Origin of the sequence: Bradyrhizobium sp. WYCCWR 12699 (assembly GCF_032144035.1) — a bacterium.
Lineage (GTDB): Bacteria > Pseudomonadota > Alphaproteobacteria > Rhizobiales > Xanthobacteraceae > Bradyrhizobium.
On sequence record NZ_JAVTJN010000032.1, the window covers coordinates 604,949 to 766,621 of the forward strand.

The window sequence follows — 161,673 nt, forward strand, 5'->3', positions numbered from 1 at the left end:
CGCGCTCCGGAGCGGAACACTCGACGTTCTCATCGTTACGAGCGACACGCCATCATCGGACAACAAGACGCTCAGGGTCTGGAGCGAACGCGTCCTCGTTGCATTGCCTGAGGATCACCCTTTGGCGGCGCGCGACGCGGTTTATTGGACCGATCTTCGCGACGAAACCGTACTACTAAGCCATCACGATTCCAGCCGCGAGTTTGAAGATCTCATCATATCGAAATTTGTATCTACGGACGATCGGCCCAAGATCGACCGACACGACGTCAGCCGAAGCATGATCAAGGGTCTCGTCAGTATGAAACTAGGCATTAGCCTCGTCATGGAGTCCGATATGGGCGCGAGTTTCGCCGGACTGAAATATCGCGAACTACGGGACGGGACAGGATCAAGCCATATCGGCTTTTCTGCACACTGGTGCGCTGACAACGAGAATCCAGCCCTCAACCGCTTTCTCGAAATGCTGGCGGAGCGCTATTCCTCCCCATCTCTCGGCGATTGACACGCGCGTCGTAGACGGGCGAATCCTCGGTCAGCCGCCATGAACCGCGCCAGCATCGGCGCGATCAATTTTGTTGGATCGGCGCGCTGACCCGTTTCACGCGCGATTGCCTCCGCGTACGCAGCAAGGTCCCGGTGGACGGATGCAGGCAACTCCGCGGTCACCTTCACCGGCTTGTCGTCTGGGACGGCGGCGATCTTCAGCTTCGTCATTGAGGTTGTCATCCTGTGTAAGGCTCGAGGCGGAGATCCCGGTTGACGATGACACGAACCGGAAAACCCGGGCGGATCGTCAGGGTCGGCTGGATGTTGAGACTGCGCCGAACCACCTGTTGTCCGGTTTGATTCAGTGAGTCCGAGGCGCCGTGTCGCAAGGCCTGGATAATTGCGCTGTCGTTGCTGTTGGTGTCCGAGCCGGCACCCAGTTCGGTCCCGACCGCCAGAAACGTCGATAGGGCCGCAGCCTTGAACAGCTCACCCCAGTGATTGTCGACCTGGTCTTCGAGGCCTGCATACCCGGCAGCGTCAACGCCAGGCTGCCGCTCGAGAACGATAGAACGTCCGTTCGGCATGATCAGCCGGGTCCAGACGAGCAGGACGCGGGACTGGCCGAAAGTGACCTGGCTATCGTAGATGCCGATCAGACGCGCTCCCTGAGGCACAAGCAGAAAGCGGCCGGTCGGGGTATCAAAAACATTTTCGGTTACCTGCGCTGTAACCTGGCCCGGAAGGTCTGATCGGATCCCGGTGATCAGGGCACCCGGAATGACCGTCCCAGCCTGCACGACATACGGTGAGGCCGGCCTGGTGATGCGGTCAGGGCTTACCGTGCGACGGTCCACAGAGGCGTTGACGAAGGCAAGCTTCCGGTCCTGACCGTTTTGCACAGATCCATCGTCGCCGGTGCTCGTTGCGTTCGGTGGCACGACCCGCTCGCTTCCAACAGCCGCAGTCGCGGACGGACGCACTTCTCGTCCATTGGTCGAAGCGAACAGATGACTGATGCGGGCTGCTTCGGTCTCCTGATCCCGGCGCTGCTGGTCCGGATCAGCGCCGCTCGTCGGCGACTGGCCTTGAGCGGCAAGGATCGGTCGACCGAGGTCACCGGGGAGCGGCGGACCAAGCTGCGGGATTGGCTGGCGCGGAACGCCAGCATAGTCCTTCGGCAGGGTCGTAATGCCGTCGGCAACATTGTGATGGTCGGTGCTGTAAAGCTCATCGGCCGCCTGATTTCGAGCACGATTGCTCTGAAGTGACCACAACACTGCTCCGCCGATAACAAGCAGGGCAACCGCGCTCCCGCCAGCCAAGACCTTCCGCGACAACCGCGTCACGCGCGGATGCTCCGCTCTCAAGCGGAAACTTTCGGACTGCTCCGCTTGTGTCTCCGGCGGAACTGCTTGCTCGTGATCGTTTTCATTCCGGGTGTTCATGACGACGGTCTCCCGTCGGTCCTGACAATCCTGACCTTCTGCTGGTGCTCACCGCCGAGCCGGAGTTCGGCGGCCGCAAACAGCCGATCGACGATCAACACATTGCCGTAGGCGCGATAGTTGACGAGTTCTGTCTTGCCGTCTGGGCCGATGACAAAGAGCGGAGGCATTTCGCCCTGCACGATGCCGAGCGGGAATTCGACGTAGACCTTGCGGCCATCGTCATATGCGGCTAGCGGCCGCCAGGGAGGACTGTCGCCTTCGATGGAATAGCGGGAGATACGCTGCGCTGGGTCCGGAAGAACGGGCTTCAGAGCAGCTGAACGCGACCGTTCGCGTACCGTCTCAGGATAGTACCAAGCAACGGATGGCATGTACGGCCGCTCGCGAGAGCGGAGCTCAATCAGGTAGGTGCGCCGGTCAGTATTGACCACCAGGTTGGTCTCGATCGAGGCTCGGGTCGGCTTGACCAGGATATGGACGCGCCGTGTGTCGCCGCTCCCGCTCTCGGTATCGCCCACGACCCAGCGTACGGTATCTCCGGCCGCGATCGGCCCTGATCCCGTCAAAAGTTCTCCTTCCTCGAGCGCGATATCCGTGATCTGCCCCGGCGCGGCGTAAATCTGATAGAGCGCCCCAGGACTGTAGGCGTAGATTTGCGCTGCGTTGAAATACCCTCGCTTGCGCGGTTCGACCCGGGCCGCGCTATTTGCTGTCTCAACCCGGCTCACAGGTTCAGCGTCTTCCTTCCCTCCCGACTTGCCGCCGAGAGCCGGCTTCCAGAGGGGTGGAATGTGAAGCGGTCGCGATCTGTCGTCGAGAGCCACCGGCGTAGCCGGTAACGGAGGCACTTCGGCGTCATAGCTGATCTCCGGAGGAATGTAGGTCGCGCACCCACCGAGCGCCGAGGAACCAAGCAGGAGAGCAAACAAAACTGCTCGCTTCGCGGTCAAGAACGCGGGCCAAGTGGGACCGATCCCGCAGTCCGGGGCGGGGCGCTTCGAATAAACGTCAAACGGCGTCTTGGTCACTGACTCAACTCCTTTGACCAGTTGATGGCGCGGACGTAAACGCCAAGGGGATTCTTGCGCAGGCGTTCGGCATCGCGGGGCATCTCGATCACGATGGTGAGAATTGCGGTCCAGCGTTCGGTCGAGCTCAGCGAACCGTTGTCATAGGTGCGCTGGGTCCATGCGACCCGAAAGCTTTCCGACGACGCGCGAATGACGCTCGAGACGTCGACGGAGATTTGCGCCTTACCGAGCTTGGCAAAGGGGTCATTGTTCCGCGCGTAGTCGTTGAGCGCAGCGGCGCCGCGATCGGTCGTAAAATCATAGGCCCGGAGCCAGTTTTGGCGTAGAACGATGCCGTCGGCCGGCAGACCTCTGACATCCTCGATAAAGCGCGCCAGATGGTAGGCGATCTGCGCATCAGTCGGTTGATAGTCGAAGTTGGCCGGCGCAACCCTCTGGGCTTGGCCAAGATGGTCGACTTCGACCACCCAGGGCGTGATCGACCCATGGCTTGATTGCCAGACCAACCCACCAGCGAGACCGGCTGACAGTATGAGACAACCGAACGCCATCAGCCGCCAGTTTTTGGCTTGCACGCGGGCGGATCCAATGCGTTCGTCCCAAACTTGGGCTGCTTTTTGATAAGGCGTGATCGGTTCGGGCATGCGCCCGTAGTGAACTAATGGTCGTTTGATCATTGATGATTGCCCCTGAGATCAAGTGATCGGCTTTGAGCCGTGTAGTGTCTGGGTTTGAGGCGCTGCCGCGTGGCGGGTGGCGAAAGTGCGGTGATGCGTCTCAGCGCTCTCCTTCGGACAAATCGACGGAGGAGCCGCTGCCACCATGATCGCCCGAGCGGACGTGACCAGCAGCCGAGGCACCATGCCGAATAGTCTCGGCGCGCTTCATGCGGCGCGCCCAATCGGGCAGCCCTTCGGCCGAAGCGCTTGCGGCCTGCTCGCCAGCTTGCTCGCCCCCGAAGGCAGCCGCTGCACGACGCAATGGACTCATGGCAGCCGAGCTGCCCGCCTCAGCGACGCCAGCAAGGCCGCCGCTTCGATAGGCGGCTGACGCTCCCCTTATGACAGCGCCACCACCGCGCGCGGCGCCCGCAATCGCGCCGCCAGCGAGACCAACACCGCCGGCGGCAAGACCCGCGCCCGCCGCAACAATGCCACCGGCAGCAAGGCCTGTTCCAACCGCGGCACCGGCACCGAGCTGAGGCCCACCCGACACCAGGCCGTTGGCGATTCCAGGACCGAAGATGCCCAGGCCAAGCAAGGAGAGCGCCGCAAGGACCAGGGTCATCGCGTCTTCTATGGTCGGCTGATTGCCACCAAAGCCAGCGGTGAACTGCGAGAACAAAGTCGAGCCGATGCCGACGATGGCGGCCAGGACCAAGACCTTGATCCCTGAAGAGATGACGTTGCCCAAGACCCGCTCTGCCGCGAAGGCTGTCTTGCCAAACAACCCAAAGGGAATGAGCACGAAGCCGGCCAGCGTCGTGAGTTTGAACTCGATCAGGGTGACGAAGAGTTGGATCGCCAGAATGAAGAAGGCGAGCAGCACCACGATCCAGGCAAACAGGAGAACGACGATCTGGACGAAATTCTCGAAGAAACTGATGTAGCCCATCAGATTGGAGATCGAATCGAGCAGCGGTCGGCCAGCGTCAAGTCCGACTTGAGCGATCTTTCCCGGCCGAAGGAAGTCCGACGCGGAGAGACTTGCGCCTGATGCTTTTAGCCCAAGGCCGGCAAAGCTCTCGAAAACGATGCGTGCCAGACTGTTCCAATTACCGATTAGATAGGCAAAGACGCCTACAAAGAGCGTCTTCTTGACGAGGCGCGCGACGATGTCTTCGTCCGGCCCCCAACTCCAGAACAACGCAGCAAGCGTGATGTCGATCGCGGCAAGGGTCGTTGCGAGATAGCCGACGTCGCTACCGAGCAGGCCGAAGCCGTTGTCGATATATCGCGTGAACGTTTCCAGGAATTGGTCGATAATCCCCGTACCCGTCATGGCTTGCTCGCCTCAGGTGTCGCCGGTAGCAGATATCCCTGCGGGATCCGGCTCTGATCCTTTGGGGCCGGCGCCAACGCAGCGGCGGGTTCTTCTTGGCCACGAACCGCGGCACCAGATTTCTTGGCCAAGAAGCGTCGCCGGTTTTCGGCCCAGACCTGCCTGCAATGCTGATAACCTGCCGTTTCCTCCGCAGTGACGCTGCGGCAGCGTGCGAGGTCAGAGCTGGTTGCATCTGTCGTCTGCGCGGCCTTCGGCAGCGCGGGCTGCTCGTCACCACCGCGAAGCTGAATCGTGCAGGCAGTGACGACCAACACGCCGATTGTCGTAAGCAGCGACAACGCCTTGAATGCCCTTATGTCCGTCATCAGTGGAACATCTGTACGTTGGATGACTGATAGCCCTGTCCCGGAGTCAGGAACCGACGAAGCTGTTCTCGTCCCTGATCCTGGGCCGAGGCGCGCTGAGCCGCTTCAAGGCTCTGCGCCCGACCTTGCGCCGTCACGACGGCGGTGAGGTCGGCGAGCTGCTGCGCGTTCAGCGCGAGAATCTGATTGCCAGCCTGCGTTGCCTGCAGCGCGCCGCTGGCACCCTGGCTTGACGTTACGAGCGCGGATGTCTGGATGCGATTGGTGTCGAGGTTGCCAACAATGCCCGCCTGGACGCGAAGCGCGTCTTGCGTTGCGGCATAGGAATTCTGCCAACGTGACTGAGCGTTGGAGATCAGCAACTGGTTCGATTGGCTGCTGGTCGCTGGCGCGTAACTTGTCGAGAAGGCATGATCAATCTGCTGAACGTCGTAGGCGATCCGCTGGGCCTGGGCCAGCAATTGCTGGGTCCGCTGGATCGATGATTGCAGTTGCTGCAGCGATGAATACGGCAGGCTTGCCAAATTCCTTGCCTGATTGATCAGCATCTGTGCCTCGTTCTGCAACGAGGTGATCTGATTATTAACCTGCTGGAGCTCCCGCGCGGCCGTCAGGACATTCTGGACGTAGTTGGTGGGGTCAAAGACGATCAGCGCCCGTGCAGGCACCGTGACGCCAAGCAGCAGCGCGAAGGCGGCCGTGGTCGCCAATAGGCCAAGAGGTCTCATTGCGATTTCTCCAGATTGACGAGGTTGGGGATCAGGTCGAGGGCCCAGGCGACGCCGCGGTGCTGGAGCCAGGCGGGCACGAAGCCGTCAGGTCCATGTTCGGCAAGGAGCTGCGCGATGGCTGCCTGGTCTGTCTTGGAAGAGGCTGCGGTGAAGGCGAGCGCAACCTCACCAAGGCCAAGTTCGAACATCCGGTTGCCGCGACGAGACTGGCAATAGTAGTCGCGCTTTGGCGTTGCCCGGCTCAGAAGTTCGATCTGGCGATCGTTGAGTCCGAAGCGGCGGTAGATGGCGGTGATCTGCGGTTCGATCGCCCGTTCGTTCGGCAGCAACAGGCGCGTCGGGCAGCTTTCGATGATCGCCGGTGCTATCGCGGAGCCATCAATGTCAGAAAGCGACTGTGTGGCGAAGATGACGGACGCGTTCTTCTTCCGAAGCGTCTTCAGCCATTCCCGGAGTTGCCCCGCAAAATCCTCGTCATCGAGGGCAAGCCAACCTTCATCGACAATAAGGAGTGTAGGCCGGCCGTCGAGACGGCCCCCGATGCGATGGAAGAGGTACGACAGCACGGCCGGCGCAGCACCCGTTCCAATCAAACCTTCGGTCTCAAACGCCTGGACCGAGGCTTCGCCAAGGCGCTCGAATTCGGCGTCGAGCAAGCGCCCGGAAGGTCCGCCGAGGCAATAAGGTTGCAAGGCGCGTTTCAGAGAGTTCGATTGGAGCAGGACTGACAAGCCCGTCAGGGTCCGCTCCTCCCTCGGCGCCGAAGCGAGAGATGTCAGTGCCGACCACAGATGATCCTTGACCTCCGGGGTGATCTCGACCTTTTCCCGTGCCAGGATCGCGCCGATCCATTCCGTCGCCCATCCGCGCTCGGAAGGATCCTCAATCCAGGCCAGCGGCTGCAGGGCGACGGGGTTTTCGTCCCCGTCTGACAATGCACCGCCGAGATCATGCCAGTCGCCACCCATGGCGAGCGCAGCCGCCCGAATTGAACCGCCGAAGTCGAACGCAAAGACCTGAGAGTTCGGATAACGGCGGAATTGCAACGCCATCAGAGCCAGCAAAACGGATTTTCCGGCGCCGGTCGGGCCCACCACGAGGGTGTGGCCGACGTCGCCGACGTGGAGAGAGAATCGGAAGGGCGTCGATCCCTCAGTCTTGCCAAACAGGAGTGCCGGCGCCTTGAAGTGCAGATCCCTCGCCTCACCGGCCCACACGGCTGACATCGGAATCATATGGGCGAGGTTGAGCGTCGAGACCGGTGGCTGCCGCACATTCGCATAGACATGTCCCGGCAGGCTACCGAGCCAGGCTTCGACAGCGTTCACCGTCTCGATCATGCAGGTGAAATCGCGGCCCTGAATGACCTTCTCGACCAGCCTCAGCTTTTCATCGGCAGCGTTGGGATCTCGGTCCCACACAGTGAGGGTGGCCGTAACAAAGGCTTGTCCGATCTGATCCGACCCCAGTTCCTGCAACGCCGCGTCGGCGTCGATCGCCTTGTTGTGGGCGTCGGTATCGAGCAGCGTCGACGCCTCGTTGGTCATGACCTCCTTGAGAATGGCGCCAATGGATTTTCGCTTGGCGAACCACTGCCGCCGAATCTTGGTCAGCAGCTTGGTGGCATCGGTCTTGTCGAGCATGATTGCGCGCGTCGACCAACGATACGAGAATGCCAGGCGATTCAGGTCGTCCAGGACCCCCGGGGTCGTCGCGCCCGGAAAGCCGACAATCGTCAAGACCCGCACGTTCGCTGAACCCAGCATCGGCTCAAGCCCGCCGGTCAGTGGCTGGTCGGCCAAAAGCGCATCGATGTACATGGGAATTTCGGGCACGCGAACGCGGTGACGCTTAGTCGAGATCGTCGAGTGCAGATAGGTCAGCGTGGCCTGATCATCGAGCCAGGCGCAATCCGGCATGAACCCTTCGACGAGTTGCAGCACGCGGTTGGTTTGATCGATAAAGCCGCGCAACACCTCCCGGGCATCTGCTCCAACGGTGCGGTCGCGACCTTCATAGAGCAATCGCTCCGCCTTAGCCGCTCCCTCCTCCGGCGGCAGATAGAGGAAGGTCAGGAAATAACTGGACTCGTAGTGGGCACCTGCCTCCTCGAATTGCGCTCTGCGTTCGGCATCGACCAGCGCAGACGCGACATCCGGAAAGGTGTTTGGAGGATAAGCGCCCGCAGAATGACGCTGCGCCTCAACGAACACGGCCCAGCCGGATCCGAGGCGGCGCAAGGCGTTGTTCAGACGACCGGCGACGGCAACGAGTTCGGCCGGCACCGCGCTGTCGAGGTCAGGTCCCCGGAACTTTGCTGTCCGTTGGAAAGAACCATCCTTGTTCAGGATGATTCCCTCGTCGACGAGAGCTGCCCAGGGCAGGAAGTCGGCGAGACGCGCGTTGGAATGACGATATTCGGCAAGGTTCATCATGGCGGAGCGCTCAGGTGTTGAGGTGGCTGGGAATGCGCAGATGTCGGCGCACGACATCGACAAATGCGGGATCGCGCTTGGCGGCCCAGACGGCGGCCATGTGGCCGATGAACCAGAGGATGAGACCCGCGATCCAGAGCCGCAATCCAAGTCCAAGGGCCGCAGCAAGCGTGCCGTTCACGATCGCGACGGACCGCGGCGCGCCGCCCATCAGAATCGGCTCAGTGAGTGCGCGGTGAACGGGCACGACAAAACCTGTGACCGGTTCATCCATCAAACCACCACGCCGCCGCCGAAGGAGAAGAACGATAGGAAGAAGCTCGAGGCGGCAAATGCGATCGACAGGCCGAACACGATCTGGATCAGCCGGCGGAAACCACCCGACGAATCCCCGAACGCGAGCGTGAGCCCGGTCACGACGATGATGATGACCGCGATGATCTTGGCAACCGGACCTTCAACCGATTGCAGGATCTGATTGAGCGGCTGCTCCCATGGCATATTCGAACCAGCGGCCCATGCCGGCGCCGCCGCCAAAAGCACCGTGCCGAAGGCGGCCACCGATGCACCTCGAAGAAAACGAATTTGCTGACGCATGTCAGTCTCCTGCTGTTGAAAGGCTGTAGTCGCCGGCAGCTCCAAGCCCCCGGACGAGCGCGAGCTCAACGAGGCGACGATCAGCGCCACGCCCCGCCAGCACGGCGATAACGTTGATGGTCTCGGCGATCAGGGCACGCGGAACCGTGATGACGGCTTCCTGAATGAGTTGCTCAAGCCGCCGCAGGGCACCGAGCGCGGTACCAGCATGAATGGTCCCGATGCCACCGGGATGCCCGGTACCCCAGGCCTTGAGCAGATCGAGGGCTTCGGCACCGCGGACCTCGCCGACCGGAATACGGTCAGGACGCAGTCGCAGCGAGGAGCGAACGAGGTCCGATAGCGTCGCCACGCCATCGTTGGTACGCAAAGCGACAAGGTTGGGCGCTGTGCACTGCAGTTCGCGCGTATCTTCGATCAGCACGACCCGATCGGCAGTCTTTGCCACTTCGGCCAGGAGCGCATTTGTCAGAGTCGTCTTGCCGGTCGACGTTCCCCCGGCGACGAGGATGTTCTTCCGTGCGGCGACCGCGCTCTTCAGGATCTCGGCCTGCTCCGAGGTCATGATTTCCTTGGCGACGTAATCGTCGAGGGTAAACACCGCGACCGCTGGCTTGCGGATAGCAAAGGCCGGGGCGGCAACGACCGGAGGCAAAAGGCCTTCGAAGCGCTCACCAGTTCCAGGCAGTTCTGCCGAAACCCGTGGCGCCCCGGCATGCACCTCCGCACCTACGTGGTGCGCTACCAGGCGAACAATGCGCTCGCCATCCGCTGCGGAGAGAGTTTTGCCTGTGTCGATCAAGCCACTCGACAGCCTGTCGATCCACAACCGCCCATCCGGATTGAGCATCACCTCGATGATCGCTTCATCTTCGAGGTAGCCGGCAATCGCTGTGCCAAGCGCACTACGAAGCATGCGCGCGCCGCGCGAATTCGCTTCCGATTGAATGGAATGGCTTGGCACCGTCGTCCCCACCCAGTGAGAGCGTCCGCAAAGGGCCCTCAGATGGGATGATTAGAAAAAGCACCTATGGAGTTGGCGCAACAAGCGCTTTCGGTGATCGTAGACTGGCGTAGAAAAAGGAAGACTGAGAACTGATATTGGACTCCTGCTCAATCGTACCAGTCCGCTAAGAGCTATCGCTCACCACTCCGCGCCGTCGTCCGCGGGTATCAGGATGGGCGAATTCTCGTACAAGCCGACCGACTTGACACCATTGGAAACAGAGGCTGGCGTGGAGCGGGAAGTTAAACTCATCCATGAAGCGCAGACTCTACGCCAAGGCAGCGCGAACCAGACCAAGGCTGCGATCTGCAGCGCTACGTTGAGGCCGAACGCGACCTGATAGGCCTGGACGGACCTATGGCCATCGATCGTGTGCCATTGCTCCAGGATCAGGCCTGTCGCGTATTGTGCCAGAAATGCCCAACCAAAGTGCAGGACGTTCAAGACGCCGTTGGCACGACCAGCAAGCTCCGGCGGAAAGTAATCCGCTATTACCGCGAAGCTGACCACGGTTGCCGTTCCGGCAATTGCGACAACCGACCAGGGCAGGATGGACGGCAGGGGCGCTCGCAAGATCAAGGCTGAATCGGCTGCGATGAACAGCACTGCAACCACCACTAATATAGCCTCCGCTCCGATTCCTTTGCGTTTGATGTAATGGACGGCCATACCGAACAACCAGGCACCGCCGCTTAGTACGACGGACATTGTAAACAGCTGTCTGACGAGACTTGTGCGATCAAGCCTCTCCACGTCGATCAGCCACGGTGATGCCCACAGCCCCTGCAGAGACCAGGCTGATCCGACGCAAGTCGCCGACAACGGGGCCATTCGCCAGAAGCGCCGATCGCTGAAAACGGAGCTAAGAGTGGCGCAGGCTGCTGATGGGACAATGCCCCGCTCGGGAACCACGACATAGATGAAAATGGCCGTCGCGCCGGTCGCCGCCGCTAGGATCTCAAAGAGCTGCCGCCAGCTCATCCAAGCGAGTAGGTATTCTACGGGAACCGTAGCGGTCACCGCTCCTAGCGATCCCAGCATGATCATGTAGCCGTTAAGCAAGGCAACTCGTTCTCTGGGGAACCAAAGGACGATCGACTTCAGTCCTGCGGTCAACGCCGCCGCCACGCCAAGCCCGATCATTGCACGCGCGATCAAAAGCGACAGGAAACCGGTCGATATCGCGAAGAGTCCGGCGCCCGCTGCGGCTAGCAAGAGCAGAACACTCTGGACGCGACGCGGACCAAAGCGATCCAACAATATACCGACAGGGATCTGAGCCGCCGCGAATATCAGGAAATAGACTGACGTAAGCAACCCGAGGTCGGCAGTCCCGAGCGCGGTATCCGAGCTGAGATGACTGGCGATCAAAGCGTTGATCGTTCGATACAGATACGAAAGATAGTATCCAGCAGCAAACGGGAGAAAAACGCGCGAGATGAGACGCCATGTCCCGGAAATTTGCATGCTGGCCCTCTTGCTGTCAGCTCGTGCGAGCCGATAGCGCGACCAGCTTTTCGTCAGTTCGGGTAAATCCCTGCGGTCGTAGGGTGGCGTAGAATAAGAAGGATCCGCGAAATGGTCTGTCTACGTGGCTCTCTCAAGTTTCTTCGGCCGGTTCCTGACGACCGATGTCTTCTGGAATCTCCCGGAGAAAGCTTTGCCCCTTTTGCAAACGGCGCCCGAGTGCTTCGACAAATCCTTCAAAACGATCCCTGCCCTTTGCCTGCGCGGCAGCCTGTGCGTCGTTGGGTAGCGGCGGCGTGATCGTCAGCCAAAAGCGGATGAAGAGCGCCAAGCTTTCGGCCGTCAAGCCCACGTCGCGTTCCAGCCGCTGCATCTGGCGCGACAGCCGATCGAGGCGCCGGGTAAACGCCGCTTCTCGCCTGTCCGCTCCATCCGGGGACAGAAACGAAACAACTGCCGCTTCCACGATCGCCGACCGAGAAAGTCTTTTGCGATCGGCGAGCTCTGAGATCTGTTTCAGCAGTTCTGGCGGGAAGTAGACGTTCATCCGGTCGCGCATAATGCCTCAGAGCTCCATACCGTCATTCGGGTCCATGGCGACCTGACGCGCAACGCCGCGCATCTGCTGGCGTATGAGCCGGGACTGGCGGACCCCATCCTCGTCATCGTCAAGAACGGCGGCAAATTCTTCTGCCGGCGTCGGTTCGGTCGTCTCCTTGGCGATCGCGACGTGATCGGGGAGTTCGGGCTCGCGACGGAGTCCGCTGTTCGCCGTGTCTTCCTCGACCTCCGCGGCTTTGTCAGTTGGACCCGCCGTCGGCTTCAATGGTCCTAGCGCTGACCAACCGTCCGTTCTCGATGATCGGCCGGCGCTCGCCGGATTTGGCGGCGGCAGAACCCGCTCGGTGAACCGCCTATCCTCGTAGTAGCGAACTTTCTTCGCCCGGATCGGCGGCGTACCCGCCACCATGACGATCTCGTCCATCGGTGGAAGCTGCATGACCTCGCCCGGGGTCAAGAGAGGTCTGGCCGTCTCCTGCCGCGAGACCATCAAGTGCCCCAACCACGGGTTCAATCTATGGCCGGCATAGTTTTTCATGGCCCGCATCTCGGTCGCGGTCCCGAGCGCGTCCGATACCCGCTTGGCGGTCCGCTCGTCGTTGGTCGCGAAGCTGACGCGGACGTGACAGTTGTCGAGGATGGCGTTGTTAGGCCCGTAGGCCTTCTCGATCTGGTTGAGCGACTGCGCGATCAAGAAGCTCTTGATGCCGTACCCCGCCATGAAGGCGAGCGCAGACTCGAAGAAATCCAGCCGCCCCAGCGCCGGGAACTCGTCGAGCATCATTAGCACTCGATGCCGACGGTCGCGGGCGTGTAGATCCTCGGTCAGGCGCCGGCCGATCTGGTTCAGCACCAGACGGATCAGCGGCTTGGTCCGAGAAATATCCGACGGCGGCACCACGAGGTAAAGCGTCGTCGGGCGACCATCTGCGATCAGATCGGCAATCCGCCAGTCGCAGCGACAGGTCACCTGGGCCACGACGGGATCGCGGTAGAGCCCGAGGAACGACATCGCGGTGGATAGGACGCCGGAGCGTTCGTTTTCGGATTTGTTGAGGAGTTCGCGCGCGGTCGAGGCGACGACGGGATGGGCGCCCTGCTCGCCAAGGTGCGGTGTAGTCATCATCGCCCTCAGCGTGGTCTCGATCGGCTGCTTCGGATCGGACAGGAAGGCGGCGACGCCGGCCAAGGTCTTGTCCGCCTCGGCATAGAGAACGTGGAGTATGGCGCCGACCAGGAGCGAATGACTGGTCTTCTCCCAGTGGTTCCGCTTGTCGAGGGAGCCTTCGGGGTCGACCAGGACGTCGGCCACGTTCTGGACGTCGCGAACCTCCCATTCCCCGCGCCGGACCTCGAGCAGCGGATTGTAGGCTGAGGACTTTGGGTTGGTGGGATCGAACAACAGGACGCGGCCGTGTCGCGAGCGGAAGCCCGCGGTCAGTTGCCAATTCTCGCCCTTGATGTCGTGAACGATGGCCGAGCCGGGCCAAGCCAGGAGCGAGGGGACGACAAGACCGACACCCTTGCCGGATCGGGTGGGTGCAAAACACAACACGTGCTCCGGCCCGTCGTGGCGAAGGTAGTCGCGGTCGAGCTTGCCGAGCACCACACCATCCGGACCGAGAAGTCCCGCCGCTCGAACCTCGTCCGCACCAGCCCAGCGCGCCGACCCATAGGTCGCGACATTCTTGGCTTCGCGCGCCCGCCAAACCGACATGCCGATCGCCACCGCGATCGAAACGAAGGTCCCCGACGCCGCAATGAAGGCTCCTTCGACAAAGACCCGTGGCGCATAGGCGTCGTAGACGAACCACCACCAGAAGAAGACGGGCGGGTAATAGACCTTGAAGCCCAACAGTTCGAACCAGGGCCGCCCAAGCTCCGGTTGCCAGGCGAGCCGCCAGGCCGTCCACTCGGTTGCTCCCCAGATGGCCAGCAAAACGATCAGGCCGACCACGATCACCTGCCCCCAAAGGATTTTGGTTCCGGACATCCCGAACGCCCTTCCGCAGCTGGATTGGTGCGATTGTTAGAGACCGAGGTCGCGCTTGCGACCAAAGCCCCATTCGATTCCACCGCCGTCCTTCACGACGCCGGTGACGTGTTGGCCGAGCCTCCTTTCGAGTTCGCGCGACCAGGGCACGAGTTGGAAGCCGAGCCCATTGTCGATCATGGCGAAGCGTCCCGAGGCGAGCGTCAGACGCTGGCGATATGTCCCCGCCACATGCTCCCCGGATTCGGACTTCACGTAAGGGAGGCTGGTGTCGGCCGAGACTTTTGCGGCCACCTGGTCCAGTTCAAGCTGGCGCAACGTGTTCAGGAGGTTGCGCTGCAAGATGATGCGTTGGCCCTGCCGCCGCGCTAGGCCCTCCCGGATCAGATGCTCGGTACGGGCTTCCATGGCTTGGCGCGTCTCTCGGCCGAATCCGCCCATGGCAAGCGGCATGGAGTCGCGTTCGACCAGCCTGTGGTCAAGCCAGGTCGCGCCTTTTGCGGTGACCTGCTCGGCAAGATCGAGATCGGAGCGGATGGCGAGCACCACGGTCGGCCGTGGATCGCCGGCTTGACCGAAGCGTCGGACTTCGACGATTCCCCCAACGGGCGGAGCATGTTCGAAGGCCTCGATACCTCGAAAGCGCACGTGGTGCGCGCGTCCGTCGGTCCCGTCGATCAGGGCGTAGGCCTCGCCAGTCAGTTCGTCATGCAATCCACGCTCGACCAGTCGTCCCATAAGCTGAGACGTCGGCTGTCCACCCTCGATGACGAAGTCGGCGACGCCGCGCGCTTCCCCGCGCTCGGTAAAGGCGCGGTGCATGGTCTTGATGATGTCGCCGCGCATGCCGAGGTCGCGCAAGCTGCGCTCGGCCTCGAGTCCGACCATCCACTCCCCTGGTGCGGCGGATGCGGCAAGGCCCATCTTCTCGAGGTGCTGAAGACGGCCAACCATCAGGCGGCGGATCTCAGGATCCGCGCTGCCGGGATTCTTGGGTCGAAGATCGATATACCCGGTCTCTTCCGCCGCCAGTCGGACCTCCCGGTCGAGCCGCGTCCATCGTTCCGCCGAGACTTCCCTCTCCAGCGAATTGCGGATCTCGTGCTCCGGTTTTGGACCCAGTTCGATCGCGACCAATTCCTCGGCGCGTGAACGCAGGCCCCGGCTGATGTAGTCGCGGGAGATCACGAGATCAGCGCCCTCTTCGTCGACCCCCCGAACGAGAAGATGGACGTGAGGATTGTCGGTATTCCAATGATCGACAGCCACCCAATCCAGTCGCGTGCCAAAGTCGGCTTCCATCTGCTTGGCGAGGTCGCGGGTGAAGGCCTTCAGGTCGGTCATATCGCCGGCGTCCTCCGGCGAGACAATGAACCTGAAATGGTGACGGTCGTCCTTGCAGCGTTCGGCAAACGCCGCGCTATCGGCGCCGTCGCCGCGGGCATCAAACATCTCGGCCCGCTCACCACTCCGGGTCACGCCATCGCGCTTCAGATACGAGAGATGGGCCGTCAGCGGCGCTGAGCGGAAGGCTCGTCCTTTGTGGCGAACCACGCGCGCCTTCACCACAACGCGCCGCGTCGGGCTGAACAATCTCGCCCGGCTAAAGGCGAGGCGCCCGCGGCCAAACGTCGAACGCCCATGGGCCGCGGAACGCCTGCCGGCCGGGGTCTGACCCGAGGTGTGTCCGGTTTTCTTCGCCGCGCGTAGCACCTGATTGATGAAGCTTTTCGGCTTCGGCGCGCGGGTACTGCGGATGCGCCCGGGCCGGATACGCAGATCGCTGTCGCCCGTGGTCATGACTGCGCCTCGAAGGACGCCAAAACGCGTAGAGTGCCGAAAATGTAGTTGATCTCATTCTTAAAAATCCAAGGCGCGGCACGCGCCCCGACCGACCGGCACGCCGGAACCCAAGCCATGTCAATGGCTTGCGGTTCGAGCGGCGAGCCCCTTTTATCTCGCCGTCCTGCCGTCGTGGTCTCCGGGTCGCCGGTTCCCGAAAGAGCCACCGCGACCTGGCCGCCAACTCGCGAAGCCCCCACTGCTTCCGAGCGCTTGCGATAGCGATCGTTACCCGAAGGGCCGAGACACCCGAAGGGTGGCTCGGTGAGGAGCGAAGCGACGAGTAGAGCGCGGGCCGAAGGCATCGCCCATACACCATCAGCTTGCGAACCCGCACACCTGGTCATCGCGATACTCCCGAATCCGATCGAGGGACGAACATGCCAATTGGCCGGGGGACCATGGGCGAAACATCGGGCGCCGAGAACGCGGTCGTGACACCGCTAGACGGCATGAGCGCCAACAACCGATCACGCGTCTTCATGAGATCGGATCGCGTGACGAATAGCGTCGCAGCTGCTGATGACTGTCCGCCGGACGTCCACCTCGGCGGCAGTTCGACGGCAAGCAGATTTGCAAGCTTTGCGACGTATGCTCGCGTCTCGTCTGGCAGAGAGCCGCCCGCAAGATGCTCTTCATAGCGAGATGGTCCCGCATTGTACGCCGCAAACACGCCAGGCGAGCCATACCGATCGAGCAGTTCGCGCAAGTACGCCGTACCGGCCAGAATGTTGTCGTGCGGGTCGTAGGGGTCGTTCCCGAGATTGTAGCGCACACGAAGTTCCGCCCAAGTCGCTGGCATGATTTGCATCAGGCCCATTGCGCCTTTTGGCGATCTGGCGTGCACGTCACCAGCACTCTCGATGCGTTGGACTGATCGGATCCAGTTCGGCGCAATCGCAAAGCGTTGTGCGGCTTCATTGATGAAGCCGGCAAATGAGTGAGCGGTCTGACTGATCGCCGGCTGGGCGGTTGATCCGCTCTGGGCCAAAGCAGCACCGTCGAACGCGGTCAGAAGAAGCATCACGGGCACGACTGCACAAACGCGCGTGCCCAACCGACCCAAGCACGCGGTCGGGCTCGCGCCAGCCTTGCAGACATCGATCGAGACGGAGGAATGATCCCGCAATCGATCGAACAAGGGCATGGCGAGGAGAACACGTCGAATACGCACGATCACCCCTCCCACGTCCACACCGGCATCGCACGGCCGATCACGCTGGATGCCGGAAGAAATCCAAAATACCGGCCATCAAGAGAGTCGTCCGACTGCCAGTTCATCAGAAACAGATCGCCGTCGCCGACGACGCGGCAGCCCTGCCATTTCGGCAGCGGCCGGCCGCGTCCGTCGCGGTCCTTCGCCTCGCCCACCGCGACCTCGTCGACCGAAATCGTGAGGCCGGTTCTGCAAACACTCTGCCCCGGAAGGGCGAGCACGCGCTTCAGCATGGGCACGCCAATGGGCAAATAGCCGTTCAAATCGAGGAAGGTCGCGAGCGGCTCCGGCGGCTGCACGGCGACCAATTCAGTAACTTGGAATTGGTCCGCCGGTCGGAGGCGGTAGAGACCGATCGGCACGCTCGCGGATGCGTTCCAGATGTATAGCGGAATCGGCTCCAGGACGATCGTCGCGATGAGCGCAGCAGCGACCCCAATCGTCACGGCCAGCATCGGTAGGCGGCCCGTCATCGCATCACCCTTTGGCGATGGAGCCAGGCCTGATGGCGCGCTTTCGTATACGGGCGCGGGTTTTCATTAACGGACAGACGGTTGTGAACGTGATGCCAATGGTCGGGAGCGACATCAGCCGGATCGACGCCGAGCGCCTCAACGGCATCGATCATCTGCAGCACGCGCTCGACCTTCGGCCAGCCGGACAGGCGCAGCAGAATCTCACCGCCGGGCGTCACATAAGGAACGGTCGAGCAGCGCTGTCCCAGTGCGACCGCGCGCAAGATGTCGATGCGCGAAATGATCGTGCCAAAGTCGTTGGAGGTCCACCGGACGAAGGCAAAGATGCTGCCTGGCGCGAATGACAGGACACGCCGATGGCGATCAAGCTTCCGTTCCCCGACAATGCGACCGAACCGAATGCGGTTTTCGATGCGCTTCTCGAGCCACAACACTTCCACTTCCGTGAGATCGCTCATGCGGCGGCTCCCGGACGCTGGGGCTGGCAGCCGTGAGCTTGGGGCTCGGTCGAGAGTGTGTATCGCCTGCAAAGGCAGGCTGGCCTGTCGGACTGCCGTTGCCGAGCGCCATCGACGCCGCTTTCGGCCTGCTCCGTTAGAAGAAATCCGAAGGATTTCCGGTTAGTAAAGTTAGAGCGGCTGGAAAGCGCGGAGAAACAAGCTCTTAAGCTCGATTCCGGTCCCCGATAGCACGAGGATCGGGTCCCCGATAGCACGAGGGTTGCGGTCCCCGATAGCACGAGCTGATTCACAGGTTGTCCTCCGAATTTGGAATGAGACCGCGCCGGCGCAAGCGGGCCGTTAAGGGATCAACAGGCGTGGGTGCAAAGTTCAGTCGCTCGGTGCCATCAGGGTCGCGCGTGAGCACGAGCTGATAACCGGGCAATGTCTGGCGCTGGACGATCTGGCGCACGTCGTAAGCAAAGTGCTTGAGGGGCGAGAGGATGCCGGACTTGGCATGGAGGTGCACCAGATCAAAACTCCAGCCGCCGTCCTGGCGTCCGCCGTGCTTGCGCACAAGACGATAAAGCCACCTCTCAAGTCCGCCCGTCAGCTCGAAATAGGCGCGATCAATCGTCAGCACGAGCGCGTCATCGATGACGCCAGCGTAGAACCAATCCGGCAGGATCAGCTCGATCCCAAATGGGCGGCCATTTGCATCGGCCGTCTCTTTCCACTCGTTGATCCAGGAGAAGCGATGCCGTCGCCGCTCTGCCGGCTGACGGATCGACGTCAGCACGGTCGTTGACTGAAGTCTGTCGAGACCCGCCTTCAGCCGATCATAGTCGCGTGCGCCGGTGCCGCGGCCGACGAACGTCAGAATTTCATACGGCGTTGCAGCCATCAGGCGCGACGTCTTCAGGCCGGCATCACGGGCTTCGACAATCTGGGACGCGGCCCAGATCAGAACGTCTGCATCCCAGATCGTCGCCATGCCGTGTTCCGGCACGGCTTCGACACGAATTGCGATCGCACCGGCACGGAAGTCGATCGGCACGATCCGCTTAGTCTTTGCGAGGGAGAAGAACGGATACGCCATCAGATCCTGCGCGTCGCGCGGCGCAAGATCGCCGGGCAACGCCCGAAAGAGCTCAAGCTGGTCGCGCTCCGAATGGTGTTTGCGCCGCATGGTCACTACTCTCACGCGGCAATCAGCGACGTTCCTGGCCCGCATACGGGCGCAGCGCGGGCTGCTTCTTGGCCGGCAGTACCGTCCCCTTCCCGGGATCGGACGTCGACGTCTTGGCGCCGCGGTCAGCCCACGCTTTCAGGTCATCGACGGCGTAGACAACACGTCCGCCGATCTTCCGATACGTCGGTCCAGTACCGTACGTGCGGTGCTTCTCGAGCGTGCGACCGGACAGGCCAAGATAGCGCGCGGCCTCAGGTGTACGCAGGAATCGCGGTGGTAGACCGGCCATCGGATCGGGCATTTGAGGACTCCAGGAGGACATCGCACTACGCCTGGCTAGGCCGGCGTGTGTGCGGTCATCATGGAGAAGCAAGATCTCGGAGGGGGATGCCGAATATGGAGGGGGCCGCTTTCGATACCCCCCAACCGGAAGGGCTATTCGTCCCTGCGCCCGGACCGCAGAAGTTTGCGGTAACCACCGCGCATCAACGCAAGGCCGCCTTGCACCAAGCGGATTGTTCGATTGCGCAGATCATGGGTCTTCCAGGCACGGTCGGGGATTCGCTTTTTGCCGAAGAGCGCTTCGGCGATAACGCGATAGCTTCCGCCGGCGCTGCGAGCATCAAGCGCACGGATCGCGGCGCTCAAGCGTTCGCGCCGCTGTTTAGATAGTTGGTGAAAGGCAGGACCTGGTGCGCGTCCATTCATCGCGCGCCACAGCCGGCGGGCTGCATACGCACGCGCGCCGAAATCGCCGTCAAATGGCAGTTCGGCTGCATATGACGCGCCAAGCACCGGTGGATCCTTGGACCAGACACGGTGATCCACTGCACCGATGCGCAGCACGGCGTGCCAGCCGTCGGCGGCGCGGCGCATCTGGCCTGCTGCAAGGTCAAGCAGCGGTTGAGGCGCTGAACTGCGATCGGCGGCCGAGGCAACCTTGACCGGAACGACCGCCGCTAGAACCTCAGGCGCCCAAAAGATCGTCTGCTCATCGAACGACCGCCGCGGGTCATGGGCGAAAGCAGAGGCCCCACCTCCTCCTGAATTCGTCAGTCACTTCGCCGTTCGGGCTGTTGGCAATCATCACCTCGTACTCACGCCGGTAACCGGCGTTGCGGCGGAGACATTCCCAGGCGATGTCGGTGATTTCGGCGTCTTGTAGGCTCTTGTAGGATTCCGGCGACCGCCAGTCGAATTCAGGCATTGCTTCCGCCCCATTGCACGCTGCTAACAACGATTGCGCCGCAATAGGTATGAACGAGGCGGTTGTAGGAAGCCCCTAGTTTGGCACCACGTGGTGCACCGGAATGACCACCGATCAGCAAAAGAAAATAGTTCTGCCTGCAAGTCGCCGGCCGGCGGTTTTCTTCTATTTTGAGCCGGTGCCGCGCAAGAGGCGTCCCTGCTCGGTCACCCATTTGGCGCGCGCGAGATGACTCTGATATGCGCTTCGCGCACGGTCCGGCTCCCGCACCGGATCGATATGCAGCACCACTCGAGCGACTTCCATCCAGTCAGCCCCTTGGCTTTCGGCCTGCAGAAGGCGCATGTAGGTCACGACATGCTGCTCATCGTAGGCAGTGAGAATTTGATCTGCAGGCGCAGCGTCGGCGACGCCTGGGTCGAGCGGCGGCTTCCTCATAAGACTCCACGCCTTAGTTTAGACAATTTCTAACACGCGGGCAGGAAGGAGCAGAAGCGCCAAAATTGTCGCGGAAGCCGTCCGGATCGCGTTTTGTCGAAAATACTCCGTGGTGAAATACTCTTCAAGGACATGCCCTCTCGCGTATGGATATACGCGAGATACTTGCAATCAATTTGCGGAAGCTCCGGCAGGCCCGTGGTTTGTCACAGGAGGAATTGGCTCATCGTGCTGAAATTGACCGCACTTATATCAGCGCACTCGAGCGAAGCGTTTATGCGGCGGGTATCGACGTTGTCGATCGGCTCGCTCGCAGCCTGGGTGTCGAGGCCGCCGACCTGCTCACTCGCCCGCCCACAAGCACCAAGAAAAGGACTCGGGGGCAGGCCGAGTGATTGAGCCGACCCGCTCGATCCGGCGGCCGGTTCGCGCTCACTGACGCCTGGAAGGATGGGAAGCCCCGCCCGGCAGACCGGACGGGGCTTGATGAAGTGGCCTACTCGCCGGTCTTGCGCGGCCGCGACCAGAGCAGGGTGTAGCCTTCACCGCCTTCGTCGTCGAACAGGTTCGCGTAGATCGGCGCGTTGAAGGAAGGATCGTCGAGCTTGAGCGAGAGGTAGTCGCGGCCTTCCTCGGAACGCTTCGACCAGGCTGCGCCGATCTCCGCCCGGCCCACATAGATGCGGTGGCTGGGGGCGTTGTCATTGGAGCGGTTGGTCTCGGCGACGATGCGGACGCCCTTGGCCTTCAGGCTCAGGGTGACGATCTCGCCCTGGAATTCGTTACCGACCTTCTTGAAAGAACCGATGTTAGCCATGTCACTTCTCCTGTTGTGTTTCGAGCCCGCGACCACCGCGGCCTCGATGGCGATCTAGGGCCGAGGACGATCGGCGACGCACCCGCTCGGGCCGGAGCGCAGCGGAGGACGTCGTTGTGGCGACTTTCTTGCCTCGCGAGGAATGGGCGAAGCCCAGGGGAAGAAAGTCGCATCAACGGCGTTGCGGCTCAGACGATCGAGGCGAAGCCGGTCTTCGGCCAGATCAAGCCATCAACGAGGCCACGTGCGTCCGCGTGCTGAACCACGATATCTGGAGAAGCGTGGCTATCTCGGTTTTGATGAACAAGAGGCGTGAACGATTCAGCGGGGAAAGAGAAACAATCTCCTGCAAAAGGCGGTATCGTCTCCCAAGAACGGATCGAGATAAGATCGTTCTGCCGCGGCTGCGTGGGCCAGACCGAATGTCGGCAGCTTGATCGATGAATTCCGAGCAGGACGAGATCTCCGCGCTCAAGTTCGATCATCCCGTTCACCGCGCCGATCTACGCGAAACGAAGCTATTCGACATGGCAGCGGTAAGCGATCGCCCCTGGGGCCATGCGGCCGTAAGAATTGGCTAGGACGGTTTCTCCACCACCACATCGGGCTCGAACGGGCGGGTCTTCGCCAAAACCACCAAGCGCGTCATCGCCGTGCCGCCAACGCAAACCGCGCCCAAGGAAGCGAAGACTTCACGCCAAGCCAGCGAGGGCACCCCGATATTGGACACGGCGAACACCACATGATAGCCGGCGACGGCGGCGGGAACAGCGAATGCTGTTGCGATCGCGATGCGCAAGGCCGAGGACCGAGTAACAGCAAAGGCGACCTGGCCGAGGACCAGCGTCAGCGCACCGCCGGCCGTCGCGATAAGCATGGCGCCAATGAGGCCGGCGTCGCTGTGAAACGTCATCATCCCGATAATGAGTGCGACAAAAAACGGCAGGGCATACACGGCAAGCGCAATGATCGCCCAGCAGAACAGACCGATGCCGAGTGTGTTGAGAACAAGCCCAATAGCGAGCATGGTGGTGGCTCCATGTGCATAGATCTACCAGTCGCGCCTTCCACCACCACCACGGCGCAACTCTGGATATGAGACTGAAACGAGGCGGAGTTGCGGCGGGAGCAATTTCGCCTCAAAGACTTCAGTTGAGCAGACGGCGCTCATGCGCCGCCGAACATCCAGACCGGGATGCCGAGCCGTTTCGCCTTGTCGGCGAGGTTGTCCTGGATGCCCGTGCCCGGGAAGTGCATGACGCCGATCGGCAGGAGTTCGAGCATGGCATCGTTGCGCTTGAACGGTGCTGCCTTGGCGTGCCTCGTCCAGTCGGGCTTGAAGGCGATCTGGGCCACTTTGCGGTTGCTCGCCCATTTCGAGGCGATCAGTTCGGCCCCCCTCGGGGAGCCGCCATGCAGCAGGACCATGTCGGGATGCTTGGCATGAACCTTGTCGAGACGATCCCAGATGAGGTGGTGGTCGTTGAAGTCGAGCCCTCCGGTGAGCGCGATCTTTGGCCCTGAGGGCAGCAGGATCTCGGTCTCGGCGCGGCGCTTGGCTGCGATGAAGTCGCGGGAGTCGATCATCGCCGCGGTCAGGGTGCGGTGGTTCACCAGCGATCCCGATCGGGGGCGCCATAATGTGCCGGTGTGAGTCTCGAAGCGTTCGATGGCTTGGTCACGGAAGAGCTCCAGGCAGTTGCGTCGCTCGATCAACGTGGTGCCTTCCGCCGTGATGCGTTCGAGTTCGACGGATCGAACTTCGGAACCGTCCTGCTCGCGCTGACTCTTCCGTTGCGCCTGTTCGTTGTCGTCGAGTTGGCGACCGATGCGGTCGACGGCTCGGTGGAACAGGTTGACGGTCGACCAGAGCAGATCGTCGAGGTCCGGCTCGAGCCGCGTGTCGCTCAACGTCGCGACCAGGGCATCGAAGATATCGACGACGGCACCGGTAATGATCCTGCCGTCGGGAAGCGGCCGTGGATCGGGCTGGTCGTCGAAGGGGCGGTAACCGAAGAGCTGCAATTCGGCAAGAACGTGTTCGGTCGGAGATGCGTCGTGCGGTGGTTCGATGTCATCGTGGTCGGTCATGGAGGCGATCCTTTGCCGGATCGGCCGCGACCATCGCGGCCTTCGTGGCGATCACTCAGACGGCAGGCGGAACGGGCCAGAACCCGGAGCAGAGCGGAGGGCCGAAGCGCAGCGGAGGATGGCGGAGGCCGGGCTATTTTGCTTCGCGATGCAAAGCGCGCTCGCCAGATGGCTAATGTGTCTTCTCGTCGCCGGCGCGCGGCGGAAAATAGCCGGACGCAGCCATTGCCGGTCCGAGCCGCTTGCCGTCCGATCGCCCTCTAGAAGGCCGTGGTCGCGTGCTCTCCCGGCAGTGGCCGCACCGCGACCGACCTGTCGATGCCCATCGAATTGCCGGGGCTATTCCGCGGTTGCCAACGACGAATGCAGCAAACGGACGACGTCCTCTGGTACGAGCTGAAGCCGCAACGATGCGCGGAGGGCTTCGAGGCCAAAGATGTGCAGATCTTCGTTGAAATCGCCCACCCGAGGCGACAGCGGAATCGCTTCAACGCCGGCCTCTACCGCGCGCTGCGTGAGAATCGCCTGTACGGTATCTCCGGCAGCATCGTCATCGCGGGCGATATAGAGCCGACGCAGGCCAGATGGCAGCATCATCGCTGCGAGATGATTAGCCGAAAGCGCGGCCGCCATGGGCAGGGCCGGCAGTGCGTAACGCAGTGACAGCATGGTCTCGATTCCCTCGCCGGCAGCGAGCACATCATCGACCACGCCGAAGCGAACGGCGTTGCCGAGCAGGTCACCCATGGCGCGTCGTGGTGTGTCGATCGGAGCCTTGCCGAGCCGCACGCGATCAAAACCGTGTGGATCTAGCCAGGTGCGGTGCACGCCGGTGATCCGTCCATCGAGGTCGGTGACACAGGCTATCATCGCCGGCCAGGTTTCGGTCGACGAATGCTCATCCGGTCGATAGTAGCAACGAGGATGGAAGCGCAAGCTGCCACCATGGTTGATGCAACTAATTCCGCGACGCTGCAAGTACGCCTCGGCTAATGTCCCTTCAATCGGGTTGGATATCGCAAAGAGCCGACGAGCGGCTTCCTGCGATCCGGCCGGCGCGACTGGACGAACGGGCCTCGGGAGTGATTGCTCCTCGGAACGAGGCAGCTTCAGAAAGCGCCTCGCCTCCTCGGCGACCTCGCGAAAGTCTCGCAAGGCCAGACTTTCGCGGATGATGTCGAGGAGATCACCATGTTCTCCGGTCGCGGCGTCGGTCCATTTCCCAGCGGGTCCCTTCGGTGATTCGTGCAGCCGCACGAACAACGAGCGGCCCGGCGTATTGTAGACGTCGCCGACCAGCCAGTACCGCCCCGCCCGCCTGCCATTAGAGAGATAGTGTCGGCACACCGCCTCAGCCTCGCACGAGAGGCGGCGTGCCAGTTCGGAAGCATCGCCGGCCATCACGCGGCCTCCCGCTCACTGACGCCCGTAACCGGATAGGTGTCGAGCACCCTGGACAGGACCTCGATGCCGCTCGCGTCCGTGGGTACGAACATGCGCAGCTTCCAGGAGATGATCTCCCCAAAGAGGCCGTAAGCACGGAGGCGATCGCGTATCGTGTCGTTGAATCCGGACAGCTCGATGCGATAGGCGCCCATCACCCGGACGCGGCGAAGTTGGAGTTCCTCCGCGAGGTCGAGGACGGTGCGTCCCTCCATCAGCGCGGCAAAGGCAGCGTCCGGCGTCAGCGCGGGCGCGTCCCTCGAAAGGACGTTTGCGACCCATGTGGCCGAAAACTTGCGTCCGATGATGCGTTCGCCCGCATCGGTCTGGAGCCGATAGACGCGGGTTGATTCGTTCGGCAGCCGCTTCCAGATAGGGAGCAGCAAGCCCGCCACAACGTGGATCGTGCTTTCCGTGAACTGGGGCACCTCGGCAAGCTCCGCCACCCAGGCCGCAGCGAAGCGCCCACGGTCCGCTTCGATCCAGTGGCTCTCCGCCATCATGCTCAAGGGGACCGTGTGCTGATCCATCGGCCGGATCAGACGGACGCGCCGCTCGATCTCGCCGTCATCGAGCATGACGCTCGCCGCGGGGACCTGCACGGCGGCTCGTCCCGAGCGCTCATTGACCAGCAGGACGGCCTGACGATCGGAAAGACGAGCAAGAGCGTCATCCAGACTCACCGGATGATTGCGCTGGCGCTGTGTGACAGTGAGCAGCCGGGTCTCGGCGCCGGTCCCCCGCTGGTCATAGATCGTCCGCCGGTCGGTGACGACAAGGCTCTCGGCACGGAGTGTTTCCAACCCGACGTCGTAGGTGCCGGATGCAACCGCGCCTTCGATCCGAGCGGTCAAGAGCTGCTCGAAGGCGGTGAACAGCACATTCTGGAGGTCGATGGTGAGCGCCAATAACCTGTTCAGAAAGGTCGTGATCGGCGGCAGGTCATTCCTGAGCCCATTGGCATCCATGAGCTTCAGACCGGTTGCATCCTCGAACCTCCCAAGCGAGCAACCGTCGACCTTGCCTCGCGCGAGCAGCGTGTAGAGCTGACGCAACGCATCACGTCCATACTGGCTTTCGAGATTGTCCTCGGGCCGGAACAGGCCCTGTCCTCCGGTCTGACGTTGGCCGCGCGTAATGGCTCCCAACGTATCGAGCCGGCGGGCAATGGTGCTGAGAAAGCGCTTCTCGGCCTTCACGTCTGTCGCAATCGGACGAAACAGCGGCGGCTGCGCCTGGTTGGTCCGGTTGGTGCGGCCAAGGCCTTGGATCGCGGCGTCGGCCTTCCAGCCGGGCTCGAGCAGGTAATGGACGCGCAACCGGCGATTCCGCGCCGACAGTTCGGCATGGTAACTCCGCCCCGTGCCGCCGGCGTCGGAGAACACGAGGATGCGCTTGACGTCATCCATGAAGGCCGAGGTCTCGGCGAGATTGGCCGAGCCTGCGCGGTTTTCGACCACCAGCCGGTCGCCCTTGCGGATGACGCGGCGCGAGCGGCCCGTCACCTCGGCGACCAGTTCGGTGCCGAAGCGCTGGATGACCTGATCCAGTGCCCCAGGTACCGGCGGCAGCGAGGCAAGCTTCTCGATGAGGCGGTCACGGCGTGCGACGGCTTCCCGGCTCTCGACCGGCTGGCCGTCGCGATAGACAGGCCGGGAGCAGAGGTTACCTTCCGAGTCGGTGAAGGGTTCGTAGAGCTGGACCGGGAAGGAGTGGGCGAGGTAGTCGAGGACATACTCGCGCGGGGTGATGTCGACCTGGACGTCGCCCCATTCTTCAGTTGGAATCTCCGCGAGCCGGCGCTCCATCAGCGCTTCGCCCGTCGACACGATCTGGATGACCGCGGCGTGCCCAGCCTCAAGATCGTTCTCGATCGCACGGATCAGTGACGGGGTCTTCATCGAGGTCAGGAGGTGACCGAAGAAGCGCTGCTTCGCGCTTTCGAAGGCGGAGCGTGCCGCAGATTTGGCCTGCCCGTTCAGCGTTCCCGTTGCGCCGGTGATGTTGGCGGCCCGCATCGCCGCGTCCAGGTTATTATGGATGACGCTGAACGCACCGGCATAGGCGTCGTAAATGCGGACCTGCTCCGGCGTCAGTTGGTGCTCAACAAGCTCGTACTCGACGCCCTCGTAAGAGAGCGAGCGGGCTGCGTAGAGGCCGAGCGCCTTGAGGTCGCGCGCCAGCACCTCCATGGCCGCGACCCCACCCTCCTCGATCGCTTCGACGAACTCGGCACGGGTGGCGAACGGAAAGTCGGCGCCGCCCCAAAGGCCGAGGCGTTGGGCATAAGCGAGATTGTGGACCGTGGTTGCGCCCGTCGCCGACACATAGACCACGCGGGCATTCGGCAGCGCGTGCTGGAGCCTCAAGCCCGCGCGCCCCTGCTGAGAGGCCGCTTGGTCACCACGCTCGCCCTTGCCCCCGATCGCATTCTGCATGGCGTGGCTCTCGTCGAAGACGATCACTCCGTCGAAGTCCGAGCCCAACCATTCGACGATCTGCCTGACGCGCGAAAGCTTCTCGCCACGCTCGTCGGTCCGTAGCGTGGCGTAGGTGGTAAATAGGACGCCTTCCGCAAGCCGGATCCGGGTGCCCTGGCGAAACCGGGACAAGGGCGTAACGAGCAGGCGCTCCATCCCGAGCGCGGACCAATCGCGCTGCGCGTCCTCGATCAGCTTGTCGGATTTGCTGACCCAGACGGCACGTCGGCGGCCCTTGAGCCAGTTGTCGAGCAGAATCCCGGCGACCTGCCGGCCCTTGCCCGCGCCGGTGCCATCGCCCAAGAACCAGCCGCGGCGAAAGCGGACGGCATTCTCTGCGTCATCGCGCGCGGCGGCGATAACATCAAAGGTCGCATCGACCGTCCAGGAGCCCACGAGAAACTCAGAATGCGCCTCGCCGGCATAGATGACGCTCTCAAGTTGGGCGTCCGACAGAACTCCATCTGCCACCAGACTCGAAGGCAGGTGCGGACGATAGGATGGTTTCGGTGACGCAACGGACGCCATCGCCGCGGACTGCACGAGCTTGGTCGGGTGTGCGCACGATCCGGGAATACGGATCGATTGCAATCCGTATTCCTCGTAAAGGGCATCGGTGAGCCGGGTGCCTTCCGGCGGCGACCATTCGACCGTTTCGTATGTAAGTTCGACGCCTTCTGGCGCGGCGTCTCTCGAAGAAGACGATGAGCGTGGTGCAACGGCGCCCAGCGATCGCGACATAGCCGGCCGCTCGATAGCGACGATCTCCGGTGATATGGCGACGGGCAGCCTTGGAGGCACATGCTGGTTCACCCAGTCGAGCAAGGTAGCGACGTCGGCCGCCATGCCTGGCGAAGCCGGAAAAGCCGTCGGATCGGCAGCGGGCAGCTTGTCGATCACAAGCAGCCGTGTGTCGATTTGTGTTCCGTGCTTCGCGTAGATGGCGCCGTCGATCGCCGCAGAAAACGCTACCTGCCCGCGTTCCTGGAGCCGCACAAAGGCTTCTCGCCATGCCGGGTTATCCGGTGCGAAGCTGGCGCCAGTGATGGCGACAAGGCGTCCACCGTCGCCAAGACGCGCGAGCGCTGAAGCGATGTGACGGAGAGCCGCATCCGTCATCCGTCGGTCTACGTTCGTCAATGCCGAGAACGGCGGGTTCATCAGAACGACGCTCGGCACGACACTCGCGTCGAGGTGGTCGTCGATCTGTGCAGCATCGAACCGCGAGACCTTAACGCCTGCGAAGAGATGATCGAGCAGCGCCGCGCGGGCCTCGGCCAACTCGTTCAAGACCAGAACGCCGCCGGCGAGCTCGGCAAAGACGGCGAGCAAACCGGTCCCAGCAGAAGGCTCAAGAACGCGATCGGCCGGCGTAATGCCAGCCGCGGCGCATGCGGCCAGCCCAAGCGGGATCGGCGTCGAGAATTGCTGAAGCGCCTGGCTGTCCTCGGAACGCCGCGTGTGGGTCGGCAGACAGCTAGCGATCTTCGTGAGCATCGGCAGCATTGCTGCCGTCGACCCAGCCTTGGCACGCATCGCGGGGCCGAACTTGCGAAGGAACAGAACGGCTGCCGCCTCGCAGACGTCATAGGCGGTCTTCCAATTCCAAACGCCGGCCGTGTCCGAGGCGCCAAAGGCAGACTCCATGGCGCTACGCAGAACAGCGGCATCGATGCGACGGCCGCGTTCGAGCTCGGTCAGGACCTGTCGCGCGGCCCTGACAGCGGCAGAGGTGAGATTTGCAGCGGCACGCATGGAGAGCGGCGTGGCGATGCCGCCGGCAAGAGATTCGGTCATGGCAGGAATTCTTTCGGAGAGCAGGAATGGGTCGAACCATCAGGCGCTCTCCTTTGCCCCCGACGGCTCAAACCCTTCCCGGCCCGACTCTCACTCTCCGCCGTTCCCAATAAGAATGGGGACCAGCGCTACACACCGGTCCCCAAGCAACCGCGGGACGGCCAAAGCCGCCCCGCTCTGTGATGATCACTCAGCCGCGTCGAGATGTTGCGGATCTTCGTCGGCGGCGGTCTCCTGATCCTCCTCGTCGGCGAGGAATTCGGGCAGCCGGCCCGCCTCGCTCTCCTGCTCTGACGCCGCATCGGGATCGAGGAGACGCAACGGCTCCGGCAACCAACCCGAGCCATCCAGAAGTCGTTCAGCCTCCTTGGCCATGTCGGCCTTCTTCAGATGGTCGATCAGTTGCGCCGACGACTCGCCCTTGGCCTGCCGCACGGCATCCAGAATACGCGGCTTGGTAACCCGGCCGAGATAGTTGTCGACGGTCGGTCGCCAGCCGGCCTGCACCATGTCGAGCCCGACCGCGCGCGCCAGCACATCGGCCTGGTCGAGACGCGTGCGAACGCCATGGGCGGAGACGCGACCCTGATTGTAGCGATTGGCTGGCTCATGGACGGCGTTGACCGCAAACGACGCACAGTGGGCGAACAGCGACGCCTGTGCACCACCATCGAGAGCCGTCAGCGCATCCCAGAGATCGTTCTCGCTCTTTGGCAACCGTGCCTTCCAGACCTCATGTCGCGCCTCGACTGCTTTGGCCGAGACGCTTTCCCTCAGCCCCGGAGCTTGGGCGGGAAAGTTCGGCGTGCGAAGGCTGATCTCAAGACAGCTCCCGGACGATGCGAACCGGTAAAAGGCCGTCAGCACGAAGTTATGCAGAACTGCCTGGAACGCGACCGCTGGATTTCCCGCCAACGCATCACGCAATGTCAGTGTACGATGCGCCGTCAACTCGATGATGAGACGATCCGGCAAAGGTTTGGTCGCGTCCTCATCATCCTCCTCGGCATCAGCAGCGCCGCCTGCGACCGCGATGACCGTGCGCTGGACGGAAGGGCCCACTTCAAGACCTTCGGTCGACGACGCATCGGCGCCCTGCCCGACATCAGGATCAGTTGCCGGCACCTCGTCCTCCGGCCGGACGTAACCCCGGTCCACGGCGAGGCGTCCTTCGGAGTCGATGCTGATGAAGACACCAGCTCGGGCGATCTCCGCCGGTTCGTAAAGCATCGGCCGGTCTTCGAATGCAGCCAGGGCCGACTCGATTTCGCCGAGACGCTGATCGACCTCGTCGGGCAACTCGTCGGCATCCCGGTAGTCGACTTCCAGCTTGGCTTGCTCGGCGTTCAGCGCATCGATGGTGGCCTGCTCCTCAGGCGAGAGATCGACGGGCTTGCCTTCGATTTGTCGTAGGCCTTGAGTGTGACCGTAGGGGAAATCTACGGCGACCGAGATCCACTTCCAGCCTTCGGCAGCAATCGTCTCAGCTTCGGCCTTGAGCTTCTCGGTTACGAGGCGGTCGAGCAAGACGACGTCCTGAAGCCAGCCGCCGTCGTCGTGCTCGAACAGATCCCGCAGAACGCCGCCACCCGCGCTCTGATAGGCATCGAGGCCCACAAATTGGGCCCGGGGATCGGAACCGCGCACGGTGTTCTCCGTGAGCAGCCGGCGGATCTGGTATGGCTCGTCATAACCGGAGCGGCTGACATTCTCCCAGACTTGCTCCTGGCGGGCGTGATCGGCCGTGACCGAGAACGCCATGAGCTGCTCGAGGGTCATGCCGTCTTCGGCATAGACCTCATGCAGCTTTGGCGAGACCGACGCCAGGCGCAGGCGCTGCTTGACGATTGCAGGGTTCACGAAATGACGCGCGGCAATGTCTTCCTCGCTCATGCCGAGATCGCGGAGTGTCTGGAAGGCCCTAAACTGATCAAGCGGATGCAGGCCGACCCGCTCATCGTTCTCCGCCACCGAATCGTCCTCGGCGATGCCCCCTTCACGCACAACGCACGGCACCGCCTGCGTCTTTGACATCCGCTTCTGTTTTACCAGGAGCTCGAGAGCGCGATAGCGCCTGCCGCCCGCTGGCACCTCGAACATGCCGGTCTCGTTGCCATCTGCATCGACGACGGCCCGGACACTCAGACCTTGCAGAAGCGTACGCTGCGCGATGCTCTCGGCTAGCTGCTCGATCGAGACACCGGCCTTGACGCGGCGAACGTTCGACTGGCCGAGCACGAGCTTGTTGAAGGGAATGTCCCGAGAAGGGGACAGCGTGATCTTTTGTACGGCTTTCGTCATTTTGGCTCTCCACGACGGGTGGCCGTGAGACTCTCTCTCGGCTTCCAACCCGTCGCGAACAGCCTCCCCTCCTCTCACTCTCGCGCGAGGCCAGGCATCACGCCGTCTCGTGATCGGCGACAGCCGAATCCAGCGATGCGGGCTCAATGGACCCGGGAACGAAACCGAGCAAATAGTCCGCGGCCTTGCTCGCCTGCGAGGCGGCCCGCACGATGGCGCGATTGTCTTCACGCAGGACTTCGAGCCAGGAGCCGATATAGTCGGCATGGCGCACGGTGGGGACGATCCCTAGCGACGCGCAGCTGAACGCGGAACTCAATTCGGCGACCAGCTCTTCGAAGGCATATTTCTTGGTACCGTAGGATCCGCTCTGGTCGCGATTGAGACGCGACGGGTGCCCAGTCGCATGACCGAGTTCATGCAAGGCCGTACGGTGCCAGTTGATGGGTTCGAAATAGGCCTGCGGCGGCGGGACCTGAACATAGTCTTCGGCTGTTGCATAGAATGCGCGATCTCCACCGATCCGAAATGGAATTCCGCTGGCCGTGATCAGGGCATCGACCGTCGGTTCGATGAGGCCGGCCGGCGGCGGCGGCGCAGCGGTGGCAATGTCGTCGGGCAGTTGCTCGCACTGATCGGTGTTGAAAACGGTAAATCGCTTGAGGAACGGGATCGCCTGCGCGTCTTCGCCGGTCTCGGCGGCGCGGCGCTTTTCATCATTCGGCACGAAACGATCCGCGTAGACGACGGTAGTCCCGCGCTCTCCCTTGCGAACGTGGCCGCCAAGAGAGAGTGCCTGGCGGAAAGTGAGCCAACTTTGACCGGTAAATCCGCGTTCGATCACGACTCCCCAGAGGATGAGGATGTTCACACCACTGTATTGCCGGTTGGTCGACGCATTTTTCGGCATGGCCAGCGGCGCTTTCGCCGCGGCAGTACCCCAGGGCTGAACCCAGGGGACGCGTCCGGCCTCAAGCTCGGCGATGATCTTGTCGGTGATTTCGTTGTAGAGGTTCGCCCGGTCCTGGCCGGCGCGCGCGCAAGCATTAGGGTTTGACATCGCGGGTCTCCGCGACGGGCACCGCGAGCCTCTCTCGCAGATTGTAACCCGTCACGGAAAACCAGCCTGCACTCTTACTCTCAGCTTCTTGCCTTAGGCCGCAGGCCTGATCCGGCGTGCGCCAGGGGCGCATCGCCCCAAGAGAAATGGCACCCGCAGGAGCGTGAGCATAGCGACGCCGAAGGCGGCACGCGGGACCGAGTGCAGCGACGAGACCGGTTAAAAGGGCACCCGGGAACGGGGCAGTGATAACGATCGCCGCAGGCGAGCCCCTTTTCCGAGTGCCCCCGGCGAGGAGCACCAAAGCTCTGGCGCGAGGGATCGAAGCCGCAGGCCGAGACGCGGCGCGGCTCGGTTCACGAGAGCCCGGTGCGGCCCTGGCCGCACGCGCACAACCACTAAAAGACTTGAGCGAAAGTGATGCTGGCAATCCTGCGAGAACAGCCTGGCAATTTCACAGTGGTCTCAGAACGGGCGAAAACCTTGTCCTCTGCTGACTGAGAATCCCAGCCTTGTGTTAGCAGCCGGAACAAACGGCGGACCACTAGATTCGTGTATTCGGAGTTATTCAATGCTGATGACCAGTGAGCGAAGGCCGGCGATACGGACACTGCAGGGTTGGGCGATCCACGTGCTCCAGGAAGCGGGCGCCATCCGCGAATGCGAAGAGCATGGTTGGATGCAGGACCGCGCCGATCCGCATGCACGAGAGCGAGCCTTCGATATTGCCCGTCGAGACCCGCCAGCAGACGTCTCCCGTCAAGCCGCGGAGGCCGCGCTTCACGACGTGCTCGACTCGATTGGCGATACCTGCCCAGAATGCCCCCCTGACGAGGAGGACCCGCGCTAAGCACCGACGCCGACCCGTCTGCTACTCAGCGGCCTAGCCGTTTCTCCACCCGCTTGCGCGCGTTGCCGACCTTTTTGACGGCCTTTTTCACCGCCGGCGCCGACTTTCCGGTCTTCTTCGCCTCGTACTGCACTTCGTAGTCCTGCCCGCCTGCCACCCGCGCCCGGTCCTGCTTTCGTCCGCGCGCCGTTTTGCTCTTCTTCGCTGCCGCCATCGGTGCCTCCTGTTGGGACATCGAAGCAACGCGACAGGGATTCGCAGGTTCCGGAACGATTCGAACTGTGCCAATTTGAATCGGCTGTAGCGTGGAGTTCTTCAGTGGCGTTTCAGCGTAACAAGCCGGCGGCTATCGGCGTCAAGGCGCCTTTCCCCGCCTTCATCGAACCGGCCCTGGCATCCTCGACAGAGAAAGTGCCGTCGGGAGAGCGCTGGATCCACGAAATCAAGTTCGACGGCTACCGTGTTCAGGTCCATCTGGCCAACGAGACGGCGAAGATCTCCACCCGGCGCGGCCACGATTGGACGCACCGCTTCAAGAAGGTCGCTCATGACGCCTGGCGGATCAAGGCGAACTCTGCGGTGGTGGACGGCGAGATCGTGGTGCCAGCTGCCGATGGCACGACCGACTTCTCGGTCCTGCAGAACGAGCTCAAGGGTAAGTCGAGGAGCATCGTGCTCGTGGCGTTCGATCTGCTCTATCTGAACGGCCGAGATATCCGGAAGCTACCGCTTTTTCAGCGCAAGGCCGAACTCAAGAAGATCCTGACCGGCACCGACATCCAGTTCAGCGAAAGCTTCGCGATAGACGGCCGCGAGATGTTTGCGCACGCCTGCAAGCTTGGCCTCGAAGGTGTCGTCTCGAAGGTCCGGGACGGCGCCTATCCGGCCGGACGCACGAATGACTGGGTCAAGAAGACCTGCGTGCAGCGTGAGACCCTGACTATTGCGGGTTTCGCGCTCGATGGAACGAAGTGGGACGGCATCTACGTCGGCCGGCGTAAGGGCGACGATCTAATATACGCCGGGAAGGTGGACCATGGATTCGACAAGGCATCAGCCGCCGACCTTCAGAAGCGTCTGAAGCCGCTGATCCGCAAGACGCAGCCTTATGCAAAGCGGATTGCGCACAAAGGAATCTGGGTCGAGCCCAAGCTGCTGGCCGAGATAGAGTACCGTGCAAAATCAGCGGAGGGAAAAGTCCGTCATCCCTTCTTCAGGGGGCTTCGGGAGGATCTGTAATGGATGCCTTTGACCGCTTCTGGGAGTGGGCGGAAAAGCCGCTCGATAGTCCGCTGACGATCCCTGCGGAGCTCCATCGAGCGGTTATGGAGCTGTCTCCGGAGGACAGGCGGGACCGCGCAAAGGTCAATGAGGCCGCAGGGCGGGCGGTTTCCGACCGATAGTTACCAGCGAGCGCCCAGTCTGAGCGCGCCCGCTCGAGACCCACCATTCAAGATTGACCTGCTTGAATTGGACAGTGTCCGAATTCGCGAAACGGAGTATGATCTGGTCATCACCGGCAAAGGCACTCTGCCCGCGGGCACCGGTGACTGAGAGACCAATCGCGCTCCCGCCTGCAGCAGGAGCCACCAATGTCTCATTATTCCGAACGTGTCATCCTTGCCCGTCACCATGTTGCCAAAGGACGTCAGATCGTCGAAAGGCAGCAACGGATGGTCCGCAAGGGTGGCGCAAACATCGCAGAAGCTCTGAAGCTCCTGGCTCTCTTTGAAGCAACGCAAAATATCTTCGAGGATGATCTGGAGCGCATCTTGCGGGAAGAGCGCAACTGCTAAGGCTCGCGACTTGGCAGTTTAGAGTCTGGCAATTTCCGGTCTCGGCGGCAAATCAGGCGTCAACGCTAAGACACGAGATGGTCGCACTTTGAGACCTAGCCTCGCGCGCGTCGTAACGCGACTTCCAACCGGGCCTTCTCCTTTTCCCAACGCGCTTCCTCGTCCCGCGCGCTTTCCTCAAGAACTTCGAGCTGTTGTTGAATGTCAGCGGCCTTTTCTTCGTGCTTGCGACGGGCCGCGTCCAAGGCACTTTGCGCCTTGTCGACGGCGTGCTGCCGTCGCTCACGCTCCTTCTGCCGGACGGCCTCCTCCTTGGCACGTTCGCGCTCCCGTTGCATCTGCTCCTTCTCTAAAGCAAGTGCAGCCTTCCGGTCGGCCGCATCGTCGTGGGCCCGCTTAGAAGGCTTCCGCGGTTGACGGCGGCCTGTCTTCTTTGAGCTGCCGCTGGCAAGGTCGGTAGGTAGCTCGGCATGCTCCCTGAATGGCCCGTTGGAGCCGACGGGTCTCTTCAGAACGATGCCCGGCGCAGCCATAGTCGCCTCGATGACGTCCGGATCGTCGCTTTCCTTCGCCGCGCCCTGGTGGAAGAGATTGCTGTCAGCGCCCCAGGCTTCGAGGGCCGCTTTCATGGAGGGAGCGGCGATCGCCAGATCGAAGAAGCCCAGCGAGGTCTGATAGGTCTTCAGTTTTCTGGCCATCGGTCTGATCCGCCCTCGTCGATCGTCAACGTCTCGCACGCCACCATGCCTGCGGAACACGACGCGGCCCCGAAGCGTTCCCCAATCCTTGAAGGACGTCCATGCATTTCGCAACGCGCTCTTAAGGATTGGCCTTGAATGAGCCGGATGTCGACCCTGCCCAAGCGCCTGCAGCCGATGCTTGCTACGCTTACCGAGGCGCCGTTCGACGACCCCAGCTGGGTTTTCGAGGACAAGTACGACGGCTTCCGGATGATCGCGGAAATCCGGCGGGGCAAAGTTGCGCTCTACAGCCGCAACGGCAAGATAATCAGCCGCAGCTATATTGAGGTCGCCAAAGCGCTGGAGGGCGTGAAGGGCGACGCCGTGATCGATGGTGAGCTTGTCGCGATCGGTAAGGATGGCGTCTCACATTTCCAGTTGCTTCAAAACGCGCTGCGCCATGAGGCGAAGCTGCTGTACTGCGCCTTCGATCTCATGTTTGAGAACGCAGCGGACTTGCGCAACCACCCCCTCCTCGAGCGGAAGAAGCGGTTGAAGGCAATACTGCCGCGCGACAAGTTGATCGCCTTCAGCCATCACCGCAAAGCGAACGGCATGAAATTCTTCGCCGAGGCCGAGCGGAAGGGTCTGGAAGGCGTCATGGCGAAGCGCGCCGACAGCGCGTATGCGTCCGGAAGCCGGACGGCGGATTGGCTGAAGATCAAGACAGCAAAGCGGCAGGAAGTGGTGATCGCGGGCTTCACGGCGCCGAGGCGTACAAGACCATACTTCGGCGCCCTGGTCCTCGCCGTGCGGGAAGACGACACATGGCGCTATATCGGACATGTTGGCACTGGCTTCAGCCACAAGGTCCTGGAAGACCTCCACGCCAAGCTCGTGAAGCTGACGATCCCGAAATCACCCTTCCCTGCCAAAGTGAAGGACGAGGCCGCCACGACCTGGGTCAAGCCCTCGTTGGTCGCCGAGGTCAAATTTGCGCAGTGGACGAGCAAGGGCGAACTGCGCCAGCCCGTCTACCTCGGGCTCAGGTCCGACAAGCGGGCGAAGGATGTCGTGCGTGAGCGAGAACGTCCGCGCAAGTAGCTTCCCTTCGGCGAAAGCCGGCAAAAAGGATTGATGCACTCTCCGCCGACACTCACTCGCCTCCAAGGTCGTGGATTTCCGGTCGCATGCCGTCAGGCGTGAGTTCGAGCGTCGCAAACGTGATCGGCAGCTTGAAACGCCGAGGTCCCGCGCTGCCGGGATTCAGGTAGAGAATGCCACCGACCGTGTCGATCTTCGGTACGTGGGAATGCCCGGAGACGATGACGTCGAAGCCGGCGCCGAGATCGGTCTTCAGCGTCTTCAGGTCGTGCAGAACGTAGATCGACTTACCTGCCAGACGGACGAGTTTCGTGTCGGGGTAGTCGCGAGCCCACTTGCCACTGTCCACGTTTCCACGAACGGCCGTGACGGGTGCGATCCGGCGAAGCGCGTCGACGATCTCGGGGCGTCCCATGTCGCCGGCATGAATGATGTGATCGACGCCCGTCAGGCCTCGCTCCGCCTCGGACCTCAACAGGCCGTGCGTGTCCGAAATGACTCCAATCCTGAACATCATTTCCCGACGCTCTCAGCCGAGATCGCCAAAAGACGATCGAGAAACTCTACCTGAGCGGACAGCATCTTGGTCCGCGCTAACTCGATATCAAACCATTCCGCGCGGTCGACTTCGGGAAAGCTCTGCCGTCGACCGCTTCGAGGCGGCCATTCGACATCGAAGGTATTGCTGGTCAGTGCTGCCGGATCAAAGTGTCCCTCGCCGCCGAATGCGATGACGCGCTTGCCTCCTCGCTGTCGGACCTCCCCCAGCGCCTGGAGTGGACCAATCGAAGCGCTCGGGCCGAGTTCTTCGGCAAATTCTCGTTGAGCAACGTTCTCCGGAACATCATTGGCATCGATTTCGCCCTTTGGAATGGACCAGGCGCCATCATCCTTCTCACGCCAGAACGGACCGCCGGGATGAACGAGCAGAACCTCGAGCCCCCGAGCTCCTCCCTTGCGGTATGCGAGAATGCCCGCGCTCAAGGTCGATCTCCTGGAAGTCTTTTTCACCGCAGCCATATGGCTCCTACTTTGCAGAGCAATCGAGAGCCGGCGAGCCGTCGTCCCGCCATACGGGACCGCGTTCGCCAAGCGCCTGCTTAGCTTCGTCCGCGGTCCTATGCACCGTTACTTCGGCCTCGCGCTCGGCCGCCTTCCTGGCGCACGCACCTACCCGCCGGGTCGCCATTAGACGGCGACGAGATGATCTCGCGTGACCTCGTTGAGACGGATTTGCCATTCGCCAGAGCCTGCCACGGACGACGAAGGAGTGCCGTCCGGCGTCACCGGATGCTTCACGACACCTAAGCCGACTTCCGCTGCGGCTTGGCCGCCGGCTTTTTCGCCGCGGCCTCCTTCGCCGGCTTCTTGCCTGCGATCGGCATCAGCATTTCCTTCTGCCCGGCCGCCGCCTTGCGCGGCTTTTTTCCTGATTTCTTGGGTGCCTCTGTCGCTGAGGCGCCCTCTCTTCCGATGCTCTTTCGCAGCGCGTCGATCAGGTCCACCACGTTCTCGCCGCGGGGACGCGCTTTCGCGGTGATGGGTTTGCCGGCGCGCTTCTGATTGATCAGTTCGATGAGGGCGGTTTCGTATTGGTCTTCGAACTTGTCCGGCTCGAAATGGCCCGCCTTCTGATTGACGATGTGCTTGGCGAGATCAAGCATGTCCTTGGTGACTTTGACATCCTGAATGTCGTCGAAATACTCATCAGCTGAACGGACTTCGTAAGGATAGCGCAGTAGCGTTCCCATCAGGCCCTTGTCCAACGGCTCCAGCGCGATGATGTGCTCGCGATTGGTCAGCACCACACGGCCGATCGCGACCTTGTTCATCTCGCGGATGGTTTCCCGAATAACGGCGAAAGCATCGTGCCCGACTTTACCGTCGGGACGCAGATAGTAGGGGCGAATGAGATATCGCGGATCGATCTCGCTGCGGTCGACGAACTCGTCGATTTCGATCGTTCGCGTTGATTCCAGTGCGACGTTCTCTAGCTCCTCCTTCGTCACCTCGATGAAGGTGTCCGTGTCGACCTTGTAGCCTTTGACGATGTCCTCGTTGTCGACCTCCTCGCCGGTATCGGCATCCACCTTAGCGTACTTGATCCGATGGCCGGTCTTTCGATTCAGCTGGTTGAACGAGACCTTTTCGGATTCCGACGTGGCCGGATAGAGCGCAACCGGACAGGTGACGAGGGAAAGACGCAGGAAGCCTTTCCAGTTGGCGCGGGGGGCCATCGCGGGGAACTCCATTACTGATGCCGGATTAAAGACGAACGACCGGGCTTGGTTCCGACATCGCGACCCGCCCCACAGCGGGATTTTTCTCATCGGCCTGCCTGGCCGGACTCGACATTTGTTCTTGTTATGTTCTAATTCGGGCATGACCGACCGACCCGCGAGCTGGCGCATGCCGACCCCGAAACAGATGGAAAAATTGGCCGCTGAAGCCGACCGCAGACGAGCGCCGCCCGCTGCGGGTCCAGATGCCCCCCTCCCGGCCGAATATTGGGAATCGGTCCTGAAAGACGCACGCGCCGGCACGACCGGGGCTCAGATGCGGCAGCGACGTCTTTCCGAGATTCAGCGTCACGTGCTGCGCGTCTCCTGCCGCCGCTGCGAGCGGACCGTGGAAATCCAGACCGCTGATGCCGTTCGACTGTATGGCGCCAACGCGCTCTGGAAGGACGTCGCGCAGCGGCTGCTCGACAATACCTGCCGGCAGCGCACCGGCAGGCATGAAGAAGACGGGTGCTGGCCAGCGTTCGAGACGCCGTAGCCGCTCTGGATTTGCCGATCCGATCTCTTTGCGCCTGGATGTCTGGATGGCCCCGAAGTATCACCCTACGCCCTTGTCGGGCGGCGATCGCAAGGCTCTGGCGAAAGAGCTCGGCAAGGCACGCGCGATGGCCAGCATGCTGGCGACCCAATCGGCGGAGATGCGGGCCAAAGGCGGGGCGATGATCCAGCAAGCCGACAGGCTGCTTTGCGAAAGCTGGAACGAGCGGATGTGGAGTGACGGCGAACCGATCGATCCGTCGCCGACCATCGATCAGGCCGTAAATGGAGGCTTCCCCTGGCTGGAGATCAGGTGCGCGCGCTGCAAGACGCCGAGCGATGTCGACCTGGCCGCGATGAAGCACCCGCCGACCACCTTCGTGCACGATCTCGCCAGCCGGCTGCGCTGTCGCAAATGTGCCAAGGCCGGCCGGCGTCCATCCGCGACTCTGCTACAGTTGACCTGGCAGCCGCGCCACCCTCGAGCCGAATCCTGACCGATGTGCAATCTTTATTCGATCACGACCAATCAAGCCGCGATCAACGCGCTGTTCCGCGTTGTCAACCGATACGTTGGAAATCTGGCGCCGATGCCGGGGGATTTTCCCGACTACAAGGCACCGATCGTGCGCAACGGAGTGGAGGGCCGCGAGCTCGCTACGGCGCGATGGGGAATGCCGTCGTCATCAAAGGCGCTGATGGACGCCACGAAGAAGCGAGCCGAGAAGCTGCAGGCCAAGGGCAAGGCAGTGGATTTCAAGGAATTGCTGCGAATGGAGCCGGACGGCGGCACGACCAACATCCGCAATGTGAAGAGCAAGCACTGGACGCGATGGCTGGGGACTGAAAATCGCTGCGTGGTGCCGTTCAACTCGTTCAGCGAGTTCAACAAGGCCGAGGGCGGTGATATCTGGTTCGCGCTCGATGAGACACGTCCCCTCGCCTGCTTCGCCGGTATCTGGACCAACTGGACGTCCGTCCGGAAGGTCAAGGAAGGCGAGACGACCAACGACCTCTACGCGTTCCTCACGACGGAGCCCAACGCCGAGGTCGGCGCCATCCACCCCAAGGCGATGCCGGTGATCCTGACAACGCCAGATGAAGTCGAGACCTGGATGACGGCCCCTGCGGACGAAGTACTGAAATTGCAAAGGCCGCTTCCGGACGGAAGCCTCCGGGTCGTCGCTCGCGGCGTCAAGGAAGACCCAATAGGGCCGACGACGTGACGGACGAGACCGACTACCAAACGGGGCCAGCACCGCATCAGCGCAAGATCATTCTGTCGATATAGACATCTTCTACGCATCAGTGGAGCAGCGGGACAATCCGGACTTGCGTGGCAAGCCAGTCGCTGTGGGCGGGATCGAAAGAGCGCGGTGTCGTAGCTGCAGCGAGCTATGAGGCGCGAAAGTTTGGAGTTAGGTCGGCATTGCCGTCAGTGACAGCCAAACGGCAATGCAAAGAGCTAATTTTCGTAAAGCCGCCGCGCTTCGAAGTCTACAAGGAGGTCTCTCGACACGTCCGGACAATCTTCGCGGAGCATTCTGACGTCATTGAGCCCCTGTCGTTAGATGAGGCCTACCTAGATGTCACCGAGAACATCCAAGGCCTCCCAATCGCGACAGAGATCGCGACCTTGATTAGAGTCAAGATCCTGAGCGAGACAGGCCTGACCGCGTCTGCCGGCATCTCTTACAATAAGTTCCTGGCAAAACTTGCGTCCGACCAACGGAAGCCCAACGGACAGTTCGTGATCACGCCAAAGATGAGGCCGAGCTTCGTTCAGGATCTCCCAGTCGGCAAATTCCATTGAATCGGACCGGCGACCAGTGCGAAGATGCATGGCCTTGGCATCTTCACCGGCATGAATATGCGCAATCAGTCGCTCGAGTTCATGAACGCCAATTTTGGGAAAGCTGGGGCGTATTATTACTGGATCTCGCGGGGGATTGACGAGCGTCCTGTCCGTGCCAACCGAATCCGAAGGTCCGTCGGCGCCGAAAGCACGTTTCGCGGGACTTGGCAGACCACGAAGCGCTGACCATCGAACTGCGCCCACTGGTCGACAAGGTCCGGCAACACTGCGAGGCGACGGGCGCGCGAGGCCAAACGGCGATCCTTTTCAGATTTCGAGCTGATCACTCGCAGCACGTCCGTACGCATGAACGACACCGCGGACGATCTCTCTAGCCTGGCTCTTGAACTATTAGCGCAACTTATGCCGCCAAAGAGGCCGATCCGGTTAATCGGTATCTCTGTTTCGGGGGTTTGTTGGGTCAGGGCTCGATGATGATCAATTGCCACTCATGCTGGCTTGATTTGGCGGGTCCAACCGCATCTCGTTGCTGCTTGCAATAGGTGCCATCCACTCCCCCAATTTACACAGAGCATGCTTGGGAAAACGCGCAAAATATCGCTTTGCAGTCGATAACTCTGACCCAAAGCATATACTGCGCTATCATATACGAATCACCGCATTTGTACTGTTTCAAGGATGGATTACGGCGCTATGGCGCGAGCTACCATGCAAGGCAAAGCGACGCTCGACGCACGATTCAAGTTTGCTGATACCGCGTTTTCGAGCGGCACCGAAGGTTGGAATTCTCAACTTCGTTTTGCCACCGGCATCGCCGACGGCGAGGACTATCTTCTTCGTCTGTTCAAGAAGACCGGAACCCCGCTGGACGAGGACCTGAAGCGGCTCATCACGCACGGCCTCAGGCGTGTCCGGCGTGTTCTGTCGTCACGCCGTGCGCGCCAGTTATTGGTCGAGGTTCTTGAGATCGTCGAGGACCAGGAAGAGATCGGTATCTTAATGGTTGATCCTGGCAGTCCGATCTGCGGGTCATTGCACAGGGTTCGAGCGCGAGAAGGCCGGCTGCTTACGACGACCGGCCGCAAGATGTTTTGGCGCAATATCTTGCGCGTAGCTGAAGGACTTGCACTTTGTCATGATGCGGGCATCGTGCACGGCGCTGTCAGCGAACATACGATCTTTTCGCATAGCGATGAAAAAGAGGATTTCCGACTCGGCGGCTACGAAGCGTGCGTACACATTGCCGACGGCGATGTGGGCGGCGCGGGACATCTGCTGCGGCCCTCCGGCACCGTCTCGTTTCGCCGGGACTGGAGTGATCTTGGGCAGGCAGCGTCGCGGATCCTCGGCCTGACCGAGGACGGCGGCGGTCCTTCCCTGCTGTCGATCGAGCGACGCATGCTTAATCGTCTTGCCGATCCGCCACGCTACCAGCTTTTCGACGGAAGTATCGTGCTAAACGAGATCGCCGAGGTCGTGGCCGATCTTGACCGGTCGGGGTCAAGCGGCGAAGGCGAGCTAATTCTCTACCCTTCCACCCAGGTTACCCAAAGCGACCTTGCATCGCTTACATCGGGCACCATCCCGGCTGACGATAGGGATGCGGTCCTCCGTTTTGTCGAAGAGGATCTCAGCGGACCAACGGTACGCACTGTTGTCGTAGATGAGGCCTTCGTGCGTATCGTCACCGACCTTGCCGCGTATGGCGTGAAAGTCATCGATGACTATGTCGGCATGATCGAGAACGCCAACAAGAGGCGGCCTGACGACTACATCTATGATGCCGTCGAGGTTCGCCACCGGATTCATCTTGCGCGAACTCGGAGAAGCGCCGAAGAGCGAGTACGCAGGCTTGGCCCTGGCGCCAAACCGTGGATTGACGCGAGTGTCACAACAGGAGTGAGCCGATCAGTCGAAGAGATTCCCACTTGGTACGCCCTCATTCTTCTCGAAGCCTTTACTTGGCTGCGGGAGCAATTCCGAATCTATCCCGTCGAAGTGCTTCACCCGCCGTCCGGCGGGGATTCAGATTTGGCCTGGATCGCCTCCCGCGAAGATCCCGACCGGGACATGCGACGCAAGCTGATGGGACTGCGCCCGGCATACGACGCCTTGGCGCGCGAATTGAAGTACGACGACGGCAAACCAAATTGGACTCTTTCACGCAGCGACGCGCTCGCCGGCGATCGGGAGCGATTTCCGGAACTCAGTTATGAGGGAACGGGCGGTGTCGTCGACGGCCGCCTACCGTTCACGTTCGCGACAAGCGAAGCTGTTGTACCGGGGCAGCTTCTTTTTCTTCGTCCTCGAAGAGATGGTGGATTTGAACGCGCAATTCGCCGCCGCCTTCAAAATATTGTGGCGGCCCGGACGAATATTGAACTCTTGAGAGCGATTGACGATCCGGCGCAGGTCGCGCTGGACGAAGTATTACGTGATATTGCGACCCCGAATGCGGTGCCGCCGGACGAGATGGACGGTTCGAAAAAGGTGGCATGGGACGCAATCGTATCAGGCAAGTCCATCAATGTCGTTGTTGGCCCTCCTGGCGTCGGCAAGACGTTCCTAATTTCGAATCTTGTCAAAAGCATTCTGGACAAAACACCGGACGCAAGGCTTCTAGTGTCGGCGCAAAACCACGAGACCTTGATTCAAATGGAGGACGAACTCAAGGCGACACTGGCGAGCGGCACGAAGATCGTCGTTCGTGTCGAGCGGACACGATCGACCGATGAAGTCAGCTCCTTGCGTGCGAGCTCCGTTGATCTTCTTAGGTCCGTTTCGACGGTCGACCACGCCGCTGAAAGCATGATGGTCAACCAACGCTATCAAATCAAGCAGGCGCTCCGGCCCGTTGATGCGTCGGAAGCGACGGTTGCGGAACGCGTATTTCGCGATACCGACAATCTGCTGCTGCGCTCTTCCGATGTCACGCTTGCCACGACATCGTCGCACATCATCGAGGAGATGATTGCCGATGGCGATCAATTCGACTGGGTCATCGTCGAAGAAGCGGCCCGCGCCAACGGTGCGGAACTGATCGGCGCGCTATTGCTGGGCAACAGAAGAATCATGGTTGGCGATCACAACCAACTCTCTCCATTCGATGCCGCCCAGCGGCAACAATTCTACGATCCCGAGCGCGCAGTTGATCTGCTGCGGGACGCGAAGGAGCGGCTTGAAACCATCTCCGATCTACCGCCGGAAGTTACTGAGGCGCTTGATACAGTTAAGTCGAGCGAACATCTGATGAGGGAGGCTCTCGCAACAGCGGCGCGTCTTGAAGAACCGTTTCGATCAATAGCTGAGCGCGAAATTGAGCGCGAAAAGGACACGGGGCGTCCGAGCACGATCGTCAACACGCTGCTGGAACAGAGCCGCATGCACCCCGCCATCGGCGATCTCGTCTCGAATACTTTTTATGACAGAAAGCTCGCTCCCTCCGACCGCGTCAAGCGTCGCACGCTAACGGTCACGTCCACGGTCGCGTACCTCACCTCTCCAATCGTTCTTCTCGATTTTCCGCCCCTCAGCATGTCAAAACGGCGACATTTCGAACACAAAGTGGAGCGATCATTCCGCAACGAGCTTGAGGCGCAGGCCTTGATAGCGGCCTTGAAAGGGTTGCGGCCGATAGTTGGCGCGGACGGCCGCCGACCGACCCTCGTGATCATCTCGCCCTACGCGGCGCAGGTGAGATGGTTCAAGCGCTTACTGCGCGGCCAAGTCAGGAAAGACAAGACCTTGTTCGGCTTCGCGAGCCCGCGCAGTAATGGTGAGTTCGTCTTTACCAGCGATAGCTTCCAAGGTGGCGAAGCCGATGTCGTGGCCGCCAGCCTTACGCGCAACAATGTCATGGTGGGATCGCGCGCGCTCGGATTCGTCAAAAGCCCACAGCGCATGAATGTGCTGCTCAGCCGCGCCAAGCAAAAGCTGATTCTTGCCACAAGCCAGCGCTTCATTCGCGAAGTGGTCGAAGGAATCGATCCGGATGCAAAAAAGGACGATCTTGAATTCCTACGAAAGATGCTGAAGGAGCTCGCGACCCTCGCCGGGACCGATTACGAGCTCGTCAGGAAGGATGCTCCTAGCATTAAGGTGAAAGGCGCATCCATCGTCGCGATCGACGAGAACGGGAGGCTTCCGGCGTGAAAATCTACCTTCCCGCTTGGCACTATCGCGCGCGCGCCATCGTTCAACGCACATGGGGATGGAGTCCAATCGAAGAAATGATCCTGCTCGCGCTCGATCGCACCCCAGAAACGATCGAAGAGGTGGCAACGTCGCTCGGGATTCCAAGCCAGGTCGCGGGCTCGACCATCGCGCGGTTGATGCAGTTCGGCCTGGTCGAGCTTCGCCTGGCTCCTGTCCCTCAATTGGCGACAAGCGGCGTCGGTCAAGACTTCATCCGGTTGGGTGGCGCCTTGCCGGAGCGAACTGAAGATCGGGAGATTCACATCAGTCTAGTGCTGGAGAAGGTCGGACACTCGGTCTTTCGCAACCGCGACGTCGAGACCGCTCCACTCTATCGGATGACCCATACAGATCACAAGGTCAACTTTCCTCCGGGCCCAGATGAGACCGATGACACAATGGCGGTCCGCGTAACGCAGCTCGTCGCCGGCATGCTCCGTCCCGGCGAATGGCTGCGCGGCGTTCAAACGATCAACTCCGTTCTCGAAAGAAAATATCTCGCGATCGAACTGAACGACGTCAAGAACGGATTGCTCCCTGAGGGGGCCAGCCAGGACTTGATCGGCGCTCTTCAAGCAACAATCAGGACTGGTATTCTGCCGGAAGCTAGCGATCCGCAGCCAAGCCGGTCAGTGACCGTCGATACGATGATTGGCACCGATCAATTGATCGTCGGCGGCGAACAGCATCTCGAATGCTTCGAACGCATCGTGGGTCAGGCCGAGGAAGACGTTTTCGTACTTTCGACTTTTGTGACGCCTCACGGCGAAAAATACACGGAGCAACATGAACGCATTCGAAAAGCTCTTGAACAGGCTGCGCAGCGTGGCGTGCGCTGCCACTTGTTCTACGGTACTGCGCTAGACACCGACAGAAAGAACGCGATCGCGATGCAGGAGCTCAATATGCGGCTCTCGTCGGTCCGTCGCGCGCGTGGCTTTGTGTTCACGCAGCGCGATTCTGTTCGAAGCCATGTGAAATGCCTTGCCGCGGATGACGGCCACGGCGGCGCTGTCGTCGTGCTCGGCTCCTCCAATTGGCTGTCGTCGCCCTTTTCTGCCTTGGAGGTGTCTGTCGAGCTGACAGAGAACCGCGCGGCCGCGGCGGGCCTGGATCTTTTGCGTTCTATCGTGTCACCTCTTTCAAGCGCCAGCCGTTCGATTGAGACGCTCCAATTCATAGCATCGGATTTAAGGCGCTCGCGGAGCGCCTTAACATCTAGCGCCGATGCTGGAGGGAGTATTCCAGTTCGGATGAGCATTCTCCAGGCTGACGATCATGAGCGATTGATTCGGAGGGTTGCTCACGAAGCCGAAGAGCGATTTGTCTGCTGTACCAACAAGGTCGGAGCTCCCATGGTGCCGGCGATCTTTAACCCCGCCGAAATCGCAGGACGCCGACTCGACGACGTCCGTGTTTACTACTCGCGCCAGACCGGGCCGATCAAACGGCGGCACGTCAAGGCCCACCGCGAACGGCTACATGGTGTAGTCGATCTGATCGCCGTGGAGGATCCGCAAGTCCATGCAAAGTTTCTTTTGTGGGACAGAGATCACGTCGTGGTGAGCACGATGAATTGGGGCTCTCAGTCGGGTTCACCGGATAATCCTCTCGACGAGATCGGCCTCCATTTGGAAGGGCCTGGCATAGCCGAGTTCCTCCTAATGAAGTTCGAGAGTCAACTCGACGATTAGTATCTGACACGTATTTTGGGCTGCGTCCAAATTGTCAACGCGCTGCGCGCCAATTGCGCTGAAATTGCTGAGTTCTTTGTTCAAGGTGGAAAGAGAACCTTTCGCCATCTATCATCAGGCGCAGCCAAAACGCCTGATAAATACAAAGCAGACCGAGCTCGCCGATTTTCCTACAGACTACGACGAAGATCGGTATGACCCCCAAAAATCTGCCGTCGTGAAAGCCACGCCGTCATAACGCAACCCGTTTGCAGTGCTTAGCCGGGTGGGCAGCCCCGATCGGGAGCGTCCAAAAGACCGCCTCACGAATTTTACCGTGGCGTTCTAGTCGTGACCCACCGAATGACGCCATCCGTCATGTAAACCACGGCGCCCCGAGGTGCTCCTGTGGCACGAAGATAGTCGCTCAGCTGAGCGGCATGATCGCGCCTATCCTGCTCGCTGGGCGCGACATCGCTCTTCCAATCCAGGACAACGGCAGGCTGACCATCTTGAACAGCGATGGCATCTATCCGCCCAGCCAGCGCAGTCGCCGCGGGTGAAGCCGAGAGCATCGCATAAATTGGCCACTCCGGAGCGAGGCTTGGCCTGAGTGCGGCGATTTCGGGCAGTGCAAGGGTGCGCGCGACGGTCACCGCTATTTCCTCTGGGTCCGGAAGCTTCGCTCCGTTGTCAGCATCAATTATAAGCTGCGTCATCAGCACTCGCGCACGTGCAGCGACGACCGGCATCTCCTCGGCCAGTTCGCCGGTAAGCATCTCCTCCATCAGCTTGTGGAGAATAAGGCCCCGCACGCGGCCGGCGCCGACCGGCAATTCGGTTTCTGGGGCTTCGCCAGGCTCCATCGCGATCGCCTCACCTCTTGGCGCTCGATCAGGATCGTGATCGCTTGGCCGCAGCCACTGGAGCGGCATCGCCGCGGCGGCGATCGCGGCACGCTCTGCCCCGAACAGCTCCGGCGTCTGCGTATTCGGAGGCGCGACGTCGGTCACGCGGGCGACCGGCGTCAAGTGCGACAGGACAAGCTGCGGCAAGTCCCGATGCGCAAGATCAACGATCCGTGCCCAGGACCGCTGCTCAGCCTGAGGCAATTCCGGAACGATCAGAAGTTCGCGGGCGCGCGTGCAGGCGACATACCAGAGGCGCTCCCGCTCGCGGGCCAAGCTATCGTCTTCAGACTCGAGTGCGCGAAGCAGTTCCGGCGGAACCACGTCGCCAATCAGCCAATGCAGTGTTTCGTCGTCGGCGCGGTAGACGAATGCCTCGCGCGAGCGCAGCAAGGTGCCGGTGTTGATCGGAATTACCACCGGCCATTCGAGACCCTTAGCGCTGTGGATCGTGATGATTTCGATCGCATCGCCTTCCGCATCAACTCGTCCCTCATTGTGGGGCACGCCGTCGCGCCATTCCCGGGCGAGATCCCGAACGAACTTCCTGAGGCCTCGCACACCGTAAGGCCGCGCACGTTCCAGGAACGCTTCGAGATTGGCGGCCGCGCGCGCACTACGATCACCCTCGCGCGCGGCGAGGGTTGCACGGACCGCGAGGCGTTCGATCGCTTCGGCCAAGAGCAGCGCAGGCGTGGTCGCCCGCACGCGTTTTCTGAGGTCTTGTAGGATCGCGAGCGTGCGACGTGCCAGAGGATGGGCGACATGATCGACATCGGTCAGCACCGAGAAGCGCTGGGGCGCTTCGGCGCGATCGAGATGCGGCGGAAGACCCACGGTGATGTCGAGTAGCTCCTCCTCAGTAAGCCCGACCAGTGGGCCACGCAGCAGCGCGCCGAAGGCCAATGTGTCGCCAGCGTCGGCGAGTACGCGAGCTAGCGCGAGCAGGTCCTGCACTTCTTGCCGGCGGAACAAACTCTTGCCGGCCTGCGAGGCGATCGGCAGCCCGCGCTGCTCGAGCGCGCGCTCATAACGCCAAAGCTCGGCGCCAGTTGGCGCAAGCAGGGCGATGCCGCCGGCAGTGAGCGGTACGATTGCGCCGTCCTCGTCGCGGATAGGGAGATTGCCGATAAGGCGGGTGCAGAGATCGGCAACGGCTTCGGCCTCCGCGTCGCGGATTTGAGCGGGCCGAGAATCAGGCGGCACATCCACTGTGATTCGCGCCGCGCAGGGCAGATCATGATCGGGGTCGCCGAGCGTCGACGTGAGCGGCACGTAACCGGGCTGGCCTTCTCCCGACAACGGGCGCGCGAAGCAGCGGTTGATGTGCCTAAGGATGTCGGGACGCGAACGAAAATTGGCGGTGACCTGAACGATATTTTCCGGCAATTGCCGCTCAACAGCGGCGCGCGCCTGCGAGTATGAGCCGATATCGGCGCCTCGGAAGCGATAGATTGCCTGCTTCGGGTCACCGACCATGAATAAAGCCCCGGCACGCAGCACGCTGTCCTGCCAGCGTCCGGCGCGATCCTTCCCCGCGATCCCGAAGAGGATCTCTGTCTGAACAGGGTCGGTGTCCTGAAATTCGTCGACGAAGATGTGGCGATAGCGTTCTCCAAGCGCGCGGCGCACGTCGTCATGCTGGCGCACCAGCGCACGCGCCTTCTCGAGCAAGTCGTCGAAGTCCAAGACTGCAGCGGCCCGTTTGAAGGCGGCGTAGTCATCGAGTACTTCGTCGAGCTCGGCCGCAAGCTGGGCGACAAGCGCGGTCGCGAACCGACCAAGAACGGTCCGGTAGCAGCGATTGACCCGCTCAAAGCATGCGGTCGCCTCTTCATTGAGGAGCGCGCCTCGCTCTTTGCCCGCGACACGCTCCCAAGCTGATTTCCGTCTCGGCGTGAGAAGATCGAAACTGTGTCGGCGCATGCACGCGAGCTGTGGCGGATGGGCGAGACGCCAGAGCGTGGCAAAATCCGGTGGAGGGTCGAAACTACCGGCGTAGAAGTTGGCGAGCGTCTCAAGCTCTCCGACCAATTCTAGGGTCTTGGGCTCGACCGGCTGCGACGAAATCCAGCGTCGGAAGTCCGCGACGGCGTCGACCAGGTCGATGTCGGGCCGACCGCCGAGCTCGGCGGGCAGAGCGCGTGCGCCGCGATATCTGAGACGGAAGCGTGCGAGTTCCTGAAGAGTATCGACGATGCGACGCGGATCATCGCGCGAGAGTGTCGCGATGGCATCGCCTGGCCGCTCGGGCGCATTCAATCGCCGTTTCAGCCACTGCTCGAAGACGGAATCGAAGGCCGCCGCCGCCTGAACGGCGTCAAGAATGCGCGCGCCCGGATCAATGTCGGCCTCAACCGCATAGCTGGAGATGATCGTCTGGCAAAATGCGTGAATGGTGGCGGTTGTCAGTTCGTCGAGCTTCGCCGCTGCACCGGAAAGTGCGCGTCGTTGGTCCACGTTTAGTCCGTTGGGCAGAGCAAGCCGCAAAGGTTGAGGCACACGTCCCGCAAGCAGCTCCTCGACATAGCGTTGCACGCGCGTCGCCAGCCCGCTCGCGGCAAGCTCTGTGAAAGTGATCGCGGCGATCGCGCCGGGCTCGGTGCCACGCGCGAGCAGCATGGTCAGGCGTCCGGCCATTAGCGCCGTTTTGCCGGTGCCGGCGGCGGCCTCGACGAGCAACGTGGCGTCGAGATCAGTCAGGATGCGAAGCCGTGCGGGATCGTCGGCGAGTGTCATCGGCAGCCCCACACTCGTGCAAACCCTCCGAAAGCGCGCATGAACGCGCCGTTCTTGAGCTGAAGATAGGCTGCTGGCGACGACGGCAGGGCTATGCGGAAGTCATTGTGCTCTTCCTGAGCGTCGGGGCCAGGCAGGGCATGGCCACCGCGCAGGAGGGTGATGGCCGCCGTGACATGCCCGCCGAGTTCGGCGATCGCCTGGTCGACGTCCGGTAGGCGATAGGGCCTCGGCTCTTTGTTGCCGAGAAAGACGAGGCGCGCGATCACGCGCGGATTGTCGGGGAGCAACTGACTGGCCGCGACCGAATAGATGACGCGCTGAAGCTCCGCACCGCGGCCAAGCACGATCTCCTCCGCTCGGCGCGGTTCTACGCCGGTCTTATAGTCCGACACGCGCACGCCGCGACGGTCGCCGGTGAGATCGAGCCGATCGATATTGCCTCGGATGCGCACCTGGGTACCGGGAATCGTAACAAGGGAATCGGGGCGCCAGGGTAGATCGTGTGCCATCGCACCATCGCCAGCTTGACTGAAAGCAAGCTCCGTCCAGCTTCGCGTACCGGGTTGGAACGTCTCGTCAAGCGTCAGTGCCTTGAGGGCGAGCTGAGCTGCGGCAGCGAGCGTGTGTTTCCAGAGCAACGCGGGCGGCGCCGATCGCTTGAGTGGCCAATGCGTGCGGACCGTCTCCGTCGAGGTCGCGAGCGCAGCTTCGATTTCCTCCCGGGACGCACGCGCATAGCCCGGCACAGGTTCGAGCGCATCAACCGTGCGCTTCAGCAACTCATGGACCAGCTCACCATAAGAGCGTGCGTCCAGCGTGAGGGGCTGATCGTCTTCTGGGACCGCGCGCCAGCCCAGCGCGTAGCGCCAGACGAAGGCGAGCGGATCGCGCAACATCAGCCGCAAGGAGGTGGCGGACTGGACATCACCGATTGCGCGGACGATTTGGGGATGGTCTGCGCGAACCTGGCCATCGTGGGCGGTGACGATCGGGCGCCGCCAGTTGCGCCAGCAGAGATTGGCTGCGGTGAGCGCCGGCGATGTCGCCGCTTCGTCCGGCCGTGCAAGAAGACGATCGGCCTCGCTGAATGCATGCTGCGGAATGCGCGCCCGCTTCAGGATCTGCAAAGATGCGCTCTGCGGGATCAGCGGGCTGGCGGACAACTGCCCACCTTGAGCGTTACGCCGGCTTCGCGAGAGAACGCAGCCGCGCGCCGCCTGACTGGTGATGACGGCAAAGGCGCGTCGATCTTGCTCGGCGACGGGATCAGGGTCAAGCACAGAGCGCGGCAGGATGTGGGCCGGTATCAGTGGGTCCTCGGCCGTGCGGCGCGGCCAAGAGCGCGATGTCATGCCGAGCAGGCGCACCCAGGGACGCGGCGCACCTGCAAGGTGGCTCGCCGGGCACCAGACAGCGCTCGCGCCTGGATCGCGTCCATCGGGCAGCCGCAAGTCCTCTAGTGAGAATTCGAGCCCTTCGGCCGGCGCGCGTCGAAGCGCCTCGGTCCAGAGCGCACGGGCCGCTGTGCCCAATAGCATCGCGCCGGCCTGCGCAGCCGCCTCGGGGCCACTCGCAAGCAGCCGCAGAATGGGCATCACGACCGGTCTTGGATCGCCTGCGTCGGCGCGGCGGCCGGTCGCCTCGTCAAGCGCGCGCTGCCACTGATCAATCTCGAACAGCGCCGCACCAGGCTGGAGGCCGAGCGACCAGTCCGCAGGCAAGTCGGCCAAGGCACGGCTTCGACCCGCGGCATGGCCGAACAGTCGCCGGAGGCGATCCTGGCCAAGCCCGTTGAGCAGGACGTCGGCAAGTGCGGCGCACGCTTGTCCCTCGCGCGATGCGAGGACCGGCACGCCGTGCGAGAAATGGAGTGGGAGATCCGCGTCCGCGACGAGAACCAGGAAGTGCTCGTCCCAGTCCTCGGTGGCCGTGGCACAGATCGCGATCTCATCGGGTCGCGCGCGGCCAGAGGCAATGAGTTCACGCATCCAACGTAGCGCTTCGACTGCTTCGGCGCGCGGGTTCGCGCAGGAAACTAAGGATATGTCCGCAGCCATCTCGCGGTCGCTGGTAATTAACTGGCCCGGAAACCAGTTCGCATCGGAGGTTCCAGGATTGCGCCAAGCGAGTGGGACCGTCTTCGCGAGCGTCGCAAGAAGCGGACGCCAGACCGATGCAATCTCACTGAGCTGATCGATATCGATTGACCCGAGCGCTGCAGCCGCATGGGCCGCGTGCGCAATTGCGGCATCGCGCAAGTCGCGCGGTGTCAGAACCCCTGCTGGGAGGTTGGCGCGAACGCGGCGCTCGACCTCCGCAAGCTCGGCAAGCCGAGCATTGTGGCTAGCGAGCCCCTCAAGATCGAGGTCGGCTTGCCAAACCTTTGCGAGCGTGCGGGCGATTGACCGTGTCGTGCCCGGAAGCTGACGGATACCTTCGAGCTCCGTCAAGCCGCCGGCGGCGAGTGCAGCGCGAATGGCTGGGTCGAGGTCCTGGGATCGCGCCGGTCGGTTAAAGCCTCCGGCGAGACGTGCAGCAAGCAGTGGAAGTGTGAAAATCTGCAGCCCAGAATCCGCTCGCTGTGCGGCAGCGATCCGCGCTGTACGGAATGCAAGCGGCCCTTCGACAACTATCGATCGTCGACTCATTTCCCCTCAGCCGCGACGCTATCATCGCCATGTTCGAAAGTTGCCGGCGTAATGCGAACCTGAGCCGCTCGCCCCTCCTCATGGAACCACAAATCTCTAATTCTCGCGTCATCGCTTGCAGGCAAAGGATTTGCGTCGCGCACGCGAAAGGTCGTGGGAAGGTTCACGGAGGTGCCGAAGACCAGCGCATGCTGCTTCGGAAGCGACGGGAGCCGCTTCAGGACCGCCTCGGAGATGAACGGGGTCATCTGCCGTATATGAGCAAGGTCGTCGGGATTCTGGATTCGATGGATGACGAAATTCGAGCACTGCGAAAGAATGGTCTTCGAGAGTTCACTGGGCCTCTGCGAAGCGGCGAGAATGAACAGCCCGTACTTTCGCCCTTCCTTGGCAATCCGCTCGTAAACTCTGCTGGCGTCTATGGCATAGCGGGATGGCTTCTCCGCGATGTATCGATGCGCTTCCTCAAGAAGCAGATGGATCGGAAACCGATTGCGTGGATCTGCTTGTCGGAGCAGCCGAAAGGCCATTCTAGCGAGCACTGACGCTACGAGCTCGACAACCTCATCCTCCACCGCATTCATGTCGATGATGACGATCTGGTTGCGTTTGACCCAACCCGCTCCGTCGCGTGCCAAACCGAGGAGCTGCTCAAGGAAGTTTTCGAGCGACGGCCCAGCTTGGCTTCCTTGAAGGTCGTAGCGCAGGAACGCATATTCAGGTCGCTCCTCGAGCGACTTAAAACGCGTCAGCATCTGCGAGCAGTAATCTCGGATCTGACGGTTACCGTGAGCCTCCTCGTATAGGATCGCCAGATCGAGCGCCTCTCCCAACGCGGAAAACTCAAAGGGAAGGTTGGCATATGCCGGGAATTTCAAACCTTCGATGATAAATCCGCCGCCATTGGCGTTTCCCAACAAATAGGTTGTTAAACCGGCAGGGTTGGCCATCTGGCCGAAGCCGATTTTGATGAATGGCGCGATCTTTTGATTGTTGATCTCCGGCGTGTTGAATCTTTGCAGCAGACCGACCATGCGATCGTGTTTTGACGGACTGCCTGTGTCGTCACGAAGAATTTGGCTCAGGCAGGTTGCCAGAATGTGGTTCTTGATCCCCTTCAGCTCCGCCGCGCTGCCCGCTGAGAACAATGTTGCCAGCCCGAGCGCCATGCGCAGTATCGGTAGTTGGGTGCGCTCGCTGGCCTGCAGAAGCAGCTCCCACTCTGACTGCTCCAGAAACCAATGGGGCAGACGAAAACGCTCCGTGCGTGCGGTGCCGTCCAGAATGACATGGTCCACGCCGATCTGCTTGCGCTTTGCGAGCGGCGACAGCGCCTTCGCATATTCTCCATTGACGTCGAATACGACGAACGTGGCACCGCGAGCATGGTGTTCTTCCGCCTTTTCGAACAAGGATTGGAGGACCGATGCGACCGTGCAGGACTTCCCGCTCCCTGTGTTTCCCAGGACGGCAGTGTGTCCGCCGAAGAAATCATCGATCCTGACCTTAACGTCGTAACCCTCGAATATGACGGACCGGCCGATCGTCAATGCGCGATAGCGGGTGGCATCAGGTGGCGTGGGTGGAACATTGTCGATCGGGGGTGTAGGCTCCGAAGGATGATCGGTTTCGAAGACTCGATCCAGTTCAGCGTCCAGCGCATACAGTGCGTCGCCGTAGAGTGACGGGAACACGGAGACGCCGAAGCGAAACCTTTCGCGCCGATCTTGAGGCAGCATCCCGACGGGAACGACATCGAGGTACTTCGCCGAAGAAGCCTTATCCAGCTCCCCTTCACTGCGACTAACATGACCAACGTCGCGCTCACGCAGGCCGACGACCTCGACAACCACGTACTCGGTTTGCACCGCGACCATCAGGAACGATCCGAGCCTGGCGACATAGTGAACGTCGTCGAATCCGACGACGGTGAAGTTGTCGGTGCCCGCATGCATCTCGATCACGAAACGGTCGGCCGCGACCGAGACCACCTTGCCGATTGCGCGCTTCCGATCGTCACGACTCATCGTCATCCTCCCCCTTCTGGGGAGCCGCGGCCTCCTTCTTCGGGGCCATCGCCTCGATCACCTTCCGAACGGCGTCATCAATGCGCTCGCTCGGGCGTTGCGGCATGAACTCTTCGATAATGGTGTCGAAGTAATGGGCTTTGCGTCCGGCGCTGCGTCCGGCACCCCCAATGATCCAAATTCGTGGATCATTTAGCGCGCGAAGCTTCGCAATCTCCCCGTCCAAATCTGGATCTACAAAGATCACGAGCCGGAACGTGGGAATCGTCAGGGCCTGATAGATGATATTGTTGATGTGCTCGTCGCCGAAGGCATACCCCATCGTAAATAGCACGCTCTGTTCGCGAACAATGCGTGACTGGAATTCCCGAAACAGATCGGCATAGGGAGACCCAAGGCTCGAATTCTGCTTGGCAGGCGTCGGATAGATCATCACCTTGCCCGGTTCTTTGGAGACGGCCGTTTCTCGGATCGGGAAAAGTCCGTGATCGTCCTCTGTCCAACTAATGGACCCATGAATCTTACACAGATAGACAAAGCCATCGACCGCAGACCACTTGCGGCTGGTGACATCGAGCTGTTCAGCGAGGGCGTACCGAAACGTCGCTGGATTGAACCGCCGTTCGACAACGCCGGAGAAGCCGTTCGTGTATGGCAGGCCGAGCCTATCCATTGCGGTCTCGTTGAAGAGATCGTAGTTCGTGGTGAACACCCAAGGACGCGGAAGAGATCGGTCGCGCAGCACAAGCTTGCGATAGAAGGATTCATAAAGGCCAACGACGGTATGGTCGCCATTCGCGAAGGCGCCGTTCGTGCATTTGGCCCAAAGAAATGTTTGAACCTTCTTGATGATCGATTCGACAGTCTTGAGTCTTGTGGCGGCATCACTCAGCGAACTGCGCACTAAGACGAAGCGCAGGCTGAAAAGAAGCTCCATCAGCCGCTCTAGGTTGCGCGCATACTCCGCGGCACCGAGGTCGATTCCAAACTGCTTCAACAGAGCATCACGTTCGTCGGCTGTCGGGAACGATTGATCCCCTTCCTTCGGTGCCGCCGTGAATTCCTTCGCGAGGGGCGCCATCGTTGGGATGCCGACCTCCTTGTCATTAGCCCACGACGAAGAACAGCCAGCTCCCAGGAGGAACGCCACATTTTTGGCATTCAGTGACTCAGCCAACGCCTTTCTGACAATATCCGCCCCATCAGGCCAATCATAATCAGCCTTCTCACCCTCGACGCCGCGAATAAACTTGAATGTGAGCTTCGATGGCTCCGTCTTGTCTGCATCCGCCACCGCATTCCCCCCAAATCTCTATTTCGCCGCCTCGTTTGCCCGGCGCGCGACATCTGCACTCCGCGCCATGAGGACCTCGAAGGTTTCAGCATCTTCCAACAGCAGACCGTCCTCGACCATGCGACCATAATCTTCTTCCAGCGCCTTCGCGGCATCACCGCCAGGCACGAGCTGCAAACCGCCATTCACGGCAGCCGCATAATCGATCGGACTTCGATCGGCCGCCCTCTCAACGAAGAACATGCCCTTGTGGCGCGCGACCGCGTTCGCCAGCTCCCTATCGGCGAAAGCCGCATCCGCCAGGCCGGCGTCATCCAGACGCGCTATGTCATGCCAGTGGCGTGCGAAGCGATCACCGCGCAGCCGCTGCTGGAGGCAGAAGACGTGGACAGCCGTCGCCTTCTCCCAGAAGGTCCGCTCGGCGTGCATCACGCGCGGCCGCGCTGTTGGGAACGTTACGCCTTCAACCAGGCCGGATGCATCGCATTTGATGTCGCGGAGGCTCGCCGGCTCGCCCGTTGATCGCGCCCCGAACTCCAGCATCACACTCGGTGCGACGTAGCCCGAGCCAGCGGTGGTCGCCTCGTAGTCGACAAACAGCTTCTCGCCTTCCACGCGGACGGCAGCCGCCAACGTCGCGGCAGCCAACGCGTCCGCGACGACCGGCTGCGCGGTGCCCGCCACCCAATCCGGCAAGCGCTTGCGCACCTCGCTCGACCAGCGCTTCTCCTCGCTACGTGTTTTCGGCAACGCCTCGCCGTTGCCGTCCACCAGGTCGGGCGCGATCGCCCGGATGTCGTAGGTCAGGTCGACGTCCTCGGAAAACCGCCGGATGACCCCATAGGCCTTCGACAGTGACGTGCCGCCCTTGAACACCAGATGCTCGCCGAGCGCCGACCCGTAGAGCGTGGCGAGCGCCCAAACCACCCACACATCCTTCTCGAGAAGGTGCGCCGGTCGTCCCGACTGATCGGCCGCGACGCTTAGCGCCTCGCGGCGGTCAGCGACCGGAAGGTGGAGAAAGGCGTCAGCCATGCGCCGCCTTTCCTACGCTGCGCGCGAGCCAGGTCGGAAGCTGCGGCGCTGCCGCGACCAGTTCGCTGAAAGTGGACGGCGAGAGCTTCCGCTTCAACGTTTTCAAGGCGGCTTCCGCTTTCTCCGGCCCAAGCCAGGCCAACGCCCGCACCGCCTCGCCAGCCGGCTTATGAGCCAGGGCGAGTTGCCAGCGCGGAGCATGACGAAGTTCGACAACCTGTTTGCCGAGATTCATCGTTCGGCTGCGGCCGGAGGTTAGATAGACCGACCGAACCGGCACCTGGGTCGTCAGGCCGAGAGTGTTGGCCGCCGCCGCCCCGCTCGGGACGATGACTTCGCCGCGCTGGTTGGCGAGCGCCTCGACCGCTTGCTGGACGGAGGGGGCCCTCGTTCCGAACCGGCTCGTGATGGGACGGAGATAGACGCCGCGACCGGCCCGGATCAGTTGGCCCCGCTCAGTCAGACGCGACAAAGCCTGATCCACCGCGGCGCGATTACCGAGGTGAAGCAAGCTCTTAGCCGCCACGGGCGTACCTTCCGGCAACCCTTCGGCATGCGCGAGAATCTGTTCGGTTAACCGTTGCATGGCCGTTCTCCTGTCAGAAATATACGCGGTTTTCTGACAGTTTTCAAGCCAGCGGACTTGCTGGGGAGCCGTCTATTTCGGCTAGATCAAGGGCGAACCCCTGTCGAGTAGACCATCCAGGAAATCCTCCCGCGAGCTGATCGGCCCCGCGAGCGTCGCAAGGATCAACGCCTCGACGATCTGGCGGGCCAACGACCGCGCCATCACCCGCTCTTTCGTCGAGATGGCGGTCATGGCTCGGCCGTGCAGGAATGCGCTTCGCACGTTGAAGAGCTGCTCATACTGATCGGCGAAGCGTCGATCGCCCAGCAGGCCGGCCACCCGTCCCCGAATTCTATTCGTGGCGCGCATCCCTTTGTGGCGGTCAGGCGCGATGCGAAAATTCTTCTGATAGTCCGCGCGCAAGCCGAGCGCCGCCTCGATCGTCGTGATGTGCGCAAGGAATTCATCCACGCCCTCGGCCAGGAACGCGCGGACGAGGAAGTGAGGGATCGGCGTCTCAAACAAAACCGATTGCTTCGCCTGCTCGACGGTCGTCCATCGGCTCTGGTCCCACACCGTCAGCTCGGTCTTTGCATCCTCTTCTAGGTGCAGCTCGACCGGGCGCTCTTCCTCGTATGTCCCGCCATAGCCATCGTCGTAGACCCGGTCCTCCCAGCTCAACGTGTCGGGGGACGGCGGCGAACTGGGACGAACGAAGATGTCGCTGTCGATCGTGTAGACCCATGGCACACGGAAGCCCCGCCAATCGACTTCCTGCATGGTCGACCAGCTCTCCCAGGGGGCCAGCAGGAGGAAGAACAGCGCTTCTTCCAAGGCAGTCGGGAACCGCCCTTGATGCGGTTCGACCCGCCCCAGATCTAGGCTCAGGTCCATGAACAGGACCGGGACCGCGCGTTCCTCCGGCTCCTGCTCGAGCACCACGACCTCCTCAACGATCAGCCAGTGGAATTCGGCGAAGCGCTCGGCATCGAAGTCCTGACGCGGATAAAGCCGCCTCAGCCGGCGCGCATCGATCACGCCGCGCAGCTCGTCGGCGCTCAACCGGCACACCCTGGCCGGACCGAATGCGTGCGGCGGCAGGTCGGCGGCAAGATCGAGCGGCGCAAGGTGAATGCGCCTGGCCCGGGTAGCGCGCAGCGCCGCGTCCAATCCCTTCGCCGCTTCCTCCACAGGCATGGCAAGATGGGCCGTGTCCTTCTGCAGGTGACATGGAAGGCCCAACGCCCGCAATGCCGTCGAGAGCGCGAAGTTCGGCCCCTTCTTGCCGGCGTTTGGGTAGTCGTCGCGGCAGATCTCACGCAGCCGCATGAAGGCCGGGTGCGCAAGAATATTGTCGGGCCCGGGCGGTCGTATGCGCCACAGGTCCGTCATCGCCATCAGCATCGCCATTCTCGGACCCGTCTCGCTCATCAGGAGATCCGGAGCCGCCGCAAAAGCTTGCCGAGGACCGCCTCGTACTCCTCGGGCTTGGAGAAATCGGCGTAGAGCTTGCCTTTCAAGAACTCTGGCAGCTCACATTCCTCGTAGAGCAGCGGCAGCACGACCACCTCGCCGCTCGCGATCTCGCGGTTCATCGCCACGTCGAGCTCCTTCTTCACCCAAGGAGCGCCGATCGACTTTTTCGACAGGACGACGGCGATGTAGCGGCTGAGCTTCATCCCCTCTTCGATCTTGGCGATCAGCGAGTCCCCGATGTCGATTTCGGCCTCGTCCAGCCACACATGCTCTACGCCATGAGCGAGCAGATCCTTGCGAAGCTGGCGCACGAAGGGTTTGTCGACGCCAGTATGGCTCAGGAAGATGCCGTGATACTTCTCATGCGCCGGATCGGCCTTCTCCAACGCGAGGCTGTCGCGAACGAGCTGGTTCTGGGCTTCCTGCGACGTCGGCGGCGTCAGCAGCCAGCCCGTCGGGGTGCCGAGCATCAGCTGACCGCCGAGGCTGTAGCCCTCCGGCGTCGCGGCGATCGACCCATAGCCTTCGCCGGGATCGGATAGGCACAGCGTCCAGCCGCCGGTCCGCGACAGAACCTCGAAATAGCGCGCGAAGGGGCTGTCGAGATCGACCGGCCCCATCCTGCGCCCCTTCTTAATGAGAAGCTCCGAACGCTTTACGAAACTCGCCACTTTCGGCGCCACATATCCAAGATGGGTTTCGCGATAGCCGAAGAAGTTCACCCGCTTCGGCTCGGACAGGCACCAAACGACCGTCGCGCCACCCGCAATCGCGGCCTCCATCTCCTTGCGTCGGTCCTCGCCATCGAAGGCGGAGTCGAGGTCGTAGCGGTCATTCTGCCCCTTCAGCTTGCCCAGCTCGTAAAGTTCGTTCGAAAACTCTCCGGCCTTACCGAACAGAAAATGCGTGTAGCTCTCCGGATTGATGATGATCGTGTCGTATTCGTAGAGCGGATAGGCCGCCCGCTCTCGATCGACATCGGGCTGGCAGAGCCCGAGATTTTCGATCTCCACGCCATCGATCTTGTCGCCGGTGTAAGTCAGCCCGACAGTCAGCACCCGTTTCACGTGTCGTTCCTTTCCGCCGCCTGCTTGGCCGCCTCTCTAGCTTTCACTTCCAAAACCTCGCCGCGGCTGCCGACGAGCGCGATCTCGATGCCGGCCAAGGCGCACCGCGGCGCGAGCCGCTCGGCCAGGCGCAAGGTGCCGTCCGTCAGCGGAACCACGGCCACCTGACGCCCCTGCGATGGCGTGGCCATCAGCAGGCCTACGGTCTCGCAAAGACCCCGGTAGAGCCGCGACAACTGGCCTGGATGCCGCGCGTTGATAATGCCGCCCTTGCATTCGGCCGAGATGACGTGGTCGCCGATATTCGCGACGACATCACCGAGCCCGGACTTCGGGTTGACGGTGATCGTCTGGCCCGCCGGATTTCGATAGACTCCGCCATAGGCGGTGCTACCGACGCCGGAGACCTTGGTGAACGCTCGCCGCCCCAGCCAGCCCGCGAAATCGAACTGCTTTCCGTGCTCGCCGTCGGGATGGACACGGACGTCCCGTGCGCCCTGCGTGCGGAGCAAGTGCATCGCGTAGGCGACCATCACCGCGCCCTCATACAGATGATGTTCGTGGGCGCCGTCCGATTTTCCGGCGCGGTTCGGCGGCGGCTCGAGCGCCGTCACGAGATCCTCGAAATCCAATCCAGCCTCCCCGCGATATCTGCGGACGCGCAGCGCGCACCATTGACAGGAGCTTATAACCGGCCATATTTGCCCGGTAAAGGAAGGCCTGTCATGTTTACCTATAGCCCCGAAAAATTTGCGTCGCTCTACGCCTCCGAACTTGGCCAGCGCATCTGGGCCTTTCTCACGCGGCCCGAAAACGTCGCCCGCCTGGAGACCGCGTCCGAACTCGGCAAGCCCGCGGTCGAAGGCATCGAGGAGCAGCTCCTGGCGGAATTCCGCGAGGAGGTCTTGGCCGACCGCGTGAAGCAGATGGTCGGCCATATGGTGCGGCAGATCCTGGAGCAGCGAGATTGGGTGCTCGACCAGACCGATGTGAAAGTTCAGTCGGTGCCCTTCAGCAAGGCGGCACGCTATCGCCGGCCTGACTGGTTCACCTTTCACGCCTTCCGCAACAGCAGTGATCCGCGCGACGTCGTTATCACCGATCGCCGGCAAAATCCGACGCTGCCGAACGGCGCGCGCTGGACCTTCTACGCTACCTTCGCCAGCCCGCTAAAAGCGGCGGTGGCGTTCGGCGTCAACGACATCAAGCAGCTTCGTCAGCAGGTCCATTCGCACGGCTTCCACCGTGTTCGCATCGAGCGGATGCTGCGCCGGGCATGAGACGAGCAGATGATGACTGATCTATTCGATGTCGACGGCGCCAATCTCGATCGCGGGTTTGAAAACCTGAAAGCCGCCGAGCTTCCGATCGAGCAGCAGCTTCACGCCATGCTGCAAGAGATGTGGGGGCGTTACGAGCCTTATGCCGACCCCGACTTTCGGCAGGGTTTCGCACGCGATGTCGATGGCCGATTTTGGGAGATGTATCTGGGCTGCACGCTGCTCGAGGCGGGCCGCACCCTGCTTCCCGTCGTCGAGCGCCAGCGCGAAGGCGGTCAGCCGGACCTCTGCGTCCTGGAAGATGGCCGCCGAATCTGGATCGAGGCCATTACCCCAGATGAAGGCGCACCGGGTCCTGACCAGATCGTGCGTCCGGTCCCCCTCAACGAGGGCGGCGGCCTCTTCGCCGCACCGATCCGTCAGGCGCAGTTGCGCACGTCCGGGGCGTTCTGGACCAAGGCGCAGAGGATCGCGCGCTATCTCGAACAGGGTGTGATCGGCCCGGAAGACACGAGGATCATCGCGATCAGTGCGAGCCGCTTCGGCGTCTATGTCGCCGACCAGCCGTTGCCGCTGATCATGACCACGTTATTTCCGATCGGAGATGCCTACATCACCATCGATCGCGAGACCGGCAACGTCGTTGACGAAGGATTTCACCCGGCCCCCTTCATCGACCGCGAACGCAATCCGATCCCGCGCACGGCGTTTCTCGACGAGCGTTTCGCTGACATCTCAGGTGTGATCTGGTCGCGCGTTGGCCTCGGCAACCTCTCGCGTCGAAGCCGCCCGCTGACCTATGTCCACAACCCCTTGGCGCAGGTTCCGCTGGCGACAAGCTGGGGCGTCTGGGATCGCGAGTTCGTCATCACGCCGCGCGGCGACGAGTGGGAGGCCAACGACATTCTGGCGCAAGCCGCAGCGGAGGCATCATGACGATGCGCCCGAGTGCCCGCGTCTGGCGCCTTCCGTTCCGTGAGGTTGATCATGGCCGTCGGCGATGAGCAGCGACTGATCACGCCGATCAGCCAGCGGCAGTTTGAGCTCTATGCGCTGTCGCTCGAACGTGGGCCCAATTTTGATCCCGCGCAGATCTTCGGGAGCTATCAAGCCGGACACGGCAGCGCGAGCGGCTGCATCCTCCTCGATCCGGAGCGCGGGACCTTCACCGCCCTGGCCTTGCGCAGGCGTGTCGATCATCGCTGGGTCCGCGTCGATGAAGGCGGCCCCTATCCCACTCCCGAAGCCGCGCTGGATCAGCTCACCATCAGCATGCGCGCTGGCGAGCCGCCCGAGCCATTGCCGCCGGGCGCACGGCGACGGCCGCTTCTGCTGAAGACCGGATCGCGAGGCACATCGCCGGAGTTCGACCTGCTGACGAGCACGATCAGCCATTTCCCGGCGCTGATGGCGGTCGGCGAATGCTACCTCGCGCTTCCCAATCCGGATGCCAATTTCGTCCCCGATCTGCAGACCAGCAATTTCGCGTCCCGCCTCTTCGAACTCTATCTTCTTGCCTGCTTCCGCGAGCAAGGCCTGATCGTCCGGCAGAAGCATGTCTCACCGGACTTCCTGATCGAGAACGATGGCGCCGCCTGCTGGATCGAAGCCGTGACCGCGAATTCCGAGACGCCCCGCTCCGGCGGGATCGGGGACTGGGTGCATGCTCCGGTCGATCGAAATGAACGCTTAACCGGCGCGCCAGCTGAGCGCTTCGCCAAGACGCTGCGCGGCAAGCTTCAGCGCAACTATCATGAGCTGGATCATGTAAAGGGGATACCCTTCGCTCTGGCGATCGCTGACTTCTATGAATCCGGCTCGATGGTTTGGAGCCGCGAGGCTTTGCCGACCTATCTCTACGGCCTGCGGGCAGATGTCGAAGGCGAAGGCGCCGGGCGACGTGCGATCGGCACGCCGATCAACAATCTTACGGGCAGGCACGGCATTCCGGCCGGGCTATTCCGCGATCCCGACTTCGCTCACCTCTCTGCCGTCATCTTCAGCAACGCGGCGACGCTCGCCAAATTCAACCGCATGGGCTTTCTCGCTGGATGGCGGCCGCCGGGCCTCACGATGACCCGCCGCGGCATTCTCTTCGACCGAACGCCGGGCGCGCTGGAGCCCATTGATTTCGATCTGTCGGTCGACAGCGCCGAATACCAAGCGCTCTGGCCTTGGGGCGAAGCCTGGTGTCAGGAACTGGAGGTCTTTCACAACCCACAGGCGACGCACCCCATTCCCTTCGATCTCATACCCGGCGCGACCCATTGGTTCGAGCGCGGCGGCGACGTCGAGTGCAACACCATGTGGGCGAACTCGGTCATTTCATCGATCACTCATCTGCGCATGGCCGGCGCGCAAGGCGAAAGCGAGCGGCCATGATCTGCCCGCCATGCATGCGTCGCCGTCCTCGCCCATCAAAGGAGCATCGTTGAACATGGAAACGGAACCATCCGACCGGACCATCGTCCTCCATCTCCTGCGCGGGGCTGTACCCGAGCGCGCCGACGAGATCAGCGGCCTATGGAGCCAGTATGGTCATGGTGTGGAAGTCGCGCCGAGCACCAAGGGCGTGACGATGAAGGCCGATGACAAGCGCATCCAGTTCGACACCAAGACGATCGACTTTTTCTGGCTGCTCGGCTTCAGCGCATGGCGTGCCATCGAGGTGTATTCGCCGGCCCTGCTGGTGGCGACATGGACCGGAATGCCGCTTGATCAGGCCCTCAAGATCGATGCCGAACGGGGGCAATACGAATTCGATTACAAGCAGCGCGTCAGCACCGCTCAATCGCTCATCGCGGCCGAACAGACCGCACAGATTTCCTGGCCTGCGGACATCCCCGAGCCGACCGCTGACCGCGACAGCTTGGGAGATGTCCAGCACAAGACGATGTTCGACCTCGTCGCGTTTGCCCTGGCCTTCGCGCTGCTGCACGAATTCCGGCACGTCATGTATTGCGCCGACAAGAGCGCACCGTCGACACTGCCCGAGGAGGAAATCGGCTGCGATAACTGGGCCCGCGAGTTCATGACCAGCGGCCTCGCCGCCTATGCGAAGGAGCATAGGACAACTACGCTCAAGTCCAGCAGAAGCGCGCGATGGGAATAGCGCTCGCCGCCGTGATCATCCATGCGATGACGCCGACCCACGCGCATTGGGGCAATCGGCAGTATCCACCGATCGCCGAGCGGCTGACGGCGATGATCGGAGGCTACAATCTGCCGCCCGGCTCGTCCTTCTGGCCCTTCACGGCCTGCCTTTTGATCACGCTGATGAGGCAGGAGGGCCGGCCGCTCGACATCATCGCGTACTCAAATCAGGAAATGGTCGAGGCCCTGCTCGACCGGCTCCGTTGACGCTGCGGGGAGCGCGACGTGCCGGTCTATTTCATTGGCGAAGATGAAAACGGATGCTCCCCGATCAAGATCGGCGTGGCGAAGAACATCGAGGCGCGCCAGCGCAACCTCCACACGGGGAATCCTTTGGAGCTGCGACTGCTCGGGTGGATCGAAGCGACCGACGCCTTCCAGCTTGAACGAGAGCTGCACAAGCATTTTGGATCGACCCATGTGCGTGGAGAATGGTTCGACATCGAGCCGGGTGACATCCTGGCCATTCTCAAGCGCGCCGGCCGCGCTGGATTTGTCGCCAAGAACGCCGATGCTTTCCAGATCGTCGGTTATGATCGCGACGCCATTCCCGAATACCTCGGCGTGTGGGAATGGGCCGATCTGGAAATCGACGAATGCTGCCCGTTCTGCGGATGTCTATGCGGCATGCATTTTCAGGAAGCCTCGCAGATGTACTATTGCATCCGATGCGACACGCTGACCGACTTTTCCGAGCTCGATCCGCGTGAGTATCCGCCGGACGAGTGATGTCCTGAAAGGCGGAAAGATGCCAATCCTGAGAAGCTGAAACCCGGCTTTGCGCTTCTGAGGGGAACGCCATCCCCTGCGGCCGGCCTTCGTCTCAGCCGCCCCCTTTTGCGGGGAGCCCCCGCAACGCCCCCTTCAGAGTGAGAGTGCGGACCGGCTTCGCCGTGACGGGTTGAGGGCTGAAAGAGGGGCCCCGGCGCCGGTCGCGGAGATCGGTGATGTCCAGAAAGACCTGACAAGCTCGGGCTGGCCAGGACCGGGCGAGCTATACGATGAACTTACCGACAATATCATCGCAGAACTTGAGGCCGGGCGCGTGCCTGGGTCCAACCTTGGAGGACGGCGGCTGCGAAGGCGCCACTTGCCAAACGCCGCGACCGGGCGGAATTATTCCGGGATCAACGTGCTGATCCTTTGGAGCGCCGCGGCACGGCTTTTCGGGCCAGAGCGGGCCCACCTTCCGCCAGGCGCTCGCGCTCGGCGGCAATGTCCGCAACGGCGAGCGCGGCACGTCCGTCGTGTACGCCGACCGATTCGTACCCGACGACGAGAAGCGGCGCGCCCGAGCAGGCGCGAGCGGCGATTGATTGCTGCGCAATCTTGCTATGCTCGGACCCTTCCCTCCTAGTGATTCGCGCCTGCCATGAGCATTTTATCAAGCGATCCGATTACTCAGCTCGCATTCTCGATGTTCGAGAGCAAGGGTGTCTATGCTTTGCTTCTCGGCTCTGGTCTCTCTCGTGCAGCCGGGATTCCAACTGGATGGGAAATCACTTTGGACCTAGTTCGACGAGTCGCGCTCGCGCAAGGCGTCAAGAATCAGTCCGATTGGGCGACGTGGTATCGCAAAACGTATGGTGCGGAACCCGATTATTCAGCGATTCTAGCAGGACTGGCGGCCTCGCCTGCCGAACGGCGATCCATCTTACATTCGTACATCGAGCCTGACGAAGACGATCGTGCAGAGGGTAAGAAACTTCCGACAGCCGCGCACCATGCAATCGCGGGCCTGGTTCGCGACGGGTATGTCCGAGTGATACTAACGACCAATTTCGATCGGCTATTAGAAAATGCACTGCGAGAAGTTGGCGTTGAGCCAACTGTCGTCACCTCCGTCGACAGCTTGTCAGGAGCCGAGCCGCTCACACATAGCCCGTGCTACGTGCTGAAGCTTCATGGTGACTACAAGGATGCACGCATCCTGAATACCGACGAAGAGTTAGGCGTGTATCCGCCGCAATACGATGCGCTGCTCGACCGCATTTTGGATGAGCACGGTCTTATAGTTTGCGGTTGGTCAGGCGAGTGGGATGACGCGCTACGGGCAGCATTGTTGCGCGCTCCTAACAGGCGTTACCCTACTTTCTGGAGCATACGGGGGAAAGTTGGGAGCGGCGCAGAGCCCATCATCAGTCAGCGTAAGGCTGTGACCATTCCGGTTGCCGACGCCGATAGCTTTTTTCTGAAGTTGGCCGAGCTGGTGAAAACACTCGCCGAGACTCGGAAGCAGAGTCCGCTGACGATTGATATCCTCGTCGGCTCTATCAAGCGGTACGTTGCGAGGCCGGAATTTCGCATTCGACTCGATGAAGTCATCACACAGGAAGTTAACAAGCTTTTCGACCGCCTCGACGCGAAGGAGCTCTCTCCGCAGGGTGTGTGGTCCGTTGAGGAATTCCGCCGACGCCTTAAACTCTATGAGGCCACTACCGAGCCGCTCGCGAAAGCCTTTGGTGTTCTCGGACGATGGGGGGATGACGCCGAGCTTGCACTCATTGCCGATACGATCCGCGGCGTCGTTGCCAGGGCGAACAAGGTGGGCAGCGGCCTGAATATATGGCTTGATCTAAGGACGTATCCGGCCGTTCTGCTCATGACTGCATATGGGCTCGGACTTGCGAGAGCAGAGCGTTGGAAGACCTTGCATGACCTGTTTTCTCTCTCGATGCCTAGGGACGAGCGGGACCCAAAACGTCTCGTGAATTCGCTCTTCCTGTGGGACTGGAGGGGGTCAGACGACAATCTCTGGAATAACGTTGAAGGTTTCACGACAGGCAACAACCGCCGAAAAACACCACTCAGCGACCATCTATTCGACGTATCCTTCGAGTGGGGCACGGCGTTTTTGGGCGTCCCCACAGACAATGCTCTGCTGTTCGATCGTTTTGAGGCGCTGGGGGCGTTGGTCCACCTTGAAGAGAACAGTGAAAGGGCACTGAAGGATCAACTGGAGAACGGCGACAGGAAGGCTAGGATGTCTGTCGGTCGCATCGGCTGGCGAAGCGAGGGGCGACGCTCAATAGAACACGAGCTGAAATCAACTCCTACCAGGCAACAACTGCTTAAAGCAGGGTTCGCATTGGGCAGTGAAGCATACCTCGATCTATTCTTGGAAAACCTATCACGGGTAGCACGATGGATGGAGTGGCGCTGACACTCCACCTGGCGATACCGGCCAGGGAGCAGCCGGACGATGTCTATACGCCTGAGAGAACTGTTTGCCTGTACGGAGCAAGGCGGCGCTTTCGTCGCCGAATCTGCCGATGGTCGACTCCTGCATATTGGCGAGGTGCCCTCCGGGCTCGCCTGCAACTGCGTCTGTCCCGGCTGCGGAAGGCGGATGGTTGCGAAAAAGGGAGATGTGCAGGCCCACCATTTTGCGCACAATGCTCAGCAAGATGGCCGGTCATGCGCGTCCGCCGGCGAGACGGCCCTGCATAAGTTTGCGAAACTCATTTTGGATGAGCGCCTGGAAATTACTTTGCCAGCGCAGGTCGTGGAGGAGCAGAAGGATCGCGAAGTTGTTGTCCGGGCGGCGAAGCGTACTTTCGATCGAGCGATCCTAGAAACCAAAGATGGGCAGATCGTTCCCGACGTCGTGCTGCTCTTACGCGATCGCAGGCTCATCGTAGAATTCAAGGTCACTCATCCGTGCGACTCAATAAAAATCGCCCGGATCCAAGCGATGGATGTCGGCGCAATCGAGATCGACCTCTCCCAGTACCGCGACCACAAGCTCAGCGAGATCGGAGACCGGATACTTTACGACGCGCCGCGAACATGGCTGCACAATCCGCGGGAACGTGAAGCGCGCGCACGCCTCGAAGTGAGAGCGCTACAGCGAGCAGAGGAGAGGCGGACGCAAATCGAAAATTACCGCGGCTCCTATCGCCATCGTTCACCGTCAGAATCCCCGGGAAGCGGGGCATGCGAATCTTCGGCCCGGAAAAACGGCCTCGCCGACCTCATCAATCTGCCGGTATATGGGGCTGGTTGCTTCACAGTGGCCGTTGCGGAATGGCAAGCGGCTATTCTGGAAGCATTGCTCGCTCCAACGAAAACGCCTTTCCGAACTCGAAATGGGCTCGCGGCACTCCGAAGCAGACGATGGCTCGACTCATCGTTTGCTGACATTTCGGACGAAATCGTATGTGGGGTGCGAGCGGCCGGGATTCCGTTCAACTCCCCCTTCCAGGCCGTCGAAGCATATCTAACGCAACTCGAGCGCCTTGGCTTCGTTCATTCGGATCCGACTGAGATTTGGCGGCCCTCACATACGCTACAGGCACGGATCGATAAGGCGCGCGAGCTCCGCGCGCGACCGGTCAAGCGTACGCGCGAGCTCCGTCAATTAGTTGAGGAGCTGATTGCCACTCTTCCAGCGGATGAGACCGCTGCTTTCGTATTTGAACAATGGTGGAGTTCAATGCTCCCGGAACGCGGCCATTCACCTCGTGATGCGATCGACTTCGATGAAACGAAGTGGCGATCGCTCACGAACGACCTGGATAATATCGCGACGCAAATCCGGTTCTCGCCGCGAGAACGCTTAGACCTTTTTGGGCTTCCCTACCACGGCGCCCTGGCGCGCGCACTTGAGCGCAAGCATGCAGAAGAAGCCGAACGTCAACGCGCCAATCAAGCGAAAATCGAGGCAGATAAAGCTGCCCGCGTCGCCGATCTGCAGCATCGCGCGCTTCGACAGATCGGGAGAGAAGCGGAACTCTGGCTCGTGACGACAAACTCTAACACTGGGGGACGCCCTCCCATCGAGGTCGCTTTGGATAGCGAAGCTGGTCACGAGGATGCGGTCCGCGCGCTCCATTACCGAGCAAGAGAGATTGAGGTTCAGCATCGAGCAAGCGAGCGGAAGGCAAAAGCCGTGGCGGAGCTCGCCGCGCTCGCCCAATCCCGGTATTACGACGACGAGCGAGCTAATTTATGGATGCGAGGCAGGAGGCGGGAATTAGGTGGTAAATCGCCGGAGGAGTTCACGGTTGATGATGCTACCCGGCAGCGGTGTAGTGAGCTGCTACCTACGAAACGTTCGCGTCGATAGGAACTCGGATGTTCTGTGTCAATACACCGCATAGAGACAATGAACCGGCCTTCTAAAAAGCACCACTTCGTACCACAGGCGCAGCTTCGAAATTTCTCTGCGGACGCGGAGCGCCGTTTTCTCTATGTGCTCGACAAACAAACGGATCGATCATTCCGAACTTCGATCCTCAACGCTGGCTCAGAGAACGACTTCAACACCATCAGTCTCGGCGCCAGCAAGTGGAACTTCGAAGATCTGTTCCAGGAAGTCGACACCCGGTCGGCTTTGCTTATTGCGGAGATCCTCTCGCGCAAATCGCTAGCCTGGCTATCCGAGGATGATCGGCTTGCTTTGGCCGACTTGTTCGCCACCCAGATGCTTCGCACGCATTTCAGTCGAACCACGCGGGCGCACCTCGCTGATCGTCTTCGGGAGATCACACGGCAGCTCGGCTACGATCCGGATCAGAATCCGACCATGGCGACGCCCCCCGATGCAGCACTGCGCCTCGGCGCAGTACGGACATTCCTTGATCGCAGCGAGCAGGTCGTCGCGCTTCTGCGCCTGTATCCCGCCTTATACCGAGCAAACGGGGACCATCGGTTCATAATCTCTGATCATCCCACCGCAGTGATGAATGCTTTTCCCTATGGGGAACTCGGACTTACTTCGCACGGCATACTAGTCGTCCTGCCGATCTCACCAGAGATTATGATTGCCTTGCACTGCCCGACAATTGTGAAGCGCTATGAGTTCGCTGAACAAGCGAGTCTCGAGGCAGATCAAAAGGAGCGAGTGTTCCGATACAGAGACGGCCTCAGGTCCGGCAATCCGATCGATATTGATGAAGATGCGGTCCTGTTCCTCAATCATCAGCAAACGGTTCATAGTGCGCGGTACCTCTACGCGGCCACCGACACATTCGATCGCGCGCGTGAAGCGTTGGAACAGCAACCTCACCTTCGGTCCGTCACGACACACCTTACGTTCGGCGAAATGGGACGGCCGTCTAAACGACATTCAGAGATGCAATCGGGAATACACCTCGTAGTACGCGGTCCTGCCGATCACGGGATCCTCACAATCGAGGAAATCGATCCTTCCGGAGAAGGGATCACCGCTCGGACCGGCCAGATCACATTGTTAGCCCAAATGGCATCGGATCAGGGCATGCTCCGTGTCGAACTCTACGTCGATGGACGCCCCATGCGCACCTTGGGCGCTGCCATGGTGGAGCCTCTTGGAAACACAGCCGATGGCTGGTTCCGCGTAGTTCACCGCGATGCCAGTTTGAGAGAGTTAGGCAAGCGTCTCGATCGCAACCGCTTGTAGCCTTCCATTTCCGGCGAGCAGGTCCCCGATATCAAACTTCGAGCAGTTGGCAGCACAGGCCTGTTCCACAGCATGCAGCGCAACCTCTCACGTCAAAAGCACTAGGTGACAATACAAGCGTCCGCGAGCCGCGCTTCCTCGTCCATCCGATTTGCACGCTACAGCACTCTGGACTTGGGGGCGGCATCAGGGGACCCTTTGTTTGGCATCGTAGACAATTTAGATCGATGCATGGCAATTGGGTTACGCGTAGATGGCGCCGAAACGGGTCAGCAGGAATCTCGTCAGCCACCACAACGGTAGGTCTTCTGGCGAGCCCGCACCGACAGCGTCGCGCCATGGATATGCGCATCTCACTCAGCGCGGTTTTGATCTTATCGGGGGATCATCGAAGCGCTTGCAGGGACTCATGGTTGAGAGTGATAACAACAAGCGGCGCCGGCTCGTCGAGTTCAAGGATGGTTGCCGCTATGGCAAATTTGGAAGAACTAAAGCTTATGAGCTGATCGCCCACGAGAGGATCAGGGCCTACAAGATGGGGGGCAAGACCATGATTGATCTCAACAGCATAGATGAATATCATGCTTCGCTGCCGAGGGTCGAAACGAGAGCAAGCTAGGCCGCCGATCTGCGCAGCCGCTAAGTCCTCACACTGCTGCCATGACCGAAAACACCGATAATGCTCCGTTCGACCCCGCGCTGGGGGCCATCGAACCGCACGCCGGAACGCTGACCGCACCGCCGGACGGGCAACAGCTTTACAAAATCATGACGATTGAGAACCTGCTCCGGTCGGTGAGCGGCGGATACCTCTATTTCAACCGGGTCGATAGCTACAAGGACTTCCGGAATGCCGACGGGCATGACGGTGAGCAGTTGCAACAAGATCGCGCCGCCAATGAGGCCGCCAAGTTCGAAAGGGCACCCGATTTCTCTGGGGCGGACTATTATGACCGCTGCCGAAACCGGACCTATGCGTGCTGCTTCTCGCTGGAGAACTCCGACTACATCTGGCACGAGTACGGGAACGGCAGCGCACATGGTAAAGTCGGCATCGCTTTCGATTTCGCGAAGCTGCGTGCCGTCATCAATGAGATCATGAGCGTCAGGAATGGACTGCTGTACCGGGGAAACGCCTGCAAGCAGATATTCTCCGTAAACTACGGAATCGTCGATTATTTGTCGTGGGAAGAGGTGCGGGAAAATATCGATCGGATGCCCAATCCGATCCGCTACACCTACGTCAAGGACAAGAGCTATGCTGATGAGCGCGAGTTGCGTATTTCGCTTTCGGCGATTGGCATGGGACATTTTGTCTTGGCCGATGGCACGAAAATGGAATTTGCCCCCGGACTCGAACTCGGCTTTGATTATCGAAAGGCCATGACAGATGGCACGATCACGGAGGTTTTTCCCGGCCCCGGCTGCGACCTCGATTTCCTCCGCGATGAACTCGGCAAGCTCGGCATCAAAGCGGTAGACGGCGCGGCCTAAAGGCTAGGCAGATAATCCAGCGGCACTTCGCCGCCGCTGTGCGTCCCAATCTATAGGTCTTGTTCGGGCGCCGGCTTCTTTAAACCGCGCGGCTCCAGTAATTCGGCGGGGGTTTCTTGCAGGCCACAGAATGCGCTTATCCGGTGATTACCGTCGAGGATGCTCAAGCCATCGGGAAGCCTTATCGCAACTAGCGGCTTTTCGAAGACGCCATTCTTCATCAGGTAATCGGCCCCCCTCTTGAATCGCCTCCCGGTCTCCTCATCAATGGTGCCGCTTGCTTTCTCCATCAATATCTGCGCCACAATGACCTTCGTACCCTGGCAGAGATTTGCAAAGCCACAGTCAGTCGTTTCGCGCTTCCAGCTAACCTCTCGCCACCATGAAAGGGGCCTGTATCCAAGGATGGCTGCCCATGCGTGATTGCCGAGCGGCTCCGGCGGCGGCCAACCCGTATCGCCAGCGCTGCGGTTTGCGAGGTAGAACAGCCACAGTTCAATGACTGCATCGGGCCAATGCGGAAGATAGCGCTTTATATCGGCTAGAGATACCTCCGGCGGTCGCCACTTCTTCTTCAGAATCTCGGCGAGTTCTATAGCTTCGAGCAGCGTTAAGCTCCACAATTCCTCGACGAGCTTCGGCACATCAGCCATGGCATGATCCTGCGGTCATGATTTCATTACCACTATCACGCAAACGCCAAACGGAGGCGCACGGCGGCTTTCTGCTTTCCGGTTGCCGACGTGCCCTCATCGTTAAGCAGGGTCGAGGCGATCGAGCGGAAGCCGCGGGCGTAGTGGTCGCTGCCGGCGCTTTCAGTGTTGGTCTGGCCAGGCGCAACCGACTCGCCCCGAAGTCGTTCAACACGAGGTACGTATCTCGCTCGGCATCGTGGGGCAAAGTGTAAAGACTACGCATGACAAGGCGCTCCCTTGACCTCGCGATATCAAGTTTGGGCGATCCTATCGGGATTCGAGTCGGAGCCGGGTTCGATTCCGGTCGTGGCGCTTGTGGAGACCAGAACGGCATGGGGCGCGCCTGCTGCCGGGGAGCCTGCTGGCTTATTTTTTGCCAGCGAGTACCGCGCGTCTCAGCTTGCTGGTATTTCTGCTGGTATCGGCAGCAATCCGTGACTAAAATCGCCATAAATTCGGATAGTTAAGGAAATAGGTGACTGCCGGCCAGGGGCACCACGCTTCGCCCTTCGGGCTACGCGTGGCGCAGCCACGCTGGAGGTGAAGGGCGAAGCGTGTCCGGCGTAGCCTCTTGGCGAAGACGGACTGTCTCGACACAGCTCCCCTTCCCATCGTCACATCCCACCTGTATAAACCGGTAGCTTCTTCCGTTACTCGAAGGAGCTCATATGAACGACCTGCACGCGTGGCTTTTGCAACAGCACCACGGTTTGCGGACTTTTCAGACCTTCCAGCACAAGCTCGAGACGCTCGGCCGGCGCAATCCCGCGCAGCGCGGCCTGTGCCGCCTGCTCAGCGGCATCGTCGGCAGCTATGTCGAGGCCTTTGACGAGGCGCCGCTCCCGGTCGAGGTCGCCGACGGCGCCTATCGTCGCCTGCTGACGCTGGTCGAAAGCCTCGATCTGCACGGAGATGCCGCGCGGCGCCTCGCCGACATCAACCGCGTGGCGACCTGCGACTTGTGGCGCTGATCGGCAGAAGCAGCGGACGGGCCTGATCGCGAAACGCCCCTTGTCCATGGGCCAGGATGAACGCGACATTCGATATTTCCGAATTTCGGTCAGGCAGAATTTTTCGATCCTGCGACGGCGCGTTCGGGCTGGCCGCGCTCCGGCCGAGAACCATGTTCTTGGCCCGCGTGCCTCCACATCTTCATTGCGAGCGCAGCGAAGCAATCCAGGAATGCGTCGGCGGAGACAGTCTGGTTTGCTTCGCCGCAAGGGCTCCTCGCAATGACGAGGAGGAGAGATTACGCTCTTCCGAGGCTTCGACTTCGCCACGCCAATCCCTATATCCTGTAGCAACCGACCCGATGCCGCGGACAGTTTGATGGCCAGGACACGCACGACGGACGCCGACGACCTTCCCCGCTATTTCGTCTGGGTCCGGGGTCTCGAAGGCCCCGAGCCGCAGAAATGGAGGGCGATGGATTTCGGCATCGGAGACTGGAAGCGGCCGCTCGTGCTGGCCTATCTGGAGCTGCCGGAGGACGAACGGCGTCTGTCGCTATCTATGCTGGCGCGCCGCTATCCGCCGCCGCGGGTCGATCTGTCGTGAGCCGGCCGGGGTGTGAATCCACGGCTTCGCAAGATTGGGCGGTCAGCCCAATCGCGCCGCGACCGCCTCGCCAGCGTCGTCTTTTCTCCACTGGTCGGATGCGGCCTTCTTGTCCACGCTGGGCGGCTGCCCGTACATGCGGGTGTATTCGCGGCTGAACTGCGAGGGGCTGACGTAGCCCACCTTGAAGGCCACCTGGCTCAAGGTCTTCCCCTCCAAAATCAAGCGTCTCGCCTCGATCAACCTGAGATGTTTCTGAAACTGCAGCGGCGACAGCGACGTGATGGCACGAAAATGCTGGTAAAACGCCGAGCGGCTCATGCCAGCCGCCGCCGCCAGGCGCTCGACCTGCACGGGCCGGGCGTGGTCGGCACGTAGCATCGCCACGGCGCGTGCGATGCGTTGCGCGTGGCTGTCGGACAGACCCAGGTTGCGGATGGCGGCGCCCTGGCGGCCAAGCAGCAGCCAATAGTGAATTTCCCGGATCAGACCATCCTTCAGCGTCGCGAGTGGTTGTGGCCGATCCAACAGCAGCACCAGCCGACGAAAGGCATCGCGCAGCTCCTCGCTTGTCTCAGGCGCGGCTCGCGATGAATGGAATTCGGGTGCTCTCGTGATCAGATCCGTGATCACGGTGGGATCGAGGTCCAGCGCGATCGCCAGGTAGGGAACGGCGGGACTCGCCTTGCTGATTCGAGTCGCCTCCGGCCGGCTGCTCGTGACGATCATCGTCGACCCCGCAGCATAGGATGACACGCCCCTGCCCGTGGTCACTCGCTTGCAACCCTGCAGGACCAGGCACACCAATGGGTGCGCCAAGGTGTGCTCCAATTCGCTCGGTGCCGTGTGCCTGACCAGGTACAGGCCGTGGACAGGCGTGACGGTGACGCCCTCCGCTCGCTTGTGCTCTCCGGTGTAGCGCAGGATGGCCTGCTTCAGATCGTGCGACATGGCAACAATTCTGGCCATGACGACCCGCGAAGTAAAGCTGACCTGAAAGCCGACCTGGACGATTAGGCAAGGAATGCCGACGTTCCGGCACCTCTCGCGGCAGGCGATATCCTACAGAGGGCGCATCAACACTAGGAACCGCGCCCATGACCCAATTGCCCTCATCGCAGACCTCGACCGGCTCGCCCGCTCCCCACAAGGGCGTGCAGGTGCTGGGAGAGCAAGGCCCTGAAGGCCGCAAGGCGTTCTTCATTCAGATCGAAGCCCGCCCTGGCCAGGAGGAGGCCGTCGTGCAGATGTTGCGCGACATTCGCGCATGCGTCGAAGACGAACCCGCAACCGGACCATGGTTCGCCGTTCGCTTTTCACAGACGAGCTTTGGCATCTTCGAAGCGTTTCCCGATCTGGCGGGACGCCAGGCCCACGTGGAGGGCGGCGGCGGCGACATCTTTCGCGACGTGACGCGAATGAACGCCATCCTGGCCGAAGCGGCCAGCGTGCACCGTGTCGATGTCCTCCTGAGCAAGGATACGTTCTCTCATTTCGACCCGCGCTGACCCGGGGACCGTCGCTCCCGCCCCCATGATTATGGGTGTCACGGCATCCCCTCACCGGCTAAACTTGTCCTTGCGCCGCGGGGGACACGCGGGTGCGGGACCATGATCATGACTGAACAGGGCGAGACGGGTGAAATCATCACCATCCTCCTCGTCGAGGACGACGCACCGACCTGCTGGCGGCTCCAGGACGCGCTGGTCAAGGCCGGCTACGAGGTGCGCAGCGCCGGCACGCTCGGCGAAGCCCGTGCCGCGCTCGCCGGCGGCGCGCCCCGCGTGCTGCTGACCGATCTGCGGCTGCCCGACGGCCACGGCATCGAGCTGATCCGCGAGATGAGGCAGCGCTTCCCCGACACCGAGATCATGGTGATCTCGGCGCTCGGAGACGAGGAAAGCGTGATCTCCGCGATCACCGTCGGCGCCACCGGCTATCTGCTCAAGGACGCCTTCCCAACCGACATCGCCACCACCGTGCGCGATCTGGTCGCCGGCCATTCGCCGATCTCGGCCTCGATCGCCCGCTTCATCGTGCGCAGAACGCAAGGCGCCGCGCAGAACTCGGCAGAGCCGCCGCCCGGGCCCGTGCTCAACACCGCGAAGCTGACGCCGCGCGAGATCGACATCCTCTGGGGCATCGCAAAAGGCTTCAGCTATGCGGAAATCGCGAGCCATCTCGGCCTGTCCAAGCAGACCGTGCCCGGCCATATCAAGAACATCTACCGCAAGCTCGAGGTGCACACGCGCAGCGAAGCGGTGTTCGAGGCGGTGCAGCAGGGCCTGATCAAGCTGTGAGCGAGATCCCGGCCAAGGCAATTACAAAGGCAACTACCAAGGCAACGACGACGGCACCGACGCGACCGCGGCGCCAGCTGATCGCCTCGCGCCTCGTGCCCTATCTGCTGCTCCAGGTCCTGATCGTGATCGTCACCATCCTCGGGCTGCGGCTGCTGCAGCCGAGCGACCCTGACGATTTCGCGGTGAGCGATTTTTCGGCGCGCGAAGACGGCCTGACCCGCCCCGTGACGCTGCCGCATTTCACGTCGTCGCGCTACTCCCTGGCTGACCCGCCGTTCTACGCCGGCGCCTTCTCTTTCCGGCGCGACGATGCAGCCGCGGGCTGGTCGGTGTACCTGCCACGCTTCAGCAACGCGGTGGAGGTTGCCGTCAACGGCGTCGTCGTGCTCGACTCCCGGCGCGATGCCAATGCCAACCGGCCCGACCGCAACACGCCTGAGATCGCAGCCATCCCCGCCTCGCTGCTGCGCGATGGCAGCAACGAGATCACGGTGCGGCTGTTCGTGTGGGGACCGCTCAAGGGCTTTCTCGACACCGTCTATGTCGGGCCGGATGTCGCCTTGCGCCCGGCCTATGAGACGCGCACCCTGCTGTTCGTCACCCTGCCGGTGGTATTCTCGGCATGGCAGTCGATCCTGGCCGTCATCCTCGCGATCATGTGGCTGATGCGGCGCCGCGAGCCGGTTTATGGCGTGCTGGCGACCGCGATGGTGCTCGGCGTGGTGCAGGCGTTCGCGCCTCCGCCAGTGCCGCCGGCCGCCACGTCGCGGCTCGCCGCCGTGCTGCTGGCGTCCGCGCCGATCGAGAGCGCGCTGGTCGTGATGTTCGGCGTGCTGTTCTTCGGCTGGCGCTGGCCTCGCTACGGCACGCTGGTGTTCGTGCCGGGAATCGTGGTGTTCGTGGTCGGGCTGATCGGCGGCCCGCCGCTGCCGCGCATCCTGTTTCTGGTGCTCGGCATCCCAACGGTCGGGCTTTGCCTTTTCGTGATGGCTTGCGTCACCGCGACCGCCGTGGTGCGGCGGCAGGATGCGGCAAGCTTCATGATCGGGTGCGCCGTGACCATCGTGCTGGTCTGCTGGATCAAGGACATGCTCACGGTGTTCGAGATCGTGAGCAACGAACGCATCTTCGTCTCGCGCCTGTCCTATTCGGCGATGCTGGTCGCGATCGGCGCCGGGCTGACCTGGCGCTTCGCCCGCGCCTTGAACCAGGTCGACAGCTTTGCCGGCCAGCTCGTGACGCGCGTGCGGGAGGCCGAGGAGCGGCTGAAGGCGAGCTTTGCCCGCGAGGAGGAGCGCGCACGCGCCGCCGCCCTTGCCAACGAGCGTACACGCCTGATGCGCGACCTGCATGACGGCCTCGGCGGCCAGCTCGTCAGCATCGTCGCGCTCTCCGAGCGTGGCCATGAGGGCGCGACCATCACCGACGCTGCCCGTGCCGCGTTGAAGGATCTGCGTCTCGTCATCGATTCCATGGACGACATCGGCGGCGACCTGATGCTCGCCCTCGGCTCCTGGCGCGAACGCGCGAGCGCGCAATTGCGGCCGCACGACATCGCGCTGGACTGGCGCGTGGCGACGCCGCAGGGACTGCCGCTGCATCCGGAACTGCGGCCATGGCACGTCATCCAGATCGTACGCATCCTCGACGAGGCCGTGACCAATGCGGTCAAGCACGCGCAGGCTCGCCGCATCGCGGTCACCATCGACACGCTCGACGCAGGCCAGGGGCCGTACGGCGTAATCAGCGTGACCGACGACGGCCAGGGCTTTGCACCGAACGAAAATAACGAGGCCGGACGCAACGGCCAGACCGCGCGCGGCCTGCGCAACATGAGAAGCCGCGCCGCGCGCTGCGGTGCGGCGCTCGATCTGAGTTCGGATGCCTCCGGCACGCGCGTGCGGCTGCAATTGCCGCAGCGTTTCCCCGACAGCGACGCAGCAACGGTCTGAAAAGCCCCCTCCCCGAACGTGTGGGGCGCACGGAGAGAGGGGACGGGCCGGGTAAATACGCCTGCGGAGGACGGGGGGTGTTCATCCGCAGGCCCCGTTGGCCCGAAGCAATGCAATCAATCCAATGGAAATATCAGCGCCTGCCAACGCGGTTGACCGGGCCGCCGCGATTCATCGGCGTTCCCGCGCGGACACCGACACCGGGCGCGCCGACGCCGGGCGTTGCGACCGCCGCCGCGGCAACCGGCGCTCCCGGGGCGACCACCACCGCCGCCGTCGGCCGCACCACGCAACCCTTGGGCACGCCGACGGTCTTGCAATAGACCACCGCATGCGCCGGGCTCGTGCCCAGCAACACCATCCCCGCGCCCGCGAGCGCCGTGACCGTCAGTGCCAGGACCGTCAGCCTTGCGCTCAGCGCTCCAGCTCTCTTCGACATTCTTGCTCTCCTGCTTCCCGTTCGGCGTCCCGATGCAATCACCGGATTTCGCAGCCGAGGTGCAGCCTGAATGACAAAAGACGGGGCGCGGATACATGCCATGAAGATGGGGGTACCGCGGCCGCAAGGACCGGCCGGTGCCATGAACATGGCATGGACCGGCGCCCGGCCTTTGCGGGATCGTCCGGCCGCTTGATCCCAGGCGGGACCAACGACAATCCCAAAGAGGTGCTTTATGAAGATTTCGGTTCTTGCCGCGCTGCTGCTCGCCACTGCCGCCCTGCCCGCGTCCGCGCAATCCGGGCCATCGGTTCAGGAGCAAATGGCCTGCCGCGGCGATGCCAGCAAGTTCTGCGCCGAACATATCGGCAAGCCGCCGCAGATGAATGCCTGCCTGCGCGAGAACAAGTCGAAGCTCTCGGAGAGCTGCCGCAAGGTCGTCGAATCGCGCGGCGGCTAGGCCGTCGTCGTTCTGCCTTGAAGAATATGAGGGCGGCGCACCGCCGCCCTCACGATTCCGGCGCCGCTATTCCTGCATCATCTCGCCGCTGCCGCCGAACTCGGCCGGAAAATCCTTCAGCTTGGGCAGGCCGTCGCGCATCGGCAGCACGGTCTCGGCATAGTTGACGTGAACGCCGGGCGCGAAAGCGAGCGTCGGGATGGTGGCGGTGAAAACGTCGATGAGGCCGAGCGGCGGGTGGTTGGTCATGAGATGACCGCCGCACTTCTTGCAAAATTGGCGCTGGCTCAACGGAGTCTTGGCAAAGGTCTCGACATTCTCGGCACCTTCGCTGACGCGGACCGCCTCGGGCTTCCACAGGCTGAAGGCGTTGACCGGGCCACCCGACCACGACCGGCAGGAGCGGCAATGGCAATAGCCCATCGCCTCCGGGGCACCCGTGACCTCGATCGTCACGGCGCCACAAAAGCAGTTTCCGACATGTTTCATTGGGTCGTCTCCGTTTGATGAAGGGGAGAAATCCTCTCCCCGCCCCTGTTCCACGATAGCTCGGGAAGACGGGATGCGGGGAGAGGGTGTCGGGGTGAAGGGGGAGATCACCCCGGGGGACTTTGAGGGGACGGACGCGTGCGAGGCTTGCGTAACTCACACGACGCGACTGGACGTCCTCCGTTCGGGGGACGCGCGGCGCCGCGCTTGCGTTAGTGTGACCGGCGCCAGGGAATAAGCATCGCCACCCGTTGTTTGTACTGCCGGTACTCGTCGCCGAAGACCGCGACGAGGTCGTGCTCCTCCAGAGCAATGCCGACGAAGATGTAGAGCGTGGTGACGGCCGCGAACAGCAGATGGCCCGCGGTCATGGTCGGCGCCGCCCAGAACGCAATGATGAAACCGAGATAGATCGGATGGCGGACGAAATTGTAGAGCAGTGGCGTCTTGAAGCGCGGCGGCGGCGTCTCCTTGCCGATCAGGTGGTTGGTCACCTGATGCAATCCGAACAATTCGAAATGATTGATCAGGTAGGTGCTGGTGAACACCAGGACCCAACCCGCGAAGGACAGCGTGACCAGAGTCACGGCAAGATTCTGGTTCTCGACGTTCCATATGACCGCAGGCAACGGACGCCACTGCCAGAACAGGAGAAGCAATGACAGGCTCGCCAGCAGCACATAGGTGCTTCGCTCGACCGGCTTGGGGACGAACTGCGTCCACCACGCCTTGAATTGCTGCCGCGCCATCACGCTGTGCTGAACGGCGAAGATCGACATCAGGAGCAGGTTGATGATGACGGCCTCGGTCGTCGAACTCTGGGTTCCAGTGTCGATGGACTTGTCGATCGTCTTGGGCACCACCAGACCCGTGACGAAGCCGATGGCGTAGAGAATGGTGACGAAAAAAACGAGATACGCCGCAATTCCGTACAAAAAGGCGATGATTTTGAAACTACGCAAGCCCGCAACCCCCGGGCCAATCGAATGAACCTGATGATCGAGTTGGGTCATGAAACAGCTCCGTTGTGCCAGAACGCCGGCACTTCGTTGGTTGCTTCACCATGCACCCCGGACGGGCCTGGGGCTTTCGCGGACCATTGATTTTCGCCTGAGACGACTTTGATTTTTGCTTGAGATGATGAAGCCGTGCGATTTCGCTTTGAAAACAACGTGCTCGACGCCGACCTGCGGGAGCTCACCTGCGGCGGGGCGGCCGTGCCGTTGCAGCCACAAGTATTCGATCTCTTGCTCTATCTCGTCGCACAACGTGCGCGTGTCGTCAGCAAGGATGACCTGATCAGCCAGATCTGGAGCGACCGGATCATCTCCGATTCGGCGCTGAACAGCCGGATCAACGCCGCACGCAAGGCGATCAGCGACGACGGCGCGACACAGCGGCTGATCAAGACCATTCCGCGCAAGGGCTTTCGCTTCGTCGGCGAAGTCCGGGAAGAAGCGGCAGCCTCGATCGTGCCGGCTGAAGCCAAGCTCGCTCTGCCGCGCGCGGCGGATCGCCCGGCGGTCGCGGTGCTCGCCTTCGAGAACATGAGCGGCGATCCCGCACAGGATTATTTCGGCGACGGCATCAGCGAGGACATCCTCACCGCGCTGTCGAAGCAGCGCTGGTTCATGGTGATCGCGCGCAACTCGTCCTTCACCTACAAGGGACGCGCAGTCCACATCCGGCAGATCGCGGAGGAGCTCGGCGTCCGCTACGTGGTCGAAGGCAGCGTGCGCAAGGTGGGCAGCCGTGTCCGCATCACCGCGCAGCTCAACGATGCCAATTCGGGCAGCCATCTGTGGGCCGAGCGCTATGACCGCGAGCTGGTCGACGTCTTCGCCGTCCAGGACGAGATCACAAACGCGATTGCCGCGGCGATCGAGCCGCAGATTCACGCGGCCGAGAGTTTTCGCGCCCACTGCAAGGGGCCCGCGAGCCTGGACGCGTGGGATCTCCTGATGCGGGCGCTGTCGCATTTTTGGAAGGTGACGAGGTGCGATCACGAGGCCGCGCGGACGCTGCTCGAACGCGCGATCGCGATCGATCCGAACTACGGGCAGGCGCTGTCGCTGCTGGCGGCCAATGACATGTTCGGAGCGCATCTCGGCTGGTCCGAGCTCACAGCGGTGGCCCCAGTGGCGGAAGCCGCCGCACTGGCCGCGGTGCGCTGCGACCATGAGGATGCCTGGGCGCATGTCGCGCTCGGCAGCGTCTATTTCTCGACGCGCAGGCTTACGGACGCGCTGTCCGAATTCGAGCGGGCGCTCGCGCTCAATCCGAACTTCTCGCTGGCCCAAGGCTATTACGCGCTGGCGCTGTCCTATGCCGGACGGCCGAGGGAGGCGTTCGAGGCCGCGCAGAGGGCGATCCGGCTGTCGCCGCGCGATCCCTCGCTGGCGATTTATCAGGGCGTCGCCGGCTATGCGCGCTTCACCGAACGCCATTACGACGAGGCCATCGCGCTCGCGCGCGAGGCGATCCGCCATCGCGGCGATCTCACCGGCGCCTACCGCGTGCTCGCGGTCTCGGCCGGCATGACGGGCGACGGCATGCTCGCGGAGACGGCGCTGGGCGAGCTGCGCCGCGCCCAGCCGGGCATCTCGCTGCACTGGATCGCGACGCAGCTGCCCTGGGCCAACGACGCCGATCGCGCGCACTATCTCGAAGGATTCAGGCGCGCCGGGTTGCGGTGAAGTGTGGCGCTACGTCCGCTTGCGGCGCAGATGGACGATGACGTCGAGCCGGGCGATCTCGTGGCCGGGAAGCGCCTCGGGCATCCCAGTGAAGGCGAGGCCTTCGGCAACGTCGACCAGCATGTCCTCGCCTTCGAGATAAAAGTGCGGATGCACCGAGGTGTCGGTATCGAAGAACGACTTGAAGCCGTCGGCGGCGATCCGGCGGAGCAGGCCGGCCTCGGTGAACTGGTTCAGCGTGTTGTAGACGGTCGCCAGCGACAGATAGGCGTTCGCCGCCATCGCCTCTTCATAGAGGCTCTCGGCGGTGACATGACGATGGCCGTTCAGGAACAGCAATTGGCCGAGCGCGAGACGCTGGCGCGTCGGGCGCAGGCCGGCATTGCCGAGCAATTGCAGGCAGTGCTGCACGCCCGCATCCGGCGGTGGCTCGAGGCCGGCGACATCAGGTCCGTTGTCGTCAACCGCCGGGATATTCGTGGCCTGCATGTCCATCGATCGTCTCACCGGCTCGAGGGAACGCGACGCGGAGTGCCGGGCCCCGCCAGTTGCCATTGGATCGCAAAAGCGGCGGCCTCACTTTGATCCGGATCAAATCCGCATGCCGCCTCTGACCTATCGCAAGGCGGCCCGTTCTATTCCCGGCCAGAATCGACCGGTATCAACGAGGCTCACATGTCCAGACCGGTTCCCGACAAGGCAGAGGTCGCGCTCGAATATCCCGACAAATTCTATGTCGGCACTTTCGAGCATTCGTCGCGGTTCGAGGCGCGGCTCGACGGCAGCGGCGTTGCGCTGGTGCTGCAGCATCCGGGAGCAGCCGACGAACGCAAATCGGTGCACCTGCACATCAATTTCGGCCTGCTCGCCGGCATCCTGCGTGAGCTCGCCGGAAGCGTGGCCGGCATCCCCAAGGACGACATCGCGCACCGCGAGCAGCTCGCAGAGGCGCTCGACGAATTGCGACGGGCGCTTGGCGCAAAATGACAGTCTGACGCTTTTGGTCGCAGGCGCGGACTTGTGCACCGCCTCGGCATGCTCTCGACACGACCGAGCGCCCCGATCGCTCGGAGCGGGCCCATCTGCCGTGCGATTGCACGGCGAAGAAACAGGACGCGCTGTACATTTTTTGTGCTGATACTGTCGCGACTTTCATCTTGCGGCGCTGAACGAGACTATGTGAGCCTCGCTATCGGATGGGGACTGGGATGGGCTGGCCACAGCTTTGCGCGCGAGGACGTTGCGAAGCGTTTTCGGCTGGCCGCGCTTGAGAAAGATACGACATGCCGAAACGAGTGTTGCTTGGTCTCCTCCTGGCTTGCGGCCTTGCGGCCCCGGCATTTGAGCCAGTTCTTGCGCAAGAGCCGAAAACGGGGGGAACGGTCAATGCCGTGATCCAGCCCGAGCCGCCCGGCCTCATGCTGGCACTGGTGCAGAACGGCCCGACCCAGATGGTGTCGGGCAACATCTTCGAGGGGCTGCTGCGCTACAGCCCCAAGCTCGAACCCCAGCCGGAGCTCGCCGAGAGCTGGAGCGTCAGCGAGGACGCCAAGACCTACACCTTCAAGCTCAGGAAGGGCGTGACCTGGCACGACGGCAAGCCTTTCACCGCTGCGGACGTCTTGTTCTCCATCGAGATGCTGAAGCAGACCCATGCGCGCGCCCGCAACAACCTCGCCCAGGTCGACAAGGTCGAAGCACCCGACGATTACACCGTGGTGTTCACGCTGAAGCAGCCGTTCGGCCCGTTCCTCGGCATCTTCGAGGTCGGCTCGATGCCGATGGTGCCGAAGCATCTCTATGAAGGCACCGACTGGAAGACCAATCCCTACAACAACGCCCCTGTGGGCACCGGCCCCTTCATGTTCAAGGAATGGCAGAAGGGCTCGTTCATCCGCCTGGCGAAAAACCCGAACTATTACGAGAAGGGCAAGCCCTATCTCGACGAGATCTACTGGCAGATCATTCCCGACGCCGCGGCGCGCTCGGTGGCGTATGAAACCGGCAAGGTCGACGTGCTGCCCGGCGGCTCGGTCGAGAATTTCGACGTACCGCGGCTGTCCAAGCTGAAGGACACCTGCGTCACCGGCGCCGGCTGGGAGTTCTTCTCGCCGCTGGCCTGGCTGTGGCTCAACAACCGCCAGGGTCCGCTCGCCGACAAGCGGGTGCGGCAGGCGATCATGTACGCGATCGACCGCGACTTCGCCAGGGACGTGATCTGGAACGGGCTCGGCAAGGTCGCGACCGGGCCGTCCGCCTCGACCATCAAATATTACACCGACGACGTGAAGAAATATCCGTACGACCCGGCCAAGGCCAAGGCGCTGCTGAAGGAAGCCGGCTACAAGGGCGAGAAGATCCGTCTGTTGCCGCTCGCCTATGGCGAGACCTGGCAGCGCTGGGGTGAAGCCGTGAAGCAGAACCTCCAGGACGTCGGCATGGCCATCGAGACCATCGCCACCGACGTTGCCGGCGGCAACCAGAAGATCGGCGATTGGGACTACGACATCGCCTTCACCTATCTCTACCAGTACGGCGATCCCGCGCTCGGGGTGGGACGCAACTACGTCTCCAGCGCCATCGCCAAGGGTCAGGTGTTCAACAACGTCGAGGGCTACTCGAACCCGGAGATCGACAAGCTGTTCGCCGACGGCGCGGTCGCCACACCGGACTCCAAGCGCAAGGAGATCTACAAGCAGGCGCAGAAGATCCTGGTCGAGGACGTGCCGGTGGCCTGGATGCTCGAGCTGCAATTTCCGACCATCACGCGCTGCAAGGTCAAGAACCTGATCACCACGGGGATCGGGGTCAATGACGGCTTCAAGGACGCATGGCTCGACAAGTGAGGGCCTCTTCCTTCAGCTCTCCCCGCTCGCGGGGAGAGGTCGAATGTGCGCATGGCGCACATTCGGGTGAGGGGGAGTCCGCGCGAATCCAACTGCTGATACGCTCGCGGAGAGTCCCCCTCCCCCCGACCCTCTCCCCGCAAGAGCGGGGCGAGGGAGCGCACCGTCTCCGTGGCTAAAGGTCACCTTACCAAGATGACTGTCTAAAATGCTCTCCTTCATCTCCCAACGGATCGTGAAGGGCGTGATCGTCCTGCTCGCGATCGTCGTCCTCAACTTCTTCCTGATCCGGCTTGCGCCCGGCGATCCTGCGGTGGTGATGGCGGGCGAGGCCGGCGCCAGCGATCAGGTCTTCGTCCAGCAGCTCCGGGAAAAGTTCGGCCTCGACAAGCCGCTGCCGGAGCAGCTCTTCATCTACGTCAAGGGCGTGGTCACCCTCGACCTCGGCTTCTCCTTCCGCCAGCAGGCACCGGTCGCCAAGCTGATCGGCGAACGGCTGCCGGCAACGCTGCTGCTGACGCTGACCGCGTTCGCGATCTCGCTGATGCTCGGCATTCTCTTCGGCACCTTCGCCGCGCGCTTCGCCGGGACCTTTCTCGACACCGCCATCACGGTCTTTGCGCTGATCTTCTACGCCATGCCGCTGTTCTGGGTGGCGTTGATGGGCATTTTGCTGTTCTCGGTCACCATGGATTGGCTGCCGAGCTTCGGCTACGAGACGGTCGGCGCCAACCTTACCGGCCTTTCCCACGTCGTCGACGTCGCAAAGCACCTGATCATGCCGGCGATGACGCTCGGCCTGTTTTTCATGGCGACCTACACCCGCATGACGCGCGCCTCGATGCTGGAGGTGAAGCGGCTCGACTTCGTCAAGACCGCGCGCGCAAAGGGCCTCTCCGACGCCGTGATCCAGCGCCGCCACGTGCTGCGCAACGCGCTGCTGCCGGTCGTGACTCTGGCCGGCGTGCATTCCGGCACACTGATCGGCGGCGCCGTCATCACCGAGACCGTGTTCGCCTGGCCCGGCATCGGACGGCTGATGTACGACGCGCTCTTGCAGCGCGACTACAATCTGCTGCTCGGCGTCTTCGTGATCTGCTCCGCCATGGTGCTGATCTTCAATCTCATCACCGACCTCGTCTATCGCCTGGTCGATCCGCGCATCGAATTCGCCTCATGAAACAGTTCTGGACATCGATGCTCAAGAGCCCGAGCGGCGTCATCGGGCTCATTATCCTGCTGCTTGCCATCTCGGTCGCGGTATTCGGACCGATGCTGTTCCCGAACTCGCCCTGGCGCATGGTGCAGCGGCCGTTCCTGCCACCGTTCACACTGTCGACCGTGCCGCTCGGCACCGACGCGCTCGGCCGCGACGTGTTCGCCGGCATGATCTTCGGCGCCCGCGTCTCGCTCCTGGTCGGCCTCGTCTCGACACTGGTCGCACTTGTCGTCGGCATCCCCATTGGCGCCATGGCCGGCTATTTCGGCGGCAGGGTCGACGATGCCCTGATGCGCTTCACGGAATTCTTCCAGACCATCCCGAGCTTCGCGCTCGCGATCGTTCTGGTCGCGATCCTGCAGCCCTCGATCTATTCGATCGTGACGTCGATCGCGCTGGTGAGCTGGCCGCCGGTCGCCCGCCTCGTGCGCGGCGAGGTGCTGTCGCTGCGCACGCGCGAATACGTCCAGGCCGCAATCGTCACTGGGCAAAGCAACAGCTGGATCATCCTGCGCGAGATCCTGCCCAACGCGCTGTCGCCGGTGATCGTGCTGGCCTCGCTGATGGTGGCGACCGCGATCCTGCTGGAATCCTCGCTGTCCTTCCTCGGCCTCGGCGATCCCAATCTGATCTCCTGGGGCTACATGGTCGGCGCCGGCCGCACCGTGATCCGCCAGGCCTGGTGGATCACGGTGTTTCCAGGCGTCGCCATCCTGATCTCCGTGCTCGGGCTGAACCTGATCGGCGAAGGCCTCAACGACGCGCTCAATCCGCGCCTGTCGCGGGAGGGCCGCTAGATGACGACCGCCCCGCCCGCCGTCTCCATCAAGAACCTCAGGATCGCGCTGCCCAAGGGTGCCGAACGTCCCTTCGCCGTCGACGGCGTCTCGCTGGACTTGCATCCCGGCAAGATCGTTTGCGTCGTCGGCGAGTCCGGCTCCGGCAAGTCGATGTGCGCCCATGCGCTGATGGGCCTGTTGCCCGATACGGTGGCTGTCGCCTCCGGCGAGATCCCGTTCGAAGGCCGCGACCTGCTCAAGCTCGATGACGACGGCTGGCGCGATCTGCGCGGCCGCCGGCTCGCGATGATTTTTCAGGAGCCGATGACCGCGCTCAATCCGTTGATGCGGATCGGCGACCAGATGGCGGAGATGTTCGAGGCGCACGGCCTGTTGACGCCGAAGGAGCGGCGCGCCAAGGCGCTGGCGCTGGCACGGGAGGTCGGCCTGCCCGACCCTGAAAGGATCGTGCGCGCCTATCCGCACCAGCTCTCCGGCGGCCAGCGCCAGCGCGCCATGATCGCGATGGCGCTCGCGCTCGAGCCCGCGGTGCTGGTTGCGGACGAGCCGACCACCGCGCTCGACGTCACCACGCAGGCGCAGATCCTCAAGCTGATCCGCAACCTCCAGCGTAACCGCAACATGGCGGTGATGTTCATCACCCATGATTTTGGCGTGGTCGCCGACATCGCCGACCAGGTCGTGGTGCTCCGCCACGGCAAAGTGGTGGAGGAAGGCCCGGCCGCGACCGTGTTCAGCGAGCCGCAGCACGACTACACCAAGGCGCTGCTCGCAGCTGTCCCCTCGATGGATCCGCCGGCGCGCAGCCCCCTCGACAACCAGGCCAGGGCGGTCGAGGTGATCGGGCTGGACAAAACCTATGTGACATCGGGCGGCTGGTTTCGCGAGGACCGCCGCGTCGATGCCGCGCGCGCGGTCAATTTCAGCATCCTCAAGGGCGAGACGCTCGGCCTTGTCGGCGAATCCGGCTCCGGGAAATCATCGGTGGCACGCCTCGTGATGCGGCTGATCGAGGCCGACCGCGGCACGGTGCGGATCGGCGAGACCGATCTCACCTCGCTCGCTGGCAAGGCGTTGCGCGCCGAGCGCCATCGCATCCAGATGATCTTCCAGGATCCGTTCGCCTCGCTCAATCCGCGCCGCAAGATCGGTCACATCATCGCCGCCGGCCCGATCGCGGCCGGTGTCGATCCGAAGGTCGCCTTCGATCGTGCCCGTGATCTCCTCAAGATGGTCGGCCTCGATGCCGGTTCACTCGAACGCTATCCGCACGAATTCTCCGGCGGCCAGCGCCAGCGGATCGGCATTGCGCGCGCGCTGGCGCTCGAGCCGGAGATCATCGTCGCGGACGAAGCCGTCTCCGCGCTCGACGTCTCCGTGCAGGCGCAGGTCTTGCGGCTGCTCGAAGACCTCAAGGCACGCCTCGGCCTCTCGATGCTGTTCATCACCCACGACTTGCGCGTCGCCGCGCAAATCTGCGATCGGATCGCGGTGATGCAGCGCGGCGCTATTGTCGAATTGAAGCCGACGGCACAGCTCTTTGCCGCGCCGGAGCACGCCTATACGCGCGAGCTGCTGGCCGCCGTGCCGGGACGAAAGGAGCGCGCGCCGGCGGCGTGAGCCGGCGCCCGCGTCGATCACCGAACTTCGCGATGGTTCCAAAAACTTGGATGCCCCAAGACGTGAAACATATTCGGTTCAGCGGCATTTGCTTTCCGGAATGATCCTTGCTGATGACGGCATGGAGTAAAGCTGACACCAGCGTTCGTCGCCCGGCTCCGCGCCTTGCAACGAATATGAAGTGGTGAGCGGCTTCTCAACTCGACACACGAGGGCGTCGGATAAGTTGAGACGTCCGGGTGCGCTCACGCGTTTTTTATAGTGACGTGATCGGTCACCCCGTTTCAAGAGCGGGGTGGCGGTCATAAGTCATGATGGAATGATCCACGTCATCTGATGACTGATGCCAATGATACGGAGCCAACATGGGCGAAATCATTCGATTTGTCTCGAAGTCCGAGCGCGAGCGGATGCGTCTCATCCAGGAAGCGCGCGCCATCTACGACAGCATCTTTCCTTCGGCTGATCCCTCCGGCGAAGGTCAGGATAAGACGCCGCTTGGCCGGGCGTTCGTCGGCGACGGGAGCACCCGGTCGTGATCAAGATCATCGCGGTGCTTTGCAGTCTCGCCTCTCCGACCAATTGTCACGAGCAGATCGTCACCACCTCGGATTTCGCCGAGGTCTCGGTGCAGTCCTGCCTGATGGGCGCGCCGCAGCTCGCCGACTGGATGAGCCAGCATCCGGCCGAGCGACTGGCAGCCTGGCGCTGCGTGATCGGAAACCAGGCTCGCAGGGGAATCTAACTATCGCGCCTTATATCGCGCCTTGCCGGCACACACTGGCCGGCATCGCCCTAGCGGGTGGTGTTGCTCCAGGTCGGAACGGAATTGGTCACGCCGACCGAGGGCCAATTGTATGATCCGACCGAGGGCGCCGTGACCGTGCCAACTGACGGCCCCGACGAGCCATAGGACGCCCTCGGCTGCGCCGCCGGCGATGCCGCGCCGCCATAGTTCGGGGCAACCACGCCGGCGCTGGAATGTCGGCTCGATCGCTGCTTCTTCGCCTCAGCCGTGAAGGGCGTGAGGAGCAGTCCGGCAGAGATGAGTGCGGCGATGGTGAATCTGATGCCTGTCATGGCTGATCCCTTCCGAATCTGGCGCCCTTGTCGCCATGTGTTCATTCGGCGGGCGATGTCCAGAGGCGCCCGTTCATAACTCCGTGCGCGGACGAAGGTGCCGCAGCGCGAACGGCCCGCCTTCGGATGGACCCGAATCAGCGCTAGTGCATTGCCTCATCGACTTCGCGCATTGAGGCGACATGACTGGTCCCGAACTGAAGCAGCTCCGTGTCGACCTCTCCGATGCCCTCGAGCGACAGCTCACCGCGGCCGACATGGCAAAGCTCTGCGGATTGCCGGAGAAGGGCGGCGCCGACACCATCCGGCGCTGGGAAGTCAGCGGCCCCTCGCCATCCGCGACCAAGGTGCTGCGCGTGCTCGCGATGGCGAGCGAGCGCTATCCGATCCTCGAGAAGTTCGACATCTTCGATCGCCATGACGTGCGCGAGGAAGACCGTCCCGCAAAGCGCGCGGCGTTCCGCGCGCAGATGCGGGATGAGGCGCGCCGGCGTCTTGGTTAACGAAGGACGCACGCAGCTTATCGGAACGCTGTGAATTTAAGCCTTCCTTCAGCATTTCTTAAGCTGGCATTAAGCACGAAAACCAACTGCAGCCCAATAAGTTAGGTTGGGCCTCGCTGTGCCATGCATGTGACAGCATTTTCGTCAAAAGCGAGCTATCTGCAAAACCAACGCGGCGCGGAAAGCGCGCCTGCCGGGGACATTGAGTGCTGGAGTTCAAGACGATGAAGAAGATTCTGTTTGCGACGGTTGCGCTGCTCGTGGTGGGCGTGGCTGCACCGGCCGTCGGTGCCGATCTCGGCAACCGCAACTATTACAAGGCGCCCGCGCCGGCCTATGCCGCGCCGATCTACAACTGGACCGGTTTCTACATCGGTGGCCATGTCGGCGGCGCGTTCTCCAGCGACAACAATTTCAACGGCCTCTCCACCGGCAACAACGGCAACGGCCGTTTCCTCGGCGGCGTGCAGGTCGGCGGGGACTGGCAGTTCCATCCGAACTTCCTGGTCGGCGTCGAGGGCCAGTATTCCTGGCTCTCCGGCAGCGTCGGCGCGGTGTTTCCGGGCGGAATCGCCTACACCAACGACCAGCGCGGTCTCGGCTCGATCACCGGCCGCGTCGGCTACACCTGGGGTCCCGGCCTCGTCTACGTGAAGGGCGGTTACGCCTATTCCGACAACAACGAGAAGGTGACCGTCGGCGGCGTGCCGACCGCCTTCGTCATCACGGGCGATCACCGCAACGGCTACACCGTCGGTGCCGGCCTCGAATACATGTTCGCCCCGAACTGGTCGGCCAAGGCCGAGTACCAGTACTACAATTTCGGCGACGCGAGCTTCACCGGCGGTCCGCTGGTGGGCACCGGCAAGTTCACCACCGACGACCACACCATCAAGGCGGGCGTCAACTACCGCTTCAATTGGGCCAGCACTGGCGGCGCGCGCTACTGATCGGTTACCGCAACTTTACCATGACACAGGGCCGGCGATCTCGCCGGCCCTTCTTTTTTCGCTCTGCGGAACGCGCACAACCGTTTGCGGAGATTGCGATTTTTTAACCGGCCGCGCCGATACTGCCGGCCACAAAGAGAAGCAAGAATGCTGGGGGAATTTTCGATGGCTATCCGTCTGGGCGTTGGCCGTTTGCTTGGCCGATTCAAGCCGCGATTCAAAATGCCGACATGGGGCGTGCGCGGCAGCCTGTTTACCGCCTTCGCGGTGATCGCGGGCATGGGCCTCGTGATCGCAGCCGGCGCTGGCCTTGCGCTGCAGAATCTTGGAACTCGCATGACGGAGCTGAGCGGACGGGACATTCCGCGCCTTGCCGCCAGCCTGCAATTGTCGGCGCTGAGCGCGAGCCTCGCGGCCCAGGGACCGGCGCTGCTCGCGGCGCAAAGCGAGGACGCGCTCAACGAGCGTACCAAGAAGCTCAAGGAGCTGCAGGAGCAGACGCAGCAGAAGCTCACCGAGATCATCCAGCTCGGCGGCGACAAGACCGTCGTGTCCGGCCTCAGCGAGACGATGAAGAGCATCAACGAGGCGGCGCAGAGCCTGGCCAAGGCCGCCCGCGAACGGCTGGACATCGCCGCCCTGCATGACAAGCAATATGACGCGCTGCGCACCGCGCAGGGCGCCTTCGTCGGCGCGGCCAGCCCGGCAATGCTCGACGCTCAGACCCGGGTCAACGCCATTCTCGGTTCGGCCGACCTGTCCGCCGCGGATGCTTCCGACGCCGCGCAGACCGTCGGTCAGCTCGGCAACGTCGTCGCCAGCGGCAATCTCGCTGCCGCCAACATGAGCGCGGCGCTGTCGGCCAACACCAGCGACAAGCTCGACGACATCCAGAAGGAATTCAAGACGGCCCAGGGCCGCCTGCGATCCAACCTCGATCTGTTGCCGGACAATCAGGGCAACAAGATGCTGCGCGACACCGCGGAGAAGCTGCTGGCGCTCGGCACCGGCAAGACCGGCGTGTTCAATCTGCGCGAGAAGGAGCTCGACGCCGCCGATTACGGCCAGACCATCCTGGACGAGACCCGCAAGCTCAATGTCGGCCTCGGCATCAGCGTGCAGCAGCTCGTCGACGGCGTGCAGAAGGAGACCAACGCCTCGACCTCTCAGGCGCAGCAGGAGACCTCGCTCGCGACGACCGTGATGCTGGCGCTCGGCGCCTTGATGCTGGTCGGCTCGGCGCTGTTCGTCTGGCTCTATGTCGGCCGCAACATCCTGCGCCGCATCCGCGAGCTTCAGCGTGCCATGCAGCTGCTGTCGGCCGGCGACCTCGACACCGAGATCGTGCGTTCCCGCCAGAACGACGAGATCGGCGTGATGAAGGAAACGCTGACCGTGTTCCGTGACAGCATGATCGAAGCCCGGGCGCTCGCCGGCGAGCAGGAAAAGGACCGTATCGCCAAGGCCGAGCGTGCCGCGCGCATGGAAGCGAAGATCGCCGAGTTCGAGAACACGGTACGCTCCGCGCTCGACAATCTGGCGCAGTCGGCCAATTCGATGCAGTCGACCGCACAGAGCATGTCGACCACCGCCGACCAGTCCAACGCGCTGGTCAACGCGGTCGCCTCCGCCGCCGAGGAGACCTCGGTCAATGTGCAGACCGTGTCGTCGGGCACCGAGCAGCTGTCGTCCTCGATCGAGGAGATCAGCAAGCAGGTCGTGACCTCGGCCGCGATCGCCAAGAAGGCGGTCGACGAAGCCGGCGCGACCGACGCCACGGTGCAGAGCCTCGCCGACAGCGCGAGCCGCATCAGCGTCGTGGTCGATCTGATCCAGACCATCGCCTCCCAGACCAATCTGCTCGCGCTCAACGCCACCATCGAGGCGGCGCGCGCGGGCGAGGCCGGCCGCGGCTTCGCGGTGGTTGCCTCCGAGGTGAAGAGCCTCGCGAGCCAGACCGCCAAGGCGACGGAGGAAATCCGCAGCCAGATCGCCAGCATGCAGAACATCACGACGTCGGCGGTCGGCGCCATCCAGGGCATCGGCCGGATCATCGGTGAGATCGACAACGTGACCACGACGATCGCGGCCGCCGTGGAGGAGCAGGGCGCGGCCACGCGCGAGATCGCCCGCAACATCCAGCATGCGGCCGGCGGCACCAGCGAGGTCTCCAGCAACATCGTCGGCGTCTCCACCGCCTCGGCCGAGGCCGGCGCCGCGGCGAACGAGGTGCTGGGCGCCTCCGATGCGCTGCGCCGCGAGGCCGACATGCTGCGCGGAGAGATCGACGCGTTCCTCAACAACATGCGGGCGGCGTAAGCCGCCGGCATTTCCGTAGCCCGGATGGCGCTGCGCTCCGTCCGGGCTACGGAAAAATGCTCCGGTATGACCGCCATGCGGAGACCACGGCCCGCCCTTTTTCGGCTGGCGCGGCGCTCGCGGCGGGTTTAAGCCGGTAGCATGAACGCAAAAACCGACATTGCGCAGTCCTCGGCACAGTCCTCGGCCGAGGCCCTGCGCTATCCCTGGGACCAGCACCCCGGCCACGACGAGATCGTCGAGGTCCGGCCCGGCGTGTTGTGGGCGCGGCTCAAGCTGCCGTTCCGCCTCAACCACGTGAACATCTACCTGCTCGCCGACGGCGACGGCTATGCGATGATCGACGCCGGCTTCGGCAACGAGGAGACCATCGAGGCCTGGACCAAGCTGTTCGAGGGGCCGCTGAAGGGCGTCACCATCACGCGCCTGATCGTCACCCACTCGCATCCCGATCATGTCGGCCTCGCCGGCTGGATCGTCGAGCGGTTCAACTGCCCGCTGGTGATGTCACAGGTCGAATATCTGCAATCGGTCTATCACCAGAACCGCGGCACCGAGGAGCGGCGCGAGGCGCAGCGGCTGTTCTTCCGCCGCCACGGGATGGACGAGTCGCTCACCGAAAAGTTGCTGGGCCGCGGCCAGGATTATCTCAAGCGCGTCTCGGTGCTGCCGCCCTCCTACCGCCGCATCTCCCATGGCGAGGACGTCGTGATCGGCACGCGCCGCTTCAGGGTGATCACCGGCGGCGGCCACGCGCTCGACCAGGTGATGCTGTATTGCGCCGACGACAAGCTGTTCCTCTCCGCCGACCAGGTGTTGAGCAAGATCTCGCCCAATGTCAGCGTCTGGGCGGTCGAGCCCGACCAGAACTCGCTCGGCGAATACCTGGCCTCGCTCGCCAGCCTCACCACGACGCTGCCCTATGACGTGCTGGTGCTGCCCGGCCACGGCGTGCCGTTCTACGGATTGAAGACCCGCATCAAGCAGCTCGCCGACCACCATGAGGAGCGCTGCCGCCTGATCGCGGAAGCCTGCCGCGAAGTGCCGCAGACTTCGCGCGCCCTGGTACCCGTGGTGTTCAACAAGCACGTGCTCGACGAACACCAGATGGGCTTTGCCGCCGGCGAGCTCGTCGCCCACGTCAATTACATGATCGTCGAGGGCCGGCTGACGGCCGAGACGAAGGACGGCGTGCTGCAATTCCGGACGACGTGAGCACTGTCTTCACCGCGCCCCGCTTGCGGGCGCGACCGGCTCGGCCGTCATGGACGGAGCGCGGTCCATGGACAAAATGTCCAAGCCGGACGCAACGGTCCCGTACTGTCCCGGGAGCCCTGGTCCGCGCCGGCGGGCGACTGTTAGGCGTTTGATCCACATCAACTATCGCCCGCCAGACGGCGCTATCAATATACCCGCGCGCCTCGCACCAAATGTGTGCTGGCGCATAGACATGAGAGCTGGATAAGCTCTAAAAACGAGTGGCCGCCGTGGCCGGGTTCCGTTGCAGGTTTTGCCGATGGATTACAATCAGTTCTTCGATTCCGCTCTCGATCGTCTCCACGCCGAGCGGCGTTACCGCGTGTTCGCAGACCTCGAGCGCACGGCCGGCCGATTCCCGCACGCGGTCTGGCACTCGCCCAAGGGCAAGCGCGACGTCGTGATCTGGTGCTCCAACGACTATCTTGGCATGGGCCAGCACCCCAAGGTGGTCGGTGCCATGGTCGAGACCGCGACGCGCGTCGGCACCGGTGCCGGCGGCACCCGCAACATCGCCGGCACGCATCATCCGCTGGTCCAGCTCGAGGCCGAGCTCGCCGATCTCCACGGCAAGGAAGCCGCGCTGCTGTTCACCTCGGGCTATGTCTCGAACCAGACCGGCATCCCGACCATCGCAAAGCTCATTCCGAACTGTCTCATCCTCTCGGACGAGCTCAACCACAATTCCATGATCGAGGGCATCCGCCAGTCGGGCTGCGAGCGGGTCGTGTTCCGCCACAACGATCTGGCGCATCTTGAGGAGCTGCTGAAGGCGGCCGATCCGAACCGGCCGAAGCTGATCGTCTGCGAGAGCCTCTATTCCATGGACGGCGACGTCGCCCCGCTCGCCAAGATCTGCGATCTCGCCGAGAAGTACAATGCGATGACCTATGTCGACGAGGTCCACGCGGTCGGCATGTACGGCCCGCGCGGCGGCGGCATCGCCGAGCGTGACGGCGTCATGCACCGCATCGACGTTCTCGAAGGCACCCTCGCCAAGGCGTTCGGCTGCCTCGGCGGCTACATCGCCGCCAACGGCCAGATCATCGATGCCGTGCGCTCCTATGCGCCGGGCTTCATCTTCACCACCGCGCTGCCGCCGGCGATCTGCTCGGCCGCGACCGCCGCGATCAAGCATCTGAAGACCTCGAACTGGGAGCGCGAGCGCCACCAGGACCGCGCCGCCCGCGTCAAGGCGATCCTCAACGCCGCCGGCCTGCCGGTGATGTCGAGCGACACCCACATCGTGCCGCTGTTCGTCGGCGATCCCGAGAAGTGCAAGCAGGCGTCCGACCTGCTGCTCGAGGAGCACGGCATCTACATCCAGCCGATCAACTATCCGACCGTTGCTAAGGGCAGCGAGCGGCTGCGCATCACGCCCTCGCCCTATCACGACGACGGCCTGATCGATCAGCTCGCCGAGGCCCTGCTGCAGGTGTGGGACCGTCTCGGCCTGCCGCTGCGCGCGAAATCTCTGGCGGCGGAGTAGGCTCTTTCTTACCCTCCCCTGGAGGTCCGGGACGAGCGTAGCTCGCCCGTGGGTCGGCTCACATTGAGCGCAGCGAAAATGTGAGACGGGGTGGGGTGACGGTGTTTCCTCATCCAACAGTGCCCGAGTGGATAGATCACCCACCCCGCTCGCGCTTCGCGCGATCGACCCTCCCCCTCCAGGGGAGGGCAAGTCCCGGCGTCCGCGCTCCGGACCTTAACGACGTCCCCAGTTCCCGCCCTCACCCGGCATTTCGCTGTCGCCTCGCCCCGCCCAACGCGCTAGATTTACAGGGAAAATGAGCTTGGGCGCCGCCGGTGCCCTTTCGAGAAGCGCGTTTCCCATGCTGCACGACTGGGGCGTGATCGCCGCCGCCTTCGGCTATATCGGCTTTCTGTTTCTGGTAGCGAGCCATGGCGACCGCCGCTCGCCGGCCGGGCCCGGCCGTGCCTCCGGGTGGATCTATCCGCTGTCGCTGGCGATTTACTGCACCTCCTGGACCTTCTTCGGCTCGGTCGGCTTTGCCACCCGCACCTCGACCGACTTCCTCGCCATCTATGTCGGCCCGATCCTGATGATCGGCCTCGGCGCAGGCGTCCTGCGCCGCGTGATCCAGCTCGCGAAGGCCCACAACATCACCTCGATCGCCGACTTCATCGGCGCGCGCTACGGCAAGAGCCAGGCGGTGGCCGCGACCGTCGCGCTGATCGCGATCATCGGCTCGGTGCCCTACATCGCGCTTCAGCTCAAGGCGGTGGCGTCCTCGCTGCAGACGATCCTGAGCGAAGACCAGGCCTTCTCCCACATCCCGATCGTCGGCGACATGGCGCTGATGGTGACGCTGGCAATGGCAGCCTTTGCCGTGCTGTTCGGCACCCGGCAGACCGACGCGACCGAGCATCAGCACGGCCTGATGCTGGCGGTCGCCACCGAATCCACCATCAAGCTGGTCGCCTTCCTCACCGTCGGCATCTTCGTCACCTTCTGGATGTTCTCGCCGCACGAATTGATCGAGCGTGCGATGAAGACGCCGGAGGCGGTGCGCGCCATCGATTACACCCCGTCGATCGGCAACTTCCTGACCATGACGCTGTTGTCGCTGTGCGCGATCATGCTGCTGCCGCGCCAGTTCCACGTCAGCGTGGTCGAGAATTCCTCGGATGCCGAGGTCAGCCGCGCGCGCTGGCTGTTCCCGCTCTACCTCGTCGCCATCAATCTGTTCGTGATCCCGATTGCGCTCGCCGGTCTCGTCAGCTTCCCCTTTGGCGCGGTCGATCCGGACATGTACGTGCTGGCGCTGCCGATGGAGGGCGGAGCGGGCCTGCTCAGCGTTGCTGTCTTCGTCGGCGGCCTCTCGGCGGCCACCGCGATGGTGATCGTGGAATGCGTCGCGCTGTCCATCATGGTCTCGAACGACCTCGTGGTGCCCCTGGTGCTGCAGCGGCGGCCCGAGGGGCGCACCGGCGGCGCCGATTTCAGCGACTTCCTGCTGCGCTCGCGGCGGCTCGCGATCTTCGCCATCATGGTGATGGCCTATTTCTACTATCGCGCGCTCGGCAATACCCAGCTCGCCGCGATCGGCCTGCTCTCCTTTGCGGCCATCGCCCAGCTGGCCCCGAGCTTCTTCGGCGGACTGCTCTGGCGGCGCGCCACCGCACGCGGCGCGATCGGCGGCATGCTGGTCGGCTTCGCGGTGTGGCTCTACACGCTGTTCATGCCGAGCTTCATGGATTCCTCGACGTCGGGCATCCTGCTGCTCCAGCACGGCCCGTTCGGCATCGAGGCGCTGCGGCCGCAAGCGCTGTTCGGCGCCGATCTACCCCCGCTGATGCACGGCGTGATCTGGTCGCTGTCGCTCAACATCCTGACCTATGTGCTGCTGTCGCTGGCGCGAACGCCCTCGTCGATTGAGCTGTTGCAGGCCGATCTGTTCGTCCCCAACACGCTCGCGCCGATCTCCCCGGGTTTCCGCCGCTGGCGCACCACCGTCACCGTGCAGGACATCCAGACTACGGTGGCGCAATATCTCGGTCCCGACCGCGCGCGGCACTCCTTCGAGGCCTTCTCCGCGCGGCGCAACGTCCGGCTGGAGCCCGGCGCCCCCGCTGATTTCGAACTGTTGCAGCACGCCGAGCACCTGATCGCCTCCTCGATTGGAGCGGCCTCCTCCCGCCTCGTGATGTCGCTGCTGCTGCGCAAGCGAACGGTGTCGGCAAAAGCCGCGCTAAAACTGCTCGACGATTCGCACGCGGCGCTGCATTTCAACCGCGAGATCCTCCAGACCGCGCTCAACCACGTGCGCCAGGGCATCGCGGTGTTCGATGCCGATTTGCAGCTGATCTGCTCCAACCGGCAGTTCGGCGATCTCCTCAACGTGCCCCCGCACATCGTCCAGTTCGGCACGCCCTTGCGCGAGATCCTGGAATTCATGGGGGTGAGCGATCCGGACCATCAGGCCGACCGTGAGGCGATGATCGAGCAGCGGCTCATCGCCTACACCACCGACAGCGAGCCGTATCTCGAACGCCTGCCGGAACGCCACATGGTGATCGAGGTGCTCACCAACCGCATGCCCGGCGGCGGCTTCGTCATCACCTTCACCGACGTCACGCCCAGCTTCGAAGCGGCGGAAGCGCTGGAGCGCGCCAACGCGACGCTGGAAAAACGCGTGCGCGACCGCACCGAGGAGCTGACGCGGCTAAACTCCGAGCTGGCCCTGGCCAAGAGCACGGCGGAGGACGCCAGCATCTCCAAGACCCGCTTCCTCGCCGCCGCCAGCCACGACATTCTGCAGCCGCTGAACGCCGCGCGGCTCTATGTCACGAGCCTGGTCGAGCGCCAGCACAGCGGCGAGGAGACGCGGCTGGTTGAGAACATCGACGAATCGCTGCAGGCGATCGAAGAGATCCTCGGCGCGCTCTTGGACATCTCGCGGCTGGACGCCGGCGCGATGACGACCTCGATCTCGAGCTTCAAGATGGCCGATCTGATGCGCTCGCTGGAGATCGAGTTCGCGCCGATCGCGCGCGCCAAGGGCCTGGAGCTCGCCTTCGTGCCCTGCTCGCTGCCGGTCGAGTCGGATCGGCTGCTGCTGCGCCGCCTGCTGCAGAATTTGATCTCGAACGCGATCAAATACACCCCGCGCGGCCGCGTGCTGGTCGGCTGTCGCCGCCAGGGCCCGTCGCTCAAGATCTGCGTCTACGACACCGGCGTCGGCATCCCCCAGGTCAAGCGCGGCGAGATCTTCAAGGAATTCCATCGTCTCGAGCAGGGCGCGCGGATCGCGCGCGGACTGGGGCTCGGCCTCTCCATCGTCGAACGGCTCGCGCGGGTGCTCAAGCACGGCATCGCCATCGACGGCAACAAAAGCGGCGGCTCGGTGTTCTCCGTGACCGTGCCGACCGCCAAGGCGATCACCCACACCGCCGCCGTGACCAGCGCGACGCCGCTGGCGCGCACACCGATCTCGGGCACCCTGATCGTCTGCATCGAGAATGACGCGGCGATCCTCGACGGCATGCGCACGCTGCTGAAAGCATGGGATGCCGAGGTGATCGCGGTCGCCGATCCCGAAGGCGCGATCGCCGCGATCGAGACCGCCGGCCGCCGCGTCACCGGCCTTTTGGTCGATTATCATCTCGACCGCGGCAACGGCATTGCCGCGATCCGCGAGATCCGCCGGCGTTTCGGCGACGGCATTCCCGCGATCCTGATCACCGCCGACCGCAGCCCCGCCGTGCAGGTCGCGGCGCGGGACGAAAATGTCGCGGTGCTGAACAAGCCGGTCAAGCCGGCCTCGCTGCGCGCGCTCCTTGGCCAGTGGCGCACGCAGCAGATGGTGGCGGCGGAGTGAGGGGCGCGGCCTGTCAATAGCGGTAACTGCATCGAATGAGGCCCGCTGCCTCGCGACGACGTACGATCGCCCCTTCGTCTGCTTCAGCTTCCGGGAAGTCGCCTGGCCGCCACGTCAATTCGTCGTGGTCTTGCCGCCGCGCATGGACACGAGTTTTTCCTCACGAAATCGGAGAATGAGCCATGCGGTTTCATCGAAACCGTCTGCGAGCTTTCCGGCATGAGAATACACCATCCGGGCAGCGTCCGACTTCGACGGCGGTCCCAACGCCCTGACCACCTCCAAACGCGACATCCCCAAATGCAGCTTGCCGTCGAAGACGAGCGGCCCGAACTTTTCCGGGACGATGGCGCAATCGGTCGAAGCCTCGGTGTCCTTCTCGGCGAGCTCTTCGACAATCTCCGTGACGCGATGGTCCGGGCCGCCCATCTCTCCGCTGGACACGACCCATAATCGATGCTGCGCGCGCCGATAACACAGCCAATAGATGCTGTCTCCAGCATCGCCTCGATGTTGGATGGTCCCTTCGCCCACGGTGTCGCGGACCGCGCCGAGCGGCGTTTCCTCGAAGCGGCCGGCGAACGCGCCTAACGAAAAGCGGGTCGCCAATCTCTTCTTGATCGTCGGCGACACGCGCTCCAACGCATGTCCGTCGACTGGCGGCGGTGGTGCCTGCGCGAAGCAGTCGTCCGCGGGGATCGCGAAAAGGAGAAGCAGCAGGAGGAGCGTCTTTCGACCATCAGCTCCGAATCGTCTCACATTGGAGATTGAGCGCTTCCGCATGGCTCAATTGCTCATCATTCTGTGCTCAAGGCTTTCTTCGCTCGCCCGATCGCTTCCGGTGCGTCGGGATCCCGCGGATCAAGTTTGGAAGCTGCGTCATGATCCGCCAGCGCTTTTTGGAGAAACACTCTTCCGACCCTTGGTCGGGGTCAGAATTCAAATGGTTCATACACCTTCGGTCAGCTTCCCCGGGTCAAAACCGGCAAAGCTCCGAGCGCCGAATGATTCCGCTTGCGCTCCCGCCGGCAGAGGCCCGCATCAGGGCGCCAGCCGCGTGAAGACGTAATCGCGGCTCTTGGCGCGGGCTTCGTGGCAGCCCCAGCAGGTACGATGCTGGGCTTCGTCAACCGGCTTGCCGTTGACGAAGCGGCCAAAGCCCCAGCCGCCGGTCGCGGCGTACTTCCTGGAATCCTTGACCATCACCTGGACCGTGGTGGCGGCGCCGGGAATCGTCGCTGATGCAAACTCGGGCGACTGTTTCCGTTTCCAGGCGCGCTTGACCAGGATGCTGCCGTCCGGGAACGGAAGCTTACCGGCCTGATAGGCGCTGACTGCGGTCTGGTTGCCGACGACGGCGCGAAGCTCGTCGAGCGGGACGGCCTCCTCGGCCGGAGCGATCAACTCCCATTGCCTGTAGCCGGGCGGAATGGTGACGCCGAAGATCGGCGAGGCTTCCGCCGATCTCTGCGCGGGCGCCTCGGCAAGGGCGATTGAAATCAGGTAAGGCACAAAGGTCAGGAGAAGGACGAGAACAAGCGCCGCCAGCGTGATCGCCGTGGCATAGGAGCGCTTCTGCGTTTCAGGTTCGCTGGACGTCATGTCATTTCTGCAGGTTGGGGGCGGCACATCCTCGGTCCAGCCGTGCTGGACCGAGGATCGCATCAATGATCAGATGCCGTCGGCGTCGATGACGGCCTTGGCGAAGTCTTCTGGCGCTTCCTGCGGCAGATTGTGGCCGACGCCGCCGGTGATCAGGCGAAACTCGTACCGGCCCGAGAACTTCTTGGCATAGGCGCTGGGATCGGGATGCGGTGCGCCATTGGCGTCGCCTTCCATGGTGATGGTCGGCACCTCGATGACGGGAGCAGCCGCCAGCTTCTTTTCGAGGTGCTCGTATTTCGCTTCGCCCTGGGCCAGTCCGAGCCGCCAGCGGTAATTGTGGATCGTGATCGCGACATGATCCTTGTTGTCCAGCGCCGCCGCGCTGCGGGCGAAGGTGGCGTCGTCGAACTTCCACTGCGGCGAGGCGAGCTTCCAGATCAGCTTGGCGAAATCGTGCGTGTACTTCTCGTATCCGGCGCGGCCGCGCTCCGTCGCGAAATAGAACTGGTACCACCATTGCAGCTCGGCCTGCGGCGGCAGCGGCATGTTGCCGGCAGCCTGGCTGGAGATCAGATAGCCGCTGACCGACACCAGCGCGCGACAACGCTCCGGCCACAACGCGGCGATGATGTCGGCGGTGCGAGCGCCCCAGTCGAAGCCGGCAACGACAGCCTTCTTGATATCGAGCTTGTCCATCAGTGCGATGATGTCGGCGGCCATCGCCGCGGGCTCACCGTTGCGCGGCGTCTCGCCTGAGAGGAAGTGTGTTGTGCCGTAGCCGCGCAGATGAGGGATGATCACGCGATAGCCGGCCTTCACCAGGATCGGCGCGACGTCGATAAAGGCGTGAATGTCGTAAGGCCAGCCATGCAGCAGGATCGCCACGGGACCGTTCGAAGGTCCGGCCTCGGCATACCCGACATTGAGGACGCCGGCATCGATCTGCTTGATCGCGCCGAAGGACGCGGTCGATCCGGATGATCGCGGCGCTTCCGTTTCGGCGCGTGCGAGGTCCATCACGCCGAGGCCGACGGCGACGGTTCCGGCGGCCAAGCCGAAAAACTTGCGGCGATGCTGGTCGATGATTGGTAGCTTCATGGTCGTACCTCGTGGTGCTTGGTGATCGTTGCGTCAGATCAGCGTGACCGTGACGTCGATGTTGCCGCGAACCGCCCTGGAATAGGGACAGGTCTGATGCGCATCATCGACGATGCCGCGCGCGATCTCGGGGTCGAGGCCCGGCAGGCTGACATTGAGGCGTGCCCGGAGCGAATAGGCGCCGTCGTCGAGTACGAGATCGATCTCCGCATCGACAGCGCATTTCCTGGGAAGCTCGAGCTTGCGCTTGCGGGCGGCGATCTCCATCGCGCCCTCGAAGCAGGCCGACCAGCCGGCGGCGAACAATTGCTCGGGATTGGTACCGATGCCGGTGCCATCAGGCGGCGACAGCTTGACGTCCAGGCGGCCATCAGAGCTGCGCGATATGCCGTCGTGCCGCCCGCCGCTGGTGTGGGTCCTGGCCGTGTAGAGTAACTTCGCCGCCTGCGTCATCATGGTCTCCTCGTCGTCACGCCACTGACTAGCAGCGGCAGCGACGGCACACCCGTTTGGACTTGTGAGAAGTTGTGAGGTCTCGCCTGGCGCCTCACAAAGGCCTGCATCCGCGGTCTGATGCCGATGCAGGAGCGGCCTTGCCGGATCGCGATCATCTGGCTATCGGGTCCTTCCGAAGGGACCAAGATTTCGCCATGACAGAGCCGGCCGTCACCGCGACGGGAACATTGTCGTTCGGGCCATTTTCCGTGACGCCGCATGAAAGGCTCGTGATGCGCGACGGTGTCGCGTTGCCGCTCGGCGCGAAAGCCTTCGACACGCTGATGGCGCTGATGTCGCGGCCGAATGAAGTCGTCAGCAAATGGGACCTGATGGCGCTGGTGTGGCCCGGCATCACCGTCGAGGAGACCAATCTGCGCTTTCACGTCGCAGCGCTTCGCAAGGCGCTCGGCGACGGCAAGGATGGCGCCCGCTACATCACGACGCTCTCCGGCCGCGGCTATTGCTTCGTGGCGCCGATCTCGCAGACAAATATCGCCCCGGTGCAGCGCCTCGCGCCGCGGCTGGAATTGCCGCCCGTGAAACTGCCGAACCGGCTGCAGCGGATGGTCGGGCGCGACGATGCGATCGCCGCCGTCTCCGGCAAGCTCCTCGCCTCGCGCTTCGTCACGATCGTCGGCCCCGGCGGCGTCGGCAAGACCGCGGTCGCCGTGGCGATCGCGCACGACCTGCTCGAATCATTCTCCGATGCCGCGCACTTCGTGGACCTTGCCTCGCTCAGCGATCCCGATCTCGTGATCACCTCGATCCTGCTGATGCTTGGCCTGCCGGCGGAGACCGACGATCCCCTGCCCGCGCTGCTCGCGCATATCAGGGACAAGCGGATGCTGCTGATCCTCGACAATTGCGAGCACGTCATCGCAGCGGCCGCACCGCTGGCCGCGGAGATCTTCCATGCGGCGCCGCACGTCCATATACTCGCGACCAGCCGCGAAGCCCTGCGCGTCGAGGGCGAGCAGGTCTATCGATTGGCGCCGTTCGCCGTCCCGCCCGACAATTCCGGGCTGACCGCCGCCGCAGCACAGACCTATCCCGCACTTCAACTATTCCTCGAACGTGCCGCAGCCGGTGGCGCGCAGATCACACTCGACGATGCAAATGCCGCAGTCATCGCGAGGATCTGCCGCAAGCTCGACGGCATGGCACTGGCGATCGAGCTCGCCGCGGGCCGGGTCGAAGCCTATGGCCTCGCGCAAACGGCCGCACTGCTCGACGAGCGTCTCAACCTGCTCTGGCAAGGCCAGCGGACGGCGCCACCCCGGCAGAAGACATTGCAGGCCACGATCGACTGGAGCTACGGGCTATTGTCGGATCGCGAACGCCTGGTGCTGCGCAGGCTCGCGGTCTTCGCCGGCCATTTCACCCTCGACGCAGCGCTCGAGGTCGTGCCGGACGAGCGCGTCGACCACGCTCATTTGTTCGATGCCGTCGACAGTCTCGTTGCCAAATCGATGGTCGCCCCGCGCCCGATCGGCGCCATGATGCGCTATCGCCTGCTCGACACCACGCGCGCCTATCTGCGCGAGATCGAGCCTGATGACGCGGCGCTCGCCGTCCGCCACGCGACCTACTACCGGCGATGGCTGGAACAGGCCGGCATGAGCTGGGCCAATGTGCCGAGCGCGGACGAACGGGCCGCTCACTTCTCCGCGCTTCACAACGTGCGCGCCGCGCTCGAATGGTGCTTCGGCGTGGGCGGCGATCTCGGCGCCGGTATCGCGCTCGCCGCCGCCGCCGCGCCGATCTTCCTGGCGATGTCCCTGTTGATCGAATGCCGACGCTGGTCGGAACGCGCGCTGCTGGCGATGGTCCCCTCCGCGCGCGGCAGCGCCGAGGAAATGCACATCCAAGCCGCGCTCGGACTGACCTTGATGTTCACCCGCGGCGGCAGCGAAGCGGCGCGCAGCGCCCTGAGCCGGAGCCTTGCGATCGCCGAGGCGCGCGGCGACCAAATCAACCAGCTCCAGCTGCTCGGCCGGATGCATATCTTTCACGAGCGGATGGGAGAGTTCGACGCCGCGCTCGGCTACGCGCAGCAGAGCCTCGCCGTCGCAAGGTCGCTGGGCGATGCGGCCTCGATCGCCCTCGCCCATTCCCTCCTCGGCGTCTCGCTGCATCTGGCAGGCAGGCATCGCGACGCGCTGAAGATGCTGGAGATGGCCTGGCGGGGACCGGGCACGGAACGAATCAGCACGGTCTACGGCTTCGATCATCGCAACCGGGCCGGCATCACGCTGGCCCGGGAACTCTGGCTGCAGGGCCGGCCCGCGGATGCGCTGCAACTGGCGCGGCAGACAGTCACCGAGGCTGCGCAGATGGATCATCCGATCACGCTCTGCATCGCGCTGATCTGGGCGGTCGCGATCGAGCTCTGGAGCGGCGACCTCGACGGCGCGGAGGAGGACATCGACCGCTTCATCGCGCACGCCAATTCGCGCTCGATGGGGCCTTATCTTGCGGTCGGCCGCGGCGTCAAAGGCGAGCTGGCGATCCGGCGCGGCGATGCCGCCGGTGGCGTCGAGACGATCGGGACTTGCCTGCGCGAGCTCCACGATGCCGGCTACGAGCTGCTGACCACGACCTTCAACATCGCGCTGGTCCAGGGCTTGCTGGCGCTCGGACGGTTCGAGCAGAGCGCGCACCTCATTGACGATGCGATCCGCCTGGTCGAGCGGAGCGGCGACCACCTCTACATGCCCGAGCTGCTGCGGATGAAAGGCAAGGTCCTGTCACACCAGCCGGCGCCGCGGATGCAGGACGCCGAGGCCTGCCTGATGCAGGCGCTGGACCTCAGCCGCGCCCAAGGCGCGAAAGCCTGGGAACTGCGGGCCGCGGTCGATCTCGCCGGGCTCATCGGCGAACGCGGCCGGCGCGAGGAAGCGAAGGGATTGCTGCAATCGTCGCTTGAAGGCTTTGCCGAAGGTTCGGAGACGGCGGATATCCGGGCTGCCGATGCGCTTCTGAAGATATTGTAGCGAGGCTCACCCCGTCGGGGTGCCCTGCTTCCACTGGCCGCCGGCGATCTTGGCGGCGGCGATCACCGCCTGGGTGCGGCTCTCGACGCCGAGCTTTTGCAGGATCGCCGAGACATGCGCCTTGATGGTGGCCTCGGAGACCCCGAGCTCATAGGCGATCTGCTTGTTGAGCAGTCCCTCCGACAACATCATCAGGACCCGGACCTGCTGCGGCGTCAGCGTCACCAGGCGGTCGCGCAGGCGCGTCATGTCGGGATCGCTGGCTGCGGACAGGTCGGTGTCGGCGGGAACCCAGACGTCGCCCTCCATCACCTTGAGAATCGCGTCGCGCAAGGTCTCGACGCCGAACCGCTTCGGAATGAAGCCGGAGGCGCCGAAATCGAGCGAGCGGCGGATCGTGGCACCGTCGTCGGACGCCGAGACGATCACCACCGGGATCGCCGGATATTGCGCCCGCAGATAGATCAGGCCGGAAAAGCCCGAGATCCCGGGCATAGAGAGGTCGAGCAGAATCAGATCGACGTCCGAGGTCTGTTCCAGGAGCTTGGTCAGATCCTCGAACGACCCGGCCTCGTCGATTTGGGCCGAGGTCAGGACGCCGGCCACCGCCTGTCGCAGCGCGTCGCGGAACAGGGGATGGTCATCGGCAATGACGAGATGGGTCGAGGGAGCGTTCATCGTTCTCTTGCTGTCGTTCGCGGGCCGGCAGACCGATCCCGGATGAACCAATTCTTCCCCGAGCGGACGTGGCATGCAAGTGCACATTATCCCTTTGCTGCAAAGGGGTTAATCTTGGAATCTCCGTGGCGGCATGCCGTTGCCCGATACCGGACGTCAGCTGCGCGTCAGTGCGCAAGGCCGAAAGTCGTATTGGGGCGGCTTTCACGCCGATGTTACCTTGCGGGCAAGACCTGGGTTGATCCGGCATGTCCGGACATCCGGGGCGCGAGGAAACGCATTTCGGGGAGCGATTCAATATGTCGACGATGGCTGTGTCTCAAGCACGCGCGGGAGGGATGACAAAGGACGAACGGTTCGTCATCCTCGCTTCCTCGCTCGGTACCGTCTTCGAGTGGTACGACTTCTACCTCTACGGTTCACTTGCCGGCATCATCGGCGCGCAGTTCTTCTCGGCCTATCCGCCGGCAACCCGCGACATCTTCGCGCTGCTGGCGTTCGCAGCCGGCTTCCTGGTCCGCCCGTTCGGCGCGATCGTGTTCGGCCGCGTCGGCGACATCGTCGGCCGCAAATACACCTTCCTCGTCACCATCCTGATCATGGGTCTGTCGACCTTCATCGTCGGCCTGCTGCCGAACGCGGCGACCATCGGCATCGCGGCCCCGATCATCCTGATCGCGCTCCGCCTCGCCCAGGGCCTGGCGCTCGGCGGTGAGTATGGCGGTGCGGCGACCTATGTCGCGGAGCACGCTCCGAACGGCAAGCGCGGCTATTACACCTCCTTCATTCAGACCACCGCGACCCTCGGCCTGTTCCTGTCGCTGCTGGTGATCCTGTTCACCCGCAGCGCCCTCGGCGAACCCGACTTCGCCGCCTGGGGCTGGCGCATCCCGTTCCTGGTCTCGGTGCTGCTGCTCGGCGTCTCGGTCTGGATCCGGCTCCGCCTCAATGAATCCCCGATCTTCCAGAAGATGAAGGACGAGGGGAAGAGCTCGAAGGCGCCGCTGACGGAAGCCTTCGGCAATTGGCAGAATGGCAAGCTCGTGCTGCTCGCGCTGCTCGGCGGCGTGATGGGCCAGGGCGTGGTCTGGTACACCGGCCAGTTCTACGCGCTGTTCTTCCTGCAATCGATCCTGAAGGTCGACGGTTACACCGCCAACCTGCTGATCGCCTGGTCGCTGCTGCTCGGCACCGGCTTCTTTATCGTGTTCGGCATGCTGTCCGACAAGATCGGCCGCAAGCCGATCATCCTCGGCGGCTGCCTGATCGCGGCACTGACCTTCTTCCCGATCTTCAAGATGATCACCACCAACGCCAACCCGGCGCTGGAGAAGGCCATCGAGCAGACCAAGGTCGAGGTTGTGGCCGATCCCGCGGGCTGCGGCGACCTGTTCAACCCGGTCGGCACCCGCGTCTTCACGGCACCTTGCGACACCGCGCGCGCCTTCCTGTCGCAGTCGTCGGTCAAGTACTCGACCGCGCCGGGAGCAGCCGGCTCGGGCGTGAAGGTGATGGTCAACGGCAAGGAAGTCGCCTACGCCAACGCCAAGGACGGCAACCCGGCAGTTCTCGCCGCCGTGCAGGCAGCCGGCTATCCGAAGGCCGGCGATGCCGGCATCGTGAAGATGGCGCATCCGTTCGACATCTTCCGTCCGCAGGTGGCCGCGATCATCGGGCTGCTGTTCGTCCTGGTGCTGTTCGTCACCATGGTGTACGGCCCGATCGCCGCGATGCTGGTCGAACTGTTCCCGACCCGCATCCGCTACACCTCGATGTCGCTGCCCTACCACATTGGTAACGGCTGGTTCGGCGGCCTGTTGCCGGCGACCGCCTTTGCCATCGTGGCCTCGACCGGCGACATCTATGCCGGCCTCTGGTACCCGATCATCTTCGCTTCGATTACCGTCGTGATCGGCTTGCTCTTCCTGCCCGAGACCAAGGACGTCGACATCAAGGCGACCTGATCGAAAGCACCGATCTCAATCAACACCAACCGGCCGCGGTTTCCGCGGCCGGTTTTGTTTTATGGGATTGCTGAGCCGACGAATTGCAGCACCACCTCGCGCCGGTGCGGGCGCCTGCGATGCTCGATCAGATAGATCGCCTGCCAGGTGCCGAGTGCGAGCCTGCCGTTCAGCACCGGCACCTGAAGCGAGGCCCCGGTCAACATCGTCTTGATGTGTGCCGGCATGTCGTCCGGGCCTTCGGTGTCGTGGGTCCACCCGGCATTCTCCGGCGCGAGCCGGGACAGCGCGGTCGTGAGGTCGACGAGCACGGAAGGATCAGCGTTCTCCTGGATCGTCAGCGAGGCCGAGGTGTGGCGGATGAACAGCGTCAACGCACCGTCGCGCGCGCGAACCTCGTTGATGAATTTTGCAGCTTCGCCGGTGAGATCGGTGAAGCCATGGCCCGATGTCTGCACCGTGAGCAGTGACGATGAGACGGTGGCGGCCTGCACCGTCGATGGCGCCGAGCGGGTGACGGATTTGGGAGATGTCATGGAAGGTCTCTCAACTCGGAAAGCCGCCGTGCCCAAGATCTTTCCCGATCATTGGAATTGGCGGGCACGCTTTGCTTTGCCGACCCTACGGCATCTCGCTATGAGCTAGATCTTTCCCGACACGTCCTTTTGCACCCGGTTGGCCATGTCGATCAGCCGCCGCCAGGCCTTTTCCAGGAACGACATCACGCGATCGACGTCCTGGTCGCTCGGCAGCGGGATCTCGATCTTGCGCTCGCCCTCTCCGCTCCTCGGCTCGGCTTTCTTCAGCGGGTCGGATTTCGGCAGCGCCTCGTCGACCTTGCCCGACACCGTCGGCCCCGCCGCGAGCTGTCCCTTCAGCTTCTCGACCTCGGCCTGCAGCCGGCCGATCTCGGCATCGAGCGCGGTCCGTTCGTCGGGCACGACATAGCAGGCCCAGCCGGCGCCGTTCTTGCTGCAGGTCGAGACCGTGCCGGTGCGGGTGTCGAGCCGCAGCACACCCTCGGGAATGGGCGTCATGCTGTAGCGACCGTTTTCGCTGTCGGGTGCCGCTGGCGCAGCCTTGAGGCCGCCGCCGATCGCCATCGCCGCGGCAAACGCCGCCGCCGCAAGCCAGGATGTGGTGCAGGATCTTGTGCAGGATGTTGTGGATGATTTCACGGGTCTCATCGCGCTCTCCGCCACGACGTGGAGGTGGCAATCCGGCAAATTCTACACCCCGGCGTGGCGATCCGCCGCCCAAAACGCATACCGGTATCAACGATCCCGGCGGCGTCTTTGATCCCGGCGGCGCGGCGAAAGGCCGGTCGCGTCCGCCGATCCCGAGGCGAGCTGCTGCGGTGCGGCGTCACGCTGTGTGCAGCGCTGCCGTGCACGCCAATATCCCCAAATAAATCAGATACATAAGCGAAAGCGACGCAATCGTGACTTGGCTTGACTTGATTATAGGCCATCAGTATGGTCCGCGCGGCTTTTGAGGGTGGCGGGCGCAATTTCCATTCAGCCGCGGCGTTTCGGGTCTTCGTTGCATGACACAGGGCACGGGACACGGCGAGAATGGGGATCGCGATAAATCGTCCGAGGAAGCTGCGCTTTCCGAACGGCTCGGAAGTCTTGATCAGAGGTTGTCCGAATTTCGCGACCGCCGGATCAAGACCGAGCAACCCGCAGGTGACGGTGGAGACGGAGCGGCCAGAGCCTCGGCGATGGCGCTAGGTTTCCGACTATCCTCGGAGTTGATCGCCGGCGTCGTGGTCGGAGCGGGGATTGGCTGGGGTTTCGACCGCTTGCTGTCGACCTCGCCTTTCGGGTTTATCGTGTTCCTGTTGCTGGGCTTCGTCGCCGGCGTAGTGAATGTGGTGAGAACGGCAGGCGCGGGTCAGAACAGGCGCGGTGGATCATAGCCGATCCGCACCATGAGATTGATCGTGCCGGTCTTGCCGGTACGGGCCGGCCCGGCCGGCAGACCGAGACCCGCCGGCATAGCCCGGCAGACCAAGAGATGCCGCGCTGATGAAAATCGATCCGATCCACCAGTTCAACATCGAGCCTCTCTTCACCCTGGGCCATATCGGCAATCACACGATCGCCTTCACCAATTCGTCGCTCTATATGCTGGTGGCGGTGGCGATCATCTCGATCCTGATGCTTGCCAGCGGCACGCAGCTGGTTCCCGGGCGCCTTCAGTCGGTCGCCGAGATCTCCTACGAATTCGTAGCCAGCACCATCCGTTCGACGGCCGGCGCGGAAGGCATGAAGTTCTTCCCGCTGATCTTCTCGCTGTTCATGTTCATCTGCGTCTCGAACCTGGTCGGCATCATCCCCTACACCTTCACGATCTCGAGCCATCTGATCGTGACGGCAGCGCTCGCGCTTCTGGTGTTCTTCACCGTGCTGATCTACGGCGTCGCCAAGAACGGCCTGAAATTCTTCTCGATCTTCGTGCCCCACGGCGTCCCCGGCTACATCCTGCCGCTGGTGATGTTCATCGAGATCCTGTCGTTCTTCCTGCGGCCGGTCTCCCACAGCGTCCGTCTGTTCGCCAACATGCTGGCCGGCCACATCGCGCTGAAGGTGTTCGCGGGCTTCGTCGCCATGCTTGGCTTCTCGCTCGGCGCACTCGGCTGGGTCGGCGGCGTGCTGCCGCTGGCGCTCACGGTCGCGCTGTACGCCCTCGAGATCCTGGTCGCGTTCCTGCAGGCCTATGTGTTTGCGATCCTGACCTGCATCTACCTCAACGACGCCATTCATCCGGGACACTGAGCGGTCCGGGGAATTTCCACCCACAACCCAATCTTTCTTCCAAGGAGTCTAAAATGGATCCGGCAGCAGCAAAACTTATCGGCGCGGGCATCGCATGCATCGGCATGGGCGGCGCGGGCGTCGGCGTCGGCGTGATCTTCGGCAACTACCTCGCCGCGGCGGTTCGCAACCCGTCGGCCGCTCAGGGCCAGTTCGGCAACCTGATCTTCGGCTTCGCCGTGACCGAAGCGCTCGGCATTTTCTCGCTGCTGATCGCGCTGCTGCTGCTGTTCGTTCCGCTCTGAGGACGACGTTCTTCGCGCCGCTTCAACCGAAGCGGCGCGCTTGACAGCAACAGGAGTACTCCATGGCTGAGAGTCATGGCGGGGCGAAGGGTCCGGCGGCGGGCGCACACACCGAGGCTGACGGTGGTCACCACGGTGGCGGCTTTCCGCCGTTCGAGAGCAGCAACTATGCTTCGCAGCTGGTGTCGCTCGCGATCTTCTTCGTCGTGCTTTATGTGATCGTGTCCAAGCTCGCTCTGCCCAAGGTCGGCGGGGCGATCGAGGCGCGTCAGAACAAGATCGAGGGCGACCTCGCCGAAGCGCAGAAGCTGAAGGACCAGTCCGACGCGGCGCTGAAGGCCTATGAAAGCGAGCTCGCCTCGGCGCGTTCGCGGGCGCAGGCGATCGGCAACGAATCCCGCGACAAGGCGAATGCGCAGGCGGACGCCGAGCGCAAGGCCGTGGAAGAGCAACTGGCGGCCAAGCTCGCCGGGGCGGAAAAGACCATCGCCTCGACCCGCGCCGCCGCCATGAGCAACGTCCGCGGCATCGCGGCCGATGCGGCAGGTCAGATCGTGCAGCAGCTCACCGGCGTCGTCCCCGATGCCGCGTCAGTCAATGCCGCGGTCGATGCGTCGCTGAAAGGTTAGCCACAGATGTTCTTCGATCCTGAAACCTGGGTCGCCATCGCCTTCGTGATCCTGATGGTCGTGTTCGGCTATCTCGGGGTCTTCAAGTCGGCGATGACCGCGCTCGATCATCGTGCCGAGCGCATCAAGGCCGAGCTCGACGACGCCCAGCGCCTCAAGCAGGAAGCCGCCAAGGTGCTCGCCGACTACAAGGCGCGCACCGCCTCGGCCGAACGCGAGGCCGCCGAGATCATCGCCAACGCCAGAAGCGAAGCCGAGCGCATCGCGACCGAGGCCAAGGCGAAGATGGAAGACTTCGTCGCCCGCCGTACCAAGACCGCCGAGAGCAAGATCGCGCTCGCCGAGGCCCAGGCGGTGGCCGATGTCCGCGCCGCCGCCGCGGAGGCCGCCGTCCAGGCCGCCTCGACGATCCTGTCGCAGTCGGTCAAGGGCCAGGTCGCCGACGATCTGCTCGCCAAGGGCATCAACGAAGTCCGGCAGAAGCTGAACTGAGGGACTTGCCTTCACCAATCAAAAGCCGGCGCGATGAGCGCCGGCTTTTTTGTTGGCTGAAGGGTTTCGTGTCCCGGACGCGGCGCGGCATGCAATGACGCGACGCAGAGCCGGGACCAGCATGTCGCAGCATGGGCGCCGGCTCTGCAGCGCACCGCTGAAGAAGCGCTGCGCTGCGTCCGGGGCACTACCCGCCCTACTTCTTCTTCCGCCCCTTCGGCTCGGGCGAGAGCGCCTGCGGGTCGAAGCCGACATAGAAAATGTAGTTATCGGCGACCGCGGGTGCCGGCACCGGATAGGTCATGTCCTCGATCACGAAGGTAAAGGGCACGCTGCCGCCCTCGGTCATGTCGACCGTGGTGCGGTAGGCCTTCGAGGCGATCACCTTCTCGCCGACGCCGCCCTGCACGACGGCGATGCGCAAGGGCACCTCGACGGAGGCAGGCGCGCCGGCGGGACCGGCGATCACGCGGCCCTGGATACCGATCCGGGCCGTGATGCCGCCGCTGCTGCGGGCACATTCGCGCGCCATCTTGGTGATCGAGGCCTGGAAGCGAATCTCATTGCCGACAGCCGGCTTGCCGCTGGCGCCGACCGCGTAGGTCGAGGCCCCCGCACGCACCGTCACCTGGGGGCAATCGAGGTCGTCCTCGGCCGGCTGGCCGGGCGCCGGCGGCGGCTTGGGCTGGGCCGGCTCGTCGGACTTGCCGCCGAACAGGCTCTTGAAACGGTCGGTCAGTGACTGGGCCGCCACCGGCGAGACAGCAGCGAGCGAGGCCGACACAACAAGCGCGATCGCAGGCACCTGCCGCAGGACATTCCGCGACGACCGAAGCTGCTTCCCCATCAAAGCCCCTACTCCATGACAAAACCCGGCCGATCGCCGGCAGGCCCCGCGGGTTATATCGCCAAAATCGGCGAACCCAAGGCAGCAAAATGGGGGATTTGACCACGCGAATCAGGCGGCTCAGCCGCGGAAATCCTCATGCAGCAGGCCGAACAGCAGATGATCCTGCCAGACCCCGTTGATGCAGAGGTAGCGGCGGGCGAGCCCCTCGCGTGAAAAACCGCACTTTTCCAGCACCCGGATCGACGGCGCATTGGTGGGGATGCAGGCCGCCTCGACCCGGTGCAAATTGAGCTCGCCGAACAGTGTCGGCAGCAGCACCCGCAGCGCCGCCGTCATGTAGCCGCGATGGGCATGGGGCTGCCCGACCCAATAGCCGATGGTGCCGGCCTGCACGATGCCGCGGCGGACATTGGCCAGCGTGATGCCGCCGACCATGGCGCCGTCGAGCTCGCGGAAGATCAGAAAGGGATAGGAGCGGTCCGCCGCGATGTCCTCGGAATAGCGGCGCAGACGGCGGCGGAAGCCTGAGCGGGTGAGATCGTCCGACGGCCAGATCGGCTCCCAAGGCGTCAGGTAGTCGCGGCTGGACTCGCGCAGGTGAGCCCATTGCAGGAAGTCCGACATCTGCGGCGCGCGCAGCAACAGCCCGTTGCCGCGCGGCGCGAGGGCGGCGGGTCCACTGGAGGGCAGGCGAAAGAGGGCCATGGTGATGCTTCCCGGGGCAGATCGACCCGCGCGCGGCTCTTAATGCAGCCGCGCCTTGGCACGTGCCCGGGTCAATCCTTCCGCAAAAGACACCGCCGTGTCCAGACCCCTGCCACTGCCCAATGCGACAACGGCCGGCCGGCTCCGCGACAACAGCGCCCGCGCCGCGTCCCGGGTCGATTCGACGCTGACGGCGTCGATCCGGGCCACCAGCTCCTCCACCGTCTGCGGCCGCCCATAGGCAAGGACATGGCGGGCAAGCTGCTCGGCGCGGGACGAGCAGCTCTCCAGCGCCATCAGGAGGCCCGCCTTCATCTGCGCCTTGGCCCGCGCGATCTCGGCCTCGGTCAGCGTCTCCACCGAATCATTCATGATGTCGACCACGACCTCCATCATCTCCGGCGCGTCGGCCGGATCGGTACCGGTGTAGAGGCCGAAGAAACCGGTGTCGGTATAGGGCGCGTGGAACGAGTAGATCGAATAGCAGAGGCCGCGCTTCTCGCGCACCTCCTGGAACAGACGCGAGGACATTCCCCCGCCGAGGATGTTGGTGAAGACCTGGAGCGAGAACAGCGACAGATCGCTCTGCGGCACGCCTTCCAGTGCCAGCGTCAGATGCGCCTGCTCCAGCTCGCGATGCACCACCTTGGCGCCGCCTTTGCCGAACTGGGCGGTTTGCGGCTTCGGACCCGGCGTCCCCTGGAAAGTCGCGAAGCGCTTCTCGGCCTCGGCGACCACTTGGCTGTGATCGACCGCGCCGGCCGCCGCCACCACCATGTCGGGTCCGCGATAATGCGTCGAAAGATAGCCGCGCAGCATGTCGCGGTTGAAGGCGCGCAGCGTCTTGGCCGTGCCGAGCAGCGAGCGGCCCATCGGCTGGTCCGGATAGCAGAGCTCGTTGAGATGCTCGAAGACGACGTCGTCGGGCGTATCCTGCGCGGCACCGATCTCCTGCACGATGACGTTCTTCTCGCGCTCCAGCTCGTCGGGCTCGAAGGCGGGATTGGCGAGGATGTCGGCGAGCACGTCGAGCGCGAGCGGCACGTCGGCCTTCAGCACCCGCGCGTAATAGGACGTGGTCTCGGTCGAGGTGCCGGCATTAAGGTCGCCGCCGACCGCCTCGATCTCCTCGACGATCTCGCGCGAGGAGCGCTTGGTGGTGCCCTTGAACGCCATGTGTTCGAGCAGATGCGAAATGCCGTGCTCGTTCGGCTTCTCGTCGCGGCCGCCGACGCCGGCCCAGACGCCGAGCGCTGCGGTCTCGAGATGGGGCATCTTGTCCGTGACGACGGTCAGGCCGGAGGCAAGCTTGGAAATCTCGACACTCATCCGGCAACTCCCTGCTTTGCGGCGCGGCTGACCGCCAGCACGAACCGCTCGACCTCGGCCTGATCGTTCTTCATCACCTTCATGTGTTCGGATTTGGTCATCAATCCGTCGAGCCAGGCCGGCAGTTGCGGCCGCTGGCCGCAGGCCGCTTCGACGGCGTCGGGGAATTTGGCCGGATGGGCGGTGGAGAGCACGATGCTCGGCACCCCAGTGTCGGTGGTGTCGCGATCGGCGACGGCGAGCGCCACTGCCGTATGGGGATCGACCAGTTCGCCTGCCTCGCGCCAGCCGGCACGGATCGCAGCCGCGGTCTCGGTCTCGTCGGCGCGACCGGCGTCGAACTCCTCGCGGATGGCAGCCAGCGTCGCATCGGGCAGCACGAAACGTCCGGACTGCTTCAGCGAATCCATCAGACGACGAACACCCGCCGCATCGCGCCGGCCGGCCTCGAACAGCAGCCGCTCGAAATTTGACGAGATCTGGATGTCCATCGACGGCGACGCGGTCGCGTGCACCTCACGCACTTCGTAGATCCCTGTCTTCAGCGTTCGCGCGAGAATGTCGTTGACGTTGGCGGCGATGCGCAGGGTCCGTACCGGCAATCCCATGCGCTTGGCGACGTAACCGGCAAAGATGTCGCCGAAATTGCCGGTCGGCACGACGAAATCCACCGCGCGCGCCGGCGCACCGACGGCAACGGCGGACGTGAAGTAGTAGACCACCTGGGCGACGATGCGCGCCCAGTTGATGGAATTGACGCCGGAGAGCGAGGTCGCATCGCGGAAGCGATGGTTGTTGAACATCCCCTTCACGAGCGCCTGGCAGTCGTCGAAATTGCCCTCGATGGCGAGCGCATGGACATTGGCCGCGCCCGTCGTCGTCATCATCCGCCGCTGCACCTCGGAGATGCGGCCGTGCGGAAACAGCACGATCAGATCCACATTCTCGAGGCCGGCGAAAGCCTCCACCGCGGCACCGCCGGTATCGCCCGACGTCGCGACCACGATGGTGGTGCGCTGGCCGCGCTTGGCGAGCACATGGTCCATCAGCCGCGAGATGAGCTGCATCGCCACGTCCTTGAAGGCGAGCGTCGGACCGTGGAACAGCTCCAGCACGAATTGGTGCGGCGCCATCTGGCGCAGCGGCACCACCGCCGGATGGCGGAAGGTCGCGTAGGCCTCGTTCGCCATGCGGCCGAGCTCGGCATCGGTGATCTCGCCGCCGGTGAAGGGACGAATCACATCGACCGCCACCTCCCAATAGGGACGGCCGAAGAAACCGGCGATGGTCTCGCTGGAGAGCTGCGGCCAGATGGTTGGCACATACAGGCCGCCGTCGCGGGCAAGCCCGGTCAGCATCACGTCGCAGAAGCCGAGTTCGGGGGCATCGCCCCGGGTCGAGATATAACGAGTCAAACTGCCCTCCAAAGGCCGAGCGGCCTGCGCCGCTCGTTAAGCCTTTGATTTCACGAAATTACTTGTTAGCGGCCAGAGGCTCTGGGCCACCATAAAGTGTTTTGCGGCATCGGGAAACCGCTTCCCGCCTCTCCCCCGCCCAACGAAAAGGGGCTGCGGCGATGCCGCAGCCCCTCTCTTGGAAGGTCTGTCGTTGATGTGTGCAGACCGGTTTGCCCCTCGGGGTCGTCGCCCCCTCAAAACTATTCGCGCAACTCTTTCGTCGCCTGTCACGAAACCGTCAAGGGCGAAAACGATGAGGGCAAGAAAATGTTCCTATTTTTCCCGATCGAGATCCGGCCCTGGCAAACGCAACCAGGCAGCATCACGTCGCGCATTGCCGCTCTTTCCCGAATTATGGGATTCCTTGGGAACGAACCCTGCCTCCGCCCATTGGGGTCGGCGGATGGGTGTCGGCGGTGTCCATGCATTGCCCGGCTGCGCGCTGACAGCGATCCGTCCCGCCGAACCGGCTGCATTCTGGAGCGGCCGGTTCGGTGCTTCCGGACCGATAGTGTCCGGGCCGCCAGTGCCCGGGCCGCGAGCACCCGGGAGGTCAATTCATCCCGATTTCCACTGCGATCCTGATCAGGTCGGAGTGGTTCTTGGCCCCCAACTTCTGCTTGAGCAGGGACGTGGTGTTGGCGACCGTCTTGTAGGAGATGCCGAGCGCTTCCGCGACTTCCACGATCTTGTCGCCGCGTCCGAGCAGGCGGAGAATCTCGAGCTCCCGCGGCGTCATCTGCGAGGCTGGGTTGGCCTTGATCGCCGCGCCGGAAAACGTCACGGCTTCCGCGAGTTGCGGTGAGATGAAATTGTCGCCGGCGACCACCTTGCGCACCGCTTTCAGCAGGATCCTGGGATCGTCGCCCTTGGAAACATAACCCTGCGCCCCAAGCTCGACTGCCCGCACCACGAAGGCCGGATCGTCGTTCATGCTGAACATGATGATCTTGGCGTCGGGATCGTCCTTGCGGATCCGTCGCATCAGCTCGAAGCCGGAGACGTCGGGCAGGCTGATGTCGATCACGGCGACGTCGGGCCGCTTGCTGACATAGGCGCGATGCCCGGATTTGGCGTCCGTCGCCTCCTCGATACGGATCGAATGGTCGGACGCGAACAGGGTGCGGCAACCGGACAGCACCACGGGATGGTCGTCGACGATCAGGACCCGGGTCCCCGGCTTGGCAGTATCTTGCATCGCGCGCTCTCTTGTTTTCTTGACTCATAGACCGCCGGGAACAAATGGAAAGAGCAAATCCCGCCGATGCGCGTTAGAATTGACCTAATGTGGCACCAACTCTCGTTCAGAACACAACTGTTTCTTCCGCTCGGCGCGAGTTTTCTCGCCGCGCTGATCCTGGGCGGCATATTGCTGCAGATATTTGCAACCGGGCAGCTTGCCGATGAGAACGAGCCGGCCCGGCGCTCGACCAGGATTCTTGCCACCGCGCTCAACAACACGCTGCGCGCCTCGGACAATCCGCAGAAGACGCTGGATGCCTTCGTCCAGTCGCTGGACACCTCCTCCGATATTCAATTCCGTCGGGTCGAAGAGGGTCCTTCTCCCTCCCCGAGAGATGACACGCGCAACCTGAAGCTGGTTCCAGGGTGGTTCATCAATCTTCTGACCATACCGGACATGGATACCGCGTCTGCTGTGGTCATTGATGGCAAGCACATCGGCGATATCGTGTTTTTGCCGGATCTGTCAGCCGACCTGTTCGAGAAGTGGATCGGCTTTCTCGCTTTGGCCAGTCTCGTCGCCATGCTGATGGTGCTCACTGGAATCATCGCCTACGCCTTCACTGGATCGGCTCTGCGCCCCCTGCAGCATCTCGGCAAAGGCCTGACGCGGATGCGGCGTGGCGATTACGCGACGCCGATCCCGGTCGGAGGGCCGCCCGAGATTCGGCAGAGCTGTGCGGAGGCAAACGCGCTGGCTGCAACGCTCGCGCAATTGAGCCAGGACAATCGCAATCTGATGCATCGTCTGGTATCGCTCCAGGACGACGAGCGGCGCGATCTCGCCCGCGAATTGCACGACGAACTCGGACCGCTGCTGTTCAGCATCCGCGCCGGCACGATCGCACTGATCGACGCCTCGCCCCAGGCGGGAAATCTCGGCAACTCGGCGGAAGAGGTGCTGCAATCGGTCGAAGCGCTGCAGCAGACCAACCGGCGCATCCTCGATCGGCTGCGGCCGCTCTACATCGAGGAGCTGGGACTTGCGACCAGCGTGCAGACGCTGCTCCGAAACTTTCGCAAGCAGGCGCCTCATATCATCCTGACGGATACGATCGATCCGGATCTCGACGTGATCGACGGGCCGTTGGCGCGGACCGTCTATCGCGTGATCCAGGAGTCACTGACCAACGTGCTGCGCCACGCCAAGGCCGGCAGCGCCCATGTCCAGGCGACCATCGCCGGCGAAACACTGATCGTCGAGATCTCCGACGACGGCGGCGGCTTCCCCGCCGACAATGCCTTCGGCCGCGGCCTGACCGGCATGCATGAGCGCGTGCGCGCGCTCAGCGGATCGCTGTCACTGCTGCGCGTGGACGAGCGAACCTATGTCCGTTGCCGCCTTCCGGCCGAGACGACACGCGAGGCGCCGGCCGGCGGCTAAAGCGCGGCGCGATGAGGAAGAATCGTCATCGCGCTCTAGGTTGTTCTTCAAGCATGATCTCTTCGGAAAACCGCTGCGCACTTTTCCGATCATGCTTCAGCAGGCGCAACAGCCGTCATGCGCGTTCTGCCCCGCCGGCTCGCACAGCGTGCTGCGGATCTTGCCTTCCGGACTGAAGCGAAAGGAGGCGTGAATGCGCAGCGCGCCGGCGACGGAATATTCGAGATCGACGCCATGGGGCGCCGGGCGGATTTCCTCCAACCCGAAGCCCGCCAGCGAGAACGCGCTGAGCCGCGGCTGCCAATAGGCCTCGAGCTCGCTCCGGCCGCGATAGCGCCGCGCGCCGTTGCACGTGCATTCGACCTGGGCGTCGTCCGCATAGAGGTCGAGCAACGTCGTGAGGTCGCCCTTCCGGCAGGCGTCCAGCCAGTCGACGACAATTCCCATCTGATCGAAATCGCTCACGCCGCAATCCTGTCTGCCGCGGAAAACCACTGGCGGCTTAGGACCACACTCGTGAATGTGCGCTGAATAATAAACCCCGGGCGATACCGGGTTCCCGCGCGGAGACCTTCGGCGGCTCAGCTCTGCCGCCGGCCTCTGGCCCACACCGCAAAGGCGATCAGCACGGCGCCCGCGAGCAAGAACCAGGTGACGGCATATTGCAGGTGGTCATCCTTCAGATGCACGTCGAGCGGCCCCGGACGGGGAATGCCGTTCTCGGGCGCCGGCTGCTCGAGATCCACATAGAACGGCGCCACCGCCCCCCAGCCGAGCGCGCTTGCGATGGCCGGATGATCGCGCACGAACCAGAGCCGCTTGTCGCGGTTCTCCGTCGGCGTCAGCCAGCCGGCCGCCTCGGGAAAGCGCAGATACCCGGTGAACGCGACCGGCTGCCCGGTCAGGAGCTTCTTCACCGCGCGATCCTCGACGCCGCGGTCCTGCATGGTGTTCTCGACGAAGCCCGCGTCGACCACGACCGTCTCGCCGCTCGGAAGCCGCGCCGGCAGGAACGCCCAAGTGCCGGGGCCGGAGGCATCCTTGCGCACCGCCGAGCCGGAGGAATAGACCATCGCATCGGGCAGGGCCGCATAGGTCGCCGTGAAGCTGACGCGGCGGAATTCGTCGCGTGCGGGATTGAGCGCAGCCCATTGGGCCGGTGACGGCAGCGCGATGGGTGCCGCGGCCAGACGCTCGGTGAGCGCCGCAATCAGCTCGTGCTTGGCGGTCCGCCGCTGCAATTGCCAAAGACCGAGCGCCAGCAGAACAGCCGTCAGGAACAGCGTGAACAGCGCGAAGCCGGCCACGCGAGGCTTGCGCGCAGGCTGGTTCATTTCGTGCGGTCGACCAGTCGGCCCGGCGCCGCCTTGTGGTGGAATTGCAGCGCGATCAGCAGCGACTTCATCGCACGCAGCGGCAACAGCGTGGTGGCCAGGATCAGTGGCAACCACAGCACCGCATGCAGCCAGTACGGCGGCTGGTATTTGACCTCGACGATGAGCGCTGCCGCAACGACGATCCCGCCGGCCAGCATGATGATGAAGATCGCGGGACCGTCGCCGGTATCGATGAAGGCGTAGTCGAGACCGCAGCGCTCGCAGGCGGGCGCGAGGTTGAGGAAGCCCGCATAGAGCTTGCCCTGGCCGCAACGCGGACATCTGCAGGCAAGCCCGCGCAGCGCGCTCTGCAGGACGGTGGTCTCGGGCTCGGATTTGCCGGCGGTGTCGTTCATGATGGCGGACTCTATCACACTTCTCGCCGAAACTTGCGGCGTCCCAAATGCGAAAGGGCGGCCATGCGGCCGCCCTTTGTGATCATCTTCCTCGCGGCTCAGTGCGCGCCGTGGGCCATGGTCTCGGCGCCGTGTCCCCAGACGTAGATGCAGAGGAACAGGAACAGCCAGACCACGTCGACGAAGTGCCAGTACCAGGCGGCGAACTCGAAGCCGAGGTGCTGCTTCGGCGTGAAGTGGCCGGCATAGGCGCGGAACAGGCACACGAGCAGGAAGATGGTGCCGACCAGCACGTGGAAGCCGTGGAAGCCGGTCGCCATGAAGAAGGTCGCGCCGTAGACGTTGCCGCCGAACGAGAACGCCGCATGGCCGTACTCATAGGCCTGCACGCAGGTGAAGAGCGCGCCGAGCACGACGGTGAGGATCAGGCCGTATTTCAGGCCCTGGCGGTCGTTCTCGAGCAGCGCGTGGTGCGCCCAGGTCACGGTGGTGCCGGAGGTCAGCAGGATCAGCGTGTTCAGGAGCGGCAGGTGCCAGGGATCGAAAGTCTCGATGCCCTTCGGCGGCCAGGTACCGGGGACCGCGCAGGCGCCGGCCTGGGTGCCGAGGCCGCAGCCGAACACGGCGTCGCGGGTGGCGTGGACCGCGTCGGCCGGAAACAGCGCCGCGTTGAAATAAGCCCAGAACCAGGCGACGAAGAACATCACCTCGGAGGCGATGAACAGGATCATGCCGTAGCGGTGATGCAGCTGCACGACGCGGGTGTGGTCGCCCTTGTACTGGGCTTCCTTGATCACGTCGCCCCACCAGCTCACCATCGTGTAGAGCACGCCCACGGTGCCGACGCCGAACACGATCGGCGCGGCCGAGTACATGTGATGCATCCAGGAGATCGCGCCGACCGCCATGATGAAGGCCGAGAGCGAACCGACGGCCGGCCACGGAGAGGGATCGACCAGGTGATAGTCGTGATGCTTGGTGTGCGCCGTTGCCATTTGCGGTCTCTCTCCTCAATCCCGTGCCTGTCAGGCACTTATCCCCATGGTTCCGACCTTGCGAGCGCGAGCCCGGCGGTCAGAGATTTCCCTTGCGCTTGTCGCCTTCGCCCGATGCCAGCGGCTTCACCACGGGATCCTTCACCGGATAGAAGGTGTAGGACAGCGTGATCGTGTTGAGCCCGTCGTTCTCGTGATCCTCAGTGATCGACGGGTCGACGTAGAACACAACGGGCATCTCCCGCTTCTCGCCGGGCGCCATGGTCTGCTCGGTGAAGCAGAAGCAGTTGATCTTCTGGAAGTAGGATCCGACCGTCAGCGGCGCGACATTGTAGGCGGCCTGGGCGGCCGTGGTGCGCGCGGCCTGGTTGGTCACGGTGTAGAAGACGGTCACGACCTCTCCGATCTTGATCTCGATCTCGTTCTGCTCCGGCTCGAACTTCCAGGGCAGGCCGGGCGCGACGTTGGAATCGAAACGCACGGAGATCTTCCGCGCGATCGGCCCCGTGGCCGGCGCGGAGGTCGCGACTTGCGTCGTTCCGTTGAAACCGGTGGCGCGGCAGAACCAGTTGTAGAACGGCACCGCCGCGTAGGACGCACCGACCATCAGCGCGACCACGCCGCCGCAGATGGAAGCAACCACCGCATCGCGGCCCAGCCCACGGCGCTTGGCCGGCTTACGATCGCCCGGCTTGGCGCTGACATCCTGCGATATGGTCGGCTCGTGATTCATTTGTCCTACATCGGCCGCACGAGAACGGCCGGTCCCTTGACCATGGTGACGGCGAAGAACAGCACCACCAGCACGCCGAGCGCGAGTGCGATCGCGATCGAGCGCTGACGACGGCTCTTCTTCTGCGCCTCGGTGAGGACGATTCCGTCTGTCTCGGGTTTGTCGGCCATCGCGGTGATCATGCGCCCCCAACCATCGGAGCCAGTGCCCGGAACACGACCTCGGCCAGCAGGGTCGCGAACAGCACGAACAGATAGAGGATCGAGAAGGCAAACAGCTTGCGGGTCGCGCGCAGCGACGCAGCCCGCTCGCGGCGCATATAGACGTTGATCGCGAGCACCAGCATGCCGGCCCCCAGGATCAGCGAAACGATGCCGTAGACGGCGTCGAAATAGCCGAGCGCCCAGGGCGCCGCGGCGACCGCGATCAGCACGATGGTGTAGAGCAGGATCTGCAGGCGCGTAGCGTCGGGACCGGCGACGTTGGGCAGCATCGGAATGCCGGCGCGCGCGTAGTCGTCGGAGCGGAACAGCGCCAGCGCCCAGAAATGCGGCGGGGTCCAGAAGAAGATGATGGCGAACAGCAGCAGCGGCTCGACGTCGACCGTGCCCGTGACGGCAGCCCAGGCCACCACCGGCGGCAGCGCACCGGCGGCGCCGCCGATCACGATGTTCTGCGCGGTCCAGCGCTTCAGGCCCATCGTGTAGATCACGACGTAGAAGAAGATGGTGAAGGCGAGCAGGCTGCCCGCGATCCAGTTGACGAGGATGCCGAGCGTCATCACCGAGAAGAAGGACAGCGTCAGGCCGAACGCCATCGCCTCGGGGCGGGTGATGCGGCCGCGCGGGATCGGCCGGTTCGCCGTGCGCGACATCTTGGAGTCGATGTCGCCTTCGAGCGCCATGTTGAGCGCGCCGGAGGCGCCGGCACCGACGGCGATGCAGAGCAGCGAGGTGAACGCGAGCACGGGGTGGAAGTGTCCGGGCGCCATCGCCATCCCGACCAGCGCGGTGAAGATCACCAGCGACATCACCCGCGGCTTCAACAGCGCGATGTAGTCGCCGACCTCCGCCTCGGAGATGCGGGGATTGATGTCGATGGCGTTCTGGTCGAGGACGGACACGAATTCAACTCGCTTCGTTAGAAGAGCCGCGGCGCCCGTGACGGGCGCCGCGGGAGATCGTTACTGAACGCGGGGCAGCACTTCGAACTGGTGGAAGGGCGGCGGCGAGGGCAGCGTCCATTCCAGCGTGGTCGCACCGGCACCCCACGGATTGTCGCCCGCCGGCACCTTCTTCATGAAGGCGTCGAACACGCAGTAGAGGAAGATCAGCACGCCGAAGCCGGAGATGTAGGAGCCGACCGACGAGACCAGATTCCAGCCCGCGAACGCATCGGGATAGTCGACATAGCGGCGCGGCATGCCCGACAGGCCGAGGAAGTGCTGCGGGAAGAACACCAGGTTGACGCCGATGAAGGTGACCCAGAAGTGCGCCTTCGCGAGCGTCTCGTTGTACATGTAGCCCGACATCTTCGGGAACCAGTAGTACCAGCCGGCGAAGATTCCGAACACCGCACCCAGCGACAGCACGTAGTGGAAGTGCGCGACGACGTAGTAGGTCTCCTGCAGCACGCGGTCGACGCCGGCATTCGCCAGCACGACGCCGGTGACGCCACCGACGGTGAACAGGAAGATGAAGCCCACCGCCCAGATCATCGGCGCCCGGAATTCGATCGAACCGCCCCACATGGTGGCGATCCAGGAGAAGATCTTCACGCCGGTCGGAACCGCGATGACCATGGTCGCGGCGACGAAATAAGCCTGTGTCGCCGAGGACATGCCGACCGTGTACATGTGGTGCGCCCACACCACGAAGCCGATGCCGCCGATCGCGACCATGGCGTAGGCCATGCCGAGATAGCCGAACACGGGCTTGCGCGAGAAGGTCGAGACGATCTGGCTGATCATGCCGAAGGCGGGCAGGATCAGGATGTACACTTCGGGGTGGCCGAAGAACCAGAACAGATGCTGGAACAGCACGGGGTCGCCGCCGCCTTCGGGGTTGAAGAACGTCGTGTGGAAGTTGCGGTCGGTGAGCAGCATGGTGATCGCACCGGCAAGCACCGGCAGCGACAGCAGCAGCAGGAACACCGTCACCAGGATCGACCACACGAACAGCGGCATCTTGTGAAGGGTCATGCCCGGCGCGCGCATGTTGAAGATCGTGGTGATGAAGTTGATGGCGCCGAGGATCGACGAAGCGCCTGCCAGATGGAGCGACAGGATCGCGAAGTCGACGGCCGGACCCGGATGGCCGGAGGCCGACAGCGGCACGTACATGGTCCAGCCCGCGCCGACGCCGTTGGCGCCCGGCTCGCCCTCGACGAAGGTCGACATCAACAGCAGCGCGAACGAGGCCGGCAGCAGCCAGAAGGAGATGTTGTTCATGCGCGGGAACGCCATGTCCGGCGCGCCGATCATCAACGGGACGAACCAGTTGCCGAAGCCGCCGATCATCGCGGGCATGACCATGAAGAAGATCATGATCAGACCGTGAGAGGTCACGAACACGTTATAGGTGTGCGTCTCGTGGAAGATCTGCACGCCCGGATACATCAGCTCGGCACGGATCGCGATCGACATCGCGGCGCCGATGACGCCGGCGATGACCGCGAAGATCAGGTACATCGTGCCGATGTCCTTGTGGTTGGTCGAATAGACGTAACGGCGCCATCCGGTCGGATGGGCGTGCTCGTCATGTCCGTGGGCGTGATCGCCGTGTGCCGCTGCGCTCGTTGCCATTTTCAAATCCTGCCTTGCGTCCCGTTCGGACCTCCAGGAGGTCCCGCCCTTCTATCGCTTTCAGTCCCTCACGCCGTCACCCGACGCTTACTGCGTCGGGCCGGCCGCGGAGGCGTAGGTGCTGGTGCCGCCGCTCGCAAATTTCTTCTTCGCGGTCTCGACCCAGGAGGCGAATTCCTGGTCCTCCACGACGCGAATCGCGATCGGCATGAAGGCGTGGTCCTTGCCGCACAGCTCCGAGCACTGGCCGTAGAACATGCCGGTCTTGGTGGCCTTGAACCAGGTCTCGTTCAAGCGACCCGGAATGGCGTCGATCTTGACGCCGAAAGCCGGCAGCGCAAAGGCATGGATGACGTCCGCGCCGGTGACCTGGACGCGAATCACCTTGTTGACCGGAACCACCATCTCGTTGTCGACGCCGAGCAGACGGGGCTGCTTGTCCTGCGCCATCAGCGAGTCGAACTCGAACTTGCCGTTATCCGGATAGGCGTAGGACCAGTACCACTGCTTGCCGGTCGCCTTGATGGTCAGATCCGCCTTCGGCACGTCGAGCTCGAGGAACAGAAGCCGGAACGACGGCACCGAAATGCCGACCAGGATCAGCACCGGAACGAGCGTCCAGGCGACCTCGATCAGCGTGTTGTGGGTGGTCCGCGACGGCACCGGATTAGCCCGCGCGTTGAACTTGATGACCACGACCACCAGCAGCGCCAGAACGAACAGCGTGATCAGCGTGATCAGCACGAACAGAAAATTGTGGAACCAGACGATGTTGTCCATCACCGGGGAACCGGACTCCTGAAGCGTCCATTCCCAGGGCTTCGGCTGTCCGAGCTCGGCAAATGCCGCACCGCCTGTCGCCAGCGTCAGACCCGCCACGGCCAATCCCAGCAAGTGCCGGCCTATCCGGCCCATCGACATCCTCATGCCGTTCGCGCTCCCCTTACGAAGTCACCCCAAGTGCGCTCCCCTGTGTCCGGGAAACGCTTATTCGATCCGCCCGCCTGACAAACCGCCGCGCAAGAATACCTCTAAGAGGAATTGGGGCCAGATCGCTAGAACGCCGAAATCAAGCCTCTCAAACCATAGTTTTTGATCTATCGCAATGCAGTCTTGAGCCCTGTCTGCCAGCGATCACCCGCAAGATATTTCCTAGTAAGATCAGACAAAAATACCGTTCGCCGGGATGCTGCCGCTTGACAGCGGAATTGCCCGCGTTAGGCACTGGCGGATGGCCGCGCAGGAACCTGATTCGTGCGGGCGGCGGCGGCGTGAGGCGGCGTGGAATTTGCTTGGGAATTGCCTTCAAGACGCCGTCATTCCCGTATCAGTCCGCCAGATTAGTCCGCCAAGCGCGAGCGAGGAAGGCGAGCAGAGGGACCGAGCCGATGGGGCTTTCGAAAGCGATGGCTAGGCCGGCGACAAGGCAGCTTAACCACCTCCCGGCGCTGGCCGCCATGCTGGTTACGCTCGCCCTGCTGGCACTTCCCGGCCTCGCCCATGCGCAGGGCGCAGTACGCTCCGTCCATGGCGACTGGCAGATTCGCTGCGACACGCCGCCGGGCGCCCAGACCGAGCAATGCGCCCTGATCCAGAGCGTGGTCGCGGAAGACCGTTCCAATGCCGGCCTGACCGTCATCGTGCTGAAGACCGCCGACCAGAAGAGCCGCCTGATGCGCGTGGTGGCGCCGCTGGGCGTCCTGCTGCCCTCCGGCCTCGGCCTCAAGCTCGACAACCAGGACGTCGGCCGCGCCGGCTTCGTCCGCTGCCTGCCCAATGGCTGCGTCGCCGAGGTCGTCATGGACGACAAGCTGCTCGGCCAGCTCCGCACCGCCAAGACCGCCACCTTCATCATCTTCGAGACCCCGGAAGAAGGCATCGGCTTCCCGCTCAGCCTGAACGGCCTCGGCGAAGGCTACGACAAGCTGCCATAGGGCGGCACGCGATCGCCCGCTCTCCAATCCCGTCGTCCTGAGGCGCGAGTTCGGCAGCGCGATCGCGGTGCCGTGCTAGCCTCGAAGGACGACGGGGATGGACCAATGCTTGCGGCACGTTTTGGCGAACGTCCTGCCACACCTATCGTTTCGGTAATGTGACGCCCCGCCCCCTCGCGGAACCGGTCCGAAACCATTATCTTGCCCCAGATCTTCCGCTAATGGACGGACGCATGACAAATCCTGCCACGACCTCCCTGCTCGACCGCGCCAATCTCGACCGCGACCAGGTTCGCCACGAGGTCGCGCGCGGGCTTTCCGGCGCCGACGACGGCGAGCTGTTCCTGGAGTACAGCCAGACCGAAGCGCTGATGTTCGACAATGGGCGGCTGAAGCAGGCGACCTACGACACCTCGCAGGGTTTTGGCCTGCGCGCGGTCAAGGATGATGCCGTGGGCTATGCCCACTCCTCCGACGTCTCGCTGCCGGCGCTGATGCGCGCGGCGGACGCGGTCGCGGCCGTGCGCGGCGGCTATTCCGGCAGCTTTGCCGCGCCGCCTCCCCGCACCAATGTGCGGCTCTATGGCGACGACAACCCGCTCGACGCGCCCGGCTTCGAGACCAAGGTCAAGCTGCTCGCCGAGATCGACGCTTATTTGCGCGACAAGGATCCGCGGGTGCGGCAGGTCAGCGTCAGCCTGGGCGCGACCTGGCAGGTGGTCGAGATCCTGCGCCCGGACGGCGAGAGCTATCGCGACATCCGCCCGCTCGTGCGCGTCAACGTCTCCGTCGTCGCCGGCCAGGGTGACCGCCAGGAGAGCGGCAGCAAAGGTTATGGCGGCCGCGCCGGCTATGCCGAATTCATCGAGAGCCGGAGCTGGCGCGAGGCCGCCGATGGCGCGCTGCGCGAGGCCTTGGTCAATCTGGAATCGATCCCCGCCCCCGCCGGCGAGATGGACGTCGTGCTCGGGGCCGGCTGGCCCGGCGTGATGCTGCATGAAGCGGTCGGCCATGGACTCGAAGGCGATTTCAACCGCAAGAAGACGTCTGCTTTTGCGGGCCTGATGGGCCAGCAGGTCGCGGCCAAGGGCGTCACCGTGGTCGACGACGGCACCATTGCCTCGCGTCGCGGCTCGCTGTCGATCGACGACGAGGGCACGCCGACCAATCGCACCGTGCTGATCGAGGACGGCATCCTGGTCGGCTACATGCAGGACCGCCAGAACGCGCGGTTGATGAACATGAAGCCGACCGGCAACGGCCGCCGCCAGGGCTATGCCCACGTGCCGATGCCGCGCATGACCAATACCTACATGCTCGCGGGCGACCGCGACCCGGCCGAGATCCTCGCCTCGGTGAAGAACGGCGTCTTTGCCGCGAATTTCGGCGGCGGCCAGGTGGACATCACTTCGGGCAAGTACGTGTTCCAGTGCACCGAGGCCTACAAGATCGAGAACGGCAAGCTGGGCGCGCCGCTCAAGGGCGCCATGCTGATCGGCAACGGGCCGACCGACCTGCATCGCATCCGCATGATCGGCAACGATCTCGCGCTCGATACCGGCATCGGCACCTGCGGCAAGAACGGTCAGGGCGTGCCTGTCGGCGTCGGCCAGCCGTCGCTGCTGATGGAACGCATTACGGTGGGTGGAACGGGCGCATGAGCGTTGAAAAAGTAACTGTCGCCTCCAAGCGGAAGAGCAGCGGCTGGGGCGGGCAGATCGTTCAGCTCGCCGGCATCGTCGTCGCCGTGTTCATCGCCAAGGGCGCGCTCGCCGAACCGTTCTACGTGCCGTCGGGCTCGATGGAGCCGACGCTGCTGATCGGAGACGCGCTGCTCGCCTCGAAATTCCCCTATGGCTACGGCAGCTCCTCCCTGCCGATCCAGATCAGCCTGCCCGAGACCGGCCGCGTGTTCGCGGAGACGCCGAAGCAAGGCGACGTCGTGGTGTTTCGCTGGCCGGGCGATCGTTCGCAGGCCTGGGTCAAGCGCGTGGTGGGTCTGCCCGGTGATCGCATCCAGATGCGGCAGGGCCAGCTCTTCATCAACGACCGCCCCGCCGAGCTCAAGCCGGACGGCGTCGGAGCTGCCGAGGACGACAATGGCGGCAGCGAGCCCGCCTACCGCTATGTCGAGACGCTGCCGAACGGCGTCTCGCACCTGATCTTCAAGATGCGCGACAACGGTCGGCTCGACAACACGCCGGAGGTGACGGTGCCGGCCGGTCATCTTTTCGTGCTCGGCGACAACCGCGACAACTCCTCCGACAGCCGCGTGTCGGTGCGCTCCGGCGGCGTCGGCCTGTTGCCGATCGACAATCTGATCGGCCGCGCGGATGCGGTGCTCGGCTCCTGGGATCTCGGCATGCGCAGCCAGCCGGTATGGACCTGGCTGTCCGGCTTCCGGCCCGCACGGTTCTTTACCGCCGTGCATTGACCTTCCTCATCTCACGATGAACCGCGACGAATTCCTCGCGCTCGCGCTGAGAAATCCCGTCAACGTCGCGATCATCGATGAACTGCACCGCCTCGCCCTGCCGGACGCGTGGCTCGTCTCTGGTTGCCTGGTGCAGACAGTGTGGAACGCGCTCACGGGCCGCGCGGTCGATCACGGCATTGCCGATTACGACGTGTTCTATTTCGATCCCGATATTTCGTGGGAGGCGGAGGACGCTGTGATCCGCAAGCTAGATGCGCGGCTCACGCATCTCGGCGCCAAGATCGAGATCCGCAACCAGGCGCGTGTGCATCTATGGTACCCCGACAAGCACGGCCTGCCCTATCCGCCGTTGAGGCGTTCGACCGACGGCATCGACCGCTTCCTCACGCAGAATACGCAGGTCGGCGTTAGGCGCGCAGGAGATGGCTACGAGGTCTACGCGCCGCACGGCTTTGACGACGTTGGGGGATTGATCGCGCGGCCCAATCCAGGACCAAATTTTTCCGCGGCGAACTACGCGGTGAAGACCGCGCGATGGAAGACCCTGTGGCCGGACCTCACAGTGATTGCAGCGGACTGAGAATCTCGTAGGGGGCAAAGCGAAGCGTCCCCACGGATCCGTCGCCGTATTGGAAAGTTCGTGGGCACGGCGCAGGGGCGCCTTTCCCCAACCAACGGCACCTGCGCCTGCAGTGAGACCGGCCCCTACCGAACCACGCCCGACGTGAATCCCGCCTTGCGGCGCGGCGGCTTGATTTCCTTTTTCAGGAAGCAGCGCGCCTCGCGCCCGGTGTAGCCGGGGCGGGCATAGGTGAAGGCGCGGCACTTGTTGTCGGCGGTGCACGCGGCCTTGCAGGCCTCCACGCTCTCGCCGTCCTTCAGCTCGAAATTGCGCAGGTCCCCGCCGGGGCGATCGATTGACGTCTCCACGCCCTCGACCCGCGGCTCGATCACGCCGGCGCCGCGCACGCCGGAGATACAGCAGCTTCCCGGCACGCGCGCCGGCACGGTGTTCTTGAGCCAGCACACCGCCGAGCCGCCTTCGACGTCGGGATAGCTGAAGCTCCAGGAGCGGCAGCGGCGGTCGCGCTCGCACAGCAGCGCGCAATCCTCCGGATCGCCCGACGCGACCGGCGAGCTGAAATAGTCGCCGCCGGGCCGGTCGAACGCCGTCTGGGCGCGCGCCGGCACGCTCGCAAATGCGAGCAACAGCAGCGCGGCACAGGCCACGACGCTTGCCAAGACCTTTGCCAAGACCTTTGCCAAGACCTTTGCCATGACGGCGCCGGACAGGCGGCCCTTCCCCATCGGAACAGCTTTCGAGTTATTGAGGACGCTCAGGTTTTTTCAGCCGGTCATTTGATCGCCGCAAACCTGTATGGGCGATGAACGGCTGAACTCCCGATCGGGTCCCTAGAACGCGTATTCCGCGTAGGCCGGTTCCACCGAGCCCTTCCAGGGACCGTTGAACTTGTCCAACATTTCCTCGGCCGGGGTCCGGCCGGAATCGATGATGCGGTCGAGCGGCTCCAGATGCCGGGTTTCGTCGCGGCCGAGCTGGTCGATCCGGCCGCGACGGCGCAGGCCGGCATGGGCCAGAACGAGGCATTCCTTGGCGATCTCGAACAGATAACGGTTCTTGATCCGCGCCTTGAAGCCGAAGCGCGGCACGTCGTCGCGCAGGGCCTGACGCTCGGGCGCGGTCCAGTGCTTGACGATCTCCCAGGCCGCATCGAGCGCGACATCGTCATAGAGCAGCCCGACCCAGAACGCCGGCAGCGCCGGCAAGCGGCCCCATGGACCGCCGTCGGAACCGCGCATCTCGAGATAGCGCTTGAGCCGCACTTCCGGGAAGATGGTCGACAGATGATTGGCCCAGTCCGACAGCGTCGGACGCTCGCCGGGAAGGTTGTTGTTGCGGCCCTCGAAGAACGCGCGGAACGAGGAGCCCGACACGTCGATGTAGTCCTCGTCGCGCTTGACGAAATACATGGGCACGTCGAGCGCGTAGTCGACATAGCGCTCGAAGCCCATGCCGTCCTCGAACGCCCACGGCATCATGCCCGACCGCGCGTTGTCGGTGTCGCGCCAGATCTCGGAGCGGAAGGAGAGGAAGCCGTTCGGCTTGCCTTCGGTGAACGGCGAGTTGGCGAACAGGGCGGTTGCGACCGGCTGCAGTGCGAGCGACACGCGCAGCTTCTTGACCATGTCGGCTTCGGAGGAGAAGTCGAGATTGGTCTGCACCGTGCAGGTCCGGTACATCATGTCGAGGCCGTACTGGCCGACCTTCGGCATGTAGTTGGTCATGATCTTGTAGCGGCCCTTGGGCATCATCGGGATGTCGGCGCGCGACCAGGATGGCGTCATGCCGAGGCCAAGGAAGCCGATGCCGAGCGGCGTTGCGATCTCGCGCACCTGCGCCAGATGCGCCATCAACTCGCTCTGGGTCTGATGCACGTTCTCGACCGGGGCGCCGGAGAGCTCGAACTGTCCGCCGGGCTCGAGCGAGATCGCGCCGCCGCCGGTGACGTCGTAGAGGCCGATGATGTTGCCCTTCTCCATGATCGGCTCCCAGCCGAGCAGGAGCTTCATGCCTTCGAGCAGCGCGCCGATGCCCCGCGCGCCCTCATAGGGCACCGGACGGTGGCCTTCGAGCGTGAACGGCGTCTTCTCGTGCTCGGTGCCCATGCGCCACTCGGACGCCGGCTTGCAGCCGGCCTCGAACCACGCCACGAGCTCGTCGCGCGATTGCAGCGGCGTCATATCGATCTGGTCTCGCGCCATATCAAACTCTAATCAAAGGCGCTTCGACCGAATGCGCGCGGGTGACGGGGATGGTCCGCGAACCCACCGGGCGCACGGACGAGCTGGTGTGCCGCGCGATCATCGCGACGGCGCGGTTTCGTTGACGTTGGCGACGGGCGGCAGCTTCATCTCGCCGCAGGAGCAGCCCAGCCGGTCGAGCAGACCGCTGAGCTTGACGGCATCGGCATCGGACAGTTTCGAACCGACATATTTCTCGATCGCCGCCGAATAGGCGCCCCACATCCGCTTCTGCAGCTCGCGGCCGGCTTCGGTGATCTCGACGAACTGGCCGCGCTTGTCGATCTTGCATTCGCGCCGTGAGGCGAGGCCCTCGTCGACCAGGCGGTCGATCAGGCGCGAGGTGGAATATTGCGGAATCAGCATCTGCCGTTCGAGCTCCACCGGCCGCAGCTCGCCGCTCGGCGCCCGTGACAATTCGAGCAGCGCATCGTACCAGGCGAGCGGCGGGAAGCCGGCCTTCTTCAAATCCTGCTCGACGCAATCGAGCACGCGGCTCTGCACCCGCATCAGGCGGATCCAGGCGGAAGTCGCCTCGGTCGATGGTTTGCGTTTCATGGTCCCGCTCAAGCTCGTCGCCCGTCTCTTACCTCATTTGATGCAGCTGCATCAATCTTGACTATTCCAAGCAACTGCATGTAATCGTTCTTTCGGCCGAACCAAGCATCAGGAGAAGGAAATTCCATGAAACTGTATTATTCGCCCGGTGCCTGTTCGCTGTCCCCCCACATCGCGCTCCTGGAAGCCGGCCTGCACTATGAGCTGGTCAAGGTCGATATCCGGGCCAAGAAGCTCGAAAATGGTGAGGATTATCTGAAGCTGAACCCCAAGGGCCAGGTCCCTGCGCTGGGCCTCGACAGCGGCGAGATCGTGACCGAAGGCCCGGTCATTGTCCAGATGATCGCCGATCAGGCAGCGGCCAAGGCGCTGGCGCCGGCCCACGGCAGTTCCGAGCGCTACAAGCTGCTGGAGTGGCTGAACTTCCTCACCTCCGAGGTGCACAAGAGCTTCGGCCCGCTGTTCGCGCCGGCGCTGAACGACGAGGCCAAGGCCTTCTTCAAGGACCGCGTCATGGGCAAGCTGAAATATATCGACAGCCAGCTCGCCGGCCGCGACTACCTGATGGGCAAGCAGTTCACGGTGGCCGACGGCTATCTGTTCACGATGCTGGTTTGGGCCGACCGGATGAAGTTCGACCTCACGGCGATGCCGAACCTGGCCGCCTACAAGGCCCGCGTCGCGGCGCGGCCGCAGGTCCAGGAAGCGCTGAAGAAGGAAGGCCTCGCGCAGGCGAAGTAAGGCAGAGCCTTCCCGAAATAGTGAAAAGGCCGGATCGATGGATCCGGCCTTTTTTGATTCTGCGCAGCTACAGGCTTCTCGTCAGGCCGCCGCCTTCTTCGGCGCGAAGCGGCCGTAGAAGGTTTCGCCCTTCGCCGCCATCTCCTCGAGCAATTTCGGCGGGGTGAAGCGCGAGCCGTACTTCGCCTCGAGCTTGTGGCAGAGCTCGACGAACTTCTTCGTGCCCATGAAGTCGATGTAGGACAGCGTGCCGCCGGTGAACGGCGCGAAGCCGAATCCGAGGATCGAGCCGACATCCGCCTCGCGCGGATCGGTGATGACGTGATCCTCGACCGTGCGCGCGGCTTCCACCGCCTGCACCACCAGGAAGCGCTGCTTCAGCTCCTCGATGTCGAGCGTGTCGGGGTCGAGCTGCTTCGGCTGCAAGGCCGAGAGGCCCGGCCACAGGCTCTTCGAGCCCTTGCCCTTCTCGGGATAATCATAGAAGCCCTTGCTGTTCTTGCGGCCGAGACGGCCCTGCTTCTCGACCATCTCCACCATCAGCTTCTTCTGATCGGGATTGATGGCGTTGGGGCCGAGATCGGCCTCCGTCGCCTTCATGATCTTCAGGCCGAGGTCGAGCGCGACTTCGTCCGAGAGCGAGAGCGGACCGACCGGCATGCCGGCCATCTTGGCGCAGTTCTCGATCATCGCAGGCGGCACGCCCTCGAGGAACATCTCGTTACCCTCGGCGACGTAGCGGCCGACGCAGCGGTTGGCGAAGAAGCCTCTGGAGTCGTTGACGACGATCGGCGTCTTGCCGATCTGCCGGACGTAGTCGAGCGCGGTCGCGAGCGCGAGATCGCCGGTGTTCTTGCCCTTGATGATCTCGACCAGCATCATCTTCTCGACCGGCGAGAAGAAATGGATGCCGACGAACTTGCCCTGGTCCTTGAAGCTCTCGGCCAGCGAGGTGATCGGCAGCGTCGAGGTGTTGGACGCGAAGATCACGTCCGGCTTCATGTGCTCCTGCGCCTTGGCGAAGGTATCGGCCTTGACCTTGCGATCCTCGAACACGGCCTCGATGACGAGGTCGACGTCCTTCAGCGCGGCGTAGTCCGCGGTCGGCGTGATCCGCGCGAGCAGCGCTTCGGCGTCCGCAGGCTTGGCGCGGCCCTTCTTGATCTGGTCCTCGATCACCTTCTGCGCATGCGCCTTGCCCTTGTCGGCGCTTTCCTGGTCGCGGTCGATCAGGACGACGTCGAGGCCGGCACGGGCCGAGACGTAGCCGACGCTCGCGCCCATGAAGCCGGCGCCGATCACGGCGATCTTCTTGACCTTAGTGGCGGGCACGTCCTTCGGACGGCGGGCGCCCTTGTTGAGCTCCTGCATCGACAGGAACAGGCTGCGGATCATCGCGGCCGCTTCCTTGGAGCGCAGCACCGAGGTGAAGTAGCGCGACTCCACGCGAAGAGCTGCGTCGATCGGCAGCTGCAGGCCTTCATAGACGCAGCTCATGATGGCGCGCGCGGCCGGATAATTGTCGTAGGTCTCGCGGCGATAGATCGCATTGCCGGCCGGGAACATCATCATGCCGGCCTTGGAGAACACCGGGCCGCCGGGCAGCTTGAAGCCCTTCTCGTCCCACGGCGCGACCGCCTTGCCGCCGCCCTTGATCCAGTCCTTCGCCGCCTTGACGAGGTCGGCCGCCGGAACGATGGCGTGAATCAAATTCAGCGCCTTGGCCTTCTCGACCGTCACAGGATCGCCCTTGAGCAGGATCGTCATGGCGTCCTGCGGCGGCACCAGGCGCGGCACGCGCTGCGTGCCGCCGGCGCCGGGGAACAGGCCGACCTTGACCTCGGGCAGGCCGAGGCGGGTCTTGGGATTCTCCGCCGCCACGCGATAGTGGCAGCACAGCGTGATCTCGAAACCACCGCCGAGCGCGAGGCCGTTGATCGCGGCCGCCCACGGCTTGCCCGAGGTCTCGATCGAACGCAGCACCAGCGAGAAGCGCCGGCTCTGGTCGAACAGCATCTGGTTCGCGGCGGTCTCGCCCTGCTCCTTGAAGACCTTAGCATAGGCCTGGTTCATGCCTTCGAGCATGGAGAGGTCGGCGCCGGCGCAGAATGCTTCTTTCGCCGAGGTGATGACGACGCCCTTCACCGCGGCATCGGCCGTGGTCGCCTTGACGATGGCGTCGAGCTCGTTGGTCGAGGTCTCGTCAAGCACATTCATCGAACGGCCCGGAATGTCCCAGGTGACGAGCGCGATGCCGTCGGAATCGGTCTCAACCCTGAAGTTCTTGTAAGCCATGTTGGTTGCTCCCTACCCTTAGACGCGCTCGATGATGGTCGCGGTGCCCATGCCGCCGCCGATGCACAGCGTGACGAGGGCGGTGGACTTGTTCGTGCGCTCGAGCTCGTCGAGCACGGTGCCCAAAATCATCGCGCCGGTCGCGCCGAGCGGATGGCCGAGCGCGATGGCGCCGCCATTGACGTTGATCTTGGCATTGTCGATGTCGAAGGCCTGGATGTAGCGCAGCACGACCGAAGCAAAGGCCTCGTTGAGCTCGAACAGGTCGATATCCGACTTCTTCATGCCGGAGCGCGCGAACAGTTTTTCGGTGACGTCGACCGGACCGGTCAGCATCATCGCCGGTTCCGAGCCGATATTGGCGAAGGCGCGAATCTTCGCACGCGGCTTCATCCCGTACTTTGCACCCGCCTCCTTGCTGCCGAGCAGCACGGCGCCGGCACCGTCGACGATACCGGAGGAATTGCCGGCATGGTGCACGTAGTTGACGCGCTCGATCTCCGGGTGCGACTGGATCGCGACACCGTCGAAGCCGCCCATCTGCGCCATCATCGTGAACGAGGGCTGCAGCTGCGCCAGCGACTGCATCGTCGTCGAGGGACGCATGTGCTCGTCCTTGGCGAGGATGGTGAGGCCGTTGATGTCCTTCACCGGCACGATCGACTTGTCGAAGCGGCCCTCTTCCCAGGACTTCGCCGCGCGCTGCTGGCTCTGCACCGCATAGGCATCGACGTCGTCGCGGGAGAAACCGTATTTGGTGGCGATCAGATCGGCCGAAACGCCCTGCGGCATGAAATAGGCCGGCACCGCCATCGACGGATCCATCGGCCAGGCACCGCCGGAGGCACCGATGCCGACGCGGCTCATCGACTCGGCACCGCCGCCGATCACGAGTTCATGCTGGCCGCTCATGATCTGGGCTGCGGCAAAATTCACGGCATCGAGGCCGGAGGCGCAGAAGCGGCTGATCTGCACGCCGGGGACGGCTTCGCCGAGGCCGGCCTTGAGCGCGGCGAAGCGCGCGATGTCGCTGCCGGCTTCGCCGACCGGATCGACCACGCCGAGCACGACGTCGTCGACGGAATCCTCAGGCAGATTGTTGCGGTCCTTCAGCGCCTTCAGCGGCACGGTCGCAAGCGCGAGCGCGGTGACTTCGTGCAATGCGCCGTCGGCCTTGCCGCGGCCGCGGGGGGTGCGGACGTGATCGTAGATATAGGCATCTGCCATGGGGAGCCTCCTGATTGCAGTTATTGTTGCGGCGACCGCTGCGCGGTCGCGATCTCCAGTGAAGCGGAAAGCGTCAGAACGCTTCCGCCGGCAATTCCATGATGGTGGCGCAGCCGGCCTGGATGCGCGCGAGATTGGCGGCCGTCTCCGGCAGCATCCGTTCCATGAAGAAACGGCCGGTGACCAGCTTGGTCGAGAGATAGGGCGTCGCCCCGCTCTCGGCAATCTTGGCATTCGTCACCTTCGCCATCTTCGCCCACATATAGCCGAGCGCGACGAAGCCGAAGAGATGCAGGTAATCGGTTGCGGCAGCACCGGCATTGTCGGGCTTTGCCATCGCGTTCTGCATCAGCCAGGTGGTGGCCTGCTGCAGATGGCCGAGCGAGGCCGACAGCGGGGCGATGAATGGCTTCAGCGCCTCGTCGCCGCCGTTCTCCTTGGCGAAGGCCATGACCTCGCCGAAGAACGCCATGATGGCGCGGCCGCCGTCGCGCGGCAGCTTGCGGCCGACGAGGTCGAGCGCCTGGATGCCGTTGGCGCCTTCGTAGATCATGGCGATGCGTGCATCGCGCACGAACTGCTCCATGCCCTGCTCGGCGATGTAGCCATGACCGCCATACATCTGCTGCGCCTGCACCGCGTTGGCAAAGCCGTAATCGGTGAGGAAGCCCTTCAGCACCGGCGTCATCAGGCCCATGTGGTCGTCGGCGGCCTGGCGGTCCTTCGGGTCCTCCGAGCGATGCGCGACGTCGCTCTTCAGCGCGGTCCACATCACGAAGGCGCGGGCGGCCTCGTTGAACGCGCGGATCGAGAGCAGCGTGCGGCGCACGTCGGGGTGCACGATGATCGGGTCGGCCTGCTTGTCCGGCGCCTTGGCGCCGGTCAGCGATCGGCCCTGGATGCGCTCGCGGGCATAGGCGACCGCGTTCTGATAGGCGACTTCCGACTGCGCGAGGCCCTGCACGGCGACGCCGAGGCGGGCCTCGTTCATCATCACGAACATGCCCTGCATGCCCTTGTTCTCTTCGCCGATCAGCCAGCCGGTGGCGTTGTCGTAGTTCATCACGCAGGTCGAGTTGCCGTGGATGCCCATCTTGTGCTCGATCGAGCCGCAGACGACGCCGTTGCGCTGCCCCACCGAACCGTCGGCATTGACCAGGAATTTCGGCACCACGAACAGCGACACGCCCTTGATGCCGGCGGGTGCGCCCTCGATGCGGGCCAGCACGAGGTGGATGATGTTGGAGGCCAGATCATGCTCGCCGGCCGAGATGAAGATCTTGGTGCCCGTGATCTTGAAGCTGCCGTCCGCCTGGCGCACCGCCTTGGTGCGGAGCATGCCGAGATCGGTGCCGCAATGCGGCTCGGTCAGGTTCATGGTGCCGGTCCATTCGCCCGCCACCATCTTCGGCACATAGGTCTGCTTCTGCTCGGGCGAGCCGTGAACGATCAGCGCCGCAGTCGCGCCCATGGTGAGGCCGCCATACATCGAGAACGCCATGTTGGCGGAGATCTGGAATTCGTTGACGGCTTGCGAGAGCGTCACCGGCAGGCCCTGGCCGCCGAACTCGGTCGGCGCCGACAGGCCGAGCCAGCCGCCTTCGGCGACCTGCTTGAAGGCGTCCTTGAAGCCCTTCGGCGTGGTGACGCTGCCGTCATCGGCGCGCTTGCAGCCTTCGACATCGCCGACGCGATTGAGCGGCTGCAGCACCTCTTCGGCGAGCTTGGCAGCTTCGCCCAAAATGGCTTCGCGCACGTCGCTCGACGCATCGGAGAAGCCGGCGAGATTGTCGTAGCGGTCGATCTGGAAGACGTCGTTGAGCAGGAAGTTCACGTCTTCGACGGGGGCTTTGTAGATCGGCATGGGGGTCTCCCGGCAATGGGCCTTCGAAAGTGGTGATGTCAGTCGTTCCTGCGGCGCAGCCTGGCCCGCGAGCTTAGCGGGTTCTGCAACCTCAGGGCAGGGTCATGATTGGGCGGCCAGCCGCTCCGCCATCAGGCGGTGCAGCATGTTGATCGCCTTGAGCGGACGCACCATCACTTTGAAATGCGTGATGCGTCCCTCGGCATCGAAGCTGATGATGTCGACGCCGTTGATCTCGATGCCGTCGATCTCGGTCTTGAATTCGAGCACGGCGCCGTTGTCGCTGCGCCATTCGCCGACATAGGTGAAGGTCGGGCCGCCGAGCACCTGCTCGGCGCTGGAGAGGTATTTGAAGGTGATGTCGCGCCCGCGCTGCGGCGTGTGGACGACGGGGCTTTCGAACACGGCGTCGGGATGCAGGAGGTCCCAGAGCGCGGCGCGGTCATGGGACTTCATGTAGGCGTACCAGGAATCGAGGCCGGTCATTCTCAGCTGCCTCCCTAAAGGCCTGGACTAAAAAGTGCGAAAACAACCCCATGCACAGTAGCGTGGCGATTGATTTCGTTGGGCTTTTCGGGTCGGATCTTTCGCCCGGCCCGAGATACCGCGATATGCACATTGACGCATATGCGCCAATGCGCATAAAGTCAAGCACGATGGTCGAGGTTGAAACAAGGAGGCCGGGCATGGCCCTGGGCGAAGCGATCCTCGCATGTCTGACGGAACGTCCGATGACGGGCTACGAGCTCGCCAAGACGTTCGACTCCTCGATCGGCTTCTTCTGGAAGGCCGACCATCAGCAGATCTACCGCGAGCTCTCCAAGCTGCGCGACCGCGGCCACATCCAGGGCCGCGAGGTCGTGCAGACGGGCAAGCCCAACAAGCTGGTTTATACGCTCACTCCCGAGGGGCGAACAGCGCTGCGGCACTGGGCCGCGCGGCCAAGCACGCCGGCCTCGACCAAGGACGATTTGCTGGTCCGCCTCCACGCGCTCGACAGCATCGACATCGAGCCGCTGCGTGCCGACCTGATGGCCCGCCTGGAGCACCACCGCGACCGCCACGCCAATTACGAGCGCATCCTGAAGAAGCGCTTTCCCGACGGCACCGCGGAGGGCCGGCTCGACCTCGGCAATCTGCTGCTGCTCCGCCTGGGGGCCCGTCACGAGCAGATGGTGGCCGACTTCTGCGAGGAGACCCTCGCCGCGCTGTCGGCGATGAGCGGCAAGGCCACGGTGGTGCCGCTGGACGAGGGCAAGCGGGAGAAGGGCTGAGAGCTCGATCAGCGACGGCGGTGCCAAAACCTCTCCCGCTTGCGGGAGAGGTCGCGCCGAAGGCGCGGGTGAGGGCTTTCTCCTCTTGGGGGCTGTCCCATCGCGGAGGCACTGTCCCCAGCCCTCCCCCGCAAGCGGGGGAGGGAGCGCACCGGTTCCGGGGCTGGTGTTCCCCCCGCCCAACTTTAAGACAGCGGCAAGGCATTCCTTAACCCGTTATTTACCGTAACGGACAAAAGTCGGTTTTCGAGGCAGACGACCCGCGCCAAATTCGATTGTCTTTGCAACCGGCACGCGTGGGGAGACTGGAGGCGCCGGGTGGGGCGCCGGAGTCGGAACCGGACAGAGTCATGAATTCGCGCGTATCGTGGAGTGTTGACGGCATCGACCCATCCGTCAGGGAGCGGGCCGAAGCTGCTGCGCGCAGAGCCGGCATGTCCCTCAACGATTGGCTGAACTCCACGCTCGGCGAAACTGCCCCGCCAAACTTTCGCGGATCTTACGACCAGCGTCCGCAAGCCGCGCACGTTCCGAGCCAAGGAACGAGCCAGGGACCGAATCAAAGCCAGGAAAGCCGCGAAGTCGCCGACATTCATCAGCGGCTCGACGCGATCACCCAGCAGATCGAAAGAATTTCAAAGCCCGCGCCGCGCCAGGATTCCTCAAGGGAGGTCTCGCGCGAGCAGGGCGTCGCGCGCCAGCTCAACGATGCGATCTCGCGGCTCGATGCGCGGCTGTCGCAGATTTCCAAGCCGCAGCAGCCCCAGTCGCCGCAAGCGCCGCGCCCGGCGCCTGCGCCCTCGCCCGTTGAAACACGCCAGCGCCAGGCCGACATGGTCGAGCGCGCGGCCGCGCAGGCCTATCGCAACTCCCCTCCCCTGAGCCCCGCGTCGTTCGACGTCGCCGTGGCCGAGATCACCGCGCGGCAGAGCGAGCTCGACGGCTTTACGCCGCGGCAGATGCCGCCGCGCGCCGCGCCATCGATTGCGCCTTCGGCTGCTCCTTACGCGTCTCCCATGACACCGATGGCGGCGCCGCCCGCGCCTGCCTATGCTCCGCCGCTGCCGCAAGCAGGGCCGGATTTCTCCTCGCTCGAGCGCCATCTGCTCAAGATCACGAGCCAGATCGAATCGCTGCAGCGGCCGGACAATACCGAGCAGGCGATCAACGCCTTCCGCAGCGAGCTTGCCGAGATCCGCACGGCCATCACCGAGGCGATGCCGCGGCGCGCGATCGAATCGATCGAGAACGAGATCCGCTCGCTGCATCGGCGCATCGACGAGACGCGGTCCAACGGCACCGACGGCCAGGTGCTGTCCGGCATCGAGCACGCCCTGTCCGACATCAAGCAGGTGCTGCGCACGCTGACGCCGGCCGAGCAGCTCACCGGCTATGACGAGGCGATCCGCAATCTCGGCGCCAAGCTCGATTTGATCCTGCGCGCCAATGACGATCCGTCGACCGTGCATCAGCTCGAAAGCGCGATCTCGGCGCTGCGCGGCATCGTCTCCAACGTCGCCTCCAACGAAGCGCTGGCGCGCCTGTCCGAAGACGTGCAGCTGCTGTCGTCCAAGGTCGACCAGGTCACCCGCGCCTCCGGTCAGGGCGACAGCTTTGCGGTGCTGGAGCAGCGCATTGCCGCGCTCACCGCGGCGCTGGAAACCCGCGAGCGGCCGCAGCCGTCCGAAAGCACCGAGCATCTCGAATCCGCGATCCGCGCGCTGTCGGACCGCTTCGACCGCATGCAGGTCGGCAACGATTCCGCCTCGACCTTCGCCCATCTCGAACAGCGCGTCTCGTACCTGCTGGAGCGGATCGAAGCCGCCTCCGACCCGCGCAACGGCAATTTGAGCCGCGTCGAGGACGGGCTGCACGACATCCTCCGGCACCTGGAGCGGCAGCAGGCGACCTATTCCGCGCTGGCCGAGAGCCGCAGTTCGGCACCTGCCGATTCCGGCGTTGTCGATCTCGTCAAGCGCGAGCTGTCCGACATCCGCTTCAGCCAGGCCGAGACCAACCGCAGCACGCAGGACTCGCTCGACGCCGTCCACAGCGCGCTCGGCCATGTCGTCGATCGCCTGTCCATGATCGAGGGCGACCTGCGCGCGGTGCGCACGGCGCCGCCGGCCGCCGCGCCGCAGCCGATGCCGATGGCGGCTCCCATGGCTGCTCCCATGGAGCCCGCGCCTGTCGCGCGCGAGCCGCGGCCGCAGGCCCAGCAGCCGAAATACGATCCGAAGCCCGAGCTTCCCAATCCCGCCGCGCAGCAGCAGGCACACGCCGCCTTCGCCGCCGCGCCGCGTGAATTCCATGCCGCTGCTCCCGCCGCGCCGCCGCCGGTGCCGTCGGCACCGCCGATTCCGCCGCGCGCGATCAGCGAGATCCTGGAGCCGCATACGGCGCCCGCCCGCGCAGCGCTCGCACCCGAACTGCCGCCGGATCATCCGCTCGAGCCAGGCACACGGCCGGGTGGACGCGCAGCCACGCCGTCGGAGCGCATCGCCGCCTCCGAGAGCGCGATCAGCGACATTCCCGCTGCTGCGAAAGAGCCGGTCTCGTCGTCGAGCTTCATCGCGGCCGCCCGCCGCGCCGCACAGGCAGCCGCCGCGCAGCCGGAAAAGCCGGCGCGTGGCGCCAAGGGTGGTGCTAAGGCCAGCGCCGATCGCGGCAAGGACAAGGGCAAGGACGGCGCTTCGACCATCACCTCGAAGATCCGCTCGCTGCTGGTCGGCGCAAGCGTGGTCGTGATCGTGCTCGGCACCTTCAAGATGGCGATGAACCTGCTCGAAGGCAGCCCGTCGCCGGCGCCGCAGGCGATGGACACGTCCAGCCAGCCCGCGACGCAGGCCCCTCCGCCGCCGCCGGTGATCGAGAACAAGCCCGCCACGCCCGAGCAGGTCACGCCATCGATGACCTCGCCGACGCCGATCGGACGGCAATCCCAGAACAATTCCGCGCCGGCTCCCGCCGGCAACTCGGCCTCGGTTGAGATTCCGGCGGCGCCGGCCACGGTGCCGCCCGCAGTTGCGCCGAGCAGCGACGTCACCGGCGCGCTGTCGGGCACGAGCCGCGCCAAGCTCGGCTTCATCCAGGTGCCGCCGAGCGAAAAGCTGCCTGACGGTATCGGCGGCCCCGGCCTGCGCAGCGCCGCGATGAAGGGCGATGCGACCGCGGCCTACGAGATCGGTCTGCGCTTTGCCGAGGGCAAGGGCGTTGCGACGAATTACGACGAAGCCGCCAAATGGTACGACCGCGCCTCACAGGCCGGCGTGATCCCCGCGACCTTCCGCCTCGGCACGCTCTATGAGAAGGGCCTGGGGGTGAAGAAGGACGCCGACATCGCGCGCCGCTACTACACCCAGGCCGCCGAGCGCGGCAACGCCAAGGCGATGCACAATCTCGCGGTGCTCGACGCCGATGGCGGCGGACGCGGCGCGAATTACAAGAGCGCGGCGCAATGGTTCCGCAAGGCCGCAGATCGCGGCGTCGCCGACAGCCAGTTCAACCTCGGCATCCTCTATGCCCGCGGCATCGGCGTCGAGCAGAACCTCGCCGAATCCTACAAGTGGTTCAGCCTCGCCGCTGCCCAGGGCGACGCGGATGCGTCCGGCAAGCGCGACGACGTCGCCAAGCGCCTCGACCCGCAATCGCTCGCCGCCGCCAAGCTCGCGATCCAGACTTTTGCGGCCGAGCCGCAGCCGGATGATGCGGTCAATGTCGCAGCCCCCGCCGGTGGCTGGGACAGCGCCCCGCAGGCGAGCGCCAAGCCCGCACCGAAGCCGGTCGCGGCGAAGAAGTCGGCCTCGGCCGCGCATTAAAGGCGAACAGATTTAGACGGACAGTACGAGCCACGCGCTCGGTGTGCACCTCTCCCGCTTGCGGGGGAGGTCGACGCGCGAAGCGCGGCGGGTGGGGGTTCTCTCCTCTTGGGGAGTCCCACCGCCGAGGTACCCTCTCCCCAACCCTCCCCCGCAAGCGGGGGAGGGAGCGCACCTTGGTTGTGGCACGATCACGGACATCATCGTGCATCAATCGCGTCATTCACCACGCCAGAATTTCTAGGGTCCCTCCCGCCAGCAAATTCCGCTATTGAGGGGCGCGGCAATCGTTCCGACCGTCCGGCGGGCATTCCGCGATAGTCGATCCGTCTCGCCGGAGCGTGGTCCTTCGATGCAGCTCTATCTTCCGATCGCCGATCTTCCCGTCAACGTCTTCCTGGTGCTGGCGATGGGCGCTGCGGTCGGCTTCGTCTCGGGCATGTTCGGGATCGGCGGCGGCTTCCTGATGACGCCGCTGCTGATCTTCATCGGCATCACGCCCGCGGTCGCGGTCGCCTCGGTCACCAGCCACATCGCAGCGTCCTCGTTTTCCGGCGCGCTGTCCTATTGGCGGCGGCGCGCGATCGATCCGGCGTTGGCGAGCGTCCTGTTATGCGGCGGCGTGACGGGCACGGCCCTCGGCGTGTGGACCTTCACGCAGCTTCGCGCGCTCGGCCAGCTCGATCTGATGATCGCGCTCTCTTACGTCGTGCTGCTCACCACCGTCGGCAGCCTGATGTTCTCGGAAGGCCTGCGCGCGCTGATGCGGACCCGCCGCGGCGCGCTGCCGCCGCGTCGCACGCACAACTGGATCCACGGCCTGCCGCTGAAGATGCGGTTCAAGCGCTCGAAGATCTATCTCTCGGTGATCCCCGTGGTGGTCGTCGGCATCATGATCGGTTTCATCGGCGCCATCATGGGCATCGGCGGCGGCTTCATCCTGGTGCCGATCATGATCTATCTCTTGCGGGTGCCGACCTCGACGGTGATCGGGACCTCGATGGTCCTCACCCTCGTCACCATGCTGTTCGCGACCCTGCTGCATGCGGTGACCAATCACCTCGTCGACGCCGTGCTGGCACTGATCCTGATGGTTGGCGGCGTCACCGGCGCGCAGTTCGGCGTCCGCGCCGGCCAGAAGATCCGCGGTGAGCAGCTGCGGCTGCTGCTCGGCCTGCTCATCCTCTCGGTCGGAATCCGCTTCGCGATCGAGCTGGTGATCCAGCCTGCGGACCTCTTCACCATCCGTGACCTCGGAGCGAGCGGATGAGGCACACGGCGCTCGCACTCCTGCTCGTCCTGCTGCTCGGCTCGGTCGCCCGCGCCGAGCGGCTGATCGTGTCGGTCTCCAACCACCGCGTCACGGTGACGCCGAACTATTCCGGCGAGGAGCTGGTGCTGTTCGGCTCGGTGGAGAAGGACGCCACCACACCCGCCGATCGCACGTCCTACGATCTCGTCGTCACCGTGATGGGCCCGCGCGCCGACATGGTGACGCGTCGCAAGGAACGCACCTTCGGCATCTGGATCAACACCGACTATCGGCAGTTCCTGCAGGTGCCGAGCTATCTCGCGCTGTTCGCCAACCGCCCCTTCGACGCCATCACCTCGCCCGAGATCGCGCGGCGGCAGCAGATCGGGCTCAACAACGTGCTGCTGACGCAGCGGGTCGGCGGCGATTATGCCGACGTGGTGCCGAACGACGCGTTCCGTTCGGCCTTCATCCGCCTGCGCACCCAGCACGGGCTCTATCGCGAGGATGGGAGCGCCGTCACGTTCCTGACGCCGACCCTGTTCCGCACCGGCATCCCGCTGCCGGCGGAAGTGCCGATCGGCACTTATGAAGTCGAGATCAAGCTGTTCGCGAACGGCGCGTTCATCGGCAAGACCGAGACCGCGTTCGAGATCGTCAAGGTCGGCTTCGAGCAGTTCGTCGCCACCACCGCCCGGCAGAACGGGTTGATCTACGGCCTCGTCACGGCGGCGATGGCGCTGATGACGGGCTGGATGGCGTCGATCGTGTTCAGGAAGGATTGACGATCGCTGTCATTCCGGGGCGCGCGTAGCGCGAGCCCGGAATCCATTCATCAGCGGAGACGGTCGGACGATGGATTCCGGGCTCGACGCTTCGCGTCGCCCCGGAATGACGACCTTCATCACGGCGCTTCCACCACCGTCGGCACGCCCGGCTCCAGCAGGCGCAGCCGTGGTCCGAAACCGAGCGCGTCGAACGTCTTGCGCAGATCCTCGCTGTTCTGGCGGAAATGCGCCCAACCTTCGGTGTGCACCGGCACGATCATCGCATTAGGAAAGGCGCGCGCGGTCTCGATGGTGTCGTTGGTATCCATGGTGAGATGGAACGGCCCGCGCGTCTGCGCGGCGCCGGCGAAGGGCAGCACCACGCCGCATTTGAAGCGGCGCGCGACTTCGGCGACGCCGTCGAACCAGGTGGTGTCGCCGCTGATATAGACCGAAGTCGTGTCCTTGCGGCTAGAGGACACCACGAAGCCGATCACGTCGCCCGACAGCGGCTCGATGCCGGCGGGGCCATGGCGCGCCGGCGTTGCGGTGATGGTCAGCGTGTTGCCGTCGCGATCCTTCAGATGCGAAGTCGCCCAGGGCGCTAGGCCCTCGACATGGCCGCCGAGGCGCTTTGCGCCCGCTTCCGTCGTCAGCACGCGCTTGACCTTATGGAGATAGTCGCGGCCCGAATTGTCGAGATTGTCCGAATGCTGGTCATGGCTGAGCAGCACGGCATCGACCGGTCCGATCGCTTCGGGCTTCAAGGCGGGGCCGATGGTCTTCTCCAGCTTCACATGCGGCAGCTGGTAGGCGCCGGGCGCATCGAAGGTCGGATCGGTCAGCAGGCGAAAGCCGTCGATCTCGATCAGCGCAGTGGGGCCGCCGATCAGGGTGATGGAAATGGGCATGGGACAAACTCTTCTTATGCGACGGTCTTCGCCGGCCGCGTCACCAGATAGATGCCGAGCGCGACCGGAATGATGCCGAGCAGATCGCGCGCCTCGACATGCTCACCAAGGACGAGATACGCGAACAGCATGCCGAGCGGCGGCATCAGGAAATGATAGGCGCTGGCGGCGGTCGCGCCGCACACTTTCAGGAGATGGAACCAGAGCCAGTAAGCGAGGATCGAGCCGCCGAGCACGAGGAATGCGAAGGCCCCGATCAGGCTTGGTGTGACATCGATCGCGTGGACATCGGCGAAGGTGAGAGCGACCGGCGTCAGCACGAGGCCGGCGACGAGGTTCTGCACGCCGTTGCCGATCCACAGGGACCCCTTCGGCGCCAGCAGCTTGAACAGGATGGTGCCCGCGACGATCGAGGCGAGCGAGGCCAGCGTGAACACGATGCCGTGCAGGGAATCCGTGCCGACCGACAGGCGATGCCAGACAATCAGCGTCACGCCGGCGATGCCGAGCAGCAGGCCACTTGCCTTGCGCCAGGTCATGCCTTCGCCGAGCAGCAGGGCTGCGAGCGCCGCGGTGAAGACCGGATTGGCCGAGACGATCAGGCCGCCGAGGCCGGCGGACACCGATTGCAGGCCGGTGTAGCCGAGGCCGAGATAGAGCGCGTTGTTGGCGATGCCGAGCACGGCGAAGATCGCCGCATCGCGCCAGGACAGCGACCAGGCCTCGCCGCGGATCAGCGTTGCACCCAGGATCAAGATGCCGGCGAGCGAGAAGCGCGCGGCGAGCAGGATCAGCGGCGGGCAATGGGTGACGCCGATCTTGCCGGCGACGAAGGCATAGCTCCAGAGCAGGCAGAACAGGCCGATGGCGAGCGGCAGCGTGTTGAAGCGGCTGTGAGGGACGGAAATCGAGGGGGCGAGCGACATGAGGGGCATTCTCCTGAACCCTCGATCTAGGGAGGCCGCTTGTCATTTGGAAATTAAATGATTAACTGCCGATAAGTGGATTTTCGAATGGAGGCGGTGATGCTCGATCTCGAGCTGCTGCGCAGCTTCGTCTCGGTGGTCGAGGCCGGCGGCTTCACCCGCGCCAGTGCGCGCGTCCACCGCACGCAGTCGACGGTCAGCCAGCAGATCAAGCGGCTGGAGGACGATCTCGGCCAGGTGCTGCTGCATCGCGACGGCAAGAACGTGCGCCCGACCGAGGCCGGCGAGCGGCTGCTGTCCTATGCGCGCCGGCTGCTCTCGCTGGCCGAGGAGGCGCGCGACGTGCTGCGCCAGCCGGAGGGCGAAGGCGCGATCCGGCTCGGCATCCCCGAGGATTTCGCGGCGTACCGGCTGACCAAGCTCCTCGGCGCGTTCGCGCGCTCGCATCCGGGCCTGCGGCTCGACGTGCGCGCCGACCAGAGCAAGCACCTCGCGCGCGATCTCGAGCGCGGCGAGCTCGACCTTGCGCTGTTCAAGCGCGCCGCGGGCGAGAAGGGCGCTATCGCGGTGTGGCCGGAGCGGGTGCACTGGGTGACCAGTAAGAGCCATCCGGTCGACGTCCACGCCGCATCCGTGCCTCTGATCGGTTTCCCGGCCGGCTGCCTCTACCGTGCCGGCGCCATCCACGCGCTGGAAAGCATCGGCCGCGCCTGGCACATGGCCTATTCCTCCTCGAGCCTGTCAGGCATCCAGGCCGCGGTCGCCGCCGGCATGGGCCTCAGCATCCTCTCGGAGATGTCGATCCAATCCGACCACCGCGTGCTGACGGTGAAGGAAGGTTTTGCGCCGATCGACAAGACCGAGGTCGCACTGATGGCTTCGCCCGATGCGAGCCCGGCCACGCTGCGGCTTGCGGATCGTCTTGCCGAATTTTGCGATGCGGTGCAGGCCAAGGCGGCTTGAAGGCGGCCTGAGCCGCGACGATTGCCGCCCGGCTCTCAATTCACCGCGGACATCAGCCTGTCGCCGCACGCATTCGCATAAAACTTGCCGCCGCATTGACGCTTGATGGCGGCGCAGCGCGCCGCGGGCGAGGCATTCTGCGGGATGGTGAAGCCGCAGCTCAGGCCATCCGCGCTGCGGCCGGGCTTGCCGGCGGCAAATGCGGCACTGGAGGCGCTGATGCAGATGACGAGCAGGGCCGCGGCGGCGATTTCAATCAGCAGTCGCTTCAGCAGTTTCATGGGAATGTTTCTCCACACTGATGGCTGAATTGATCGGCAATCTAGCACGGAAACTTAGGTTTCTCCGTGCTCGTCCGGGTTCCCAAATCGGCCCGTTCCTTGCATAATTTTACCTCCGTGCAGGACACGGCCGCGCCAGCGATGGTTCCGATGCAGGAGCAGGGTGCGTAGAGTGACTAGCGCTTCGTCGACCAGGAAATGACAGCTTTGCAAGATTCATCGTTCCAGCCCAGTTCTTCCGCTGCCACGCAGCCCATCGACGAGCTCGCGCTGGCCGAGATCAAGGGCGTGATCCTGGCGAAGCTGCGGCTTGCCATCGGCAAGGATGCCGGTATGGCGACCAAGCACGACTGGTACCAGGCCGCGGCGCTCGCGCTGCGCGACCGCATCGTGCATCGCTGGCTCACCGCGGAGAAGCACAGCTACGACGCCGGCCGCAAGCGCGTCTATTATCTCTCGCTGGAATTTTTGATCGGCCGGCTGTTCAGCGACGCGCTCAACAACATGGGCCTCCTCAAGATCTTCGAAGTCGCGCTCGGCGATCTCGGCGTCTCGCTGCCCGAGCTGCGCAAATGCGAGCCCGACGCCGCGCTCGGCAATGGCGGCCTCGGGCGGCTCGCCGCCTGCTTCATGGAGAGCATGGCGACGCTGTCGATCCCCGCGATCGGCTACGGCATCCGCTACGATTACGGCCTGTTCCGCCAGATCATCAATCAGGGCTGGCAGCAGGAATATCCGGACGAATGGCTGAGCTTCGGCAACCCCTGGGAATTGCAGCGGCCCGAGGTGATCTACGACATCAATTTCGGCGGCGCCGTCGAGCATGTCAACGACAAGGGCCGCGACCGCGCGATCTGGCATCCCGGCGAGACGGTGCAGGCGATTGCCTATGACACGCCGATCGTCGGCTGGCGTGGTCAGCACGTCAATGCGCTGCGGCTATGGTCGGCGCGCTCGCCCGATCCGCTGAAGCTCGATGCCTTCAACAAAGGCGATTATGTCAGCGCCAGCGCCGAGCAGTCGCGCGCGGAGGCGATCTGCAAATTCCTCTATCCGAACGACGAGAGCCCGGCGGGCCGCGAGCTGCGGCTGCGCCAGGAATATTTCTTCGTCTCGGCTTCGCTGCAGGACCTGGTGAAGCGGCACCTCGCCTCCGACGGCCAGCTCCGCAGCCTGTCGTCCAAGGTCGCGGTGCAGCTCAACGACACCCATCCGAGCCTTGCCGTCACCGAGCTGATGCGCATCCTCGTGGACCTCCACAATTTCCGCTGGGACGAGGCCTGGAAGATCACGGTCGCCACGCTGTCCTACACCAACCACACGCTGCTGCCCGAGGCGCTGGAGACCTGGCCGGTCGAGCTGTTCGAGCGGCTGCTGCCGCGGCATCTCGAGATCATCTACCGCATCAATGTGCAGCATCTGGCGCTCGCCGAGGCGCGCTGCCCCGGCGACATCGACTTCCGCGCCTCGGTCTCGCTGATCGACGAGAAGAGCGGGCGCCGCGTGCGCATGGGCCAGCTCGCCTTCGTCGGCTCGCACCGCATCAACGGCGTCTCGGGGATGCATTCGGACCTGATGCGCGAGACCGTGTTCCACGACCTCAACCATCTCTATCCCGGCCGCATCACCAACAAGACCAACGGCATCACCTTCCGCCGCTGGCTGATGCTGGCGAACCCGAAGCTGACGGACCTGTTGCGCGAGACCTGCGGCGAGGCCGTGCTCGACGATCCCTCGCAGCTCTCGCTGATCGAGGCCCGCGCCAGCGACGTCGAATTCCAGAAGAAGTTCCGCACCGTCAAGCTGCACAACAAGACCGCGCTGGCGCGCCTGATCGGCGAGCGGCTCGGCATCAAGGTCGACCCGACCGCTCTGTTCGACGTGCAGATCAAGCGCATCCACGAATACAAGCGCCAGTTGCTCAACGTCATCGAGACGGTCGCGCTTTACCAGGCGATCAAGGACAATCCCGACGGCAATTGGGTGCCGCGGGTGAAGATCTTCGCCGGCAAGGCGGCGGCGAGCTACCGCTACGCCAAGCTGATCATCAAGCTGATCAACGACGTCGCGGAGGTCGTCAACAACGATCCCGCGATCGGCGGCAAGCTCAAGGTCGTGTTCCTGCCCGACTACAATGTCAGCCTCGCCGAGGTGATCATTCCGGCGGCCGATCTCTCCGAGCAGATCTCGACCGCGGGCATGGAAGCCTCCGGCACCGGCAACATGAAACTGGCGCTCAACGGCGCCATCACCATCGGCACGCTCGACGGCGCCAATATCGAGATCCGCGACCATGTCGGAGCTGAGAACATCGCGATCTTCGGCATGGAGGCCGGCGACGTGATGATCCGGCGCAAGCAGGGGCTCGACGCCTCCGACGTGATCCTCAATTCGCCGAAGCTGCAGCGCGCCATCAACGCGATCGGCACCGGCGAATTCTCGCCCGGCGATCCCGGCCGCTTCGAATCCATCGCGCATGCGCTGCGCTATCTCGACCATTACATGGTCAGCGCCGATTTCGATTCCTATTACGAAGCGCAGCGCGCGGTCGACGCACGCTGGCAGGTGACGCCGGCCTGGACCCGCGCCTCCATCCTCAACGTCGCGCGCATGGCGTGGTTCTCCTCGGACCGCACCATCCGCGAATACGCCGAGGAGATCTGGAACGTGCCGGTCAATCCGACCACGCCGCTGCTGCCTGATCTGCGTGACGTCGCGGGCTGATTTTCCGCAGGATGGAAGCGGCTAACCCCAGAGGTAATTGCATCAGCCGGCGTCGGACGTGATATGACGTTCGACATTGAAAGCCGGATCAAACAATGCACGCCAAACTCCCGCATCCCTTCGACGACGCCACCCGCATCACCGCGGGTGACAGCAGCTGGCAGGGGCACACCAGCGACGATTACTGGGCCTTTGTCGGCCCGTTCGGCGGCGCCACCGCCGCGACGATCCTCCGCGCGCTGATCGAGCATCAGCAAGCCGCCGGCGATCCGTTGGCGCTCACCGTCAATTACTGCGCGCCGATCGCCAAGGGCCCGTTCGATCTCGACGTGCGCCTGGTGAAGGCCAACCGCTCCAGCCAGCACTGGAGCGTCGAGCTCAGCCAAGGCGGCGGCGAAGTCGCAACGCTCGCGACCGCCGTGTTCGCCGAGCGCCGGCCGTCCTGGGAGCATCGGGTGGCGCAATATCCTGAAACAAAGCCGTTCGAAGAGACGATGCCGTTCCCGAAGATCGCGGCGTCCTGGGCCAACCAGTACGAATTCCGCTTCGTCGAGGGCGAGATGCGGATCGGCCCGCCCCAAGCCGAGCTTGCCAGCACCTATTCGAAGATCTGGATCAGCGACCGCACGCCGCGCAAGCTCGACATGCTGTCGCTGATGTCGATGTCGGACGCCTTCTTCGGCCGCATCTTCCACGCGCGGCGCGAGCTGGTGCCGTTCGGCACGGTGTCGCTGACGACCTATTTTCACACGGACAGCGAAGAGCTCGCGGCCGAGGACATCACGCGCGTGCTGGCGACGGCGGATTCGAAGATCATGCACAAGAGCTACGCCGACCAGAATGCCGAGCTGTGGTCGCCGAACGGGCGGCTGCTCGCGACGAGCACGCAGATCGCGTATTTCAAGGCGTAGCTGCTTCTTTCCCTCTCCCCTTGTGGGAGAAGGAAAGAACCTGCAAACAAAAAGCGCGGCCTCGCGGCCGCCCTTTTGCATTGATGACGATGCGAGCGGTTACTCCGCCGCCAGCTTCACGTCCGGCGCGGCGGCGCGGACGTCGGCGTCGACCTGGGCTTCGAACTTGGCGAAGTTCTTCTGGAACATGCCGACCAGCGCGCGGGCGGTCTTGTCGAACTCGTCCTTGTCCTTCCAGGTGTTGACCGGGTTGAGGATCTCGGCCGGGACGCCCGGCAGCGCGGTCGGGACCGCGAAGCCGAAATATTTGTCGGTGCGGAATTCGACGTTGCGCAAGCTGCCGTCGAGCGCCGCGGTGAGCAGCGCGCGCGTCACCTTGATCGGCATGCGCGAGCCGACGCCGTACTTGCCGCCGGTCCACCCGGTGTTGACCAGCCAGCAATCGACATTGTGCTGGGCGATGAGGTCGCGCAGCATGTTGCCGTAAACGCTGGGGTCGAGCGGCAGGAAGGGCGAGCCGAAGCAGGTCGAGAATTCCGGCTGCGGCTCGTTGCCGAGGCCGCGCTCGGTACCCGCAACCTTCGCGGTGTAGCCGGACAGGAAGTGATACATCGCCTGCGCGGGCGAGAGCTTTGCGATCGGCGGCAGCACGCCGAACGCGTCGGCGGCGAGCATCACCACGTTCTTCGGCTGCGGCGCGCGGCCGGTTCGCGAAGCGTTCGGGATGAAGTCGAGCGGATAGGCCGAACGCGTGTTCTCGGTCTTGGAGCCGTCGTCGAAATCCACCACGCGGGTGTCTTCGTCGAGCACGCAATTCTCCAGCACCGCGCCGAAGCGGGTCGAGGCCGCGAAGATCTCGGGCTCGGCTTCCTGCGACAGCTTGATGCACTTGGCGTAGCAGCCGCCTTCGAAATTGAAGACGCCGTTCGGGCCCCAGCCGTGCTCGTCGTCACCGATCAGCGTGCGGTTCGGATCGGCCGACAGCGTGGTCTTGCCGGTGCCTGACAGCCCGAAGAAGATCGCGGTGTCGCCCTTGGCGCCGACATTGGCCGAGCAGTGCATCGGCATCACGCCGCGCTCGGGCAGGTAATAGTTCAGCGTGGTGAAGACCGACTTCTTCATCTCGCCGGCATAATAAGACCCGCCGATCAGGACGATCTTGCGGGCGAAATCGATCGCGACGACGTTCTCCGAGCGGCAGCCGTGACGTTTGGGATCGGCGCGGAAGCTCGGCATGTCGATGATGGTGAGCTCCGGCACGAAGGTCGACAGCTCGATCGCCTCGGGGCGGATCAGAAGCGTGCGGATGAACAGCGAGTGCCAGGCGAGTTCGGTGAAGACGCGCGTCTTGATCCGGTAGGCCGGGTCGGCGCCGCCATAGAGGTCCTGCGCGAACAGCTTCTTGCCTTCGGCGTGCTTGAGGAAGTCCTGGTAGAGCGTCTCGAACTGCTCTGCGGTGATCGACTGGTTGCCGGCCCACCACATCTTCTTGTCGGTGGTGGCGTCACGCACCGTGAACTTGTCCTTCGGGCTGCGCCCGGTGAACTCGCCGGTGTCGGCGCAGAGCGCACCGTCAGCGGACAGCACCGCCTCGCCCGCCGCGAGCGAATATTGATAGAGTTGCGGCGCACCCAGGTTCCAGTGAACCTGCTTGAGATTCTTTAAGCCGAATTTGTCGGCGCCGAAGGCACCGTTGCGCACGCCCGTCTCTTGCACGAAAAAATCCTCCTAGAACCCGCGACATTTAGCGGACCAAGCCTGGCGCCGTCGCAGTCACCGTGATGAATGGGCCATTCGGCCTCGGCTGAACGACCTAATAATCATGAACGCTGGCGTTGCCAAGCCGATCCCGCAGGATTTGGTTTATTCAAGGACCGCGCCAAACGTCGCGCATGTCAGCTCTGAACCGGCGCGACGAGAAAACGCAAATGATCGCGCAACCAAACGCGTGTTTGCGCGTTACATCAGGTTATTGCGACGCACAATCCCCGTGTCGTCTTCTTATCTTACCTCACCTTCGCCGATCAGCGCGAACGGACCCCACATCGCTGGGTAGGCGTTGCGTGGCGACGAGGCGTCGTCAACAAACGTTAACATCGCGCGGCGCAGGGCTTCGGCACGACCGATCTTTGGCTCGTTCTTGAGCAGCTCGAACGTCGATGTGGTCAAGCGGGTGGCGGCTTCCGAATCCACGGCCCAATGCGAGACCAGGAGCGCACGGGCCCCTGCGTAGAAGAACGAGCGCGCGAGCCCCGACAGCGCCTCGGCGCCGGGCTTGTCGCCGGCCATGGTGTTGCAGGCCGACAGCACCACCCAATCTGCGTTGAGCTTGAGCTGCGCCACTTCGCTCGCGGTCAGAAGACCGTCGTCGAGCTCCGACGGCTGATCGGGAATGGACAACGCGAGCGAGGGCTCACCCAGTCCCTTGACGTCACCGGCAACGAGACCATGGGTGGCAAAGTAGATGATGCCGTATTGAGCAAGCGCTGCACGCTTCAGCGTCGTTTCGCTGGCATCGCGCCCGAGATGGATGTCGGCGTCAGTGGCGCCGACGTCCCTCGCCACGGCGTTCAGCTCGTCGGCGGTGTCGGGCAGTTGCGGCAGCGCCTGTGCCAGCCGCGCGCGGTCGACGCCGGCGCCGCGCCAGAAATCGGTATAGGCGATCGTCGCGATGCTGCGCGCGGCGACCTTGCCGCTTGCAGCCCGTCGGTCGGCCGGTCCTTCGGCTGCGGGATTGAAGACAGGATCGCCGAATCCGGTCATCGGCTTTGCGCCCTGATCCCTGCGCGCGAAGGCACGCAGCGATTTCAGGGAGATCACCGACGGCAGCACCGAGACGGCCTGACGCCGCAGCAGCCAGGCAGCATTGCGATAACCTTCGATCTTGTCCGGGATCGCAGCCCGCGGCGTCTCCGTCACCAGGAGATGAAACGGCAATGCCGTCAGCGCCGCCGATGGCACCACCAGCAAATTGCGCTTGTCCTTCGTCAACGCCTCGACCGGGCCGAGCAGCGCGACATAGAGCTCGTTCGCGAGCGCGAGGTCGAACAGTCCCGATTTGCCGGAGGCATCGCGCGCCTTGCCGACATCCAGTCCCTTGCGGAAAGCCGCCACCTTCCGCGCCATCGCATCCGCGCCGAGCGGGATCTCCTTCCACTCAGCGCCATCGCGCGTGATCGCGACGACATAGCTCTGCTTGTCGACGACGGAATAGATCACCATCGCTTCGTCCGCCGACAGCAGCGGCTGGATGTCCTTCACCGCCAGCGGCAGCGGGTTGGAGAGCGAGGCGTAGTCGGGAAATTCGCGCGCGAGCGTCTTCTGCAAGCCCGCTCGCTCGCTCGCAATCGCAGCGATCCGCGCGCGGCTGCGCTGCTCGGCGGTGGCATCCCGCTGCGCCGACTGCTTCGACACCGCGGCGATGATCGCCTTGTCGAGCGCCTCGGCCTCGGCGGCAAGATCCTGGTCCCGGCGCACCAGCTCGGCGAGCCGGTCGCTGCCGGCGGCCATCCGCACCGCGAGCTTGTTCACGGCGGAGGCGGCGGACGATTGCGTACCGCGCTGGATCGCGGCGAGCGCGTCATCGAGCGCCTTGTCGCTCGCCAGCAGCGCCTGCTGCCGCGCCGCGAACAGAACAGGCAGCACGACTCGCAGCTGCGCGCGATTGCCGGCAAGCGTCTTCTCCGCGAACGGCAAGGCGTCGACGGTCCGGCCCGACATCTGAAGGAAGTTGGCGAGATTGCTGGTCGAGGTCGCGGCATCGGGATGGTCGGGGCCGAGCGCACGCTCGCGGATCGACAGCGCGCGGCGATAGAGCGGCTCGGCCTCGGCATAGCGCTGCTGGTGCTCGTAGAGCCCGGCGAGATTGTTCAGCGAACGCGCCACGTCGGGATGATCAGGTCCCAGCACTTTTTCGCGGATTGCGAGCGAGCGCTTGATCGGCGCCTCGGCATCGGCGTCGCGGTTGAGGTCGCGATCGACCTGGCCGATATTGTTGAGGACGGTGGCGACCGCGGGATGCTCGGGCCCGGCGAGCTTCTGATAGATCGCCAACGCCCGCTGGAACAGCGGCTCGGCGTCGGCAAAGTGCTCCTGCTTCACGTAGAGCGTGGCGAGGTTGTTCAGGGCACGGCCGACATCGGGATGCTCGCGCGACAGGCTCTTTTCGCTGACGGCCAGCGCCCGCTTGAAGAGCGGCTCGGCCTCGGCGAAGCGGCCCTGCCGCTGATAGAGCGCCGCCAGATTGTTCAGGAGCGGCGCGATCTCGACGGTGCCCTGACCGGTGCCTCTCTCCATCAGCGCGATGGCGCGCTTGTAGAGCGGCTCGGCCTGATCGTCGTGGCCCTGGTCGGCGTGGATCTGCCCGAGATTGTTGAGCGCGGCGGCGAGATCGCGGTTGTTGCTGGTGTTCTCGAGAGAGGCCACCATGGCCTGCGCCAGCGGCAGCGCCTCCGCATATTTGCCGGCGCTGCGGAGCGCATTGATGCGCGCGCTTTGTGCTGACAGATCGCCCTTCTGGGCAAGGCCGGGCGTGGCAAGCGACGTGGTGATCGCGAGTGCCAGACCCGCAGCCAATGCCAAACGACGACGCGTCATAAACCCTCTCGCTGCGAGCCTTACAGACCTATCGTCTTGGGTCGCAGCGACGGGTCGCTACGTTCAAACGTCGCGTTCCAGGGGGTACTCATAATCCGGCGCTGGGTTTGAGCGCTCTCGGGTGTCCGCTTCCCCCTCAACAGCGGTATAAAGCCGGCCATCGCCGGACGTCGCTGATGGGCCACAAGGCGACATTTGCACGGTTGAGAAGCCCCCCTCTCTTTGACGCTCGCAACACCGCTGTCCTTTGAGCAAGGCGGGTAGCTGAGCTACGATCGGCCAGTGACCCGATAGACTCGCGCCTCGCCCTCGACGCCACGCAGCGGGGCGTCGAACTCTTCGACACCGTACCCCGTCAGGAGCTGGCGAACGGCGGGGGCCGTATGGAGCGCTTCCGTGAGACAGATTTCGCCGGCACCGGCGAATGATTGCACCCGAGCTGCGATATTCACGGTCTGGCCGAAATAGTCGAGGTTCTCATTGAGGGTCACGGCGATAGACGGCCCGCAATGGGCGCCCATCTTGAGAATGATCGCCGGCTGGCCATGATCCCGGTTGAACCGTTCGATGTCCTGCAGAATTTGGAGCGCCGCCGCCACGGCATCCGCCGGTTGGAAGAACGCAGCCATGACGGCGTCGCCGATGGTCTTCACAATGGCACCGGCATGCTGATGAGCGATTGCATCTAGGAGAGCGAAA

Annotated in this window: 148 protein-coding genes and 2 pseudogenes (1 of these 150 running past the window's edge); 64 read left to right on the forward strand and 86 right to left on the reverse strand. The window is 63.5% G+C overall.

Translation table 11 applies throughout. The annotated features are described in order from the left end of the window. Positions 1-505, forward strand: partial view of a LysR family transcriptional regulator gene (locus tag RPS27_RS17700; RefSeq protein WP_013500405.1) — the 3' portion only. It extends 452 nt beyond the left edge of the window; the window shows 505 of its 957 coding nt (coding positions 453-957); its start codon lies beyond the left edge, outside the window; it ends in the stop codon at positions 503-505. Here the strand turns inward: RPS27_RS17700 and RPS27_RS17705 are convergent. The 23 genes from RPS27_RS17705 to RPS27_RS17815 form a co-directional block, all read right to left on the reverse strand. Beyond that, positions 478-717, reverse strand: coding sequence for a DUF2274 domain-containing protein (locus tag RPS27_RS17705; RefSeq protein ID WP_006018738.1), 240 nt, complete (start codon positions 715-717; stop codon positions 478-480). The genes RPS27_RS17700 and RPS27_RS17705 overlap by 28 nt on opposite strands. A gap of 8 nt (positions 718-725) precedes the next feature. Beyond that, positions 726-1,937, reverse strand: coding sequence for a TrbI/VirB10 family protein (locus tag RPS27_RS17710; RefSeq protein ID WP_006018737.1), 1,212 nt, complete (start codon positions 1,935-1,937; stop codon positions 726-728). Then, positions 1,934-2,968, reverse strand: coding sequence for a P-type conjugative transfer protein TrbG (gene trbG, locus RPS27_RS17715; RefSeq protein WP_006018736.1), 1,035 nt, complete (start codon positions 2,966-2,968; stop codon positions 1,934-1,936). The genes RPS27_RS17710 and trbG overlap by 4 nt, the downstream gene beginning before the upstream one ends. After that, positions 2,965-3,648: a conjugal transfer protein TrbF gene (gene trbF, locus RPS27_RS17720; RefSeq protein WP_006018735.1), complete on the reverse strand. Its 684-nt coding sequence runs from the start codon at positions 3,646-3,648 to the stop codon at positions 2,965-2,967. The genes trbG and trbF overlap by 4 nt, the downstream gene beginning before the upstream one ends. Before the next feature lie 100 nt (positions 3,649-3,748). Further along, positions 3,749-4,972, reverse strand: coding sequence for a P-type conjugative transfer protein TrbL (gene trbL / locus RPS27_RS17725; protein WP_006018734.1), 1,224 nt, complete (start codon positions 4,970-4,972; stop codon positions 3,749-3,751). Then, entirely contained in the window at positions 4,969-5,340 is a 372-nt protein-coding gene (gene trbK-alt, locus RPS27_RS17730) for a putative entry exclusion protein TrbK-alt (protein WP_006018733.1), read from the reverse strand. Before trbK-alt ends, trbL begins: the two co-directional genes overlap by 4 nt. Beyond that, complete coding sequence (gene trbJ / locus RPS27_RS17735; RefSeq protein ID WP_006018732.1) at positions 5,340-6,068, reverse strand: P-type conjugative transfer protein TrbJ; 729 nt, start codon at positions 6,066-6,068, stop codon at positions 5,340-5,342. The genes trbK-alt and trbJ overlap by 1 nt, the downstream gene beginning before the upstream one ends. After that, the gene (gene trbE / locus RPS27_RS17740) at positions 6,065-8,506 is read right to left on the reverse strand and encodes a conjugal transfer protein TrbE (RefSeq protein WP_006018731.1); all 2,442 of its coding nucleotides are present in this window, start codon (positions 8,504-8,506) and stop codon (positions 6,065-6,067) included. The genes trbJ and trbE overlap by 4 nt, the downstream gene beginning before the upstream one ends. 10 nt (positions 8,507-8,516) lie before the next feature. Next, positions 8,517-8,780: a VirB3 family type IV secretion system protein gene (locus RPS27_RS17745; RefSeq protein ID WP_006018730.1), complete on the reverse strand. Its 264-nt coding sequence runs from the start codon at positions 8,778-8,780 to the stop codon at positions 8,517-8,519. Further along, positions 8,780-9,103, reverse strand: a complete 324-nt coding sequence (locus RPS27_RS17750) for a TrbC/VirB2 family protein (protein WP_006018729.1) — start codon at positions 9,101-9,103, stop codon at positions 8,780-8,782. Before RPS27_RS17750 ends, RPS27_RS17745 begins: the two co-directional genes overlap by 1 nt. 1 nt (position 9,104) lies before the next feature. Next, entirely contained in the window at positions 9,105-10,019 is a 915-nt protein-coding gene (trbB, locus tag RPS27_RS17755) for a P-type conjugative transfer ATPase TrbB (RefSeq protein WP_006018728.1), read from the reverse strand. 228 nt (positions 10,020-10,247) lie between these two features. Next, complete coding sequence (locus RPS27_RS17760) at positions 10,248-11,576, reverse strand: MFS transporter (protein ID WP_006018727.1); 1,329 nt, start codon at positions 11,574-11,576, stop codon at positions 10,248-10,250. A 133-nt stretch (positions 11,577-11,709) separates the two neighbouring features. Next, complete coding sequence (locus RPS27_RS17765; RefSeq protein ID WP_006018726.1) at positions 11,710-12,135, reverse strand: CopG family transcriptional regulator; 426 nt, start codon at positions 12,133-12,135, stop codon at positions 11,710-11,712. A gap of 6 nt (positions 12,136-12,141) precedes the next feature. After that, positions 12,142-14,130, reverse strand: coding sequence for a conjugal transfer protein TraG (locus tag RPS27_RS17770; protein ID WP_006018725.1), 1,989 nt, complete (start codon positions 14,128-14,130; stop codon positions 12,142-12,144). 36 nt (positions 14,131-14,166) lie between these two features. Continuing rightward, a complete protein-coding gene (locus RPS27_RS17775) occupies positions 14,167-15,930 on the reverse strand; it encodes a relaxase/mobilization nuclease domain-containing protein (protein WP_006018724.1) in 1,764 nt (587 codons plus the stop codon). Positions 15,931-16,315: 385 nt separating this feature from the next. After that, positions 16,316-17,146, reverse strand: coding sequence for a lytic transglycosylase domain-containing protein (locus RPS27_RS17780; protein ID WP_006018722.1), 831 nt, complete (start codon positions 17,144-17,146; stop codon positions 16,316-16,318). Between the two features lie 2 nt (positions 17,147-17,148). Then, positions 17,149-17,661, reverse strand: a complete 513-nt coding sequence (locus RPS27_RS17785; protein WP_006018721.1) for a S26 family signal peptidase — start codon at positions 17,659-17,661, stop codon at positions 17,149-17,151. After that, entirely contained in the window at positions 17,658-18,122 is a 465-nt protein-coding gene (locus RPS27_RS17790) for a DUF2840 domain-containing protein (protein ID WP_006018720.1), read from the reverse strand. Before RPS27_RS17790 ends, RPS27_RS17785 begins: the two co-directional genes overlap by 4 nt. A 289-nt stretch (positions 18,123-18,411) precedes the next feature. Next, positions 18,412-19,293: a replication initiator protein A gene (locus RPS27_RS17795; RefSeq protein ID WP_006018719.1), complete on the reverse strand. Its 882-nt coding sequence runs from the start codon at positions 19,291-19,293 to the stop codon at positions 18,412-18,414. Positions 19,294-19,315: 22 nt separating this feature from the next. Then, complete coding sequence (locus RPS27_RS17800) at positions 19,316-19,597, reverse strand: helix-turn-helix transcriptional regulator (RefSeq protein ID WP_006018718.1); 282 nt, start codon at positions 19,595-19,597, stop codon at positions 19,316-19,318. 134 nt (positions 19,598-19,731) lie between these two features. Further along, a complete protein-coding gene (locus tag RPS27_RS17805) occupies positions 19,732-20,172 on the reverse strand; it encodes a DUF2285 domain-containing protein (RefSeq protein ID WP_024337242.1) in 441 nt (146 codons plus the stop codon). 136 nt (positions 20,173-20,308) lie between these two features. Further along, entirely contained in the window at positions 20,309-20,503 is a 195-nt protein-coding gene (locus tag RPS27_RS17810) for a transcriptional regulator domain-containing protein (protein WP_006018716.1), read from the reverse strand. 165 nt (positions 20,504-20,668) lie between these two features. Beyond that, the gene (locus tag RPS27_RS17815) at positions 20,669-20,941 is read right to left on the reverse strand and encodes a hypothetical protein (protein ID WP_006018715.1); all 273 of its coding nucleotides are present in this window, start codon (positions 20,939-20,941) and stop codon (positions 20,669-20,671) included. A 146-nt stretch (positions 20,942-21,087) separates the two neighbouring features. Between RPS27_RS17815 and RPS27_RS17820 the strand changes: the two genes are divergently transcribed. Beyond that, on the forward strand, positions 21,088-21,336 hold the full coding sequence (locus RPS27_RS17820) for a helix-turn-helix domain-containing protein (RefSeq protein ID WP_024337241.1): 249 nt from the start codon (positions 21,088-21,090) through the stop codon (positions 21,334-21,336). 101 nt (positions 21,337-21,437) lie between these two features. Here the strand turns inward: RPS27_RS17820 and RPS27_RS17825 are convergent, their stop codons facing one another. From RPS27_RS17825 to RPS27_RS17860, 8 genes are all read right to left on the reverse strand, one after another. Then, positions 21,438-21,758, reverse strand: a complete 321-nt coding sequence (locus RPS27_RS17825) for a DUF736 domain-containing protein (protein WP_006018714.1) — start codon at positions 21,756-21,758, stop codon at positions 21,438-21,440. Between the two features lie 188 nt (positions 21,759-21,946). Further along, positions 21,947-22,243 carry a hypothetical protein gene (locus RPS27_RS17830; protein WP_080654815.1) on the reverse strand — a complete coding sequence of 99 codons (297 nt, stop codon included), beginning with the start codon at positions 22,241-22,243 and terminating at the stop codon, positions 21,947-21,949. Positions 22,244-22,335: 92 nt separating this feature from the next. Beyond that, a complete protein-coding gene (locus RPS27_RS17835; protein ID WP_006018713.1) occupies positions 22,336-22,785 on the reverse strand; it encodes a hypothetical protein in 450 nt (149 codons plus the stop codon). 140 nt (positions 22,786-22,925) lie between these two features. Further along, positions 22,926-23,849 (reverse strand): DUF2493 domain-containing protein, encoded by a 924-nt coding sequence (locus RPS27_RS17840; RefSeq protein WP_006018712.1) that lies wholly within the window; start codon positions 23,847-23,849, stop codon positions 22,926-22,928. Between the two features lie 339 nt (positions 23,850-24,188). Beyond that, complete coding sequence (locus RPS27_RS17845; RefSeq protein ID WP_006018711.1) at positions 24,189-25,250, reverse strand: toprim domain-containing protein; 1,062 nt, start codon at positions 25,248-25,250, stop codon at positions 24,189-24,191. Further along, on the reverse strand, positions 25,250-29,569 hold the full coding sequence (locus tag RPS27_RS17850; RefSeq protein WP_006018710.1) for a bifunctional class I SAM-dependent methyltransferase/DEAD/DEAH box helicase: 4,320 nt from the start codon (positions 29,567-29,569) through the stop codon (positions 25,250-25,252). The genes RPS27_RS17845 and RPS27_RS17850 overlap by 1 nt, the downstream gene beginning before the upstream one ends. Positions 29,570-29,755: 186 nt before the next feature. Continuing rightward, positions 29,756-31,870, reverse strand: coding sequence for a ParB/RepB/Spo0J family partition protein (locus tag RPS27_RS17855; RefSeq protein WP_006018709.1), 2,115 nt, complete (start codon positions 31,868-31,870; stop codon positions 29,756-29,758). Between the two features lie 97 nt (positions 31,871-31,967). Further along, positions 31,968-32,930, reverse strand: coding sequence for an ArdC family protein (locus RPS27_RS17860; protein ID WP_024337240.1), 963 nt, complete (start codon positions 32,928-32,930; stop codon positions 31,968-31,970). Between the two features lie 571 nt (positions 32,931-33,501). Between RPS27_RS17860 and RPS27_RS17865 the strand changes: the two genes are divergently transcribed. Further along, the gene (locus RPS27_RS17865) at positions 33,502-33,780 is read left to right on the forward strand and encodes a hypothetical protein (protein ID WP_006022624.1); all 279 of its coding nucleotides are present in this window, start codon (positions 33,502-33,504) and stop codon (positions 33,778-33,780) included. A gap of 25 nt (positions 33,781-33,805) precedes the next feature. Here the strand turns inward: RPS27_RS17865 and RPS27_RS17870 are convergent, their stop codons facing one another. After that, positions 33,806-33,994, reverse strand: coding sequence for a DUF3606 domain-containing protein (locus tag RPS27_RS17870; RefSeq protein ID WP_006022625.1), 189 nt, complete (start codon positions 33,992-33,994; stop codon positions 33,806-33,808). A gap of 104 nt (positions 33,995-34,098) precedes the next feature. On the opposite strand from RPS27_RS17870, the gene ligD (RPS27_RS17875) reads away from it, so the two are divergent. Both ligD (RPS27_RS17875) and RPS27_RS17880 read left to right on the forward strand, forming a co-directional pair. Beyond that, a complete protein-coding gene (gene ligD / locus RPS27_RS17875) occupies positions 34,099-35,019 on the forward strand; it encodes a non-homologous end-joining DNA ligase (RefSeq protein ID WP_006022626.1) in 921 nt (306 codons plus the stop codon). 353 nt (positions 35,020-35,372) lie between these two features. Next, positions 35,373-35,576, forward strand: a complete 204-nt coding sequence (locus RPS27_RS17880; RefSeq protein WP_006022628.1) for a hypothetical protein — start codon at positions 35,373-35,375, stop codon at positions 35,574-35,576. A 95-nt stretch (positions 35,577-35,671) separates the two neighbouring features. On the opposite strand, the gene RPS27_RS17885 is transcribed toward RPS27_RS17880, so the two are convergent. Next, positions 35,672-36,274, reverse strand: a complete 603-nt coding sequence (locus RPS27_RS17885) for a hypothetical protein (RefSeq protein WP_006022629.1) — start codon at positions 36,272-36,274, stop codon at positions 35,672-35,674. A 138-nt stretch (positions 36,275-36,412) separates the two neighbouring features. On the opposite strand from RPS27_RS17885, the gene ligD (RPS27_RS17890) reads away from it, so the two are divergent. After that, positions 36,413-37,360, forward strand: a complete 948-nt coding sequence (ligD, locus tag RPS27_RS17890) for a non-homologous end-joining DNA ligase (RefSeq protein ID WP_006022630.1) — start codon at positions 36,413-36,415, stop codon at positions 37,358-37,360. Between the two features lie 52 nt (positions 37,361-37,412). Here ligD (RPS27_RS17890) and RPS27_RS17895 read toward each other — a convergent pair whose 3' ends face one another. The 3 genes from RPS27_RS17895 to RPS27_RS17905 form a co-directional block, all read right to left on the reverse strand. After that, entirely contained in the window at positions 37,413-37,877 is a 465-nt protein-coding gene (locus tag RPS27_RS17895; RefSeq protein WP_006022631.1) for a metallophosphoesterase family protein, read from the reverse strand. After that, positions 37,874-38,380, reverse strand: coding sequence for an NUDIX domain-containing protein (locus RPS27_RS17900; protein ID WP_028145790.1), 507 nt, complete (start codon positions 38,378-38,380; stop codon positions 37,874-37,876). Before RPS27_RS17900 ends, RPS27_RS17895 begins: the two co-directional genes overlap by 4 nt. A 284-nt stretch (positions 38,381-38,664) precedes the next feature. Then, a complete protein-coding gene (locus tag RPS27_RS17905) occupies positions 38,665-39,597 on the reverse strand; it encodes a Ku protein (protein ID WP_006022633.1) in 933 nt (310 codons plus the stop codon). Between the two features lie 145 nt (positions 39,598-39,742). Between RPS27_RS17905 and RPS27_RS17910 the strand changes: the two genes are divergently transcribed. The 6 genes and pseudogenes from RPS27_RS17910 (at position 39,743) to RPS27_RS17935 (ending at position 47,841) form a co-directional block, all read left to right on the forward strand. Then, complete coding sequence (locus tag RPS27_RS17910) at positions 39,743-40,138, forward strand: hypothetical protein (protein WP_024337238.1); 396 nt, start codon at positions 39,743-39,745, stop codon at positions 40,136-40,138. Between the two features lie 46 nt (positions 40,139-40,184). Continuing rightward, positions 40,185-40,634 carry a hypothetical protein gene (locus RPS27_RS17915; RefSeq protein WP_006022635.1) on the forward strand — a complete coding sequence of 150 codons (450 nt, stop codon included), beginning with the start codon at positions 40,185-40,187 and terminating at the stop codon, positions 40,632-40,634. Positions 40,635-40,637: 3 nt separating this feature from the next. After that, positions 40,638-41,363: an SOS response-associated peptidase gene (locus RPS27_RS17920; protein WP_006022636.1), complete on the forward strand. Its 726-nt coding sequence runs from the start codon at positions 40,638-40,640 to the stop codon at positions 41,361-41,363. After that, positions 41,360-42,427 (forward strand): annotated as a pseudogene (gene dinB, locus RPS27_RS17925) (DNA polymerase IV). The gene RPS27_RS17920 and the pseudogene dinB overlap by 4 nt, the downstream one beginning before the upstream one ends. A gap of 234 nt (positions 42,428-42,661) precedes the next feature. Continuing rightward, positions 42,662-46,105 (forward strand): DEAD/DEAH box helicase, encoded by a 3,444-nt coding sequence (locus RPS27_RS17930; protein WP_006022639.1) that lies wholly within the window; start codon positions 42,662-42,664, stop codon positions 46,103-46,105. Next, entirely contained in the window at positions 46,102-47,841 is a 1,740-nt protein-coding gene (locus tag RPS27_RS17935) for a phospholipase D-like domain-containing protein (RefSeq protein ID WP_006022640.1), read from the forward strand. Before RPS27_RS17930 ends, RPS27_RS17935 begins: the two co-directional genes overlap by 4 nt. A 311-nt stretch (positions 47,842-48,152) precedes the next feature. On the opposite strand, the gene RPS27_RS17940 is transcribed toward RPS27_RS17935, so the two are convergent. The 9 genes from RPS27_RS17940 to RPS27_RS17980 form a co-directional block, all read right to left on the reverse strand. Continuing rightward, complete coding sequence (locus tag RPS27_RS17940; protein WP_006022641.1) at positions 48,153-51,467, reverse strand: UvrD-helicase domain-containing protein; 3,315 nt, start codon at positions 51,465-51,467, stop codon at positions 48,153-48,155. Then, positions 51,464-53,920: a PD-(D/E)XK nuclease family protein gene (locus tag RPS27_RS17945; RefSeq protein ID WP_244432725.1), complete on the reverse strand. Its 2,457-nt coding sequence runs from the start codon at positions 53,918-53,920 to the stop codon at positions 51,464-51,466. The genes RPS27_RS17940 and RPS27_RS17945 overlap by 4 nt, the downstream gene beginning before the upstream one ends. 194 nt (positions 53,921-54,114) lie before the next feature. Continuing rightward, positions 54,115-56,145, reverse strand: coding sequence for an ATP-binding protein (locus RPS27_RS17950; RefSeq protein ID WP_006022643.1), 2,031 nt, complete (start codon positions 56,143-56,145; stop codon positions 54,115-54,117). Continuing rightward, positions 56,135-57,439 (reverse strand): SIR2 family protein, encoded by a 1,305-nt coding sequence (locus tag RPS27_RS17955; RefSeq protein WP_006022644.1) that lies wholly within the window; start codon positions 57,437-57,439, stop codon positions 56,135-56,137. The genes RPS27_RS17950 and RPS27_RS17955 overlap by 11 nt, the downstream gene beginning before the upstream one ends. A gap of 18 nt (positions 57,440-57,457) precedes the next feature. Beyond that, on the reverse strand, positions 57,458-58,474 hold the full coding sequence (locus tag RPS27_RS17960) for a nucleotidyl transferase AbiEii/AbiGii toxin family protein (RefSeq protein WP_006022645.1): 1,017 nt from the start codon (positions 58,472-58,474) through the stop codon (positions 57,458-57,460). Further along, positions 58,467-59,060 (reverse strand): AbiEi antitoxin N-terminal domain-containing protein, encoded by a 594-nt coding sequence (locus RPS27_RS17965; protein WP_006022646.1) that lies wholly within the window; start codon positions 59,058-59,060, stop codon positions 58,467-58,469. Before RPS27_RS17965 ends, RPS27_RS17960 begins: the two co-directional genes overlap by 8 nt. An 81-nt stretch (positions 59,061-59,141) precedes the next feature. After that, on the reverse strand, positions 59,142-60,473 hold the full coding sequence (locus RPS27_RS17970) for a hypothetical protein (RefSeq protein WP_006022647.1): 1,332 nt from the start codon (positions 60,471-60,473) through the stop codon (positions 59,142-59,144). Beyond that, positions 60,473-61,585 carry a toll/interleukin-1 receptor domain-containing protein gene (locus RPS27_RS17975; protein ID WP_006022648.1) on the reverse strand — a complete coding sequence of 371 codons (1,113 nt, stop codon included), beginning with the start codon at positions 61,583-61,585 and terminating at the stop codon, positions 60,473-60,475. The genes RPS27_RS17970 and RPS27_RS17975 overlap by 1 nt, the downstream gene beginning before the upstream one ends. Further along, positions 61,582-62,217 carry a hypothetical protein gene (locus RPS27_RS17980; protein WP_006022649.1) on the reverse strand — a complete coding sequence of 212 codons (636 nt, stop codon included), beginning with the start codon at positions 62,215-62,217 and terminating at the stop codon, positions 61,582-61,584. The genes RPS27_RS17975 and RPS27_RS17980 overlap by 4 nt, the downstream gene beginning before the upstream one ends. A gap of 93 nt (positions 62,218-62,310) precedes the next feature. Here RPS27_RS17980 and RPS27_RS17985 point away from each other — a divergent pair, with 93 nt between their 5' ends. The 12 genes and pseudogenes from RPS27_RS17985 (at position 62,311) to RPS27_RS18040 (ending at position 73,894) form a co-directional block, all read left to right on the forward strand. Then, complete coding sequence (locus RPS27_RS17985; protein ID WP_006022650.1) at positions 62,311-62,865, forward strand: hypothetical protein; 555 nt, start codon at positions 62,311-62,313, stop codon at positions 62,863-62,865. 9 nt (positions 62,866-62,874) lie between these two features. Further along, positions 62,875-63,801 (forward strand): hypothetical protein, encoded by a 927-nt coding sequence (locus tag RPS27_RS17990; protein ID WP_006022651.1) that lies wholly within the window; start codon positions 62,875-62,877, stop codon positions 63,799-63,801. A 51-nt stretch (positions 63,802-63,852) separates the two neighbouring features. Further along, positions 63,853-65,247: a hypothetical protein gene (locus RPS27_RS17995; RefSeq protein WP_006022652.1), complete on the forward strand. Its 1,395-nt coding sequence runs from the start codon at positions 63,853-63,855 to the stop codon at positions 65,245-65,247. A 49-nt stretch (positions 65,248-65,296) separates the two neighbouring features. Next, entirely contained in the window at positions 65,297-65,977 is a 681-nt protein-coding gene (locus RPS27_RS18000) for a phage exclusion protein Lit family protein (RefSeq protein ID WP_158267765.1), read from the forward strand. Next, positions 65,968-66,225 (forward strand): hypothetical protein, encoded by a 258-nt coding sequence (locus RPS27_RS18005; protein ID WP_006022654.1) that lies wholly within the window; start codon positions 65,968-65,970, stop codon positions 66,223-66,225. The genes RPS27_RS18000 and RPS27_RS18005 overlap by 10 nt, the downstream gene beginning before the upstream one ends. Positions 66,226-66,243: 18 nt before the next feature. Further along, complete coding sequence (locus RPS27_RS18010) at positions 66,244-66,747, forward strand: GIY-YIG nuclease family protein (RefSeq protein WP_006022655.1); 504 nt, start codon at positions 66,244-66,246, stop codon at positions 66,745-66,747. Positions 66,748-67,063: 316 nt separating this feature from the next. Beyond that, positions 67,064-67,334, forward strand: a pseudogene (locus RPS27_RS18015) (ArdC-like ssDNA-binding domain-containing protein). Positions 67,335-67,390: 56 nt separating this feature from the next. Beyond that, positions 67,391-69,181 (forward strand): SIR2 family protein, encoded by a 1,791-nt coding sequence (locus tag RPS27_RS18020; RefSeq protein ID WP_006022656.1) that lies wholly within the window; start codon positions 67,391-67,393, stop codon positions 69,179-69,181. 39 nt (positions 69,182-69,220) lie between these two features. After that, on the forward strand, positions 69,221-71,086 hold the full coding sequence (locus tag RPS27_RS18025; RefSeq protein ID WP_006022657.1) for a hypothetical protein: 1,866 nt from the start codon (positions 69,221-69,223) through the stop codon (positions 71,084-71,086). Positions 71,087-71,125: 39 nt separating this feature from the next. Further along, the gene (locus RPS27_RS18030; protein WP_006022658.1) at positions 71,126-72,400 is read left to right on the forward strand and encodes a DUF4238 domain-containing protein; all 1,275 of its coding nucleotides are present in this window, start codon (positions 71,126-71,128) and stop codon (positions 72,398-72,400) included. A gap of 253 nt (positions 72,401-72,653) precedes the next feature. After that, on the forward strand, positions 72,654-73,019 hold the full coding sequence (locus tag RPS27_RS18035; protein WP_237863170.1) for a hypothetical protein: 366 nt from the start codon (positions 72,654-72,656) through the stop codon (positions 73,017-73,019). A gap of 41 nt (positions 73,020-73,060) precedes the next feature. Continuing rightward, positions 73,061-73,894 carry a DUF2971 domain-containing protein gene (locus RPS27_RS18040; RefSeq protein WP_006022660.1) on the forward strand — a complete coding sequence of 278 codons (834 nt, stop codon included), beginning with the start codon at positions 73,061-73,063 and terminating at the stop codon, positions 73,892-73,894. A gap of 50 nt (positions 73,895-73,944) precedes the next feature. Here the strand turns inward: RPS27_RS18040 and RPS27_RS18045 are convergent, their stop codons facing one another. Continuing rightward, entirely contained in the window at positions 73,945-74,547 is a 603-nt protein-coding gene (locus tag RPS27_RS18045) for a hypothetical protein (RefSeq protein ID WP_006022661.1), read from the reverse strand. Positions 74,548-75,257: 710 nt separating this feature from the next. Here RPS27_RS18045 and RPS27_RS18050 point away from each other — a divergent pair. Further along, positions 75,258-75,560 (forward strand): hypothetical protein, encoded by a 303-nt coding sequence (locus tag RPS27_RS18050; protein ID WP_212065874.1) that lies wholly within the window; start codon positions 75,258-75,260, stop codon positions 75,558-75,560. Between the two features lie 358 nt (positions 75,561-75,918). Beyond that, positions 75,919-76,146, forward strand: coding sequence for a hypothetical protein (locus RPS27_RS18055; RefSeq protein WP_194405812.1), 228 nt, complete (start codon positions 75,919-75,921; stop codon positions 76,144-76,146). A gap of 42 nt (positions 76,147-76,188) precedes the next feature. Here RPS27_RS18055 and RPS27_RS18060 read toward each other — a convergent pair whose 3' ends face one another. Next, positions 76,189-77,097 (reverse strand): AraC family transcriptional regulator, encoded by a 909-nt coding sequence (locus RPS27_RS18060; RefSeq protein ID WP_212065873.1) that lies wholly within the window; start codon positions 77,095-77,097, stop codon positions 76,189-76,191. Positions 77,098-77,243: 146 nt separating this feature from the next. Between RPS27_RS18060 and RPS27_RS18065 the strand changes: the two genes are divergently transcribed. The 3 genes from RPS27_RS18065 to RPS27_RS18075 all read left to right on the forward strand — a co-directional run bounded on the left by RPS27_RS18065 (position 77,244) and on the right by RPS27_RS18075 (position 80,401). Then, complete coding sequence (locus RPS27_RS18065; protein ID WP_211418719.1) at positions 77,244-77,654, forward strand: putative quinol monooxygenase; 411 nt, start codon at positions 77,244-77,246, stop codon at positions 77,652-77,654. Between the two features lie 108 nt (positions 77,655-77,762). Next, a complete protein-coding gene (locus tag RPS27_RS18070) occupies positions 77,763-78,446 on the forward strand; it encodes a response regulator transcription factor (protein WP_194408158.1) in 684 nt (227 codons plus the stop codon). After that, positions 78,443-80,401 (forward strand): ATP-binding protein, encoded by a 1,959-nt coding sequence (locus RPS27_RS18075; protein WP_313754146.1) that lies wholly within the window; start codon positions 78,443-78,445, stop codon positions 80,399-80,401. Before RPS27_RS18070 ends, RPS27_RS18075 begins: the two co-directional genes overlap by 4 nt. A gap of 133 nt (positions 80,402-80,534) precedes the next feature. Here the strand turns inward: RPS27_RS18075 and RPS27_RS18080 are convergent, their stop codons facing one another. Next, the gene (locus tag RPS27_RS18080) at positions 80,535-80,840 is read right to left on the reverse strand and encodes a hypothetical protein (RefSeq protein ID WP_212065872.1); all 306 of its coding nucleotides are present in this window, start codon (positions 80,838-80,840) and stop codon (positions 80,535-80,537) included. A 235-nt stretch (positions 80,841-81,075) separates the two neighbouring features. Here RPS27_RS18080 and RPS27_RS18085 point away from each other — a divergent pair, with 235 nt between their 5' ends. Beyond that, positions 81,076-81,300 (forward strand): hypothetical protein, encoded by a 225-nt coding sequence (locus RPS27_RS18085; protein WP_194405809.1) that lies wholly within the window; start codon positions 81,076-81,078, stop codon positions 81,298-81,300. A gap of 66 nt (positions 81,301-81,366) precedes the next feature. Here the strand turns inward: RPS27_RS18085 and RPS27_RS18090 are convergent, their stop codons facing one another. Next, positions 81,367-81,789 (reverse strand): GFA family protein, encoded by a 423-nt coding sequence (locus RPS27_RS18090; RefSeq protein ID WP_211418721.1) that lies wholly within the window; start codon positions 81,787-81,789, stop codon positions 81,367-81,369. Positions 81,790-82,001: 212 nt separating this feature from the next. Beyond that, positions 82,002-82,802, reverse strand: a complete 801-nt coding sequence (gene mddA, locus RPS27_RS18095) for a methanethiol S-methyltransferase (RefSeq protein ID WP_212065871.1) — start codon at positions 82,800-82,802, stop codon at positions 82,002-82,004. Between the two features lie 135 nt (positions 82,803-82,937). Between mddA and RPS27_RS18100 the strand changes: the two genes are divergently transcribed. Next, entirely contained in the window at positions 82,938-84,485 is a 1,548-nt protein-coding gene (locus RPS27_RS18100; protein WP_313754147.1) for a winged helix-turn-helix domain-containing tetratricopeptide repeat protein, read from the forward strand. A gap of 9 nt (positions 84,486-84,494) precedes the next feature. Here RPS27_RS18100 and irr read toward each other — a convergent pair whose 3' ends face one another. Next, complete coding sequence (gene irr, locus RPS27_RS18105) at positions 84,495-84,980, reverse strand: Fur family transcriptional regulator Irr (protein ID WP_249131572.1); 486 nt, start codon at positions 84,978-84,980, stop codon at positions 84,495-84,497. Positions 84,981-85,160: 180 nt separating this feature from the next. Here irr and RPS27_RS18110 point away from each other — a divergent pair, with 180 nt between their 5' ends. From RPS27_RS18110 to RPS27_RS18140, 7 genes are all read left to right on the forward strand, one after another. After that, the gene (locus RPS27_RS18110) at positions 85,161-85,472 is read left to right on the forward strand and encodes a hypothetical protein (RefSeq protein WP_212065869.1); all 312 of its coding nucleotides are present in this window, start codon (positions 85,161-85,163) and stop codon (positions 85,470-85,472) included. A gap of 296 nt (positions 85,473-85,768) precedes the next feature. Further along, a complete protein-coding gene (locus tag RPS27_RS18115) occupies positions 85,769-87,331 on the forward strand; it encodes an ABC transporter substrate-binding protein (RefSeq protein ID WP_212065868.1) in 1,563 nt (520 codons plus the stop codon). Positions 87,332-87,539: 208 nt separating this feature from the next. After that, positions 87,540-88,511: an ABC transporter permease gene (locus tag RPS27_RS18120; RefSeq protein WP_194405799.1), complete on the forward strand. Its 972-nt coding sequence runs from the start codon at positions 87,540-87,542 to the stop codon at positions 88,509-88,511. After that, entirely contained in the window at positions 88,508-89,347 is an 840-nt protein-coding gene (locus RPS27_RS18125; RefSeq protein WP_194405798.1) for an ABC transporter permease, read from the forward strand. Before RPS27_RS18120 ends, RPS27_RS18125 begins: the two co-directional genes overlap by 4 nt. Next, positions 89,348-90,970: an ABC transporter ATP-binding protein gene (locus RPS27_RS18130; RefSeq protein WP_211418730.1), complete on the forward strand. Its 1,623-nt coding sequence runs from the start codon at positions 89,348-89,350 to the stop codon at positions 90,968-90,970. Between the two features lie 365 nt (positions 90,971-91,335). Beyond that, the gene (locus tag RPS27_RS18135; protein ID WP_194405796.1) at positions 91,336-91,509 is read left to right on the forward strand and encodes a hypothetical protein; all 174 of its coding nucleotides are present in this window, start codon (positions 91,336-91,338) and stop codon (positions 91,507-91,509) included. Further along, complete coding sequence (locus tag RPS27_RS18140; RefSeq protein ID WP_194405795.1) at positions 91,506-91,715, forward strand: hypothetical protein; 210 nt, start codon at positions 91,506-91,508, stop codon at positions 91,713-91,715. Before RPS27_RS18135 ends, RPS27_RS18140 begins: the two co-directional genes overlap by 4 nt. 50 nt (positions 91,716-91,765) lie before the next feature. Here the strand turns inward: RPS27_RS18140 and RPS27_RS18145 are convergent, their stop codons facing one another. Beyond that, the gene (locus RPS27_RS18145) at positions 91,766-92,050 is read right to left on the reverse strand and encodes a hypothetical protein (RefSeq protein ID WP_212065867.1); all 285 of its coding nucleotides are present in this window, start codon (positions 92,048-92,050) and stop codon (positions 91,766-91,768) included. Positions 92,051-92,232: 182 nt separating this feature from the next. Here RPS27_RS18145 and RPS27_RS18150 point away from each other — a divergent pair, with 182 nt between their 5' ends. The 6 genes from RPS27_RS18150 to RPS27_RS18175 all read left to right on the forward strand — a co-directional run bounded on the left by RPS27_RS18150 (position 92,233) and on the right by RPS27_RS18175 (position 102,421). Next, on the forward strand, positions 92,233-92,553 hold the full coding sequence (locus RPS27_RS18150) for a hypothetical protein (RefSeq protein ID WP_194405791.1): 321 nt from the start codon (positions 92,233-92,235) through the stop codon (positions 92,551-92,553). Positions 92,554-92,777: 224 nt separating this feature from the next. After that, positions 92,778-93,503: an outer membrane protein gene (locus RPS27_RS18155; protein WP_194405790.1), complete on the forward strand. Its 726-nt coding sequence runs from the start codon at positions 92,778-92,780 to the stop codon at positions 93,501-93,503. Positions 93,504-93,668: 165 nt separating this feature from the next. Further along, the gene (locus tag RPS27_RS18160) at positions 93,669-95,822 is read left to right on the forward strand and encodes a methyl-accepting chemotaxis protein (RefSeq protein WP_211418733.1); all 2,154 of its coding nucleotides are present in this window, start codon (positions 93,669-93,671) and stop codon (positions 95,820-95,822) included. Between the two features lie 141 nt (positions 95,823-95,963). Beyond that, entirely contained in the window at positions 95,964-97,037 is a 1,074-nt protein-coding gene (locus RPS27_RS18165) for an MBL fold metallo-hydrolase (protein WP_211418734.1), read from the forward strand. A 301-nt stretch (positions 97,038-97,338) separates the two neighbouring features. Continuing rightward, the gene (hemA, locus tag RPS27_RS18170) at positions 97,339-98,568 is read left to right on the forward strand and encodes a 5-aminolevulinate synthase (protein ID WP_211418735.1); all 1,230 of its coding nucleotides are present in this window, start codon (positions 97,339-97,341) and stop codon (positions 98,566-98,568) included. A 343-nt stretch (positions 98,569-98,911) separates the two neighbouring features. Beyond that, positions 98,912-102,421 carry a PAS domain-containing hybrid sensor histidine kinase/response regulator gene (locus RPS27_RS18175; RefSeq protein ID WP_212065866.1) on the forward strand — a complete coding sequence of 1,170 codons (3,510 nt, stop codon included), beginning with the start codon at positions 98,912-98,914 and terminating at the stop codon, positions 102,419-102,421. 114 nt (positions 102,422-102,535) lie between these two features. On the opposite strand, the gene RPS27_RS18180 is transcribed toward RPS27_RS18175, so the two are convergent. The 4 genes from RPS27_RS18180 to RPS27_RS18195 all read right to left on the reverse strand — a co-directional run bounded on the left by RPS27_RS18180 (position 102,536) and on the right by RPS27_RS18195 (position 105,577). Beyond that, positions 102,536-103,204, reverse strand: a complete 669-nt coding sequence (locus RPS27_RS18180) for a hypothetical protein (protein ID WP_212065865.1) — start codon at positions 103,202-103,204, stop codon at positions 102,536-102,538. 258 nt (positions 103,205-103,462) lie between these two features. After that, entirely contained in the window at positions 103,463-104,023 is a 561-nt protein-coding gene (locus tag RPS27_RS18185; RefSeq protein ID WP_212065864.1) for a cytochrome P460 family protein, read from the reverse strand. 69 nt (positions 104,024-104,092) lie between these two features. Then, positions 104,093-105,124 (reverse strand): alpha/beta fold hydrolase, encoded by a 1,032-nt coding sequence (locus tag RPS27_RS18190; RefSeq protein WP_212065863.1) that lies wholly within the window; start codon positions 105,122-105,124, stop codon positions 104,093-104,095. Positions 105,125-105,157: 33 nt separating this feature from the next. Beyond that, entirely contained in the window at positions 105,158-105,577 is a 420-nt protein-coding gene (locus tag RPS27_RS18195; protein ID WP_211418862.1) for an organic hydroperoxide resistance protein, read from the reverse strand. 197 nt (positions 105,578-105,774) lie between these two features. On the opposite strand from RPS27_RS18195, the gene RPS27_RS18200 reads away from it, so the two are divergent. Next, positions 105,775-108,615: a tetratricopeptide repeat protein gene (locus tag RPS27_RS18200; RefSeq protein WP_212065862.1), complete on the forward strand. Its 2,841-nt coding sequence runs from the start codon at positions 105,775-105,777 to the stop codon at positions 108,613-108,615. A 6-nt stretch (positions 108,616-108,621) separates the two neighbouring features. Here RPS27_RS18200 and RPS27_RS18205 read toward each other — a convergent pair whose 3' ends face one another. Further along, positions 108,622-109,293, reverse strand: coding sequence for a response regulator transcription factor (locus tag RPS27_RS18205; RefSeq protein WP_212065861.1), 672 nt, complete (start codon positions 109,291-109,293; stop codon positions 108,622-108,624). Positions 109,294-109,631: 338 nt separating this feature from the next. On the opposite strand from RPS27_RS18205, the gene RPS27_RS18210 reads away from it, so the two are divergent. After that, the gene (locus RPS27_RS18210; RefSeq protein WP_211418742.1) at positions 109,632-111,257 is read left to right on the forward strand and encodes an MFS transporter; all 1,626 of its coding nucleotides are present in this window, start codon (positions 109,632-109,634) and stop codon (positions 111,255-111,257) included. Positions 111,258-111,316: 59 nt separating this feature from the next. Here RPS27_RS18210 and RPS27_RS18215 read toward each other — a convergent pair whose 3' ends face one another. Further along, positions 111,317-111,793: a secondary thiamine-phosphate synthase enzyme YjbQ gene (locus RPS27_RS18215; RefSeq protein ID WP_212065860.1), complete on the reverse strand. Its 477-nt coding sequence runs from the start codon at positions 111,791-111,793 to the stop codon at positions 111,317-111,319. Between the two features lie 105 nt (positions 111,794-111,898). Continuing rightward, positions 111,899-112,444 carry a hypothetical protein gene (locus tag RPS27_RS18220; RefSeq protein WP_409517553.1) on the reverse strand — a complete coding sequence of 182 codons (546 nt, stop codon included), beginning with the start codon at positions 112,442-112,444 and terminating at the stop codon, positions 111,899-111,901. A gap of 359 nt (positions 112,445-112,803) precedes the next feature. On the opposite strand from RPS27_RS18220, the gene RPS27_RS18225 reads away from it, so the two are divergent. The 5 genes from RPS27_RS18225 to RPS27_RS18245 all read left to right on the forward strand — a co-directional run bounded on the left by RPS27_RS18225 (position 112,804) and on the right by RPS27_RS18245 (position 115,442). Further along, positions 112,804-113,178, forward strand: a complete 375-nt coding sequence (locus tag RPS27_RS18225) for an AtpZ/AtpI family protein (protein ID WP_063197865.1) — start codon at positions 112,804-112,806, stop codon at positions 113,176-113,178. A 109-nt stretch (positions 113,179-113,287) separates the two neighbouring features. Continuing rightward, the gene (locus RPS27_RS18230) at positions 113,288-114,037 is read left to right on the forward strand and encodes a F0F1 ATP synthase subunit A (protein ID WP_007605089.1); all 750 of its coding nucleotides are present in this window, start codon (positions 113,288-113,290) and stop codon (positions 114,035-114,037) included. Between the two features lie 53 nt (positions 114,038-114,090). Then, positions 114,091-114,321, forward strand: coding sequence for a F0F1 ATP synthase subunit C (locus RPS27_RS18235; protein WP_007599451.1), 231 nt, complete (start codon positions 114,091-114,093; stop codon positions 114,319-114,321). A 62-nt stretch (positions 114,322-114,383) separates the two neighbouring features. After that, positions 114,384-114,950, forward strand: coding sequence for a F0F1 ATP synthase subunit B (locus RPS27_RS18240; RefSeq protein ID WP_194405778.1), 567 nt, complete (start codon positions 114,384-114,386; stop codon positions 114,948-114,950). 6 nt (positions 114,951-114,956) lie between these two features. Continuing rightward, the gene (locus RPS27_RS18245; RefSeq protein ID WP_194405777.1) at positions 114,957-115,442 is read left to right on the forward strand and encodes an ATP F0F1 synthase subunit B; all 486 of its coding nucleotides are present in this window, start codon (positions 114,957-114,959) and stop codon (positions 115,440-115,442) included. A 196-nt stretch (positions 115,443-115,638) separates the two neighbouring features. On the opposite strand, the gene RPS27_RS18250 is transcribed toward RPS27_RS18245, so the two are convergent. From RPS27_RS18250 to RPS27_RS18270, 5 genes are all read right to left on the reverse strand, one after another. Continuing rightward, complete coding sequence (locus RPS27_RS18250) at positions 115,639-116,289, reverse strand: hypothetical protein (RefSeq protein ID WP_212065859.1); 651 nt, start codon at positions 116,287-116,289, stop codon at positions 115,639-115,641. 120 nt (positions 116,290-116,409) lie between these two features. After that, positions 116,410-116,997 carry a GNAT family N-acetyltransferase gene (locus RPS27_RS18255; protein ID WP_011084002.1) on the reverse strand — a complete coding sequence of 196 codons (588 nt, stop codon included), beginning with the start codon at positions 116,995-116,997 and terminating at the stop codon, positions 116,410-116,412. A 39-nt stretch (positions 116,998-117,036) separates the two neighbouring features. Further along, positions 117,037-118,326, reverse strand: a complete 1,290-nt coding sequence (locus tag RPS27_RS18260; RefSeq protein WP_212065858.1) for a pitrilysin family protein — start codon at positions 118,324-118,326, stop codon at positions 117,037-117,039. Next, positions 118,323-119,741 carry a threonine synthase gene (gene thrC, locus RPS27_RS18265; RefSeq protein WP_212065857.1) on the reverse strand — a complete coding sequence of 473 codons (1,419 nt, stop codon included), beginning with the start codon at positions 119,739-119,741 and terminating at the stop codon, positions 118,323-118,325. The genes RPS27_RS18260 and thrC overlap by 4 nt, the downstream gene beginning before the upstream one ends. A 595-nt stretch (positions 119,742-120,336) precedes the next feature. Further along, a complete protein-coding gene (locus RPS27_RS18270) occupies positions 120,337-120,981 on the reverse strand; it encodes a response regulator transcription factor (RefSeq protein ID WP_194405773.1) in 645 nt (214 codons plus the stop codon). 87 nt (positions 120,982-121,068) lie between these two features. Here RPS27_RS18270 and RPS27_RS18275 point away from each other — a divergent pair, with 87 nt between their 5' ends. Further along, a complete protein-coding gene (locus RPS27_RS18275; RefSeq protein ID WP_212065856.1) occupies positions 121,069-122,409 on the forward strand; it encodes a histidine kinase in 1,341 nt (446 codons plus the stop codon). A gap of 96 nt (positions 122,410-122,505) precedes the next feature. On the opposite strand, the gene RPS27_RS18280 is transcribed toward RPS27_RS18275, so the two are convergent. The 9 genes from RPS27_RS18280 to coxB all read right to left on the reverse strand — a co-directional run bounded on the left by RPS27_RS18280 (position 122,506) and on the right by coxB (position 129,599). After that, positions 122,506-122,874: a nuclear transport factor 2 family protein gene (locus tag RPS27_RS18280; protein WP_212065855.1), complete on the reverse strand. Its 369-nt coding sequence runs from the start codon at positions 122,872-122,874 to the stop codon at positions 122,506-122,508. 116 nt (positions 122,875-122,990) lie between these two features. Further along, positions 122,991-123,743 carry an SURF1 family protein gene (locus tag RPS27_RS18285; protein WP_212065854.1) on the reverse strand — a complete coding sequence of 251 codons (753 nt, stop codon included), beginning with the start codon at positions 123,741-123,743 and terminating at the stop codon, positions 122,991-122,993. Further along, positions 123,740-124,141 carry a DUF983 domain-containing protein gene (locus RPS27_RS18290; RefSeq protein ID WP_194405769.1) on the reverse strand — a complete coding sequence of 134 codons (402 nt, stop codon included), beginning with the start codon at positions 124,139-124,141 and terminating at the stop codon, positions 123,740-123,742. The genes RPS27_RS18285 and RPS27_RS18290 overlap by 4 nt, the downstream gene beginning before the upstream one ends. 98 nt (positions 124,142-124,239) lie before the next feature. Beyond that, the gene (locus tag RPS27_RS18295) at positions 124,240-125,136 is read right to left on the reverse strand and encodes a cytochrome c oxidase subunit 3 (protein WP_194405768.1); all 897 of its coding nucleotides are present in this window, start codon (positions 125,134-125,136) and stop codon (positions 124,240-124,242) included. 79 nt (positions 125,137-125,215) lie between these two features. Beyond that, positions 125,216-125,869: a cytochrome c oxidase assembly protein gene (locus RPS27_RS18300; RefSeq protein ID WP_212065853.1), complete on the reverse strand. Its 654-nt coding sequence runs from the start codon at positions 125,867-125,869 to the stop codon at positions 125,216-125,218. A gap of 5 nt (positions 125,870-125,874) precedes the next feature. Continuing rightward, positions 125,875-126,051, reverse strand: coding sequence for a hypothetical protein (locus RPS27_RS18305; protein WP_063197888.1), 177 nt, complete (start codon positions 126,049-126,051; stop codon positions 125,875-125,877). Further along, the gene (locus tag RPS27_RS18310) at positions 126,048-126,992 is read right to left on the reverse strand and encodes a heme o synthase (RefSeq protein ID WP_211418750.1); all 945 of its coding nucleotides are present in this window, start codon (positions 126,990-126,992) and stop codon (positions 126,048-126,050) included. The genes RPS27_RS18305 and RPS27_RS18310 overlap by 4 nt, the downstream gene beginning before the upstream one ends. Positions 126,993-127,052: 60 nt before the next feature. Then, complete coding sequence (ctaD, locus tag RPS27_RS18315; protein ID WP_194405765.1) at positions 127,053-128,672, reverse strand: cytochrome c oxidase subunit I; 1,620 nt, start codon at positions 128,670-128,672, stop codon at positions 127,053-127,055. 87 nt (positions 128,673-128,759) lie between these two features. Beyond that, positions 128,760-129,599 (reverse strand): cytochrome c oxidase subunit II, encoded by an 840-nt coding sequence (coxB, locus tag RPS27_RS18320; protein WP_194405764.1) that lies wholly within the window; start codon positions 129,597-129,599, stop codon positions 128,760-128,762. A 461-nt stretch (positions 129,600-130,060) separates the two neighbouring features. On the opposite strand from coxB, the gene RPS27_RS18325 reads away from it, so the two are divergent. The 4 genes from RPS27_RS18325 to RPS27_RS18340 all read left to right on the forward strand — a co-directional run bounded on the left by RPS27_RS18325 (position 130,061) and on the right by RPS27_RS18340 (position 133,623). Beyond that, positions 130,061-130,606 (forward strand): invasion associated locus B family protein, encoded by a 546-nt coding sequence (locus RPS27_RS18325; protein WP_212065852.1) that lies wholly within the window; start codon positions 130,061-130,063, stop codon positions 130,604-130,606. A gap of 233 nt (positions 130,607-130,839) precedes the next feature. Then, on the forward strand, positions 130,840-132,267 hold the full coding sequence (gene tldD, locus RPS27_RS18330) for a metalloprotease TldD (RefSeq protein ID WP_211418752.1): 1,428 nt from the start codon (positions 130,840-130,842) through the stop codon (positions 132,265-132,267). Beyond that, positions 132,264-133,040 (forward strand): signal peptidase I, encoded by a 777-nt coding sequence (gene lepB, locus RPS27_RS18335; RefSeq protein ID WP_194405761.1) that lies wholly within the window; start codon positions 132,264-132,266, stop codon positions 133,038-133,040. The genes tldD and lepB overlap by 4 nt, the downstream gene beginning before the upstream one ends. Positions 133,041-133,056: 16 nt before the next feature. Next, a complete protein-coding gene (locus RPS27_RS18340; protein ID WP_211418753.1) occupies positions 133,057-133,623 on the forward strand; it encodes a nucleotidyltransferase family protein in 567 nt (188 codons plus the stop codon). Between the two features lie 125 nt (positions 133,624-133,748). Here RPS27_RS18340 and RPS27_RS18345 read toward each other — a convergent pair whose 3' ends face one another. The 3 genes from RPS27_RS18345 to RPS27_RS18355 all read right to left on the reverse strand — a co-directional run bounded on the left by RPS27_RS18345 (position 133,749) and on the right by RPS27_RS18355 (position 136,424). Next, positions 133,749-134,351, reverse strand: coding sequence for a PAN domain-containing protein (locus RPS27_RS18345; protein WP_313754148.1), 603 nt, complete (start codon positions 134,349-134,351; stop codon positions 133,749-133,751). Between the two features lie 105 nt (positions 134,352-134,456). Continuing rightward, entirely contained in the window at positions 134,457-135,827 is a 1,371-nt protein-coding gene (locus tag RPS27_RS18350; RefSeq protein ID WP_194405758.1) for a glutamate--cysteine ligase, read from the reverse strand. 99 nt (positions 135,828-135,926) lie between these two features. Then, positions 135,927-136,424 carry a MarR family winged helix-turn-helix transcriptional regulator gene (locus RPS27_RS18355; protein WP_194405757.1) on the reverse strand — a complete coding sequence of 166 codons (498 nt, stop codon included), beginning with the start codon at positions 136,422-136,424 and terminating at the stop codon, positions 135,927-135,929. A 126-nt stretch (positions 136,425-136,550) separates the two neighbouring features. On the opposite strand from RPS27_RS18355, the gene gstA reads away from it, so the two are divergent. Beyond that, on the forward strand, positions 136,551-137,165 hold the full coding sequence (gene gstA, locus RPS27_RS18360; RefSeq protein ID WP_212065850.1) for a glutathione transferase GstA: 615 nt from the start codon (positions 136,551-136,553) through the stop codon (positions 137,163-137,165). An 81-nt stretch (positions 137,166-137,246) separates the two neighbouring features. Here the strand turns inward: gstA and RPS27_RS18365 are convergent, their stop codons facing one another. The 4 genes from RPS27_RS18365 to RPS27_RS18380 all read right to left on the reverse strand — a co-directional run bounded on the left by RPS27_RS18365 (position 137,247) and on the right by RPS27_RS18380 (position 143,037). Next, on the reverse strand, positions 137,247-139,460 hold the full coding sequence (locus tag RPS27_RS18365; RefSeq protein ID WP_212065849.1) for an FAD-dependent oxidoreductase: 2,214 nt from the start codon (positions 139,458-139,460) through the stop codon (positions 137,247-137,249). Between the two features lie 18 nt (positions 139,461-139,478). After that, positions 139,479-140,687 (reverse strand): acetyl-CoA C-acetyltransferase, encoded by a 1,209-nt coding sequence (locus RPS27_RS18370; protein WP_194405754.1) that lies wholly within the window; start codon positions 140,685-140,687, stop codon positions 139,479-139,481. Between the two features lie 73 nt (positions 140,688-140,760). Next, positions 140,761-142,551, reverse strand: a complete 1,791-nt coding sequence (locus RPS27_RS18375) for an acyl-CoA dehydrogenase C-terminal domain-containing protein (protein ID WP_212065848.1) — start codon at positions 142,549-142,551, stop codon at positions 140,761-140,763. A gap of 102 nt (positions 142,552-142,653) precedes the next feature. Beyond that, on the reverse strand, positions 142,654-143,037 hold the full coding sequence (locus tag RPS27_RS18380) for a nuclear transport factor 2 family protein (protein WP_207938505.1): 384 nt from the start codon (positions 143,035-143,037) through the stop codon (positions 142,654-142,656). A gap of 200 nt (positions 143,038-143,237) precedes the next feature. On the opposite strand from RPS27_RS18380, the gene RPS27_RS18385 reads away from it, so the two are divergent. The 4 genes from RPS27_RS18385 to RPS27_RS18400 all read left to right on the forward strand — a co-directional run bounded on the left by RPS27_RS18385 (position 143,238) and on the right by RPS27_RS18400 (position 149,680). Continuing rightward, positions 143,238-143,825: a PadR family transcriptional regulator gene (locus RPS27_RS18385; RefSeq protein WP_212065847.1), complete on the forward strand. Its 588-nt coding sequence runs from the start codon at positions 143,238-143,240 to the stop codon at positions 143,823-143,825. 350 nt (positions 143,826-144,175) lie between these two features. Continuing rightward, positions 144,176-147,643 carry a tetratricopeptide repeat protein gene (locus tag RPS27_RS18390; protein WP_212065846.1) on the forward strand — a complete coding sequence of 1,156 codons (3,468 nt, stop codon included), beginning with the start codon at positions 144,176-144,178 and terminating at the stop codon, positions 147,641-147,643. A 352-nt stretch (positions 147,644-147,995) separates the two neighbouring features. After that, positions 147,996-148,913: a sulfite exporter TauE/SafE family protein gene (locus RPS27_RS18395; RefSeq protein WP_211418760.1), complete on the forward strand. Its 918-nt coding sequence runs from the start codon at positions 147,996-147,998 to the stop codon at positions 148,911-148,913. Continuing rightward, positions 148,910-149,680: a TIGR02186 family protein gene (locus tag RPS27_RS18400; protein ID WP_212065845.1), complete on the forward strand. Its 771-nt coding sequence runs from the start codon at positions 148,910-148,912 to the stop codon at positions 149,678-149,680. The genes RPS27_RS18395 and RPS27_RS18400 overlap by 4 nt, the downstream gene beginning before the upstream one ends. Positions 149,681-149,799: 119 nt before the next feature. On the opposite strand, the gene RPS27_RS18405 is transcribed toward RPS27_RS18400, so the two are convergent. Next, positions 149,800-150,573, reverse strand: a complete 774-nt coding sequence (locus tag RPS27_RS18405; protein WP_212065844.1) for an MBL fold metallo-hydrolase — start codon at positions 150,571-150,573, stop codon at positions 149,800-149,802. Between the two features lie 14 nt (positions 150,574-150,587). Then, complete coding sequence (locus tag RPS27_RS18410) at positions 150,588-151,499, reverse strand: DMT family transporter (protein WP_212065843.1); 912 nt, start codon at positions 151,497-151,499, stop codon at positions 150,588-150,590. Positions 151,500-151,598: 99 nt separating this feature from the next. Here RPS27_RS18410 and RPS27_RS18415 point away from each other — a divergent pair, with 99 nt between their 5' ends. Continuing rightward, positions 151,599-152,462: a LysR family transcriptional regulator gene (locus tag RPS27_RS18415; RefSeq protein WP_211418764.1), complete on the forward strand. Its 864-nt coding sequence runs from the start codon at positions 151,599-151,601 to the stop codon at positions 152,460-152,462. 35 nt (positions 152,463-152,497) lie between these two features. Here the strand turns inward: RPS27_RS18415 and RPS27_RS18420 are convergent, their stop codons facing one another. Beyond that, positions 152,498-152,743 carry a hypothetical protein gene (locus tag RPS27_RS18420; RefSeq protein WP_212065842.1) on the reverse strand — a complete coding sequence of 82 codons (246 nt, stop codon included), beginning with the start codon at positions 152,741-152,743 and terminating at the stop codon, positions 152,498-152,500. Positions 152,744-152,941: 198 nt separating this feature from the next. Here RPS27_RS18420 and RPS27_RS18425 point away from each other — a divergent pair, with 198 nt between their 5' ends. Both RPS27_RS18425 and RPS27_RS18430 read left to right on the forward strand, forming a co-directional pair. Next, complete coding sequence (locus RPS27_RS18425) at positions 152,942-155,467, forward strand: glycogen/starch/alpha-glucan phosphorylase (protein ID WP_313754149.1); 2,526 nt, start codon at positions 152,942-152,944, stop codon at positions 155,465-155,467. Between the two features lie 95 nt (positions 155,468-155,562). Next, positions 155,563-156,378 carry a thioesterase family protein gene (locus RPS27_RS18430; RefSeq protein ID WP_313754150.1) on the forward strand — a complete coding sequence of 272 codons (816 nt, stop codon included), beginning with the start codon at positions 155,563-155,565 and terminating at the stop codon, positions 156,376-156,378. Between the two features lie 99 nt (positions 156,379-156,477). On the opposite strand, the gene RPS27_RS18435 is transcribed toward RPS27_RS18430, so the two are convergent. From RPS27_RS18435 to RPS27_RS18445, 3 genes are all read right to left on the reverse strand, one after another. Continuing rightward, entirely contained in the window at positions 156,478-158,094 is a 1,617-nt protein-coding gene (locus tag RPS27_RS18435; RefSeq protein ID WP_194405741.1) for a phosphoenolpyruvate carboxykinase, read from the reverse strand. A gap of 285 nt (positions 158,095-158,379) precedes the next feature. Then, positions 158,380-160,974 (reverse strand): CHAT domain-containing tetratricopeptide repeat protein, encoded by a 2,595-nt coding sequence (locus tag RPS27_RS18440; protein WP_212065840.1) that lies wholly within the window; start codon positions 160,972-160,974, stop codon positions 158,380-158,382. Positions 160,975-161,243: 269 nt separating this feature from the next. Beyond that, positions 161,244-161,673 (reverse strand): adenylate/guanylate cyclase domain-containing protein (locus RPS27_RS18445; RefSeq protein ID WP_313754151.1); only part of this gene is annotated, 430 nt, incomplete at its 5' end.

Coding starts and splice junctions, on each gene's coding strand:
- RPS27_RS17745 (WP_006018730.1), bottom strand. CDS start 8,780: ATGGATGAACCGGTCACAGGTTTTGTCGTGCCCGTTCACCGCGCACTC.
- RPS27_RS17815 (WP_006018715.1), bottom strand. CDS start 20,941: ATGAGGAAGCCGCCGCTCGACCCAGGCGTCGCCGACGCTGCGCCTGCA.
- trbE (WP_006018731.1), bottom strand. CDS start 8,506: ATGATGAACCTTGCCGAATATCGTCATTCCAACGCGCGTCTCGCCGAC.
- RPS27_RS17810 (WP_006018716.1), bottom strand. CDS start 20,503: ATGCCTGAATTCGACTGGCGGTCGCCGGAATCCTACAAGAGCCTACAA.
- RPS27_RS18355 (WP_194405757.1), bottom strand. CDS start 136,424: ATGAAACGCAAACCATCGACCGAGGCGACTTCCGCCTGGATCCGCCTG.
- RPS27_RS18400 (WP_212065845.1), top strand. CDS start 148,910: ATGAGGCACACGGCGCTCGCACTCCTGCTCGTCCTGCTGCTCGGCTCG.
- RPS27_RS17870 (WP_006022625.1), bottom strand. CDS start 33,994: ATGGCGGCAGCGAAGAAGAGCAAAACGGCGCGCGGACGAAAGCAGGAC.
- RPS27_RS18345 (WP_313754148.1), bottom strand. CDS start 134,351: ATGGGGAAGGGCCGCCTGTCCGGCGCCGTCATGGCAAAGGTCTTGGCA.
- RPS27_RS18020 (WP_006022656.1), top strand. CDS start 67,391: ATGAGCATTTTATCAAGCGATCCGATTACTCAGCTCGCATTCTCGATG.
- trbF (WP_006018735.1), bottom strand. CDS start 3,648: ATGATCAAACGACCATTAGTTCACTACGGGCGCATGCCCGAACCGATC.
- RPS27_RS17840 (WP_006018712.1), bottom strand. CDS start 23,849: ATGACCGACCACGATGACATCGAACCACCGCACGACGCATCTCCGACC.
- RPS27_RS18425 (WP_313754149.1), top strand. CDS start 152,942: ATGACAGCTTTGCAAGATTCATCGTTCCAGCCCAGTTCTTCCGCTGCC.
- RPS27_RS17995 (WP_006022652.1), top strand. CDS start 63,853: ATGGCCGTCGGCGATGAGCAGCGACTGATCACGCCGATCAGCCAGCGG.
- RPS27_RS17895 (WP_006022631.1), bottom strand. CDS start 37,877: ATGATGTTCAGGATTGGAGTCATTTCGGACACGCACGGCCTGTTGAGG.
- trbL (WP_006018734.1), bottom strand. CDS start 4,972: ATGACGGGTACGGGGATTATCGACCAATTCCTGGAAACGTTCACGCGA.
- RPS27_RS18120 (WP_194405799.1), top strand. CDS start 87,540: ATGCTCTCCTTCATCTCCCAACGGATCGTGAAGGGCGTGATCGTCCTG.
- RPS27_RS17750 (WP_006018729.1), bottom strand. CDS start 9,103: ATGCGTCAGCAAATTCGTTTTCTTCGAGGTGCATCGGTGGCCGCCTTC.
- RPS27_RS17830 (WP_080654815.1), bottom strand. CDS start 22,243: ATGATCGAACTTGAGCGCGGAGATCTCGTCCTGCTCGGAATTCATCGA.
- RPS27_RS18410 (WP_212065843.1), bottom strand. CDS start 151,499: ATGTCGCTCGCCCCCTCGATTTCCGTCCCTCACAGCCGCTTCAACACG.
- RPS27_RS18205 (WP_212065861.1), bottom strand. CDS start 109,293: ATGAACGCTCCCTCGACCCATCTCGTCATTGCCGATGACCATCCCCTG.
- RPS27_RS18155 (WP_194405790.1), top strand. CDS start 92,778: ATGAAGAAGATTCTGTTTGCGACGGTTGCGCTGCTCGTGGTGGGCGTG.
- RPS27_RS18070 (WP_194408158.1), top strand. CDS start 77,763: ATGACTGAACAGGGCGAGACGGGTGAAATCATCACCATCCTCCTCGTC.
- RPS27_RS18110 (WP_212065869.1), top strand. CDS start 85,161: ATGTCCAGACCGGTTCCCGACAAGGCAGAGGTCGCGCTCGAATATCCC.
- RPS27_RS18240 (WP_194405778.1), top strand. CDS start 114,384: ATGGCTGAGAGTCATGGCGGGGCGAAGGGTCCGGCGGCGGGCGCACAC.
- RPS27_RS17985 (WP_006022650.1), top strand. CDS start 62,311: ATGTTTACCTATAGCCCCGAAAAATTTGCGTCGCTCTACGCCTCCGAA.
- RPS27_RS18395 (WP_211418760.1), top strand. CDS start 147,996: ATGCAGCTCTATCTTCCGATCGCCGATCTTCCCGTCAACGTCTTCCTG.
- RPS27_RS18255 (WP_011084002.1), bottom strand. CDS start 116,997: ATGGCCCTCTTTCGCCTGCCCTCCAGTGGACCCGCCGCCCTCGCGCCG.
- RPS27_RS18045 (WP_006022661.1), bottom strand. CDS start 74,547: ATGGCTGATGTGCCGAAGCTCGTCGAGGAATTGTGGAGCTTAACGCTG.
- RPS27_RS17835 (WP_006018713.1), bottom strand. CDS start 22,785: ATGCTCGCTATTGGGCTTGTTCTCAACACACTCGGCATCGGTCTGTTC.
- RPS27_RS17775 (WP_006018724.1), bottom strand. CDS start 15,930: ATGACCACGGGCGACAGCGATCTGCGTATCCGGCCCGGGCGCATCCGC.
- RPS27_RS18230 (WP_007605089.1), top strand. CDS start 113,288: ATGAAAATCGATCCGATCCACCAGTTCAACATCGAGCCTCTCTTCACC.
- RPS27_RS18290 (WP_194405769.1), bottom strand. CDS start 124,141: ATGAACGACACCGCCGGCAAATCCGAGCCCGAGACCACCGTCCTGCAG.
- RPS27_RS18275 (WP_212065856.1), top strand. CDS start 121,069: ATGTGGCACCAACTCTCGTTCAGAACACAACTGTTTCTTCCGCTCGGC.
- RPS27_RS18250 (WP_212065859.1), bottom strand. CDS start 116,289: ATGGGGAAGCAGCTTCGGTCGTCGCGGAATGTCCTGCGGCAGGTGCCT.
- RPS27_RS18405 (WP_212065844.1), bottom strand. CDS start 150,573: ATGCCCATTTCCATCACCCTGATCGGCGGCCCCACTGCGCTGATCGAG.
- RPS27_RS18025 (WP_006022657.1), top strand. CDS start 69,221: ATGTCTATACGCCTGAGAGAACTGTTTGCCTGTACGGAGCAAGGCGGC.
- RPS27_RS17825 (WP_006018714.1), bottom strand. CDS start 21,758: ATGGCTAACATCGGTTCTTTCAAGAAGGTCGGTAACGAATTCCAGGGC.
- coxB (WP_194405764.1), bottom strand. CDS start 129,599: ATGAGGATGTCGATGGGCCGGATAGGCCGGCACTTGCTGGGATTGGCC.
- RPS27_RS17770 (WP_006018725.1), bottom strand. CDS start 14,130: ATGTCCGGAACCAAAATCCTTTGGGGGCAGGTGATCGTGGTCGGCCTG.
- RPS27_RS18115 (WP_212065868.1), top strand. CDS start 85,769: ATGCCGAAACGAGTGTTGCTTGGTCTCCTCCTGGCTTGCGGCCTTGCG.
- RPS27_RS18085 (WP_194405809.1), top strand. CDS start 81,076: ATGAAGATTTCGGTTCTTGCCGCGCTGCTGCTCGCCACTGCCGCCCTG.
- RPS27_RS17950 (WP_006022643.1), bottom strand. CDS start 56,145: ATGAGTCGTGACGATCGGAAGCGCGCAATCGGCAAGGTGGTCTCGGTC.
- RPS27_RS18380 (WP_207938505.1), bottom strand. CDS start 143,037: ATGACCGGCCTCGATTCCTGGTACGCCTACATGAAGTCCCATGACCGC.
- RPS27_RS18340 (WP_211418753.1), top strand. CDS start 133,057: ATGAACCGCGACGAATTCCTCGCGCTCGCGCTGAGAAATCCCGTCAAC.
- RPS27_RS18415 (WP_211418764.1), top strand. CDS start 151,599: ATGCTCGATCTCGAGCTGCTGCGCAGCTTCGTCTCGGTGGTCGAGGCC.
- RPS27_RS17930 (WP_006022639.1), top strand. CDS start 42,662: ATGCAAGGCAAAGCGACGCTCGACGCACGATTCAAGTTTGCTGATACC.
- RPS27_RS18200 (WP_212065862.1), top strand. CDS start 105,775: ATGACAGAGCCGGCCGTCACCGCGACGGGAACATTGTCGTTCGGGCCA.
- RPS27_RS17795 (WP_006018719.1), bottom strand. CDS start 19,293: ATGCGGCGCAAACACCATTCGGAGCGCGACCAGCTTGAGCTCTTTCGG.
- RPS27_RS18160 (WP_211418733.1), top strand. CDS start 93,669: ATGGCTATCCGTCTGGGCGTTGGCCGTTTGCTTGGCCGATTCAAGCCG.
- RPS27_RS17970 (WP_006022647.1), bottom strand. CDS start 60,473: ATGAGCGAGACGGGTCCGAGAATGGCGATGCTGATGGCGATGACGGAC.
- RPS27_RS17880 (WP_006022628.1), top strand. CDS start 35,373: ATGTCTCATTATTCCGAACGTGTCATCCTTGCCCGTCACCATGTTGCC.
- RPS27_RS17855 (WP_006018709.1), bottom strand. CDS start 31,870: ATGACGAAAGCCGTACAAAAGATCACGCTGTCCCCTTCTCGGGACATT.
- trbB (WP_006018728.1), bottom strand. CDS start 10,019: ATGCTTCGTAGTGCGCTTGGCACAGCGATTGCCGGCTACCTCGAAGAT.
- RPS27_RS18325 (WP_212065852.1), top strand. CDS start 130,061: ATGGGGCTTTCGAAAGCGATGGCTAGGCCGGCGACAAGGCAGCTTAAC.
- RPS27_RS17910 (WP_024337238.1), top strand. CDS start 39,743: ATGACCGACCGACCCGCGAGCTGGCGCATGCCGACCCCGAAACAGATG.
- RPS27_RS18295 (WP_194405768.1), bottom strand. CDS start 125,136: ATGGCAACGGCGCACACCAAGCATCACGACTATCACCTGGTCGATCCC.
- RPS27_RS18080 (WP_212065872.1), bottom strand. CDS start 80,840: ATGTCGAAGAGAGCTGGAGCGCTGAGCGCAAGGCTGACGGTCCTGGCA.
- RPS27_RS18285 (WP_212065854.1), bottom strand. CDS start 123,743: ATGAACCAGCCTGCGCGCAAGCCTCGCGTGGCCGGCTTCGCGCTGTTC.
- RPS27_RS17920 (WP_006022636.1), top strand. CDS start 40,638: ATGTGCAATCTTTATTCGATCACGACCAATCAAGCCGCGATCAACGCG.
- RPS27_RS18065 (WP_211418719.1), top strand. CDS start 77,244: ATGACCCAATTGCCCTCATCGCAGACCTCGACCGGCTCGCCCGCTCCC.
- RPS27_RS18150 (WP_194405791.1), top strand. CDS start 92,233: ATGACTGGTCCCGAACTGAAGCAGCTCCGTGTCGACCTCTCCGATGCC.
- lepB (WP_194405761.1), top strand. CDS start 132,264: ATGAGCGTTGAAAAAGTAACTGTCGCCTCCAAGCGGAAGAGCAGCGGC.
- RPS27_RS17710 (WP_006018737.1), bottom strand. CDS start 1,937: ATGAACACCCGGAATGAAAACGATCACGAGCAAGCAGTTCCGCCGGAG.
- RPS27_RS17940 (WP_006022641.1), bottom strand. CDS start 51,467: ATGACACTCGCCGACGATCCCGCACGGCTTCGCATCCTGACTGATCTC.
- RPS27_RS17845 (WP_006018711.1), bottom strand. CDS start 25,250: ATGGCCGGCGATGCTTCCGAACTGGCACGCCGCCTCTCGTGCGAGGCT.
- RPS27_RS18365 (WP_212065849.1), bottom strand. CDS start 139,460: ATGGCTTACAAGAACTTCAGGGTTGAGACCGATTCCGACGGCATCGCG.
- RPS27_RS17915 (WP_006022635.1), top strand. CDS start 40,185: ATGGCCCCGAAGTATCACCCTACGCCCTTGTCGGGCGGCGATCGCAAG.
- RPS27_RS18235 (WP_007599451.1), top strand. CDS start 114,091: ATGGATCCGGCAGCAGCAAAACTTATCGGCGCGGGCATCGCATGCATC.
- RPS27_RS17900 (WP_028145790.1), bottom strand. CDS start 38,380: ATGGCTGCGGTGAAAAAGACTTCCAGGAGATCGACCTTGAGCGCGGGC.
- ligD (WP_006022630.1), top strand. CDS start 36,413: ATGAGCCGGATGTCGACCCTGCCCAAGCGCCTGCAGCCGATGCTTGCT.
- RPS27_RS18165 (WP_211418734.1), top strand. CDS start 95,964: ATGAACGCAAAAACCGACATTGCGCAGTCCTCGGCACAGTCCTCGGCC.
- RPS27_RS18430 (WP_313754150.1), top strand. CDS start 155,563: ATGCACGCCAAACTCCCGCATCCCTTCGACGACGCCACCCGCATCACC.
- RPS27_RS18175 (WP_212065866.1), top strand. CDS start 98,912: ATGCTGCACGACTGGGGCGTGATCGCCGCCGCCTTCGGCTATATCGGC.
- RPS27_RS18040 (WP_006022660.1), top strand. CDS start 73,061: ATGACCGAAAACACCGATAATGCTCCGTTCGACCCCGCGCTGGGGGCC.
- RPS27_RS18050 (WP_212065874.1), top strand. CDS start 75,258: ATGAACGACCTGCACGCGTGGCTTTTGCAACAGCACCACGGTTTGCGG.
- ctaD (WP_194405765.1), bottom strand. CDS start 128,672: ATGGCAACGAGCGCAGCGGCACACGGCGATCACGCCCACGGACATGAC.
- RPS27_RS18385 (WP_212065847.1), top strand. CDS start 143,238: ATGGCCCTGGGCGAAGCGATCCTCGCATGTCTGACGGAACGTCCGATG.
- RPS27_RS18145 (WP_212065867.1), bottom strand. CDS start 92,050: ATGACAGGCATCAGATTCACCATCGCCGCACTCATCTCTGCCGGACTG.
- RPS27_RS18300 (WP_212065853.1), bottom strand. CDS start 125,869: ATGAATCACGAGCCGACCATATCGCAGGATGTCAGCGCCAAGCCGGGC.
- RPS27_RS17800 (WP_006018718.1), bottom strand. CDS start 19,597: ATGCCCGATCCGATGGCCGGTCTACCACCGCGATTCCTGCGTACACCT.
- RPS27_RS18210 (WP_211418742.1), top strand. CDS start 109,632: ATGACAAAGGACGAACGGTTCGTCATCCTCGCTTCCTCGCTCGGTACC.
- RPS27_RS18125 (WP_194405798.1), top strand. CDS start 88,508: ATGAAACAGTTCTGGACATCGATGCTCAAGAGCCCGAGCGGCGTCATC.
- RPS27_RS18055 (WP_194405812.1), top strand. CDS start 75,919: ATGGCCAGGACACGCACGACGGACGCCGACGACCTTCCCCGCTATTTC.
- RPS27_RS18220 (WP_409517553.1), bottom strand. CDS start 112,444: ATGAGACCCGTGAAATCATCCACAACATCCTGCACAAGATCCTGCACC.
- RPS27_RS17760 (WP_006018727.1), bottom strand. CDS start 11,576: ATGCAAATTTCCGGGACATGGCGTCTCATCTCGCGCGTTTTTCTCCCG.
- RPS27_RS18375 (WP_212065848.1), bottom strand. CDS start 142,551: ATGCCGATCTACAAAGCCCCCGTCGAAGACGTGAACTTCCTGCTCAAC.
- RPS27_RS18260 (WP_212065858.1), bottom strand. CDS start 118,326: ATGAGTGTCGAGATTTCCAAGCTTGCCTCCGGCCTGACCGTCGTCACG.
- RPS27_RS18420 (WP_212065842.1), bottom strand. CDS start 152,743: ATGAAACTGCTGAAGCGACTGCTGATTGAAATCGCCGCCGCGGCCCTG.
- RPS27_RS18190 (WP_212065863.1), bottom strand. CDS start 105,124: ATGAAGCTACCAATCATCGACCAGCATCGCCGCAAGTTTTTCGGCTTG.
- RPS27_RS18180 (WP_212065865.1), bottom strand. CDS start 103,204: ATGCGGAAGCGCTCAATCTCCAATGTGAGACGATTCGGAGCTGATGGT.
- RPS27_RS18030 (WP_006022658.1), top strand. CDS start 71,126: ATGAACCGGCCTTCTAAAAAGCACCACTTCGTACCACAGGCGCAGCTT.
- RPS27_RS17860 (WP_024337240.1), bottom strand. CDS start 32,930: ATGTCAAACCCTAATGCTTGCGCGCGCGCCGGCCAGGACCGGGCGAAC.
- RPS27_RS18090 (WP_211418721.1), bottom strand. CDS start 81,789: ATGAAACATGTCGGAAACTGCTTTTGTGGCGCCGTGACGATCGAGGTC.
- RPS27_RS17960 (WP_006022645.1), bottom strand. CDS start 58,474: ATGGCTGACGCCTTTCTCCACCTTCCGGTCGCTGACCGCCGCGAGGCG.
- RPS27_RS17990 (WP_006022651.1), top strand. CDS start 62,875: ATGATGACTGATCTATTCGATGTCGACGGCGCCAATCTCGATCGCGGG.
- RPS27_RS17705 (WP_006018738.1), bottom strand. CDS start 717: ATGACGAAGCTGAAGATCGCCGCCGTCCCAGACGACAAGCCGGTGAAG.
- RPS27_RS18060 (WP_212065873.1), bottom strand. CDS start 77,097: ATGTCGCACGATCTGAAGCAGGCCATCCTGCGCTACACCGGAGAGCAC.
- RPS27_RS17885 (WP_006022629.1), bottom strand. CDS start 36,274: ATGGCCAGAAAACTGAAGACCTATCAGACCTCGCTGGGCTTCTTCGAT.
- RPS27_RS18195 (WP_211418862.1), bottom strand. CDS start 105,577: ATGACGCAGGCGGCGAAGTTACTCTACACGGCCAGGACCCACACCAGC.
- hemA (WP_211418735.1), top strand. CDS start 97,339: ATGGATTACAATCAGTTCTTCGATTCCGCTCTCGATCGTCTCCACGCC.
- RPS27_RS18185 (WP_212065864.1), bottom strand. CDS start 104,023: ATGACGTCCAGCGAACCTGAAACGCAGAAGCGCTCCTATGCCACGGCG.
- mddA (WP_212065871.1), bottom strand. CDS start 82,802: ATGACCCAACTCGATCATCAGGTTCATTCGATTGGCCCGGGGGTTGCG.
- RPS27_RS18305 (WP_063197888.1), bottom strand. CDS start 126,051: ATGATCACCGCGATGGCCGACAAACCCGAGACAGACGGAATCGTCCTC.
- RPS27_RS17865 (WP_006022624.1), top strand. CDS start 33,502: ATGCTGATGACCAGTGAGCGAAGGCCGGCGATACGGACACTGCAGGGT.
- RPS27_RS18005 (WP_006022654.1), top strand. CDS start 65,968: ATGGGAATAGCGCTCGCCGCCGTGATCATCCATGCGATGACGCCGACC.
- tldD (WP_211418752.1), top strand. CDS start 130,840: ATGACAAATCCTGCCACGACCTCCCTGCTCGACCGCGCCAATCTCGAC.
- RPS27_RS17965 (WP_006022646.1), bottom strand. CDS start 59,060: ATGCAACGGTTAACCGAACAGATTCTCGCGCATGCCGAAGGGTTGCCG.
- RPS27_RS18270 (WP_194405773.1), bottom strand. CDS start 120,981: ATGCAAGATACTGCCAAGCCGGGGACCCGGGTCCTGATCGTCGACGAC.
- RPS27_RS18035 (WP_237863170.1), top strand. CDS start 72,654: ATGGCGCCGAAACGGGTCAGCAGGAATCTCGTCAGCCACCACAACGGT.
- gstA (WP_212065850.1), top strand. CDS start 136,551: ATGAAACTGTATTATTCGCCCGGTGCCTGTTCGCTGTCCCCCCACATC.
- RPS27_RS18370 (WP_194405754.1), bottom strand. CDS start 140,687: ATGGCAGATGCCTATATCTACGATCACGTCCGCACCCCCCGCGGCCGC.
- trbK-alt (WP_006018733.1), bottom strand. CDS start 5,340: ATGACGGACATAAGGGCATTCAAGGCGTTGTCGCTGCTTACGACAATC.
- RPS27_RS18440 (WP_212065840.1), bottom strand. CDS start 160,974: ATGACGCGTCGTCGTTTGGCATTGGCTGCGGGTCTGGCACTCGCGATC.
- RPS27_RS17785 (WP_006018721.1), bottom strand. CDS start 17,661: ATGACGGGCCGCCTACCGATGCTGGCCGTGACGATTGGGGTCGCTGCT.
- trbJ (WP_006018732.1), bottom strand. CDS start 6,068: ATGAGACCTCTTGGCCTATTGGCGACCACGGCCGCCTTCGCGCTGCTG.
- RPS27_RS17850 (WP_006018710.1), bottom strand. CDS start 29,569: ATGACCGAATCTCTTGCCGGCGGCATCGCCACGCCGCTCTCCATGCGT.
- RPS27_RS17820 (WP_024337241.1), top strand. CDS start 21,088: ATGGATATACGCGAGATACTTGCAATCAATTTGCGGAAGCTCCGGCAG.
- RPS27_RS17790 (WP_006018720.1), bottom strand. CDS start 18,122: ATGAGCGATCTCACGGAAGTGGAAGTGTTGTGGCTCGAGAAGCGCATC.
- RPS27_RS17805 (WP_024337242.1), bottom strand. CDS start 20,172: ATGCGCCGCGCCGCCGACGGCTGGCACGCCGTGCTGCGCATCGGTGCA.
- RPS27_RS18225 (WP_063197865.1), top strand. CDS start 112,804: ATGACACAGGGCACGGGACACGGCGAGAATGGGGATCGCGATAAATCG.
- RPS27_RS17765 (WP_006018726.1), bottom strand. CDS start 12,135: ATGCGCGACCGGATGAACGTCTACTTCCCGCCAGAACTGCTGAAACAG.
- RPS27_RS18130 (WP_211418730.1), top strand. CDS start 89,348: ATGACGACCGCCCCGCCCGCCGTCTCCATCAAGAACCTCAGGATCGCG.
- irr (WP_249131572.1), bottom strand. CDS start 84,980: ATGGACATGCAGGCCACGAATATCCCGGCGGTTGACGACAACGGACCT.
- RPS27_RS18245 (WP_194405777.1), top strand. CDS start 114,957: ATGTTCTTCGATCCTGAAACCTGGGTCGCCATCGCCTTCGTGATCCTG.
- RPS27_RS18350 (WP_194405758.1), bottom strand. CDS start 135,827: ATGGCGCGAGACCAGATCGATATGACGCCGCTGCAATCGCGCGACGAG.
- RPS27_RS18390 (WP_212065846.1), top strand. CDS start 144,176: ATGAATTCGCGCGTATCGTGGAGTGTTGACGGCATCGACCCATCCGTC.
- RPS27_RS17905 (WP_006022633.1), bottom strand. CDS start 39,597: ATGGCCCCCCGCGCCAACTGGAAAGGCTTCCTGCGTCTTTCCCTCGTC.
- RPS27_RS18135 (WP_194405796.1), top strand. CDS start 91,336: ATGGGCGAAATCATTCGATTTGTCTCGAAGTCCGAGCGCGAGCGGATG.
- RPS27_RS18215 (WP_212065860.1), bottom strand. CDS start 111,793: ATGACATCTCCCAAATCCGTCACCCGCTCGGCGCCATCGACGGTGCAG.